The organism is Agrobacterium burrii, from assembly GCF_017313405.1.
Taxonomy (GTDB): Bacteria; Pseudomonadota; Alphaproteobacteria; order Rhizobiales; family Rhizobiaceae; genus Agrobacterium; species Agrobacterium burrii.
Genome location: NZ_JAFLNA010000005.1, coordinates 57,672 through 284,393, shown reverse-complemented (window position 1 = coordinate 284,393; position 226,722 = coordinate 57,672). Strand labels below are relative to the sequence as shown.

The window sequence follows — 226,722 nt, the reverse complement described above, 5'->3', positions numbered from 1 at the left end:
GGCGCCGTCATAAACGCAGGCGGAACAATCCACACCTGACGTGTCGAGTGCGAGAACAATCATGTCGTGGCCTGGCTTACAATGTCATACCGCTTCGACTTCGCGCACTTCCGGCACGAAATGGCGAAGCAGGTTCTGAACGCCGTGCTTCAGCGTGGCGGTGGAGGACGGGCAACCCGAGCAGGCACCCTTCATGTTCAGAAACACGGTGCCATCGCGGAAACCGCGGAAAGTGATGTCGCCGCCATCCTGCGCCACCGCGGGGCGCACGCGGGTTTCCAGCAGTTCCTTGATCGTGGCGACGATCGTCTCGTCACCCTCTTCGAAAAACTCGTCCTCTTCGTCCGATACTTCGGCAGCGATTGCCGTGCCCATGATCGGGCGACCGGACATGAAATGTTCCATGATCGAGCCCAGAATGGCAGGCTTCAGGTGCTGCCATTCCGCATCGTCCTTGGTGACGGTTATGAAATCGAAGCCGAAATAAACGCCGGTGACGCCGGGAATCGTAAAGAGACGCTCCGCCAGCGGAGAAGCCTGCGCCTGCGAAGGATTGAGAAACTCAGCTGTCCCGCTTTCCAGCACCACCTTGCCGGGCAGAAACTTCAGCGTGGCGGGGTTGGGCGTGGCTTCCGTCTGAATGAACATCATCGTCTCCTTCGAGGTCGCGGTTCACGCCCCGTAATTTAGAATTCTTCCAAAATACGCCCGGCGAAGCTTCACTTCAAGCCCTGACATGATAATTACATTCAAGAAATCGTCAGCCCCTAAATCTTGCCCTAAACCCGGATCAGCAGAGCGCGTCGATTTCCTCATCCGTCAGCGTATCCGGCAGGACAGTGACGGGAATGGGGAAGGCTGCCCCTCGCCCGGCGATGGAAGAAACGAGCGGTCCCGGCCCTTCTTTCGTCGATCCCGCCGCCAAAATCAGAATGGCGATATCGCGGTCTTCCTCGATCAGCCCGTGGATCTGCTCGGTGGCGCTGCCTTCGCGGATCACCGCTTCAGGCTCGATGCCGATGGTCTCCCGCACCTTCTGGGCGATTTTCGCGAGCGTGGCTTCCGCCTCCTCGCGGGCTTCGGCCCGCATGATCTGTTCGACGCCCAGCCATTGCTGGAAATCGCCTTCCGGGATCATGTAGAGCAGCACCAGCCCACCATTGGAGTTCTTGGCGCGACGACCGGCATAATGCACGGCCCTTTCGCATTCCGGTGTGTCATCAATAACAGCGAGAAACTTGCGGCGATGCCCTTCCAGACGCGACAGCCGTTTTGAAACCATTCCGCACTCCCTTAGGTCCGCCGTGATCCGAGAAACCGCCCGACGGTTCGGGCGGAGATTATATCAAATCACGGCAGGCGCAAACCGCCCGCCGCATCAGCGTGGCAGCGACTTCTCAGCGCAGGAAGCCGATGATGTCGCGCACCTCGTTCATCGTCTTTTCAGCAATAGTACGCGCGCGCTCACCGCCCTGTTTGAGGATGGCGTCGATATGGGTCGGGTCATCGAGAAGGCGGCGCATCTCGTTGTTGACCGGAGCGAGCACATTAACCGCAAGCTCCACGAGTGCCGGCTTGAAGGCCGAGAATTGCTGTCCGCCGAATTCGGCAAGAACATCCGCCTTCGTCTTGTCGGAGAGAGCGGCATAGATACCGACGAGGTTTTCCGCCTCGGGGCGGCCCTTCAGGCCCTCCACTTCGCTCGGCAGCGCATCGGGATCGGTCTTCGCCTTCTTGATCTTCTTCGAAATCGCGTCGATGTCGTCCATCAGGTTGATGCGCGACAGATCGGACGGGTCGGACTTCGACATCTTCTTGGTGCCGTCCTTCAGAGACATGACACGCGGCGCGGGGCCACCGATCAGCGGCTCCACCATCGGGAAATAGGCATGTACCGGCTCGTCACCGACCTTGATATCAAGGCCGAGACCGGCGTTGCGGATATGATCGCTGAAATCGATGTTGAATTTCTGGGCGATATCGCGGGCCAGTTCCAGATGCTGCTTCTGGTCGTCACCGACAGGAACGTGGGTGGCGCGATAGACGAGAATATCGGCGGCCATCAGGCTCGGATAGGCGAGCAGACCGAGCGAGACCTGTTCGGCATTCTTGCCGGACTTGTCCTTGAACTGCGTCATGCGCTCCATCCAGCCGATACGCGCCACGCAGTTGAACACCCATGCCAGTTCCGCATGCTGCGGCACGGCCGACTGGTTGAAGACGATATGCTTCACCGGGTCGATGCCCGCAGCGATAAAAGCGGCCGCAATCGAACGGGTCTGCGCCTTCAGGTCGGAATGAACGAGCTGGGCGGTGATGGCATGCATATCGACGACGCAATAGATGCAGTCGTTATCTTCCTGCAAAGCCACGAACTTGCGGATAGCGCCGAGATAATTGCCGAGATGCAGATTGCCGGTCGGCTGGACGCCCGAGAAAACCAGCGGCTTGAATTCGTTCATTGTCGTCCTCGAAAAGGCTTGTGGAGGGCCTCGCCCCGTGATTTGAATTGCACGCGCTTATGCACCCGCAGCCCCTCGCAATCAAGCGGTTTCAGGGCATGTCAGCCGCGCGGCTGAAGAAGGTCCCAGCGATTTCCGTAAGGGTCGGCAAAGACCGCGACGGAGCCGTAAACCTCATGGCGCGGTTCTTCGAGAAAGCGCACGCCGCGCGCCAGCATGGTCTCATAGTCGCTTTGGAAATTGTCAGTATTCAGGAAAAATCCGACACGTCCGCCGGTCTGGTTGCCGATGGCAAGACGCTGCGGCTCGCCATCGGCTTGAGCAAGCAACAGGGCGCAGCCATCGGTGCCTTGAGGTTTCACCACCAGCCACCTTTTGCCATCGCCAAGCGGCTGATCGGAGACGCATTCGAACCCCAGAACCTCGCAATAAAACGCCTTTGCCCGATCGTAGTCATCGACCACGAGGGTGACGAGCGCGATGCGGCGGTTTTCAGCAAAAGACATCAGCCTGCCTCCGTCTCGACGTTCTTTTTGCCGCGCTTGCGAATGGCTCGCTTGACCATGCCGATATCGGCACCGCCCGACACGAAGGCCAACACAAAATAAACCAGCATGGCCGCGAAAACGAGGGCCATGATGGTGCCGGCCCGAACGAAAATCGACGAGGCCGAAGACAGCTCGAAACTCAGCCAGGTCAGCGCATAGTGGACGAAGCCGGCCATCAACGCCGCCGCCAGCAACAATCGCGGAATGCGGGTAAGCAGCGGAATATCCACCTGCCAATGGCCGCGCCACAACAGCATGACGAAGAGCAAGGCGGCATTCACCCAGCCGGCGGTGATTTCAGCAATGGCGATGCCCGGACCGCCGAGACGCGGAAACAGCGTCAGCGCCAGGGAGACGTTCACCACCACGGAAATTGCCGCGAAAATCATCGGTGTGCGGGTGTCTTCACGGGCGAAGAAGCCTGGAATGAAAGCCTTTATCAGCACGAAAGCCGGCAGGCCGAGACCATATATGCCGAGGATTTGCGCAACCGTGATGGTGGCCGACGGCGAGAAATTGCCGCGCTCGTAAAGGAAACGCACGATGGGTTCCGCCATGACCAAAAGGGCGGCTGCAGCAGGCAAGGTCAGGAACAAGACGAATTCGACCGAACGGTTCTGCAGGCTTCCGGCTTCCACCATATGGCCACCGCGCAAGGCGCGCGCCAGCTCCGGCAAAAGCACTGTGGCGACAGCGATGCCGACGACCCCGAGCGGCAGCTGGTAAATCCGGTCCGCATAGGCGAGCGAGGAGATCACCCCTTCGCCGGCGGAGGCGATATTGGTGTTGATCAGCAGGTTTATCTGGGTGATGCCGCCGGTTATTGCCGCCGGCAGTGCGAGGACCAGAAGCCGCTGCACATTCTTCGTCAGCCGCGGCCTGCGGAAGCCGATGCGCATGCCGGCATTGCGCACGGCGATCCAGACGATGGCAAGCTGCACCAGACCCGCCACCATCACGCCCCAGGAGAGCGCAAAACCCACCTCAAGGGGATCGTAATTCTTCCACCATGCCCAGGCGAGCACGCCGATGAGGATGATGTTGAGGAAAACCGGAGCGATTGCCGCTGCGAAATAGCGGTGTAGCGAGTTCAACATGCCACCCATCATCGCCGCCAGCGACATGCAGGCGAGATAGGGGAACATGATGGTGGCGAGATGCACCGTGTTATCGAATTTCACCGGATCTTCGAGGAAGCCCGGCGCAATCACGGTGCGCACGATGAACGGCATCGACAATTCCATCAGAATTGTCAGGGCGAGAAGCACGGTGAACAGGACGCCGAAAACTTCCTCGGAAAAGCGCCTTGCGCCCTCCATGCCGTTCGCCTCGATTTCCTTGGCGAAAAGCGGCACGAAAGCCGAGTTGAACGCGCCTTCGGCAAAAAGTCGCCGGAAGGTGTTCGGAAAACGGAAAGCGGCGTTGAAGGCATCGGCCACGGGGCCGGTGCCGACGGCGGCGGCCATCAGAGTTTCTCGAAGAAAACCGAAGATGCGGCTGCCGAGCGTGGCGGTGCCGACGGTGGCGAACTTGCCGATCAGACTCATGGGCGCTTCAAGCCTTTGCCGTGCGCGCGGCCGGCAGTGCGGCCACGTCGGGATGGGCGATGATGCCGTTCGGCATGCGGTCGCGCAATTCGTCTTCCTGCTCGCTCATCACCGCCTTCAGGCGGGTGGCGATACTGGCCTGACGGTTGTCGTTCGTCACCTTCTGCCCGAAGAGATCAGTCACGTAGAAGGTGTCGATGACCTTTTCGCCAAAGGTGGTGATGCGGGCAGAATGAATATCGAGCGACAGATCGGCGATGACAGCCGTCATATCCGCCAGCAGGCCCGGCCGGTCGAGGCACTCGACTTCGATGACGGTGAACTTGTTCGACAGCCCGTTGGAAATGATGACCGAGGGCGGAATGATGAAGGCGCTTTTTTTCTTGCGGCTCTTGGTGCGCGTCGCGATCATTTCCGGCAGGCGCTGCTTGCCGGACAAAACCTCCTCGATGAGCTTGCCGACATTGTTGCCTCGCCGCGTCTCATCTTCGTCAATTGGGAATTCGCGGTTGATGAGGATCGTATCCAGCGCCCGCCCGTCGGAGGTGGTGAAAATCTGCGCATCGGCAATGTTGGCGCCGGCCGCCGCGCAGGCACCGGTGATGATCGACAGCAGACGCGGATGGTCGGGCGCCAGCACGGTAATTTCCGTAATCGCGTGGAAAGAATGGGTGCGCACCATGGTCGACAGCGCTTTTTCCTGCTTGTCGGCCTCGCGGATGAAGCGGGTGTGGCGCACCTGGTCCTCAAGCGCCACGGTCAGCAAATAGGGCTCGTAATGCAGTTTGGTGTATTTGCGCCGCGCCTTTTGGCCCCAATCTTCCAGCGCATCGTAAAGCGCCTGCCGGGCGATCTGAGCCCGTTCCTTGCGGGAGACCTCCGAAAAGCCGCCGGAGAGCAGCAGTTCCGTCTCATAATAGAGCGAACGCAGCAATTGCCCCTTCCAGCCGTTCCACACACCCGGGCCGACGGCGCGGATATCGCAAACCGTCAGGATGAGCAGCATCTTCAGCCGCTCCATCGATTGCACCTTGTCGGCGAAATCGGTGATGGTCTTGCGGTCATGCAGGTCGCGCGTCTGGGCGACCATGGACATCAAGAGATGCTGCTCGATCAGCCAGACGACCGTTTCTGTCTGTTTGCCCGTCAGGCGGAAACGCTGGCATAGCTTGCGGGCCACGCGTGCGCCGGCAATCGAATGATCCTCCTGCCGACCCTTGGCGACATCGTGCAGCAGCACGGCGACATAGAGCGCCTCGCGCTCTTCAACGCCCGGCATCAGCTGGTTGGCGAGCGGGTGGGCATCGACAGCCGTTCCCTTGTCCACCTCCGACAGCACACCCACGGAGCGGATCAGGTGCTCGTCCACGGTATAGTGATGATACATGTTGAACTGCATCATCGCGACGATCTTGCCGAATTCGGGAATGAATTTGCCGAGTACGCCTGCCTCGTTCATCCGCCTGAGTGTCAGCGCCGGATCGCGTCGCGAGGTGAGGATCGACAGAAACAGCCGGTTCGCCTCCTCGTTTTCGCGAAGCGCATCATTAATGAGCGATAGTGAGCGCGTGACGACGCGCAAAGCATCCGGATGCAGTTCGAGATTGTTGATATCGGCGATGTGGAAAAGCCGGATCATATTAACCGGGTCGTTCTTGAAGACGTCAGGCTTGGCTAGTGCAATGCGCCCCCGGTCCTCGACGAATTCTACCGAACCCGGGATTTTACGCACACGATGGGCGAAACGGCTGAGGACGCCGGAGAGGCCCGGCACGTCCTTCGCCTGCCGGTCTTCCAGCGCAGCGCAGACGATGCGCGTCAGGTCACCCACGTCCTTCGCCACGAGGAAATAATGCTTCATGAAGCGCTCAACGGCGGAAAGGCCGGGGCGCGGCTGATAATTCAGCGCATCGGCAATCTCGCGCTGAATATCGAAGGAAAGGCGCTCTTCCGCCTTGTTGGTGATGAAATGCATCTGGCAACGGACGGCCCAGAGAAAATCATCGGCCTTTTCGAACAGCCTGAGTTCACGCCTCGACAGAACACCGAGCTTGACGAGATCGGCGGTATCGCGAACGTGGTAATAATATTTGGCAATCCAGAACAGCGTGTGCAGATCGCGCAGGCCGCCCTTGCCTTCCTTGACGTTCGGCTCCACCAGATAACGCGTATCGCCCGCCTTGCGGTGGCGCTGGTCGCGCTCCGCCAGCTTGGCGGCGATGAATTCCGGGCCGGTGCCGGTGACGACTTCCGCCTCGAAGCGTTTTTCCAGATCATCGGTCAGGGATTTTTTGCCGCAGATAGCCCGCACTTCCAGAATGGCGGTTCGGATGGTCATATCGGATTTGGAGAGGCGAATGCACTCATCCACTGTGCGGGTAGCATGGCCCACCTTGAAGCCGAGATCCCAGAGCAGATAAAGCACGAACTCCACGGCCTTGTGCATGTCAGGCGTATTCTTGGCCGGCAGCAGGAACAGAAGGTCGATATCCGATCCCGGCGCCAGCGTGCCGCGACCGTAACCTCCGACCGCCGCCACCGCGATCTGCGGGGCATCCTTCGGATAGGCATATTGGCAGGCAAGATCATAAAGCGTCTCGATCAGCCGATCCTGAAGCCAGGAAATGCGGCGGGCGCAATCAATGCCGCTGCCATCGGTCTTCAGCAGTTCGCGGACCTTTTCCCGGCCTTCCGTGCTGGCCTTGCGAAACAGTGGCAGCAGGTCGGACCTGATATCGGCGATGCGCTTGCCATCTTCCTTAAAGATGATGTCACAGTCGCGCTTCAGCGCCGAGACATCGAGAATTTCGGAAAAATCCAGGTCCTTGATGGCCATCTATGCCGGTATCCATGTCCTGTGGGAAATCCCACCGCTTGCGATGGGAGTGTCCTATAGCGAGTTTTAAAGGCGATGGACAGGCAGTCTCCGCATCGAACCGAAAAGTGTCAGCGGTTTTCGGAAAATTCGATGCGCAAAAAAGTTCAAACCTTGCCAAGTTCTTTCTTTAGCGCATAGAGCGCGTCCAATGCCTCACGCGGCGTCATTTCGTCCGGATTGATCCCCTTTAATGATTCTTCCACTTTCGATGGTCCGGCCTTGCGGGTTTCCTCGCGGCGAACGGCGATCTGGAACAGCGGCAGATCATCGATCAGCTGGCTGGCCGGGTTCTTGCGGTCGGCATCCTCCAGTTTCGTCAGCACTTCACGAGCGCGCTCCACAACCGATGCCGGCAAGCCGGCAAGCCGTGCGACCTGAATACCATAGGAGCGATCTGCGGCACCCGGCCCGACTTCGTGCAGGAAGATGACGTCGCCTTCCCACTCTTTCACCCGCATCGTGGCATTGGAGAGGCGGCCAAGTTTTTCCGACAAAACGGTCAACTCATGAAAATGGGTGGCGAAGAGGCCACGGCAACGATTAACCTCGTGCAGATGTTCGACTGCCGCCCAGGCGATCGAAAGCCCGTCGAAGGTTGCCGTGCCACGGCCGATCTCGTCCAGAATGACCAGCGAACGGTCCGTCGCCTGATTGAGGATGGCAGCGGTTTCCACCATCTCCACCATGAAGGTCGAGCGGCCGCGCGCCAGATCGTCGGACGCGCCGACGCGGGAAAACAGCCGGTCGACGACGCCGATATGGGCTGCCTCCGCCGGGACGAAGGAGCCGATCTGCGCAAGGATGGCGATCAGCGCATTCTGGCGCAGGAAGGTCGATTTACCGCCCATGTTCGGGCCTGTCAGCAACCAGATTGCGCCGTTCTTGCCGCCGTTGACCGCCGACAGATCACAATTATTGGCGATGAAGGGTCCGGCCGATTGCCGCCGCAGCGCCTGCTCTACGACCGGATGACGCCCGCCTTTGATCGCGAAGGTCATGGAGGCATCGACAATCGGGCGGCAATAGGCCTGTTCGGTCGCCAGATAGGCAAGGCTTGAGGCGACATCGATGATGGCGAGTGCTGAAGCACCGGCCTTGATTGCTTCCGCCTGCTGCACCACAGCCTCGACCATGCGGGCGAAGGCTTCCAGCTCCATTGTCAGAGCCTGCGCTGCAGCATTGGCGATGCGACTTTCCAGATCGGCAAGCTCGGTTGTGGTGAAGCGCATGGCGCCGGCCATGGTCTGGCGGTGGATGAAACGCGCTTTCGCTTCATCGGTCGCCATCATGACATCGGCATTGCCGGCAGTGACCTCTATGAAATAGCCCAGCACATTATTGTGCTTGATCTTCAGCGACTTGATGCAGGTCTCATCGGCATATTTCAGTTGCAGACCGGCGATCACCCGGCGGGACTGATCGCGTAGCGCCCGAACCTCGTCAAGTTCCGGATTGGCGCCGTCACGCAGGAAACCGCCGTCGCGTTTCAGAAGCGGCAGATCATCGGCCAGCATCGAGCCGAGCATTGCTTCCAGCCCGCCCGGCAAGGCTTTTAAATCCTTGAGAGCCGTCGCCAACTCATCTGGCAGCAACCCACCGTCGAGAATAGTCGCGATTTTTTCAGCGGAAACCAGTCCCTGCCTGATGGCGCCGAGATCACGCGGGCCACCGCGCTCCAGAGCCAGACGTGAAAGCGCACGCGGCATATCAGCAACATGTTTCAAGGCATCGCGCAGCCCGTCGCAGAGCGAGACATCGTCGATGAGATAGCCCACCGCATCGAGGCGGGCGTTTATCTTTTCCGGGTCGGTAAGCGGCGACATCAGCCGCTCGGCCAGCATTCGTGCGCCACCGCCCGTCACCGTGCGGTTCAGGGCATGCAGCAGCGAGCCATCCCTGTCGCCAGCGAGCGTCTTCACCAGTTCCAGATTGGCGCGGGTGGCGGGATCGATGAAAAGGGTGGAGGCAGCACTTTCGCGCTCCGGCGCGCCAAGCGGCGGGCGCTCGGCAATCTGGGTCTTTTCGACATAAGCGACGGCAGCGGCAGCGGCAGCCATTTCAATGCGAGAAAAACTGCCGAAACCATCCAGCGTCGCGACATTGAAATAACGGGCGATACGCCCTTCCGCCGTGGCGCTGTCGAACAGGATGGCAGGTTGCGGCACCGCCACGCGACCCAAAACATCGAAAACCGGCCGCAATTCCTCATCATGGAACAGGCTGTCGGCAACGATCAGCTCGCGCGGGTCGATACGCCAGATATCGGCGAGAAGCCGCGTCAGCGTGGTTTCCGCCAAACGGAAGACGCCGGTGGAAATATCGATCCAGGCGAGCGCGAACTGCGCCTCGGCACTGCCGCGAATACGGGCCAGCGCCATCAGATAGTTGGATTCCGTCGGCGACAGAAGTTTTTCTTCGGTCAGCGTGCCAGGCGTGACAAGCCGCACCACATCACGCTTGACCACGGATTTCGAGCCGCGCTTCTTCGCCTCGGCGGGATCTTCCACCTGTTCGCAGACGGCGACGCGATAACCGCGCAGGATGAGCTTCTGGAGATAATCGTCCGCCGCATGCACGGGAACGCCGCACATGGGAATATCGTGGCCCATATGCTGGCCACGTTTCGTCAGCGTGATGCCGAGCGACCGGGAGGCTTCGACCGCATCGTCAAAGAACAATTCATAGAAATCGCCCATGCGGTAGAACAGCAGCGAACCGGGATTGTTCGCCTTGATCTCGATATATTGCTCCATCATCGGAGTGGCCGAAGCGCGGCTCTCCTCCGTTATCAGGGAAGCGGTTGTCAGAACGTCCGTCAATGGCCTGCCGATGTCATATCGTGTTGCGGAAAAGGAGCGCCGACACTAGCGGCAATGCCCGCCCCGACACAACACGCGCAGAGCCGCTGCCCACAGGAACATCCGGCAAGATCCAGTCAAAAGCTGATCAGCCGTTGATGCGCTCGGCCTCGCCGCCGTAATAGCTGATGTAGCGGCCGGCGATGGACGTGACCGGCAGAACGACCAGAACATCTGTCGTGTTGAAGGCATGGTCCACCACAGCACCGGAGCCAAACATGGCGCCAAGACGCATATAACCCTTGATCAGCGGCGGCATGGCGTTCAGCGCCTTGCGGGTATTCAACGCCTCCGCCGGCATCAGGTCCATCTCGCGGTAAAGCTCGGGAAGTGCGGAAGCCTCCCACTCGCCCTTTGCAACACAATTATGGTGCAGGAAGGACAGCGCCAGTGCATGGGTTTCCGGCTGCACGCCGGGGAAGGAGGCGCAGCCGATCATCGCGTCCATACGATGTTTCACCGCATAGGCCCAATTGCCCTGCCACAGAAGCTCAACGGTACGCTTGGTGCGATATTCCGGCAGCACGCAGGAACGGCCAAGCTCCATGAAGCGCTTGCCCGGATGGCGCGCAACCAGCCCTGCAATGTCGAATTCGCTGGCCGAATAAAACCCGTTGTTGGCGAGCGCCGTTTCCTGCCGCAGCAGACGGTAGGTGCCGACGATCTGGTCTTCACTATCGCCTTCGATGGCCTTGTCGAGCACGAGCAGATGGTCGCAGACACTGTCCCAGGCGTCGATATCGCGCTTGCGGCGCATCGCGTCAGCGGGAAGCCGCGCATTCATTTCCTCAACGAAAACCTTGTAACGCACGGATTGTGCGGCATCGATCTCGCGCTCATTTCTCGCAAGCCGGGTTTCCAATGTGCCGATACGACCGAAAAGACCCTCATTGTCCTGAGCGGACTCCGAACGAGGATGAATGACAACATTGTTTTCACAAATGTCGTGATTGAAGATTTCGGCCACCATGGGGAATCGCTCCGCCACCAAAGAATTTTCCTGTCATAAATCACTAATTGACGACAGAATAGTGACAAAATGACGCCAGCGCGAGTCTGTCAAGCTATTATGGGGAAAGGCGTTTCGCCTCCAGCATGCGACGGATTTCCTCGACCAGCTGCCTCGGGTCGGTGGGCTTGGTCAAAACCTTGGCTGCACCGGCTTTCAGCAGGATTTCGGCGGTGTCGGCACTGGCATCGCCACTGAGCACGATCAGGGGAATATTTCTCTCACCCTCCAACGTGCCGAGAAGTTCCGGCAGCACCTCAAGCCCCTCACCACCCGGCATATTGAGGTCCGAGATGATGAGGTGCGGCAAACGGGCAGCACCCGGCGCCAACGACTGCCGCAGAGCCTGAAAGTCATCGACGGCACGAACGATGTAACCGCTTTTCTCCAGAACCGCCCGGATGATGCGCGCATTGACGGCATCATCCTCAGCCACGAGAATTTCGACGCCACTTGCCACTTGCTTCAGCCGTGATGAAAAGCCCACATCGGGGTGGTTGTCGTTCAGCGCGTCGCGGCGCTCTATGCCGCGCAGGCGACCGCAGAGGACGTCGATCAGCGATTTTTCGCGCAGCGGCCGGATCAGCCAGGCGTCGAAGGAGACATGCATGGTCGAAGGCCGCTCCTCGGGGCTCACCAGCAGGGTGAGGCGAACATTCTGCTGCGGCCAGTCCTTTAGGGCGTCCCTGAACAGGAGTGAAACGCGCCGGTCGACGATGATATCGGTGAGATCGGCGCTGAGGTCAGCTGCCCCATCCCGCAGTCTTCGCAAATCTTCCGGCTGATGAATGAGAACACATTTGCCGCCAAAAGCCTCTATCGCTTCCATCGTCACCGCCGCAGCCACCCCCTTTGGCGCAATCAGCAGGACATTCGTATGTTGCAGACAGCGGCGCCGGCCCGGATCCGGCTTTGCGGCAGGCGCGCTGCCCGGGTGGAACGAAAGCGTGAAGGTGCTGCCGCTGCCCTTGTGGCTCGAAACCGTGAGGCTGCCGCCGAATTCCCGCACGATGCGGGCGGAGATCGCAAGCCCGAGGCCCGTACCGGCGCTTCGCTGTGACATAGGCCCTGCCTGCTCGAATTCACCGAAGATGCGGGCCTGCTCCGTCTGGCTCATGCCCGGACCGGTATCCTCGACGGCGATCTGCAATTCACCATCGGCCATACGCGCGCGGATGACAACTCCGCCCTCCTGCGTGAATTTGACGGCGTTACCAAGGAGATTGAACAGCACCTGACGCAGCCTTGCCGGATCGAAATCGAGATAATCGGGCACGTCAGGGCTGACGAAGGAGGTGATTTCAATCCCTTTTTCGTGGGCGCGATGCGCCAGCATCTCGACAATGCTCTCGATCAGCCGCCGCAGGTTTTCCGCGCGCGGATTGAGCTTGAAGCGGCCCGCCTCCATGGTCGAATAATCCAGCAGATCCTCGACCAGCTGCACCAGCGACTGGCCGGACTGCTTCATGCCGTCAAGATAATTACGCTGCTCCTCGTTGATCTTCGTTTGCGACAGGAGATGGTTCATGCCGAGCATACCGGAAAGCGGCAGGCGGATTTCATGGCTTACGGTGGCAAGTAGCCTTGCCTTTTCGGCATCGGCCTTTTCGGCGCGCAAACGGGCGTCTTCCCTTTCGGCAAGCGCAAGCCGCTCTTCCGTCACGTCTCTGGCGATGCTGCTGATGAGAAGGCGGCTGCTGGCCAGATCGCGGGTGACCACATCATGCCAGGAGAAGATGCGCTGTCCGAAAGGGGTGGCGATCTCAACGTCATAAGCGTGAACCTTGTCGCCCGGACGGAAGGCAATGCCGATTTCCTCGCAACTCAACCCTTCGGGGGTCGCGCATCCCGTCATTTCGCGAAAGATCCTGTTCGCTTCGACGATACGCCGATCCAGATTACGGATGACGACGATATCACCCATGGATTCCTGCATCTCGGCAATCAGCGAGCGGTTCTGCGTCTGTCGCAGCCGAACATCCAAATCCTCGGCCAACGCGTCTTTAAGTGGGACAGTTTTGCCGAACAGCGCGTAGAGAAGGACACCGACGAGAACGGCGCCAAAGAAGGAGGCCAGGGCAACGGTGACCGCATAGGGCACCGCAAGCGCAATCAGCGCGGCGGAAAATGCACCGACCGACAACGAAATGGCAATGTACGAGGAAATCGGCCCTGAGCCGATCTCGTGCTCCGCGCCGGCATTATGCTTTGTCGCGTCGACACGATCCCCCGGCTGCGGCGCTAAAGGCGCCAGCCCAAGACCGTCTGAAACTTTTTCCCGAAGTTTTGCCAGTTCGCTCATATGCAACCGCTACCACGGCAGCGGTTTTGATATGTTTGGTGCAAACCCTAAAATTTTACTTTTTTGCCGCCCGGGCGTGCAGAAATTCGTCAAGAATGACGCAGGCCGCGCCGATAGTTATGAAACTGTCAGCCAGATTGAAGACCGCGAAAGACCATGTCTGCGTGTGAAACAGGATGTAGTCGATGACGTGTCCATAAAGAAAACGGTCGAGAAGGTTGCCGGCAGCACCTGCGATGATGAAGGCAAAACCGAGATGGGCGAAGGTGCGGTCCGCCGCCGTCTTGCGCCACAGCCAGAGCACGAAGACGACAATAACGAGCCGCATGCTGACGATGAACCAGCCCTGCATGTCCGATAGCATCGAAAAGGCGACGCCGAGATTATAGGTGCGGTAAAGCGCCAGAAACGGAATGACGGGCACCATCTCCTGCAATGGCAGATAGGCTTCGACCAGTTGTTTGACGATCTGGTCCAGCACCAGCGCGGCGACGATCAACGCGAAAGCCGGGCCGAATTTCGAAAACAGTGCCGCTTTGGCCATTACTTCACCGGTGCCAGTTCGAGGAGATGTCGCCGTGCTTCGAAAAGCATCACGGCGGTTGCGATGGCGAGATTGAGGCTGTCGGCACGGCCCTGCTGGGGGATGCGCGCCAGCTGATCCGCCTTGGCGGCCAGTTCCGGCGGCAGGCCGGATTGCTCGTTACCCATCAAAAGCACGACCGGCTTGCCGGCATAATCGATCTTTCGATAATCCACGGAACCGGCAAGATGGGTGGCGACGATGCTGACCTGCGCCGATTTCTTCCAGGACAGGAATTCGTCAACCGAGGCGCGGGCCACCGGCATGGCGAAAACCGAACCCATCGTGGCGCGAACGGTTTCCAGCGAGAAGGGATCGGTGCAATCGCCGACCAGAATAACGCCCGATGCGCCCGCCGCATCGGCGGTGCGGATGATGGTGCCGAGGTTACCTGGGTCGCGGACACGGTCGAGCGCGATATAGGTCTCGCTCTTTTCCGGGCGAATATCCCTGAGCGACGCCCATTTCTGTTCGAAAATGCCGACGACCATTTGCGGATTGTCGCGGCGAGTGATCGAGGCGATGACTTTTTCGCTGACTTCAAGCACCAGACCGCCGGACGCGACGGTCTTTACCGCCGCCTGCTCTACCAGCGGCTTGCCCTTGGCGGCCTTGGCGTAAACCAGTGTCTTGATCGTCCAGCCCAGTTCGAGAGCATCGATGACCAACTTCAGGCCTTCCGCCATGAAGGTGCCGGTCTCTTCCCTGCCCTTTTTCTGGGTGAGTGCCTTGATATCCTTGATGATGGGATTGGCAAGGCTGGTCACTTCCTTCACCTGACCAACCCGGCGCGTCGTGTTTTCGCGCATATCTTTCATCATTTCGGCTCCCAACGGCTGAACAGCGATGTGGAAAGCACCCGGCCGGGTGTCTTGCCGTCAAGCCCTGCCTCGCGAATGACAAGTTCGCCTGACGCGACGACGCCACCGGCGCCGCGCATGATTTCGCGCATCAGCTCATGCATCGAATAAAAACTGGCCCTGATGGAATAGGCCGTCAGCACCAGGCCGAGCGCCTTGGGTGAGAGGATTTCCCGGCAGATATCCAGCATCAACGGCAGATGGTCGAACAATTGCCAGACTTCGCCATGGGTGCCGCGGCCGAATTTCGGCGGGTCGGTGAGGATGATGTCGTAAGTGCTGCCGCGACGCTCCTCACGCTGGATGAATTTCATCGCATCTTCGCAAATCCAACGGATGGGCGCCTGTTCCAGCCCGGCAAGCGCCTGATTTTCCTTGGCCCAGCCAATCGCTTTCTTGGAAGCATCGACATGGGTGACTTCAGCGCCCGCAGCGGCCGCAACCAGCGAGGCGACACCGGTGTAACCGAACAGGTTCAGCACTTTCAGCGGCCGGTCAGCCGTCTCGACGGCATGTTTCAGCCATTCCCAATGGACGATCTGTTCCGGGAAGACGCCGACGTGACGGAAGGCCGTGAAGCGGCCCAGAAATTCAACGCCGAGCAGAGACAAGGGCCAGGTTTCATCAAGCGCCGTCTTCGGAAAACGCCAACGGCCCATGCCGTCCTCATCCGTATCGCCGCTGAAAATGGCATCGGCATTCTGCCACACGCGGTCGGGGACCGACGGTTGCCACAAGGCCTGCGCCTCGGGACGGACGACGCGGTAGTCGCCATATTGCTCGAGTTTCAGGCCATTGCCGCTGTCGATCAGGTGAAAATCGCCCGCTCCGCTCGATTCCAGAATGACCGGAACCTGTTCTGCGGGACGTTCACCGGTGCGTTGCTTGAGGGGCCGTGCAGGCGCCTGCTCAATCGCCGGTGCGGCAGCAACCTTCTCCTTCGGTGCAGGTTTCGGCACGCTGCGAACCGCGTCGGGTTCGCGCTTTTTCGGCGCTACCTCCGCGCGTCGCGCCGGCTTTGCGGCATGAACCTGTTTTTTCTCGCTCCCGGCACGTGCGCGATTGCCCGGCCGGCTGTCTTTTTTCTTCAATGGAAATCTTTCCGCTTCTGCCCGCGTCTTGTGGCGCAGCAAATAGCATTCCGCACGCCGCTCGACTAGAGCCGGAACGACTGTCGGCTATATCACTTTGCCGGGAGTTGGCCCGCATTCGGAAGCTGAGCGGCCCCAGTCGCCTTCTGGCGGTTCGCCTCATCGTGCCAGCGAACGGCTTCCCTGGCTTCGATACGGGCGCGTTTGCGATGTTTGCCCTGCGCGAACCATGTCGCCGACGATCCCAGCAGCACGCCGAAAATAACGGCCAGAAACAGGAACACAAAAAACGGCGCTGTAAAGGACAGAACGCCGTCATCGGGCCGGAAAGGATTGAGCGCAAGCGTTACGGCCTGGCGGTTGGCCACGCACAGGATGACGAGGATAATCGCCAGCGGAAGCAGGATGATAAGGTTGATGATTTTTTTCGACATCCGACATTACTCCATCGCTGCGGGGTTCCGCCGGCCCCGTTTCCGGCGTCGGGCGGAAGAGACGATCAATCGTCCTCTTCTTCGTCACCCATTCCGGGGTTCAGGCGCTCACGCAGTTCCTTGCCTGTCTTGAAGAAAGGCACCCATTTTTCCTCGACGAAAACCGATTCGCCCGTGCGCGGGTTCCGCCCCGAACGCGAAGGTCGGTTTTTCACCGAAAATGCGCCGAAACCACGAAGCTCGACACGATTTCCACCCGCCAGGGCATCGGTGATTTCATCCAGCACCGCATTGACGATGTTTTCCACGTCACGGTGATAAAGGTGCGGGTTACGCGCAGCAACGATCTGCACCAGTTCAGACTTGATCACGGTTGCCCCCTGAAAGAATTGGATTTTTAACGTGGCCCAACCTGCCAAACGGAAACAAGACCGTCAAGAAACAACTTGTCCGCGCCGAGCTGGCCGGGTCCCGCAAAGGGAATTAAATCGTCATATCCCAGAAACTTCGCTATTTGCGCAACACTGAAAAGCGAAAACGGCGAGCGGGACGACGGCGCGCGCCATTCGACGATCGGCAAATCCTTCGCGACGCCGTGTGTTTCGAGATAGCCGCGGATTTCCTTTTCGCCGCCGAGCGTATCGACCAGCTTGTTGGCGAGCGCCTGCCTGCCTGTGAAAATCGATCCATCCGCCAGTTTCAGCACATCCTCACGCGGCAGCTTGCGACGATCGGCCACAAGGTCGACAAACCAGCCATAGCTGTCCATCACCATGGCCCGGATCATCGTCTTTGCCTCTTCAGGCGCCTCGTGGAACGGCGAAGGTTCCGCTTTCAACGGAGAGGACTTGATTTCCTGCAGTGACACGCCAAGCTTGTCCATCAGCTGGCCGACCTGGGGATATTGAAAGATCACGCCGATCGAGCCGGTAATCGATGTCTCACCGGCGACGATGGTATCGCCTGCCGACGCGATCATATAGCCCGCGGAGGCCGCCAAAGTGCGGACGTCGGAAACGACTGGCTTCTTTTCCGCAACGCCGCGAATGGCCTTGAAGATGCGCTCACCGCCATAGGTGGTGCCGCCCGGCGAGGAGATCGACACGATCAGCCCTTTGACATTGTCACTCTTGGCGATCTTGTCGAGCCGTTCCAGGAGTTCGGTATTGTCCTGGATCAGACCGGAAATCTCGACGCGGGCGATATGGGGCTTGGCGCTTTGCTGCGGCTCGGTCCAGAAAAACCGGTAGAGGCCGAAAATACCGACGACAAACAGCAAAACAGCGGCAACCCGCCAGAAAGTCAGCTTGCGGCGCAATCGCCTGCGATCCGCTATCGCCATATTATCCATCGAAAACCTCTGCCATCCGGCCTTTGACGCCACGTGTGCTTCACGGCCATATGGTTCTTCTAGCGCGAAGCCGCAAGGAAACAATAAGGAAACCAGAATTACGATAAAATTCGTATTTCCCTTGCACCTTTCCAGACAAAAACCATATTGGCAGGACAAAGCACTCGTGCCAAACACATCAAGATAAACATACAAGCTTCAATTGCGCGCCAAAATGGCGCCCAGGGAGCTTCCGGACCCACTCTTATGCTCGAACGACTCCGCGAACCCGCGCCAGCATTTCCGCTGCCGAATGACCAGAACGGCGCTTACGAGCGCGCTCTGCGGCATTCCGCGCGCGTCAAGCGGCTGAAAATCATCCTGCCGCTCAGTGCCGCAGTGATTTCGCTCGCCTTCATCGCCGTTTCGCTCATTCGAACCTGGGCGCCCGACGAGGTTTCACTGGAAAGCGCCAGGATCGAAGACGGCAAGATCGTGATGGAAAAACCTGCCGTTGCCGGCCGCAACGAAAAGGGGATCGACTATTCCATGAACGCCGAGCGTGCGTTGCAGGATATCGCCAATCCCAACCTGATGACGCTCGAGAAAGTTCTGGCCGCCGTGCCTGTTAATGACAGCATCGCGCAGGTGATTGCCAAGGAAGGCATTTTCGACCGCGCCACCAATACGCTGAAGATGACTGCACCTTTTGACATCAATCTCAGCAATGGCATACAAGCGAAGTTCCAGTCTGCGGATGTTGATCTGAAGGCCGGAAAAATGAGCAGCAAAGAGCCCGTTTCGATCAAAACAAACGACGGTGCCATTGTTGCGCAATCGATTGATATCGCCGATAATGGCAAGACGATTACATTTTCGGGGCAGGTACGGGCACGTATCGCTGCATCCAATATCAAAAATGAAGCCAAGTGAGAGCCCGGTCCAGATGATGCAAATTTCCCGTCCCGTTTCCCTTGGCAGATCCGCAGGCGTTGCAGCCGCAGGTCTTGTTTTCTCCTGTCTCGCAACCGTGGCTTTCGCCCAGAGCACCACCAGCAATATGCAGGGTGTGAAGCTCTCCAGCGACCAGCCGATCGCGATTGAAAGCGACCAGCTCGAAATCCGGGATCAGGAGCGTAAGGCCTACTTCACCGGAAACGTGAAAGTTGTGCAGGGCACGACCACCCTTCAGGCCGGCAAGATGACGGTCAACTACAAGGGCGAGGGCTCCTCTCTCACCAGCGGTGACGCGAATATCGAAAAAATCTTCGTTGATAATAATGTCTATCTGACGTCCGAGACCCAGAAGGCCACGGCCGATCACGGCGAATTCGACATGGCGGCGCAGACCTTTATCCTCACGGGCAAGCAGGTCGTTCTGTCCGAGGGCACGAATGTCTTCACCGGCTGCAAGCTCACTGTCCTGATGAATTCGGGACAGGCGAAGCTCGAAAGCTGCGGCGGCCCCGTTCGGATCATGCTCGATCCGAAATCGCAGAAAAAACAGTAGTCTCACCTCGTGAAGATACCCTCGATCTCAAAAATGTTTGGCGGTGGGCGCAACCCATCCGTGGAAGCGACATCACAGGCCGACAAGGCCCGTTATGAAGGCACGCTGATCGCGCATGGCCTGACGAAGACCTATGATACGCGCCGGGTCGTCAACGGCGTGTCGCTGGTCGTGCGCCGCGGTGAGGCCGTAGGGCTTCTGGGTCCGAACGGCGCCGGCAAGACAACCTGTTTTTACATGATCACGGGCCTCGTCCCCGTCGATAGCGGCAAGATCGCCATCAATGGCAACGATGTGACCGGCATGCCGATGTACAGGCGTGCGCGCCTCGGCGTCGGTTATCTGCCGCAGGAAGCCTCGATCTTCCGCGGCCTGACGGTCGAGGAAAACATCCGCGCCGTGCTTGAAGTCCACGAACCGGACAGCGTCAAACGCAACCGCAAGCTCGATGAGCTGCTGGAAGAGTTCCACATTGCCCAGCTGCGCAAGTCGCCTGCCGTTGCGCTGTCTGGCGGTGAACGTCGTCGTCTGGAAATCGCCCGCGCTCTGGCGACCGATCCGACTTTCATGCTGCTCGACGAACCTTTCGCCGGTGTCGATCCGATTTCGGTCAGCGACATCCAGAATCTCGTGAGGCACCTGACCGCACGTGGGATTGGCGTCCTCATCACCGACCACAATGTCCGTGAAACGCTCGGTCTCATCGACCGCGCCTATATCATCCATGCCGGTGAGGTTCTGACCCATGGCCGTGCGGACGACATCGTCAACAATCCGGATGTGCGCCGGCTCTATCTCGGCAATAATTTCAGCCTTTAAGCTTACGGGCGCGAAAGATTCTTCATCGCGCCCCGCGCTGACGCTTGACCAAACAAGATAAAAAAGCAATTTTTGGGCCAAGTTTCTTTGCCTTCTCAAAATTTATGAAAACTGTGGCAATGGAGAAGCTGTAAGGGGAGTTTCGCGTCCGCCATGGCATTGTCTGCCAGCCTTTTGCTGCGTCAAAACCAGTCTCTCGTCATGACACCGCAACTGATGCAGTCCATCCAGCTGCTTCAGATGACGCATTTCGAGCTGACGCAGTTTATCGCGCAGGAGGTGGAACGTAATCCTCTGCTCGAAATTGCGGCAAACGATGGCGATTTGGGCGGAGATATCCCTGATAATGCGGATAATTTCAGCGATGCCGACGGCGAAGCCTCGGATAAAAACACCCCGGTAACGGCCGATAGCGACGACTGGTACGGCGACCGCGCCGCAAATCTTGGCGAGCAACTGGATACCAGCTTCGAAAACGTCTTTCCTGATGATGCCGAGCCCAGAAAGGCCGATGCGCCCGAACTGGCAAGCCAATGGAAATCCATGCCCGGGCAGGAGTCCGGCGAAAGCTATGATCTCGACGACTTCGTCGCCGCGAAACAAAGCCTCGGCGACCATCTCAATCAGCAATTGCCGTTCGCCATCTCCTCTCCGGAAGACAGGATGATCGCTGACGCGTTGATCGGCCAGCTCGATGAGACCGGGTATATTGCAACGGACGCCGTCGATGATGTCGCCGAACGGCTGGGAGCGGCCCCGTCAGTGGTGGAGAGCGTTTTGAAGACGCTTCAGGGCTTCGATCCTCCGGGCGTGTTTTCCCGTTCCTTGAGCGAATGTCTGGCGATCCAGCTCGCCCAGAGGGATCGGCTCGACCCGGCAATGCGGGCCTTGATCGACAATCTGGAGCTTTTGGCCAAACGCGATTTCGCGACCTTGAAAAAACTCTGTGGGGTCGATGAAGAGGACCTTCTCGACATGCTGGCGGAAATCCGGACACTCAATCCGCGTCCCGGCGCAGGTTATGATTCGACCGTTTCGGAGACGATCGTCCCTGATATCATCGTTCGGCCCTCCTCCTCCGGCGGCTGGCTGGTGGAGATCAATCCCGACACCCTGCCGCGGGTGCTCATCAACCAGAGCTACTTCGCCGAGGTCTCGAAACATAAGGCGCGCGCAGGAGAGGACCAGGATTTCCTTTCCGAGTGCATGCAGACGGCCCACTGGCTGACTCGCAGCCTCGACCAGCGCGCCCGGACGATCATGAAGGTGGCGACGGAAATCGTGCGCCAGCAGGACGCCTTCCTCGTCAATGGCGTCGATCACCTGCGCCCGCTGAACCTCAAGACGGTGGCCGACGCCATCAAGATGCACGAATCCACCGTCAGCCGGGTGACGTCGAAGAAATACATGCTGACGCCGCGCGGGCTGTTCGAACTCAAATATTTCTTCAGCGTTTCGATCAGCGCCGTTGAGGGCGGCGATAGCCATTCGGCGGAAGCGGTGCGTCACCGCATCAAGGCCATGATCGCACAGGAGGCCGCCGAGGCGGTGCTTTCCGATGACGATATCGTCGACAATCTGAAGAAGAGCGGTGTTGATCTCGCCCGCCGCACTGTCGCCAAATATCGTGAGGCGATGAACATCCCCTCCTCCGTGCAGAGACGCCGGGAAAAGAAGGCGCTCGCCAGGTTGTCAGTCTTCTGAGCGGTGCATTTGATCACGTTTGGGGCGCTTTTTTGCCGCACCATTGACTCTTATCACGCCAGGGGCTAGAAGCCCGCCGCACACGTAAGCAAGGTCATTTGTAACGGAATAATCTCCACCGTCCATGGGCGTAAAATTCGAATGGAGGCTTTTTAAGGTCTTCGAAACGCTTGGATGCGCGCGCGGCTTGACGTAAGCTGGTACTCGCAAATCACTACAAAAAGGAAAATTTCCATGAGTGTGCGTGTATCTGGTAAACATATGGAGATCGGTGAATCTTTCCGTCAGCGGATTGAGGACAATATAGGTCTGGCAGTTACCAAATACTTCGATGGGGGGTATTCAGGCCAGGTAACCGTGGAGAAGTCCGGATCGCGTTTTGCCGCCGATTGCAAGCTGCATCTCGATACCGGCGTTGTATTGCATGCAGCGGGTCAGGCAAATGATCCGCAGGCAAGCTTCGATGCCGCCGCAGAGCGGATCGAGAAGCGCCTGCGTCGCTACAAGCGCAAGCTTAAGGACCATCACAGTGGTTCGAATGGCGTGTCGCAGGAAATCGCCTATACGGTGATGGATGCTGTTCCCGATGAGGACCATGAGGTTCCCGAGGATTACGCGCCCACCATCGTTGCGGAGAGTTCGAAACAGATAAAGACGATGTCCGTTGCCAGCGCCGTGATGGCGCTCGACATGACGGACGAACCGGTTCTGCTATTCCGCAGCCCGGGTAAAGAATATCTCAACATCGTCTACCGACGTCATGACGGCAATATTGGCTGGATCGACGCGGAAACGATCAAGAGCTGAACAGTCTGACAAGACGTGGGAGGCAGAGCGCGAAAGCGCATCTGCCTTCTGCATCGTCTCGATGGCATGAAGGAAAAAGAGAATGGCGTTGGCAGATTTGCTGCAACAAGATGCGATTATTCCCGCCCTCAAGGTGAATTCCAAAAAGCAATTGCTTCAGGAGCTGGCCGCAAAGGCAGCCAGAATTACCGGGATCTCGGAACGGGAAGTTTTCGACGTCATCCTCCAGCGTGAAAAGCTCGGCTCTACCGGCGTCGGCCACGGCATCGCCATTCCGCATGGCAAGCTCGCCAGCATTCATCAGATTACGGGCGTCTTCGCACGTCTTGAAACGCCGGTCGATTTCGAAGCGCTGGACGACCAGCCAGTCGACCTGGTTTTCCTTTTGCTTGCGCCTGAGGGCGCCGGCGCGGATCACCTGAAGGCGCTGTCTCGAATTGCGCGCGCCCTGCGCGACCCTGAACTGGTGGCCAAGCTGCGCGCCACCGATTCCGACACGGCAATCTACGCTTTCCTCAATCAGGAACAGGCGACGGCGGCTTGATCCGTCGCCGCTGATCTCAGGTTTTCATGACAATAAAAAACGCGCCTCAAGGGCGCGTTTTTTATTACACAGGCAGGAATGCCTCAGGCATCCTTCTCATTGACAGACGCCGTGCCGGGCTCGGCCGATGTGGCAGTTTCCACCTTCGGGCCACCCTTGGCAACGCCAACCATGGCGGGGCGCAGGACGCGGTCACCGATGGTGAAACCGGCCTGAATAACCTGAAGCACGGTGTTGTTCGGAACTGCCGGATTGGGGATTTCAAACATGGCCTGGTGGAAGTTCGGATCGAACTTCTGGCCCTCGGCATCGATCTTCTTGACGCCATGGCGCTCGAGCGTTGACAACATCGAGCGTTCGGTCATCTCGACGCCTTCGATCAGGCCGTTGAGACCGGCTTCGCCATTGGTCTTGAGCTCATCCGGGATGGCCTCGAGCGCGCGGCGAAGATTGTCGGAAACGGCGAGCATGTCGCGTGCAAAACCGGCCAGCGAATAGGCCTTGGCGTCCTTGACGTCGCGCTCGGTGCGGCGGCGAAGATTATCCATTTCGGCGGCAAGACGCAGGAACTTGTCGCGCAGATCGGCATTTTCAGCCTTCAGCAGCTCGACCGGATCGGGTTCGGCAGCATCAGCCGGCTCTTCCCCGGCAAGTGCTGGATCGAGAAACTCTTCGGCGACGTCCGCGTCAGGTCCGGGCTTTTTTGTATCGTCGGTCATGACGTTCTCCAGATTTGAATATTGTTGGTTGCGCCCGATATCGAGCTTTGGCGGGCAAAAATCAAGGCTTGCGGCGAAAAGCTTGCCGCATTCTCCAACCTTGCGGGCTTGTCCTATCTCTGTTTTCGGGAAAGGCGGGCCATGATCTGCGCGGTGTAGTCGACCATGGGGACAATACGGGCGTAATTCAGCCTTGTCGGCCCGATGACACCAACCGCACCCACGACCCGGTTGTCCTCATCGCGATAGGGCGCAACGATCAGCGATGAACCGGACAGCGAAAAGAGCTTGTTTTCCGAGCCGATAAAAATCCTGACCCCCGAACCGCTTTCCGCAAGGTTGAGGATTTCGATGAGATTTTCCTTGCGCTCCAGATCGTCGAACAGCAGACGCACACGGTCAATGTCTTCTTCGCCGGCTAGGCCTTCGAGCAGGTTGGAACGTCCGCGAACGATGAGGCGGCCGAGCTTGCCCTCCTCATTGTCACCCGCCCAGACGGCAAGACCGCGTTCGATGAGGTCTTGCGCCAACGTGCCGAGTTCCGATTGCAATTGCGCCTGCTGCGTCTGGAACTGGCCGCGCAGTTCCTGCAGCGTCTGGCCGGAGAGGTGGGCGTTGATGAAATTGGCCGCCTCGGTCAATTGCGAGGAGGATATACCGGCCGGCAGTTCGATGATGCGGTTTTCGACCTGATTGTGATCGCCCACCAGAACGGCGAGCGCCTTGGTGGGCTCCAGCCGGATGAATTCGACATGTTTGAGGATGACATCGTTCTTGGCCGTCAGCACAAGGCCGGCACCGCGCGACATGCCCGACAGCATGCGGCTTGCCTCAGTCAGCAGCCCTTCCAGCGATTGTTCGTGGCCGGCGACGGGACCGATCTGCCGATCGATATTTGCCCGCTCGTCGGCGGGGAGATCGCCCACCTGCATGAAGGCATCCACGAAGAAACGCAGCCCCGTCTGGGTGGGCAGGCGTCCGGCGCTGATATGCGGCGAATAGATGAGGCCCAACTCTTCGAGATCGCTCATGACATTGCGAACGGAGGCAGGGGAAAGCGACATCGGCAGCAGCCGCGACAGGCTGCGCGATCCCAGGGGTTCGCCAGTGTCGAGATAACCTTCAACGATGCGCCGGAAAATTTCCCGCGACCGTTCATCCAACAGCGATGCCTGATCTTTTGAAAGCGGTGCTGAAAAACCCATCACGTCCGTTCTTTGTCGTCCAAATCTACTCTGAGCCAATATAATGCGTTGCGCCGCTGCGGCAAAATGGAAATTGGCTTTGCAAAAGCCCGGAGCGCGCCTTAGAAGGCAGGAACCAACATGGAGAGTGGATCAAATGCGGCCTTCAGGCAGAAAAACCGATCAGATGCGCAAGGTTTCCTTTGAGCGCAATTTCTCGAAACATGCGGAAGGCTCCTGTCTGGTCAAATTCGGTGACACGCATGTGCTCGTCACCGCAAGCCTTGAAGAAAAGACGCCGCCATGGCTGCGCAACAGCGGCAAGGGCTGGGTGACCGCCGAATACGGCATGTTGCCGCGCTCCACCCATGAGCGCATGAAGCGTGAAGCCGCTTCCGGCAAGCAGGGCGGCCGCACGCAGGAAATCCAGCGCCTCATCGGCCGCTCGCTGCGCGCCGTCGTTGATCTGCAGGCGCTCGGCGAACGCCAGATCAGCATCGACTGTGACGTCATCCAGGCGGATGGCGGCACACGCACGGCCTCCATCACCGGCGCATGGATCGCCCTGCATGATTGCCTGAAGTGGATGGAAACCCGCAACATGATCAAGGTTGAGAAGGTTCTGAAAGACCATATCGCCGCGATCTCCTGCGGCATCTTCGCCAAGCAGCCGGTCATCGATCTCGACTATCTGGAAGATTCTTCCGCCGAGACCGATGCGAATTTCGTCATCACCGGCTCCGGCGGCATCGTTGAAGTTCAGGGGACGGCGGAAGGCGCACCCTTCTCCGAAGAAGAATTCCTGACGCTGCTTGGCCTTGCCAAGGCCGGATGCAGTGAACTGGTCGCCCTTCAGAAACAGACGATCGCCTGAGCCGACAGGAAACCGTGATGCGCAAGCTCGATACCAGAACGATCGTCGTCGCCAGCCACAACAAGGGCAAGATCGCCGAAATCGCCGACCTCATCGGACCTTTCGGCTTTTCCGCCAAGTCGGCTGCCGAGCTGAACTTCCAAGAGCCGGACGAGACGGGCACCACCTTCGAGGAAAATGCCGCCATTAAGGCGCTTGCCTCCGCGAAGGCATCCGGCCTGCCGGCCCTGTCCGACGATTCCGGTCTGGTGATCGACGCGCTGGACGGCGCGCCGGGCGTCTATACCGCCAACTGGGCGGAGACGGCCGACGGCACGCGCGATTTTGCCATGGCTATGCAAAAGGTCGAGGATGCGCTTGCCGAGCGCGGTGCGTCGAAAGCCGAAGATCGCACGGCCCGTTTCGTCAGCGTGCTCTGCCTTGCCTGGCCGGACGGTCATGTCGAATATTTCCGCGGCGAAGTGGAAGGCACGGTGGTGTGGCCGCCGCGCGGAACGAGCGGTTTCGGTTACGATCCGATCTTCAAACCGGAAGGTTATGACACTACATTTGGCGAGATGACGGCCGATGCGAAACACGGCTGGAAACATGGTGACGCGTTTGCTTTGTCGCATCGCGCCCGCGCCTTTAAAAAATTCGTAGAAACCTGCCTGGAGGCATAAACCCTATGGTCGGGGAGCATCATTTTTCTGCCCCCGGCGCATCGCTTCTGCCGGATACGGGCGATCCCGGTTTCGGGATCTATCTGCATTGGCCCTTTTGTGCGGCCAAATGTCCCTATTGCGATTTCAACAGCCATGTCCGCCACCGGCCAGTGGATCAGGAGCGGTTTACCGCGGCCTTTCTGCGTGAAATGGAACATATGCGGGCGCTCAGCGGCCCGAGGGTGGTGACCAGCATTTTCATGGGCGGCGGCACGCCATCGCTGATGGACCCGCAGACGGTCGCCGCCATTCTGGATGGCGTTGCGCGTTTCTGGCACGTGCCCGACGGTATCGAGATTACCATGGAAGCCAATCCTTCCAGCGTCGAGGCGGAACGGTTTCGCGGTTATCGCGCAGCGGGCGTCAACCGCGTCTCGCTTGGCGTGCAGGCACTGAACGACCGTGACCTGAAGTTCCTCGGCCGCCTGCATGATGTTGCCGATGCCCTGAAGGCCATTCGGCTGGCGCGGGAGATTTTTCCGCGCATGTCCTTCGATCTCATTTATGCCCGCCCGAAGCAGACGGTGGCCGAATGGGACGCCGAACTGAAGGAAGCGGTCTCCTATGCCGTCGACCATCTGTCGCTCTATCAGCTGACTATCGAAGAGGGCACGCCTTTTTATGGTTTGCACAAGGCCGGCAAACTGATCGTGCCGGATGGCGAGCATTCGGCTGTGCTTTATGAAGCGACGCAGGAAATCACCGAGCGCTACGGCATGCCGGCCTATGAGGTTTCCAATCACGCCCGCCCCGGCGCCGAAAGCCGCCATAACCTCACCTATTGGCGTTATGGCGACTATGCCGGCATCGGCCCCGGCGCACATGGCCGCCTGACCAGAGGCGCCTCCAAGCTCGCCACCGCCACCGAGCGACACCCGGAAACCTGGCTCGAGACCGTCGAGCGGGAGGGCCATGGCATGGTCGATCAGGAAATGCTGGGCGTCGACGAGCAGGCCGACGAATTGCTGCTGATGGGGCTTCGCCTGCGCGAAGGCATCGATCTGGCCCGCTGGAGCGATCTTTCCGGCCGCGATCTCGACCCGGAGAAGGAGGAATTCCTTCTGCAGCACGGTTTCGTGGAGAGGCTTGGCAATTCGCGCCTGCGCTGCACGCCTTCGGGCATGCTTATTCTGGATGCCGTGGTCGCCGATCTCGCCTGCTGACCGGCCCTCAGCCAATCAAGAATTGAGAAGCCAATAAAAAAGCGGCCCGGAGGCCGCTTTTTTCATGCGTTGTTTTCGTTGATCAGCCGCTTCAACAACTCAACCTCGTGGCCGAGCTTGGTATCGCCGGAAATCAGTTCCTCGATCTTGCGCACCGCGTGGAGAACCGTGGTGTGATCGCGACCGCCGAAACGGCGACCGATCTCGGGGAAGGAGCGCGGCGTCAGCATCTTGGCCAGATACATGGCGATCTGACGCGGCTTGACGATGACGCGGGTGCGGCGGTTGGAGACCAGCTCCTGTCGCGACACATTATAGTGTCTGGCGACGATGCGCTGAATATCCTCAATGCGCACGCGCTTGGCCTCACCGCTTCCGACGAGGTGCGACAGCAGCTCATCGACACGGTCAACCGAGAGGTTCGGCTCAAAAGAGCGGCGGAACATCAGCTGGTTGAAGGCGCCTTCAAGCTCGCGTCCGCTCGCCGTCACGCTTTTGGCCACATGGGTCAGGATTTCGTCCGAAATCTCGAAAGACGGATCGTCCTGACGTGCAGAACCCATACGACGGTTGAGCATTTCATACCGCATGTCGTAATCGGGACCTTCGATCTCGATCGCCATGCCGCCCTGAAGACGGGAACGCACACGCGGATCGAGCGATTCCAGCTCCCACGGCGCACGGTCTGCCGCCACCACGACCTGCTTGGCGCTGTCGAGCAGCATGTTCAGCAGGTGGCAGAATTCGTGCTGGATCATCTTGCCCTGCAGGAACTGCATGTCGTCGATGACGAGCAGATCGATATTGCGCAGCGTGTCCTTCAGCGTCAGCGCATCATTGTCGCGGATCGCGGTCGCAAAACGCCACATAAAATATTCAGCCGTCAGATAGACCACGCGCGGATTGCGCGGGCTGTCGATGGCGGCATTGGCGATGGCCTGCAGAAGATGCGTCTTGCCGAGACCGACACCCGCATGGATGAACAGCGGGTTGAAGCGCACGGCGCCGGCACCGGCTTCGGCGATCGTCTTTGCCGCCGCAAGTGCGACACGGTTGGACGAGCCTTCGACAAAGGTATCGAAGGTGAAACGTGTATCGAGCGGCGAGCCAAACAGCGGCCCGGAGCCACCCTGACGCAGGGTCGCCTGCGCCGCCGCAGGCTGTGCGGAAGGCGCTGTCGCGGGCTGCGACGGAATGAAGGACTTGTTACGCGGAGCCGCCCCGACTTCAGGTGCGGGCTGCACCCGTTCGTCAGTCTGCGCCGGACGAACCGGACGGCTGGCCGAGCGAACAAGAATTTCCACCTTCAGCACATCCGGATCCTCGCTCTGGACGAGGTTGGTGATCAAATCCATGTAACGGTTGTTGATCCAGGACTTCAGAAAGGTCGTCGGAACGGTAAAGCGGACGACGCTTTTCGAAACGGTATGGAGTTTGAGCCGTGCAAACCAGCTCGCATAGACCTCGGGACCAACCTGTGCCTTGAGCCGCGCGCTAAAACGCTCAAACAGCGCATCGTGCTTCATTGCCGATTTGTCCCCTGCCGCTTCTGAGCAAGCTGCATCACGAGCCTTCGGTGCGCGGTCCCCATCGGCCACCGCACCCATCGCCAAATTCAATTGCATATTGCCGCCTTTCAAATTGCCAATCATAGCCTGACGATCAAAAATCGATCGCCAGAGATCCCCCTCGTATTATTCCCGCCTTCAGCGCTCCCCTCGAAAGAGCATCAAAGGCTACTACTTGTTTGCGAGCCGGTTATCCCATTTCCCTCCCCCTCATGGAGAGGCCTGCGACACGCTAAAGACGCTCCTTTCGCCACAACCCTAAGGCGTATTCTTGAGGACAAAAAACCCCTGCCCGTTCCGAGACCGAAACGGCACAAAAAGCTCCATGACCTGAGAAAACGGGTCTCGAAAGACCCGCCAGCAAGAAGGTGAATATCGTCGATATTATCATCGAGATAATCTGTGGACTGAGATCCGCACCCCTTGTTGAAATGCATTTAGGCAGGATCGTGGGGAGAGATCAATGGCGTTTTTTCTGCAAAAACTCAGAACGGCCATTGACTCACAAAGGCCGTTTTGCATCACCGGCAAGGCCCGAAGCAGAATCGCTTATGAATCAATGAGATTCAATTTTGGCAATTTTAGAGAGCCTGTTTTGGTAAAAAAATAAAAATCTTCTTGACTCAAAACTGGTCACGACTTCCGTAGAGAAAGCTTCCCATTTTCCGAGAGACCTCCAGCAAGCCATTGTTTTTATTTAATATTTCCTGTCGTCCATCTGACACGCGTTTGTCACGTTACGGCAGGAATGATTAACAGGCGGTTAGAATCACAAAAAGCCCGGTCAAAAGACCAGGCTTTTTGAATAGTTATTTGTGATTAGCCGGATTAGGCGGAAAGAGCCTTAACGCGCTGTGCAAGACGCGATACCTTGCGGGATGCGGTGTTGCCGTGCAGGACGCCGCGGGTAGCTGCGCGCTGGATCTCAGGCTGAGCTGCCTTCAGAGCTTCGGTGGCGATTGCCAGATCGCCGGAAGCGATGGCTTCCTCGACCTTGCGAATGAAGCCGCGAACGCGCGAACGGCGAGCCTTGTTGACTGCGGTACGGCGAGCGATCTTGCGGGTCGCCTTTTTCGCCGAAGTTGTATTGGCCATGTATGCCTCTCTTCGAATTCAAACCAAATTCCGCAACCAGAGGATCGGGTCGTTCGACGACCTCACTTAACCCAAGAATGCGGGAGTAATTTCGGACAAGCCGGATGGCTTTCCTTAACCGTGGGCGGGCATATACCGCTAAAGCGCACGTCCGTCAACGCGCAAATGGCGGAAAACGCCGATATTCCGACTCCTTAGCGATTCCGGAAAACGGGTTTGCGCTTTTCGATGAAGGCCGCCATGCCCTCCTTCTGATCCGCCGTTGCAAAGAGCGACTGAAAGGATCGCCTTTCGTATCTCAAGCCTTCCGCCAGCGACACCTCGAAGGAGCGATTGACGCTTTCCTTGGCCATAAGAACCGAGGCACGTGACAGCGAAGCGATGCGGGTAGCAGCCTCCACCGCCTCCTCCATCAGATTTGCGGCCGGTACGATGCGCGAGACGAGACCGGCACGCTCGGCCTCCGCCGCATCCATCATGCGGCCGGTCAGAACCAGATCCATGGCCTTTGCCTTGCCCACCGCCCGTGTCAGCCGCTGTGAGCCGCCCATGCCGGGAATGACGCCGAGGGTGATCTCCGGCTGACCGAACTTCGCCGTTTCCGAAGCGATGATGAAATCGCACATCATTGCCAGCTCGCAGCCGCCACCGAGCGCAAAACCCGAAACGGCGGCGATAACCGGCTTCCTCGTCGAGGCGACCTCGTCCCAGCCGCCGAGAAAGTCGCCGACATAGGCGTCGACAAAATCCAGCCCCTGCATTTCCTTGATGTCGGCGCCTGCGGCAAATGCCTTTTCCGAGCCGGTGATGATGATCGCACCGATGGAATCATCGGTAGAGAATGAAGAGAGAATGTGCCGCAGTTCTTTCAGAAGCACCGAGTTGAGGGCGTTGAGCGCCTTGGGGCGGTTGAGCGTGATGACGCCCACCTCATCACGCTTCTCGACCAGTATCGTTTCATAATCCACGGCAATCTCCCCTTCTCCGTTATTCCGGCCCATTACTCTTGGCTCAGTCACTTCTGGCAGGCGGCGCAATAGAAGGTCGAACGACCCGCCTGCACCACTCTTTCAACCGTACCCCCGCAGCCGGGTGTCCGGCAAGGCTGGCCTTCCTGATCGTAGACCGAAAAGGAATGCTGGAAATAACCGAGCGTTCCGTCCGTCTGTATATGGTCGCGCAAAGACGAGCCGCCGGCGGCGATGGCGTCCGCGATAACGTCACGGATTTTTTCCGTGAGATCGGTGAGCTGTGCTTTGGGCTTGCCTGATGTCGTCACCAGCGTTCCCGCTGCCCGCAAAGGAGAAAGATGAGCGCGCCACAGCGCCTCGCAGACATAGATATTGCCGAGGCCGGCAATGACCTTCTGATCCAGCAGCGTGCCTTTCAAGGGCTGGCTCTTGCCCGCAAACCGGCCTGCCAGATAATCGGCGCTCAATGCATTGCCTGTTGGCTCCGGCCCAAGCTCCGCAAAAGCCGGATAGAGATCAAGCTTGTTGCGCTCCACCAGATGCATGAAGCCGAAACGGCGCGGGTCATTATAGATGACGCAGACGCGCTCCTCTCCCTTATCCAGATGAAAGACGACATGGTCGTGCTTGCCATCCTTTGAGCGGGCATAATGAAACGCGCCGGGCGTATTGCCGGCTTCATCCGCCTCCGCCTCGACGCGGAACGAGCCGGACATGCCGAGATGGGCAATGATCGTCAGCCCGTCCTCCAGTTCGATCAAAAGATATTTCGCCCGGCGTCCAAGCGATATGATCGTTTTGCCTTCGATCAGCGTCGCAAAATCCTCCGGGAACGGAAAACGCAGATCGGGGCGGCCGAGATGGAGTTTGCGGACCCTTGCCCCTTCCATGGCGGGGGCGAGGCCGCGTCTGACAGTTTCGACTTCTGGCAATTCTGGCATCTGGCTTATCCGGCAGTTTATCGTTAGGACCATGTGGTCTATACAATGCACGCGAAATGTCGCGCCCAGGCGATGCGGCAACAGATAGCGTCGCCATGACGTTTCCGCTATGGTCCGCCACGCAATAATATGGAGACAGACGATGACCGACGCCCGTACGACCGCAGAAGGCGGCATGGAAACGTCTTATGGCTTTCACAAGGTGAATGAAGGCCAGAAACAGGGGATGGTCAACGAGGTCTTTCACAAGGTGGCCAAGCGCTACGACATCATGAACGACGTGATGTCGGCCGGCCTGCACCGGCTGTGGAAGGACGCCATGGTGTCTTCGCTTTCACCGCGCAAGGATGCTTCCTATAAGGTTCTTGATGTGGCAGGCGGCACCGGCGATATCGCGTTTCGCATCGTTGAAGCCTCAAATCGTCTGGCGCATGCCACCGTTCTTGATATCAACGGCTCGATGCTTGCCGTTGGCGAAGAGCGCGCAGCCAAAAGGAAGCTTTCCGACAATCTGACTTTTGTCGAGGCGAATGCCGAGGATCTGCCCTTCGAGGCGAATACATTCGATGCCTATACCGTCGCCTTCGGCATTCGCAACGTGCCACGCATTGATGTCGCGCTGAAGGAGGCCCATCGCGTGCTGAAACGCGGCGGACGGTTGCTGGTGCTGGAATTTTCCGAAGTCGAAATGCCGTTGCTCGACCGCGTCTATGATGCCTGGTCGTTCAACGCCATTCCGCAATTCGGCAAGATGATCACCGGCGACGCCGAACCCTATCAATATCTGGTCGAGTCAATCCGCAAATTCCCCAATCAGGAGGATTTCGCGGCGATGATCCGTACCGCCGGTTTCTCCCGCGTCTCCTATACCAATTACACCGGCGGCATCGCCGCCCTGCATTCCGGCTGGAAGCTTTAAGAGCATGGCCAGCAGAAGCAGGAGACAGGCATAAGCATGAGCACTTTGGGCGCATATTTCCGCCTCGCAAGGGTTGGCTGGGTTCTCGTGCGCGAAGGCGTCGTGCTGGCCTTGCCGTCCGACGACCTTCCTGCTCCCGCGCAAGCGTTGAAAGCACTGCTTAAACCCTTCGCCCGCAGCAAGGCCAAACGGGCGCAGCGTAGCGACCGGCTGGCAACAGCCGTGGAGCGGCTTGGACCGTCTTATGTGAAGATGGGGCAGTTTCTGGCCACCCGCCCGGATGTGGTGGGCGCCGATTTCGCCGACGATCTCGCAAGCCTTCAGGACCGTATGGCATTTTTCCCGGCCGCCGCGGCGAAGGCCAATATCGAGGGCTCGCTCGGTCGTTCGGTTTCTGATCTCTACAGGGAATTCGGCGATCCGATCGCGGCGGCCTCCATCGCCCAGGTTCACCCGGCAATGGTGGATACTCCGAAGGGACCGCGAAAGATGGCCGTCAAGGTCATCCGCCCCGGCGTGCGCCAGCGTTTCCAGAACGATCTGGAGGCGATGTATCTGATTGCCGACCTGCAGCAGCGCTTTGTCCGCTCCGCCCGCCGTCTGCGGCCGGTGGAGGTGACACGCACGCTGGAGCAGACGACCAAGATCGAAATGGATCTGCGGCTCGAGGCCGCCGCCCTTTCCGAACTTGCCGAAAACACAAAGGATGATCCCGGTTTCCGCGTTCCCGAGGTGGACTGGGAGCGCACCGGCCGCGATGTCGTCACCATGGAGTGGATCGACGGCGTCAAGATGTCGGATATCGAGGGGCTGAAGGCCGCCGGTCACGACCTGAACCAGCTTGCCGACACGCTCATCCAGTCCTTCCTGCGGCACACGCTGCGCGACGGCTTTTTCCATGCCGACATGCATCCGGGCAATCTCTTCGTCGATGCGAATGGCATGATCGTCGCCGTCGATATGGGCATTGCCGGACGCCTCGGCAAAAAGGAGCGCCGTTTCCTCGCCGAAATCCTCTACGGCTTTATCACCCGCGATTACATGCGGGTGGCGGAAGTCCATTTCGAGGCCGGTTATGTGCCGGGCCATCACGATAAAGCCAGTTTCGCGCAGGCGATCCGCGCCATTGGCGAGCCGATCCACGGCCAGCCGGCCGAGACAATCTCCATGGGCAAGCTGTTGACCCTGCTGTTCGAAGTGACCGAGCTTTTCGACATGGAAACGCGGCCGGAACTGGTGATGCTGCAAAAGACCATGGTGGTGGTGGAAGGTGTATCACGCATGCTGAACCCGCGCTTCAACATGTGGAAAGCGGCCGATCCGGTCGTCGGCGGCTGGATCAGGGACAATCTCGGCCCGAAGCGCATCGTCACCGATCTGAAAGACGGCATGAAGGCCGCTCTAAAGCTTGCTGAAGCGGCACCCGAGATCGCCGCCAAGACCGAAAAGCTGCATTCCGAACTGATGTATATGAGCGAAAACGGCTTGCGTTTTGATGCCCAGACAGCCGAAGCCATCGGCAAGGCGGAAGCGCGCCATACCAAATGGGGACGGATTGCGCTGTGGGTGATTGCGCTGACGCTTCTCTATATTGCCATCCGAATCAGCTAAGACATATCTGAACTAGGAGGTGCGCGATGTCACGGTTGGGCACCTCAGTTACCAAAAACCGCCTGTCCAGCCGACGTGACGACCGCATGCCATGCTCATGCAATCTAATGAAGAATAGTGACCTGATCTTCTCAACGAAACAGGTGACCGATGCGATTGTTCACACTTCTGGTTGGCTCGCTATTCTTCAGTCTTCAACCGGTCGCAGTGCCGGAAGCAATGGCGCAACACAGGGTCTACGACCCCTGTACGGATGGTAGCTTAAACGATGGAATACCACGCAGTTGCGACGAGCTGAAACGGGAATTGCGACGCAGCGACAGGTATGATCGCAGGGAATGGGATTATTATCGGCCGATGCGGCCAATGCGCACCGATCCATGCAGGGACGGGCGCGTCAGCGACGGGCAACCGCGATCCTGCGGAGAGTTGCGTCGCTGGTTGAATGGTAAATGATTGCCGGACGGGAATTGAAATTCATGGCAAAAACTCACGCAGTGAAACAGGCCCTTGCCTATTGTTCGTGGCCGATGGTGTTCCTCTCCGGCCTTGCCGGCTCCTATTTCGCCTTCAACAGCAGCCATCCCATAGGCGCGTTTCTGAGCGTCTATGCGGGCGCGGTTTTGAGCCTGTTTCTTCTGGAACGCTATATCCCTTATGAGGTTCAGTGGCTTCAGGGCGATGGCGAAACCGCAACCAGCATCGGCCACACCCTGTTGACCAAGGGTCTTGTGCAGCTTGCCGCCGTTGCAGGGGCAATCTTTCCGATGTTGACCGCCAACGTGCTGCAACCGCTTGCGGCCATGCGGTTCAATCTTTGGCCTTCTGATCTGCCGATGGTCGTTCAGGTCGCGCTTGCGGTCACTATCGCTGAATTCGGCCTTTACTGGGCGCACCGTATCGCACATGAAACCGTGTTCTTCTGGCGTTTCCATGCCCTGCATCACAGCGTTGTCCGGCTTTGGGTGGTCAATACCGGCCGCTTTCATGTGGCGGACTCGCTCTTCAAGATCGCGCTCAGTCAGCTTCCGCTCTATTTGATGGGCGCACCCTTGCAGGTTTTCTGGTGGCTTGGCGCCGTTACCGCCTTCATCGGCATTCTGACCCATTGCAATGTCGATATGAAAACCGGCCCGCTGGACTACGTGTTCAGCACGCCGCGGCTGCACCGCTGGCACCATTCCAAGGAGCTTCCCGAAGGAAACACCAATTACGGGGAGAATCTCGTCATATTCGACCAGCTGTTCGGCAGCTATTTCAACCCTAATCGCCCATCCTCGACCAATATCGGCATCAAGGGCCAAATTGCGAAGGGCTTTCTGCCCCAGCTTTTTCAGCCCTTCACCAGGAAAGGCGTTCACCAGATCATCGGGCGAAACACGAAAGACAATTCAGGCGAAACGCCCGGCATATGATGTCAGCCGAGAACTATGCCCAGTTCAGCGCGCAGTTTCTTCGTCAGGCCGGCTGAAACAAGTTCATAGGAGCGGCGCACATAGTGCTCCAGTTCCTCCTGCTCGAGCGGTGAATGGTCACCGATCGATATCCATTTGCGTTTGGCGAAATAGGGCGCCTGACCGATGCCCTCAAGCGAGGTGAGGATTTCGAAACTCTCCTCAGAGCATTTCACCACCAGCCCCCAGTCCACCCGCTCGCCCAACACGGCAAAGACCTTGTCGCCGACCTTCGCGACATGGGAATCCCACTGATCGACGAAACGCACGCCCGGCCATTCGCCCAGCACTCTGTCGAATGTCTTGCGATCGAACAGGCTCATGCGAGTTTCTCCGCAATAAGGGCCGCCAGACGTTTGGCGACTTCGGTCTTGTCGAGATCCGGCCAGACCTCTACGCCCTCCGCCGAAATGATCTTCACGCTGTTGCGGTCTCCGCCCATGATGCCGGTTTCAGCCGATACATCATTGGCTACGATGTAATCCGCGCCCTTACGCTCGAGCTTGGCCCTGCCGTTTTTCTCCACGTCCTGTGTTTCCGCAGCGAAGCCGACCACCAGTTTCGGGCGCTTTTCGTGGTGGCCCACGGTTTTCAGAATATCGGGGTTTTCCATCAGTTGCAGCGCTGGCGGTGCATCGCCCGGCTGCTTCTTGATCTTCTGCTCCGACGAGCCAACGACCCGCCAGTCTGCGACGGCCGCGACCATCACGGCGATATCCGCCGGAAGCCTTGAGATCACCGCATCGCGCATTTCTTCGGCACGCTCGACATGGACCGTTGCAACACCGGCAGGATCGGCGATGGTGACGGGACCGGACACCAGCGTGACCTCTGCCCCAAGTTCCGCAAGCGCTGCCGCGATGGCATGGCCCTGCTTGCCCGACGAGCGGTTGGCGATATAACGCACCGGATCAATCGGCTCATGCGTGGGGCCGGAAGTGACGATGGCCGTTCTGCCCTTGAGCGGCTTGGGGCCATTGTCCAAAAGCGTCTCCACCGCTTCGACGATCTGCAATGGCTCCGCCATGCGGCCAAGACCCGCCTCGCCCTTCTCCGCCATCTCGCCTGCCATGGGTCCGATAAAAACCACGCCGTCTTTTTTCAGCACGTCGACATTGCGTGCCGTCGGCTTCGCCGACCACATTTTAGGGTTCATGGCAGGCGCGACCAGCACCTTGCGGTCAGTCGCAAGAAGGATAGTGGAGGCGAGATCGTCGGCCAGACCATGCGCCATCTTTGCCATCAGATCGGCGGTGGCGGGCGCGACGAGCACCAGATCGCAGTCACGCGCCAGCCTGATATGACCGACATCTTGCTCGTCCTGCCTTGAAAAAAGCTCGGTGAAGACATGCGTGGCCGACAGCACGCCGACGGCCAGCGGAGTGACGAATTCCTGAGCACCCTTCGTCATGACAGGCGTCACCTTCGCGCCACGCTCTTTCAGGCGGCGGATGAGATCGAGGCTCTTATAGGCCGCGATACCGCCGGAGATGATGAGGAGAATATGTTTGCCTGAAAGCGTCATGATGCCGGACCAGTTTCCCGTTTCAGGGGAAACTAAGCCCTTGGCATACAAAGTGCAATCCGGCTGATATCACGCAGCCTTGGCGACGTGATATTCCTTGATCGCGACCATCTTGATCGCCGGAAACCGCTCGGATTCGTAGCGCAGCGAGAAGGCGTCCTGCGCCAGAAACACCGGATCGCCATCCAGATCGCGGGCGATATCGCCGCGCTTGACGTTGAGGAACTTGTCCATTTCCGCCGGCTGATCGGAGGAAATCCAGCGGCAGACGGAAAAGCGTGACATTTCGAAGGAAACCGGCAGGCCGTATTCGCCCATCAGCCGTTCTTTCAACACATCCAGCTGCAGTGCGCCGACGACACCGACGATGGCCGGCGAGCCGTCTTCCGGCGAAAAGAGCTGCACAACACCCTCTTCCGCCATCTGCTGCAGGGCCTCCTTCAGCTTCTTCGCCTTCATCGCATCTTCCAGCCGCACGCGACGAAGGATTTCCGGCGAGAAGTTCGGAACGCCCTGGAAGACGAGGTTTTCACCCTCGGTCAGCGTATCGCCGATGCGCAGCGTGCCGTGGTTGGGAATGCCGACCACATCGCCCGCAAAGGCCGTATCGGCCAGCTGGCGCTGCGAGGCGAAGAAGAATTGCGGCGCGGTCAGCCCCATCAACTTGCCGGTGCGCGACAGGCGCGCCTTCATGCCGCGCTCCAGCTTGCCGGAGCAGATGCGGGCAAAGGCGATGCGGTCGCGGTGGTTGGGGTCCATATTGGCCTGAATCTTGAAGACGAAGGCCGTCATTTTGTCTTCAGCCGCATGCACGGTGCGGGTATCCGCCACCTGATCGCGCGGCGGCGGCGCGAAATCGCCGAGCGCATTGATGAGGTCGCGTACACCGAAATTGCGCAGCGCCGAACCGAAGAACACCGGTGTCATGTGGCCTTCGAGAAACGCCTGACGGTCAAAGGGACGGCAGGCTTCCAGCGCCAGTTCCGTTTCCTCGACAAAGACCTTGCGTTCGTTTTCCGGCAGCCGATCGGCAACTGCCTGCGGACCGTTGACCGAAAGGCCGTCTACCTGCGTGTCGTTGCCGCGAAAGGTATTTTCGGCGAGATTATAAGCGCCGCAGAAGCTTTTTGCCCGGCCAACCGGCCAGGTAATCGGCGCGGTATCAAGCGCCAGCTTTTCCTCGACCTCATCCAGAATCTCGAAGGGGTCGCGGCTTTCGCGGTCCATTTTATTGATGAAGGTGATGATCGGAATATCGCGCATGCGGCAGACTTCGAAGAGCTTCAGCGTGCGCGGCTCGATACCCTTGGCGGCATCGATGACCATGATCGCCGCATCCACCGCTGTCAGCGTGCGGTAGGTGTCGTCGGCAAAGTCTTCGTGGCCCGGCGTATCGAGAATGTTGAAGACCCGGTCGTTATATTCGAAGGTCATGACCGAGGTGACGACCGAAATACCGCGCTCACGCTCGATCTTCATCCAGTCCGAACGGGTCTGGATGCGATCCTTCTTCGCCTTCACTTCACCGGCAAGCTGGATTGCTCCGCCGAACAGCAGCAGTTTTTCGGTGAGTGTGGTCTTACCCGCGTCCGGGTGCGCGATAATAGCAAAGGTGCGGCGGCGGGAGACCGCCTCGGCAAGTGTTTCGGCCATCTGACAAATCCTGTGAATTGCGGGCTATCTAGCGTTTCAGGTCCGCATTTGCAATTGACCTTGCCGCGATCTGCGCAAACTAATGCCGCATGACCGTTCAAAATGACAATCGCCCCCCTCTTCGCCTCGTCCGCCTCGCCAATGGCGCAGGCCTCGAATTGCCGTCCTATGAGACCGGCGGTGCTGCCGGCATGGACCTGCGCGCCGCAGTGCCTGCAGATCAACCGCTGACGTTGAAACCCGGCGAACGGGCGCTGGTGCCGACCGGCTTCATCTTCGAAGTTCCGCACGGTTACGAGGCGCAAATCCGCCCCCGCTCCGGTCTTGCCATCAAGAACGGCATCACCTGCCTCAACTCCCCCGGCACGGTGGACAGCGATTATCGCGGCGAGGTGAAGGTCATTCTGGCCAATCTGGGACAGGATGATTTCACCATCGAGCGCGGCATGCGCATTGCGCAGATGGTGATCGCGCCGGTGACGCAGGTTACCGTGAGCGAAGTGGCGGAAACCTCCGAGACGGCGCGTGGCGCCGGCGGTTTCGGTTCGACCGGGGTCTGACCGGCAGCCAGCATGATCGATTGTTTTTACCCGGCAATTTCGCTATTCATCGAGCGGATTTTCCGGGAAACATGATCATGACACTGACGACCCTTCTGGCCTATGCCGCTGCCCTGTTCATCGCCGCCGCCATTCCTGGCCCCGGCATGACGGCGATTGTGGCGCGGGCGCTGGGTTCGGGCTTTCGGGAAACCTTCTTCATGGGCCTCGGGCTGGTGCTGGGCGACATGATCTACCTGACCGGCGTAATACTGGGGTTGGCCTTCGTGGCGCAGACCTTTCAGGAAGCCTTCATGGTGCTGAAATTCGCGGGCGCGGCCTATCTCCTCTATATCGCCTGGAAGCTCTGGACCGCTGGCCTTTTGCCGCAGGACCTGAAGGCGAAAAAAAGCACCAGCATGCCGATGTCCTTCCTGTCCGGCCTGCTGATCACCCTCGGCAACCCGAAAACCATGCTGTTTTATGTGGCGCTGGTGCCGACACTGATCGATATCCGCATGATCGGTCCGTCAGAATATGCGACACTTCTCGCCCTCACCTTCGTCGTGCTGATGGCCGTTCTCCTGCCTTACATCCTGCTTGCCGCCAAGGCGCGCAACCTCTTGAAACGTCCGAGCGCGCTGACGATCCTCAACCGCACGGCGGCGGGCATTCTGGCCGGAACAGCGACCATGATCGCGATCCGCAGCACCTAAAATAATTTAGTGCATTTACCCCGCTTATCGTGAAATTTTTCCGGTAAACCGGCCATATAAGGATGAACGTTCGCTAGCCTGACAGGGCGATTGCTCCTATTCTGCCGCTCAAATCTTGCGGTCACTATTCTGTGGCCTTCATACAGGAGAGCATCATGCCCGAAGCCAGAAAGCCCGGACGCGGACGCGTCTATTCCTCCATCACCGAAACAATCGGCGATACGCCGATCGTGCGGCTGGACAAGCTGGCGAAAGAAAAGGGCGTGAAGGCCAACCTGCTTGCCAAGCTGGAGTTTTTCAACCCCATCGCCTCCGTGAAGGACCGCATCGGTGTTGCCATGATCGAAGCGTTGGAAGCCCAGGGCAAGATCACCCCCGGCAAGACGACGCTGGTGGAGCCGACATCGGGCAATACGGGTATCGCGCTGGCTTTTGCCGCCGCCGCCAAGGGCTACAAGCTGATCCTGACCATGCCGGAAACCATGTCGGTCGAACGCCGGAAAATGCTGGCCCTGCTTGGTGCCGAACTGGTGCTGACCGAAGGCCCCAAGGGCATGAAGGGCGCAATCGCAAAGGCGCAGGAACTGGCCGAGACGCTGCCCGACGCCGTCATACCGCAGCAATTCGAAAACCCCGCCAATCCGGATATTCACCGCAAGACAACGGCGGAAGAAATCTGGAATGACACAGAAGGCACGGTTGATATTCTCGTTTCCGGCATCGGCACGGGCGGCACGATCACCGGCACGGGTCAGGTTCTGAAATCCCGCAAGCCGGACGTGAAGGTCATTGCGGTGGAACCCGCCGACAGCCCGGTTCTTTCCGGTGGCAACCCCGGTCCGCACAAGATTCAGGGCATCGGTGCTGGTTTTGCACCGGCCATCCTCGACACTGGCATCTATGACGAGATCGTCACCGTCACCAATGACGAGGCTTTCGAAATCGCACGTCTTGCGGCGCGGCTCGAAGGCGTGCCGGTCGGCATCTCCTCGGGTGCAGCATTGGCGGCGGCAATCAAGGTCGGCGCGCGCGAGGAAAATGCCGGCAAGAACATCGTCGTCATCGTTCCTTCCTTTGCGGAACGTTACCTCTCGACGGCGCTTTTTGAAGGGCTTGGGCTCTAACTGCCCCATCCGGTACGCGATCGCGGAGCAAAGAATTGAAGTTCACTATGCCGCCGGCACCGCTGGCGGCATGTCAGTTTTCAGAACTGCCTCGCATTCGACCGAATTCACGCGATGCGCTTCAGATCTTGCTTTCGCATCTGCTTATAGCAAAAGGGCGGAGCATTCTGGAAGCATTCCTCCAAACTCTTCCAACAAGGCGCAAGTCCCACGGCTCAAGCCGCTGTTGGCAGCCTCTCACCCGCGATACGATAGGACACCGCTTCCGCCACATGGATGCGGCCGACCATCTGCTTTCCGTCCAGATCGGCCAATGTTCGCGCGACCTTCAGAATACGATGATAACCACGTGCGGAAAACTTCAGCCGTTCGGCGGCATCGCGCAGCAATTGCAGCCCGGACGCATCCGGTTCGGCATATTTTTCGATCAGGGTCGTCGTGCAGCGGGCATTGGTGCGGATGGCAGGAAACCCCGCCGCCGCATAACGCTCCTGCTGGGCGAGGCGGGCATTGGCGACACGGGCGGCAACCACCGCACTCGGCTCGGACGCGACGGGGCGGATGAGATCAGTGGCAGAAACGGCGGGAACATCAATACGGATATCGATGCGATCCATTAGCGGGCCGGAAATGCGGCCCTGATAGTCGGTTACGCAACGAGGACCTCTGGCGCAGGTGAAGCCCGGCTCTCCCGCCATGCCGCACCGGCAGGGGTTCATTGCCGCCACGAGCTGGATTTGCGCCGGATAGCTGACGCGGTGATTGGCCCGCGCGATGATACATTCACCCGTCTCCAGCGGCTGGCGCAAAGCATCCAGCACCTGCGGCGAAAATTCCGGGAATTCATCCAGAAAAAGAACGCCGTGATGGGCAAGTGAGGCCTCACCTGGTCTGGCGCGCAACCCTCCACCAATCAAAGCCGGCATGGTGGCGGAGTGATGCGGTGTGCGGAACGGCCTGCGGTCCGAAAGCTTGCCACCCGACAATTGGCCGGCGATGGAATGAACCATGGACACTTCCAGTAGCTCTGCCGCCTCCAGCGGCGGCAGGATGGACGGCAGGCGCGCGGCAAGCATGGATTTGCCGGAGCCGGGTGGACCGACCATCAGCAGATTATGGCCACCAGCCGCTGCCACTTCCAGCGCACGTCTGGCGCTTTCCTGCCCCTTGATATCCGCCAGATCGGGCAGATTGACCGGACTGGTCCGGATGGCGGGCACGGGGCGCGAAAGCAGCTGCGTGCCGCGAAAATGATTGGCAAGCGCTATGAGGCTGCGCGGGGCAAGGATATCGATGCCGGCTCCGGCCCAGGCCGCTTCCGGACCGCTTTCAGCCGGGCAGATCAGGCCCTTGCCGAGAGCATTGGCGCCGATGGCCGCCGGCAGCGCGCCGGAGACCACGCCGATGGTGCCATCAAGATTGAGTTCGCCGAGAACCACATATTGGCCGAGCGCCTCCGCCGGTATGGCGCCTAACGCGGCCATGAGCCCGAGAGCAATGGGAAGATCGAAATGCGATCCTTCCTTTGGCAGATCGGCAGGCGCGAGATTGACGGTCACCTTTTTCGCTGGAAGCGCCAGACCCGAAGCATGTAGTGCCGCCTGCACTCGCTCCCGGCTTTCAGCCACTGCTTTGTCCGGCAAGCCGACGATCTGGATGCCAACCTTTCCGGGTGCGACCATCACCTGCACCTCGACGGGCACACCCTCTATGCCCTGAAATGCAACCGTATTGACCTTTGCCACCATGGCCTGCCCCCGCAAACCGGCCGCAACATCAAAGCTTCATGCCCTGTGGCGGCCACCCGCAAGCAACGTGCCACAAGGAAAAGAATAAAACAAGAACATCCGGTGAACAATTTCACGCGGGCGATGTATTTTAGTTGTGTCTAGTTGTACCCACGGAACAAAGGGAGTTCGGTCGGGAAATCGCCTCAGAAATCCTGAGCTTCGCGCTTTTTCTCGATGGCATCCCACAACAGGCTTGCCACGTCGGAACCGCCGAATTTCTGCACTTCACGAATGCCGGTCGGTGAGGTGACGTTGATCTCTGTGAGATAATCGCCGATCACATCGATACCAACAAAGAGGAAACCACGCTCGCGCAGGGCGGGACCGATGCGGCGGCAGATTTCCTTCTCGCGCGCCGTCAGTTCCGTCGGTTCTGGCCGGCCGCCGGCATGCATGTTGGAGCGGGCATCATTTTCCGCCGGCACGCGGTTGATCGCGCCCACCGGCTCACCATCCACCAGCAGGATACGCTTGTCGCCCTTGCGGACGTCAGGCAGATATTCCTGGGCAATATAGGGCTCACGGAACATCTGGCCGAACATTTCCAGCAGCGAAGAGAAATTGCGGTCATCACGCGCCGAATGGAAGACACCCGCACCGCCATTGCCATAAAGCGGCTTGAGGATGATATCGCCCATTTCATTGCGGAACCGGGCGATCTCGGCCACGTCCTTGGTGATCAAGGTCTTCGGCATCAGATCGGCGAATTCGGTAACGAAAATCTTTTCCGGCGAGTTACGCACCCAGGCGGGATCATTGACAACAAGCGTCTTGGGATGAATGCGCTCCAGCAGGTGGGTCGAGGTGATGTAGGCCATGTCGAATGGCGGATCCTGACGCAGATGGATGACATCCATGGTCGAAAGATCAACGCGCTCCGGTTCCGACAGCGAGAAATGGTCACCCTTGATGTCACGCAGTTCCATCTGCTCGACGGTGGCGTAAACCTTGCCGTCACGCATGGAAAGGCGCTCGGGCGTATAGTGGAACAGCCGGTATCCGCGCGCCTGCGCCTCAAGGCTCATGGCGAAGGTGGAGTCACCGGCGATGTTGATGCCGGAGACATGATCCATCTGGATCGCGACGTTCTTGATCTTCGCCATGCGCATGTTCCTCTTGCAGCATAGGGACGCCTTGCCGGCCCACAATGCCCATTGTCCGTCGTTTCAAGCTTCCCCGGAGACCCGAAGAGACCCGGAAATGCTTCCGAAAGCCCGAAAGATGTAGGGCAGCGACCATTCAAAGGCAACTGCTGCAAGCGGTGCTTCGTGTGAGTTTTATTGAACCTTCACAATTCCGTCGACGGAGCCCGAGAGGCCCCGTCGTTTGGACTGTATTACCGGTTCAGGCCGCCAGCTTGTAGGAACTGCCGGAAAACAGTTTGTTCTTGACGCGATAGGCGAGCGCCAGCGCCCGGGGGAATGGACGACGCATGAAGGCGACCTTGCGGACATAGTCATCGACCCGCCAGGTGGCCCATGTTCCAGCCCGGAAATAGGCGACGTCACCGACCCGCAGGATGCTGACCGAACCGTCTTCGGCCGTCACATGCACCTCGCCTTCCAGAATATAGACGGTCTCGTCCCAGCCGAAGAACCAGCGGAATTCACCGGCCGTGCAATCCCACATGGCGGTGCTGGACGCGCGGTCGCCGCTTCGGGAATGATCGGCCGCACGCGCCTTCGGATCGCCGGAAATGATCCAGTCCGGATTGATGGGGGCCGGCTGAAGCCGCAGATCGGTGCAGGATGCGCTGACAACGGCCTCGTCTTTTGCTCCCCGCAGATAGGCCGGCAATATTGGCATCGTGCGGATCGCCATGGTTGCAGCCGCCGCGAACATCATTTTGAACGACATATGAGAAACCCCCCGTGAAATATTGGAGGTCTTCTATCATCGGGATCGTAACAAAGCGGTTTTGACAATCGGCGCAATTTTAGTCATCGCGCCGATTTCTTCCGACGTGATCAGGCCGTCGCCAGCTGAGCGGGCTGTACCTGGACCTGTTCCGCCTTGCCGGCGATGCGTTTACCGGTTTCGTTGGAGAAGAAGTGCAGTTTTTCCGGCGCTATCGTCACCGACAATGCGGCCGGAACCTCGACATCCGGCGGGAAAGCCACTGTCAGGTTCTGGTCGCCGATCATGCCATGCACGAGGCGCTGTGAACCCAGTTCCTCGATATAATCGACGCGCAGCGCAAGGCCCTGCTCGCCCGCCGCGGCAATGCGGAAATCCTCCGCCCGCATGCCCACTGTCACCGACCCCGAAGCGGGCGCAAAACCGTTGAGCGCAAACAGCGACGGACCGATGGCGAGGCTATCGCCATGCAGCTCGGCATTCAGCAGGTTCATGGCGGGAGAGCCGATGAAGCTGGCGACGAAGGTGGAGGCAGGGGTGTGATAAACATCAAGCGGCGCGCCGATCTGTTCGATGCGGCCGCCATTCAACACTACCAGACGATCAGCCAGCGTCATGGCCTCAAGCTGATCGTGGGTGACATAGATGGAGGTGGTGCCGAGGCGCTTTTGCAGACGCTTGATTTCACCGCGCATGGAAACGCGCAGCTTGGCATCAAGGTTGGACAGAGGCTCATCGAACAGGAAGGCCGCCGGTTTGCGCACGATGGCGCGGCCCATGGCGACGCGCTGACGCTGGCCGCCGGAAAGGGCGCGCGGCTTGCGCTCCAGATAGGGTTCGAGCTGCAACATACGGGCGGCTTCGGCCACACGCGCATCGATCTCCGCCTTCGGTGTCTTGCGGTTCTTAAGCCCATATTCCAGGTTCTGGCGCACCGACATATGCGGATAAAGCGCATAGTTCTGGAACACCATGGCAATATCGCGGTCAGCGGGATCGGCCTGATTGACCACCCGGTCACCGATTTTCACCGTGCCTTCGGAGATGTCCTCAAGCCCGGCAACCATGCGCAGGAGCGTGGACTTGCCGCAGCCGGAGGGGCCGACGAGAACGATGAACTCGCCATCCCTGATGTCGATATCGACGTGATGCACGGCGCGCACGCCGCCATGATAATCCTTGCAGACCTGACTGATTTCTATAGCGGCCATTTCGGTCTCCTTATTTATCGCTCTCGGTGAGGCCCTTGATGAACCAGCGCTGGAATATAATGACGATCAGCACCGGCGGCAGCATAGCCAGAACGGCGAGCGCGAAAGCTTCGTTATAATCGGGGATTTGCGAACCGACCCAGACCTGCAGGATCGACTTGATGCCGCGCATCAGGGTGAAGAAACTCTCATCCGTCGTCATCAGCATCGGCCAGAGATACTGGTTCCAGCCATAAACGAACATGATGATGAAGATCGCCGCCATCATGGTGCGCGACAGCGGGATGATGATGTCGATAAAGAACTTGACCGGACCGGCGCCGTCGATACGGGCAGCTTCCAGCAATTCCTCCGGAATGGATTTGAAGAATTGCCGGAAATAGAAGGTGCCTGTCGCAGACGCCAGAAGCGGCACGATCAATCCGGTATAGGAGTTCAACAGGCCAAGTTTGCTCATCACCTCGTAGGACGGCATGATGCGCACTTCGAGCGGCAAGAGCAGGGTCGTAAAAATGATCCAGAAAGCGAGTGTAGCAAAGCGGAAGCGGAAATAGACGATCGCATAGGCCGCCGTCATCGACAGGACGATCTTGCCAACGGCGAAACCCACACCGAGGATCAGCGAATTGATGATCATGTTGAGACCGGTAATCTGCCCGGTGAAGCCGCCCTTCTGGGTCAGGACCTTTTCGTAAGTTTCGACGAAATTCTCGCCCGGAAGGATCGCCAGACCGCTGCGATGGATTTCCGCCGCCGTATGTGTGGACGTCATGAAAGCCACGATAACAGGCAATATCAGGAACAACGCGCCTGTTATCAACACCAGATGATCGAGGGGTTTTGTCTTGTACATCGTCTTTTCCCTCAATTGTAATGGATGCGCTTCTCGATGAAGCGGAACTGGATGATGGTGAGGACGAAGACGACCAGCATCAGGATGACGGACTGGGCCGAAGAGCCGCCAATGTCATTGCCGCGGAAACCATCGAGAAACACCTTGTAGACCAGCGTAATCGGGTTGTTCGCCGCCTTGTCCTTCACCATCACGTCGATGACGCCGAACGTATCGAACAGGGAATAGGTGATGTTGATGATGAGCAGGAAGAAGGCGGTGGGCGCCAGAAGCGGCATGATGACCGTCCAGAACCGGCGAAAGCCCGAGCGGCAGTCGATGGCGGCGGCCTCACGCACGGCGACGGAAACGCCCTGCAAGCCGGACAGGAAGAAGATGAAATTATAGGGGATCTGCTTCCAGACGGCGACGACGATCATGGCGAAGGCCGTGTCGAAATAATTGAGGCCGACCTTCATGTCCCAACCCAGCATCGCGGCCATCTTGACGAAGGGGCCGATATGCTGGTCGAAGAACATCATGCCGATCAGGCCCGCGACAGGCGGCGCGATGGCATAGACGGAAATCAGCACCGTCTTGTAGGTAGAACTGCCGCGAATGACGGCATCAGCCTTGACGGCGAGCAGCAGACCGAGCGCCAGCGAGAAGAACGTCACCAGCACGGTGAAAATGACCGTGAACTTGGCGATGCTGAGATATTCCGGATTGAATAGCGCGTCCGAATAATTGGCGAACCCCACAAACGAGGCTCCGAACCCGAAAGGATCTTCGATATAAAAGGACGAATGCACGGCCTGAACGGACGGCCAGTAGAAGAAGATGAAAATCACCGCGAGCTGCGGCGCCAGAAACAGATAGGGCACGAAGGACGAGGAGAACTGTACGCGCTTCATGCCGGCTTCAGCGGGCTTGGCGGGTTTTCCAGCCCTTGCGGACCAGCCGGATAAAAACCGGCGCGGTTGAGACGATGTATAGGCCACGCTTGCGCCTCCTTATCCAGAAGCGAGCCTCCCTTCCGTCGGAAAGGAGGCTCGACAACGATCATTGGTTTCGAAAAGATCGATCAGCCGGCCGTCTTGGCGAAACGGGCCAGAAGGTCGTTGCCTTCCTTCTCGATGATGTCGAAGGCGTCCTTCGGCGTGACTTCGCCGGAGAAGATGCGGTTATATTCGCGTTCCATGACAGCGCGGATCTGCGGGTAGAAGCCGAGGCGATAACCCTTGGACCATTCGCCGCCCGGCAGCGACAGCTGCTGGATGCCGACTTCGGCGACCGGCTTTTCCTTGTAGAAACCTTCAGCCTTGGCCTTTTCGTAAGCGGCCTTGGTGATGGCGACGTAACCGGTTGCCTTATGGTAGAAGACCTGGATTTCCGGCGAGGTCAGGAACTGGAAGAAGTCAGCCACGCATTTGTTTTCGGCTTCAGACTTGCCCGACATTGCAAAGAGAGCAGCGCCGCCGATGAAGGAGTTGGTGCCAGCGCCCTTGATGGAGCCCCAATAGGGGAGGAAGGTTGCGGAGAACGGCATGCTCGCCGTCTTCTGCAGGCCGCCGAACGAACCCGAAGAACCGATCCAGAAAGCAACCTTGCCTTCTTCGAAGGGCTTCTGGTTGTCGTTCCAGCCAGCGCCGTAATAGGCGAACAGGCCCTTGTCTTTCCAGTCCTTCAGCTTGTCGAACATCATGACGAGGTTCGGGTCGGTAAGCTTGAGCTTGGTGTCGGTAACGCTGTCGTAACCGTTATTGTTGGTGGCGAACTGGATGTTGTTGCGGGAGAAGAAGTTCTCCGTGAACTGCCAGGTGAGCTGCGACTGGACGAGCGGAATGTAACCGGCTTCCTTCAGCTTCGGCGCGACCTTTTCAAAATCTTCCCAGGTCTTCGGAGCCTCGACGCCGGCCTTCTTCAGGGCTTCGTCGTTGACGTACATGATCGGAGCGGAGGAGTTGAACGGCATGCCGACGAACTTGCCGTCAGCGGCAGCATAGAAATAACGCACGCCGTTGATGAAGGCTTCGCGATCGAACTTGTAGCCGGCCTTGTTGATGAGGTCTTCCGCAGGAATGACCGCGCCCTTGGCGTTGATGATGGTGGCCGCGCCGGCATCGAAAACCTGGAGAATGTTCGGCTGTTCGCCCGAACGGAAGGCGGCGATGCCGCTGGCCAGTGCTTCTTCGTAGGAGCCCTTGGAAACCGGCGTCAGAGCGCATTCCTTCTGGGCTTCGTTGAACTTCTGCGAAACTTCGTTGATGACTTCGCCGTTACGGCCGCCCATGCCGTGCCACCAGGTGATGTTGGTCGCAGCCATGGAAGACGTTGCCGAAATGCTGACCGCCACTGCGGCCATGGAAATCTTCTTCAACATTACTAAATCCTCTCCACCATTTATTGGGGTGAGGATGCGAATAGAGGGGTTCCATGACGCCTCTTTAACAGTTTCATGTCAGATTTGTTACGGTGCCTGCTAATAGACTCCGTTCTTTCAAAAATGGACGTCTCAGGCGTCCTTCCGCCTTATGGGCCGGGCCGGACTTCCCACCACCGTCGCCCCCGGTGGCACATCGCGCGTCACCACCGAGCCAGCACCGACAATCGCGCCATCACCAATGGTAACACCGGCCAGCAGGATCGCCCCGCCACCGATCCACACATCACGGCCGATTGTCACCGGCCTTGCGATTTCAATGCCTTGTGCGCGCGGAACCGGGTCGAGATGATGTTCCGCGCAATAGATCTGCACGGCGGGGCCGAGCATTGCGCCGTCGCCTATCACGACCTTCGCAGAATCGAGAATGACGCAGCCCGTATTGAGATAGACATTCTTGCCCAGGGTGATGTTGAAGCCGTAAGCGCAATGAAATGGCGCTTCGACAAATGTCCCTTCCGCCACGGAGGCGAAAAGCGTTCGCAGCAACGGTGCCATGGCCCCACGATCATCCGGCGGCAAGGTATTGTGCTGGTGAACGGCTCGGCGCGCCTGGCCGCGCAGCACATCCAGCTCGGCATCCATGCAGCTGTACCATTCGCCTGCGGCCATTTTTTCGCGCTCGGTGGACATTGCCTTCCCTCCCCTCAAAAAGCATCGATGAAGTGCTGCGGCAGGCGTCGCGGCAGAACGGCGACGATATCGAAGCGCAACGAAAATCGCTCGGCATCCCTGCGGCGAGACAGCCAGAGATCGGCGGCGGCGCGGATGCGTTGCTGCGAATGAAAGCCGACCGCATCGACAGCCGCGACACCGGAAGAACGCGCCTTGACCTCGACAATAGCGACCACATCCCGCTTGCGGGCGATGAGATCGATTTCGCCAAGCCGGGTACGATACCGGATCGCGAGGATGCGATATCCCCTGAACAGCAGATAAAGCGCTGCCCAATATTCAGCGTTGTGGCCGCGCCGCTCGGCCTTGCGGCGAGTGTTCTTTCGCCCGTCAGCCGCCATCCCTGCCCTTCATATCCAGCAGCCGCTGATAAAGCTCCTTGCGCGGCAAGCCGGTTAGTTTCGATGCCTCGCCCGCGGCTTTGGCGGCAGGCATGGTTGCGACCAGATCCTTCAGCAGCGTCTCGACATCCTCGATATCGGGAATTTCGTCATAGGAGGGCGGCTCTATCAGCAGCACAATCTCACCCTTCACCACCCGGTCCTCGTCGTAATATTCCGCAAGCTCGCCGAGTGTGCCGCGACGGAATTCCTCGAAAGTCTTGGTCAGTTCGCGGCAGACCACGGCGCGGCGGTCGCGGCCGAGCACTTCCGACGCCACCTTGAGGGTGGTGCTGATGCGGCGTGGCGATTCAAAGAAGATCAAAGTGGCGGGAATTTTTGCAAGTTCGGCGAAACGGTCGCGCTTGCCGCGATCCTTCACCGGCAAAAAGCCCGCAAACAGGAAGGCGTCGCTCGGCATGCCCGAACCGACAAGGGCGGCAAGCGGTGCAGACGCCCCCGGCACCGGCACGACGCGATGGCCCGCCTCAAGCGCCAGCTGACCGAGACGATAACCGGGGTCGGAAACGAGCGGCGTTCCGGCATCCGATACCAGCGCCACGGATTTTCCGGCCTCCAGCGCGGCAATGAGCTTCGGCCCCGCTTCGTTCGCATTGTGCTCATGATAGGCGAACGGGCGGTTGCGTATGCCGTAACGCTCGAGCAGGATGCGGGTGACACGGGTATCCTCGCAGGCGAGGACATCGGCAGAAGCCAACGTTTCCAGCGAGCGGATGGTGATATCGCCCAGATTGCCGATGGGGGTGGCTACGAGATAGAGCGCCGGCTCCAGCGGCCGTGCCGGAATGGTGGCCGTACCGATCCTGAATTCCTTTGTTACCTGTCTGGTGTCGCTGTTCGATATTTCTTCCGTCACACGGCTTCCAATCATTCTGGCCGATCAATCCCGGCCGTTCACTCCGGTTTTGCCCCCTTTATGGGCAATAGAAAACCGCCGAACAAGGTCCATCGGCCGCCACATCCTGTGGATCATGCTGTATAGCAGCAAAATGAGCGGAAGCAGACGCACTCGGCTCTTGCATTTTCAGCAATAACTCTGCCATTTTGCCCGTCCACATTATCCGGCTTTTTGCCGGTCAAGACTCTTCTTGCCGATCCGGCGGTGGCCGGTTCGCAACGGTTGAAAGCGGTAGCGTCCATGCGTATTACTCTTGAGCGGTCGAACCTTCTTAAATCGCTGAACCACGTGCACCGGGTTGTTGAGCGTCGCAACACGATCCCGATCCTGTCCAACGTCCTCTTGCGCGCATCCGGCGCCAATCTGGACATGAAGGCGACCGATCTTGACCTCGAAATCACCGAAGCGACGCCAGCCATGGTGGAACAGGCGGGCGCCACCACCGTGCCGGCGCACCTGCTTTATGAAATCGTGCGCAAGCTGCCGGATGGTTCCGAGGTGCTTCTGGCGACCAACCCGGACGGCTCTTCAATGACGGTTGCCTCCGGCCGTTCGAAGTTCTCGCTGCAATGCCTGCCGGAAACCGACTTCCCGGATTTGACCGCCGGCACCTTCAGCCACACCTTCAAACTGAAGGCAACCGACCTGAAGATGCTGATCGACCGGACGCAATTTGCGATTTCGACCGAAGAGACGCGTTATTACCTGAACGGCATCTTCTTCCACACCATCGAAAGCGGCGGCGACCTGAAGCTGCGCGCTGTCGCGACCGACGGTCACCGTCTGGCGCGCGCCGATGTGGATGCTCCTTCCGGTTCCGAAGGCATGCCGGGCATCATCATTCCGCGCAAGACCGTCGGCGAATTGCAGAAGCTGATGGACAATCCGGAACTGGAAGTCACCGTCGAGGTCTCGGACGCCAAGATCCGCCTGACCATCGGTTCGGTGGTTTTGACCTCGAAGCTCATCGACGGCACCTTCCCGGATTACCAGCGCGTGATCCCGACCGGCAACGACAAGGAAATGCGCGTCGATTGCCAGACCTTCGCACGCGCCGTCGACCGCGTCTCGACCATTTCCTCCGAGCGCGGCCGCGCCGTAAAGCTGGCGCTGACAGACGGGCAGTTGACGCTAACCGTCAACAATCCCGACTCGGGAAGTGCTACCGAAGAAGTGGCCGTTGGTTACGACAATGATTCGATGGAAATCGGCTTCAATGCCAAATATCTCCTCGACATCACGTCGCAGCTTTCCGGCGAGGATGCGATTTTTCTGCTGGCAGATGCCGGATCGCCGACGCTCGTTCGCGACACTGCCGGCGATGATGCACTCTATGTTCTGATGCCGATGCGCGTTTAAACGGCTGTTTTTTGCCAATTCAATCAAAAACGCCGGTGGACCGCTTCCCCGGCGTTTTTTGATTCGGCTACCGTGTGCTTCAAACGATAAGCGAATTTTTCCAGTTACGACATTTTGCCTTGTTTTTGCGCCAAATGAGATCAACAGTACGTAACCGTTTTTTGACAATGACCAAAAATGTATCCGAGGGGAATTATGGCACTTAACCTGAAGCAACGCCTTGAGCAGAAATTTGAGGAAGAAATCCGCTTTTTCAAAGGCATGGTCAGTCAGCCGAAAAAAGTCGGCGCCATTGTTCCGACATCGTCGATCACGGCGAAAAAAATGGCGAGTGTCATCAATCCCCATTCCGGCCTGCCGGTTCTCGAACTCGGCCCGGGCACGGGTGTCATCACCAAGGCCATTCTGGCGCGCGGCATCAAACCGGAAAGCCTGACGGCCATCGAATATTCGACCGATTTCTACAATCAGCTGCTCAGAAGTTATCCCGGCGTCAACTTCGTCAATGGCGACGCTTTCGATCTCGATGCGACGCTCGGCGAACACAAGGGCCAGATGTTCGACAGCGTCATTTCCGCCGTACCGATGCTGAATTTCCCCATGGCCGCCCGCATCAAGCTTCTCGACGAATTGCTGAAGCGCGTACCGCACGGCCGCCCCGTCATGCAGATATCCTACGGTCCGATTTCCCCGATCGTCGCGCAGCCGCATCTTTACCACATCCGCCATTTCGATTTCATCGTGCGCAATATTCCGCCGGCACAATTGTGGACCTATACGCGGGCCTGACCACACGGCAGAATGGACAAGGCCGTCATTTTCCGGTCGTGACGGATGGTTAGGGTGTTGGTTTGCCCTTTCCATTGCCCTTGAGGACCGATTGCCATGCATGCGCTCTACATCACCCATCCCCAGGTCAAGATCGATCCGACGGTTCCTGTTCCTGAGTGGGGACTTTCGGACAGGGGTGTCGAGCGGACGCGGGAGGCGAGCCGCCTGCCTTGGGCGCGGGCATTGCGGCGCATCGTTTCCAGCGCCGAAACCAAGGCTATCGAAACCGCCCGTATCCTCGCGGAAACCTCCGGTGCGGCGATAGAGATTATCGAAGCGATGCATGAGAACGACCGGTCGGCCACCGGCTTCCTGCCGCCGCCGGAATTTGAAAAGGCAGCGGACTGGTTCTTCGCCCATCCTGACGAAAGCTTTCACGGCTGGGAAAGAGCAATCGACGCTCAGGCGCGGATCGTTAGCGCCGTCAAAGCCGTTCTCGACCGGCACGACCCGCAACACCCTATCGCCTTTGTTGGCCATGGCGGCGTGGGTACGCTTTTGAAATGCCATATCGAAGGCCGCGGCATCAGCCGCGCTGGGGACCAGCCGCCGGGCGGCGGCAATCTTTTCTGCTTTTCCATCGCCGAGTTTTCACTTGCAGCAGCGTCCCCCACATGCGACTGGACGGCAATGGAAACATGGCAGGGATAAAACAATGACCGCGCGCGAAAAACTCATCGTCGGGCTGGATGTTCCGACTGTGCAGCAGGCCGAAGACATCGTCTCAAAAATCGGCGACGAGGTTCTGTTCTACAAGATCGGCTATCAGCTGGTATTCGCAGGCGGTCTCGAATTTGCGCGTGACCTTGTTCAAAGCGGCAAGAAGGTCTTTCTCGACATGAAGCTGCTGGACATCGACAATACCGTCGCATCCGGTGTCGAAAACATCGCCCGCATGGGTATGTCGATGCTGACCTTGCACGCCTATCCAAAGGCCATGCGTGCCGCAGTCAAGGCGGCCGAAGGCTCCGGCCTCTGCCTGCTCGGCGTCACCGTGCTGACCTCGATGGACGACAGTGATCTCGCGGAAGCCGGTTACGCCTCGGATGCCCGTTCGCTGGTGCTGCGCCGGGCGCAACAGGCGCGCGAGGCGGGCATGGGCGGCATCGTCTGTTCGGCGGAAGAATCGACCGCCGTGCGTGAAATTCTCGGTCCCGATCTTGCCGTCGTTACCCCCGGCATCCGCCCGGCGGGTGCGGATCTCGGTGATCAGAAGCGGGTGATGACGCCTTACGATGCGATCAAAGCCGGTTCGAGCCATCTGGTCGTCGCCCGTCCCGTCGTCAGGGCGGAAGACCCGAAGGCGGCGGCCCGCGCCATTCTGGACGACATGCTGCGCGCCAGCTTTCCGGCCAATCAGTAAAAACCATCGGAGGAGACGAAATGGCTAAGGGATATTGGATCGCCCACGTCGATGTGCGCGATAGCGGGCGCTACAAGGACTATGTCGCGACGGCAAAGCCCGCTTTCGAGCGGTTCGGCGCCAATTTTCTGGCTAGGGGAGGCGCTTTGACCGAACTGGAAGGAAAGGCGCGCGGACGCAACGTCGTGATCGAGTTCCCCTCGGTGCAGCACGCCATCGATTGCTACAACTCGCCCGAATATCAGGCGGCGGCCAAAATCCGTCAGGACGTCGCCGATACCGATATGATGATCGTCGAAGGAATTTGACGAACTTCAATCCGATTTCCAGAACCCTGGCCACAGCTTGCGAGAACGTCTCTTCACGCGCGCGCGGCTTTGGGCTAAGAGACTGAAAAACACTTTATCGACAGCTTCTGAGGAGCCTCCCATGACCTTGGCCAACCTTCCACCCCTCGTCACCGTTTTCGGCGGTTCGGGTTTTGTCGGGCGGCATGTCGTGAGAATTCTCGCGAGACGCGGTTATCGCATCCGTGTTGCCGTGCGCCGCCCGGATCTTGCCGGTTTCCTGCAGCCACTCGGCAATGTTGGCCAGATTTCCTTTGCCCAGGCGAACCTGCGTTATCGCGACTCCATCATCAAAGCCGTCGAAGACGCTGACCATGTGGTCAATTGCGTCGGCATCCTCACTGAAAGCGGCCGCAACACCTTTGACGCCGTGCAGGAATTCGGCGCCAAAGCCATTGCCGAAGCCGCCCGCAATGTCGGTGCGACGCTGACGCATATCTCCGCGATCGGCGCGGATGCGGGTTCGCAGACCGGCTACGGCCGCACCAAGGGCCGCGCCGAGGCCGCCATTCATACCGTCCTGCCCGGCGCCGTGATCCTGCGTCCATCGATCATTTTCGGACCGGAAGACGATTTCTTCAACAAATTTGCCAAGATGGCCCGCAGCCTGCCTTTCCTGCCGCTGATCGGCGGCGGAAAAACCAAATTCCAGCCGGTTTATGTCGAGGATGTCGCCGAAGCCGTCGCCCGCAGCGTCGATGGCAAACTGAAGCCCGGCGCAATCTATGAACTCGGCGGTCAGGACGTGATGACGTTCCGCGACTGTCTCGAGGCGGTTCTTGCCGCAACTTACCGTCAGCGTCCTTTCGTCAATCTGCCTTTCGGCATCGCTTCGACGATCGGCAAGATCGCTTCAATGGTGCCGCTCATCACGCCACCGCTGACGGCCGATCAGGTGACCATGCTGAAAAAGGACAATGTCGTTTCCAGCGAGGCGGAAAAGAACGGCCTGACACTGGAAGGCATCGGCATCAACCCCGTCCGTGTCGCTTCGGTTCTGCCCTCTTACATGGTGCAGTACCGCACACACGGTCAGTTCTCCAACGCCGGAAAAGCCGCCTGAAACTTCGCTTCAGGCATCGCCATTCTGAACGGAAGCGGGAGCCATTCCCGCTTTTTCTTTTTGCGCGATTGAATTGCAACCAAACCGTTATGAGTGCATTTCCCTCTCAACTGAAGGGGAGGTGCAGCATCGACAGGGGCGGGTTTGCAAAGCCGGGTAAAAGTTAACGGCCTTCGGCCGCAACACGTAAGCGTGGCACAAGCGCAACTGTGGAAAAGACTTCGCATTAACCCGGTATTCAGCAAGCTGCTTTATTGATATTGGCCACATTCCAAACATATCCCGGACCCTCAATTCACACACGGCGGCATGAGCCGCGCGAACGAACGTCTGAAAGGCAATCATAAAATGGGCAGATCTATCGCACTCTTTTTTGCGTGTGCGGCTTTGGTGGTTCTGGCGGGTTCTTTCATGGCGCCGGGAACGGTTGCAGCGGGCAAGAGCGGTTGCGCTCCCGCCTACGGCGTCGACCCCTGCGCAACGGCTTCGATCAGCACCAACTGATCGGCTTTCACAAGATTCAAAAAAAGCGCCTCTGGTTTCCCGGGGCGCTTTTTCTTTTTGGTTCGCAGGTCCGCGAGTGGATTACCCGAAGACCAGAAGCGCGATCAGGCCGAGCGACCCGATAGCAATGCGCCACCAGGCGAAGGCGGCAAAACCCCGGCGCGAGACGTAGTCCAGCAACGAGCGCACGACGAACAGGCCGGAGACGAAAGCGGCGATGAAACCGACGGCGATCAGCGCGCCGTCATCAAAGCTCAGCGCATCGCGGTTCTTGTAGAGATCGAGGGTGAAAGCGCCAAGCATGGTCGGCATCGCCAGGAAGAACGAAAATTCGGCGGCGGACCGCTTGTCCGTGCCCATCAGCAGCGAGCCGACAATGGTGGCGCCCGAGCGAGAGGTGCCAGGGATCATTGCCAGGCACTGGAAGAGGCCGATCTTGAAGGCAAGCGACGGCGGATAATCCATGATGTCGGTATATTTCGGTTTTAATGGCATGCGGTCGACAGCGAGCAATATGACGCCGCCGATAATCAGGACGACGCAAATCAGCATCGGCGTTTCGAACAGCACCGTCTTGATGAAGTCGTGCGCCAACGCGCCGATCACCGCCGCCGGCAGGAAGGCAAGCGCGACGGCCAGCACGAAGTGGCGCGCCTTGGCGCTGGTCGGCAGGGCAAGTGCGATCGATACAAGCTTTTGAAAATAAACAAGAAGGATCGCGAGGATCGCACCGAGCTGAATAAGGACGGCAAAGGTATTGCCGGGTGATTTGAAGCCGAGGAAGTGCCCGGCCAGCAGCACATGCGCCGTTGAGGAAACGGGAATAAACTCCGTCAGACCCTCGATAATGCCCAGCAGAAGCGCGCTGATGATCGATTGGTCACCCATGACGTATCCTTTTTTTCAGGGGAAAGCGGGAAGGGAATGAAATTTCGTTAAACTTGTTTTAAAGTAGCCAAGCTCTTATAGCGTCTTGATGAAGCGAAACTGAAAAAGTTTTCCGGCAAATGCCGATCATGACAACCAATTGTAAAAATTGAGTACCGATGCCAACTCTCTATCATTCTCCGATGTCGACCGCATCCCGGTTCGTTCGTCTGATCCTCGCAGAATACGGGTTCCAAACCGATCTCGTGGAAGAGCAGCCGTGGGAAAGACGGCGGGAGTTTCTGGCGCTCAATCCGGCCGGCACCCTGCCTGTCTATCTGGATGACAATATGCGTTCCCTCAGCGGGCCTTACGTGCTTGCCGAGTTTCTTGATGAAACGCATGGGGTTTTGAAACGCGACAGGCGACTTCTGGCAGAAGACCCGTTTCAGCGCGCGGAAATCCGCCGCCTGACGGAGTGGTTTCTGCAGAAGATGGAAAATGACGTGACGCGGCCGCTGGTGCGGGAGCGAGTTTATAAATTGCAGATGACGACCGCGCAGGGTGGCGGGCCGCCGGATTCCAAGCTGTTGCGCACTGCCCGCAACAATATCCGCCAGCACATCAAATATCTGGAATGGCTGGCGGGTTCGCGCACATGGCTGGCCGGCGACCGGTTGAGCTATGCCGACCTTGCCGCCGCAGCGGGTGTTTCGGTGCTGGACTATCTTGGTGAGATCAACTGGCTCGAAGCGCCCATCGCCAAGGAATGGTACCAGCGGCTGAAATCCCGCCCATCGTTCCGGCCGTTCCTGAGTGAACGCATTCCGCGCCTTGCCCCCTCCTCGCACTACGCCGACCTGGATTTTTAAGCCTCGCCTTCCCGGTTATTTGCTGCGGCCTGCGTTGAGCATATATAAGTCGCAGAATAACCCTCGGGAGAAACGACCATCGACGTTGCCAGCGACAAGCAGCGAATACGCGCCCGCAAACTGACGGATTTCGTTCGCCAGGAAGCGCTTTCGCTTGGCTTTGATCTCTGCCGCATCACCGCACCGGACAGCATTCCGCTGGCCCCGGAACGGCTGAGGTTGTTTCTCGACAAGGGTTACCACGGCACGATGGCCTGGATGGAGGAAACGGAGGCCCGCCGGGCTCAGCCGAAAACGCTATGGGGCGACGTGCGCTCCATCGTCATGTTCGGATTGAATTACGGCCCGGAGGAAGACCCGCGTGGCGTACTTTCGAAACCGGACAAGGCAGCCATTTCGGTCTATGCCCGCAATCGCGATTATCACGACATTATCAAGGGACGGCTGAAGGAAATCGCCACCCGTTTTGCGGCACGTGCCGGCGAGGATGTGAAGGTCTTTGTCGATACCGCGCCGGTGATGGAAAAACCGCTTGCCGCCGCCGCAGGGCTTGGCTGGCAGGGCAAGCACACCAACCTCGTCAGCCGCACACATGGTTCCTGGCTGTTTCTCGGCAGCATGTTCACCACCGCCGAGCTCTGTCTTGATGAGGCGGAGAAGGATCATTGCGGTTCCTGTCGCGCCTGTCTCGATGCCTGTCCGACGGCCGCTTTTCCCGCCCCCTATCAGCTCGATGCGCGCCGATGCATCTCCTATCTCACCATCGAGCATAAGGGCGTCATTCCGCACGAATTACGGCCGATGATCGGCAACCGCATCTATGGTTGCGACGATTGCCTTGCCGCCTGTCCGTGGAACAAGTTTGCAGCGAGCGCCTCCGAGATGAAATTGCAGGCGCGCGAGGACCTGAAGGAACCTTCCATTTCCTTTCTGCTGACCCTCGACGATGCCGCCTTCCGCAGCTTTTTCAGCGGCTCTCCGGTCAAACGGATCGGCCGCAACCGTTTTATCCGCAACGTGCTGATCGCGGCGGGAAACTCCGCCGACCGGCAATTCGTGAAACCATGTAAGGCGCTTGCCGAAACAGACCCTTCACCGGAAGTGCGCGGTATGGCCGCATGGGCTTTGTCACAACTTATGGACAGGGAAGAATTCCGTACATACTCTGCCACCCGCGCCGCGGAGACCGATCCGGAGGCGGAAATGGAATGGCAACTGGCAGAGGCGTGACGCATGCATGTGATGATTTTTGGCGCGGGATATTCGGGAAAAGCCATCGCAAACGCGCTGAAATCCGTGGCGGATACTATTTCCGGTACGACGCGCAGTCAGAATAAGTTTCCGAACCTCGAAGCCGCAGGCATGACGCCGTTCCTTTTTGACGGCGTCCATCTTAATGACGATCTCATCGCAGCGATGGGCAATATCACACATCTCGTCCAGTCCATCGCGCCCGGCGGGCAAGGTGATCCGTTGCTGGCGCTGATGGGCGATGATCTAAAACGGTTTCTGCCGAAGCTGGAATGGATGGCTTATCTCTCCACCGTCGGTGTTTATGGCGATCATGACGGCGCCTGGGTGGATGAAGAAAGCCCCTGTCGCCCCGTCTCCGCCCGTTCCGTGGAGCGGGTCGCTGCCGAAGCTGCCTGGACTGCGGCCGCCCAAAAAGCGGATGTGCCGCTTGTCACCCTTCGTCTGTCCGGAATTTATGGCCCCGGACGCAATGCCTTCATGAATTTCGAAAAGGGAACGGCGCGAAGGCTGGTGAAGAAAGATCAGGTGTTCAATCGCATCAGGGTCGAGGATATCGGTGCGGCACTTGCCTTTCTGGCGAGCAGGAACGAACGCGGTACGTTCAACGTTACCGATGACGAACCCTGCCCGCCGCAGGATGTTGTGAGCTTCGCCGCGACGTTGATGGGTGTGGAGCCGCCGCCCGAACAGGCATTCGAAACCGCCGATTTGACCCCTATGGCGCGCTCCTTCTACGGCGAGAACAAGCGTGTTTCCAACGCTAAAATACGCAGCCTCGGCTTCAATTTCGACTTTCCGGATTACAAAATCTCGCTGACGCAGTTGTGGGCAAACGGTCTCTGGCGAGGCTGAAGACGTAGCCGTTAAAAGCGATGAAAAATCCTTCCAAACCTACTTTTGAGGATGGTTTTCGTCGCATTTTGGTCAATTAGGACTTTATTAACCAAACAAAATTCACTAAAATCATAGCAATTAGAAAAATATTTCACTCACATTTCGTGAAGTGGATTCACGAAGCCGTGACTTGTAACAGCATTTCGATTGCGCGTTGATTCTGCGTTATTTTTTCCATTTTTTTATCCGTCCGCCCTACAAACACCTTTCCGGCTAATGATCACGAATATTACAGTCTGTAACACTTCGTGATTTGAGCTTAGCTTTTTTTCGCCATTTTTCCCTCGCCCTACAATCTCGCATCAAAAGGCGTTCAGGCCAGTTCATGGTCGTTTAGCAAGGGCACAATCAATCGGCGCGGGGCCGATTTTCAGGGAAGCACAGTTTGTTGAATATCCGTCGTATAACTTTCACCGCTGCAACTATAGCCGCCTGTTCCATCATCGCGCCTCTTCAGGCGAATGCGGCAAATGGTTGTGGAGGCGCATCGTGGTATGCGTTGACCTCCAAGACTGCTTCGGGCGAGCGTATGAACGCCGCCAACCTGACCGCCGCTCACCGCTCCCTGCGGTTCGGCACCAAGGTCAAGGTTACCAATGCCCGCAACGGCAAGGCCGTGGTGGTGCGCATCAATGACCGCGGTCCGTTCATCAAGGGTCGCGTTCTCGATCTTTCCAAGGCTGCCGCCAAGAACATCGGCATGATCAGCTCTGGCACAGCCAAGGTCTGCTACGAGATCGTCAAGGCCGATTGAGCCTTGCCCTCGCCGCCATTCGCGTCTACCAACCGGGCTTATCAGCAAAAGAGGTAGACAATGCGTTTGGGCGGGCGTTTGGCCGGAGCAATCGAAGTATTGGCGGATATCGAGGGACGCAGGCGTCCCGTCGCCGATGCCTTGAAGGACTGGGGCCTTGCCCATCGTTTCGCCGGGTCCGGCGACCGGGCTGCGATCGGCAACATCGTCTACGACGCGTTGCGCATGAAGCTGTCGCACGCCTGGCTGATGGATGACGACAGCGCCGCCTCGCTTGGTTATGCCGTGCTGCTGCGCCAATGGGGCAAAAGCTTTTCGGAACTGGCGGCGGAATTCGATGGCGACAAGTTCGCCCCCGCCGCACCAGACGAACAAAGGCAGCAGGCCTTTCTCTCCCGCTCTCTCGGTGACGCGCCGGCCCATATTCAGGGCGATATTCCCGAATGGGTGCAATCTTCCCTCGAAACGGCATTTGGTGAAAACTGGCTCACTGAAGCGCAGGCGCTGAATGAGCGGCCGACCCTTGACCTGCGCGCCAACACGCTGAAGGCAACCCGCGACAAGGTGCTGAAGGCGCTTGCGGAAAGCGGCGCGGAAGCCACCCGGATCGCCCGTCAGGGTGTTCGCATCCCCGCCGGCGAAGGCCCTTCCCGCCTGCCGAACGTCACCGCCGAACTCTCCTTCCAGAAGGGTTGGTTCGAAGTGCAGGACGAGGGTTCGCAGATCGTAGCCGATCTCGCCGGCGCGCATGAGGGCGAACAGATACTCGATTATTGCGCCGGAGGCGGCGGCAAGACGCTGGCCATGGCCGCCAGCATGAATAATAAAGGCCAGGTTCACGCCTTCGACGCCGACCGCAAGCGGCTTGCACCAATCATCGAGCGGCTGAAGCGGGCCGGCACCCGCAATGTGCAGGTCCATGATCGTACAGCCGGGCTTGTGCCCTTCCAGGGAAAATTCGACCGCGTTCTCGTGGATGCGCCCTGCACCGGCACCGGCACATGGCGCCGCCGCCCCGACACCAAATGGCGGCTGACGGCACGCAACCTGGAAGAACGCGTGCAGCAGCAGGGTGAGGCGCTGTCGCAGGCCAAGGGTTTCGTGCGGCCGGGCGGCGAGTTGCTTTATGTCACCTGCTCCGTTCTGCCTGAGGAAAACGAACAGCAGGTCAGGCGTTTCTGCGAGGAAAATCCCGAATTTGTCATCGGTTCTGCGCTGGAGCGCTGGCAGACGACTTTCGGTGCAAATGCGAACAAACCGCATTCCTCCGACGGAAAGACAGTGACGCTGACGCCTGCAACCACAGATACGGACGGTTTCTTCTTTTGCTTGATGAAGCGCAAAGCATAAAAGCCGATTTGCACGCAGTGATTTTACTTGCGAAATACCGCCCGAGCTTGTTTCAAAGCATTCTAAACTAGAATGTTTGACACAAGTTTGTGATTGGGTCAGAACTCCCCTGCTGTGGCGTGAAGTCATTTCATGGCCGCCAAAGGAGAGGGATCATGATCCGCAAAACCATTCTCAGCGCCTCTTTCGCGCTTCTTGCCGCATCGGCGGCTTTCACCGCGCTTCCCGCACAGGCCGCCACTGACGCGGCGGCTGTCGTCAAGCATTACGCCGATGTCGCGCACGCGAAATACGAGGATTCGCTGACCACGGCGAAGGCGCTGGACAAGGCGATCGACGCATTGATCGCAACTCCGAGCGAAGAAACCCTGAAGGCCGCCCGTGAAGCCTGGATCAAGGCGCGCGTTCCCTACCAGCAGTCGGAAGTCTACCGTTTCGGCAATCCTCTCGTTGATGCCTGGGAAGGCAAGGTCAACGCCTGGCCGCTGGATGAAGGCCTGATCGATTATGTTGACGGTTCCTACGGCACGGAAAGCGACGAGAACGAGCTTTACGTCGCCAACCTTATCGCTAATCCGAAAATCAAAATCAGCGGTGAAGAGGTCGACGCCTCCAAGATCACCCCTGAACTGATCGAGAGCCTGCACGAGGCGGGCGATGTCGAAGCCAATGTGACGACTGGCTACCACGCCATCGAGTTCCTGCTCTGGGGCCAGGATCTGAACGGCACCGGACCGGGCGCGGGCAACCGTCCCTATACCGATTACGACAAGGCAAAATGCACCAATGGCAATTGCGACCGTCGCGCTGATTACCTGAAATCCGCCTCCACCCTGCTGATCAAGGATCTTCAGGAGATGGTGGACGCCTGGGCGCCGGAAGGCGAAGCCACGAAGACGGTGGAAGCCGACCCGAAAGCCGGCCTTACCGCCATTCTCACCGGCATGGGTTCGCTCTCCTATGGCGAATTGGCCGGCGAGCGCATGAAGCTTGGCCTACTGCTGCACGACCCGGAAGAGGAGCATGACTGCTTCTCCGACAACACCTATAATTCGCATCTGAACGACGCCATCGGCATCGCTTCGGCCTATACCGGTGAATATACCCGCGTGGACGGCACGAAGATGACCGGCGCCTCGCTGGCGGAACTCGTCGGCGCTAAGGACAAGGCGCTGAACGACGAAATGACGGCGAAGCTGAACAAGACGCTCGACGCCATGCATGCGATGGAAAAGCGCGCCCAGACCGTTGAAGCCTACGACCAGATGATCGGCGAAGGCAACAAGGAAGGCAATGCCGTGGTTCAGGCGGCCATCGACGGTCTCATCGACCAGACGAAAACCGTTGAACGCGTCATTGCTGCGCTTGATCTCGGCAAGATCGAGCTTGAAGGATCTGACAGCCTCGACAATCCCAATACCGTTTTCAAATAAGCTTTACGACGGGCCGCAGACCGCTGCGGCCCGTTATTTCCAAACGTTTCCGATTCAATGACAATTTTGCTGTTGCCGATCCGCACGCCGTTCTTCTTCGCCGGGGCAGCCTGCCTTGTGGCGTCGATATCTCTTGCCGAACCGGTGCGTGGCGATCTGACGGAAAAAGACCATAACCGTGTTAAGGCCGTGACCGCACCGACGACGGATTTTACCAGGCCCGAGCCTTTCGAGGCCATGTCCGGCGGCGCAACGACCAGTACCAACAAAGCCGATAGCGGCGCGTTTTCGCATCCTTCCGCCACCATGCAATTCGAGCGAAAGCAGGATTTCAAGCTCGGCAATGCGCTGTTCCAGAAGCTCTGGGTCTCCTCCCCCTCCTCCACACAGGCATCGGACGGGCTGGGGCCGCTTTATAATGCGCGATCCTGCCAGACCTGCCATGTGAAGGACGGCAGAGGCCGCCCGCCTCTTGCCGGGGAAGACGCCGTCTCACTGTTTCTGCGGTTGGCGCGACCGGCCCGAAACGAGGCGGAACGGACGGCGATTGCGCGCCACAACGTGCTGAATTTTCCCGACGAGACCTATGGCCGGCAATTGCAGAACCTTGCCATTCCCGGCCTTGCAGCCGAGGGCAAGCCGGTCATTTCCTACTCTGAAACGCCCGTGCGCCTCTTAGATGGAGAGGTGGTGATGCTGCGCAAGCCTGCCTATGCCGTAGCGGACCTCCAATATGGCCCGCTTGGCGCCGACACGACGGTTTCGGCGCGGATCGCCATGCCAACCCTCGGGCTTGGCCTGATCGAGGCCATTGCCGATATCGATATTCTGGTCAAAGCCGATCCCGATGACAAGAATGGCGATGGCATTGCCGGCCGCCCTGCGTGGGTCAGGGATCATCGCACCGGCGAGTTGAAACTTGGGCGGTTCGGCTGGAAAGCCCAAAATGCAAGCGTTCGCGATCAGAGCGCCAGCGCCTTCTCCCACGATATCGGCATCTCCACACTGGATGCGCCGAACGCCTATGGCGATTGCACCGACGCCCAGAAGGACTGTCTGGCCATGCCGACCGGCGTGCAGCCACGGCTGGGGCCGGTGGAGGCCCCTGACCCGGTTCTCGACCTTGTAACCTTTTACACTGAAAACCTTGCCGTACCGCGGCGCCGCAACGCCGGTGATCCGACCGTTCTGCGGGGAAAGCAGCTTTTCTACACATCCGGCTGCACGGCGTGCCATACGCCGAAATTTGTCACCCGCCGCGATGCGAGCGACCCCATGCATTCTTTCCAGCTGATCTGGCCCTATTCGGATTTCCTGCTGCATGACATGGGAGAGGAGCTTGCCGATGGCCAGCACGTGGGCGAAGCGAGCGGGAGACAATGGCGAACCCAGCCTCTCTGGGGCATCGGCCTGACGCAAAGCGTCAATGGCAATGGTTTTTACCTGCATGACGGGCGGGCGCGCAGCCTGACAGAAGCAATATTGTGGCACGGCGGCGAAGGGCAAAAAGCGCGCGACGCCTTTGCCGCCTTGCGAAAATTCGACCGGCAGGCTTTGCTGGCTTTTCTGGAGTCCCTTTGATGAAAAATGCCATGCGAAAAATATCCGGCCTCGTTTCCATGCTGCTGCTTTTGACCAATCAGCCGACGATGGCGCAGGATGTGGAACTGATGCCGCCGCCACCGCTCGACCCCGCACAGGTACGGAGCGTTATGGAAAAGGCGGTGAACGGCTTCATACGCCCCGGCTACGACCACTTCCGGCAATCGGCAGAGTGGCTGGAAGGCAGCATGAAAGCCTTTTGCGCAGCGCCCTCCAAAACGACGGATGAGGTGGCCAAGGCAGCCTTTGTCGATACGGTAGCGAACTGGTCGACCATCGAGATCGTGCGGGTCGGCCCTGTCATCGAGCAGAACCGTTTCGAACGCGTGCTTTATTACCCCGACAAGAAGGGGCTGGGGCTGAAACAGGTGCAACGTTACCTCTCGGAAAAGGATGAGAGCGTCACCAGCGCCGACGGCCTGAAGGGCAAGAGCGTCGCGGCGCAGGGGCTTGGCGCGCTGGAATTCGTGCTTTACGGCACTGGCGCGGAAGAACTGCTCGACAAAAAGGGGGATTTCCGCTGCCGCTTCGGCGCGGCCATCGCCGGCAATATCGCCAATGTGGCGGCCGAGCTTTCCGACAGCTGGAACGCCCCTGACGGCGCGCAGAAAAACTGGACGCAGCCCGGAGCGGACAATCCGGTCTTTCGAGACGAGCGCGAGGCCCTGGTTGCCCTGCTCGGCATTCTCGTGCATGGCTCAGAGGCGATCCGTGACCAGCGGATCGAAACCTTCTATAAGGGGCCTGACAAGGCGCGGTTTCCCCGTACCGCCATTTACTGGCGCTCCGGCCTGACGTGGAAGAGCATTGCCACCAACATCAAGGCCGTTCAGACCCTGCTGCACACCGCCGATATGGTCGAACTCGTGCCGCCCGATCAGCGCTCCATCGTTAATTCAATCGACTTCATCGCCAAGTCGATGATCCGCATTTCCGGAACAATCGATACGGACGTGGAAAAGGCGCTGGAAAAAGATGATCAGCGCGCCAAGGTGGATTACCTGCTCCTCAACGGCAAAGACCTGATCTACCGTCTCAATGACCAATATGGCGGCGCGATCGGCCTCAGCTCCGGCTTTTCCTTCGCCGACGGGGACTGAGCCGATGATATCAGGCGCCAAACGGATGCTGATAGATCGGCGCAGCTTCATCAAGGCCGCGGGCATTCCCTTTCTCGCCACGCTGGCTCCCCGTTCACTTTATGCGCTGGAACGCACAGACGCCGTCTTTGCTTCTGCCTTCCGCGCCCGTGACGGCTCCTACGGTATTGCGACGGTGAGCGAGCGTGGCGAGATCATCGACCGTGTTGCGCTTCCCGCCCGCGCGCATGGAATGGCGACGAGCCACGCCACGGGCACGACCGTGGCCTTTGCGCGCCGGCCCGGCACCTTCTTCATGGCCTTCGATCCCGCGCGGCACCGCGAACCGATTGTGATGCACACGCCGGAGAACCGCCATTTCTATGGCCACGGGCAATTTTCCCCCGATGGCGCAATTCTCTATGCCAGCGAAAACGACTTCGACGGCAATCGCGGTGTTATCGGGCTTTACGACGCCAAAAATGGATTTGCCCGTATCGGCGAATACGATGCCCACGGCGTCGGTACGCATGATATGACGGTGAGCGATGACGGGCGGCTGATCGTGATCGCCAATGGCGGCATCGAAACCCACCCGGATTTCGGCCGTACCAAGCTCAATATCGACAGCATGCAACCCTCTCTCGTGCTTCTGGATGCCGCAACGGGCCAGTTAATCCAGAAACATACGATGCCGGACCGGCTGCGGCAGCTTTCCACCCGCCATGTAGACCTTGGCAATGACGGTCGCGTCTGGTTCTCATGCCAATATGAGGGACCGCGCAACGATCTGCCGCCACTGGTCGGCCATTTCGCCAAGGGCGAGGATTTGGCCTTCGTCGATCTGCCGGAGGAAACGACGGTGCGCCTTGCCAATTATGTCGGCGCCATCGCCGTCAACCGGCGCGAGGGGCTGGTGGGCCTGACCTCGCCCAATGGCAATGCCGCGGTGACGCTGGATGCGAAAACCGGGCGGGTGGTTTCAGAGGTAAGCGTGCGCGAAGCAGCGGGCGTTGCACCCTCCGCCCGGGGGATTGCGGTTTCTTCCTATGATGGATTTTTCGAAACCCTGCGCAGTGACGTGGCATGGGACCAGCATATCGTGCGCATCGCCAGCTAAAATACTGAAAAGGCACGGGAACCAAAGCGCGGCCGGCGCATTGGAAGCGTCATGAAAAACCTCGCCGTGTATATTGTTTTCGTGGTTGCAGTTGTTGCCGTTGGGGCGCTGATCGGCGTCAACAATGTGCCCGGCGAATGGTATCAATCACTGCAAAAGCCCTTCTTCAATCCGCCCAACTGGATTTTCGGGCCGGTCTGGACGACGCTTTACGTGCTGATCGGCATCGCCGGCGCACGGACATGGATCAGGAAGCGGATGGGGACACGCATGCGCCTCTGGTTCACCCAGATGGTGCTGAATTTCCTGTGGTCGCCGATCTTTTTCGGCATGCAAAGCCCGGCGGGCGCACTGGTCATCATCGTGCCGATGCTGATCTGCATCCTCGCCTTCATCGCACTCACCTATCGCCGTGACAGGGTATCGATGTGGCTTTTCGTTCCTTATGCCCTCTGGGTTGGCTTCGCCACCCTGCTGAATGCGAGCATCGGCCTCCTGAACTAAATGACTTCCGCACCCTTGCCTTGCCCGTCGTCCCGCGCCATGTCAGTTTGCGGTGGAGACTTAGAGCAGGCAGGTAGGCCATGGAGATCACGGATCCCGGCGATTTTCGTCAGCGGATAGAAAGAAGCTTTGCGCGGCAGGGTGTCGTGCAGGCAATCGATGCGCAGATCACCCGTATCGAACACCGGCTGGTGGAAATCGAACTGCCCTTTCATGAAAAGCTGACGCAGCAGCATGGCATATTGCATGCCGGCGTCATCGCCGCTGGTCTGGATACGGCCTGCACCTATGCCGCCTATACGATCATCGAGCCGGAAGCCTCGCTTTTGACCATCGAGTTCAAGGTCAACCTCATGTCGCCGGGTCGCGGCGATCGGTTCCTGTTTCGTGGCGAGATCATCAAGCCCGGAAATAATCTGATCGTTGCCGACGGCCGCGCCTATGCGCTTGCCGACGGACCGGCAAAACTGATCGCCTCCATGACAGGCACGATGATGGTGGTGAAGGGACGCGAGGATATTACCGGATGAGCTATCGGCTTTTGCATGTTGCGGATAAATCCGTTCTTTTTGTCATGGCGGCTCCCGCCGAATACGGCCCTCACCTGCAGGCGAGAATTTCACCCCTCATGATCGGCGTCGGCCCGGTTGAGGCAGCGGTTTCAGTCACGGCGGTTCTTGCCGGTCTCGATGCGGCGGATCATCTGCCCGACCTCGTCGTTTCGCTCGGTTCCGCCGGCTCGCGGACGCTGGAACAGACGGGCATTTATCAGGCGATTTCAGTTTCCTATCGCGACATGGACGCTTCCCCCTTCGGTTTTGAAAAGGGTTGCACGCCGTTTCTCGACCTGCCGGCCGAGGTGGCGTTGCCCTTCCGCATACCCGAAATTGCCGACGCACGGCTTTCCACCGGCGGGAATGTGGTTTCTGGCGCCGCCTATGGCTTGATCGATGCCGATATGGTGGAAATGGAGACCTTTGCCGTTTTGAGAGCCTGCCAGCGCTTCGGTGTGCCGCTTATCGGCTTGCGCGGTATTTCCGATGGCAAGGCCGATGTCAACCACGTGGACGACTGGACGGAGTATCTGCACATCATCGATGAAAAGCTGGCGGATGCCATCGACCGGCTTTGCCGCGCCATTGAAGAGGGCGTGATCGCCCTTTGAAACCTTGCGATTTTCGCAAATTTCCGCTGGTTGATGCCCGCTTGCGGGTTGCCTAAAGCCGCCATTTTCTTTAAAGGCTCGCCATGACCCAGATAGCCCATCCCGACAGCATTCTCATCATCGATTTCGGCAGCCAGGTGACGCAGCTGATTGCGCGCCGCATCCGCGAAGCCGGGGTCTATTGCGAAATCCATCCGTTCCAGAATGCCGCAGAGGCGTTTGAGAAGCTTCAGCCCAAGGGCGTGATCTTCTCCGGCGGCCCCGCATCCGTGACGGCTGAAGGCAGCCCGCGCGCGCCGCAGGCGGTGTTCGACAGCAAGGTTCCGATCCTCGGCATCTGCTACGGCCAGCAGACGCTCTGCACGCAGCTCGGCGGTGTCGTCGAGGGCGGCCATGCGGCGGAATTCGGCCGCGCCGATATCGACATCAAAAAGGCGAGCCCGCTTTTCGAAGGCTTCTGGGATGAGGGCAAGAGCTATCCGGTCTGGATGAGCCATGGCGACCGCGTGACGAAGCTGCCGGAAGGTTTCGAGGTCATCGCCACCTCAGAAAACGCGCCCTTCGCCATCGCAGCCGACGAGACGCGTCACTATTACACCACCATGTTCCACCCGGAAGTGGTGCACACGCCTGATGGCGGCAAGCTGCTGTCCAACTTCGTGCACAAGATCGTTGGCCTGAAATCCGACTGGACAATGGCGGCCTATCGCGCCGAGATGATCCGCAAGATCCGCGATCAGGTCGGCACCGGCCGCGTGCTCTGCGCGCTCTCCGGCGGCGTCGATTCCTCGGTTGCGGCGATCCTCATTCATGAGGCGATCGGCGACCAGCTGACCTGCGTTTACGTCGATCACGGCCTGATGCGGCTTGGCGAGAGCGAGCAGGTGGTCGGCATGTTCCGCGACCATTACAATATTCCGCTTGTTCATGTGGACGCAGCCGATCTGTTCCTCGGCGAACTCTCGGGCGTTTCCGATCCGGAAGCAAAGCGCAAGACGATCGGTCGCCTGTTCATCGAAGTCTTCGAGGCCGAAGCGGCCAAGATTGCCGCAGACGGCAAGGGTGCACCGAAGTTTCTGGCGCAGGGCACGCTTTACCCCGACGTCATCGAAAGCGTTTCATTCTCCGGCGGCCCGTCCGTCACCATCAAGAGCCACCACAATGTCGGCGGCCTTCCCGAGCGCATGAATATGCAGCTCGTTGAACCGCTGCGTGAGCTCTTCAAGGACGAAGTCCGCGCGCTCGGCCGCGAACTCGGCCTGCCGGAAAGCTTCATCGGCCGACACCCCTTCCCCGGTCCTGGTCTGGCGATCCGCTGCCCCGGCGCAATCACCCGCGAAAAGCTCGATATTCTGCGCAAGGCAGATGCGGTCTATCTCGACGAAATCCGCAAGGCAGGTCTCTATGACACGATCTGGCAGGCTTTCGCCGTACTGCTGCCGGTGCAGACCGTCGGCGTCATGGGCGACTACCGCACCTATGATTTCGTCTGTGCGCTGCGCGCCGTGACCTCGGTGGATGGCATGACGGCAGATTTCTATCCCTACGACATGAATTTCCTCGGCCGCGCCGCGACCCGCATCATCAACGAAGTGCGCGGCATCAACCGTGTCGTCTATGACGTTACGAGCAAGCCGCCCGGCACGATCGAGTGGGAATAAAGACGACTATCGACACAGCTTAAACGATAACGCCGCGACTAGTTCGCGGCGTTTCTGTTTTGTCTTGCGAGGTAGATGATCTGGACGGTCAGACCGACAATGAGGATCGCCAGCAACCCTGCCTGAACACCAAGAAGCAGCGGCGATTTCAAATCGGTGACAAAGGGATGACCGTCCGGAACACGGCGCAGGGTCTCGGTCGCCGTCGGTACCATCAAGAGAAACGCGCTAACACTGAGACAGATGGTTTCAACATATCTGGCGATGCGCGTTGAGCCGAGAATGCGCTCGATTCCGTAACCTGCAAGCAGGAACAGGATGGTGAGCGCGCCAATGGCGTAACTGACCGGCTGATGCGCCACGAGGAAGGCCGTCGCGGCACCAATCAACATGGACACAAAATAGATGGCGCCCGGCGTAGATCGGGGAACAATTCGACCGTGACGGGCAAACATGTAAATGGCCACGGGAATGGCCGGCAGGCTGCCGAGTGTGTGGACCCAGCCAAGCGGAGAAATTCCGAACATGAGAGATTACCTTTCTCTTCCCAAAGGACGGGGGACCTGAGGAAGCAGACTGTTGACGACTGATCTGCAAGCGTAGTGCTGAATATTTACCGGGTCTGGGTGTCGCTCAGGTCATGTATTCACCTTCCTGGCGACGTTTCGTTTTCAAGCGGTGATGCGTTCCAGCATGGGGCGGGTTATCGCGCCAAAGGTCGCGGCATCACCGTGGGCGCGGGCCGAGAGCATTGCGCCATGCACAGTGGCCATGAACATTTCAGCATTGGCCCTCGCCGTCCCGGTCATCACAAAGCGCCCTTGGGCGACGCCGCGCTCCAGCACGGCGGTGAGCCAGTCCGAGAGGCTTTGAAAATGCGCGCGCACTTCAAGAACGACAGATTCGGGAAGGACCGGTATTTCAGTGGCGAGCAGGGCGCAGACGCAGAAGGGATGGGTCGCGCCAGCGATACACCCCTCCCAATAGCCGATATAAGCGCGAAGCTGTTCGAGCGGATCAGAGATGTTTCGCTCCAGTTCGGCGATCCCGGCTTCGGCTTCCTGCCTGTACTGCTCGACCAATTTGCGGACCAGGTCTGACTTGCTGGGGAAATGGTGGTGAATGCTGGCATTGCGAATGCCGACCACATTGGAGATATCCGCGTAGCTGAAACTGTTATAGCCGCCCCTTACAATGAGGGTGCGCGCGCAGCGAAGGATATCATCGGCTCTGGTCTGTGGGTTTTTCATATTCATTGCCTACCAACTAGTAGGTAGAATGTCAACTTAACGCATCGTGCTGTTATTTCCGGGAATTCCCCCTGCCTGTTGGGACGATTGTTCTCTTTTTGTTCTTTCAATTCCTTCTGGCAATGATAATATCGCGGCCTTGGCAAAAGCCGTGGAGCATCGTCATGGGTTTCGAGTTGACGGATAAAGGAGGTGTAAGGCAGCTTTTCTTTGAAGGGCTGGAGCCGCCGAAAATACAGCGCTTCAATCCGCGATTGCGCAGCAAGGTCTTGATCGTGTTGAAACCGCCGGCAGCCTTGGCAGAGAGGATTTTTGCCGATGCCTCGCACCATGCGGAAGGACGGACGAGGCGTGCAGCCTATCCGGTGGAGCTTCTGCATATAACCCTGCTCTGTGTCGGATGTTTCGAGACTGCGCCTCGCGGGCTGATAAACAGGCTGAAGGCGGCACTGGGGGAAATCGAGGCGCGGCCTGTTCCTATCACTTTCGAAGAAACGTCGCTTTTTGGTAATCGCAACAGTCTGGTGCTGCGAAGCGGCCGCGACATGCCGGAGATCAAGGCTCTGGTGAAGATGCTGCAACGTGCCCTTTGGCGGGCAAATCTTCCCTTTATTACGGCATCATCTTTTACGCCGCATCTCACCATGATCTATGGCTGCGGAAAGATTGAGCCGATGCCGGCTGGTAAACCCTATAGCTGGCTGGCGGGCAATTTCGAGCTTGTCTTCAGCCATAATGGCGAAACACGGCACGAATCTCTGGCACGCTTTGCGCTTTCAGCGAAAGCGGATCGTTATGAGCGGCCTGAGAGCCAGTTATATTTGTCGGAAAGAGTGATCGGCCCGTCGAAGCGGCCGAAGCAGAGTGCAGCGGTGCGATGACGTGCGCTCAAAACGGCGGAGCAATCCTGTGCTGACAATTTATCCCGCATCTGCCGTTCGAGGACAATGCGGGAACCTTCCGGCGTGAATACGGAACGCTTCTCGAGCCATCCGCAGCACATCCAGCTCGCGCGTCGAAAACCGATATGAATTTCGACCCGAAGCGCAAGCGAGGCGATGCCGCCTCGCTACAAGTAACAACCAGCTTAGAGCTGTACCTTGTCGAAAGCCTTGCCGTCGATGCCGAGGGCTTCGAGATCGGCACGGGCCGGCTTGCGATGTGCGCGAACAGCGGCCGAAACCGAGAGCGCAGCACCGAGAACGGCGAAAGTTTCGCCAAAGAAGTTACGCGATGTCTTTGCAACCTGACGCATTTTTCTCTCCATCTTTGATACGCAAATAATGGGTATTTTCGGCCTCTTCTACAACTCATGATGTGGCAGGGAAGCCATGCAGCTTTGCTCGCGCTCGTTTGGATATCAGCCATGGCGATTCCGCATGGCTCAGATGTCACGCCTCTCAAACGGCGCAGAGCACTTCAGCGAGCGGGTTGAATAAGGTGGATATTTTGTTATGCCGGAGAGCTTGAAGACAACGAGGCTGGCAGCATGACGATCACCATTTACGGCATCAAGAACTGCGACACGATGAAGAAGGCCAGAAGCTGGCTGGAAACCAACGGCATCGACTATTCTTTTCATGACTACAAGGCGGCTGGCATTGACCGCGCCCATCTGGAGACATGGTGCGATGCCGCGGGTTGGGAAACGGTTCTCAACCGCGCCGGCACAACTTTCAAGAAGCTGGATGATGGCCAGAAGGCCGATCTCAGCCGTGAGAAGGCCATCGGATTGATGCTGGAGCAGCCCTCGATGATCAAGCGTCCGGTACTCGAGGCCAAGGGCAAGATAACCGTCGGTTTCAAACCGGAAACCTACCAGACCTTCTTTGCCTGAGCGCAGCCGCCATGTCGAAAACGACCCGCGCCACCCAGATACTGACCAAGGCCGGTATTGCCTTTAACACCGTCACCTATGACTACGACCCGAATGCCGACCGCATCGGCCTGCAGGCGGCCGAGGCAATTGGGGAACCGCCGCATCTGGTGCTGAAAACGCTGATGGCGGAGCTGGACGGCAAACCGGTCTGCGTCGTTGTCCCTTCCGACCGAGAGGTGAGCATGAAGAAACTCGCCGCCGCCTTCGGAGGTAAATCCGCCAGCATGATGAAGCCTGCCGATGCGGAGCGGGCCACCGGTTACCATGTCGGCGGTATCAGCCCTTTCGGTCAGAAGAAGCAGGTGCCGACGGCCATAGAGGCTGAATCCATGGCGCATGCGCATGTTTATGTGAATGGCGGGCAAAGGGGGTTGCAGGTGAGACTTTCGCCTCGCGATGCGCAGGCGGCACTGAAGGCCGTCATCGCTCCGCTGGTGGCGGACTGACGCTTTTCCCACCGCTTTTGAAAGCATTTGGCTTTCGAAAGGAATGGGCTATGGTCGGCGCCTCCGATTGAAATATACGAAGGCAGATCATGACCGTTTCTCCCATCGATCCCGTCAAACTCGAAAAACTGGCCGAAGTCGCCGTAAAAGTCGGCCTGCAATTGCAGAAGGATCAGGATCTGGTGATCACGGCACCGCTGGCGGCGCTGCCGCTGGTGCGGCTTTTGACCAAACATGCCTATCTCGCCGGCAGCGGGCTGGTCACCACCTTCTATTCCGATGAGGAAACGACGCTTGCCCGCTATCGCCACGCCAGCGACGCAAATTTCGACCGGGCTTCCGGCTGGCTCTATGAGGGCATGGCGAAAGCCTATGCCAACGGCGCTGCACGGCTGGCGATTGCCGGTGACAACCCCATGCTGCTGGCGGAGCAGGACCCTGCCAAGGTGGCGCGCGCCAACAAGGCCAATTCCACGGCCTACAAGCCGGCGCTGGAGAAGATTTCCAATTTCGACATCAACTGGAACATCATCTCCTATCCGAACCCCTCCTGGGCAAAGCAGGTCTTCCCGGATATTGCCGAGGACGAAGCAGTCCGAAAGCTCGCAGACGCCATCTTCGCCGCCTCGCGGGTTGATCTGGCCGATCCGGTCGCGGCATGGGCGGAGCATAACGCCAATCTTGCCAAGCGTTCGGCATGGCTGAATGGTGAGCGCTTCGCATCGCTGCATTTCACCGGTCCCGGCACGGATGTGACGATCGGGCTGGCGGACGGCCATGAATGGCATGGCGGCGCTTCCACAGCCAAGAACGGCGTGACCTGCAACCCGAATATTCCGACGGAAGAAGTGTTTACCACGCCGCATGCGCTGCGGGTGGACGGTTACGTTTCCAGCACCAAGCCCCTGTCGCATCAGGGAACACTGATCGACGATATCAGGGTGAAGTTCGAAGCCGGCCGCATCATCGAAGCCAAGGCTTCCAAGGGCGAAGCGGTGCTGAACAAGGTGCTCGACACCGATGAGGGCGCACGGCGTCTCGGCGAAGTGGCGCTGGTGCCGCATTCATCACCGATATCCGCAAGCGGTATCCTGTTCTACAACACGCTGTTTGACGAAAACGCCTCGTGCCACATTGCGCTTGGCCAATGCTACTCGAAATGCTTCGTTGATGGCGCTTCCTTGTCGCAGGATCAGATCAAGGCGCAGGGCGGCAATTCCAGCCTCATCCACATCGACTGGATGATCGGTTCCGAGAAGGTGGATATTGACGGCGTGAAGCCGGATGGCTCCACGGTTCCGGTTATGCGCAAGGGCGAATGGGCCTGAGGGCGCTTACCTCGGCAACTGGCTGCGCTGACTGAGCCAGATGCTGAAAAGTACCGCGACAAACCCGGCGATCTGCGCTGGCGTGAGGCTCTGGCCAAGCGCCAGCCAGCCCAGAAGAGTTGCAACGACAGGGCTTAGAAAACCGAGCGATGCGGCAGCCGAGGGCTCGATGCGGGCAAGCCCGCGAAACCACAGAAGATAGGTCACCGCCGCGCCGATGAGGCCGAGATAGGCCATGCCGAGAATATTGGCTGCAGTTGGTGCTGGCAGGGCCGGCTCCAGAACAAAGGCAATCGGCAGGAGCAGAACGCCACCCGCCGTCAATTGCCAGGCGGTGAAGGTGAGATTGGAGACCGACGGTCGCCATTTGCGGGTCAGCACCGTTCCGAAAGCCATGGAGACGGCACCGGCAAGTCCTGCGGCAACGCCGATACCATCCAGCGCAGCACCGGGCGTCAGAACCAAAAATGCTACACCTGTGATGCCCAGCAATCCGGCGGCGATGGCAAGCGGCCTGACGGGTGCGGCCAGAAACAGCCGGGAAAGGCCAATGACGATGAGGGGTTGTACCGCACCCACCGTTGCCGCCACACCGCCCGGCAGCCGATAAGCCGACACGAAAAGCATCGCCCAGAAAAACGAAAAATTCAGCGCGCCAAGAATGAAGCTGCGCGGCCACCAGATGCCTTCCGGCAGCTTCCGGACGAGCAGCAACAGCAGGATGCCCGCCGGCAAAGCGCGCAGCATGGCGACATGCAGAGGGTAGCCCTGTGGCAAAAATTCCGTGGTGACGAAATAGGTGGTTCCCCAGATGGCCGGGGCAAGCGCGGTCACCAGCACATCGGCGGCGTAGGTCGGATTTTTCTTCATTTCAAGAATCTCTACATCAAGACAAATCTACCCTATTCGATTTTATCTTGACGTCAAGATATCAATTGTTATGCCTTGATGATGAGTAAAGAACCGCTAGACCACGTCGATCATATTCTGGCGCAATGGCGCAAGGAGCGGCCCGATCTCGATGTCGGCCCCATGGGCCTGCTCGGGCGCCTGCACCGCCTCAGTACACATCTCGGCCGCGAGGTTGAGGCCGTGCTTTTGAAACACGGGCTCTCCTCCTCCGCTTTCGATGTGCTGGCGACATTGAGGCGTGCCGGTCCGCCCTATCGGCTTTCCCCCGGCGATCTGCTGGCCATGACCATGGTGAGTTCCGGCACGATGACCAACCGGATCGACCAGCTGGAAAAGGCCGGACTGGTGGAGCGCATTCACAACCCGCATGACCGGCGCAGCGTGTTGATATCGCTGACGGAGCGTGGACTTGTCATTGTCGAGGACGCCGTCGGCGCGCATGTCGAAAACCAGCATCGTCTGGTCGCTCACCTCAGCGAAGAGGAGCGTGCGGCGCTGAACGGGTTGCTGAAGCGTTTTTTGCAAGATTTCGAGCAATAGGTTCACGGATCAGACAAACATCCGATCAAACCAGCGATGGACGCTTGTTTTGGCGCAAATAATCCTGTAAGCAATTTTCCATAAACCTGTAATACAGGTTGGAGGAAAAATGTATAACGCCATTTCCCATGAAACCGGTCTGGTCAGCAGCACGATCGGCGCTATCACCCGCCATATTCGTGAAAACGAACTGGCACCCGGCGCGAAACTGCCGAGCGAACTTTCGCTTTCCCAGCAGCTCGGCGTCTCACGCACCGTCGTTCGCGAAGCTTTCCGGTCCCTTTCGGCCATGCGGCTGATCGATGTCAGCGCCGGCAAGCGCGCCACCGTGGCGACGCTTGATCATGGGGCGATGTCGCTGATGTTCGAGCATGGCATTCATACCGAGCAGATCAACATCCAGCAGATTTACGACGTACGCCGTACCATCGAGGTCAGAACCGTGACGCTCGCGGCACTCAGGCGCACCGATGCGGAAGCGCTCACCATTCTCGACCATGCCAATAATATGGGACGGGATTTCGGCGACAACGACAAAGTCATGGAACATGACCTTGCTTTCCACCTCGCCGTCGCCCGGGCTTCCAAGAACCCGGTTTTCGAGCTCATTCTCGGCGCGTTCCAGAATGTGACGCGCCAGACATGGCCGATCGGCTGGAAAAGCCGGACATCTGACGCCCAGCGTCACGCAGCCGGCGAGCTTCACGTCGCCATCGGGCAGGCTATTGCCGCCGGCGACCCGCAAACCGCTTCAACGCTTATGGCGCGGCATTTCGATGAAAGCGTGCATGCGCTTCTGGCCGCCGGCATAGCCTGATTTTTTCAACGCAGTCCCAGGCGGAAACTGACTGCCTCTGGAGGAGACACTTCATGAAAATCACCAAACTCGAGACCGTCCGCGTGGCGGAACGGGCAAACCTGCTCTGGGTTCTGGTCCACACGGATGAGGGCATTACCGGGCTTGGCGAAACCTTTTATGGCGCCGAGACGGTGGAAACTTATGTGCACGAATATATCGCGCCACGCGTTATCGGCCGTGACCCGTTGCAGATCGACCTTCTGGCGCAGGATCTCGTCGGTTATCTCGGCTTCCGTTCATCGGGTGCGGAAGTGCGTGGCAATTCCGCCTTCGATATCGCGCTATGGGATATTTTCGGCAAGGCCACCAACCAGCCGATCGCCCAGCTTCTCGGCGGTTTCAGCCGCAAGGAAATCCGCACTTACAATACCTGCGCAGGCACTGAATATATCAAGAAGGCCACCGGCCAGCAGACGGGCAATTACGGCCTCTCCGGCGGCAAGGACTATGATGATCTGAACGGCTTCCTGCACAGGGCGGACGAGCTTGCCCATTCGCTGCTGGAAGACGGCATTACGGCCATGAAGATCTGGCCTTTCGATGCGGCGGCGGAGAAGACACGCGGACAATATATCTCGATGCCGGACCTGAAAAGCGCGCTGGAGCCGTTTGAAAAAATCCGCAAAGCGGTCGGCGACAAGATGGATATCATGGTGGAGTTTCACTCCATGTGGCAGCTTCTGCCCGCCATGCAGATCGCCAAGGCGCTCACGCCATACCAGACCTTCTGGCATGAAGACCCGATCAAGATGGACAGTCTTTCCAGCCTGACGCGGTATGCCGCCGTGTCGCCCGCGCCGATTTCCGCATCGGAAACGCTGGGTTCCCGCTGGGCCTTCCGCGACCTGCTGGAAACGGGTGCTGCCGGCGTGGTGATGCTTGACATCAGCTGGTGCGGCGGGCTTTCGGAAGCACGCAAGATCGCCTCCATGGCGGAGGCCTGGCATCTGCCGGTCGCGCCGCATGATTGCACCGGGCCGGTGGTGCTTTGCGCCTCCACGCATCTGTCGCTCAATGCGCCGAATGCGCTGGTGCAGGAAAGCGTGCGCGCCTTCTACAAGACCTGGTATCGCGATCTCGTGACCGCATTGCCGGAAGTGAAAAACGGCATGATCACCGTGCCGCCGGGTGCAGGGCTTGGTATGGAACTGCATCCCGATATCGAAAAGACCTTCACCGTCAGCCGCCGTATTTCGGATGCGGCATCGATCTGATCAAAACAGACTGCCCTGATTGCCGGGGCCTGAAGAAGCCGGTTTCGCCGGCTTCTTTTTTGGCGCGGCAGCCGCATCCGGGGACGGCGTGCCCTCTCCCGTCGTGATGGCGGAGACGCGACCGTCGGCAAATTCCATCGATACGACAGCGCCGGAGGCAATGGCGGCAGCGCGGGTCAATGGCCGGTTTTCCTCATCGCGGATCACGGCATAACCGCGGTTCAGCACATTCTTATAAGAGAGCGACTGCAAGATACGGTTGTGGGCGGCGAGGCCCGCGCGGTTCTGCACCATTCGATGCAACACGGCGGTATCGGCGCGGCGCGCGGCGGTGACGACGCGTTCCGTCTGCCGCTCCAGCTGGCCAAGCAGGCGGGCGGGCAGTGAACGCAGCGCGGAGTCGAAGGCATCGACGCGGCCTTTCCCCTGCAACAGGCGGCGTTCCACCAAAGCTTCGGCCCGATGCATGCGCTCGGTGATCCGTTGCCTGTGGTGTTTGAGACCGTTCAGAAGAGTTTCCGGCCGAAGCCCCGAAGCGGAACGCTCAAAGGCGCGGCGCTTGTTCAGCGTCGTCATTTCAAGCCCACGGCCGAGACCGCTTGCGGCCTCGTCGAAACGGCGGCGCGGCAGGGCCAGAAGCTGGTCGAGCGACGGCAGCGCCCGCACCAGCGCCCGCAGGCCCTGACGGCGATTGTCCATCTGCCGCGATACCGAGCCGGAAAGACGGGCAGCGAGCCCGGAAAGCTGCGCCTCAAGCTCGGCACGCACCGGCACGGCCATTTCGGCCGCTCCCGTCGGCGTCGGTGCGCGAACATCGGCGGCATAGTCGATCAATGTCGTATCCGTCTCGTGTCCGACGGCGGAAATCAGCGGAATTTCACTTTCAGCTGCGGCGCGCACGACGATTTCGTCGTTGAAGCTCCAGAGGTCCTCCAGACTGCCGCCACCACGCGCGACGATCAGCACATCCGGGCGGGCGATCTCGCCGCCGGGCTGAAGCGCATTGAAGCCGCGAATGGCGTTCGCAATCTCTTCGCCTGAACCCTCGCCCTGCACCTTGACCGGCCAAACGACGACATGGACCGGAAAACGATCCGAGATGCGGTGAAGAATATCGCGAATGACCGCGCCCGTGGGTGAAGTAACGACGCCGATGACATGCGGCAGGAACGGCAGGCGGCGCTTACGGGCCGGATCGAACAGCCCTTCCGCCGCCAGACGCCGCCGACGGTCTTCCAGCAGCGCCATCAGCGCGCCGGCACCGGCCGGCTCGAGGCTTTCGATGACGATCTGGTATTTCGAGGAGCCGGGAAAGGTGGTGACCTTGCCCGTCGCAATCACTTCCATGCCCTCTTCCGGGCGGAACTTCAGCCGCGAAAACGTGCCCTTCCAGATCACCGCATCGATACGGGCGCGATCGTCCTTCAGTGAGAAATAAGCGTGGCCGGAAGAATGCGGGCCACGATAGCCGGAAATCTCGCCGCGCACGCGCACCTGCTCGAAAGCCGTCTCCACCGTGCGTTTGATGGAACCCGACAGTTCGGACACCGAGAATTCGGCAAGATTGCTCAATGCGGCGTGGGAGAAGATATCGCTCATGACCGTTTGTAACCAAAACCCGTCGATTCGGAAATGCCGGTGCTCGCCAGCCCGATTTTAACGGCGATGAAACCATATCCTCAACTAACGAGTTAGGAAAACAGGGAACGGAGGAGAAAACAAGGGTTCGTTAGGGAAGAAGACGCTAGGTCTTGTCCCAGGCCCGGCAACCAAAGAGGAGGCGGCATCCATGATTTTTCTTACCGCCACAGTGCTTGGCGTCACCGCAGTTGCGTTGCGTTCTGTCTTCAGCATCATCTTCATCTGCATGATGATTATCGGCGCTTATGGTATGGCAATGGCGCTTTCTTCCACGGCCGTGCCGTTGATGTCGCTGCTTTTGGCGCTCGCCGGTTATAATTTCGGCGTCGTCGGTGTCGTCATCGGCCTTCTCGTGCTGCAACGCCCGCGCTCCACGCAGCCGACGCTTTAAAAGCTCCCGGCCTTGAGGCTTCCCCACTTTGCGCTGACAGAGATTTACGGACTGGCCGTTGACCTTGCCGTGACCTGTCTGCTGATTTTTTATATCGGTATCGATCCGTTGGCCGCCCGCCTGCCCGGTGCTGCGGCAGGGCTGGCGGCAAGCTGGCAGCTGAACCGTTCAAAGGGCGATACATCCGGGAGGGTGAGCGGATTTCTCACGAAAGCCGTTACACTTACCTCGCGTATCGTCGGCGTTGCGTTGTTTGCCCTGCTACAATGGCGCAATCCGCTGGTGCAGCCACTTATCCCGCTTGCCCTTTCAGCGCTTGCCGCATTGGCACTGGCGCTTTACGGCTACTGGCGGCTTCAAAGGCAGCGGCTGGATCGGGACTAAACCGTTTCCCAACCATCTTTTTCAGCCGCCCGGTAAATGGCGTCGATGAAAAGCTGGTTCTTCCTCGAGCTTTCCAGAGTGACGACATCGCCCTCACCCTTCGCCGCCCGGGCAAAGGCCTCCGCCTCCAGCTTGTATTGACGGCTATCCTGAAACCTGAAGACTTGCGACTGGTTATGGGCCTGATTGGTCAGCTCGATCTCTTCCGCACCCCAGCGATTGGCGTTGAAAGGTGATTTGACCTCGATGTAACCATCCGTGCCATGGAAGACCATGAGCTGACGGGCGGCAAGCTGGGTCGACAGATAAAAGCTCAGTTCGAAATCGCCGAAATCGGCCTTGACGCTGGAATAGATATCCGTACCGAATTGCCTGTCGCGCTCAACCGTGGCCTGCACCCGCTTCGGCTCCGCGCCGGTGGCAAAACGGGTTACGATGGTCGGGTAGACACCGATATCCGGCAGGGCGCCACCACCCAGTTCGGGAATATTGCGCATGTTGCGGGGATCGCGATTGAAATAGCTGAAAGCGCCCTGCACATGTTTCAGCGTACCGATAGCGCCGGATGCCAGCAACTCCTTCACCTTGGCCCAGACCGGCGCATAGGTGACCATGAACGCCTCGGACACAATAACGCCGTTGCGGTCGCGTGCAGCGATGAGCGTATCGATCTCTTCCGCTTTCAGCGCAATCGGCTTTTCGCACAGAACATGCTTGCCCGCATCGGCTGCCTTGATGCTCCATTCCACATGCTGCGCGGTTGGAAGCGGAATATAGACCGCATCGATGACATCCGACGCCAGCATCTCCTCATAGGAACCGAAGGCATGTGGCACGGAAAAGCGGTCTGCGACCGCACGCGCCTTGGCGTGATCGCGGCTGGCGATAGCGCTCACCACACAGTTTTGCGCATCCTGTATTGCCGGAATGACGTGATCCTGAGCGATTTTTGCCGTTGAGATTATTCCGAAGCGCAGCATTCCCGTTCTCCCGCTCTGCCATTTCTTCGGAAACTTACCACCCCGGCACCGTGGGGCAAGCCGGCAAAGTCCGATCACTATAAAATATGGCCGGATGTGTCCTGCCTTTGTCGGCCTGATTGCTTTTATCGAGACCTATAAAGGCGAATTATGCTATCAGTACCCCCAACGGAGAAACATGAAATGTCCTCTTCTCACACCGCACTGCTCGTCATCGACGTTCAGGAATCGTTTCGGCACACCCCTTATTTCGAGGAAAACGGGCTCGCCGCCTATATGGAGAAACAGCAGGCATTGATTGACGGCGCCATGGCCGCGGGAATTCCCGTTGTGCAAATCTTCCATGTTGATGGCGACAAGGCCTTCTCGAAAGACAGCGGCTATGTCCGTGCGCTGGAGGGTGTGGAAATCGTGCCCGACGTAACCTTCCACAAGAACCGTCATTCGGCCTTTGCCGGCACCGGCCTTGAAATCTGGTTGACGCAGAAGGGTATCAACCGGCTGATCGTCTCGGGCATCCGCACCGAACAATGCTGCGAAACGACCACGCGGCACGCTTCCGATCTCGGCTATAGCGTCGATTACGTCACCGAGGCGACGTTGACCTTTCCGATGACGCACCTCTCCGGCACCGTGTTCAGCGCCGACGATATTCGCAAACGCACCGAGCTGGTGCTGGCCGGCCGCTTCGCACGCATCGCCACGGTGAAGGACGCGCTTACAACCCTGAAAGAAGCAGCCTGATGGATAGAGGCGGCACACGAATTATTCCCTTTTATACGCTTGTGCCGCCGCACGCGCTGTTACTCGATATTGCCGGCCCCCTGCAGGTGATCCGCTATGCCAACGACGAGCAGAGCGACATATTTTTCGACTGCCGCTACATTGCGGCAAGGGACAGGCAACAATCCTCGATCGGCCTTGACCTTTGCGGGCTGGAGACCCTGCCGGCGGCACTTCCGGAAAATGCGTTCCTGCTGATCTCCGGCAGCACATCGCGTTCCGAGAGTGAACCGGAAACACGGCGGGAGCGGCAGGCATTGACGGCATGGCTGGGCCGCGTCGCGCGTATCGACACCACCGTCATTTCCATCTGCTCCGGCGCGTTGCTGGCGGGTGAGGCAGGACTTTTCGACGGGCGGAGCTGCACGACGCATGCCGATTGCATCGAGGCGCTGCGACGCATCGCGCCATTGTCCCAGGTGGCCGAAAACCGACTGTTCGTCGAGGATGGCAACCGCTTCTCGAGTGCCGGTATCTCCACCGGCATAGACCTGATGCTGCATGTGGTTTCCCGGCTGACATCCCCGGCCGTTGCGGCGCGCATAGCAAAAACCATGGTCGTCTATCTCAGGCGCAACGGCAGCGATCCGCAAATTTCGCCGTGGCTGACAGGCCGTAACCACATGCACCCCGCCATTCACCGCGTGCAGGACCGGGTGATGGCCGAACCCGCACGGGACTGGTCGCTGGAAAATCTGGCCGATATTGCGGCCCTTAGCGAAAGGCATCTGTCTCGCCTGTTTCGCGAATATACCGGCATCAGCGTCATCGACTATGTGAACCTGATGCGGGTCAATCTCGCCCGCGATATTCTCGCCAACAGCCGCCTCGATATGGAGTCCATCGCCGAACGGGCGGGTTTTGCCTCCGCCCGGCATTTGCGGCGTGTGTGGCAACAGCATAATCGCCTTCCGCCCAGCCACTATCGCGGCTACCGGAGCTGATCGCGTCAGCTTCCGTCCATTGCCTGATGAGTGCCATCAAAGGAATTGAATGGTTATGCGGATGAGCAGTTGCTAACCTTGCCACAAAGTCAGCAACAGGAGCATTCCCCGTGGAAAAACGAAACCTCGGCCGCACCGGCCTCTCCATCGCCCCGATCGTCTTCGGCGGCAACGTGTTCGGCTGGACAGCGGATGAGAAGACTTCCTTTGCCCTGCTCGACGCTTTTTTCGATGCAGGGTTCAACGCCATCGACACGGCGGATGTCTATTCCGCCTGGGTGGAAGGGCATGAGGGCGGCGAGTCCGAGGCCATCATCGGCAAATGGCTTAAGCAATCGAGCATCAAGCGCGAGGATGCGGTCATCGTCACCAAGGTCGGTTTCGACAATCGCGGCCAGAAGACCGGCCTCAGCGCCAAGTGGATCGCAGAGGCTGTCGATGCTTCGCTGAAACGGCTTCAAACCGACTATATCGACCTTTATCTCGCCCACAAGCCGGATGCCGACGTGCCGCTGGAAGAGACGCTTGCCGCCTTTGCAAAGCTGAAGGAACAGGGAAAAATCCGCGCGATTGGTTGCTCCAACTATTCCGCCAGCCAGCTTCAGGATGCGCTGGAGACGGCTGCGAAAAACAATCTTCCGCGTTATGACGTGCTGCAGCCGGAATATAATCTCTATAACCGCGCGGATTTCGAAGGTCCGCTTGCCGATCTTTGTGTGAAAGAAGAGATTGGCGTCATCAATTATTACAGCCTCGCCGCCGGCTTTCTGACCGGGAAATACCGCGCCAAGGCCGATACGGAGGGCGTTGCCCGCAGCTATCGCGTCGGCGAATATGTCAACGCGCGCGGCCTTGCCCTTCTGGGCGCGATGGATGCTGTAGCGGTGCAGACAGGGGCCAAGCTTGCCGATATCGCGCTCTCCTGGCTGTTGCGGAAAAAGGCGATAACCGCGCCGATTGCCAGCGCCACCAGCCTGTCGCAGCTTGAAAGCTTCAAACGTGCCGTCGAGCTGAAACTCACCGATGAAATGATGACCCTTCTCGACAAGGCAGGCGCATAAGATGGAGCTTATAATTCGTGATGCACAGCCGGCCGACCGGGCGGAATGGCTGCGACTCTGGAACGATTATCTCGCCTTTTATGAGGTTGAACTTGCCGATGACGTGACCGACCACACCTGGGCACGCATCCTTGATCCTGCATCACGCGTGTCCATGCGTGTGGCTTCGCTGGGCGACCAGATGGCCGGTTTCGCCATTCATCACTTTCATGATTCCACCTGGGTGAAGACGCCGGATTGCTATCTGGAAGACTTGTATGTCGATGGTGAAATCCGTGGCAAGGGGACAGGCCGAGCGCTGATGGACGACCTCATCGGTATCTGCAAGGAAAAGGGCTGGTCACGGCTTTACTGGAACACCGACGAGCACAATCACCGTGCTCAGAAGCTCTATGATAGCTACGTGAAGAGCGACGGCCATATCCGCTATCGCATCAAGCTCTGATCATGTTTTGAAGCGGAAAAAATCCACGAAAGCCCTCAGCGCCGGCCGCATCTGCCGGCGCGAGGGATAATAGATGTAAAAACCGTCAAAGGGCGCGCACCAGTCCTCCAGCACGCGGATGAGCCGGCCCTCCCTGATATCGTCCTCGACGCGCTGTTCGAAAACAAAGGCAAGCCCTGCCCCGTCGATCGCCGCCCGGCGGATGAGGCTCTGGTCCGACAGGATCAAGGGTCCCTGGACATCGACCACCAGCGGCTTGCCGTCCTTCTCCAGTTCCCAGCGATAGATAAGGCCGCTGGCGAAACGCCTGCGAATGCAGCGATGCCGGATGAGATCCCTGGGATCGCGTGGCGGTGGATTTTTCGCAAAATAGAACGGAGAACCAACAATCGCGCCGCGCCACGCGCCGCTGGCTTTCACCGCAATCATATCCGCATCGAGGTGTTCCCCGAGCCGCAGACCGGCGTCGAACCCCTTTGCGACGATATCTTCGAAACGATCATCCGTTGAGATTTCGAGCGAAATATCGGGATAGAGCCGCAGGAACTCGCCCAACCGTGGTACGATGAGATCCTCGGCGGCCAGTCGCGGCAGGGTGATGCGCAAGGGACCGGCCGGCCTCCCGCCATGTTCGGCAAGCGTCTCGATGACCGCATCGATATCGGCGAGCGCCGGACCCAGCGTCTCGAGAAGCCGCCTGCCCTCCTCTGTCGGCGAGACGCTGCGGGTGGTACGATGAAGCAGGCGCAGGCCAAGGCTTGCCTCCAGCGACGACACCGCGTGGCTGACGGCGGAGGGCGCTATCGCGAGTTCGGCCGCGGCCTTGCGGAAGCTGCGGCCTTCGGCAACGGCGGCGAGAACGGCCAGTTGGGAGAGTTGCACACGGTTCATTGTTCTAAATGATAGAACAACCCAAGCGGATTTGCAGCGATTATTTTTATCGCCATGAGACGCTATTTTCTGATCACGCCCTGATGACGGGCGGTTCCTTATGGAAGGACGAACAGATGAAACAAAGAACCCTTGGAAACAACCTATCCGTTTCGGCGCTTGGCCTCGGCTGCATGGGAATGACCCATGCCTATAGCCCGACCGGCGATGAAAGCAGTGCAATAGCGACGCTGCACCGCGCCGTCGAACTCGGCGTTACCTTTTTTGATACGGCAGAGGTTTATGGGCCTTACAATAACGAGATTCTCGTCGGTAAAGGCTTGAAGCCCTATCGCGACAAGGTGGTCATCGCCACCAAGTTCGGTTTCCGGATCGACGCCAGCAAACCCGCAGGCCAGATGATGGTGGGCACCGACAGCCGGCCGGAAAATGTGCGCGCCGTCGCCGAAGCCTCGCTCAAACGCCTTGACGTCGATGTCATCGACCTGTTCTACCAGCATCGCGTCGATCCTGATGTCCCGATCGAAGATACGGTGGGCGCTATGGCGGATCTGGTCCGAGAGGGCAAGGTGAAACATCTCGGCCTGTCGGAAGCCAGTGCCGAAACGCTTCGCAAAGCGCATGCCATTCATCCGATTGCGGCCATTCAAAGCGAATATTCGCTTTGGACCCGCGATCCCGAAGAAAATGGCGTGCTGGATACCTGCCGTGAACTCGGCATCGGTTTCGTACCCTTCAGCCCGCTCGGCCGCGGCGCCTTGACGGGTGCGCTGAAGTCACTCGACGGACTTGCATCCGATGATTTCCGTCGCGGCCTGCCGCGCTTCCAAAGTGAAAATTTCGACGCCAATCTGGCGCTCATCAAGCTTCTGGAAGACATGGCGGCTGACAAGGGCGTTACCGCCGGGCAACTGGCGCTCGCCTGGGTTCTGGCGCAGGGCGACTTCATCGTTCCGATCCCCGGCACCACAAAAATTGCCAATCTGGAGAAAAATGTCGCTGCAGCGGATGTTTCACTGACGGCGGACGAAGTCGCGAGCCTCGGTGCGCTGCTCTCGCCGTCAAAGGTTGCTGGTAAACGATATCCCGAACGCATGTCGCAGATGGCCAACCGCTAAAAAAACAAAAAGCCGCGGCAACCGCCGCGGCTTCTTTCATTCCATCATCCGCTTTCAGGCACGCAGAACGCCGCCCGTCGACTTCTCGACATTGCCGACGATCTTGGCCGTCAGCGCCTCGAAATCCTCATCCGTCAGCGTCTTGTCGACCGGCTGGATCTGGACCTCGATGGCGACCGACTTGCGGTTTTCGCCAAGCGATGCGCCTTCGAAGATGTCGAAGACATTGACGCCGGTGATCAGTTTGCGGTCGGCGCTGGTTGCGGCCTTGATGATCGCGCCTGCTTCCACTGACTTGTCGACCACAAAGGCGAAGTCACGCTTGACCGCCTGGAAAGGCGAAAGCTCGAGCGCAGGCTTGGTGCGGGTCGCCTTCTTCTTCAGCTCCGGCATGGCATCGAGATAGATCTCGAACCCGCTAAAAGCGCCGGAAACATCGAGTTCGGACAGCGTCTTCGGATGGAATTCACCGAAATATCCGAGCACGACCTTAGGCCCCATCTTGATGGTGCCGGAACGGCCGGGGTGATACCAGGCGGGAGCGCCTGCTTCGATCTGCACATTGGCCATGGGCAAGCCGCAGGCTTCGAGCACCGAGAGCGCATCGGCCTTGGCGTCGTAGACATCCACCGGCTTGCCGCCGCCCTTTGCGGCATTCGACCACATGCGGCCGCTGCCTGCGAGCGAGGCCGTACCACGGCGCACACCGCCTGCGACACGGCGTTGGGCTTCCGGCGTATCGCCCTCATAGGTGCCGGAGACCTCAAAGATCGCGACATCACCATGGCCCTTGTCGGCATTGCGCTGTGCCGCAGTCAGCAGACCAGGCAGCAGCGAGGGCCGCATGTCCGACATATCGGCTGCAATGGGGTTGGCGAGCTTCAGGGCCGGCGACCCGCCGCCGAAGAGCTTTGCCTGCGCTTCCGGAATGAAGGACCAGGTGACGGCCTCGAGCATGCCACGACTGGCAAGCGCGCGGCGCGCAATGCGGGTGCGGATTTGCAGCGTGGTCAGGATTCGGCCGTTGACAGCGCCGAAGTTTTCCAGCGGTTCCGGTTTGATATTGTCGACGCCATGGATGCGCATGACCTCTTCCACCAGATCGGCCTTGCCATCGACATCCGGTCGCCAGGACGGGACGGTGACGGAAACGCGCTCGCCCGTACCCTCGACCCCGAAACCGAGACCTTTGAGAATGGCGAGGCTCTCCTGCGAAGAGACTTCAAGGCCCGTGAGGCGCTTGACTTCCGCCAGCGGGAAATCAACGATCTTGGGCTGGTGGCCCTTGTAACCGACGACGCGGGCTTCGCCGGCAACGCCGCCGCACAGTTCCAGAACCAGTTCTGTGGTGCGTTCCAGACCCGGAACCATATAGTCCGGATCGACGCCGCGCTCGAAACGATAACGGGCATCGGTGATGATGCCAAGCGAACGGCCAGTCTTGGCGATATTGATCGGATCCCAAAGTGCGGACTCGATCAGCACATCAAAGGTGTTTTCATCGCAGCCGGAATGTTCGCCGCCCATGACGCCGCCGATGGACTCGAGGCCCTTTTCATCGGCAATGACGACATTGTTCGGGCCGAGCTTATATTCCCGCTGGTCGAGCGCGAGGATGGTTTCACCCTCCTTCGCGCGGCGAACCGTAAGGTCGCCCTTGACCTTGGCAGCGTCGAAGACGTGCATCGGCCGGCCCTGATCGAAGGTCATGTAGTTGGTGATGTCGACGAGCGCGTTGATGGGGCGCAGGCCGATCGCCATCAGGCGCTGCTGCATCCATTTCGGGCTGGGGCCATTCTTCACGCCGCGAACGATGCGCAGTGAAAAGCCGGGGCAAAGCGCCGCATCATCCAGTTCCAGCTTCACATCAACAGGCGTTGCACCTTCAACCTTGAAGGATGGCGCGGGTCTCGTCTTCAGCTTGCCGAGACCGGAAGCGGCGAGATCACGGGCAATGCCATAGATCGAGGTGCAGTCAGGACGGTTCGGCGTCAGGTTGATTTCGACGACCGGATCATCGAGACCGGCATAGGTGGCGAAGGACGTACCAACAGGCGCATCCTGCGGCAGATCGATGATGCCGTCATGGTCGTCGGAAATGTTGAGCTCTTTTTCGGAGCACATCATGCCGTGGCTTTCGACACCGCGAATCTTACCGATAGCCAGCGTGACATCGATACCCGGAACATACATTCCGGGACGTGCCAACGCGCCGACGAGGCCGGCGCGGGCGTTCGGCGCACCGCAGACGATCTGCACCGGCTTGCCGTCACCGACATCCACCATCAACACCTTGAGGCGGTCAGCCTCAGGATGTTTTTCAGCAGAAACCACCTTGGCAATGACGAAAGGCTTATAGGCCGCCTTGTCGTCAACGTCCTCGACCTCGAGACCGATCGCCGTCAGCCGTTCGCAAATCTCGTTCAGCGTCGCATCGGTTTCGAGATGCTCTTTCAGCCAGGAAAGAGTGAATTTCATGTCTTTGCTCCTTGGCTAACCGGATTAAACGCTCAAACCGCCGAACAGCGTCGGCATGTCGAGCGGGCGGAAGCCGTAATGGTTCATCCAGCGGACATCGGCGTTGAAGAAATCGCGCAGGTCCGGCATGCCGTATTTCAGCATGGCGATACGGTCGAGGCCCATGCCCCAGGCAAAGCCCTGATATTCATCTGGATCGAGCCCGCCGGCGCGTAGCACATTCGGGTGCACCATGCCGCAGCCGAGGATTTCCATCCAGTCGCTGCCTTCGCCGAACTTGACGATCGGGCCGGAACGGTCGCACTGGATGTCCACCTCGAAGCTCGGCTCCGTGAACGGGAAGAAGGACGGGCGGAAGCGCATGACGACGCTGTCGACCTCGAAGAAGGTCTTGCAGAACTCTTCCAGCACCCAGCGCAGATTGCCGACATGCGCTTTCTTGTCGATGACAAGACCTTCGACCTGATGGAACATCGGCGAATGGGTAGCGTCGGAATCCTGACGATAGGTCTTGCCGGGAATGACGATGCGGATCGGCGGTTTCTGGCTTTCCATGGTGCGGATCTGCACGGGCGAGGTATGGGTGCGCAGCACCTTGCGCTCGCCCTTTTCATTCGCAGGCAAGAAGAAAGTGTCGTGCATTTCGCGGGCCGGATGGCCTTCGGGGAAATTCAGCGCCGTGAAGTTGTAATAGTCGGTTTCGATATCCGGGCCTTCGGCGATCGAAAAGCCCATATCCGCGAAGATGGCGGTGATTTCATCGACGATCTGGCTGATCGGATGAATGCGGCCACGCTCGGCCGGCGACTGGCGAACCGGCAGGCTGACATCCAGCGTTTCCGCCTTCAGGCGGGCGGTAATCGCGGCATCCTTCAGGCCGTTCTTGCGCTCGCCGATCAGGTCGGTGATTTCGGTCTTGAGCTGGTTGATGGCGGCACCCCGGGTCTGGCGCTCTTCCGGCGTCATGCTGCCAAGCGTCTTCAGAAGCTCCGAAACCGAGCCCTTCTTGCCGAGTGCGGAAACGCGCACGGCTTCGATGGCCGGCTCATCGGCAGCGGCGGCGATCTCCGACATCAGTTGCGATTTCAAGGTATCAAGTTCAGTCATCTTTTCCTGCCTTGCCGGTTTTTTTGAGAGCGGCTTCGGGGTTCACAGCATTCATCAGATAGTCGGTCGCCATGATAAAGCGTCGCAGATCACTACCCATCCGCACGCGCCCGATCAACCGGGCAACCGGTAAAAATCGCCCGAGAATGCCGGTGAGGCGGCACAATTCTTCCAGCGCCCGCGGCGGGGCGTTTTCACGCCAGCGGTAAAAGGCGGCGTCACAGGTTTCCGGCGCGTCACAGGCGCGTGTCGCGACCTGTAAAAACAGTAGCCAGATATCGCGCGCCTGCGCCGTTTCCAGCGGCATGACCTCCTGAGGGCGCTCCTCGAAATCCATGAAACCGACACGGCCCTCTTCAAGAAAGAAGTCGCGCACATGCGGGCGTCCATGGCACAGACCCGCCGCATGCAATTCACCGAGCGCCTCTGCAGATTTCACGAGCAGGGCATCGTGCTCGGCCGGTCTCGCTGCCTTAATCACATCCATCCGCTCCATGATGGTGGGGCCGACATCGCCCAGAACGACGGCCGTCAGCGAGGAATAGATGATGGGTGGCACGGGAAAACCACGGGCCTTGAAGACCTCCAGCGTTTCGAGTTCGCGGCGCATCAGTCCGGCACCGTCAAGCGGCGGCGAAGGCCGCATGAAGGTGTAGGGAAGGAGTTTTGCGAGAAAAGTCTGCAGCTTTATCCACCAGGACGGCGTTTCCGTGCCCTGACGCTTGATCCAGACTGTGGCAGTGGAAAGCTCAAGTTTCTGCACACGGCGCTCGCTCTGAAGCAAAGCCCGCATCAAGGCTGCGATATCACCATCCTCAAGATGGACGCGGAAACCCTTTGCCTTTTCCACTTCGCTTGCGGCAACCAGCATTTTTTGCCCCCGGGAGCCTCCCCGGACAAATACCGGCCGATGCCCCACCCTTTTGTCTCCGACAAATCCGGTGAAAAGCGCCTGACGCTTTTGCCGGAATTGCCATGAACGTCTAAAACGGAAAACCCGCGCCGGAGGACCGGCGCGGGTTTTAAATGAACAACAGATTGTCCGCGCCGTAATTACTTTACAGCGGTTTCAAACTCATTGGTCGTACCGGCATCCTTGAGGTACTCAAGAGCCTTCTTCGCCGTTTCGATGAGTACACCGAATGCTGCCGGCTCATGGATAGCCATGTCGGACAGAACCTTGCGGTCAACTTCGATACCAGCCTTGTTCAGGCCATCGATGAAGCGGCCGTAGGTCAGGCCGAATTCGCGAACAGCAGCATTGATACGCTGGATCCACAGAGCGCGGAAGTTGCGCTTGTTAACCTTGCGGTCGCGGTAAGCATACTGCTTGGAACGATCCACGGCAGCCTTTGCTGCGCGGATGGTGTTCTTGCGGCGGCCGTAGAAGCCCTTGGCTGCCTTGAGTGTCTTGGTGTGCTTGGCGCGGGAAGTTACGCCACGTTTTACGCGTGCCATGTCATGATCTCCTTAAAGTGTCCAAAAGTGCGGAAAAGTCTCAGAGACCGTTCGGCAGGTAGTTCTTGACGACTTTCTTGCCGTCAGCTTCGGCGAGAACCATGGTTCCACGCGCGTCGCGAATGAACTTGTTGGTACGCTTGATCATGCCGTGGCGCTTACCGGCGGCGGCTGCAACAACCTTGCCGGTAGCGGTGATCTTGAACCGCTTTTTTGCAGCGGACTTCGTCTTCATCTTGGGCATTTTGCTACTCCGTGTTTTTGTATCGAAACAGGCAGACGAGGCCTATTTCAAGCTATTCAGGAACGGCCTCGGCATGCCCTGCCGGACCGTTCGGACGCGCGCTTATAACCGCAGTCGGCTAAAAGCGCAACGGGAAAAGAAAATTTCCCCTTGCGGCGGTGATTTACGCAGCTTTCAGGACTGGCGCAAATTATCTCGGGGCAAGAACCATCATCATCTGACGGCCTTCCAGCTTCGGCTCGGCTTCAACCTTGGCAATCAGCTGGGTATCTTCCTTCACCTGAAGGAGAAGCTTCATGCCGAGTTCCTGGTGGGCCATTTCACGGCCACGGAACTTCAGCGTCACCTTCACCTTGTCACCTTCGTCAAAGAACCGGTTCATCGCCTTCATCTTCACGTCATAGTCATGCGTGTCGATGTTGGGGCGCATCTTGATTTCTTTAACTTCGACGATCTTCTGCTTCTTGCGCGCTTCGGCGGCCTTTTTCTGGGTCGAGTATTTAAGCTTACCGAGATCGAGGATCTTGCATACAGGCGGTTCGGCGTTCGGCGAAATCTCAACGAGATCGAGACCGGAATCCTCCGCCATTTTCAAAGCCTGATCCGTCGGCATGCTACCGAGGTTCTGGCCCTCTTCATCAATAAGCTGAACTCTGGGAACCCGAATTTCCCGGTTGGAGCGCGGGCCCTCCTTGACGGGGGCATCGGCTTTGAAAGGTCTGCGAATGGTCGTATTCTCCTGATCTGTTTCTGGATCACGTCAGCAAAAAACAGCTTGTTTGGTACAAGCGGCGGAAATGTCGTTATTGCCGTGGCGAAGTCAATAGCATATCTGCCCGAAAAGATCACCTCTTGCCACGGTTTTTGCAAATACGTCGCCGATATTGCACGAAAATCAGGAGAATTGCATATACATGACCAAACAAGCCGCGGAATTCCTGCATATAGGAACGGGTGACGACGCCCGCAACATCGCTTTTCTCCATCGCCCCGCAACATCACAGCCGGATGCACCCCCGCTCGTCTGGCTCGGCGGCTACCGCTCCGACATGACGGGAACCAAGGCGGTCGAGCTCGACCGCTTTGCAGAGGAAAACGGTCTTGCCTGCCTGCGGCTCGATTATTCCGGCCACGGAGCTTCTGGCGGCGATTTCAACAAAGGCACGATTTCCCGGTGGTTGGAAGAAGCGCTCGCCGTGGTGTGCACCAGGGCACCGTCGCGCGTCGTGCTCGTCGGTTCGTCCATGGGCGGGTGGATCGCCTTGCGCATGGTCGAGGAGCTGCGCAAGGCGGACGACGCGCCCTCCGTCGCCGGTCTGGTTCTGATTGCCCCCGCTCCCGATTTCACGGCAGAACTGATAGAACCCAGCCTGACGGAAGCGGAAAAGACCTCGCTGGTGGAAAGAGGCTATTTCGAGGAACATTCGGAATACAGCCCCGAGCCCAACATCTTCACCCGGGCGCTGATGGAGGACGGAAAGCAGAACCGCGTGCTCACCGGCATCATCACCACCGGCTGCCCGGTTCACATCCTGCAGGGCATGCGCGATCCTGACGTTCCCTATCAGCACGCGCTGAAGCTCGTTGAACATCTTCCCGCCGACGATGTCGTCCTGACGCTGATCCGCGACGGCGACCACCGGCTTTCCCGGCCACAGGATATCGACAGGATGCTGGCTGCCGTCAAAGCCCTTGCAATATAGGCATTTGCGCAACGCTCTTAACCATATTCAACGAGTCTTGCGTGCCACCCATTGGTAGCGATTGACTCACACCCCCCATCCCTCTTAACTTTTCGTTAAGAATTAAGGGACGGGTTTCATGATGAACGCACCGCTGGCGCGTGCACTGCTGTTTGCAGTTGCTGCCGGGCTAATGACTGCTGCCTCCGCCACGGCGGAAACCAAGGGAAGCCCTTCCATGGTGACGGGCGGGATTACCTCCCAGCCGATCGGCCATTACGAGTTCTGTCAGAAATATGCGGATGAATGCAACATTCGCAACAAGATGACGCCGCCGCCGCGTGTCACGGAATATGGCTGGGGCGTCATTCGTGAGATCAACACCTCCGTCAACACCACCATCGTGGCGATGACCGATCTGGAAATCTACGGCAAGGACGAAGTCTGGGAATATCCGACGACCGCCGGTGACTGCGAAGATTTCGTGCTGCTGAAGCGCAAGAAGCTGATCGAGCGCGGTTTCTCCGTGGCCGACCTGCTGATCACGGTCGTGCGCAAGCCGGACGGTGAAGGCCATGCCGTGCTGACGCTTCGCACCACCGATGGCGATTATATTCTCGACAACCTAACCGACGACGTGAAGCTCTGGACAGATACCAATTACACCTATCTGAAGCGGCAGGCGTCCTTCAATACGGGCCGCTGGGTCTCCATCGAAGATGGCCGCGACGTTCTGGTCGGCGCGTTGCGCTGATCGACAGCGATCATAGACTTGACGCAAAAAGCCCGCAGCAGACGCTGCGGGCTTTTTTATTCCTCAGCCATTGCCGATGATGATACCAGCCGCCAGCACCAGCGAACCGCCCAACACCACCTGAAACACTGCCCGCAGGAACGGCGTTTCCATGAAGCGGTTCTGAATGAAGGCGATGGCCCAGAGTTCCACGAAAACGATGATGGCGGCGATGGCTGTGGCGACCCAGAAGTGCTGGATAAGATAAGGCAATGTGTGACCAAGCCCGCCGATCGCGGTCATGATGCCGGAGGCAAGGCCGCGCTTTAGCGGAGAACCCCGACCCGAAAGCTTGCCATCATCATGGGCGGCTTCGGTAAAGCCCATGGAAATACCCGCGCCGACGGAAGCCGAAAGGCCGATCAGAAAAGTCTGCCAGGTATCCTGCGTTGCGAAGGCGGCCGCGAAGATCGGCGCAAGCGTCGAGACGGAGCCATCCATCAGGCCCGCAAGGCCCGGCTGCACATAGGTTAGCAGAAATTGGCGTTTTGCGGTTTCAGCCTCTTCGGTCTTGCCATCTTCATCGAGATGCTTCTCTTGCAGCATATGCGCGACGTCTTCGTGACCCCGCTCCGCCTCAGCCAGATCACCGAGCAGCTGGCGCGTCGAGGCATCGGTGGTGCGCTTGACCGCTTCATCGTAGAACCGGATCGCCTGCGCTTCCATCAATTCGGCCTGGGCACGAATTTTCTCCAGCGACAGGTTTTTCACCAGCCAGTCCGGCGTGCGCTCGTAAAAACCACGCACATGTTCGCGGCGGATCAGCGGGATGGTTTCTCCAAAGCGGCGGCGATGCATATCGATCAGCACATTTCGATGCTGCTGCTCGACTTCGGCCATGTCATCGAAGACTTTTGCCGATTGCGGATATTGCCCGCGCAGGTGATCGGCGTAGGAGCGGTAAATACGGGAATCGTCCTCTTCCGACGAGATGGCGAGTGCCAGGATTTCCTGCTCGCCGAGCGAGGAGAAGGGGCGCTTGGACAGGGAAAAAAGACTGTGGAACATGGCTGAAACCTTTTTAGAATAATTCTAAATACAGCGACGCACCATCACAATCAAGCTTTTTAGAATAATTCTAATACGTCAATGCGTCGCATTGCCGAGCGCGGCCAAGCGGCGTAAATTCGCGGAAAAAGGAAGTACGATGCAGGACCCGATTGCGGCAAGGGCCGCCCATAACGCGGAAATTCAAAACCGGGCGGAAAGCGCCATGGCGCAGATCGGCGTCGATGCCGGTTTCATCGATCTGCTGGTGGAGACATTTTATGGCCGCGTTCTAAAACATCCGACGCTCGGACCGGTCTTCGATGCGCGTCTGTCCGGGCGTTGGCCGGAACACATGGCCAAAATGAAGCAGTTCTGGTCAGCTGTCGCTTTCAAGAATGGCGGTTACGGTGGCAAGCCGGTGCAGGCGCATCTGGGCGTGAAAAACATGACAGCCGAACTTTTCCCGCAATGGCTGGCGCTGTTTTCGGCAACGCTTGACGATATCGCACCGAGCAGAGAGGCCCATGACTGGTTCATGGAAACGGCCGAACGCATCGCCAGAAGCCTGACGCTCTCGCTGTTTTACAACCCTGCCCTGGACGATCCAGCGTTAAAACGCACGCAACCCTGACCACGGCGGGGCAGAGGCCACAAGAAGAACGCGATCACGTGTCAAAACGGCGATCGACAGGCATTACAAAAGAGCGCGCAAGTTTGAAACATTCCCTCTTGATGGTTGCAAGGATAAATGTTTAGTAGCCCTTGGGAGGCGTACCGTGCGGTTCGCCTGTAATATACGGACGTATCAGGGCTTATCGACATGGATCGCAGATCATTTATCCGCAAGGCGGGCGCTCTTGGCGCCGGTGTTACCGCAACCGCGCTGGCCGCTCCGGCCATTGCGCAGGAAAACCCCAAAATCACCTGGCGCATGACGTCGTCCTTCACCAAGGGCCTCGACATTCTTTTCGGTGCCGGCCAGATGGTCGCCGATCACGTCAAGGAAGCTTCCGGCGGCAACTTCGTCATCCAGCATTTCGCCGGCGGTGAAATCGTGCCGGCGCTGCAGGCGGCGGATGCGGTGACGGCCGGAACCGTCGAAATGGCGCATACCTGCGCCTATTACTACGTCGGTAAGGACCCGACCTTCGCGCTTGGAACCTCGGTTCCCTTCGGTCTCAACGCGCGTCAGACGAATGCCTGGTTCAATCAGGCCGGCGGCAATGAGCTGCTCAACGAATTCCTTGCCCAGCACAATATCTACTCGATCCTGCTCGGCAACACAGGCGCTCAGATGGGCGGCTGGTTCCGCAAGGAAATCAATACCATCGACGACCTCAAAGGCCTGAAGATGCGCATTGCCGGCCTCACCGGCCAGGTGATGCAGAAGGTTGGCGTTACCCCGCAGCAGATCGCCGGTGGCGATGTCTATGCCGCTCTGGAAAAGGGTACAATCGACGCCACTGAATTTGTCGGCCCCTATGACGACCAGAAGCTCGGATTCTACAAGGTCGCAAAGTACTACTACTATCCGGCATGGTGGGAAGGCGGCCCGGCCGTGCATGCCTTCGTGAACCTGCAGAAGTTCAACGAGTTGCCGGAAAATTACAAGCGCATCCTGAAAGACGCCTGCGCCGCCGGCAGCGCCAGCATGCTGGAGCGTTACGACGCGCACAACCCGAAGGCGCTGAAGGAACTCGTGGCGCAGGGCGCCATCCTGCGGCCGTTCAGCCAGGAAATCCTCGACGTCTGCCACAAGGCGGCGGTGGAGACCTATGCGGAGATTTCGGCAAAGAACGAGAGCTTCAAGAAGATCTACGAAAGCCAGCAGGCGTTCAAGAAAGACGCCTATCTCTGGGCGCAGATCGCCGAATATACCTATGATACCTACATGATGATCCAGCAGCGCAACGGCACGCTCTGATCCTCATCATTTCCTGACCATCTTCAGACGGTCATCCGGCATCTGCCGGGTGGCCGTTTTGTTTGGCGAAACCAGTTTCCATACTTCCCGTTCACGCCAGTCTACCGGGCTCATGCCGGTGACACGGCGAAATTCCCGGTTGAAGTTGGACTTGGTCTGGAAACCCGATGAGAACATGATCGCGGTCACCGATTGCTCCGTCTCTTCCAGCAAACGACAGGCTTCGCGGATACGAAGCTGATTGACATATTGCGAGACATTGATGCCGAGGGAACGATTGATCGCACCGGAGATCTGCCGGCTTGGCAGGCCGAGGCGTCTGGCCAGCCGCGTCAGATTGAGGTTGTCGTCACGGTAAAGCGCCTGTGTTGTCATCAATTGGTCGAGGCTTGCGACGATGTCCCGGTCCTGGTCCGATGGCTCTGAGGGAGGCGGCAATTCACCAGCCGGCTCCGCAGCCGTTTGCGACGCTTTGCTTTTTCCAGCCAGGGCGGCCATCAGCCCGATCAGCAACAGCCCGAAAAGATTGGCATTGCTGACGAGCGCAGCGACATTTTCCCCATGCGCCCATTCAAAATCGAGGAACACGAGAAGATCAAACAGCGCCGAAACACATAGCGCCACGGCGGCGATGATCAATGCCCTGTGCGCCGAGGTGACGCTGGCGAATTGCGCCTCGTCCAGCCCATCCGGCCCTTGTCCTCCCAGAAGAAGCAGTGCGGTGGCATGGCCGACAAAGATGAGGATCAGGGCAAGATCGATCGCCACCGGCAGGGCGAATTCCAGAACGATAATCAGCAGAGGCGAGAGCACAAGACTTGCCAGCATCGCCCTCCTGCTGTCTGCCCCGACCCTCATCAAGCCACGGAAGGCGATATAGACAAGTGGCGGCAGGCAGGCGGCGAGGACAGGCAAAACATAACGCACCGCATTCACGCCATACCCCCAGCGCAGGCCGACAAGAACCGATTGTACCGCGCAAAGCGCAATCAGAGCCAGAAAGGCGCGGTTCGTCCGCACGTCGTCTCCGCTTCGGAAAAAGACGATGAACATAACGACCAGCAGAAGCGCCACGACGAATGGCAGGGGAATGAAAAGCACGAATAAATATCCCGGATCGACGACCTGTTGTCTTTTCATGGACCAGATCGCGTTTCGGTACGACCTCAAACGCGATCAAGGACGCGGAAAACAGGTGACAGCGCAGATTGGGTCTCGTTCTTTCCGACCGCAAGAGGTTTTTCATGCGCCCCATCGTCACCATCACCACCATGCTGTTTTCCGCTCTCATTACCCAGCCGGCTTTTGCAAATGAAGCAGTTGGTGTCAGCGACATCGCCATCCATTCTCCCGACCGTGGCAAAGACCTTGCCGTTACCGTCTGGTATCCTTCGGAGGGCAACGGCACGCAGACGCTTTCCGGCGAGGACCGGATTTTTCAAGGCACGCCCGTCTTCAAGGACGGTGCGGTGCAATCGGGTCGCCTGCCGCTGGTGCTTCTGTCACACGGCTCGGGCTCGAGAGTAAGCGGCATGGCCTGGATCGCCGCAAAGCTTGCGAGCGAGGGTTTCATCGTCGCCGGCCCCAACCATCCCGGCACCACCAGCGGCGATTCAACACCTGCCGATACGCCGAAAATCTGGGAGCGGACGGGTGATCTTTCCACGATCCTTACAGCGCTGACGACGCAGGGCAAATGGTCCGGCGCGATCGATACGCAGAGGATCGGCGTCCTCGGCTTTTCGCTCGGCGGCAGCGCGGCGATGGAGATTTCGGGCGCACGCGCCGATCTCAATGCCTATGCGCGTTACTGCGAAGAGTATGCCACGATGATGGATTGCCAATGGTTCGCTGGTGGCCGGGGTTATCTCAATAACGAGCCGGTCAGCGTGCCGAAGCTCGACCTCGGAACCCTCGACAAGGCCCGTTTCGGGCAGCAGAACCGCGACCCTCGCATCCGCTCCGCCGTGCTGGTAGATCCTGGCCTCGCACTCGCCTTCCAGCCGGTCAGCCTGAAAACAATCGATATTCCGCTGACCTTCATCAATCTCGGCAGCAAGAGGAAAATTCCACCGGCCGTGCTGGCTGACAAAGTCGCAGCCGAGGTGCCTGGCTCAACCTATCAGCAGGTCGATGAGGCCAACCATTTCAGCTTCCTGCCCCTATGCAAGCCGGATGCCGATGCGTTTCTCAAATCCGTCGGCGAGCGCGACCCAATCTGCGAAGCGGCCGGACCGCGCGAGCGCGCAGATATTCATGCTGAACTGGAAAAGATGATTGTTGCCGCCTTCAACCGCACGCTGAAGCCGGGGCAATAAGCGGCGGAAATGCTCTAGCCGATCCGCTTATAAAACAGGGTCGTGCCGCAATAGCGACCATCGGGAAACAGGGCGTAGTCCGGAATGACCCCCACCCGCTCCCAGCCGAGGCGGGGATAAATCGCCTCCGCATCGCTGCCCGTGGCCGTATCCAGCACCAGCAGGGTACGGCCACGGGCTACCGCTTCCTCTTCCACCTTTTGCATGAGCTTTCGGGCAAGCCCGAGACCGCGGGCCGAGGGATGCACGAGAAGCTTCATCAGATCGCCGCGATGCGGCTGGTTGGGTTTGGAAGCAAGGCCCACCTGCACGGTGCCCACCACCTTGCCGTCCACCTCCGCCACGGCATGGATTGTACCGCCCTCACCCGCCACTTCCGCCACGGCTCGCCAGAACGGTTCGGCATCCTGTGGCGAGAAGGGCAACATGAAACCGACGGATGCACCGCCATTGACGCAGGCGGAAAGGACTTCGCAGAGTTCCGGTAGGACGTCGAGCGTCTCTTGCCCGTTCAGCACTCGGATGGTGGCCATAAAAACTCCTGTCGGGAAAAATCAGCGCTGTCTTTGGTCCAGCACGACGGCGTAACGGGCGGGTTTTTCGGAAGGATTATGAAAAACATGTCCTTCACCAACCGGCATGAAAAGGCAATCTCCGGGCTCCATCAGGTGCACCGAACCGCCGCTCGTCATCTCCAGAACCCCTTCAAAGAGCCAGACATATTGCGTCATTCCCCGGCTTGCCGCATGTGGCGGAAAGCCGACACGCGCGCCGGGTGGAAACTCGACCTCGACAATATCGACATCGGAACCGACACGCGGCGGGGAGATGGCGCGGCGGACATAACCGGTTTCGGGATCTTTCCAGAGCTGCTGCTCCCGCTTCTTCACCAGCGGGGAAACCGCCTGTTCATTTTCCGCGAAGAAACCGGAAAGCGACAGGCCGAGCGCGGCGCAGATGCGGGCGAGCAGCGACGCCGTCGGGCTCGCCTCACCCCGTTCGATGCGTGAAATCATAGCACGGCTGACCCCGGATTCAGAGGCAAGCCGATCCAGTGTCAGGCCGTTTTCACCCCGCAGTACCCTGATCCGCTCACCAATCGAACGTTCGAGAATATGATCTTTGTTTTCCATCATATGATGATTATAATTCTCATATGATGGAGTCAATATCCACAATAGTGGAAATAGCGATTACTCTCAGATGGCCATTATGGCGGAAGCGACGAAAGCCTCAGGCGCCGACCTGGGCAATCCAGTCGTTCAGATTATAGTAGTTTGTTACTCGGCTAACTTTTCCGTCTCTGAGGTCGAAGAACGCACCGGCGGGCAGGACGTATTTCTGGCCATTAGCCTCGGGCAATCCTTCGTCGGTCTTGAGATATTCGCCATTGACGATGAATTCGGCGGAAGCGTGCTGGCCGTCCTCGCTCACCATGATGACCATGTCGGTGAGGTTTTCCTTATAGGAGCGGTTCATATGGTCCATGAAGGAAGCAAAAGCGGCCTTGCCGGTCTGGCGCTCACCCTGATTGATGTCATGCACCACCTCATCGTGAAGCAGCGCCAGAAAGGCATCCATGTCCTGACGGTTGAAGGCATCGTAATAGGCGCGGATGGTCTCTGTGGCGGTCATCGTCTTCTCCGTTCAATGCTTGCGCGGGTTTTCCATGACGGTATAACCAGTGCAACCGAAAGTGAAAATGCCCATGACCGTCGAAATCAAGTCTCTTTCCGGCATCGACGCCGTTGCCTGTTTTGACGACCTGGCGCGCCTGCGGATCGAAGTGTTCCGCGCCTTTCCCTATCTCTATGACGGCTCGCTGGACCATGAGCGGAAATATCTGGCAACCTATGCCGATACCGAAGGCGCGGTTTTCGTGCTGGCGCTGGATGATGGGCAGGTGGTGGGCATGTCCACCGGCATGCCGATGGCGGCGGAGACCGAAGAGGTCAAAACGCCGCTCCTCGCGGCCGGTTACGACCCGTCCGATCTGTTTTATTTTGGCGAAAGCGTGCTGCTATCGAATTATCGTGGTCACGGCCTCGGCGTGCGTTTCTTTGAAGAGCGAGAGGCCCATGCAAAACGTCTGGGCTTCAACTGGTGCACCTTTTGTGCGGTCGAGCGACCGGCAGATCACCCGCGCCGCCCGGCCGACTACGTGCCGCTCAACGCCTTCTGGGAAAAGCGGGGCTATCGCCACCACCCCGAGTTGCGCACCAGCTTTACCTGGCAGGATATCGACGAGAGCACTCAAAGCCCGAAACCGCTGTCCTTCTGGATTAAGAACGTCGCCGCTGGAGAGGGAAACAGATGACCCGGTTAGCCGCCAGCCAATATGCCATCGAACTGATCGAGACATGGGAAGCCTATGCGGCGCATCTTTCCGCCATCGCGCGCGTGGCGAAAGAAAAGGGGGCCGAGTTGCTGCTTCTGCCGGAATATTCGGCCATGGCGCTGACCGGGCAATTACCGCCCGAGGCACGGTCGGATCTGCACCGCTCCATCGAAGAGATACAGCCGCTTATCCCCTCATGGGTGGAGCTTTGCGAGGAGCTGGCGCGACAGCACCAAATCCTGTTCCAGCCGGGCAGCGCACCGGTGAAGGACCCGGACGGCAAGTTCCGCAACCGGGCATGGCTGTTCGGGCCAGACGGGTTGATCGGTTATCAGGACAAGCAGATCATGACCCGTTTCGAGCGGGAACAGTGGAACATCCACGCCGGTATCGAGGGACTGAAGGCTTTTGAGACGCCGATAGGCAAGCTCGGCATCCTCATCTGTTACGACAACGAGTTTCCGATGCTGGGCCGCAGGCTGGCGGAGATGGGCGTCGAACTGGTCCTCGCTCCCAGTTGCACCGACACGCTGGCCGGCGCTTACCGGGTGCGCATCGGCGCGCAGGCGCGGGCGCTGGAAAATCAATATGCCGTTCTTTCCTCCCCCACCGCCGGTGAGGCCCCATGGTCGCCCGCCGTCGATGAAAATCGCGGTCGAGCAGCGCTCTATGTGCCGTCCGACTATGGCATGCCGGCATCCGGCATCATTGCGGAAAGCGACAGCGATGCCGTGACGCACAGCACACTATTGATTGCCGATATCGATCTTGCCGCCGTCGCAAGACTGAGAACCGAGGGACAGGTGGCCACCCGTCGCGACTGGCTGGAGCAATTTGCGAGCTGAAAAGCCCATTTTAAAGGGCTTTTAACCAAATTCCCGCTTTGCGGCATGAGAAGCCCCTGCTATAGCGCGGGGCATGAGCACAAATTCGACCCGCACGCCCCTGGACCATATCCGCAACTTCTCGATCGTTGCCCACATCGATCACGGCAAATCGACGCTGGCCGACCGGTTGATCCAGTCGACGGGCGGCCTTGCCGAGCGCGACATGTCGGAACAGGTTCTCGATTCGATGGATATCGAGCGCGAGCGCGGCATCACCATCAAGGCCCAGACCGTGCGCCTGCACTATAAGGCGAATAACGGCGAGATTTATGTGCTGAACCTCATCGACACACCCGGCCACGTCGACTTTGCTTACGAAGTGTCCCGCTCGCTTTCGGCCTGCGAAGGTTCGCTGCTGGTGGTGGACGCATCGCAGGGCGTGGAAGCGCAGACGCTCGCCAATGTCTATCAGGCAATCGACAACAATCACGAGCTGGTGACGGTTCTCAACAAGGTCGATCTGCCGGCTGCCGAACCCGATCGCATCAAGGAACAGATCGAAGAGGTTATCGGCATCGACGCCTCCGAGGCGGTGCTGATCTCGGCCAAGACCGGCCTTGGCATCCCGGACGTTCTGGAAGCCATCGTCCACAAGCTGCCTCCGCCGAAGAGCGATGTCGGCGATAACGGGCCGCTCAAGGCGCTGCTGGTCGATAGCTGGTACGACACCTATCTCGGCGTCATGGTTCTCGTGCGCGTCATCGATGGCGTGCTGACCAAGGGTCAGCAGATCCGCATGATGGGTTCGGGCGCCAAATACGGCGTCGAGCGTATTGGCGTGTTGACCCCGAAGATGGTCAATGTCGATAGCCTCGGCCCCGGCGAGATCGGCTTCATCACTGCTTCGATCAAGGAAGTCGCCGATACGCGTGTTGGCGATACGATCACCGATGACAAGCGCCCGACGGCGCAGGCCCTGCCCGGCTTCAAGCCCGCGCAGCCGGTGGTATTCTGCGGTCTCTTCCCAGTGGATGCGGCTGACTTCGAGGATTTGCGCGCGGCTGTCGGCAAGCTTCGCCTCAACGACGCCTCCTTCTCTTTCGAAATGGAATCCTCCGCCGCCCTCGGCTTCGGTTTCCGTTGCGGCTTCCTCGGCCTGCTGCACCTCGAAATCATTCAGGAACGTCTCGAGCGCGAATTCAATCTCGATCTCGTCGCCACAGCACCTTCGGTCGTTTATGAAATGACGCTGACTGATGGCACGGAGAAGGAACTTCACAACCCGGCAGATATGCCTGACGTGGTGAAGATCAAGGAAATCCGCGAGCCTTGGATCAAGGCGACGATCCTGACGCCGGACGAATATCTCGGCGGCATCCTCAAACTCTGTCAGGACCGCCGCGGCCTGCAGACGGAGCTGACCTATGTCGGCAACCGCGCGATGATCACCTATGAATTGCCGCTCAACGAAGTGGTGTTCGACTTTTACGACCGGTTGAAATCCATCTCCAAGGGTTACGCCTCGTTCGATTACACCATCATCGACTATCGCGAAGGCGATCTCGTCAAGATGTCGATCCTCGTCAATGGCGACCCGGTGGATGCGCTTTCCATGCTGGTGCACCGCTCGGCGGCCGACCGGCGCGGGCGCGGCATGTGCGAAAAGCTGAAGGAACTCATTCCGCCGCACATGTTCCAGATTCCGATCCAGGCCGCTATCGGCGGCAAGGTCATCGCCCGCGAAACCGTGCGCGCGCTGCGCAAGGATGTGACGGCGAAGTGCTATGGCGGCGACGCGACGCGCAAGCGCAAACTTCTGGACAAGCAGAAGGAAGGCAAAAAGCGCATGCGCCAGTTCGGCAAGGTGGAAATTCCGCAGGAAGCCTTCATCGCCGCTCTGAAGATGAACGACGAATAAGCGGCAATCATATTGCCATCGCTGCTGTTGGAGGGGAGGCTTACGGCCTCCCCTTCGTATTTGAAGACCTATCGTTAAGTGTGCAGCTTTGCGCCCTTGGTGATCTTGTCGACGATCTTCTTGTCCGCCCTCAGCGCCATGCCGACCACCTTGGCATTGTCAGGAGAGAACTCCGAAAATACCTGACGGTTGGCGACATCGTGCCCGGTCGCGAACATTTCCTCAATGTAGAGTGATGTCGTGACATCGCGCTCGAGGGATCGTTGATGGATCTTTCGTAGCGCCTCCTGATCCGTGGCCATGACCACCACCGGCTGGATGGACAGGGGGTTATAGACGTTGCCTGCGCCATCGCGGTATGGTTCCCCGATGATCTCTCCGGTCTGGGCGACAATGCCCGACATGAGAAATGCGGTAACGTTCAGTTTTTGCCATACGGCAAGGTCATCACGAAGGATGACGGCGATCTTGGTATCAAACATGCAAACTCAATCTGGCTGTGGTTACGAAAGAGAAGCAACCCTAGACCCTTCGCGCATCATCGATCTTGAACGTTCGTGCAAATTCGAGGGGATCGTGCAGGCGCCCACAAGCGAGGGCATAGAACGCATCGAAGCGCGCTTTCATGGCAACGCCTATGCGCCGCATCGCCATGACACCTATGCGCTCGGCGTCACGCTTTCCGGGGTCCAGACCTTTTCCTATCGCGGCACCTCGCATTTCAGCATGCCGGGAAATGTCATCGTGCTGCATCCCGACGAAGTGCACGATGGCGGCGCAGGCACGGATGAAGGCCTGCGCTACCGCATGCTCTATCTTCCGCCGGAAAAAATCGCGCAGGCGGGATATCAGGCGCTGCCCTTTGCAAGAAATCCCATCATCGAGGACCCCGCGTTCCGGCAATGTCTGATCGAGGCGTTGGGCAATCTCGAAAGCGAGCCGGACAATCTGCTCCTGACCGACTGGCAATCGAGACTGGCGGATCTGCTTTCCAAACATTCGAACGGTAGCGCTACAACCATTAAACGGATTGATCGCGCCGCCGTTTTGCGGTGTCGGGACTATCTGCTGGAGAACAACGCCGACACTGTCGGTTCAGAGGAACTGGAGCGAATAAGCGGGCTCGACCGCTTTACGCTCTTCCGGCATTTCCGCGGCCTGCTGGGAACCAGCCCGCATCGTTATCTCATCATGCGGCGACTGCAAAAATGCAAGGAGATGATGCGGGCCGGCGCCAGCCTTGCTGAAACGGCATTTGCCTGCGGGTTCGCGGATCAGGCGCATTTCACCCGGCATTTCAAGAATGCCTTCGGCATGCCGCCCGGGCGCTGGCTGAGCCTCACCTCCAGCTGATCACTCCGGAAACAGGACCGACCGGTGAGCCGCTGCACCTGCCATGGCACCGTCTCCCACCGCAAGGGCGACCGAGCCAGCCGGTCTTGCGACATCACCGCAGGCAAAGACGCCGCGTGCGGTGGTCTGTTTCATGGCGTCAGTTATAATGCTCGATCCCATGGGACCCTCCTCCACTGAGCAGCCGAGTTTTCCGATCCAGTCCGAGGTAATCCGTAGTTTCGGCTGGGTGAAAAGACCAGCCAGCGCAATGCTGCGGCCGTCGGCCAGAACGACATCCGCATGTCCGGCAATTTCCGCGATACGATCTTTTTCCACGCGGACACCGCGGGCGGACAGAAGTGCTGCCTGATCCTCATCCGGTACGAATATGACATTGGTAAAGAAGGTCGTCTCACCCCAGTCCGGCAGCATCAGGGCGTGATGAATAGCCATGGGTGAAGCGGCAATGACGCCGATTTTCCCCTGATCGAGTTCGTAGCCATGGCAATAGGGGCAATGAAAGACCGAAGAACCCCAGCGCTCTTTCAGCCCGGCTATATCAGGCAGCTCATCGGTAACGCCCATGGCAAGGATGAGCCGGGCAGCACTTTCGCGGCGGCGACCGTCGATCTCGACGACGAAATCACCAGACGACCCCTCGACATCGGTCACACTGCCTTCCGCCCACTCTATTGTCTTGTAGCGCTCGATCTGGCGGCGCGCTTCGGCGACGATCTCGCCCGGCGCCTTGCCATCCTGACCAAGAAAACCGTGGGAATGGCTGGCAAAACGGTTCCTTCTTTTACCGGCATCCACAACGAGAACGTTCTTTCTGGCGCGGCCCAGCTGCAGGGCGGCGGAGAGGCCGGCATAACTGCCGCCGATGATGATGACGTCGAATTTCATGATGCACCTATCGTTCAGGACCGGGCAGGAAGCGCCCGTTCATTTTCACGATACTTATATTGTTACGTGATTTTTCGAGTCAAGGGTCACGCAACTTATATTGTTACGTCAATTCGAAACTGATAGCGTTGCGAAAAACAAATGGGCTTGCGCAATGAGACACGACACGCGCCTTTCAAGGGTGCTGCATATTCTGATCCATATGGAAAAACACGAGAGAGCGGCCACCTCTGAAAGCATCGCGGCCATGCTGCAGACCAATCCTGTGGTGGTGCGCAGAACCATGGCGGGCCTGCGGGAGCATGGTTATGTCTCATCGGAAAAAGGCCATGGCGGCGGGTGGGTTCTGGCGCGGCCGCTCAGCGAGATCACGCTGCTTGATATTTACCGGGCGCTCGGCGCACCGGAGCTGTTTTCCATCGGGCTGGCGGGCGACAATCCGAACTGCGTTATCGAACAGGCCGTCAATGCAGCCCTTTTCGATGCCATGAACGAGGCGGAAACCATTCTCCTGTCGCGTTTTGGAAGCATAACGCTTGCGGCGCTGGCGGAAGAATCGATCGCCCGCTGGTCAAGAGTGTCCAATAACCCCGCCGCGATGGAACAGCTTTAAGGGCAAAAAGACGCAGATTGCATCCACGAAAAAACCGCCTGCCCGAAGGCAGACGGTTTTCTCATGTCAGTCAGCCCATTACGGCTGGGTCTGAGTGCCACCCGTATTCGGGCTTGCCGGGGCCGTGTTGTTTGTCGGCGGCGTTGCCGGGGCGGTCGGTGTCATCGGTGCCGGTGCCTGATCCGTGGCCGCGGGCGGCGTGGTGGACGATGTCGTGGCCGGATCGGTGGTCGGGCCGCTCATCTGCGACCACGCGAAAACGCCCACCAGGACGACGACGATGATCGCCAGCCACGGTACCCAGGACGATGACGTGCGGGCACGCGGTTCATTGCTGATATTCAGTTCCGGACGAAGATCACGGTCCGGGCGCGGGTTGTTGGGATCGAATGTCATGGTATTTCTCCTCTTCACTCTGCGGAGAAAACGGCGTTCACGCGATTTTGTTCCGATTCATCCCTAAGCCTTCAGGACGGGCGGTGATCGGCCGCCTCCCGGAACGCATCCGCCAGCACCATCATCGTCTGCGGGCTGCCCATTTGCGATACGTTGAAACGCATGAAACTGGATGCATTCTGCGAGGAGCTGAAGACATTGCCGGGTGCCAGCACCACCTGCTGCGCAAGCGCGCGGCGCGCCACATCGCCCGCATCCACTCCGTCCGGCAGGCGGCACCATAAAAACATGCCCGCCTGCGGCTCGATCCAGGGCACACAGCCAATCGACTTCAGACGTGCCGCCGCGTCCGGCATTACCGCCGCAAGACGCAGTCGAAGCGCGTCGACATGCTTGCGATAACTGCCATCCGTCAAAAGCGACAGCACCAGCGCCGCAGAAAAATGCGCTCCACCGAAAGCGGTGGCGATCTTGAGGTCGGTCAGTGCTTCCACCCATGCCAGAGGTGCCGCGATGAAACCGCACCGCACGGAAGCGGACAGGGTTTTTGAAAAGCTGCCGATCTGGATAACACGGTTGAGACCATCGAAAGCAGCCAGCCGTGGTGCCGCCTGTGTTTCGAAATCGGCAAAAATATCATCCTCGATGATGGTCAGTCCCGCCTGTTCAGCCAGCATCAGCAGCCGATGGGCGGTAACGGCGGAAAGTCTGGCGCTTGTCGGATTATGGATCGCGGAATTGGTAATATAAAGACGAGGCTGGTATTCTTTCAGCGCCTGCTCGAACAGCGGCAGGTCCGGCCCGGTTGGAGTGTAAGGCACGCCGATGACCCGGACGCGGTGTGCGCGCAGCAGCGCATGGAAATTGAAATAACAGGGATCGTCGACAATCACCGCATCCCCCGGCTGCAGCAGGAAACGGCAGAGAAGATCGATCGCCTGCGTACCGGAATCGGTGAGCATGATCTGGCCGGCGCCCGCCTGTACCCCATGTTCGGCAAGCCTGCGCGACAGAAGCTGGCGAAGTTGCAGCAGCCCCATGGGGCTCGCATAGTCCGTCAGCAGGGCAGTATCCGCACGGGCAAGCCCCCGCATCGCCCGTCGCAGTGCTTCTTCCGGCATCCAAGATGCAGGAAGCCAGCCGCAACCGGGCTTGGCAAGGACCGAGGCCTCATCCAGCGCCTGCCGGGACACCCACAAGGGATCCACCGCCCTATCGAGCCGCGGCTCGATATCAGCGAGCGACAGGGGTGCAAGCGGACCGGCCACGAAAAACCCGGAGCCCGGACGCGAACCTATCGTGCCATCCGCCACCAGACGGTCATAGGCCTCGACAACGGTGGAGGTGGAAACCTGCATCGTCTTTGCCAGCGCCCGCACCGAAGGCAAACGTGCGCCCGGCACGAGGCTGCGTGAGGCGATGCGCTGGCGGATGCTCGCCATCACCTTTTCTATGCGTGTTCCGGGCCCCATGCGCGTGACGGGAACAACCTGCTCGTTCAAATCGCTCTCCATCCGTACTGGGCCATCAACCATAACAGTTTCTTCAAATTGTATACGACTGTTGCTGTTCCTGCCAGCCGTTCCGGATCAAGAAAAACAAAATGCAGGAGATGACAATGGACAAGACGACAAGCGGCTGGCTGAACGGCCTTATCGGCGTAGTGATATTCAGCGGTTCGCTGCCGGCCACGCGTCTTGCAGTGACGGATTTCGATCCGGTGTTCCTGACTGTTGCCCGGGCCAGCATTGCCGGCATTCTGGCGCTTGCCCTGCTGTTGCTGTTCCAGCAAAAACGCCCGGCACGTAACGATATGACATCGCTTTTCATCGTCTCGTTCGGTGTGGTGGTGGGGTTTCCGCTTTTGACGGCGCTGGCACTGCGGCACGTGACATCAGCGCATTCCATCGTCTTCGTCGGGCTATTGCCGCTCGCAACCGCAGTCTTCGCCGTGTTGCGCGGTGGTGAACGTCCCCGCCCCGCCTTCTGGCTGTTTTCCTGCCTGGGCAGTGCTCTCGTGGCAGGTTTTTCACTGTCGAACTCGCTTTCAGCCGGAGTTGGGGCTTCGCTTGCCGGCGATCTCCTGATGCTGGGCGCGATCATCGTTTGCGGGCTGGGTTATGCCGAGGGCGCCGCTCTGTCGCGTAAGCTGGGCGGCTGGCAGGTCATCTCCTGGGCACTCGTTCTCTCGCTGCCGGTGATGCTGCCGCTTGCCTTTTTCACCGGACCGGAAACACTTGCCGGAATCGATCCGCAGGCCTGGGGCGGCCTTGCCTATGTGTCGCTGTTCAGCATGCTGATCGGCTTCATCTTCTGGTATCGCGGACTGGCGCTCGGCGGTATTGCCGCTGTGGGTCAGTTGCAATTGCTGCAGCCGTTCTTCGGGCTGGTGCTTGCAGCAACCCTGCTGCATGAGGAGGTGAGCCCTGCCATGATCGGAGTTACGCTTGTCGTGGTGCTTTGCGTTGCGGGTGCCAGAAAATTCGCGCGCTGACGCCCGCCCGGATCAGCTTGAACGGCGGTCGATCCAGCGATGCCATGCGTCTTCGCTGCCGTTGAAGACATTGAGATCGATACGGCCATCGACACCATGCGACAGGCCGGAGCCGGAATATTGCCAGAACAGCCACTTACGACCGGGATAGACCACGGATGGATGCTGGGCGACGGCGCGCAGCCAGAATGGATAATCCTGGAATTCGCCGGTGAGATTGTCCTTATAAAAATCAGGCGCCGTATAAATGATCGGCCGCTGTCCATAATGGCGCTCAAGCTTGGTCATGAAGACGCGCATCTTTTCCAGCACGCGCTCACGGGAATGGCGCATCTTGCAGCTCGACTCGCCGTTATATTCCACGTCGATGACAGGTGGCAGCGCATCGGGATCACGCGGCACGTTGCGAATGAACCAGTCCGCCTGCTCGCTGGCCGAGCGGCACCAATAAAAGAAGTGGTAGGCGCCGCGGCGGATGCCTGCTTCTTTCGCACGCTGCCAGTTGGTGCGGAACATCGGGTCAAGATGATCACCGCCATCCGTCGCCTTGATGAAGGCGAAATTGGCGCCGCGAGTGCGCAGCTGCGGCCAATTTATATTTGCCTGCCAGCGGGATACATCCACGCCGTGAACCTGAAAATGGCGCGGCTGAACGCGGCCGAAATTGATTGGCTTGGCATCGCTGAAACTGGAGCGGAAAATACGCGAGCGGATTTGTGCGCCAGCGCCTGCTGCCGGGGCGGCTGCCATGGCCAATTGCACCGGACGCTCCATTTCGCGAACCATCGGGCGCTCCGCCGGCCGCACCATTCCCGCCTGTGACTGTGCTGGCAAGCCAATTTCGGGCGCATTCTGAAGCAGGGATGCTTTTGGCGTGACGGCGGAAAAGGCTTTGGGCTCTTCAGGCACCGGCCCGCCCCATGCCAACACTTCCTGCCGTGGCTGGGCGGTGATGGCCTGCGTGCCGACACTTGCCTGCGGCACGGGTGCCGACGGCGTGACCGAACTCGTCGTCTCCTTCGAAGGCAAGCCAGCCACCAGGCTTTCCGGCCCGGAACTGGTGCAGCCACCTAACAAAAGGCAACCGAAGAAAAGTGCTGGCACAGCCGATGATCGCATGAGAACCCGTACGCAAAACAAATCGGGGGCACTCAAACGCCGCCCGGAGACCTCGAAATACAATTGCTAACGGAAGATTATCAAAAAAGACTGAATCTTATCTTTACGCCGGCACCTGCCAATGCGCCTGTCATTTCTGGCAGGCCAAATGCTTCGAGTTCTCACATGGCGGCGAGGATCAGGCCGTCATGGTGCTCAAATCAACGGTATCGGCACCGGGGGAGTTTTTCTTGATCGACTCGATCGCATGAACCGCCGAGGCCTTGGCCTTGTATCCTTCCGAAGAAAACATCGTTTCACCGTTGGATGCCTTGAAGCGGAAGCGATATTCGCCGGCCTTGTCCTGATAAATCTCAAATTTGTACATGTTCTTCACATCTCCTTGGTGATGATGGTGAAACGATCGCAACCTTGATCGCCTAGGTCACGTTAACAACGAAAATAATCCGCTTAAATGAGCCCCACCCAGGCGCGTGCAATTTCCAGACCGGCTGCGTCAGCCATATCTGCGCGCGCGCCGCGATGGTCGCTGTATTTTTCCAGCCAGCCGGGCGCCATTTTTTCGACCGACGCGGGGAAGGCCTTGCACCAGCTGTCCACTACGGCGGTGGATGCTTCGAAATGGAACTGGGTGCCATAGACCGCCCGACCTATACGGAAGGCCTGATTTTGCGTCGCTTCATTGGTTGCCAGCCGTATCGCGCCCGGCGGAAGCGTAAACGTATCGCGATGCCACTGAAAAATCGGGAATATTTCATCCAGCCCCGCCAATAAAGGATCGGACGCACCGTCTTCGGTCAGCGATACATCTTCCCAGCCGAATTCAGGTGGGCCGGCGAGAATATTTTCTCCCCCATAGGCGCGCGCCAGCAGCTGGCTGCCAAGGCACACACCCATCACGGCCTTGTCGGCATCGCCAAAGGCTTTCATCAAAAGCGCAAGGTCTGGAAGATAGGGGTAAAGCGCGTCATCAAGAGCATTCTGCTCACCGCCCAGAACGATGAGCGCATCATGCTCACCGGCACTGACGGGAAGAGGCTCACCCGCATAGGCGCGGATGATGTGCGTTTCCGCGCCCGCCTCTTCCAGTGCGACGCCGAGTTGTCCGTGCGGTGTGCCCGCCATGTTTTCGATAATTACAACGCGCATGCAGCCTCTTGATGATGGCGGAAACCCAATCGGCGCAGTTGCCGATCAAATCCAAGCTTCACCACGAGAAAAACGGATTTTCAAGAGGCATGAAACAACGGCGGGGCGATGTCAGGCAAGCCCCGCCGGTAATCCTTAAAATTCCCGAGACAGTTTTGCGTCGACGGAATGCCGATTGCCGCCACGAACGGCGAAAAACAGGAAGATTGCAGCCCAGAGGATCGACTTTTCTGCACCGCCCAGACCCTCCGCCTTTACGATGCCGTGAAAATAGACCGTCACCAAAAGGACGATCATCGCCGCGAAGGACGCAGGCCGCGTGAAGAGACCGATCGCCACCAGAATGCCGCCGAAAAACTCTGTGGCGGCCAGAAGCGGCGACCAGAACACGCCTGGATAAAAGCCAAGGCTTTCTACCATGCCGACCGCCCCAAAAGGGTTGGCGATCTTGCCGAAACCATGGGTGACAAGAAGAACACCCGCCGCGACGCGCAGAATGGTCTCCACCAGATCATGCGTCGAATTGTAAAGCGGTGCGACAGCAGGAACGAAAAGACGCTGACGGTTATTGTCGAACTGGGCCATAGGATCTCCACGTTTCAGCCTTCGATGGCTTATCTGTTCGCAAAGCTCCGTGATAAGAACAAGAACGCGCCGGGTAAAAACATGAGTGTTATAGTTGACATTATCGTGACCGGACCTTGAAGGAGACGTAACCATTAGCGACACCAAGCCTCACATAACCATTCGCTATTGCACGCAATGCAACTGGCTGCTGCGCGCGGGCTGGATGGCACAGGAGATTTTGCAAACCTTCGCTTCCGATATCGGCGAAGTCAGCCTCATTCCCTCAACCGGTGGCCTGTTTGAGATCACTGTGGACGGAGCCATCATATGGGAACGCAAGCGCGATGGCGGTTTTCCCGGCCCAAAAGAGCTCAAACAGAGAATCCGCGATATCATCGATCCCGACCGCGACCTCGGCCATGTGGACAGAACGAAGCATGACGGACTCGACACCTGACCCGGCGACATGTTTCAACAGCCTATAACCAAGTTTTTTCCCTTTAAAATCAATGATCGTCATAAAAGTTCAAAAAGTCTGTTGACACCGGGCGGCTGCCCTCGTACATCGCTCTCCGTCGCCCAGATGGCGGAATTGGTAGACGCGCCAGCTTCAGGTGCTGGTACTCGAAAGGGTGTGGAGGTTCGAGTCCTCTTCTGGGCACCATTCCTTTTTTGATCTTAGCCAGATCAATGACTTAGACGAAAAAACAGCAACATGCAGGCCTCCCGCGAAACGCAGGGGCGCATGTTGTGTTTTTTCGATCTGATTAACTTCTGGCTCCTATTTCCCAAAAAAAAACGATTGCCGCCTGCGGGAACGCAACATTTGTCACGTCGACAAAATGCCTGCCGTTCCTTCATGCAAATTCATTATATTTGAAAGCTCGTTTGGCCTCGCCGAGTTTACGGCTGGGAGTCTTTGTCGCCACTGTTTTGCGAGTGCTGTTCGCAATTCGGCGTACAGGAAAGCACGGTTCGTTCCGTCTGGCGGAAAACGCGAACCGTATTGCCTTCATCGATGGAGACGAGAATGCGCTCATCGACGATCGGATTGCCGTCGGCATCAAGAAGCACGAGATTTGTCGTTCCGAAACTGCGGCCGGTCAGCACAATGGTCGTGGCATCGGCGACCGTGGCATCGGCAACTTTCGAATTCCCAACAATAACCTTGCTGACGGGACGATCGAGACGAAGAACACGGGCGTGGTTCATCGAAACGCGCAATATGTCTTCCTGGGCGAAAACAGATTGCGACGAGCCTCCCATAATGACGGACAAGCCGACCACAATTTTCGCCAGTTTTCCGGATGACACGCTTTTGGCCCTTGTTCATAACCCGCACTTCACTGCGTCGCAGAATGCGCGGTTTTAGTGAATGAAGCGTTAAATGGCGAGAGTACACGATGTGGGCAGTAACCATGCACAGTTGAAGTCATTTTTCGCCCCAACCGGTCTGCATCAAAATTGGGCATATATGTTCCATTGGGGGAGTAGCTTTCCAAAAATGGGAATTCCCTCGCAGCGGAATATATTTGTTTATCAGCAAATATAAAAATACGGGCAGTACTTTTTATCTTTGTTTACCAAGAGAAACTCATCATGTCGTTTACTTTAGATTAAGCCTTTTTTTTAAGTGCTTGGAAATCGCTCGGATGTAGTTTGAACGCAACCGAACAACGGAAAACAGTTGTCGGCGTGCTGAACCAAACAAGAGTTAGGAGATACTCATGACCAAGATTTTCGCTCGTTTCCTCAAGGACGAATCCGGCGCCACGGCAATTGAATATGGCCTGATCGCCGCGCTTATTTCCGTTGCAATCGTTGGTGGTGCCACGACCGTCGGCACCCAAATCAAGGCGCTTTTCGTTAACATTGGTGCGAAAATGACGGACGCCAAAACCAACTCGGGGCTGTAATAGCTGCAAGACGTCTTTTGATGGCCACTCCAAGGGGTGGCCGTCTTAGTATTGTTGGCATCCTCATCGCACTGGTTGCCACCCATGCAGGGAAACCCTTTGCGGAATTGATCCAATGGTCGTAGCAGCAATTTTTCTGACTTTGCCTTTGTGCCTCGCGTTTGCTGCGCTGAATGATCTATTCAGCATGACCATACCAAACAGAATACCGCTTATATTGCTGTTTTCCTTCGTAGTAGTTGCACCATTTACGGGTATGGATTTGCAGGCTTTCGCAATGAGCATTGCAGCCGCCGCTGCAGTATTTTTAGCCTGCTTTGCACTTTTCGCAGCTAACTCAATGGGCGGCGGAGATGCAAAATTGCTGACCGCCGCGACAGTCTGGTACGGATTCAACTCCTCGCTGATAGAGTTTCTGCTCGCAGTGACCATCATCGGTGGCGTGTTGACAATTGGTATCCTGCTTTTGCGATCACGCTCGCAGGAAATCATGGCGATCGGCATTCCCATTCCGGATTCCCTGCTGGTGGCAAAAAAAATCCCTTATGGCATCGGCATCGCCATTGCCGGCCTTCTGACCTACGGTGAAGCGCCGCTTGTAAAAGCCGCCATCGCCAGTCTTTCCTGAACGAGCTACAGTGTTCACGGATTAAAGGCCCATTAACCACAAATCCAAGCATAATATTAACCATAATTATACCAATCACGCGCCATCCTGAGGGGAGAACAACCTGATTCCCTCAAGGATCGAGCATGAAACCGTCGCGTATCGTCATTCTATCCGTTGCCCTGGTCGCTGCCGGTCTTGCCGGTCTCGTCGCCATGCAGATTTCCGGCGCAAAGCAGGTCATCGAAAAAGCGGAGACGATTATCCAGAAGGAGCCGACAGTCAATGTTCTCGTTTCCTCCGTCAACTTGCCAGTCGGTAGCCGCCTGAACGATAGTTCAATGCGCTGGACACCATGGCCGCAGGGCAATGTCGTCGATAATTTCATAACTGAAACAAAAAACCCGAATGCGATCACCGAACTGACCGGCGCTGTCGTGCGGTTGCCCCTGTTCGAGGGTGAACCGGTACGGCCGGAAAAAGTCGTCGATTCCAGCACCCGCATCATGTCTTCGCTTCTGCCGGCTGGAAAACGCGCGGTCGCCACGGAAATTTCCGTCTCCACCGGCGCCGGCGGTTTCGTGCTGCCGAATGACCGGGTCGATGTCATCATGGTTCGCAAGGGCGACAACGGCAATTTCCTCACCGAGAACGTTTTGAACAATGTCCGGGTTCTCGCAATCGACCAACAGATCAAGGAAGGCGAGGACGGCATCTCCGCCGTCGTCGGTGCGACTGCAACTCTGGAACTGACCCCAGAACAGGCAAAAATCATAACGGTGGCGCAGCAGATGGCGGATCGCCTCACTCTTGCATTGCGCTCGATCGCCGACGCGCAGGAAAACGATACGCTTTCAGCGGGCTACCTTCTCAACGGCGGCTCCGGTCAGCCGGAAATTCAGGTGATCAAGTCCGGGTCAATCGTCAAGGGCAGTCAAGGAGCATCACAATGACCGGGGGGTTCATGGCAAGGCGTGTTAAAAAACACCTGCGTTCATCGATGCTGGGCGGACTTGCATTCTGCGTGGCTTTTTCAGGCATTCCAGGCCCGCATTCGCCTGAATTTCTGCGCCTTGGCGAAGCTGCGGCACAAAGTGCAAGTATCGTGCGGATTACCGAGAGCGGAACAGGCATTCGCAAACGCCTGAAGCTCGGCCTCAACAAGGCGCTGGTCATTGATCTACCTGAGGATGCCCACGACATTCTCGTTGCGGACCCAAGCCTTGCCGATGCCGTAACACGCACTTCGCGCCGTATTTACCTCTTCGGAAAAACGGTGGGACAGACCAATATTTTCATTTTCGGTGAGGGCGGTCGCGAAATCGTCAGCCTCGATCTTGAAGTAGAGCGCGACATCTCCGGTCTTGAGGCGAATATCCGCCGTTTTATTCCCGAGTCGGATATCAAGGTGGAAATCGTTTCGGACAACATCGTCCTTACCGGGTCTGTGCGCACCCCTCAGGACTCTGCGCGCGCCGTACAGCTTGCCGACGCGTTTCTGAAGGGCGGGGAAGCCACCACCCGCAATATCTCGCTCACAGGCGGTGACAATGGCGGCGATGCGGCAATTTTTGCGGAACGACGCCAATTATCGCAAATCGTCAACATGTTGACGATCGAGGGCGAAGATCAGGTAACACTGAAGGTGACTGTCGCCGAAGTCAGCCGGCAGGTGTTGAAACAGCTCGGCTTCAATGGCTCCATTGGCAGCTCGACAAGCAACAATGGCTTTGAGTTCTCAAATCCGTCCAATCTTGGGAATGCAATTAGCACTGCCTCTAAAATAGCCAGCGGTTCGATTGGTTCCGGTTCGCTGAACTTTGCCAGCTATCTCAATGCCATGGAGCAGGCCGGTGTCGTGCGTACCCTTGCGGAACCTAGTCTCACCGCCATTTCCGGTGAACAGGCCAAGTTCTATGTGGGGGGAGATTTCCGGATCGCCGGAACCCAGGAAGTTACGCTCGACAAGGATACAAATACTCCGACCATCACCCGCGAAACGGAAACGGTCGACTACGGCATCACCCTGAATTTCAAACCCGTGGTGCTTTCACCGGGAAGAATAAGTCTCAAAATTGAGACCAATGTCTCCGAGCCGACCTATGAAGGCAACGTGGTAACCGGCAACTATGGGCGGAACATTCCCGGCTCGACCTATATGTCGGTCCGCAAGCGCGAAACCTCCACAACCGTCGAACTTCCGTCCGGCGGATCGATCGTTATCGCGGGTCTTGTTCAGGACAATGTCCGTCAGGCCATGTCCGGACTTCCGGGCATGTCGAAAATCCCGATTTTCGGCACGCTTTTCCGCAGCAAGGACTTTATCCGCAACGAAACGGAGCTTGTCATCATCGCCACGCCTTATCTGGTGCGGCCTGTTGCGCGCAACCAGATTGCCCGGCCGGATGACAACTTCAACCCGGAAAACGATGCCGCCATGTATTTCATGAACCGCGTCAACAAGGTCTATGGCCGAAAAGACCAGGTCCAGGCAGCGCCCTATCAGGGATCAGTGGGGTTCATCTACAAATGACGACACGCGCGAGAAACCTCCTCTTCAGAGCAAGCCCGGTCAGGGCAGGAAACGTCATGCCGGAAATAACCCCCTCTTCTTCCCTCAGACGGGCCGGTCTCGTCTCCATGGTTGCGCTCGCCGCCGGCCTGCTGCAAGGCTGCGCCCGCGATCCGCTGACGACCAATGCCATTCCCGATGATTATCGCACTCGCCATCCGATCACCCTGTCGGAAGCGGAGCATTCGCTGGATATTCCGGTTTCGGCGGGCGACAACCGGCTGACCACCGCAGTGGCGGATAACGTCCGTGGTTTCGCCCAGAATTATGCCTCCATGTCGACCGGTATCATCAATATTCAGACACCGTCGGGATCGGCTAATTCGGCGGCGGCCTCAAGAATGGCGAAGCAGATCCGCTCTACGCTTTCCGGCGCTGGCGTACCCTCGGGCAAGATCATGGAAACGCGTTATGCGGCATCCCCGAATGGCGACGCCGCGCCCATCCGTCTGAGTTATGTCGCCGTCACCGCCATGACCGGGCAATGTGGCCAGTGGCCCGAAGACCTTTCGGACAACACCTTTGCCAACAAGAACTGGTACAATTTCGGATGCGCTTCGCAGAGTAATCTCGCCGCGCAGATTGCCAATCCCATGGATCTGGTCGGCCCGCGGGGCATGAGTCCGATCGATGCCGAGCGCCGCGCGGTGGTCATTGACGCCTACCGCGGCAAGAGCACGACGGCGACGACGGACTGATGCGGTTCCAACATTTGTTACGGCAGGATAGACGATGAGCGCTGTAGAATACGATATCAAGTCAAACAGCGGCACTGACGCCGAAGCGCCCGTTCGCGCCGGCGATATGGATCGCCTGCGGCCCCTGCCCCGCATTTCCGTCCATGCCTTCTGTGTCAGCGACAATATGCAAGGCGTCATGGACGCATTGTCCGGTGACAGGCGCATGAGCAAGGTGACCCTTCGGGTGACCAAGGGGGATATCAACGCGGCAGCCACGATGTTTTCCGCCTCACCCACACCCAACCTCATCATTCTGGAGACGGCAAGCGCACCCGCTTCGCTGCTGGATGATCTCGCCCCCCTGGCGGAAGTTTGTGACCCCACCACCCGTGTCATCATCATCGGCCGACACAATGACATAACGCTTTATCGCGATCTCATCCGTAACGGTATTTCTGAATATCTTGTCGCCCCGGTCACCATGGCCGATCTGCTTGCCTCGATCGCGACGATCTTCGTCGATCCGGAGGCGGAACCGCTCGGCCGCAACATCGCCTTCATCGGCGCCAAAGGCGGGGTTGGCTCGTCAACGATCGCGCATAATTGCGCCTTCGGCATTTCCACGCTGTTCGCTACGGAAACAATTCTGGCGGATATGGATCTAGCCTATGGCACGGCCAATATCGATTTCGATCAGGACCCTGCCCAAGGCATGGCGGAAGCCGTGTTTTCGCCGGAGAGGCTGGACGAGGTGTTTCTCGACCGCCTTTTGACGAAATGTTCCGACCATCTGTCGCTCCTGGCGGCGCCGTCGCTTCTCGACAGGACCTATGATCTCGATCGTCAGGCTTTTCTGCCTATACTCGAGGTTCTACAGCGTAGTGCCCCAGTTGCAGTCCTCGACCTTCCCCACCAATGGTGCGATTGGACGCGTGCAGTCCTTGCGGAAGCCGACGAGGTGGTGATTACGGCCGTTCCGGATCTTGCAAATCTGCGCAACACGAAGAACCTGTTCGACGCACTGCTAAAACTGCGGCCCAACGACAAGTTACCACACCTCATTCTCAATCAGGTGGGTGTGCCAAAGCGCCCGGAGATCGCCCCGACGGACTTCTTTGAGCCGCTGGGAATCGAGCCCATCGCAATCATACCATTCGATACCCAGCTGTTCGGCAATGCCGCCAACAGCGGACGCATGATCAGCGAGATGGATGAAAAATCCCAAATCGCGGAAACCTTCTCACAGATCGCCCATACGATTACGGGCCGCACCGTGCTGCGCAAAAGCAGACGCGGCGGCCTGGACAAACTCAAGAATATTCTCAAGCGCAAATAGGGTTTGCCTCTGCGCCTTTAGACGGAAACGCCGATGTTCGGAAAACGCGGGTCTGAAGGCCCAGCCAGAAGCACAAAGCCGGATCTGGCCGCAGCTGTACCCATGCAGGCGGCGGTGGCGGCCGAAACTCGGCCTCTTGCGATCGACACGCTGGAGCCCGGCCAGTCGCCCGCAGCGCGACAGGTCAACGCGGCACCGCAATCGCCGCAGAAAAAACGTGCCCGCACGGAAGATTATTACAATACCAAGAGCCAGGTTTTCTCCGCGCTCATCGATACGATCGACCTTTCGCAGCTCGCCAAGCTCGACGCGGAGAGCGCTCGCGAAGAAATTCGCGATATCGTCAACGATATCATCACGATCAAGAATTTCGCCATGTCGATTGCCGAGCAGGAAGAACTGCTCGAAGATATCTGCAATGACGTTCTCGGTTACGGCCCGCTGGAGCCGCTTCTCGCCCGCGACGATATTGCCGATATCATGGTCAACGGATCCGGCCAGACCTTCATCGAAGTCGGCGGCAAGACCATCGAATCCGACATCCGCTTTCGTGACAATGGTCAGCTGTTGTCCATCTGCCAGCGTATCGTCAGCCAGGTCGGCCGACGCGTGGACGAATCGAGCCCGATATGCGACGCCCGCCTGCCGGACGGATCGCGCGTCAACGTCATCGCGCCACCGCTCGCCATCGACGGGCCGGCGCTGACGATCCGAAAATTCAAGAAGGACAAGTTGACGCTCGACCAGCTGGTGCGTTTTGGCGCTATCACGCCCGAGGGCGCGACCTTGCTCAAGATCATCGGACGCGTCCGCTGCAATATCGTTATCTCCGGGGGCACCGGCTCCGGCAAGACCACGCTGCTCAACTGCCTGACAAGTTTCATCGACAGGGACGAACGTGTCATCACCTGTGAGGACACGGCTGAACTGCAATTGCAGCAGCCGCATGTGGTGAGGCTGGAAACACGCCCGCCGAACATCGAAGGTGAAGGCGAGATCACGATGCGCGATCTGGTCAAGAACTGCCTTCGTATGCGTCCAGAACGCATCATCGTCGGCGAAGTGCGCGGACCTGAGGTTTTCGACCTGCTTCAGGCCATGAATACCGGTCACGACGGCTCGATGGGGACGCTCCACGCCAACACGCCGCGCGAATGCCTCAGCCGTATCGAGTCGATGATCGCCATGGGCGGCTTTACCCTGCCGGCTAAGACGGTGCGCGAAATTATCTCCGGATCGATCGATATCGTCGTTCAGGCTGCGCGCCTGCGTGATGGCTCCCGCCGGATAACGCAGATCACCGAAGTGATTGGCATGGAAGGCGATGTCATCGTTACCCAGGATCTGATGCGATATGAAATCGAAGGCGAAGATGCGCAGGGCAAGCTGATCGGCAGACATGTTTCGACGGGCATCAGCAAACCGCATTTCTGGGATCGCGCACGCTACTACGGCGAAGAGAAACGTCTTGCGGCCGCGCTCGATGAAATGGAAAAGACAGCCTAAGGGAAAGCGACTGCCATGGACTCTACAATCCTGTTATTGGCCGTGCTTGTCGCCATTTCGGCAGGAGCGCTGGCTTATGCCTTCCTTTTTCAGCAGATAGAGGTCGAAAAAAAGACCACCAGCCGTTTCAAGCGGGTCAAGGCCGCCGAAACGGATCACGCCAATATCAAAGCCGCACGCGACCGTGTCCAGGAACTCGGCAAACGCCGTAAATCCATGCAGGACAGCCTGCGGGAAATGGAAAAAAAACAGAGTGAAAAGGCAAAGAATGTCGGTTTGCGCGACAAACTGGTTCAGGCCGGCCTGCAGCTTTCGATCCGCCAGTTCTACCTTCTGAGCGCAGGTGCGGCGGTTGCCTCTGGTTTCGTCGCAATTCTCTATGGTCTGTCGCCGCTTATCGCTCTGCTTATAGCAGTGGTCGCGGGATTGGGCCTGCCACGATGGGTATTGGGGTTTCTTCTCAAGCGGCGGCAGAAGAAATTCCTGGAGGAATTCCCCAATTCGCTGGACGTCATGTGCCGGTCGATCAAATCCGGACTTCCGTTGAACGACGCCGTGCGATTGATCGCATCGGATGGCCAAGAGCCGGTGAAAACGGAATTTCAGCGGGTCGTCGACGCACAACAGGTCGGTATTAGCATTCCGCAGGCAATCGAACGCATGATGCTGACCATGCCGCTGTTCGAGGTCAGCTTCTTCGGCACCGTCATCACCATTCAGGCACAGGCGGGCGGCAACCTTTCCGAAGCGCTGTCCAATCTTTCCAAAGTCCTGCGTGACCGCAAGAAGATGCGCGCCAAGGTGAATGCCCTCTCAATGGAGGCGAAAGCCTCGGCGGTCATCATTGGGGCGCTGCCTTTCATCGTCATGACGCTGGTGCACTTCACGTCGCCCGATTACCTGTCTGTACTTTTCACCGATTTGCGCGGGCACATCATTCTCGGAGCATCCGGCATCTGGATGCTGATTGGCATTTTCATCATGCGCCAAATGATCAATTTCGATATTTGAGGGCGGGGCCATGACAGGAAATCTCGTTTCCCGCCTGACGGATCCGCAAACGATCATTGCCATTCTGGTCACGCTTGCGGTTTTTGCCACCCTCTACACCCTCATCATGCCGTTCTTCGAGCGCAAGGACTTCAACAAGCGCATGAAAGCGGTGTCGACGGAACGCGATGTTATCCGCAGCCGCGAACGCGAGCGCCTCGCAACGACCTCCAGAGATGGAAAAACCTCGTTGCGCGGCAACAACAACAAATCCGCACGCCGCATTGTCGAAAGGTTCAATCTCCAGGAAGCACTTGCGGACGCGAATACGATGAACAAGCTGCGTGCAGCGGGTTTTCGTTCACAGAATGCGCTCAACACATTTCTCGCCGCGCGGTTCGTCCTGCCATTCGCCTTTCTTGCCATCGCCGTTACCTGGGTTTTCATTCTGGGAAACCTTGCGGACAAGGCCTTTGTCGTCAGGCTGATGGCGGTTCTGCTTTTCGGTTATATCGGGTTTTACGCGCCGAATATCTACGTTTCCAACGCCATGACAAAGCGGCAGGGGTCGATCAAGCGTGCGTGGCCGGATGCGCTGGATTTGATGCTGATCTGCATAGAATCCGGTGTCTCGATGGAAGCCGCGATGCGCCGTGTTGCGGAAGAAGTGGGCGAGCAGTCACCTGAACTGGCGGAGGAAATGATGCTGACGACAGCGGAGCTCTCCTTCCTTCAGGACAGGCGCATTGCGCTTGAGAATTTCGGTATGCGCACACAACTGGATGGTGTCAAAAGCGTGGTGCAGGCGCTTATCCAGGCGGAGCGCTATGGCACGCCGCTGGCTCAGGCGCTGCGCGTTCTGGCGCAGGAAGGCCGTGACGAGCGCATGAACGAGGCCGAAAAGAAAGCCGCCGCGCTGCCACCGAAACTGACCGTGCCGATGATCATATTCTTCCTGCCGGTGCTCATCGCCGTCATTCTCGGGCCGGCCATCATCCGGGTTATGGATACATTCAAATAAAGAAAAACCGCCGGCATTTTGCGCGGCGGTATATTCCGATCCCTGCTGGCAAGATCGCAGGCCCGCTCATTCCGGCGGCCATAGCTGAAAGCCTTATCAGCCTGCAGGCTTTGCGTCTTTTTTCGCTAGCTGCTGCCAGGAATTCTGCTGCGATAGCATCGCACGCAGATAGGTGAGATTTGCCTGCGCCTGCTGGGGGGAAAGCTCCTGAACCGCGATACGCTCGGCTTCGGCGAAACGTCCCTGAAGACCCACAACAAGCGCGAGGTTCTGGCGAACGCGGCTATCGGCGCCGGGCTGCGAGATGGCGGATTGCAGATATGTCTCGGCGGTGCGGGGATCGCTCGACAGCACATAGGACATGCCGAGGTTCGAAAGCACGCTTGGATCGTTCGGCTTGAGATCTAGCGCCTGACGGTATCTCGAGCGGGCCTCGTTCGAGCGGCCCAGTTGGTCAAGCACCGCGCCTTCGGCGGAATAAAGGCGCCAATCGGGTCGGTCGGGGGTCTGCGCCCGCTGTATGGTCGACAACGCCTGCTCCAGCTGGCCGGCAGCCGCCTGCGCCTTGCCATAGGCAGCAAGTACATCGCGATCCGCCGGGTTGGCGATGGCGATCTGCTGCATGACGGCAAGCGCCTGCGTGTTCTTGCCCGTCATCATCAGAACGCTGGCATAGTTCATGCCAACCGACCTGTCCTTGGGGCTGCGTTCATAGGCTTTGCCGGCGGTCTCTTCCGCCTGCCGCAGCTGGTCCATGTTCAAATGGTCGTAGGAACGCGTGGCCGTGGGAATTGAGCCGGTCGACATGCGATCAGGCTTGTTGGTGCTCGCACATCCGGAAACGGCCAATACCAGCGCTACCAGACACGTTCCCCGCAGCAACCCGGTCCGGCCTGTTTCGCCCAAAGAAAAAGCAGTCATGGCAGCGCCCCCGCCCAAAAATGATCGATCTTGCGCCCGACATACGACAGACTCACATGACGCAACTTTCACTAAAGCAATAATCTGTTAACCCTAACAGAGCGTTAATCGCACCGATTCACGACACTGGAGCGCCGCGTCCGAGGGGACGCAAAAGGCCGCTCCGGCACTTTGAAACTGCGCATCGTTCCTGTCGAAAGTCATTCCGATTTTCGGGCCGATGCACCAACGGAAGCATACAATGGCGCCCTATCAGTTCATCGAACGCCCCACCCCTTTCAGTTCAAAAGCCGGCAACACCTTGCCGGTTTTCGCCGTCACGCCAGCCCACATCGAACAGGGCGCCATCGACCCTGTCGCTCTGGACTGGGCAAAAAAGGCGGGATTCAAGGCAGAAGCAGGCGCCATCCTGCTCGTGCCTTCCGCCGACGGTTCTCTGGGTGGCGCGCTTCTTGGGCTTGGCGGCAATCCATCCGAAATTCCCTTCATTACCGGGAAACTCGCTCGTGAACTGCCGGAAGGCGAATGGCACATCGAAACCGCGCCCTTGACCGCCAACCGCCTGGCGCTCGGCTTCGGCCTCGGCAGCTATCGCTTCGACAAATACAGAACCAACAAGACCAATGGGGCAAAGCTTCTCATTCCGCAGGATGCGGAAGACGGTGAGATCAAGCGCATTCTGGCCGGCGTTTTCCTTGCGCGCGATCTCATCAATATACCAGCCAATGACATGGGACCGGATGAGCTTGAAATCGCCTTCCGTGCCCTTGCCGCTCACTATAAGGCAAAGGTCAGCGTCACCACCGGCGACGATCTATTGAAGGAAAACTTCCCGCTGATCCACGCCGTTGGCCGCGCCAGCGAAAGCGCGCCGCGCCTCCTTGAGATGAACTGGGGCAAGAAGGGCAATCCGCGTCTTACCCTCGTCGGCAAGGGTGTCTGCTTTGATACCGGCGGTCTCGATATCAAACCCGCTGCCTCCATGGCTTTGATGAAGAAGGATATGGGCGGAGCGGCCAATGTTCTCGGCCTTGCACTTATGATCATGGATGCGAAGCTGCCGGTCGATCTTCGTGTGCTTGTACCAGCCGTCGAAAACTCCATCTCTTCCAATGCCTTCCGCCCCGGCGACATCTACAAAAGCCGCAAAGGACTGACGGTGCAGATCGACAACACCGATGCGGAGGGACGTCTCGTTCTAGCGGATGCTCTAGCCTATGCCGATGAAGACGCGCCAGACCTGATGATCGACATGGCGACGCTGACGGGTGCCGCACGTGTTGCTCTCGGCCCGGATTTGCCGCCTTTCTATACCGATGACGAAGACCTGGCCCATGACATCGCGGAAGCCAGCATCGATATCGACGACCCGCTGTGGCGGATGCCGCTCTATATGGGATATGACAAGGATATCCGCTCGCGCGCAGCCGACATCACCAACGCGCCGTCAGGCGGCATGGCCGGTTCGATCACCGCAGCCCTGTTTCTCAAGCGTTTCGTGACCAATACCAAGCGCTGGGCGCATTTCGATATTTACGGCTGGTCGTTGAGCGAGAGGCATCACTCGTCGATCGGCGGCGAGGCGCAGGGTATCCGGGCACTCTTCCATTACATCGCCCATCAATTCGCGAAGTAATTTGCTTCCACGGGCGCTTCGTTAACCGGAGCGCCCAGTCTCGATTAAACCAGAACCTTCTGTTCCTTGTGGTCTTCCTCGCCGAAGAACTTCAGGTAACGCTCCACTTCGGCCGGTTCGCCCGTCGCCTTTTGCGGATTATCCGAAAGCTTCACCGCCGGCCGGCCATTGGCGTCGCTGACCTTGCAGACAATCGAGATCGGCTTGAGGCTGGCGATGGTCTTCGGTGCGCAGCCGGCAAAATCATTGGTCAGATTGGTGCCCCAGCCGAAACTCATGCGCACCCGGCCTTCGAAATGCCGGTAGGTGTCAATAATGGCGTTGACGTCGAGACCGTCAGAGAAGATCAGCATCTTCTTGCGCGGATCGCGGCCCATCTTCTGCCACCACTCGATGATCTTTTCACCGCCTTCGATCGGCGGCGCGCTGTCTGGACGGAAACCAGTCCAGTCAGCCACCCATTCCGGCGCATTGCGCAGGAACGCTGCCGTACCGAAGGCATCAGGCAACACGATCAGCAGGTTGCCGCCATAAAGCCGGTTCCAGTCCTTCAGAACCTGATAGGGGGCGGCGGCCAGTTCCTCGTTCGTCTGGGCAAGTGCTGCAACGACCATCGGCAATTCATGCGCGTTGGTACCCACGGCTTCGAGATCGGAATCCATGGCGAGCAGGACATTGCTCGTACCCGTGAAAGCCGGTCCAATGCCTTCCTTCAGCGCCTCGACGCACCAGCGTTGCCACAGGAAGCTGTGGCGACGGCGGGTGCCGAAATCGGAAATGCGCAGGCCCGGCAGTTCCCGCAGCCGTTCGACCTTTTCCCACATCTTGGCCTTTGCGCGGGCATAAAGGACATCCAGCGTGAAATAACCGAGTGAGCGCATGGCGCTGCGTGAGCGTAGTTCATTGATGATCGCCAGCGCCGGAATTTCCCAGAGCGTCGTATCCATCCAGCGGCCATGGAAGTTCAGCTCATACTGCCCGTCACGCTTGAAAAGCTCATATTCCGGCAATTGATAGCTCGAAAGCCAGGAGAGGAATTCCGGCTCGAAAATCTGCGAACGACCGTAAAAGGAGTTACCCGCGAGCCAGATATTTTCCTTCTTGGAGAGACGCAGGGTGCGCGCGTGATCGAGCTGCTCGCGCAGTTCCATCTCATCGATCTCTTCGGCCAGCCGCACCGTCTTTGTGCGGTTGATCAAGGAAAATGTCGCGTCGACTTCCGGATAGAGTTTCCAGATCATCTGCAACATCAATAGCTTGTAGAAATCCGTATCGATCAGGCTGCGGACGATCGGATCGAGCTTCCAGGTGTGATTGTGGACACGGGTGGCTATATCGGTCTTCGTCATGCTCGCATTCCCCAACATCGGCCGAGACCCGACGTCACCCCGTACCTCGGCAGGTCTCAACCTGTCATGGCAAAGACTTATCTGAAAAAGCGACAACAAGTCCAGAGCACCGACGGCAGAGGGCCTTAGTTTTGCTCGCGCATCGGATTTTTCGAAAAGCGTACCGCACTTTTCGAGCAGAGGCGCTCAATCCCTTTGCCTCAGAAGGTCGGGTCGACGGGATTGATGCCGGGATACCAGTCCTTCGAGACCGGATTTCTGCCACCGAAGCTGGAAATGCCGTTTTCATCCGTGCAGCGATAACCCTGAACGGGAAGTCCCCGGCTGCCGAAAACATCGCGGTAGGCGCCGCGGGAATATCCGGTTCTTCCAAGTTCGCTGTGGCAGGTATAACGGACCTTGGGCTGCAGCGTGCGTGGGTCTTTGACACCGGGCAGGTTCGCATAGGCATCGGGTGCGGGGGCAAAGCCATTCTGGAAAACGGTCTGCGCCTGCACCGAGGCGCTCAATAGAACCGCCATCAGAAACGCTGCCAATTTTGTCGCCGTTTTTGTCTTCATCGATGCCGATCCCGTACCATCCTTCATCCGATGTAGGCCGTTGACGGCCTTCCTACAAAGGGCGGGGCGGGCACGATTTCGTGAAAACGGCTTTCTCAGCCTTCCAGACGCCGAAAAGCCGTCGGCTTTTCATAAAGCCAGCCGATACGCTCAACGGCCGCATCGAGATTTTCGCGTGCGACATTCATCGTATGGCCATTGGCGTGTAACAGCGTTTCTTCGTTTTCCATGAGGCCGACATGACCCTTCCAGAAGACCAGATCGCCGCGTCGCAATTCGTCGCGCTCTATTTCCACGCCGAGCGATTTTACCTGCATGTCGGTATCGCGCAAAACGCGTCGTCCCGTCATTGCCATGGAAAGCTGCACGAGGCCGGAACAATCGATGCCGAAGCCGGAGCGGCCGCCCCAGAGATAGGGCGTCTCGATAAAGCGCAGCGCTACCGCCACATAATCCTCTTCAAGAGCATCACCGACTGCCCGGCAATGGGCGGCGATGATGCCCTCGCCTTTTTCCGTCATCAGATAGCGGGTGCCGCGTGTCTCCGCCTCACCGACGATGCGAATAAGGCTGCCCATGGAAAGGGCCACGACCGGCGGCTTGCGCAGTTCAGCGGCAGGATAGAGAAAGGTGCGCGGCGCGATGATACGATGGGTGGCGGCAACGACATCGCCGATAGCGTTTTCTGGCACGTAACCGGCGTAACCATCGGCATCCGCCTGCACCCATGCCCAACCGTTCGCTCTATCGAAAACACGGACGGTTTCGCCAAACAAAAGCTCCGTGTCGATACCGGAGGCAAGGTCTGGCGTCGGCCGCAGGCCAACGACCGGCAACGCGATCTGCGCGGGCGAGCCGCTGACAAAGCGGTCGGCCTGAACCGCACCTTGCAGTTTTTCATCGGCGAGGTCAGAGCGGAAGACATTCAGGCGGCGGTCGAGCATCATGGGTTTCACGTCCAGAGTTAGATCTTACGCGCCTGATCAATAATCAGATCGCCGAATTTTTCCAGATAGAGCGCACCTGTGACGGTGCGTTTTATCACAACATTGCGTCTGTCCCGCTCATCGCGCACCCTGTCGACCAGCCCCAGCGCACCGAGACTATCAAGTGCGCGGGTGATGACCGGCTTGGACACGCCCAGCATTGCTGCGAGACCGCGAACGGTGTGCGGCGGCGGCACAAGATAAATCTGCAGCAGAATGGCGGTCTGACGCAAGGTCAAATCCGGCGCATCGGCTTTGACCTGCGCCATGGAGAGGCGATGCCAAAGCCCCAGGGCCTCCGTGGGCGAAAGTTCTGCAGGCAAGCCGGTCAACCTTCCAGTCGTTGTCCTATCGTTTTCCTGCAACGGAAGGCAAAACTCAAGAACCATACGGCCACAAACAAAACCGCCGCGCTGTTGTGGACCTGACAGGTCGAACAGCGCGGCGGTGTTTTGGACCCGTTTTTCGGGCTTCCAACGTCCCCTCTGGACTTAAAGCAAGAGAAGCAGGAAGCGTGCCAGTTTTATTGCGGCGCACAAATACGAGAAAAAACAACCACTTGCCGTGCAATAGTGGTGCCATGGCTAGATTTTCTGCAAACGACAATTTGCAATAAAAATAGGCAAACAGGAATTCAGTGCTTAAAAACTGCCTTCCGCCGCAACAGCGGAAGGCAAGGATCGTTCGGGATCAGATTTCCGCCCCACGGGCCGCATCAGCGGCATTGGCACCTTGCTGCCGGTTATGCCGGATCGACGACCAGAGCGAAATGCCGATCAGGGTCGCACCACCAAGGCCGGTAATGACCTCCGGTATATGGAACATGGTCTGCACATACATGATGACCGACAGGATAAGGATCGCGTAAAAAGCGCCGTGTTCCAGATAGCGGTATTCGGCAAGCGTTCCCTTCTCAACCAGCATGATTGTCATCGAGCGCACATACATGGCGCCGATACCAAGGCCGATGGCGATGATGAACAGGTTCTGGGTCAGTGCGAAAGCACCGATCACGCCATCAAAGGAGAAGCTGGCATCGAGCACTTCGAGATAAAGAAACGCACCGAAGCCACCTTTTGCAGCCCCTTGCAGCACTTCCTGGCTACGGTCGAGAATACCGCCGACGACTTCCACCAGGAGGAAGGTCAAGAGACCCCAAACCGCCGAATGGAAGAAGGTGTTGGCCGCGACCGGACCGAGTTCCGGATTGTCACTGGCGCCGATGATGCGGGAGAAGACCAGCATGACGACCAGCACGAAGGCGATTTCGATACCCTTGACGGAGGAATAGGTCGCAGCCTTTTCCTCGATCCAACGCACCCAGTGCACGTCCTTTTCATGGTCGAAGAAGAAGTTGAGACCGACCATCATCAGGAAGGTGCCGCCAAACGCCGCAATCGGCAGGTGGGCGTCACGCATGATTTCCGCATAACGTTCCGGCTGCGTCGCCGCCATGACGATTGCCGTCCAGGGGCCGACATTGGCGGCAACGACCACGATCAGCAGCGGGAAGACGATACGCATGCCGAAAACGGCAATCAGGATACCCCAGGTCAGGAAGCGGTGCTGCCAGACCGGCGTCATATCCTTGAGCTTATTGGCATTAACGATGGCATTGTCGAAGGACAGCGAAATTTCCAGCACGGCAAGCACCGCGCAGATGAAAAAGATCGTCGCTGTGCCACTGACCGTTCCGGTCATTTCCCAGCCGAGATAACCGCCGAGGATCAAACCGACGATGGTGACGATAAAAGCCCACTTGAAGTAGGAAAGCGTGGTTTTCTGGGCGGTGCTCATGTCCGGTCGCCTCCAATAACGAGGACGTTCACGGACAGATGCAGAGCATCAGCCCGCACGCAGAAAGCACGCGCGCGAAGCACATTCAGGTTTTTCATAGTTTTTAATCCGCCGGCCAATTTTTGCAGGCGGTACCGACATCGCGAGAGCGCCGTAAAACTCTCGCCAGAGGGGCCCGGCACCTTTGTTTCCTCTGTCCATGCGAGACATATGATCGCAGGACCTTCTCTTACTCCCTGAAGATCACGTCTTCGTCAAGTCCTGTGATGATTGCCGCGGCAGACAAAACAGGATCAGACCTGCTCTGCAGCCAGTCCTTCAGCGATTTCGCGGCGGCGCTTGATGGTATTTTCGCGAAAGAAAATATAGAGACCGGATAGAACAATCAGGCCTGCGCCGACGACGATGCTCGCCTGCGGTACGTCGCCGAAGAACAGCCAGCCGAAGATAACCGCCCAGAGCAGCAAGGTATATTGCAGCGGCGCGACGGTCGCAGCATCGGCAAGCTTCAGAGCCCGGTTGACCAGCACATGCGCCGCCATGGCGACAACACCAAGCAGGCTGAGGAACGCCAGATCGAAGCTGGACTGCACCGGCAACCATCCAGACGGCGTCAGGAAAACCGCGACAATGCCCGCAAGGGCCGCGCCGATGATCTGCCAGAAGGCGAGCACGGTATCGGGCGTGTTACGTAGCTGGCGTCCCGACAACATCATGAAAGCGAAGGCCGCACTGCCGAGAATGGAGAACAGCGCAGCGGAGGTCAGGCTTGCCGAACTGGGTTTCAGCGCGATGAGAACGCCGACGAAACCGATGGCGATGGCCGTCCATCGACGCCAGCCAACCTTTTCCCCGAGCAGAAATGGTGCCAGAGCCGCCACATAAATCGGCGCTGCCAGCCAGTAGGTCATGACATCTGCCAATGGCAGGCTGGCAACCGCGAAATAGAAACAGAAAAGCTCTGCGGTGGAGAAGAAGACACGCGCCACCTGCAGTCCCGGCCGCTCGACCTTCACGAGGCCGGAAAGGCCTGCTCGCCAGACGATGGGAACGAGGATGACAAGGGCCGCAGCACTTCGGATCAGGATGACCTGCCCCTGGCTATAGGTCGATACCAGCCATTTTCCCATGGCGTCGTTCAGCGCAAAAAGCAGCATTCCAAGCAGCATGACGGCCACGCCGAGGCCAGTCGGCGAAAGCTTACGTATCATATTCGGCATGTCAGGTTCCGTCCTCTCCCATTGGCTGCATTGGTCGTCCAGCCGGCCATCATTTGTCAAGCCCGGAGCGCCTGCCGTGAGCAATAATATTACTAATAGATCGGCCTATCGACCTCAGGTGAAGATTCCTCGCTCTTCGGCAACGAGTTCCTGAAGAAAATCAACGACGGTGCGGACACGAACCAATTGCCGGGCAGATTCGTGATAGGCCGTCCAATAGGACCTGATGATACCGAGATGCGGCATGATCCTCAGAAGTTCAGGATACTGCCCGGCAATGTAATTGTGCAGAATGCCGATGCCCGCGCCCGACCGGACCGCTTCCGTCTGGCCGGTGGCGCTGGAGATTTCAAAGGCGGCATCCCAGTCGCGCATGATCTCACCAGTGAAGTTCAGGGAAGGCGAGAAGATTAAGTCCTCCACGTAACCGATCCGACGATGGCGCTTGAGCGCTTCGACATCCGCCGGCGTTCCATATTCGGCCAGATAGTCCGCTGAGGCATAAAGCCCGAGCGAATAATCAGTGAGCTTTGAGAACATCAGCCTGCCCTGTTCCGGCCGTTCGATGGTGATGGCGATATCGGCCTCGCGCTGCGACAAAGAAAAGGAACGCGGCACGGGCACGAGCTGGATTTTGAGGTCAGGATAACGGGCCGTCAGCCGGCCGAGCCGTGGCGCGAGAAAGGAAACGCCAAGACCGTCCGGCGCGCCGATGCGCACCGTTCCCGCCACCGCCGTATCGACGCGGCCGAGATTGGCCTGGGCATTCAGCATTTCGGTTTCCATACGCTCGGCAGCACCCAAAAACCGCTGACCTTCCTCGGTCATTTCGCAGCCATTCGTCCGGCGGATAAACAGCTGGGTCTTCAATGCCTGCTCCAGCAGCGTCAATCGTCGCGAAAGCGTTGCATGATTGAGCCCAAGCCGTTTCGATGCGGCGAGAATCTGCCCGGAGCGGGCAACGGCAAGGAATATGCGGACGTCGTCCCAATTCATGGCTTGCCACGCATCATTAAGGGTTCAACTTCGATCAAAGTAAGCGATGTCACCATTCCCGCCACACGCTGTTTATATTTCAGGAAATGCGGCGTTTGCAGATGCGCCTCATATGCCGCCTGGTTCGCATAAACTTCGAGGATGCGAATCTTTTCCGGGCTGCCTTTGATCGCCACCGCATTTAATGCAAGCACGCCATTTTCAAGACGGATAGAAGCCTCGATCTCCTCTGCAAGCAATCTGCGATAGGCTTCCAGATGGGTCGGATCGATTTCTATTTCAGCCATCCTCACGATAGTTTCATCGCTCGCCATCTTTTGACTTTCTTTTTGAATGGCGAACTCGCCGTGCCGGATCAGGAAACGCCTAAAAATGCTCATCGTGCTTTAATTTACGCACAACGGTTTCTTATCCGAGTTCATTGCTTTGTACAAATTCAAGTGCAATGCTGCAGCATCAAAAAATCGCGGAGGATTACCCATGAAGGAAATCGGTCATTTCATTAACGGCAAGCATGTGCAGGGCACCAGCGGCCGCACATCGAATGTCTATAACCCGGCGACCGGCGAAGTGCAGGCAACCGTTGCGCTTGCGAGCGACGCCGAACTGCGCGCCGCCGTTGAAAGCGCCAAGGCGGCACAGCCGAAATGGGCTGCCACCAACCCGCAACGCCGCGCCCGCGTCTTTTTCAAATTCGTCGAACTTCTGAACCGCGACCTCAACGAGCTGGCAGTGCTGCTTTCAACCGAGCACGGCAAGACTGTTGAGGATTCCAAGGGCGACATCATCCGCGGCCTCGAAGTCTGTGAATTCGTCTGCGGCATTCCGCATCTGCAGAAGGGTGAGTTCACGGAGGGCGCTGGCCCGGCCATCGACATGTATTCGATCCGCCAGCCGGTCGGCATCGGTGCCGGTATCACGCCGTTCAACTTCCCCGGCATGATCCCGATGTGGATGTTTGCGCCGGCGATCGCCTGCGGCAACGCCTTCATCCTCAAGCCTTCCGAGCGCGATCCGTCGCTGCCGATCCGCCTTGCTGAACTCATGATCGAAGCCGGTCTTCCGGCCGGTATCCTCAATGTCGTCAATGGTGACAAGGGCGCTGTCGACGCCATCCTGACCGATCCCGATATCGGCGCGGTCTCCTTCGTTGGCTCGACGCCGATCGCCCGCTACGTCTATGGCACTGCCGCCATGAACGGCAAGCGCGCGCAGTGCTTCGGCGGCGCGAAGAACCACATGATCATCATGCCGGATGCCGATCTTGATCAGGCGGTGAATGCATTGATGGGTGCGGGTTACGGTTCGGCCGGCGAGCGCTGCATGGCTGTTTCCGTTGCGGTTCCGGTTGGCGAAGAAACGGCCAATCGGCTCGTGGAAAAGCTCATCCCGCAGATCGAGAGCCTGAGAATCGGCCCCTATACCGATGACAAGGCCGATATGGGCCCGCTTGTCACCAAGGAAGCCCAGACACGCGTCAAGGGTCTGATCGACAGCGGTGTTGAACAGGGCGCAAAACTGCTGGTCGATGGCCGCGATTTCAAGCTGCAGGGTTACGAGGACGGTTATTTCGTCGGCGGCTGCCTGTTCGACCACGTCACGCCTGACATGGACATCTACAAGACGGAAATCTTTGGACCGGTTCTGTCGGTCGTTCGCGCCAAGAACTACGAAGATGCGCTGGAACTGCCGATGAAGCATGAGTACGGCAACGGCGTTGCGATCTACACCCGTGACGGCGATGCAGCACGCGACTTCGCAAGCCGCATCAACATCGGCATGATCGGCGTCAACGTTCCGATCCCGGTTCCGCTTGCCTACCACTCCTTCGGCGGCTGGAAGGCCTCGAGCTTCGGTGATCTTAACCAGCACGGCACGGATTCGATCAAGTTCTGGACCAAGACCAAGACGATCACCTCGCGCTGGCCGTCCGGCATCAAGTCGGGTGCCGAATTCGTCATGCCGACGATGAAATAAGCCGAAAAACCGGCAACCAAAACAAAAAGCCCCGCTGCAAAAACAGCGGGGCTTTTTTGATTAAAAAGATTACTAAAAAAATCAAGTTTCTTTCGTCAAAATAATTCCACTTAAAGCTGTTATCGCGTAAGAGAGCCATTGCGGCGTGGGGACGCTGCCAATCGAAGATTACGGGGAAGCCTGCAAACTCAATCTGCCCGGAGAGGGGCATGTCATGAGGGACTATTATGAGTGAAATCTCAGTCAGCGCGGATCAGCGCGCGCTCGAACGTGGCTCGTTCAGTGGAAATGCCAAGGAATATTTTGGCATCTGGATCGTCAATATTCTGCTGACGATCGTCACGATCGGCATCTATTCCGCCTGGGCAAAGGTGCGCCGCAAGCGTTATTTCAATGGCAACACCGTGCTGGCCGGCCGCGCTTTCGGTTATCACGCCACCGGCGGGCAAATCTTCAAGGGTCGGCTGATTGCATTTGCATTCATCGTCGTCTCGCAGCTTGTTGGCCTCATCCATCCGTTTCTGGTCTTCGTGCCGGCGATCCTGCTGATGATCTTCTTTCCCTGGCTCATCACGCGCAGCATTCGTTTCAATGCGCGGGTGACGAGCTATCGCAATGTCCGTTTCGATTTCGTCGGCACTGCGGGAGGCGCCTTCGTCTCCATTCTGCTCGGCAGCCTCGTCGCGCTTTTCTCCTTCGGCATTCTGGCACCACTGTCCAGCCGCTGGGCAAACCGCTACATTTTCAGCAACCTGCGTTACGGTGACCGGCCTTTCAGTGCCGACCCGAAGATCAGCGCGCTTTACCAGGTCTGGATCATTCCTGCGATCATGGTGGTGATCGGCAGCATCGTGGTCGGTTTCTTCGGCATTGCCGCCTTTGCGGCCAATAGCGCTATCCTCGAAGACGAGACGGCCGCCATGGTTACCGCGCTTGCCTCCCTCTATGTCGGCCTTTTCGGCGCATTTCTGGTTTATGGCCTCGCGGGCGTCGTTTATCGCACGGGCGTTCGCAACGTCGTTATTTCGTCCATGCTGCTGGATGGAAAGCACGACCTGCACAGCGACTTGCATCGCGGGCGCTACCTCTGGATCGTCATCTCCAACCTTCTTGTCACCGTTTTCACACTCGGCTTGATGCGGCCATGGGCAGCGGTGCGCGAGGCGCGTTATACCGTGGAACGCACGGCGATCCGCTTCAACGGTGATGTGGGCGAGGTCCTTTCTTCGATGGAAGCAACGGGTGCCGCCGTCAGCGCCGAATATATGGATATGGAAGGCTTTGAATTTGGTTTCTGATATTAGAGAAACCGTTTCGGGCGAGTGGCATGCCGCTCGCTCCAGCCTTTCCAGCGCCGCCAGGCTGAAGCTTGGCGGCACGGTCCTTCTCGTGCTCGACGCGAAGGACAACCATGTCAGAACCCAGGCCGAGATAAAAACGGTCGAGATCAGCCACCGGGTCGGCGCCATTCCCCGGGAGTTGCATTTTCCCGATGGTTCGCTGTTCGAAACACGTGACAATGACGGCGTGGACAGATTGCTTCACGCTCATATCGCCAGACGCACCGGCGTCGTGCACTGGCTGGAACAGTTCCGCCCGCGATTGATCGGCATCACCGCGGCAGCCGTTCTTCTGGCCTATGGCACCTACAAGCTGGCGCTTCCCGCGCTCGTCGAACTGGCGGTCGCTGTCACCCCGCCGATCGTTCCGCAGATCATGTCGGCCAGTACCATGCAGGCCTTCGACCAGACAGTCTTCTCCGCAAGCGAACTACCGCAGGAGGAGCAGGATGCCATCCGCGCGGAATTTGCCCGGATCGCCGCCCATGCGGAAGGTTCGCCTGAGGACTACAAGCTGAATTTCCGCAAGGGCGGTTACATCGGCCCCAATGCCTTCGCGCTGCCGGATGGAACGCTGGTACTGACGGATGAGCTGGTGGAGCTGGCAGGTGACGACAGGCAGATGATCACCGGCGTTCTCGCGCATGAAATCGGCCATGTGGAATATGAGCACAGCCTGCGACAGCTTTATCGCGCCGCCGGTGTCGCCGGTCTCGTCATGCTGATTGCCGGTGATGTCGGTTCGGCCATGGAAGATATTCTCACCCAGGGCGGCGGTCTTCTGGCGCTATCGCATTCGCGCGATGCCGAGCGGCAGGCGGACGAGCGCTCCGTGGTACTGATGCGCAAGGCTGGGCTCGACCCCACCGCTATCGAGCGTTTCTTCGCGTTGCTTGAGGAAAAGCTCGACGACAAGGGCGGCACCAGCATCGTCTCCACCCATCCGGGAACACCGGAAAGGCGTAAAGCAATCCTCGATTACAACGCTTCACTCGATAATAAACCGGCGGGTAACTGATCCGCCGATAATCCCGGCACTCGAGTTGCAAGCCTTGAGAACGGCGTCAGTTGGTCGGACCGTCGTTGAAACCCACTTCGTCCACCAGTTCGGACGCCTGCTTGCGATGAGCGGCAATATCCGTCAACGGCAGCTTATCCGGATTGATGGGCCCGAAACCCTTGACGACATCGGACGGCTCGGCACCCGGCAGTACCGGATATTCAAAGACCTGCTTGGCGTAGATTTCCTGCGCCTCGCGGGACGCCAGGAATTCCATCAGCTTCAGCGCATTGTCCTTGTTGGGCGCATATTTCGTCAGCGCCATGCCGGAAATATTCACATGCGTGCCGCGGTCGCCGGCATTGGGGAAGATCACCCGCACCGATCCCGCCCACACTTTTTCTTCCGGCTCCTGATCATTGGTAAGCATCAGGCCGACATAATAGGTGTTGCCGAGCGCGATGTCGCATTCGCCGGAAAAGATCGATTTCGCCTGGCTGCGATCGGTTCCATCCGGCTTGCGCGCGAGATTGTTCTTCAGACCGGTCAGCCATGTGCGGGTGTAATCGACGCCATGATGGGCGATCATCGAGGCGATCAGCGCAATATTGTAGGAATGCTGGCCGTCACGAATGCAGATCTTGCCCTTCCATTTCGGGTCGGCAAGCTCCTCATAGGTGATGTCCTTCTGGGTCACCCGCTCCTTCGAGGCATAGACCACCCGGCCGCGCGTCGTCAGGCCGAACCATTCGCCCTGCGGATCGCGCAGATTGGCGGGGATGTCCTTTTCGATCACTGGATCGTTCAGAACCGGCTGCGTGACGCCGCCTTCTTTCGCCTCGACGAGACGGGCGATATCAACCGTCAGCAGCAGATCGGCGGGCGAATTGACACCCTCGGCCTGGATGCGCTCCACCAGCCCCTTATCGAGGAAAAGAACATTGGCCTCTATGCCCGTTTCTTTCGTGAAGGCATCGAGCAGCGGCTGGATCAGCTCAGGCTGGCGGTAGGAATAGACATTCACCTCGCCTTCCGCAAAAGCTGCGGGCGCACCGGAAAAGATCGTCAGCCCTGAAAAAACGGCAGCGGAAAAATACGATTTCAAGCTTGCCATTACGAATGCCTCCATTACATTCAGATTCTTGACTTGTTTGTTCATGAATCATTGAGGCGGTCAACAAGGCTGTTCGAGAAATATCGAATGGCCGCCAGTTTTTTCGGTTTCTGGAATTGTTCTAAACTGAAAAAGAGACTATATAACTCCACATTGAGAGTTAGGAGACCAGCATGCGTTTGACCAAACAGACCAACTATGCCGTTCGCATGTTGATGTATTGCGCTGCGAATGAAGGCAAGCTGAGCCGCATTCCAGAGATCGCCAGAGCTTACGGCGTATCTGAGCTGTTCCTTTTCAAAATCCTGCAGCCGCTCAACAAGGCGGGCCTCGTGGAAACCGTGCGTGGCCGCAATGGCGGCGTGCGGCTCGGCAAGCCTGCCGAAAAGATCAGCCTGTTCGACGTGGTGCGCGTGACCGAAGACAGCTTTGCCATGGCAGAATGCTTCGAGGACGGCGCCGTTGAGTGTCCGCTTGTGGATAGCTGCGGCCTGAACTCGGCGCTGCGCAAGGCGCTCAATGCCTTCTTCGATGTTCTCGCGGAATATTCGATCGACGATCTCGTCAAGGCGCGCCCGCAGATCAATTTCCTGCTCGGAATCGATACGGAAATGCCGAAGGCCATGACCCTTCCCGCCGCCTGATCACGCGCATAGCAGAACAGCGAAAGCCAAAGCCCGTACCCACAGGTCGCGGGCTTTTCTTTTATAAACTACTCTTGAAATATAATATTTTTGGCGATGCAGGTTGACGCCGCCAGACGAAGCGGCGCATTTGGTCGCGAGCTTTTTTGAAGCAAACAATCAGCGTCGCAATGATCATCAAGCCTGAATTCCATACATTTGCGCTTACCGCCCTTGTCGGCAGCATGGGCGCACTGCTCGCCAGCCTGCTTCATGTTCCCGCCCCCTTCCTTTCGGGACCAGCGCTTGCCGTGACGATTACCGGACTGGCGGGCGTAAAGCTCGGAATTCCCGCCTTCATCCGCAATGCCTGTTTTGTCGTCGTTGGTATTTCGATGGGAACGAGCGTGACGCCCTCGGTCATCGACGCGGCAAAGACATGGCCACTGAGCTTCGTCGTGGTGCTCGTCGCCGTCGTCATCATGCTCTATGTCGCCTACTGGATTCTGCATTACGGCTTCGGATACGACCGGACGACGGCGATGCTGGGCGCCTCCCCCGGTCACCTCAGTTATATCATCAGCCTTGGGGCGGAAACGAAAAGCGACCTTGCGACCGTCAGCATCGTGCAAAGTGTCAGAGTGCTGGCGCTGACGCTTTCCGTGCCGCTGATCGTCGAATATTTCGATCTGGTCAGCACCGAACCGCTGATCACCAATCCGCCAATGGGTCTGCTAACGCTGGCGCTAACCATCGCCGCATCGCTTCTGACCGGCTGGCTTTTCCTGCGCTGGAGATTTCCGGCAGCCCTGCTGCTCGGCGGTGTGGCCGTTTCCATCGGCACGCACATTACCGGCCTCACGCAGGGCGGTGTTCCCACCTGGCTCAGCCTGCCGGTCTATGTGCTGATCGGCTGTCTCATCGGCACGCGTTTTTCCAACGTATCGCTGATGGAAGTGCGCAAGGGTTTTCTAGCCGGCTTCGTCGTCACCATCGCCGTAATGGTGATCGCCGGCAGCATCGCCTGGATGATTTCCAGCGTCACCGGCGTTCCGCTCAATGCCGTGATGATCGCCTATGCGCCGGGCGGTCTCGAAACCATGGCGGCCATGGCGGTGATGATGCATGCCGATACCGCCTATGTCGGCTCCCACCACGTCATAAGGCTTCTGTTCCTCTCCGTTCTCATGCCGCTCGTCATGGGCAAGGACGCCCGCAAACGGAACGACAGGACCTGACGGCAGCAGACCGGATGACCAGCGCGAAAAATCCGGAGGGCATGCAACCATTTCTCCTCCCGGCCGTTCCTGTTTGGCCGCAATTGCGGCGGCGATCTTTCGCCTGTTCGGCAGGCTGACCCACCGGAGGAACATTCATGAATCGCTTGATGACGTTGACGGGCGCCGGACTTGCGCTTGCTTTTTCTGTTTCCATCGCTCAGGCGCAGGTGGTGGTGTCGTCGAAGATCGACACCGAGGGCGGTGTTCTCGGCAACATCATCCTTGCCGTGCTGAACAAGAATAATATCGAGACAACCGATCGCATCCAGCTTGGCGCCACCCCGGTGGTGAGGAAGGCGATCACGGCGGGCGAAATCGATATCTACCCGGAATATACCGGCAATGCCGCCTTCTTTTTCTCCAAGGCAGATGATCCGCTGTGGAAGGATGCCGCAAAGGGCTATGAAGAGGCTAAAACGCTCGATTACGACGCCAACAAGATCGTCTGGCTGCAACCCTCGCCGGCAAACAACACCTGGGCTATCGCACTGCGCAAGGATGTCGCCGACAAGAACAATCTGAAGTCGCTTTCGGATTTCGGCAAATATGTTGCCGGTGGCGGCGAGGTGGTTCTTGCCGCTTCCTCCGAATTCGTCAATTCCGCCGCCGCCTTGCCGGCGTTTCAGACGACCTATGGCTTCACCCTGAAATCGGAGCAGCTGATCACGCTGTCCGGCGGCGACACGGCCGCCACGATCGCCGCTGCCGCCAATCAGACCAACAACGCCAATGCCGCCATGGTTTACGGCACCGATGGCGGCATCGCGCCGTCGGGGCTCGTCGTGCTGGAAGACGACAAACATGTGCAGCCGGTCTATCAACCCGCGCCGATCATTCGTGAAGAGGTTCTGAAAAAGAACCCCAATATCGAGGAATTGCTGAAACCCGTGTTCGAAAAACTTGATCTGGCAACGCTGCAGGATCTGAATGCCCGCGTGCAGGTGGGCGGCGAACAAGCCAAGGCCGTGGCAACCGACTTCCTGACAAAGAACGGTTTCCTCAAGTAATAGCTTGTGAAATGGTAGATCGGGATGACGAGAACATATGTCGCTTTCGTCATCCCGCTCGCACTTAATACCCAAGGGGAGCGAAATTTGTCGAAATGGCCTGACAAGGTGGGCGTGCTGATTTCGTGCCTTCTCCTTTATGCGCTTTTCGCGTCGCCCTTCATGATATTCCGCGCCAACCGGATCGTTCAGGGTGAAACACGGACGATCTTCGAGGCGCTTACGGCTACGGCCTCAATGCTCCTCGTCGCCCTCATCCTTCTCGCCACCTTCGTCGCCTTTTTCCGCTTTCCGGTTCGGCTGAAACTCGCAGCCGCACTGGTTGGCCTTGCGGCGCTGGCGATCTTCGTCGGGCAGGCCGCGTCCGTCCTGACACCTGGAGGCAACAGCTTTGCCCGCGTTTCGCCTGCCAGCGGTTTCTGGTTGATGTTTGCCGGGCTGTCATTGCTTGCGACGGACTGCATTGCCCGTCTCCAGCCGAAACCCGCCTTGCGCATTTTGCTGTTGCTGCTGGCGATTGCCTCGCTTGCAGGGATCTTAACCAGCGGTCTCTGGAGCGATCTCTCCATCATAAAGGAATATACCGGCCGGGCCGACATATTCTGGACAGAGGCGCTACGGCATGTGGAGCTGGCCATCGGTTCGCTGATCGCGGCGACCGTCGCGGGCATTCCGCTGGGAATACTCTGTTACAAGGTCGAACGGTTGCGTGCCGGCCTGCTGAACAGCCTCAACATCATCCAGACCATCCCGTCCATCGCTCTTTTCGGCCTTCTGATCGCGCCGCTCGGATGGATCGCCGCCACTGTGCCGGGCGCGGCAAAGATCGGCATTGCCGGCATCGGCATGGCGCCCGCATTCGTGGCGCTGTTTCTCTATTCACTGCTGCCGGTGGTTTCCAACACGGTGGTCGGCCTTTCCGGCGTTTCGCAAGCAGTCCGGGAAGCGGCGCGCGGGCTTGGCATGACGCCGGTGCAAAGGCTGCTGCGGGTGGAGTTTCCGCTGGCCATGCCGGTCATCCTTACCGGCATTCGCATCGTGCTGGTGCAGAATATCGGGCTGGCGACGATCGCCGCACTGATCGGCGGCGGCGGTTTTGGCGTTTTCGTATTTCAGGGCATCGGACAGACGGCCATGGACCTCGTGCTGCTCGGCACCGTGCCGACCGTTCTCCTCGGCTTTGCCGCCGCGATCACACTCGACGCCCTCATCGACAGTAATCTCTTCAGCGCAGGCGGAAGGCAACAGGCATGATCGAGATCGACACCATCACGAAACGATATGGCGATGCGGCCGTAGTGGAACAGGTATCGCTGACCGTCGCACCGCGCACCGTCACCGTCATCGTCGGCACATCAGGATCGGGAAAAACCACGCTGCTGCGGATGATAAACCGGCTGGTGGAACCGACCTCCGGCACGATCCGGATCGACGGCGAGGATGTCAGCACGATGCCGGGTTACAAACTGCGCCGACAGATCGGCTATGCCATTCAAGGCCATGGCCTGTTTCCACACAGGACCGTGGCGGAGAATATAGCCACCGTTCCGCAGTTGGTCGGCTGGGACCGCAAACGTATCGAGGCGAAAATCGATGCGCTGATGCACCTCTTTCAGCTTGATCCTGCGCTTTATGCCGACCGTTTTCCGCATGAGCTTTCCGGCGGCCAGCAGCAGCGTGTCGGTGTGGCGCGGGCGCTCGCCGCAGAGCCGAACATTTTGTTGATGGACGAACCCTTCGGCGCACTCGACCCGGTGATCCGCGCCAAAGCGCAGAATGATCTTCTCGATATTCAGAAAAAGCTCGGCGTTACCGTGGTCCTCGTCACCCATGATATGGACGAGGCCTTTCATCTGGCGGACCGTATTGCCGTGATGGACAAGGGCCGCATCGTGCAGGACTGCCCGCCGGCCGAACTGGTGCTGAAACCGGCAACCGATTTCGTGCGCACCATGATCGGCGAAAACGAACGCGCGCTGAAACTGCTTTCGGTTCTCTCCATTGCTGACATCGTGGAGCCGGGAAGCGCCGAGGGAGAACCGCTCACCGAACATACAAGCCAGCGCGATGCCCTGTCAGCGATGTTATGGGCGGGCTGTGATGTCTTGCCGGTCGTTAAAGACGATGGCCAAATCGCCGGCCGGGTGCGGCGGGACGTTCTCCTCCAGCGTGCTGCCGGAGCCTCATGAAAAACGCGGCCTCTTTCCTTGCAATCGGATTTCTGGTGCTGGTGCTGATCGTCTTTCTTGCAGCGCCGCAAATCTTCGCGCCGATATTCCGCCCTCTGGTGCAGGCCAATGCACCGGCGATCTACACGCAGGCCAATCTGCTCTCCCTCACTCTCTCGCATCTGACCACCGTGGCGATCGCCACGGGACTGGCCACATTGGTAGCGGGTGCGCTCGCAGTTCTCGTCACCCGGCCTTTCGGGGCGGATTTCCTGCCGCTGTCGCGTAGCATCGTCAATATTGGCCAGACCTTCCCGCCCGTGGCGGTACTGGCGCTTGCGGTGCCGATGATCGGTTTTGGAGAGAAACCGACGCTTATTGCGCTGTTTTTATACGCATTGCTGCCCGTGTTCGAAAATACGCTGACGGGGCTTACGACCCTGCCCGCCACGGTGATGGATGCCGCCAGGGGGAGCGGCATGACCGGCTGGCAGCGGCTTGTCAAAGTGGAACTACCGCTTGCTCTGCCGGCCATTCTTGCAGGTATACGGCTGTCGGCAGTCATCAGCCTTTCAACCGCCACCATCGGCTCCACCGTCGCCGCGCGCACGCTTGGCGAAGTGATCATCGCCGGCCTGCAATCCAACAATCTCGCCTTCATCCTGCAGGGCGGCTTGATTGTCGCCGCACTGGCAATCCTGATCCACGCTGCCTTTTCCGCGCTGGAAAAGACCGCAGCTCGCAAAACCGGGCACTGACACGGGCAAGCTCCGCATTTTTATATTCCCGATACCTGCCACACATGTTAGGGGCTGACCGTCGAAACAGAAACATCAGAGGTTCGGGTGACACAGGCAATCGTCGTGATGGGAGTGAGCGGCTCTGGCAAGTCCACGGTCGCAGAGGAACTGGCCGAAAAACTGGGCATTGCCTTCATAGAGGGCGACAAGCTTCACCCGAAATCCAACGTCGATAAAATGTCCGAGGGCATTCCCCTGACCGACGAAGATCGCTGGCCCTGGCTTGACCTGATCGGTGCGGAACTGCGTAAGGGCAGCGAAAACAACGGTGTCGTCGTTTCCTGCTCCGCACTCAAGAAAACCTATCGCGACCGCCTTCGCACGGCTACGGGCGGGCCGCTTGTTTTCGTTTATCTGGATGGCAGCCTGGAACTTCTCAGCCGGCGCATGGGTGAACGAAAGGGCCATTTCATGCCGCTCTCGTTGCTTCAGACCCAGCTCGCCACGCTGGAAGTACCAACCAGCGAACCGGGCGTCGTCACCGTCAGCATCGACACCACACCGGAAGAAATCGCGAAAAATGCGCTTTCCGGTTTGAAGACGGTGACGTTCTAAAACCCGAGCTTGTCCCGCATGCCGTACCACCATGCACCCAGAATGGTCAGTGGCACGCGGAACGTCTTGCCGCCGGGGAACGGATAGTTCGGCAACGAACTCCAGATATCAAAACGTTCGGCGTGGCCAGCAACGGCCTCGCCCAATATCTTGCCGAGCAGGTGTGTGGTGGTGACGCCGTGGCCGCTGTCGCCATGCGAAAAATAGACATTGTCGGACAGTTTGCCCACATGCGGGATGCGTGTCAGCGTCAGCGCGAAGTTGCCACTCCAGGCGAAGTCGATCCTGGTCTTTTCCAGTTGCGGAAAGGTCTTCAGCATGTTCGGGCGGATCACACCGGTCAGGTCGGCCGGATCGCTGCCGCCATAACCGATGCCGCCGCCATAAAGCAGGCGGTTATCCGAAGTGCGACGATAATAGTCGAGAATGTAATTGGCATCCTCGACGCAATAATCGGCGGGCAAAAGCGCCTCGATCAGATCGACATCGAGCGGCTCCGTCGCCATGACCTGACTTGACACCGGCATCATCCGCTCGCCGATTTCCGGCAGCAATGTGCCGAGATAGGCATTACCGCAGACGAGGACATATTTCGCCTTGACGCTGCCCGTTGCCGTGCGCACGACGGGGTTTGCACCCTGCTCCAGCGAAATGACCCGCGAATTTTCGAATATGCGGGCACCAAGGCTTTCCGCCGCCGCCGCTTCGCCTTGCACCAGATTGAGCGGGTGAATGTGACCACCGAACCGGTCGATCATGCCGCCGGCATAACGCTCAGTCTTTACATATTTTCCAACATCGCCCTTGGCGACCATCTCAAGCCCGCCATGGCCGTGTTTTTCCCAATGGGCCTTGTGAGCCTCCATTTCGCGGATCTGTTTTGGTGTGAAGGCCGCGAAAAAGCCGCCATCGACGAGATCGCAATCGATGGCGTACTTGGCGATGCGCTCGCGGATGATCGCGCCGCCTTCCAGCGACATTTCCCCAAGTTTCACTGCCTTTTCGTTACCGTAACGCCCGGCGATGGTTTCGAGGTCGCGGCTGTAACCGTTGACGATCTGGCCACCATTGCGCCCCGAAGCGCCGAAGCCAACCCGCACACCTTCCAGCACGATGACCGAATAACCGCGTTCACTGAGTTCAAGTGCCGCGGAAATGCCGGTGAACCCGCCGCCGATGATGCAGATATCGGCTTCAAGCGCACCCTCGAGCGTCGGCCGCACGGATTTGACATTGGCGGAGGCCGCATACCACGACGATGTGTGGCCGGGATTGGGAATAGTCGTTACCTCAGCCATCTCACACCGTCCTGATATAGGCGTCATATTCGACGTCGGTTACACGCAGGGAAAATTCGGAAAGCTCCTGCTGTTTGCAGGCGGAAAACAGCGTGCGATAACGCTGGCCGAGCGTCGCATAGGCAAAGCTGGAGCGCGTGAAGCGCTGCAAGGCGTAGTCCCAGTTGGTAGGCAGCGGTTCGTGATTGATGGCATGGCTGTCACCCGCAATCGCGCCGCCGGGCTGGCGCTTCTCCTTCATGCCGGCCAATGCGGCACTCAGGATCATCGCCACGACGAGATAGGGATTGGTATCTGCACCTGCCACGCGATGTTCGATACGGGTCGCGGCCTTGCTGGCAACAATGACGCGCACCGCCGCCGAGCGGTTGTCGATGCCCCAGGAGGCGTAGGTCGGCGCATGTTCACTCGGCGTCAGACGGCGGTAGGAATTGGCATGGGGGGCGAAGATCGCCATGCTTTCCCCCATGTTTTCCAACAGGCCGCCGACCGAATGCATCAGCGCATCCGACGGGCCGTTTTCGCCAGCATAGATATTCCTGCCGTCCTTATCGAGAACGGAAAAATGCACATGCATACCGTTGCCGGCCTGCAACCCATAAGGCTTGGCCATGAAGGTGGCGTCGAGTTCATGCCGCCGCGCCACGCCCTTGACGATGCGTTTCAGGAAGACGGCGAAATCAGCGGCCTGCAACGCGTCCGGCACATGGTTGAGGTTGATTTCATATTGGCCGGGGCCGTTTTCCCGCAGCGTCGTATCGGCAAGCACACCCTGCGCCCGGCAGGCTGTGGCTATATCGTGGAAGACATCCTCGAAATCCTGCAATTCGGAAATCGACAGAACCTGGGTCTGGCCCGTGTGCCAGCGTCCCTCACGGCTGTGCGGCGGGCGCACGGGGTCAAGTGCAGAGCGGACTGGATCGATCAGGTAAAATTCCAGTTCCGTGGCGACGACCGGCGTGAGGCCGGCCTTTTTGTATGTTTCCAGAACCCGCGCCAGCACATTGCGCGGATCGCCGTAAAAGCCGGTTCCATCCGGGTTTTTCATCGCGAGCAGGACTTGAGCTGTCGGACGGCCAAGCCATGTTACCCGCGATAACGTACCGGGAACGGGAAAGCAGAACCCATCCGGATCACCCGTGCCTTCGGCGAGACCTGCGGCATGCACATCCCGGCCCCAGATATCCAGCGCATAAACGGAACGGGGGATTGCCATTCCCTTTTCGAGCACGTCGATTGCCCTCTCCCGCGGAATCCATTTGCCGCGCGGAACGCCGTTCGCGTCTATGACGAAGGCTTCGAGAATTTCGATATCGGGGTTATCGGCGAAAAATTTCTTTGCGTTTTCAATATCATACATCGTGCACCAGCAGGCCGTTTCTCTTCTGTGTCGCGCGCGGAAGCGCTTCGCTAACGAAAATCATCCTGCTGCTGATAGATGAGAAACCTCGCCACCATGATGACGTTTGCCCCTTTTCCCTCTTGATAAGCCCATGTTACGTGGGCGGCCGCAGGAAGGCCAGTGGATTCGGCTATCAGGGATTGAACCTTTCCGGGCGATAGGCGTCAATGGCGATAACAGGTGTTTCTCCCAGCATCGTTTCCGCCAGAACGCGGCCGGTGATCGGCCCCAGCGTGAGACCGTGATGGGCATGCCCGAACGAGAACCACAGGGTTCTGTGGCGCGGCGCCTTGCCGATGATCGGCATCATATCCGGCGTGCAGGGACGTGCGCCCATCCACGGTTCGGCATCCAACCGGCCACCCAGAGGAAAGACGGTGCGGGCCACCCGTTCCGCCCGCTCGATCTGCACGGGGGATTTCGGCGCATCGCGTTCGGCAAATTCAGCACCTGTCGTGAGGCGGATGCCCTTGCGCATCGGTGCCAGGAAATAACCGCGCTCGGCATCGATCAGCCAGCTGTTGAGCTTTGTCCCCTCCTGCGGCGCATAATGCATGTGATAGCCACGCTTCACCCCGAGCGGGAAACGATAACCCAGCCTCTCTGTCACCGTATCTGCCCACGGACCAAGCGCCACGACGGCATGTTCGGCCTCGACCGCGCCGGTTTCGGTGCGCACCGTCCAGCCACTTACTGTCTGGCTAAGCGTCGATGCATCGCCCCGGATAAAGGTGCCGCCGAGGTTTTCGAACAGTTTGAGATAGGCGAGCGTCAGCGCGTGCGGATCGAGCACCGACCAGGGATCGTTCCATTTCAGGCCGCCGACGAAATCACGGCTGAGATGCGGTTCGGCCGTTGCGAGTTCTTCGGCGTCGAGTTTCGTGTGGGAAATGCCGTGGTCACGCGTAAGCCGCTCAGCGAAGGCATAGTCGGCATCCCGCCTTGCGGCAGTCCTGTAAGCCTCCATCCAGCCGTTCTTGACGATCAGATCGCCGGCCTTCGCCTCGTCGATCAAAATACTGTGTTCGGAAACCGAATGCTCAATCAGCGGCGCATAGGCGCGCGCAATCGCCGCGTGGCGCGTGGCTGCGGAATTATACCAGTAACGGCCGAGAAAAGGCGCGATCTTTGGCAAGGCAGAAAGGTGATAACGGGCATCGATGCTGTTATTCAGGGAATAGCGGAGCAGCAGTGCAAGGTCCTGCGGAAAGGCGTAAGGCACGACACCTTCTCTCTGGATCAGTCCGGCATTGCCGAAGGAGGTCTCCTCGCCCGGTCCGCGCCGGTCAACCAGCACCACCGATTTGCCCCTTCGGGCCAGTTGCAAAGCGACGGAGACCCCGATGATCCCCGCTCCCAGAACAATCACATCCGCTGCCATGGCAATCAATCCGTTTCCGCATCACGTCTCTCGCAACATGGGTCGGCATTTTCCGCGAAGCAACAGAAAAATCATCACCTTAATAGAAACAGCGATGCGCCTACTGGCTCACCGCTTTGGTTTCGACGGCCTCGATATTGAAGGCCGCAGCCAGAAGCGCCTTGGTATAGTCCTGCTGCGGGCTGGCGAAAATCTCCGCCGCTGCACCGCTCTCCACCACCTTGCCGTGGCGCATGACGATCAGGTCGTTGGCGAGCGCCTTCACCACCTTCAGATCGTGACTGATGAAGAGGTATGCGAGTTCGTGCTTGGCCTGGAGATCGCGCAGCAGATCGACCACCTGCGCCTGCACGCTCATGTCGAGCGCGGATGTCGGCTCATCCAGCATGACGAAACGCGGTTTCAGCACCATGGCACGGGCGATGGCGATGCGCTGACGCTGGCCGCCGGAAAATTCATGTGGATACCGCCAGCGGGTGGCCGGGTCGAGGCCGACCTCTTCCAGCGCGGTGGCGACACGCGTATCGCGCTCGTCGGCGGATAGAGACCGCTCGTGCACCTTCAGGCCCTCGGCGACGATTTCGCCCACCGACATGCGCGGGCTGAGTGAACCGTAAGGATCCTGAAACACCACCTGGAGCCGGTTTCTGAGCGGCTTCATCATCTCATAGGAATAATGATCGATCGACTGGCCGATGAAGCTGATGCGCCCCTCAGACGCGATCAGCCGGGAGAGCGCCAGACCAAGCGTGGTCTTGCCGGAACCGGATTCACCCACCACGCCCACCGTTTGACCGGCTCGCAGGGTAATATCGATGCCGTCCACCGCCTTGACATGGTCGACAACCCTGCGCATCAGCCCCGCCTTGATCGGGAACCAGACCTTGATGTCGTCGCCCTGCATGACCACGGGTTTGCTGGCATCGGAATGCGGCGGCTCGCCCTTCGGCTCTGCTGCGAGAAGATGGCGCGTGTAGGCGTGCTGCGGATCGGTAAACACCTGCTCCACGTTGCCGGTCTCGACGATCTTACCCTTGGTCATGACGCAGACGCGGTCGGCAAATTTGCGGACGATGCCGAGGTCGTGGGTGATGAACAGCATGGACATGCCGTGTTTCGTCTTCAGATCACTCAGAAGCTCAAGGATCTGCGCCTGCACCGTCACGTCGAGCGCCGTGGTCGGCTCATCGGCGATCAGCAGTTTCGGCCGGTTGGCAAGCGCCATGGCGATCATCACACGCTGCCGCTGGCCGCCGGACAATTCATGCGGATAGGCTTTGAGGCGCTTTTCCGGTTCACGGATGCCGACCTGCAACAATAGTTCCAGCGTGCGCGCCCGCGCCTCAGCCCCGGTGATTGCCTGGTGCAACTCGAGAATCTCGCCGATCTGCCGCTCGATGGTGTGGAGCGGATTGAGCGAGGTCATCGGCTCCTGGAAAATCATGGTGATGTCGTTGCCGCGCACCGCGCGCAACGCCCGTTCCGGAAGGGTGAGCATGTCCTTGCCGTCGAACAGGATTTTCCCAGACGGGTGGCTCGCCCCCGGATAGGGCAGCAATTTGAGAATGGAATTCGCGGTCACGGACTTGCCGGAACCGGACTCGCCAACGAGAGCAACGACTTCGCCCGGCATCAGGTCGAAGGAGACGTGATCCACGGCGACGCTGGTCGCCCCACCCTGATGAAAGGCAACCGAAAGGTCACGGACGGAGAGAAGTGGCTGGATGGTTTTTTCCGTCATGGCGATCACCGGAACGTCTTGCGTGGATCGAAGGCGTCGCGCACCGCTTCACCGACGAAAATCAACAGCGAGAGCATGATGGACATGGTGAAAAACGCGGTGAGGCCAAGCCAGGGGGCCTGAAGGTTGTTCTTGCCCTGTGCGATCATCTCGCCCAGCGACGGTGAGCCCGGCGGCATGCCGAAGCCGAGGAAATCGAGCGAGGTCAGCGTCGTGATCGAACCCGAGAGGATGAACGGCAGGAAGGTCAGCGTCGCCACCATGGCGTTGGGCAGAAGATGCCGGAACATGATCGTCCAGTTGCCGACGCCGAGCGCACGGGCAGCGCGGACATATTCGAAGTTTCTGGCGCGCAGGAATTCCGCCCGCACAATGCCGACGAAGCCGACCCATGAGAATAGCAGCATGATGCCGAGCAACACGAAGAAGCCAGGTGGCATAATGGCAGCGATGATGAGCAGGATATAGAGCACCGGCATGGACGACCAGATTTCGATGGAACGCTGCAAAAGCAGGTCAGTCCAGCCGCCGAAATAGCCCTGAATGGCGCCGGCGGTGACGCCGACCAGAGCCGACGCGATGGTCAGCGTCAGGCCGAACAGCACGGAGATGCGGAAACCATAGATCATCCGCGCCGTGACGTCGCGTGCCTGATTGTCGGTTCCGAGCCAGTTGAGATTGCCAAGCGTGCAACCGGGATCGGCATTACCCTGTGGGTAGGCCGAGCAGCGGTCTTTTTCATCCATCAACCAGAAGGGCGCGGTGGGTGCCGAATGCGGAATATTGGAGTTGACCGTCTGGTAGGAATAACGGATCGGCGGCCAGATCATCCAGCCATTGGCGTTGATCTCGTCCTGGATGAAGGAGGATTTGTAATCTGTCTGGGCAAGGAAGCCGCCGAACTTCTCTTCCGGATAATCGACCATGACCGGCACCAGTATCTCGCCTTTGTAGGAAGCGAGAATGGGTTTGTCATTGGCGATGAATTCCGCGATCAGGCTCAGGAAAAACAGGATCAGGAACAGCCAGAAGGACCAGTAACCGCGTCGGTTCGCCTTGAAATTCTGCCAGCGGCGCTTGGTCGTCGGCGAAAACCACGGGCGCTTCGGCTTTACCAGTGTTTCGGCAGCGGCGGTGTGGGCGAGCGTCATCACACGTCCCTCCGCTCGAAGTCGATACGCGGATCGATCCATGTATAGATAAGGTCGGAAAGGAGACCGACCACAAGGCCCATCAGCGAGAAGATGAAAAGCGTGCCGAACACGATCGGGTAATCACGATTGACGACCGAGAGATAGCCGAGGCGGCCGAGACCATCCAGCGAAAAGATGTTCTCGATCAGCAGCGAGCCGGTGAAGAAAGCCGAGATGAAGGCGCCCGGAAAACCGGCAATCACGATCAGCATCGCATTGCGGAAGACGTGGCCATAGAGAACCTTGCGTTCGGAGAGACCCTTGGCGCGGGCAGTGACGACATATTGCTTCTTGATCTCGTCGATGAAGGAATTTTTCGTCAGAAGCGTCGTTGTTGCGAAAGCCGAGAGCGACAGCGCAATCAATGGCAGCGTCAGATGCCAGAAGTAGTCGATGATCTTCTGCCACCAGTTCAGCTGGTCAAAATTATCCGACACCAACCCGCGCAACGGGAACCAATCGAAGAACGAGCCGCCGGCGAAAAGCACGATGAGAAGAATGCCGAACAGAAAGCTCGGCACCGCATAACCGATGATGATGATGCCTGATGTCCAGACGTCGAAGGTCGAGCCATCGGAGACGGCTTTCTTGATGCCGAGGGGAATGGAGATGATGTAGGAGATGATCAGGATCCAGAAACCAAGCGACATCGACACCGGCAGCTTGTCGATGATGAGATCGATGACCGAGGAATTGCGGAAGAAGCTGTCGCCGAAATCGAAGCGGATGTAATTCCACATCATTTCGAGAAAACGGGTGAGCGGCGGCTTGTCGAAACCGAACTGCTTCTCGAGCTTGGCGATCAGCTCCGGATCAAGGCCCTGCGCACCGCGATATTTCGAGCCGCTTTCATCAAAACCGCCGGACTGGCCCATAAGATCGCCGCCGCCCGAAAGCCGGTCGGAAGCGCTGTCGCCCTGCCCCGTCAGCTGCGCGACGACCTGCTCCACCGGCCCGCCCGGCGCAAACTGGATGACGAGAAACGAAATGCCCATGATGCCGATGATGGTCGGGATCATCAGCGCCAGACGTCTGAGGATATAGGCGCCCATCAGCCTCTGCTCCCGGGAGATACGTCAGCGGTTTTCGTTTCAGTCAAACCCGGTCCTTTCATGAAAGCGCGGCCCGCGCGCTCCAAGCGATTCGTTTCGCCCTATGTGAATCAAGCCTTCGCCGCGAAAGCAAGGCCGGCGTCAGTTTCCGGCCTGGCTGGACCACCATGCGTCTGGAAAACCGATGCCATATTCAGGCAGGTTTTCAGGGCGGGTGAGCGTGTTCCAGTAAGCGAGGAACATCTCGCCGCGGTAAAATTGCGGAATGACGTAGCTGTTTGCCAGAAGCACCCGGTCGAGTGCGCGCGCCGCAGCCACCTGTTCATCCCGGTTTGGCGCAAATATGACCTTCCTGACCAGAGCATCGACGGCGGGGTTCTTGATGCCGGCGAGATTGTTGGACCCCTGCCGATCGGCCGCGGCCGAGCCCCAGAAATCTGCCTGTTCATTGCCGGGATTGGCCGATGTCGCCCAGAGCTTGACCGCAACGTCGAAATCGAAGCTGCGGGTGCGGTTGGTATATTGCGAGGCATCGACCGTGCGGATGGTGGCGTTGATGCCGATCTTCTTGAGGTTCTGGACATAGGGCAGGATGGTTCTCTCCATGCCGGAGGAATCGATCAGGAATTCCATATCGAGCTGCTGTCCGGTTGCAGCATTGACCATGCGGTTGCCGCGCAGCTCGTAACCGGCCGCCTTCATCAGCCTCACCGCCTCGCGCAGATTGTCGCGCTGCTTCGCAGGATCGCCTGCCACCGGGTTGCGGTATTCAGTAGTGAAGACTTCCGGCGGCACCTGATCTTTCAGCTCCTGCAGCAGTTCCAGCTCGCGCCCGGTCGGCAGGCCGGAAGAGGCCAGCTCACTACCCATGAAGAAGCTGTTGATACGCTGGAACTGGCCGTAAGCCAGCGTGCGGTTCAGCTCCTCGAAATCGAAGGCGTAATTGAGCGCCTTGCGCAGGTTGGGGTTCTGGAACTTTTCGCGGCGCATGTTCGGCACAAAGGCCTGCATGATGCCGACGGAGCGATAGATATTCGGTAGTTCCTCTTTCTTGACGCGGCCTTCCTTGACGGCCGGAAAATCATAACCCGTGACCCAGCGGCTGGATGAGGCTTCCTGGCGGAAATCGACGGTGCCGGACTTGAAGGCCTGGAATTCCACATCCTGATCGGAAAAGAAGCTGTAGGTGATGGTTTTGAAATTGTTCATCCCGACATTCACATTGACGTCCTTGCCCCAATAGTCGTCGCGACGCTCATAGGTCATCGTGGAACCGGGAGACAGCGAGGCGATCTTGTAGGCCCCAGAGCCCATCACCGGCTCCAGCGTGCCACGGGAGATATCACGCGGCTTGCCGTCTGGACCTGCAGCCTCCCACCAGTGCTTCGGAACGATCAGCAATTGCCCGACGATCTGCGGCAATTCGCGATTGTTCTTTTCATCGAAGGTGAAGGTGATGTCCCTTTCGCCGCTCACCTCTGCCTTGGTGACGTGGGTGTAATAGGTAGCAAGCTGCGGGCTCAAATCCTTGGCCTTTTCGAAGCTGAAAACTACATCCTCCGGCGTCACCGGTTTGCCATCAGCCCATTTGGCCTCCGCCCGCAACCGGAATGTTGCCTTCGAAATATCATCGGGATAGCTGACGCCCTCAGCCAGAAGCCCGTAGGATGCCGAGAGTTCCTCTTCCGTTGATTTCATCAGCGTGTCGAAGACCAGCGAAAGTCCTGTCGCCGCCTCACCCTTGGCGAGCAGCGGGTTGAGCGTGTCGAAGGTTCCCGTCGTCGACATGCGCAGCGCACCGCCTTTCGGCGCCTTGGTGTTCACATAGTCGAAATGATCGAAACCATCAGGATGTTTCAGTTCCCCGACCGTCGAAATCCCCTTTCGCCAGACATCGCCCGACTGGGCGGAGGCCGCTGCCGGCATCAGCATGGCGGATGCCGCAAGGGCGATCAGAAGGCGGGATTTCAGTGGTGCCAATATCATCGGGGGAATGTCCCTGTTTTCGTGTTTGTTGGAGAGAGCATAAAACAAAGATTGGCAAAAAACAGATGCTTCGGCTCACAAGCTCTTTATCGGCACTCTTAATCTGCCTGCTTTGCACAAACCGGGTGAAACATGGTTTCAACAAAATCCCGTTCCAGTTTACTCTAAGGGGAAGAGAATCATCTGATCGGACGGGCACGGCTATATGACGGCGGGATCATCGAGAGTTTTCAAGGCGGCCATGCTGGCGATTTCGGTCGTCTCCGCGCTGCAGTTGCAGATGGAAACCGCATCGGCCGAGGACAGGCCCGCGAAAGAAGTGTTCGGCCATACGGCCCTGCCTTCCGCAGCTGCCTCGCAGCCCATCGGCTCCTATGCCAAGGGCTGCCAGTCCGGCGCGATCGCCATGCCGACCGACGGTCCCGGCTGGCAGGCCATGCGGCTTTCGCGCAACCGGCGCTGGGGCCAGCCGCAGCTGATTTCCTTCCTTGAGCGCTTTTCGCAGGATGCCCAGAAAATCGGCTGGCCGGGTCTGTTGCTCGGCGATATTTCCCAGCCGCGCGGCGGGCCGATGCTGACCGGCCATGCCTCGCACCAAATCGGCTTGGATGTCGATGTCTGGTGGCGGCCGATGCCCACCCCCCGGCTGAGCGTGGAGCAGCGCGAAACGGTGCCGTTCATCTCCATGCTGGACAAGGGCAAATTCCTGACAGTCGATGATCGCAAATGGTCGCCGCTCAATGCCCGGCTGGTGATGATGGCGGCGAGCTATCCGCAAGTGGAACGTGTCTTCGTCAACCCGGCCATCAAGCAGAAACTCTGCCAGACATGGACCGGCGACCGCACCTTCATGGGCAAGATCAGGCCGATTTATGGGCACGACGAACATTTCCACATTCGCCTCGAATGCCCGCCCGGCGCGCCGAACTGCAAACCGCAGGCGGCCGTGGGCAAGGGCGATGGCTGCGACAAGTCGCTCGCCTGGTGGTTTACCAAAGAACCATGGGCGCCGCCGAAAAAAGACCCCAATGCCAAACCGGTGAAACCGCGCCAAGTCATGGTCTCCGACCTACCCGCCGCCTGCGCCGCCGTGGCTGCCGCCCCTTCCGTCAACCCCGAGGGTATTGCGGCGCAGGCCTATTCCCCCGCGCCGGTTCAGGCCGTGCGCCAGCAAAGCGTGGAACAGGTTATTCAGAACGCTCCGACCCTCCAGCCGCCTTTGGATATTCCACTGCCGACCCAGCGCCCGACATTGAACTGATACAGAAATGAGGCATTCAACAGCTTCCCTTTTCAAATGGCGGCAAGCTGTTATAGAAGGCTTCAAATCGATTTAATTCTTTACGGGGACAGGCTGGGACCATGGAAGGGCAACGCTGTATCGCGCTCATCGCTCACGACGAGAAAAAAGACGATATGGCGGATTTCGCCCGTCAGCATCAAAAAGCGCTCTCCAGTTTCAAGATCGTCGCCACCGGCACGACCGGCGGCCGCGTCCAGGAAGCCTGTCCGGGGCTCGACGTCATTCGCCTCAAGAGCGGCCCGCTTGGCGGCGACCAGCAGATCGGCGCGATGATCGCGACCGGCGCGGTGGACATGCTGATCTTCTTCACCGACCCGCTGACGGCAATGCCGCATGATGTGGATGTGAAGGCGCTGACCCGGCTGGCCACGGTCTATGACATTCCCATGGCGCTCAACCGCGCCACCGCAGAAAACCTGATCGACTTCAATTCCGCCGACTGACCCGCACCCACCAATATGGAACAGGCAATGCCGAAGACGTCCGATACCGAATATCTGTCCTTCCCGATCCTTCTTGGCGACATCGGCGGCACCAATGCCCGCTTTTCCATTCTGATCGATTCCTTTGCGGAACCCGTGCACCTCACCACCGTGAAGACAGCGGAATATCCGACGATCGACGACGCCATCCAGCAGGCGGTTCTGGACAAGACCTCGCTGCAGCCGGTCTCGACCATTCTTGCGATTGCCGGCCCTATCGAAGGCGACGAGATTCCGCTCACCAACTGCCATTGGGTTGTCAAGCCGAAGGGCATGCTGGCTAATCTCGGCCTCAAGGATGTCATCGTCATCAATGATTTCGAAGCGCAGGCTCTGGCGATTGCAGCGCTTGACGACGACAACCGCGAACCTATCGGCGCCGGCAAGAAAGACATGCTGGCGTCGCGCGTCGTTCTTGGGCCGGGCACAGGCCTCGGGGTCGCCGGTCTGGTTTACGCCCGCCATATGTGGTTCCCGGTGCCCGGCGAAGGCGGCCATATCGATGTCGGCCCAAGAAGTGCACGTGACTATGCGGTTTTCCCGCATATCGAAACCATTGAGGGCCGTGTTGCCGGCGAACAGATCCTGTGCGGACGCGGACTGGTCAATCTTTACCGCGCCGTCTGCAAGACCGATGGCATCGAACCCGTTTTTTCCGATCCGGCCGATATCACCTCGCAGGGGCTTTCGGGCCAGAATGCGCAGGCAAAAGAAACGCTTTCGCTTTTCAGCACCTATCTCGGCCGTGTGGCTGGTGATCTCGCGCTGATCTTCATGGCCAAGGGCGGCGTTTATCTCGCCGGCGGCATTTCGCAGAAGATCATCCCGGCGCTGAAGAGCCCGGAATTCCGGGCCGCCTTTGAAGACAAGGCGCCACACAGTGCGCTGATGCGGACCATTCCGACCTTCGTCGTCACCCATCCACAGGCAGCGCTTTCCGGTCTTGCCACCTATGCGAGAACACCTGCCGATTTCGGCCTGGCGCTGGATGGTCGGCGCTGGAGAGCCTGATCGGCCCTTCCCATGTGATGCTTGCGAAGCGGGCGGGCGGTCTTTAACGTCGCCGCTGCAAACATCAAACGTCCGATACCGGCGGGTTTCGATCCGTCCGACATGAAAAGTGAGTGAAAACATGGGCAGCAGCGGCATGAAACTGGTGGTGGTCGGCGCGGCGGGCCGCATGGGACAGGCACTGATCCGCCTCATTCACCAGACACCAGGCGTCCAGCTGCATGCCGCCGTCGCACGCGAGGGCTCCGCCTTTGTCGGCCGCGATGCCGGCGAGATTGCCGGTCTCGGCCCGATCGGCATCGAAATCACCAGCGATCCGTTGCAGGCCTTCCTGCATGCCGAAGGGGTAATCGATTTCACCTCACCGGCAACCAGCGTCACCTTTGCCGGTCTCGCCGCGCAGGCCCGCATCGTGCATGTCATCGGCACCACCGGCTGCTCGCCGGAAGATGAGGACAAATTCAACGCGGCATCACGCCATGCGCGCATCGTCAAGTCAGGCAATATGAGCCTCGGCGTCAACCTGCTCAGCGTCTTGACGCAGCAGGCGGCGCAGGCGCTGGATGCGCAAAACTGGGATATCGAGATCCTGGAAATGCACCACAAGCACAAGGTAGACGCGCCTTCCGGGACCGCGCTTTTGCTGGGCGAAGCGGCAGCCGCCGGCCGCAAGGTCGATCTCACCACCTCTTCCGTGCGCGTGCGCGACGGACATACGGGTGCGCGGGAGACCGGCACCATCGGTTTCGCCACGCTGCGCGGCGGCTCGGTGATCGGTGAACATTCGGTGATCTTCGCCGGCGAGGGCGAACGCGTCGAGCTGTCCCACTATGCCGGAGACCGCTCCATTTTCGCGCGCGGTGCGATTACGGCGGCCGTCTGGGCTTTAGACAAGAAGCCGGGCTTCTATTCCATGCTGGATGTGCTCGGCCTTTCACAGGCGGAGTAAGCCCGTACCCTAATTTTCGACCGTGAATTCGACGGTATCGGCCGAAAATCGGCTGACGGCATATTGCACCGGCACGCCATCCATATCGGCATTCAGCGCCTGAGTGACAAGCAGGATCGCGCCCGGCGACAGCTCGAGATCGGCCAGATCCTGCGTATCGGCGTGGCTGGCTGAAATGACGGTCGAGATGCGCACGTAGTCTGCCACGCCGAGCGCCTTGAAAGCAGCCGTGATCGAGCCGCTTTTCTGATAGGCATCGCCTATTCCGGCAAAACGATCCGCCGGAAACCACGTGGTTGAACGGGACACCGGCCGGGTGTCGGCCTTGCGCAGGGTCTCCAGACGCACGAGCGGTGCGCCGGCGGGTAATTGCAACCGCGTTGCGAGATCGGCGGTGGCCGGCTCGGTCGTGTGGGAAAGAAGCAGCGCCTCCATTTCCTTCACCTGATCGCCGATGCCTGCCGTGAACCGCGTCCGCAGCGAAATCGGAAAACTCAGCCGTTCCTTGCGAGCGATCATCGTGCCACGCCCTTGCCTCGGCTCAAGGATGCCTTCACTCGCCAATGCGGCAATGGCGCTTCTGACGGTGTGGCGGTTGACGCCGAATTTTTCGGCCAGCGTCATTTCAGGCGGCAACATGCCGGTTTCATCGTGATCGCCCGCTGCAATCTCGCCTCTGATCCGGTCGGCGATTTGCCGCCAGAGCGCTACGCCGTTCTTTCTTTTCATTGCTGCTGCAGGGCTCATGTCACACGCTTGTCATTCATCGACGTTAATTGTAACTTATATTGTATAGTTGTCTATATCAATAGACATTAGAGGTCAAGCGATGAATAACGAAGCTGCGAATATACAGACGGAAAGGAAGCGGGTGGCGGCACTTCTTGCCCGCGCTACCGTTCAGGAACTTGAGGCGGTCTGGAACCGGCAGGACGCCAGCCCGCAAACGGAAAATGTGCGCGGACCGGAAACCGGCCTCGTCATGGTCAAGGGCCGTATCGGCGGCGGCGGCGCGCCTTTCAACCTGGGCGAAACCACCGTTACCCGCGCGACGATCAAGCTTGCTTCCGGCACTGTCGGCCATGCGCATGTTCTCGGTACCGGCCGCAAGAAGGCCTGGTATGCGGCCGTTTTCGACGCGCTCTGGCAGGAAAATCCGACCCGGGACTTCATTGAAACCGAGCTTCTCTCACCGGTCGAAAAGAGACTGACCGAAGAGAAACAGCGGAAAACGAAAGAGACCGCCGCCACGCGGGTCGATTTCTTCACCATGGTTCGAGGAGAAGATTGATGGGTGTCAAAGCCGAAGCATTGACGGGCGGCTTTTCCGACGCCGTCTTCGATTCCCAACGGGTTTTTAAAAAGCTGATGGACGGCATGGCCCGTCCGGGCACACCGCAGACGATCGAAACCACAGTCGCCCCGCCGACACCGCTTGCCACTGCAACGGGTGCGGTTCTGCTGGCGCTTTGCGACCACGACACGCCGGTCTGGCTGAGCAGCACGCTGCGGAAAACTGCCGTGCCGGGTTGGGTTGGGTTTCACACCGGCGCGATTGCGACGGAAGAAAAGGGTGCTGCGCAGTTCGCCGTGATCGAGGCGGGCAGCGCCATTGCCTCCTTCGGCCTCTTCGCTCAGGGAAGCCAGGAATATCCCGACCGTTCGACGACGGTCATCATCGAATTGCCCGATCTTGATGGCGGACAGGAGTTGTCACTGTCCGGCCCCGGCATCCGCCACATCAATATCATCAGCCCTTCCGGCCTGCCGGAGATATTTCCGAGGCTCTGGGCGGAGAACAACGCCATTTTCCCGCGCGGCGTTGATGTCATTTTGACCTGCGCCGACAAATTCGTCTGCCTGCCGCGCACGACGCGCATTAAATCCGTGGAGGCATAAGATGTATGTTGCTGTCAAAGGCGGCGAAACCGCCATCGCCAACGCCCACCGACTTCTGGCCGACAAAAGGCGCGGAGACCGTGGCCTGCCCACCATGACCGTGGCGCAGATCGTTTCGCAGCTTTCACTCGCGGTCGACCGCGTCATGGCGGAAGCCTCGCTTTACGACCAGTCGCTTGCAGCCCTTGCCGTCAAGCAGGCGCGCGGTGACATGATCGAGGCCATCTTCCTGCTGCGCGCCTATCGCACCACGTTGCCGCGGTTCGGCTATTCGCTGCCGGTCAATACGGCTGACATGACGGTGCAGCGACGCGTTTCCGCGACCTACAAGGATTTGCCGGGCGGGCAATTGCTGGGGCCGACCTTCGATTATACCCATCGTCTGCTCGATCCCTCACTCCTCGAAGACGAGGTTGTCGAAACCGCTGCCATTCGTGAAGGCGAACCGGATTATGTCATGCGGGTTTCCGACATTCTGGCGGAAGAAGGGCTGATCGAAAGCGATGGCGATATGCCTGACGATCATATTGCCGGCGATCTGACGCGCGAGCCGATGGAGTTTCCGATGCCACGCGACCTACGCCTGCAATCGCTGGCGCGCGGTGACGAGGGCTTTCTTCTCGCACTCGCCTATTCGACGCAGCGCGGTTACGGCCGCACGCATCCCTTCGTCGGTGAAATCCGCATCGGTGATGTGGAAGTGGAGCTGGAGGTTCCCGAACGCGGCTTTGCCGTCTCGCTTGGCGATATCAAGGTCACAGAATGCCAGATGGTCAACCAGTTCAAGGGTTCGGCCAAGGCGCCACCGCAATTCACCCGCGGTTACGGGCTGGTGTTCGGCCAGAGCGAACGCAAGGCGATGGCCATGTCGCTGGTCGACAGGGCACTGCGGGCCAGTGAATTCGGCGAAGATGTCGTCGCCCCGGCGCAGGATGAGGAATTCGTCATCTCACATGCAGACAATGTGCAGGCGACGGGTTTCGTCGAACATCTGAAGCTGCCGCATTACGTGGATTTTCAGGCCGAACTTGGTCTGGTCAGGAAGATGCGCGCCGATTTCGAGGCGATCAATACTGATGGCGCGGAATGGATGGGCGATGCAGCCGAATAGCTCAGCGGCTGTGCTGCTCCCCAAACCAGTAAGCGCAAAAGACGGTCGATGCTGCAAACACAGCAAAGAACACGGCTGCAAGAATTCCAATCTCCATGAGCTTGTACTCCTTTTTTCGCAAGGTTAACGCGCAATGCTTAAAGAAGTTTCATTTGACGACGGGCTGGCTGCCTACAACTTCGCCTATCTGGACGAACAGACCAAGCGGATGATCCGCCGGGCGATCCTGAAGGCCATTGCCATTCCCGGTTATCAGGTTCCCTTCGCTTCCCGTGAAATGCCCATGCCCTATGGCTGGGGCACCGGCGGCGTGCAGGTAACGGCCTCCATCCTCGGCCCCGAAGATGTGCTGAAGGTGATCGACCAGGGCGCCGACGACACCACCAATGCGGTGTCCATTCGCGCCTTTTTCCAGAAGGTGGCGAATGTTGCCGTCACCACCCGCACCGGGGACGCGACCATCATCCAGACGCGGCACCGCATTCCCGAAGAAGAGCTGCATTCGGGACAGGTTCTGGTCTATCAGGTTCCCATCCCCGAACCGTTACGCTTCCTCGAGCCGCGCGAGACCGAAACCCGCGTCATGCATGCGCTGGAGGAATACGGCCTGATGCACGTCAAGCTTTACGAGGACATCGCCCGCAACGGCCGCATCTCCACCACCTATGCCTATCCGGTAAAGGTTGCCGGGCGTTATGTGATGGACCCCTCGCCGACGCCGAAATTCGACAATCCGAAAATGAATATGTCGGATGCGCTGCAACTGTTCGGGGCCGGTCGCGAAAAGCGCATCTATGCCGTGCCGCCCTATACCGACGTCGTCAGCCTCGATTTCGAGGACCATCCCTTTGAAATCCAGCGCTTCGACAAGCCCTGCGCTCTCTGCGGTGGCGAGAATGTCTATCTGGACGAGGTGGTGCTGGATGACAAGGGCGGACGAATGTTCGTCTGCTCCGATACCGACCATTGCGAGGACCGCCGCGCCCATGGCCACAAGGGCCACCTGCTGGCGGATGTGAAGGAGGCCGCAGAATGAGCGACGCACCGCTTTTGAAAGTCCGGGACGTTTCCAAATATTACGGCGACCGTGCCGGTTGCCGCAACGTTTCCTTTGAACTCTACCCGGGCGAGGTTCTGGCCATCGTCGGCGAATCCGGCTCCGGCAAGACCACACTTCTCAACTGCATTTCCACCCGGCTGATGCCAACGGCGGGCAGCGTGGAATATCGCATGCGCGACGGCTCGGTGCGTGATCTCTACCACATGGGCGAGGCCGAACGGCGTTTCCTGATGCGGACCGACTGGGGTTTCGTGCACCAGAATCCGGCGGACGGGTTGCGTATGGCGGTGTCGGCCGGCGCCAATGTCGGTGAGCGGCTGATGGCTGTGGGCAACCGGCACTACGGTAACATTCGCCAATCGGCCAGCGAGTGGCTGGAACGGGTGGAAATCGGCACCGACCGTATCGACGATCAGCCGCGCGCCTTTTCCGGCGGCATGCGCCAGCGCCTGCAGATCGCCCGCAATCTCGTCACCTCGCCGCGCCTCGTCTTCATGGACGAACCGACGGGCGGCCTCGATGTTTCCGTGCAGGCGCGCCTGCTCGATCTGGTGCGCGGTCTCGTCAACGATCTCGGGCTTGCCGTCGTCGTCGTCACCCATGACCTGGCGGTGGCACGACTGCTGTCTCACCGCATGATGGTGATGAAGGGCGGCGACGTCATTGAGCATGGTCTCACCGACCGGGTGCTGGACGATCCGCGCGAGCCCTACACGCAATTGCTTGTTTCCTCCATTTTGCAGGTTTGACGCCATGGCAACGCCCCTTATCGTTTCGGAAGTTTTCAAAAGCTTCACCATGCATCTGCGCGACGGCATCGAGTTGCCGGTCGTGCGCGATGTCAATTTCTCCGTTTCCGGCGGCGAATGCGTCGTGCTCGGCGGCCCTTCGGGTATCGGCAAAAGCTCGATCCTGAAAATGCTCTATGGCAACTACGCCATCGACAGCGGGCAGATTCTCATCCGCCACCAGGATCAAGTCGTTGATATCGGCAATGCCTCGCCGCGCACGATCCTCGAAATTCGCCATCGCACCATCGGTTATGTCAGCCAGTTCCTGCGCACCGTGCCGCGTGTTCCGGCAATCGACGTCGTCGCCGAACCGCTCTTCGCGCGCAAGGTTGCCGCCGAGGAGGCGCGCGAGCAGGCGGCCATGCTGCTGTCGAAACTCAACCTGCCGCGCGAACTGTGGTCCCTGCCGCCGGCGACCTTTTCGGGCGGCGAGCAGCAGCGCGTCAACATTGCGCGCGGCTTCATCACCGATCATGCGATCCTGCTTCTCGATGAGCCAACCGCATCGCTGGATGCCGCCAACCGGCGGGTGGTCGTTGACATGATCATCGAGAAAAAAGCGAAAGGTACGGCGTTGCTGGGTATCTTCCACGACGAGGAAGTGCGGGAAGCCGTTGCCGACCGCATTCTCGACGTCTCGCAATTCTCTCCCCGGAAGGCAGCGGCATGAGTGTCAAGGTCGGTCTCGAACCTGTCATTCACGACACCGCCCGTGTCACAAATTCCTCGATCGGCCGCTATACCGAGGTTTCGGAGCGCTGCCGCCTTGAGGAGGTCGAGATGGGCGATTACTCCTATGTCATGCAGGACGGCGCGATCTGGTGCGCCACCATCGGCAAATTCGTCAATATCGCCGCCTCCGTCCGCATCAACGCCACCAATCACCCGATGCAGCGGGCGACGTTGCACCATTTCACCTACCGCGCCCGCAGCTACTGGGACGACGCCGAGGATGAAACGGACTTCTTCGCCGCCCGCCGCGCCAAGCGCGTGGTGATCGGCCACGACGTGTGGATCGGCCATGGCGCAACCATCCTGCCCGGTGTGACGGTTGGAAACGGTGCGGTAATCGGGGCTGGCGCGGTCGTATCGAAAGATGTCGCGCCCTATACCGTCGTCGGTGGCGTGCCCGCCCGGCTGATCCGTGAGCGTTTTCCGGCGGAGCTTGGCCGGCGCATGGACGATCTGAATTGGTGGGATTGGGATCATGCCAGACTGCGCGGCGCACTCGATGATTTCCGCGCGCTCGCCGCCGAGGATTTCGTGGCGAAATATGGTGGATGAACTCCACTCATACCGAAGCGATTGCAAATCCCGGGGCCACGTCCCGGGATTTCTGTTTGTCGGCTCCAGATATGCCCGGCTGATGACATCCCTGACGAAAGGTTTGTCGGCGAACCCCAGGATGTCGTATCTGCGAATTCTGTAATATTTTCTTCATTAAACTGACACTCACAGTTCATGGACCGCTGTTAGGTCGAACCCCGTCATAAGAAGATTGGACGGGGAAATGAGCTTTCACCTGAAGCAAGTCACGCGCCGTTTCGGCAACCACACTGCGGTCGATGCCGTGAATGTCGAGATACCGCAGGGGCAGATGGTCGGCGTGATCGGACGCTCGGGCGCCGGCAAATCGACGCTGCTGCGCATGATCAACCGCCTCGTCGATCCGTCTTCGGGTTCCATTCATTTCAACGACACGGAAGTTTCGACGTTGAAGGGTGCAGCGCTGCGCAACTGGCAGCGCGACTGCGCCATGATCTTCCAGCAGTTCAATCTGGTGCCGCGCCTTGACGTGCTCACCAATGTCATGCTCGGCCGTCTCAACCACCGTTCGACGGCGCTCAGCCTGTTTAATATCTTCACCAATGATGAGCGTCTGATGGCGATCGCCGCCCTTGAGCGGCTCGGCATCGAACATGTGGCCATGCAGGCTGCGGGCACGCTTTCCGGTGGCCAGCAGCAGCGCGTCGCCATCGCTCGCGCCCTGATGCAGTCTCCGAAGATGGTTCTGGCCGACGAGCCGATCGCCTCGCTCGATCCCCTCAATGCCAAGATTGTGATGGACGCGCTGCGCGACATCAACGAGCGCGAAGGCATCACCGTCATCACCAATCTGCACACGCTGGATACGGCGCGCAATTATTGCGAACGCATCATCGGCATGTCTCAGGGCCGCGTCGTCTTCGACGGAACGCCGGCGGAGCTGACCGCTGCGGCCGTCACGGAGATTTACGGAACCGATTCTCAAGGCTCCGGCATTGACGAGACCATGACCTCGACCAGCATCAACATTCCCGGCGCGCAGCTTTCCGCACGTCCGGTGCATCAATCTGCCGGTCCCGAACCGCTCGCTCTCGCCGGGCTCTGAGGAACCGCTCAGCATCGTTTGTGCCCGCGTCAAGGGCCGGTACTTCACAACAAACTCCGGCTCGCCGGGAAACAGGAGAAAGTCCATGTTGAAGAAAATCCTTCTTTCGGCAGTCGCCCTTGGCGTTCTGGCCGGTTCCGCCATGGCTCAGGACGTTAAGGTCCTGCGTATCGGTCTCGACGGTTCGGAAAACGAAGCCGACCAGATCCGCAACACGAAGTGCGTTGCCGATGGCCTCAAGGCTGCGACCGGCGTTTCCGAAGTTCAGGTTTTCCCGTCGCCGGACTATAACGGCGTCATCCAGGGTCTGCTCGGCGGCACCATCGACATCGCTTCCATGGGCGCTTCCTCCTACGCCAAGATCGCTCTTGCCGATCCGAAGGCCGTTGACCCGATCCTGACAACGGCCGGCGCTGACGGTTCGACCGGTTATTACACGATCATGGTTGCCCGCAAAGACAGCGGCATCAAGACGCTGGCAGACGCCAAGGGCAAGAAGATCGGCTTTGCCGATCCTGACTCCACCTCTGGCTTCCTCGTCCCGAACGTGGCTATCCCGAAAGAAACCGGCACTCCGGTGAAGGAATACTTCTCCGAAACCGGCTTCGGTGGCGGTCATGAAAACCTCGTTCTTGCCGTTCTCGACAAGAAGTTCGACGTTGGCACGACCTTCGGTTCGGGCGTCGGCAAGTGGGAAGAAGGCTACACGGCCGGCAACCTCTACCAGATGGTCAAGAAGGGCAACCTCGACATGGACGATATCGTCGAAGTCTGGAAGTCGCCGCTGATCCCGAACGGCCCGCTCATGGTCACCAACAAGCTCGGCGACGCCATGAAGCAGAAGGTGGAAGACTTCTTCATGGAACTGCCGAAGAAAGACCTCGCCTGCTTCCAGGGTTTCACCCAGGGCAAGAACACCGCTTACATCAAGGTCGACCCGTCCTTCTACCAGACGATCATCGACGCCCGTAAGTCCGTTATCGGCGGCTGATCCTGCGATCATACTCGGAAGCGGCGGTGCCTTGCGGCGCCGCCGCTTTTGCCAATAAAGGAAAGCGGCATGGCGACCACACTGCATCATGGCACCCCATCGACCAAGGGATTGAGCGCATCGTCCCAAACGGTCATGCGTCATTATCAACAGCAGCTTGCGACAAGGCGGATTTATACCGTCATTTCGCTCGTGATCTTCCTCGTCATCCTCGCCGCTTCACTGAATTTCGCCAACGCGGCCAATTCAGGCAAGTTTTTCGAGCGCCTGCCCTATTTCTTCGACTTTATGAAAACCTTCGTGCCGGACAGTCCGCTTGAAATCTTCCGGGCGATGTTCGACCTGCCATCACCCTATGCGAATGGTTCGCTGAAATATAACTACGTCGCGGATCGTGTTTACGTCACCGACAGCTTTTACATCCCGCACTTCATCTATCAGTTGATCATCACGCTCAATATTGCGCTGGTCTCGACAATCATCGGCACCAGCTTTGCCTTCGTGCTCTGCTTCTTCGCCTCCACCAACCTCGTCGGCGCCGGTATCGTGCGCTGGGTCGTGCGCCGGGTAATGGAAGTCCTGCGGGCCTTTCCGGAAATCGTCGTTGCCGGGTTGCTGACCGCCATTCTCTCGATCGGTCCGATCGCCGCGATCATCGCGATTTCAGTCCACACAATCGGCGCTCTGGGCAAGCTGTTCTTCGAAGTGGTGGAAAATGCCGACATGAAGCCGGATGAAGGCCTTCGCGCGTCTGGCGCCAACTGGCTGGAGCGCGTTCGCTTCGCCATCGTGCCGCAGGTTCTGCCCAATTTCGTCTCCTACGCGCTGCTGCGCGCCGAAATCAACGTGCGCGCCTCCACCATCATCGGTGCGGTCGGCGGCGGCGGCATCGGCGAGGTGTTCCGGCTGTCGATCGGCAACGATCACGCCTCCAAGACCTATGCCATCATCATCCTGCTGCTGATCACCATCATCGCCGTCGACCAGTTTTCCAGCTGGCTGCGCCGCAGACTGATCGGCCATCAATCCTTCGAATTCGGACGGGGAGCGGCCTGATGTCCTCCAGCTTCATTCTCAACACTGCCGAGCGCGAAAGGCTGACCGCCGCGCATCCCGCGATTTTCAAACGCGGCTTCATGCAGCGTTACGGTCTGCTGGTCGGTATTCTCGCTGCCGTCATTTATCTCATCAGCTGCTTTTTCTTCTTCAACGTCGGGCCGGCTTTCATGCAGGGCCGCTGGGATCGTGCCTCAAGCTATATTCAGGACTGGTATTCCTGGCGTGCCCAGCCGCGCCTGCGCTTCGAAGACGGCAAAGTAGCGCCGCAATGGTCGAGCCGCGGGCAATATCCGGTCGACTCAAAGATCGACTGGTTGCAACCGCTGCCGGATGGCGGCTACAGCGTGATCTATGCGGGCATGGAAAACCGCCTCGACGTGACGCCGACCCGGGTGGATGTCTATGTCGACGGCAAGAACTATCCCGTCATCATCAATGGCGAGCAGGCGCGGGCGCCTGAGGAACTGCCGGAAGAAATTCAGCAGGACGGCAACAAGGTTCTCGTCCATTATGGTTTTGCCGGACAGGCGGAAATCCGCACCAGTCAGGTCTATGTACAGCGCCGTTTCCTCGGATGGGCAAACTTCCTGTTCGACACCAAGTCGGAATTCTGGGGCAAAGGCTATGGGGAACTCGCGGCTCTGGCGCTATGGGGAGAAAGGCTCGATCCCGAGCGCTCCAATATCAGCCATATGGGCGATGATTTCCTCGATAACAGCGTCTGGCAGCATGCCGATATTCTTTCCAAGCTGATGCAGACGCTGGTCATGGCCTTTGTTGGCACGCTGTTCGGCACGCTCGTTGCCCTGCCGCTCGCCTTCATCGCCGCCCGCAATATCACAGCCAACAGGGCCGCCAACTGGGGCATGAAACGCCTGTTCGACTTCCTGCGTTCGATCGACATGTTGATCTGGGCATTGTTCTTCACCCGCAGCTTCGGTCCCGGACCGATCCCCGGCATCGCCGCGATCTTCTTCACCGATACCGGAGCGCTCGGCAAGGTCTATGCCGAGGCGCTGGAGAATGTCGATGACAAGCAGCGCGAGGGCGTCAAATCGGTCGGTGCATCCCCGATTGCCGTCAATCGTTTCGGCGTGCTTCCGCAGGTCCTGCCGGTCTTCATTTCCCAGTCGCTTTATTTCTGGGAAAGCAACACCCGCTCCGCCACGATCATCGGTGCGGTGGGTGCGGGCGGTATCGGCCTGAAGCTGCTGGAAGCGATGGGTACCAATGCCGACTGGGACAAGGTTGCCTATATGGTTTTGCTCATCCTCTTCGTCGTTTTCCTGTTCGACCATATCTCCAATTCGCTGCGTTCGCGCCTGATCGGAAAAACGCAACACTAGGCCATTAAAAGGGGCGGGATTGTATGCGAAGGCCGTAACGGCTTTCCTTTCCCCGCCCCATAAAACCACCCGCCCAAAGACGGTTTTTTGTCCCTGACGCATTCACCCCGAGGTCCGGGCGCCCCAAAGGTGCGTGCGGGGGCTTAACCGCATTTCGAATGTGCTTTTTTCCATCTGCATCATCATTCTGTCACGGAAAGCGATTACCTCGCACTCCTGACCTTGCGGGAAGCGGGCGAGTCACGCCAAATAGCTTCTCATCCTTGGTTTTCCATGACACTGAAGAGTGCTTGCCGTGCGCTACGCCATCTATTTTTCTCCGGCTAAAGATCATCCGCTGACTGAAGCAGCGTCGCGCTGGCTTGGGCGCAATGCATTTTCCGGTACGCTGCATGATGACCATGACGCCTATGCGGAAACGACGGAAGAACCCCGCCGTTACGGTTTCCACGCAACCCTGAAAGCCCCTTTCGAGCTTGCCGAAAAATACAGCGAGGCCGAGCTTCTCGCCGCTGTCGAAGGTTTTGCCGCAAGCCAGTCGGCCTTCGATATTCCGCGTGTCGTCGTTGGCGCTCTCGGGCCGTTTTTCGCGCTGATTCCAGACCGGACCTACCAGCCGCTGCAGGATTTTGCCGCCGAGATCGTCGACCATTTCGACCGGTTTCGCGCGCCTCTTTCCGAGACCGATATTGCCCGCCGGCGGCCACAAATGCTGACGGAAAGCCAGCGGCAGAATCTGTCGCTCTGGGGTTATCCGCATGTCATGGACGACTTCCGTTTTCACATGACGCTGACCGGCCGTATCGACGAGGGCGACCAGCCCGCCATGCATGAGGTGCTTTCGGCGCGTTTTGCCGAATTCGTCGATCAGCCTCTCACCATTTCCGGCCTCGCTTTGTTCATTGAAGAAACGCGCGGCGCGCCCTTTACCGTTCACCGCTGGCACTCGCTTGGCCAGCAGCCAAAGAAAGATGCGAACCCATGACCGAGCACGCCCTGTCCAATGCCCGTATCGTTTTGGAAGACGATATTATTCTGGGATCCGTTCTGATCCGTGACGGCAAGATTGCTGATATCAGCGAAGGCGCCTCCAAAACCGGAGAAGATCTCGAAGGCGATTTTCTGATCCCGGGTCTGGTGGAACTGCATACCGACCATCTGGAACAACACTACTCACCGCGCCCCGGCGTGATCTGGGATAAGATCGCCGCCATTCAGGCCCATGATGCACAGGTTGCGTCATCAGGCATCACCACCGTGTTCGATTGCCTGCGGCTCGGCTCGGACGAGGATGGCGGTTTCAAAAAGGGCGAGATGCGGGAAATGGCTGATGCCATCGAAGCGGCGGCGGATCAGAACCGCCTGCGCGCCGATCACCTGTTGCATCTGCGCTGTGAGGTCGCTTCCGCCGATGTGCTGGAACATTTCGAAGACTTCGAAACCGATCCGCGCGTGCGGCTGATTTCGCTGATGGATCACTCCCCGGGTCAGCGCCAGTTCCAGTCGATGGATCAGTACATCTTCTATTATCAGAAGAAACGCGGATTGAGCGACGAGGCTTTTGCCGAGTTCGTGCGCCGGCGGCAGGCCGCATCGGCTGAATATTCCGCCAAGCACCGTGATTATCTGGCCGCCAGCTGCGCCAAGCGCGGCATCACCGTCGCAAGCCATGACGACGCCACCGAAGCACATGTGGGCGAAGCCATTGGTCACGGCGTGAAACTGGCGGAATTCCCCACCAGCGTCGAGGCTGCAAAAGCCTCGCACAGCGCCGGCATGAGTGTCTTGATGGGCGCTCCGAACATCGTTCGCGGCAAGTCCCACTCCGGCAACATCGCCGCCCGCGATCTCGCCGAAATCGGCGTGCTGGATGTCCTTTCTTCCGATTACGTGCCGTTCAGCCTGCTTTTCGCACCGTTCCTGCTCGCTGATCAGGTGGAGGCCATCACCCTGCCGGAAGCGCTCCGTATGGTCACTGTGACGCCAGCTCGGACGGTTGGTCTTCTTGATCGCGGCCGTATCGCGACGGGATTGCGGGCCGATCTGGTTCGGGTTCACCGCGAAGACGGCGTGCCCGTCACCCGCTCGGTCTGGCGTCAGGGCAAGCGCGTGGCATGACCGGCAACGGAGAAGACAGCCGGCGCGAGAAAACGCCTGGCACGATGATCGTGGTTGTCGGCCCGAGCGGGGCCGGCAAGGATACGCTGATGGACTATGCGGCAACGCAATTGTCCGGGCGGCCCGGCTTCCACTTCACCCGCCGGGTCATTACCCGCAGCGGTGATGCGGGCGGCGAAAATCACGATGCCGTTTCGATGCAGGAGTTCAACCGGCTGCAGGAAGAGGGCGCATTCGCCGTCTCCTGGCAGGCGCATGGGCTGAAATATGGCATTCCGGCTGCGGTCTATCGCCAGCTTGAGGCGGGAGACGTGGTCATCGCCAACGGCTCCCGCTCGGCCTTGCCTGAGTTCAGCTCCGCCTTTTCCCGCCTCAGGGTGGTGAACATCGTCGCCCGACCGGAGGTGCTGGCGCGGCGGCTGGAACAGCGCGGGCGGGAAAGCCGCGAGGATATTCTGCGGCGCCTGGAACGCAGCTCGCTTACCGTCGTCGGAGACTTTGACGTAACGACGGTCGATAATAGCGGCGCGATCGAAGATGCGGGCAAGACCATCATGCGGGTGCTGGAACAAAGCGCCGGCCCCGACCGATCTTAAAATCCCCGGCTTGGACTGCTCGACAAATGGCCGCGCAAAGCTTACCATCAGGCGACAATTTCCAAACATGGTACGCCAAGGCGAGGGATGCCCGAAAAGAGGGTCAGTGACGAGATAACTGTGGTGGCTGGTCTGGCCGCCGGCGTTAGCAACTATGCGCGGTCGCGGGGCATCGATATCGTCCCCATCTGTAAGGCTCTCGATATTGATCCCGCCACTTTCGACAGTCTGACGGAACGCATCAGCCTCGACAGATTATGCCGATTGCTCGAAACCTGCGCCTTGATTTCCGGTGACGATGCCTTTGGTCTGCAATGCGCCTCCGCCTTTCCGGCCGGCGCATCCGGCGCATTTGGTTACGGCCTGATCAGCGCGCCGACGGTGCGGGCGTTCCTGCGGTTTCTTCAGGATCACGTTTATTACGCGACCAACAACAGCAATTTCACCATGGTTGCGGACACCACGCATGTAATGCTTTCCTGGTCCTTCGCACCTGTTATCGCCAAGCGTGATCAATATGTGGATCTATCGTTGACCGTTCTGATCCAGCGCCTTCGCGATATTCTGGGTGAGCGCATCAATCAGGTCGAAATCGGCCTGGAGCGACAGAAACCGAATAATATTCAGCTATTTAAAGAACGAATGACAAAGCGGATCAGCTTCTCCCAGGCGATCCACACGATGCGTCTTCCGGTATCGCTCCTCGACGTGGCCAATCCAAACGCAGATGAGCGGCTGTTCGAACTGATGAACCTGCAATGCCGGATGCTGCGACCGGAAACATCAGCGGATGCAACACATTTCATCGATCAGGTAAAACGGTATATGCAGATGCGGCTGTCGGATGCGGAGCTTTCGCTTGGCGAAATCGCACCCTACTTCAATCTTTCCGAACGGAGTTTTCAGCGGCGGCTTGCCGAACTTGGCACCAATCTCAACGAGATAAAAGACGCCATACGCAAAAACGCCGGCTTCAAGCTTCTGGTGGAAAGCGACCTTTCGGTTTCCGACATAAGCTATCGACTGGGCTATTCGACGCCCGGTGCGTTTTCGCGTTCCGTTTCGCGCTGGTTTGGGGCAACGCCGACGGATATTCGCAAAAAACATGCGCATCATTCCGCCGGATAATACAGATTTCCAGCACCAATATTTCGAAATTACACATTAAAATTCAGAATTATGTCGGCTTCGTCCGGCTCCTGTGCCGAAACATAACACTAAAAACGTAAAACTTGGCGCGAGATGTTATTCTATCGGCGCAGTATATCGCCTATTAGAGCGCCGCGTGGCCCTTCGGGTGTGACGGAAAACATTCCAAAGCTTTGAATCTGCACATTGTTCTGATCCAGAACCGAGCCCGGTTTTGCGAATATCAGTGTGGCAGCGTCATGCCCAGGAACAACGTCGATGCGGGGCCGACTGGCTGCGAAAGTAGCCGTTATTGCATATTCCTGATGCCAGATGAAACCTATTGGCGAAACTGACGTTTCCGTTCGCGTGCAGACAGAACGTTCGCGGGCGGGCCTCAGGGAACGAAATTATTACCTGATCGCACCGCCGGGAAGGTCAATCTCTTTTGAGGCAGAAAGAACATGTCTTTAAAAACGCCGCATGAACATCGCCAGACGCGTGAAATCGCCCTGTCAGACCGGGAACGGCACTATCTGGGACTGGTGGCGTGGGGTAAACACCCCTCCCACATCGCCCTTGTGACCGGTGCGACCGAGGCAGAGGTGAAGGACGCGCTGGAAGTGGTGCGTAACCGGCTGGGTGCCACCAATCTGCTGAATGCCGTCAGCATTGCCCTGCTGCGCGGCCTGATCGAGCAGGATATCTAAGGCTTTTTCGCTCCAGAGGCTTATGTGGAGACGTCCCCTTCCCGTAAGCCCAAACCGGATGAGCGGCTTTCTGCGTCAAAATCCCATCATTTCGATGGCGGGATGGCGGACCAAAAGCGGACCGGAAATGATTTCCGGTCCATATCGACGCAAATGCAAAGCGGCCATAAACGGTTTGCCCGGCGGATCATCAGGTCCGCCGGGTTTTTCATTTTACAACTGTTTAAAGCGACTGGATTTCAGCGAGAATATCGCTTTCGACGACGATGCCGCTTTCCAGCGCCTGCCGGCGAACGCCCTGGCTACGGCGGCCGGGCAAGCGCACATTCTCCTGCTTTTCTATCTCGCCGGCGATGAGCGCCAGTCGTTCAGTAAAGACTGCACCACCCGAGGATACGGGATCGATGGCGATAATCGTGTGGCCAAGCGACGGTGGCGCACCCTTGTCATCCAGAAGGGAAGATGCTTCGAACGCGAAATTTCCGCCGGTCAGCGCGGCAGCCATGATTTCCACCATCAGCGCCAGTGCGGCACCTTTCGCCTCGCCTGCGGGCACCATGGTTCCCTCTATGGCTTCTTCAGGATCGGTGGTTGGCCGGCCGTTTCTGTCGAGCGCCCAGTCACCCGGAATAGTCTCGCCCTTCTGTCGGGCCGCCATGATCTTTCCGCGCGCGACCTTGGACAGAGCCAGATCGATCACCAGCGGATCGGCGTGGCCGACCGGGGTAGCGAATGCGATCGGATTGGTGCCATAGAGGGGTTTCTTGCCACCCCAGGGGGCCATGGATGCCGGCGCGTTGGCGAACATCAGCGCGACAAGACCCATCTCGGCAAAACGTTCGACAGTTAATGCCATGACGCCGGCGTGATGGGAACGATGGATAGCGGCAAGTGCAATGCCCTGCTGCCGGGCCATTTCAGGCAACTGCTCCAGCGCGCAATCAATCGCCGGATAGGCATAGCCGTGGTTGGCGTCGATGGACAGGACACCCGGCTTCACGCGTGTCACCACCGGCCGCGCCTTGCCATCAACTTTTCCCACCCGCGCCTGGCGGACATAAACGGGGATACGGCGAAAACCGTGACCGCTCTGGCCGGCCGCTTCGGACGCGACGAGCGCCTTCGCCACCGAGCGGGCGTTCTGCGGCAGAACGCCGTTGCGCTCAAAGATTGAGGATACGAGATCCTCCGCCTCTGCGATTGAGAATTTCATTCCGGAATGCCTCTGCTTGGTAACGTCGACAAAGACCTACACCATCGAAAACATTCGCGAAATCTTATTCACGCGCAAACGGATCGGCGCGTAAGGAATAGTGGACATGTCCATTTGATTTATGCGGGTTCTAGCGGATGCTGATTGGCAGCGTGATCGTCTTGCTTGCGTCCGGAGGCGGAGCAGGCACAGGTGACGCGCTCTGGATCCAGGCCGCAATCTGCTGGTCGATTGAGGAATCGCCGGTGGACTGGACCACGCTGACCCCGCTGATCGCGCCTGCATCATTGACCCTGAACCGCACCGTTGCCGTCATTGCATCACTGCGAAGCGAACGTGGCTTGCGCCGCTGGATATGTGAGCGAACCTTCGATCCCCACTTCGCCGGTGAGGCGGAAGACGAAGAAAAGAAACCGGCATTGTTGCGCGATGCCGCTGTCCTGTCGGACTGCTGCGCCTCGGCCTTCGCCGTTTCGCGCAATTCCGATGCCTGCTGCGGTTTGGGGCGTTGGCGCTCGACCTTCTTTTTCTCTTCCGGTTCTTTCTTTTCGACCTTCTTTTCAACGGGCGGCGGTGGCGGCCGAATGACAGGCAAGGGAACCTCGATATTTTCGAGTTCCGCCATCATCTGTTCCTGCACGGGGTCGCTCTGATCCATCGGCTCAGGAATTTCCTGCGGCTCGACAATCTCCTCAACCGGCGGTTCCGGCGGCTGCACGGGTTCCGGCGGCGGCGTTTCCGCAACCGGCTCCGGTGGCGGCGGCTCCTCCGGGGTAGGTTCCTCCATCGGCTGGCTGTTGTCGCTCTTTACCTCTTCGGCATCCTCGACATCCTGCGCCGGCGTCGTTTCTTCGGTGTTGACGGCTTCCGGTATCGCCGCCATCTCAATCATGATCGCGGCAGGCGGCGGCCCGCCGGCATCGAGTTCTTCCGGTTCCTGCATCAGATAATAGGCAAAACCGGCATGAACGCTCAGCATGAGCAGCGCCGCGGCGGACCACAGCGTCACTTCCCCCAGACGGGAATGTCGGGACTGCGGGTAGCCGTTTTCAGTCATGGCGCCGTTCCCGGCGCCGTTGGCGCGGCGGGCTGGGCGGCATTGGCGGGCGGCGATGCCGCACCGACATTTTCCAGACCCACCAGGGCGATCTTCAGGTAACCGGCATCCCTGAGCAGGTTCATGATTTCCATGAAGTGACCGTAGTCGACGGCCTTGTCGGCGCGCAGGAAAATGCGCGTATCCTTCTTGCCGCCCGTCTGCCTGTCGATCGAGGCTGCCAGCGCTTCCCGGGCAACGACATCATTGCCGAGGTTGAGCGAGAGATCGTCCTTGACCGTCAGATAAAGCGGTTCTTCCGGACGCTCCGCCGGCTTGGCGGTGGATGCGGGGAGATCGACATTCACATCCACCGTGGCCAACGGCGCAGCCACCATGAAGATGATGAGCAGAACCAGCATCACGTCGATGAAGGGCGTAACGTTGATCTCGTGGTTTTCGGAGAGATCGTCGCCGCTATTTTCGCGAATACCGCCAGCCATGACCGATCACCGTCCAACCAGCGACACTGCGGGCTTGCTGGTGCTGCCCGGCGGAATGCGGCGGAAATCGAGATCGCGGCTGACGAGGCGCTCCACGCCAGCGGCGGCATCCGCCAGCAGATGACGGTAACCGGTGATGGAGCGGGCAAAGACGTTGTAGATCACCACCGCCGGAATAGCGGCGACGAGGCCGATGGCGGTGGCGAGCAGCGCCTCGGCAATGCCCGGCGCCACGACGGCGAGATTGGTGGTCTGCGATTCCGAAATGCTGATGAAGGAGTTCATGATGCCCCAGACCGTACCGAACAGGCCGACGAAGGGAGCGGTGGAGCCGATTGTCGCCAGAGCACCCGTTCCGCGCGACATGCGGCGACCCGCGTGGGTTTCAATACGCGACAGCGCCGAGGAGACACGCTCCTTGATGCCACCGCCGTCCGTGTGTTCGACCACCGCATCGGAAAGCTGCATTTCATGGGTTGCCATGCGCAGCATGAGAGCCGCCGGTCCGCCCTTGTTTTCGACGGCATCGGTCGCTTCAGTCAGGGTTTTTGCCCGGCGAATGACCTTGAGCGTTGCACCGGCGCGCACTCGCGCACCCGCAAGCTCGATAGACTTGGCCACCCAGACCGTCCAGGTGACGAGCGACGCAAAGGCAAGGCCGATCATCACGCCCTTCACGACCCAGTCTGCAGCCATGAACATGCCCCATGGCGACAGGTTATGCGGGATATCCGCACGATGTTCGGCACTAGTGGGTTCGGCGCTAGCGGGTTGGGCGCTGGCGGGCTCGGGGCTGACCGGCTCTACCGGAGTGGAGACTTCGTTCGGCGCAAGTGTTCCGTTCGCCTGAGGCAGCTGCTCGGTCTGCGTCGGCTGCGGCGCAGCACCTTCAGTTGCGGACTGAAGAGGCGCGGGCTGGTTCGATGGTGATTGGGCGGGTGCGGCAGCCGGCTGTTCCGGTGCGGTTGCGGACGGCGGCGTGACAGGCTGGAGTGCCGGAGCACTTGGCGTCGCGGGCGTTTCCACCGGCGGCTGGGCGGGCTGAACCGTTTCCACCTGAGGTGCAGGCTGGGCCTGGGGTTCGGATGCTGTCTGAGCTAAAACCGCGCCGGCACTCAGCCCGGCCAGCAGGGTAACTGCCGCAGCAAGGGAAACGTGCCGCGTTTTGTTTGCCCTGTTGAAGGATGCGGAAGAAGTGGAGGTCTCAGCTGACATAATTTTTATCCCGGATTTCCGTCGATGAACTCATCCGCAGATTGGCCGGTTCCTGAAAGCCGGGGTCATGAACGGATGCCGTCGTGAAAGCTTGACGTTCCGATAATAAACCTGAGTTCTTTTGACAACTATTATATTATCAAAAGACGACCCGTAAACTCTTCTTTACAAAAAAGTGACTGTCCGGGTGGCTTCAGGTGTTTTGCGAAGGCGAAAATTGCGCCACGAGGGCATGTCGGTCGCCGGGATAGGTCACCCGAACGCTCGTGACGTAGTCCGTTCCGTGCCAGGTACGGCGATCTATGACCAGACAGGCTGCACCCGATGCGATGCCCAGCGCCGCCGCATTCTTGCGATCGGCGGAGACGGCACTGATGCGATGTTCGGCAGCACTCCAGGGCACCATCTTCAACAGCCAGGTACCCGGACCGGTCTGCGAAAAATCCGCAACTTCCGCCTCCGGGACGGCAGTGACATTTATAATGCGCTCTTCAAGGCAAAAGGGAACACCGCCGGCAAAATGCGTGCAGGTGAGTTCCAGTACACGGGCATCGGCGGCAAGCGCCATTGCCGCACTGTCTTTTTCACCCGCGGGGCGCAGACGTCGCTTGTCGAGACGGTAGCCGTAAACGAGGCCGAGCGCCTGAACCTCCCGCTCGATATCATGGATTTCCAGCACGGCCGATTGCGCATGGGGCTGGCGAACGAAGGTGCCGAGGCGTCGGCGTCTTTCGATCAGGCCGCGCTGCACCAACTCGCCCAACGCCTTGTTCACCGTCATGCGCGAACAGGCATATTGCCGGGTCATCTCGTGTTCGAAGGGAATACGGTATCCCGGCGGCCATACGCCCGACATGATGTGGCGCTCAACATCGTTGCGGATGCGCTCGTGCAGTGATTTCTCCTGAAGATCGGCACCTGTACTCCTCATCCCGATGCTTCTCTCCTCCCGGTTCGCTGGATCAACTATCCATGAGCAGCGGCGGCGATCGCCTCGCTGCGAATTTCCTCCGTCAGCTTCGCGCGCAGCTGCGAAAACTCCGGGCTGGCCTTGACAGTGTAGTGACGCGGATGCGGCAGGTCGACCGGCGTGACCGACTTGATGCGGCCCGGCCTTGCGGACATGGTCACCACACGCGACGCCATGAAGACCGCTTCTTCGATGTCATGGGTGACGAAAATGACGGTCTTCTGCTCACGCTCCCAGATGCCGAGCAGCAATTCCTGCATCAGCCCGCGCGTCTGGTTGTCGAGCGCGCCGAAAGGCTCATCGAGCAGCAGGATTTTCGGGCCGTTCGCCAAAGCGCGGGCAATCGCCGTTCTCTGCTGCATGCCGCCGGACAGCTGTTTCGGCCAATGGTTCTCGAAACCGTTGAGACCGACCTTGTCGATATAGCTATCAACGATCTCCCATTTTTCCTTTTCGGCAACGCCGCGTTCGCGCAGACCGAAGGCGACGTTTTCCCGGATCGTCAGCCACGGAAACAACGTGTAGGACTGAAACACCATGCCGCGATCCGCACCCGGTCCCGTCACCGCCCGGCCCGACAGCAGGACCTCGCCGGTCGTCGGACGGTCAAGCCCGGCGATGATGCGCAGCAGGGTCGATTTTCCGCAGCCCGACGGGCCGAGGATGGTAACAAAATCGTTGCGCGGGATTTCCAGATTGGTCGGCTGCAAGGCCAGCGTCGGCTGCCCGCCCTGCACGCCCGGAAAGGTGCGGCTGACGCCCTTGATAACGAGTTCATTCATCAGGCAAGCCTCCAGGCGAAAAGCTTCCGGTTCAGCGATTTGAACGCGAAATCGGAAATGAGGCCGATAACACCGATGACGATGATGCCGAAGATGATCTGCCCGGTCGCCATCAGCGCCTGACTGTTGATGATCATATAACCGATGCCAGAGGAAGCACCGATGAGTTCGGCGACGATGACATAGGTCCAGGCCCAGCCAAGAACGAGGCGGAGAATTTCGGCAATGTCAGGCGCATTGGCGGGAATGAGGACACGGCGAACGACACCCCGGTCTTTTGCGCCGAGTGTATAGGCGGCCTCCACCAGATCACGCCGCGTGCCGGCAACCGCCACGGCCACCATCAGGATGATCTGGAAGACCGCGCCGATGAAGATCACCAGCAGTTTCTGCATTTCGCCGATACCGGCCCAGAGAATAAGCAGCGGTATGAAGGCGGACGCAGGAAGGTAGCGTGCGAAGGATACGAAGGGCTCGAGCAACGCTTCGATCGGCTTATACGCCCCCATGGCGATGCCAAGCGGCACGGCGACGAGCGATGCCAGCACAAAACCGCCAACGACACGCCAGATCGTCATGCCGATATCGCCGGCAAAGCCCTGATCGGTCAGCAGATAGATGCCGTCTTTCAGCATGGTGATGGGGTCGGCCAGAAAGGTCGGCGATACGAAGCCGCCCAGCGTGGCAAGGCCCCAGGCGGAGAAAAACAGCACGAAGAACAGAATGCCGAGGGCAATTCTCGTATTGTTCCTGATGGGTTGAAGAGGTTGCATTCTGTCGCCTGTCTGGGAGAATTGGCGCGGCAACTGCGCCGCGCCCTCAAAGCGCCTTCACGCCTTTCATGACGTAGAAGATACGTGTTTGTCATTGGCGGCAACACTCCCGGCAAGGAGCGCAGCCGCCTGGGCGCGTTACTTGATGAAGGTCGTATCCGCGAGCGTCGAAAGATCGGGCTTCGACTTGATCACGCCGATTTCCAGAAGCAGATCGGCCGATTTTTCAGAGAAGGTCTTGAATTCACCCTCGAAGAATTTTTGATTAGCAGCCTTGTCCTGCCATTCCAGGAACTTTGCCGAAGCCGCAAAGGCCTCGCCTGCCTGCTTCACATCCGCGCCCATCGTCGCATAGGATTTCTCGGGGTCTGCCTTGATGAGGTCGAGCGCCTGGAAATAGCTGTCCGCCAGAGCTTTCGCCGCCTGCGGATTATCCTTCAGGAAATCCGGCGTGCAACCAAACGTGTCCATGACGGCGGGATAATCCAGCGTCGTGGCAAGGATTTTACCCTTGTCGGGCGCGGCGCGCACGGTGGAGAGATATGGCTCATAGGTCATGGCCGCATCGTTCTGGCCGGCGACGAATGCCTGCGCGGCCGGACCCGGCTCAAGGTTGACGACCTTCACATCTTTCAATGTCATGCCGTTTTCCTTGAGGATCCAGGCAAGGAAGAAATAGGGGGACGTGCCCGGTGTGGAAGCAGCAATCGTCTTGCCCTTGAGGTCGGCGACCTTTGAGACGTCGCTGCGCACCGCGATACCATCGGCACCGTGCGATTTATCCATCTGGAAAATCTGGGTGGACTTCACGCCATTGGCGTTCCAGGCGATCCATGTTTCCACCGTGGTGGCGGCGCATTGGATATCACCTGATGCGAGAGCCAGATGGCGGCTGGCCTGCGGTATCTTCTTGATATCGACCTTCAGGCCGTTCTTTTCGAAAATGCCCGCCTGCTTGGCAAGTGTCAGCGGCGCAAAACCGGTCCAGCCGGACATGCCGATGGTCACCGATGTTTCCGCATGGGCGGAAGCGGATGAGACAAGCGCTGCAATTGCGGCGATAACCCAGGTATTTTTCATGATCTGACCCCTTTTGATTTATTTTTGTGCGACATTTTTTATCGCTTTATTTGAGGCATCGTAGGCAGGGTTTTTAGATTTGTCTAGACAAAGTAGAGGCGTTTGCGCGCTTGCGGAAGGATTGCAAAAAGGTCGTCCGCCATCCTACACATAGAATGATACGGAACCGCATTGGCCCGCTATTTTCCTCTCGAGCTTTCCATGACCAGACAAAGACGTCGTAACATCATCAAGGCAAGGCGCACCGGAACCGGCATTGCGCTGGTTGCCGCCATTTCCTTCATCGCCGGCATGACGGATGCGGTGGGTCTTTACGTTTCTGGAGATTTCGTTTCCTTCATGACCGGCAACACGACGCGCGCCGCCGTCTCGATGGAGTCAGGCATATACTCCCACGCCGTCAAACTGCTTTTCGCCATCGTCGCCTTCGTGGCGGGCAACGCCGGCGGCATCGTGGTGGCGCATAAATTCGACCGACGCATCTTTGCAGTTCTTATGGCGGTGGGCGGGCTGGTGGCGATTGCGGCACTGCTACGCGACGAGGCTTCCGGTCTCGCGCAATTTTATCTCGTCGTTTTCGCCATGGGCATGGTCAATGCCGCCGTGGAGCATATTGAAGGCCTGCCGATCGGCCTCACCTATGTGACTGGCGCCCTTTCCCGTTTTGGTCGCGGCATTGGGCGTTTTCTTCTTGGCGAACGCAGCCTCGACTGGGGCATCCAGATCGTGCCATGGCTCGGCATGATCACCGGCGCAATCTGCGGCGCCGTGTTGGGCGCCACGTTGCATTCGGATGCGCTATGGGTGGTTGCGGCTTCGGTTTTCGCCATAGCCTGCGCTACCCTCGTCATTCCGCGCTCGCTTCGCCAACGCTATAATCAGAGGGTCAAAATCCGGCGGATTGCGCCGTAAAGGCTCCCACCATTACTTTCGCGAAATGGTGACGAATTTCGTGCCGCGCACGCGCACCGTCATCAGGCAGGGCTCCTTATCGGTGCGTTCGCAATAACGCGGATGCATTTTCAGCACGAAGACCATGTTGCCGAAACGCTTGATGAAATCGTAGCCGTAAATCCGGGCCGTGGCGATCATCAGATAACCGCCCTCTTTTACCTGGACGTAGAAATTGTAGGGGCATCCCTCGTCGTCACAGGCGCGGCCTTTTTCGCCGTCGCAATCCAGAACCCCGTGATTGACGACGGCATCCATCAAGCCGTCATTATTGATATCCAGCCGTGTGACGAAATCATCGCCGAAGGCAGCCACCTTGCACTCCTTGCGGAAATGGTCCTTTTCATAAATCTCGGGATCATTCACCAGCTGCTGCTGTGCTGCCAGCGCCACCGGAAACATCAGGAGCACCAGTGTCTGAAGAGCGACAACGATAGCGATTCGCACGGCATTTTCCTTTGCATCCGTTTCGGTTATGGATGTTGCGATCATCCGGGCGGCCAGCCTAGAGTTTAGTGCTTGCGCGACACTGACGTGTTCGCAGCCCGTTGTTCCGGGGGGAACCTTTTCATGACACTTCTGGGTTTTCTCGATTATGCCGGCGTCGCCATCTTTGCCGCAACCGGCGCTCTGGCCGCCTCCCGCAAGCAGCTCGACCTGATCGGCTTCCTGTTTTTCGCAGCCGCGACCGGGATCGGCGGCGGCACGGTGCGTGACCTCGTGCTGGGCAGGGCGCCGGTATTCTGGGTGGTGAACCCAACCTATATTCTGGTCTGCGTGTCCGTCGCGGTCCTGCTGTTCTTTACAGCTCATCTTTTCGAATCCCGTTACCGGGTGCTGCTTTGGCTCGATGCCCTCGGCCTTTCAGCCTATTGCGTGATGGGGGCGGCCAAGGGTCTGGCCGCCAGCGGCTCCGCAACCGTTGCCATCGTCACCGGTGTTCTGACGGCCACATTCGGCGGCGTGCTGCGCGATATTCTCGCCGGGGAACCTTCCGTGCTTCTACGACCGGAAATCTACATCACCTGCGCGCTTCTGGGGTCTTCCACCTTCATTGTCGTCTATTTCCTCGGCGCACCGCTTTATGCCGCGTCAGCCGCCGGTGTATTGACGGCTTTCGGCGTCCGGTCCGGGGCGCTGATCTTCGGATGGACTTTCCCGCCCTACAAGGGCAAGCCCGGCAGACGACCGGAAGATATAATGAAATAAGCTACCAAAAACCTCTGAAACAGAACTGGCGCCCATGGGCGCCATTTTCATTTCCAGTATCAGCCAGAAGCTTCAGCCGCGCTTGCGACGAAGGCGGATGACCACGTCCACATGGGCGATTTCCATGCCTTCGGGCGCTTCCGGCAGATTGCCGATGTGGAGATTATTGACGGGAATGTCGAGAACCTCGTTCTCGCCCTCAACGAAGAAATGGTGGTGGTCCGACACGTTGGTGTCGAAATAGGTGCGGGCACCTTCTACGGCCAGAACGCGGATCAGACCGGCTTCGGTGAACTGATGCAGGGTATTGTAAACCGTGGCCAGAGAAACAGGCACGCCAGCGGTGACCGCCTCGTCATGCAGTTCCTCAACCGTCAGGTGACGATCACCCTTTGCGAAGAGAAGATCGCCCAGAGCCACACGCTGGCGCGTGGGCCGCAGCCCCGAGCGCCGCAGCCTTGTTCCGATATCCAATGTGGCGTCAAATGCCATGCAATCCCATTCCAAGCACAGGGGTGAAATTCACCAATTGCACTAGCATATATCTTTTGCAGCGAATGCTTTCAATAGTTTCAGCGTCGCCGAGTGTCGCAAATGGCTGCAAACCGGCCATTCTTGCAAATTTCCTCTGGTTCCTTCCCGATGGTTCCTGTATGCGGACGGCACATTGAGGTAATGACTTCTGCAAAGAAGGTTCTGAAGACAAAGAATGGGGGCGAAACGGCCTTTGCCCTTGCAGCGCTTCATTTTGAACCTAACTTGCTCTAGTGAAGTCAATCAACACCAGTAACTGGGGAAGTGAAAGCGGTATGGCAACGAGGCAATCAAGTTACAATTACGAGGAGATCCTGTCCTGCGGTCGCGGCGAATTGTTCGGCCCGGGAAATGCCCAGCTCCCATTGCCCCCCATGCTCATGGTTCACCGCATCACCGAAATTTCCGAGACCGGCGGCGCGTTCGACAAGGGTTTCATCCGTGCGGAATACGATGTCAGCCCCGACGACTGGTATTTCCCCTGCCATTTCCAGGGCAACCCGATCATGCCGGGGTGCCTGGGCCTTGACGGCATGTGGCAGCTGACCGGCTTCTTCCTCGGCTGGCTGGGTGAGGAAGGCCGCGGCATGGCGCTTTCCACCGGCGAAGTGAAATTCAAGGGCATGGTTCGCCCCGAGACCAAGCTCCTCCAATACGGCATCGATTTCAAACGCGTGATGCGCGGACGTCTCGTCCTCGGCACCGCCGATGGATGGCTGAAAGCCGACGGAGAAACCATTTATCAGGCGACAGACCTTCGTGTAGGACTGTCGAAAGAAAAGACCGCCTGAAACAGACGGAATAAGTCTTGGCAAGGCTGGGCGGCTTCGGTCGTCCAGCCGAAATCTTAAGAAAAGGTCCCTTTCATGAGACGAGTTGTTGTCACCGGCCTCGGTATTGTTTCTTCCATCGGCGGTGATGCCGCCGAAGTCACCGCATCGTTGCGCGATGCCAAATCCGGCATTTCATTTTCGCCGGATTTTGCTGAACACGGTTTCAAGTGCCAGGTATGGGGCAAGCCGTCTCTCGACCCGACCGAGCTGGTCGACCGCCGCGCCATGCGCTTCCTGTCGCAGGGCGGTGCGTGGAACCATGTCGCCATGAAGCAGGCGATCGCCGATTCCGGTCTCGAAGAGAGCGACATCAGCGGCAATGAGCGCACCGGCATCATCATGGGTTCGGGCGGTCCGTCCACCCGCACCATCGTTGAAGCTGCCGATATCACGCTGAAGAACAACAGCCCGAAGCGCATCGGCCCCTTCGCCGTGCCGAAGGCAATGTCGTCCACCGCGTCTGCAACGCTCGCGACCTGGTTCAAGATTCACGGCGTCAATTACTCGATCTCGTCGGCCTGCTCCACCTCGGCGCATTGCATCGGTAACGCCGCCGAGATGATCCAGTGGGGCAAACAGGATGTGATGTTTGCAGGCGGCCACGAAGACCTCGACTGGTCGATGTCCAACCTCTTCGACGCCATGGGCGCAATGTCGTCCAAATATAACGAAACACCTTCTCTCGCTTCGCGGGCCTATGACGTCAACCGCGACGGTTTCGTCATCGCCGGCGGTGCGGGCGTGCTGGTTCTCGAAGAGCTGGAGCATGCAAAGGCACGCGGTGCCAAGATTTACGCCGAGATCGTCGGTTACGGTGCAACCTCCGACGGTTACGACATGGTGGCTCCATCAGGCGAAGGTGCGATCCGCTGCATGCGGCAGGCGCTTGCCACCGTTAAGGGCGATATCGACTACATCAATACCCACGGCACCTCGACGCCGGTTGGCGACAGCAAGGAAATCGGCGCCATCCGCGAAGTCTTCGGCGACAAAATCCCGCATATCCAGTCGACCAAGTCCCTCACGGGCCACTCGCTGGGCGCTGCCGGCGTGCAGGAATCGATCTATGGCCTCTTGATGATGCAGGAACGTTTCATTGGCGAAAGCGCGCATATTTCCGAGCTCGACCCGGAATTTGCGGGCGTTCCGATCGTGCGCAGCCGCATCGACAACGCCAAGATCGACACCATCCTTTCCAATTCCTTCGGCTTCGGCGGCACCAACGCCACGCTGGTCTTCCAGCGTCACAACGGATAATTGCCAATGAACGGCATCATGCAGGGTAAACGCGGCCTCATCATGGGCGTCGCAAACAATCACTCTATCGCCTGGGGTATTTCCAAGGCACTCGCGGCGCAGGGCGCAGAACTGGCCTTCACCTATCAGGGCGAAGCGCTCGGCAAGCGCGTAAAGCCGCTCGCCGCAGAACTGGGGTCTGACTTCATCGTGCCTTGCGATGTCGAGGATATCGCCTCGGTCGACGCGCTGTTTGCGGCGATCCGCGAAAAATGGGGCTCGCTGGATTTCGTCGTGCACGCCATCGGCTTTTCCGACAAGAACGAGCTGAAGGGTCTTTACGCAAACACGACCCGCGACAATTTCAGCCGCACCATGGTCATTTCCTGCTTCTCATTTACGGAAATTGCCAAGCGCGCCGCCGAACTGATGACGAATGGTGGCTCGATGCTGACGCTGACCTATAATGGTTCGCAACGCGTCATCCCGAACTACAACGTCATGGGCGTCGCCAAGGCGGCACTCGAAGCGTCCGTGCGTTATCTCGCTGCCGACTACGGCCCGCGCGATATTCGCGTCAACGCCATCTCGGCCGGTCCGGTCCGCACGCTGGCCGGTGCCGGTATTTCTGATGCACGTGCGATTTATGCGTGGAACCAGAAGAACGCGCCTCTGAGACGGACGGCGGATATCGAGGATATCGGCGGATCGGCGCTTTACCTGCTATCCAACCTGTCGCGCGGTGTAACCGGCGAGTGCCACTATGTGGATTGCGGCTTCAATATCACCTCGACACCTACACTCGAGGTTCTGTCAAAAGCTGACGCGGAATAATAACCCGCTTCTTCCCTTCGACAAAGCCCGGCAATATGCCGGGCTTTTTGCATTTGAAGCCTGTGTCATTTTCGTGAATTGCTAAAGTAGAAACTGTCCGGGTAACTGAATTTAAACACCGGCTGGTTATGGTCCGCAACAAATTCAACGGTTGCGCTTGCCGCATATTCTAGAGATCGACACATATGCGACTGGCCAGACTGACGCCATTGCTGAAAAAATTCGGGGTCTCGCGCGAAGGGACCGCAGCTATTGAATTCGCGATCCTCGCCATTCCCTATTTCCTCGTCGTTTTCGCGATTATCGAGACCTTCATCGCCCTGATGGCGGAACAGGTCGTCGTGAATGCTACGGAAACCATGGCGCGGCGTCTGCGCACCGGACAAATCAGCAGTTCGATTTCGAAAGAGGATTTTCGCAAGAGCTTCTGCGACGAAGTTTCGGTCATGATCACCTGCTCGCTGGATGAGATCAAAACCGAACAGAAACTTTATATCGACCTTCGCTCCTTCACCGCCTTCAAGGATATTCCGACCACGGTACCCCTGAAAGCTTATGGTGAATATTACGATCTCGATACGGCGCAATTCGGCTTCAAGCCGGGCGGGCCGGAAACGATTAATATGCTGCGCGTTTATTATCGCTGGCGTGTCATCGCCGATATCATCCGCCCGTATCTCACAAAAATACGTCCAGCTGACGGGTCCATGCCCTCGCATTTCCTTATTGTCGCGACCGACGCTTTCGTGAACGAGAAATATACTACAAGCGGGGGCTCATGATGGCAGGGCTGATAGCCGCCGTGGCGAACGGCAGACTTCATTTTACCGCGCTCGTCACACGCTTCGTAAAAGATCGCCGTGGTGTGGGCGCCGTGGAATTCGCAATTCTCTTCCCGATATTGCTCGCCCTTTATGTGACATCCTTCGAACTCACCATAGGCTACAATACCTATAAGCGGGCAAGCAGCGCTTCGGCGACGATCAACGACCTGATCTCCAAAACGGGCTCCGTCGACAAGGCCTACCTCAAAAACATGCAGAATGTTGCGGCGGCTGTCTTCGCGCCCTACAGCACCACCGGTTTGAAGCTGAAGATCAGCGGCATAACGATCGACAAGCAGAAACAGGCAAAAATTGCCTGGTCCTGGGATGAGAAAGACCAGAGACCATATGCGGTGGGATCGGCAGTGACGGTTCCTAACCGCCTGCTCATCGAAAACAGCTTTCTCATTCACGTCGAACTTTCAATTCCGCATGAATTGCTGATGTTCATGCCCGACATCGCTTCGTCAGGCGTAAGATCGATCACCATCGGCCGTGATTATTTCTTCAAGCAGCGCGATGCGGAGGTCACCTGTACCAATTGCTGAGCCATAAGGCGCAGCAAGGGTGACCACCCGCATAATCCGTTTCTAATAAACGTCACGCAGATAACGCTTTTCGCGCTTCAGGCGGTTCACATAATCGGCTGCCGCTTCGGCAGAAATGCCGGCTTCGTCGGCGACAATCTGATGCAGGACGTCATCGACATCCTTCGCCATGCGGGTCGCATCACCGCAGACGTAGAAATAGCCGCCCTCTTCAAGCCATTGATAAAGCGCCTTGCCATTCTGCCGCATGCGGGTCTGGACATAGATTTTCTCTGCCTGATCCCGCGAAAAAGCGAGATCGAGGCGCGTCAGCACGCCATCACGGCTCATTTCACCAAGCTCGCTTTCGTAGATGAAATCCGACTGCCGGTGCTGATCGCCGAAAAACAGCCAGTTCTTGCCGGCAGCACCCCTTGCCTGCCGTTCCTGCAAGAATGCCCGGAAAGGTGCGATGCCGGTGCCCGGTCCCACCATGATAGCAGGTGCATCATTGTCCTGCGGTACACGAAACGCCTTGTTGGGTGAAACGAAAATACCGGCATTCCGACCCGCCTCCACCCGGTCCGCCAGATAGGTGGAGCATACGCCACCACGCTCGCGGCCCTCGGCACGATAACGCACGCTGGCGATCGTCAGATGAACGCTGTTTTCCGCGACCAGCGGGCTGGATGAGATGGAGTAAGCGCGATGCTGCAGCGGCTTCAGGAAGGTCACGAATTCGGCGATGTCGAATACGGGTTTTCCGCCGAGATTGAGCAGGTCGAGAATGTCCTTGCTCCAGAGAAAGGCGGCAAGCTGCTCCCTGTCTCCATTGGCAAGGATATGGCTCAACTCGTCATGTCCCGCACGCTTGCCGATTTCGGCCACCAACTCACGCGAAGGCGTCGATATCTCGAACATGTTCAGAAGTGCATCGCCGATCGGCCGGTCGAGCCCGGCGACCTCGCCATCCGCACTCGCTCCAAAGCATTCGAGCAGAGCGCCGACCAGTTTTGGGTCGTTTAGAGGGACGACACCAAGGGCGTCACCGGCCTCATAGTCGAGGCCGCTTGCCCCAAGATCGAATTCGTAGTGGCGAATCTCCTTGGACGAGGCCGGGCTGGAAAGAAGGCGATTGACGCTCACCCGTGACAAATAGGGATTCTTGCGACCCCAGCCCTGTTTTGCCCGCGCGGGCGGCTCGGCGACTACAGGCGTGGCAATGGCTGCATTGTCCCCACCGATGGCGAGGGCAAGCGGCAGCGTCTCGCCGATCCAGGCGGCGGCAGCATCCTCAAAATCGATATCGCAATCGATACGCGTCTTCATGCGCCTGCCGCCGAGTTGCTCGAAACGCGTATCGATGAGCTTGCCCGCCTGGCAGAAGCCGTCATAACCGGTATCGCCGAGCGCAAGAACAGCGAAATTCATCTCGTCGAGACGCGGCGCGGCGTCAGTGGCAAGCGCCTCCCAGAACAGCTGGGCATTATCCGGCATCTCGCCTTCACCATAGGTCGATGTGACGACGATGACGCGCTTCATGGAGCTGAGACTATCCATGGAAACGTCGTCCAGCGCCGTTACAACGGGCTGCATTGCCTGCACACGAGCGGCGGCGGCGATATCCATCGCCAAGGCCTCGGCATTGCCGGTTTGAGTGCCGACAAGGATGTTCAGCACGCTGGCCGCCGCTTTGGGGGTAGCAGCGGCCACCGATGTCTCCAGACCCATGGCCGTGCGGGAGTGGAGCCCGGCCAAAAAGCCGGCGAGCCAGACGCGCTGGTCGCCATTAAAGGGCGCATCCTGTGGAATGTAAGGTATCTTCATCATGCTGCCCTGTTCTGGCTGGATGCGGTGGCAAGGTCTGGAATGGCGCGAGCGGCGAAAAGCTCCTCAAAGCCCGGCAGGCGGCCGATCTTCTCAATGTTTTTGCGGTTCTGCTGAATGATCCAGCCATAGGTGCCGGGGCTGTCCACCGACCAGATATTCCGGCGCGCCAGCGCCTGCTTGTAATCATCGAGCCGCTTGGCGGCGATCACCACCGCAAGCTGTTCATCACTGTGGTCGGAAAGCGCCTCGCGGGCATATTTCAGCAGCCGCTGCATCAGCGCATAATCTTCCGTGAGGATGAGATTGCGCACGGCTTTTTCTACTGCCGAATCAGAGGGGCCGGATGCCATCGGCAGCCGTTGCAGGGCGATGGTCTGCGCCATGCTCAACACTGTGTAATTGTTGATGAGCGCATACATGTCTTGCGTGTCGGTCTCACTGTGACCCGGCACCGTTCCGTTCAACACGGCCTTGCGGTCGCGATAGGCGAGCTTGAACTTGCGCAGTTGATGGGCGGCAAGCGCATAGGCCAATTCCTCCAGCAGTTCCTTGCGGGGCTTGGCCTTCAGAATTTCGTCGCTGTCCTGATAAAGCAGCAAAGCGCGCGGCATGCCGTAGACGAAATTATGCTTTTCGCTCTCCCAGTTTTCCAGAAGCCATGCGGCCTTGGCCGAGCCGGTTTCCGCGACATGCCAGGTCAGAAGCTGGTGAACGGCCAGATTGTGGATCGCTGCCTGTTCATCTTCACCGGTGATCGAGCCGAGCAGGATGGAATCGTGGCTGACCTTCTTCGGCAGATCGCCATAGGGATCGTACTGATAAACGAAGCCGCCGCTCATGCCGTTGCCGAACCCCTTGCCGAAACTGCCGAGGTTGAGAACCGCGCCGTTGGTCATGTATTCGCAGGCGAAATCGCCCACACCTTCGACCACGGCGGTTGCACCGGAGTTACGCACGGCAAAACGGTCACCCGCCTGCCCTTCTACAAAGGTGCGGCCGCCGGTTGCGCCGAACAGCGCGAAATTGCCGACCAATACATTGCCGCCAGCCTCTTGCGAGCCGCCGCCGGGCGAGCGCACGACGATGGTGCCGCCGCAGGCGCTTTTGCCGACGCCATCATTGCAGGTGCCGGTATGGACCATAACCATGCCGTCATTGCAGAAAGCGCCGAAGGACTGTCCGGCGGAGCCTGATGTATCGATGCGCACCGAACCCGCCTCCAGGAACCGGCGACCACGCGCATCGCGCTTCACAGCCGGAAGCGCATCCAGCTGCTCGTCGGAAAGCTCGTGGTTCAACATGCGTTCGATATCGACGGCAAGCTGACCGCCGACGCTCTTGTTGCAATTGTTGAGGAAACGATTGCCGCCAAGCTCGATGTTCTCGCGGCGGCTATCGACCAGAGCCGAACGCACGAGATCGATGAAGGCATCGTCCAGCGCGAAGTCCTTTTCCATATAGACCGGGCTGTCGATCTTCACCTCTTCGACCACGGTAAGCATTGCACGCAGGTCAAGCTGGCCGACGCTCGCCGGATGATCGAGGAGGTGAAGAAGATCGGAACGGCCCCGCGCTTCCCGCAGCGAGGCGACCCCAAGCCCGGCCAATATCTCGCGCGTTTCATGGGCGATGTTCATGAGGTATTGCGCCAGAGCGCGCGGATCGCCGTTGAAGGCTTCCTGATTGGTGGTGAGACCGGCCGGGCATTTGATGTTGCAATTCTTCGCCATGACGCATTTCAGCATCATCAGCGCCGTGGTGCCGAATTCGAAGCTGTCGCCGCCGAGAAGGGCTGATTTCACCACGTCGCTTGCCGTCTGGTGTGCGCCGGAGCAACGCAGCAGCACCTTGGCGCGAAGGCCGGTGGCGCAGAGCGCCTGATGCACCTCGGCAATGCCGATTTCCGCTGCGCGGCCGGTATATTTTAGGCTGGTGACGGCTGCGGCACCGGTGCCGCCGGTATTGCCGGCGACGTTGATGACATCCGCACCCGCCTTGGCGACACCAACCGCAATCGTGCCGATGCCTTCCGAGGAGACGAGCTTGACGATGACGCGCACCCGCGCCGCCTTGGCATCATGGATAAGCTGGGCCAGATCCTCGATCGAATAGGTATCGTGATGAGGTGGCGGTGAGACCAACTCGACGCCCGGCGTGCCGCCGCGTGCCGCCGCAATTTCCACCGTCACCTTGGGAGACGGCAATTGCCCGCCCTCGCCCGGCTTTGCGCCCTGGCCGATCTTGATCTCGATTTCTTCCAGCATCGGATCGGCAAGATACCCGGCCCAGACACCGAAACGGCCGGAGGCGAATTGCTTGATGCGCGAGGCACGGATGGTGCCGTAACGGGAAATATGCTCGCCGCCCTCGCCCGAATTGGACATGCCGCCGACCATGTTGGTGCCGTGCGCAACCGCCTCATGGGCGGCAGCGACCAGCGCGCCATGGCTCATTGCGCCCGATGCCAGCGTCTTGGTGATCTCGCTTGCCTTTTGAACGGCATCAAGCGGAATGCTGTCCGGTGCGGTGCGCATCAGCGACAGATAGGCGAATGCCTCACCCTGCGCCTGAACCAGCAGCGCGCCGCCTTCCAGCCAATGGCCCGGGATATCACCACCGAAGCGGTCGAGCAGCGACTGGCAGAGTGCGGCGAGGCGGGCAAGTTCATGACCGTGCGGGCCGGTCAGCTGCAGCCGGAACGAGCCGTCGCCCGCCTCTTCGCAGCGCAATCCGCGCACCATGAAGCTGTTATTGCCGTGCCTGGAAAAACGGCCCATTTCCCGGCGGAATTCTTCGGCCGAACCGGCAAAGGTCACATCGGCCGGCAGTTCCAGAACATCGCGCAGGGCGGCGGGGCGGCGCGCCCGTTCTTCCACCATCATGCGGGCGAAGGCGCGGTAACCGGGCGTGACCTCGAATTTATCGATCGCCTCCGCGGTCAGCCGGTCGAAGCTGTTGTGATAATAGGCAGCATCGTTGAGCCCGAAGGCATCCTCCAGCCGGTTGAGCGGCAGGAGGCGCAGCGCCTCCTCGTTTTCGGTTCCCTTGTCAAAAGCGATCTTTTCCTCGGTCATATCAACGAAGCCGCGAACGGCCGTCGTGCCATAGGAATGGCCGGCACCTTCGGCGCGCTCCTTGAAGAGACCGAGCAGCGGAATGTCGTTTTCACCCTTCACCAACAGCGCCTTGCGATGCCAGTCGGCCACCGCCTGTGCGATGACGGCGAAGTTGACGCCGCCGACCGGCGTTTTCACATTCGGGAAATAACGGTTCAGCACCGAATCGCTGGTATCGAGGAAGTTCGGCTCGAAGAACTCGCCGCCGATATAACTTTCCGCGGTGCACAGGCCCACCTTGCCCATGGTCTTCATCAGCGACTTTTCAGCCGCCTTGGCGAAACGCTTAAACGCCTTGTCGGCATCGGCGCCGAATTTCTCCTCTGCACGGAATTGCACGCCGAGCGGATAGACAGCCGAAGCACCAAAACCGAGGCCTGCCGCGATGTGATGCGAGGAGGAAAACTGCCCGCTTTCGACGATCAGGGACACGCGCAGTCGCAGACCTTCCTCGATCAGCCGCTGGTTGATGGCGGAAACGACCATGATCATCGGCAGAGCGGCGCGGCTTGCCGAAACGTGGCGGTCGGTGATGACGGCAATGCCGCCTTCTTCCGCCCCGAAAGCCGAAACCTCGTCGCAGAGGCCGTCTATCGCCTGCCGCAAGGCCGCTTCATTGGCGTCCGGTGCATCAAAGACCGGCGTGTAGAGCATCTCGAACCGGCGAACCGGCGTCTCGGGCTGTTCGCGAAGGCGCAGCATATCGAGGTGGGTGAGGATCGGGGACCGTACGACGATCTGGCGGGCCTTGGCCGCACCGCTGTTCGGCTTTGCACCGAGAGCAACGCGTAGCGTCATACCATCGGCCTCACGAATGCTGTCGAGCGGCGGATTGGTGACCTGTGCGAAACGTTGCGAGAAATATTTGGCGACCCCGCCTTCCTGATCGGAAAGCGCATTGATGGCATTGCCGTAACCCATGGCCGAGATTTTTTCCGCACCGGAGGCCAGCATCGGATCCATCAGGAACTTGAAGCTTTCCTGATTGTGCGAATAGGCGACATAACGCTGATGTCGTTCCAGATCGCCATTGTAGCGAAGCGGTGAGCCCTGTTTGTCGGCGGGCACCTCCGGCAGATCGCCAAGCATCACGCGCGCTTCAGATAGCAGCGACGAATAGTCCCGCCGCGACGCCAGAAGCTCCAGCGCCTCGACGGTGGAAAAGGCGCGACGTTCGGCGTGGTCGTAATAAAGCATGCCGCCGGCCTCGATACGACCACGGCGGATGACGCTTTCAGCCGGAAAGGCGATCTGCCCGGCCTCAGACATGACACAGAGATACTCTTCCGTCTCGACGGTGCGCAGCGGGCGCAGGCCGAGGCGATCGAGACGCGCGCCGATGATGCTGCCGTCGCCGAAGATCAGCGCGGCCGGGCCGTCGTTCTTTTCCTCATAGAGCGAGAAATATTCCAGCATCGCCTTGACCTCCGGCGACAGCGTGTCGTCATTTTCCCAGGCCGGCGGCATCATCGAGACCACGGCGGTCACGAGGTCAAGACCATCCTCCATCACACGCGCCTGCAATGTCTGGTCCAGACGGCAGCTATCCGACTGGCCCTTGGGCCTGACGATGCTGGCATTCTTCGCCAGCGCCACGGCCGCTTCAGACAATCGGTTCTTCTTGTCGGTGTTGAGTTCGCCATTATGCGCCATCAGGCGGAAGGGCTGCGCCATGGAAGGGTGCGGATCGGTATTGGTAGAGAACCGCGTGTGGAAATACATTGTATGCACTTCATGACGCGGGTCGGTCAGGTCGCAGAAATAGGGCATGACCTCCTGGGCGTTCAGACGGCCTTTCAGAACCTGCGTGCGCGCGCTGAGCGACAGCGGGTAAAAACCCGCAAGCTCCGGCACGGTATAGGCCAGCGCTTCGATGGCGAGCAGCGCCTTGTGGATGCGCCAGTCGAACTCGGCAAGGGTTGCGCATTCCACCGGGGCTGAAAACACCCATTGGCGGATCGGCAATTGATAGGGAATGGCAGCAGGGCGGATGGCCGCGTCATTCACCGGTACGTCGCGGACCAGCAGGACCGAAAAGCCCTGCTCCTTGAAAGCGCTGCCGATGATGCTGACCGCCTCACCGTGGAAAGCCGGGTTCTGCGGCAGAAAAAAATTGCCGACGCCGAAGCGGCCGGCCTGCAGGGCATCGTTATCAGTCAGTTCGCGGAAAAAGGAGAGCGACAGGTCCAGCGACACGCCTGCACCATCACCCACACCTTCCGCCGACATGCCGCCGCGATGCGGCACGGCACAGAGCGCTTCATGACCACGTTTGAGCACATCATGCGTCTGCACGCCGTCCTTGTGGGTGATGAAACCGACGCCACAGCTGCTTTTTTCAAAAGCTGCATCGTAAAGGCCGAATTTTTGCTCCGTCACACTCAAGGCACTCTCCTCTCGTTGCGCATTTTGCGCGTCATCACCCTCTTTTCCCGAAACCCGGCGCGTCAGCCGGCACTCTGCGGGCGGAGCCGCAGGCGACCTGGCTGCTCCTCTTTTTTTGGCTATCGGCGTTTAATGGCGCGAACGGTCGTTTTGCGGCCGTCAAACGGCGTGGCGGCAGTGGCCGCTTTTTCGCAAATAATGATCGTCGTCGTTCGCATCGCGTTCCCTGGTGGCTGGCATTTCCGGCAATGAGGCACACTGAATTACGTCAGTATTACTTACATAATATTTCATGATGGACCGAGTCAAGATTAAAATCGGTCGCGCGCAATAAAAAAACAAAAACGCCGCGAAATCCGACAGGATTCCGCGGCGCGATGGCTGCAGGGATTGTTAAATTGCGGAGATCACTCCGAAGGCATCTCCAGCGTCCGGCTGAACCACAGGGCGACCAGCGTACAGAGCGCGCCCGACATCAGGTAAATTCCGACCGCGATCAGTCCGAATTTGGACGAAAATCCAAGCGCCACGAGCGGCGCGAAGCCCGCGCCGATCAGCCAGGAAATATCCGAGGTGAGCGACGCGCCGGTATAACGGTATTCGCGGCTGAAGCGGGATGCGAGTGCGCCGCCCGCCTGACCGAAGGAGAGGCCAAGCAACGCGAAGCCGATCAGAACAAAGAAATAGCGGCCGATATCGCCCGAGCCGAGAAGAACGGGCGCCACGAGGCTGAAAAGACCGATAAGGACGGCCGCAATGGCCAGAAGCTTCCGCCGGCCGATCCTGTCGGCCAGAATGCCAGACACGACAATCATGCCGCCAGCGATGATGGCGCTGACGAATTGCACAAACAGGAAGTCCGAAACGCGCTGATTGGTGTTGAGGGAGACCCAGCTCAGCGGGAATACCGTGACGAGGTGGAAGAGCGCAAAGCTTGCAAGCGGCACGAAGGCACCCGTGACCACCACCGGAAACTGCGAGCGCAGCATCTTGAACATCGGGCGCGGTTCCAGCTCATGCTGTTCCAGCATGGCCTGGAATTCCGGCGTGACGATCATGCGCAGGCGGGCAAAAAGCGCGAGAACATTGAGCGCCAGCGCCACGAAGAAGGGGAAACGCCAGCCCCAAGCGAGGAATTCCGCATTGGAAAGCTGCGTGACGAAAACGATGAAGAAGGCACTGGCGAGACCGAAGCCCATGGCCGCGCCAATCTGCGGCATCATCGCGTACCAGCCGCGCTGCTTCTGCGGGGCGTTCATGGCGAGCAGCGAAACGAGACCATCCCATGCACCACCAAGGCCGAGACCCTGACCGATGCGGAAAACCGCCAGAAGGACGGGAGCGAGCATGCCGGCTTCCGCATAGGACGGCAGGAAGCTGATCGCCATCGTGGAGCCACAGAGCGTGAACAGAGCCGCCATCAGCTTGACGACGCGGCCGAACTTGCGGTCGATCTGGAGGAAGATCAACGAGCCGATCGGTCTTGCGATAAAGGCCAGAGAAAACACCGCAAAGGAATAAAGCGTCGCCGTCAGCGGATCCACGAAGGAAAAGAAGACATGCGGAAAAACGAGCGCGGAGGCGATGGCATAGATGAAAAAGTCGAAAAACTCCGTCATTCTTGCAAGAATGACCGCAATGGTGATGCGATCCGGATCGACCTTGACCGGATCTGTTCCATTTCTGTTCGCTTCTGGCGCCTGCCCAAAAGATGGGGCAGCATTGGTATAACTCATAATATTCCTCCTGCGTCATGGACGAACCATTCCCTGTAACGCTCAGGCTCCTCTTCCGTTGCGTTACGATGCGACGGATTGTCACACGCACCCTCCGTAACGTCAATTGAAGTTTGATAAGAAAGGCTTGCCCCGCAAGCGCGCTATGCGATAATGCACCCGCTCCGCCTACGAACGCAGCTCTGCCCCGCACATGGTGCATCGCGAAAATTTCGCTGCACCGCGACAATATACCTCATTCAAAAAATGATGTTCGGCAATTAATCGCAGCATAATCCAAACTGTACGAGTTCAGAGAACGTGCGCATGATCAAAAAATTCCCGTCTGCCCTTCTGGCAATCCCGGTACTGCTGCTGCTCAGCGGCTGTAACCTCGTGGTGATGAACCCTTCAGGTGACGTCGCCATCCAGCAGCGCGACCTCATCATCACGTCCACGGTGCTGATGCTGCTGATCATCGTCCCGGTGATCGTCCTGACGCTGTTCTTCGCATGGAAGTACCGTGAATCGGCGAAAGCCGAGGATTACGATCCCGAGTGGCACCACTCCACGCGCCTTGAAATGGTGATCTGGTCGGCCCCGGTCGCCATCATCCTGATGCTCGGCACCGTGACCTGGATTGCCACCCACCGTCTCGACCCCTATCGTCCGCTGGAGCGCATCGACGAGAACCGTCAGGTTTCCGCCGATATCAAGCCGATCACGGTGGAAGTGGTGGCCATGGACTGGAAGTGGCTGTTCTTCTATCCCGAACTCGGCATCGGCAGCGTCAATGAATTCGCAGCCCCGGTCGATGTGCCGATCAATTTCAAGATCACCGGCACGACCGCGATGAACTCCTTCTTCGTTCCCGCACTCGCCGGCCAGATCTACGCCATGGGCGGCATGCAGACCAAGCTGCACGCCGTCATCAACAAGGAAGGCGTTTATGACGGCTTCTCGGCCAACTTCTCCGGCCCCGGCTTCTCGCACATGCGCTTCAAGTTCCATGGCCTCAGCCAACAGGGCTTCGACCAGTGGGTTGCCAAGGCGAAGGAAGGCGGCAAGGGCTTCGGCCGTCAGGAGTATCTGGAATTCGCCAAGCCTTCAGAGCGTGAGCCGGTGCAATATTTCGCCTCGGTCGATCCGCAGCTTTACAGCGCCATCCTCAACCGCTGTGTCGAGCCCAACAAGCTTTGCATGCGCGACATGATGCATATCGACGCCAACGGCGGCGGCGGCAAGGAAGGCATCGACATCGCCAAGGCGCTGAATTCCGTCATCTGCACGCCGCTTGCGCCTTATGGCATGGCCAGCGGCCCGCAATCCACTCCGGCTGCCATCAAGGGTCAGATTTTCGAACCTGCGGCGCTGCCTGAAACGAAACAAGTCGCTGGCTGACGGATACGTCCCGGCATTCTTCGGCGCGGCCTGGCTGCGCCGACCTTACGTCTTAGAATCGCAAGAGGCTGAAAATGATCGTCAATTCCGATCAAACGTCGTTCCTGTTCGGGAAGCTGACATGGGAGTCCATCCCGCTTCACGAGCCCATTCTTGTCGCCACCTTCGCGGCTGTGGCTCTGGGCGGCATCGCCGTCGTCGGCGCCCTCACCTATTTCCGGCTGTGGGGTTATCTCTGGAACGAATGGTTCACGAGCATCGATCATAAGAAGATCGGTATCATGTACATCATTCTGGCGCTCATCATGTTGCTGCGCGGTTTCGCCGACGCCGTCATGATGCGTGTCCAGCAGGCGATCGCGTCGGGCGGATCGGAAGGGTATCTTCCGCCGCACCACTACGACCAGATCTTCACGGCCCACGGCGTCATCATGATTTTCTTCATGGCCATGCCGATGATCACGGGTCTGATGAACTTCGTTGTGCCGCTGCAAATCGGCGCCCGCGACGTTTCGTTCCCCTTCCTCAACAACTTCTCCTTCTGGATGACCACGGCCGGCGCCGTCATCACCATGATCTCGCTGTTCGTGGGTGAATATGCGCAGACCGGCTGGCTCGCCTATCCGCCGCTTTCCGGTATCGATGGCAGTCCGGGTGTCGGGGTGGATTATTACATCTGGGGTCTGCAGATCGCCGGTGTGGGAACGACACTCTCAGGCATCAACCTGATCGTGACGATCATCAAGATGCGCGCGCCCGGCATGACCATGATGCGCCTGCCGATCTTCGTCTGGACATCGCTGTGTTCGAACATCCTGATCGTGGCGTCCTTCCCGATCCTGACCGGCACGCTCGCGCTTCTCACCCTCGACCGTTACGTTGGCACCAATTTCTTCACCAACGATCTCGGCGGCAACCCGATGATGTATGTCAACCTCATCTGGATCTGGGGCCATCCCGAAGTTTACATTCTGGTGCTGCCGGCATTCGGCGTCTTCTCGGAAATCGTTGCGACGTTCTCCCGCAAGCGCCTTTTCGGTTATGCCTCGATGGTTTATGCGACGGGCGTCATCACCATCCTCGCCTATATCGTGTGGCTGCACCACTTCTTCACCATGGGTTCCGGCGCGAGCGTCAACGCTTTCTTCGGCATCACCACGATGATTATCTCGATCCCGACGGGCGCGAAAATCTTCAACTGGCTCTTCACCATGTATAAGGGCCGTATCAATTTTGACGTTCCGATGCTGTGGACGATCGGTTTCATGATCACCTTCGTCATCGGCGGCATGACCGGCGTTCTTCTTGCCGTTCCGCCTGCGGATTTCGTGCTGCACAACTCGCTGTTCCTGATCGCCCACTTCCACAACACCATCATCGGTGGCGTGGTGTTCGGTGTACTCGCGGGTATCGTCTACTGGTTCCCGAAGGCCTTCGGTTACCGTCTCGATCCGTTCTGGGGCAAGCTGTCCTTCTGGTTCTGGTTCATCGGCTTCTACTTCGCCTTCATGCCGCTCTATATTCTCGGCCTGATGGGCATCACCCGCCGTATCAGCCAGTTCGAGGACAATTCGCTGCAGATCTGGTTCCTGATTGCCGCCTTCGGCGCCTTCCTGATCGCGCTCGGCATCGCCTCCTTCGTCATTCAGCTCATCGTCAGCTACCTGAAGCGCGACCAGCTGCGCGACGTGACCGGCGATCCCTATAATGGCCGCACGCTGGAATGGTCGACATCATCGCCGCCGCCCGCCTACAATTTCGCCTTCACGCCGGTCATTCATGACGTGGATGCCTGGGCGGACATGAAGAAGCGCGGTTACAGCCGTCCTCTGGAAGGTTACATCCCTATCCATATGCCGAAGAATACCGGCACGGGCGTCATCATCAGCGCCATCAGCGTCGTCCTCGGCTTCGCTCTGGTGTGGCATATCTGGTGGCTTGCGGCTCTTTCGATGCTCGCCATCATCGCAGTCTCGATTGCCCACACCTTCAACTACAACCGCGAATACTACATTCCGGCTTCCGACGTTTCGACCGTCGAGGCTGAGCGTACAAAGCTGCTTGCGGAACAGGCGTAACGAATATGGCTCATGCACCTGCACAAAGCGCCGCCGGCGCTGAACCACCGGTCTTCTACCTGAAGGAAGACCACCACCCGGAAAACGGCACGTCGCTGGGTTTCTGGCTTTATCTGATGAGCGACTGCCTCATCTTCGCGACGCTGTTTGCCACCTATGCCGTTGTCGGCCGCAACTATGCGGCCGGCCCTTCGGGTGCGGACCTGTTCGACCTGAAGCTGGTCGCCATCAATACCGGCTTCCTGCTCTTCTCCTCCATCACCTATGGCTTTGCCATGCTGGAAATGGAAAAGAAGAAGGTGAAGACGACGCTGATATGGCTCGGCGTTACCGGCCTCTTCGGCCTCGCCTTCCTCGCGGTCGAAATTTACGAGTTCCATCACCTGATCGCGGAAGGCGCCGGCCCGCAGCGTTCGGCCTTCCTGTCCGCGTTCTTCGCGCTGGTCGGCACGCACGGTCTGCACGTCACCTTCGGCGTCATCTGGCTCGTCACGCTGATGGTTCAGGTCGGCAAACACGGCCTCATCCCGGCAAACAAGCGCCGCCTGATGTGCCTGTCGATGTTCTGGCACTTCCTTGACGTCATCTGGATCGGCGTCTTCTCCTTCGTTTACCTCATGGGAGTTCTTTGATGAGTTCCGAAGCACACGCACATCACGACGCGCATGGCGACGACGACCATCACCATGATGGCGCAAGCCACGGCACGTTCAAAAGCTACATGATCGGCTTTGTCCTGTCGGTCATTCTGACAGCGATCCCGTTCTGGCTGGTCATGGGCGACGTTCTTGAAAACAAGACGCTGCTGGTCATCGCGATCATGGGTCTCGGCGTCATCCAGATCTTCGTGCACATGATCTACTTCCTGCACATGGACACCAAGTCAGAAGGCGGCTGGACCTTCATGGCGCTGATCTTCACCGTTGTGGTGTTGCTGATCACGCTCTCCGGTTCGCTCTGGGTCATGTACAACATGAACAAGAACATGATGCCGCTGCACATCGAAGATGTGAAAAACCTGCCCTGAGCAGCCATAAATCAACGGCCTGCCGGACCTCCGGCGGGCCGTTCCGCGCCAACACATAACCCCATGAATCCCGGCGCGATTTATGGGGTTATTTGCTGGAGGAAGCGCATGCGGGTGCCATCCCGCCGGAGCAGACGATCTCGCTGCCAGAGGCGCTTCGCAAGGACCATGACATGAGCGAAATCATACCCCAAAACCGGCGTATCCGCCCTGCGGCAATCGTCGTTCTGTTTTTGACCATTGTCCTGACGGGCTGCCTGCTGGCGCTTGGAACATGGCAGGTCCAGCGCCTTTTCTGGAAACTCGACCTGATTGAGCGTGTCGAGGCCCGCGCCCATGCCGAGCCTGTCGATGCGCCTGCCGCCGGCGAATGGCCGGCCCTCACCGATCCCGCCGATTATGAATATCGCCGTGTGAAACTGTCCGGCACGTTTCTCAACGACGAGGAAGTTCAGGTCTACACGGTCACGGATCTCGGTCCCGGCTACTGGGTCATGACCCCGCTACGGCGGGACGACGGCTCAAGCATCATCGTCAATCGCGGCTTCGTACCCTCCGACAGGCGCGATCCGTCCTTGCGGCCGGAAGGTGAAGCGGCGGGAAACGTCGAGATCGTCGGGCTGATGCGCGCGCCGGAAACCGGCGGGCTTTTCCTTCGAACCAACGATCCTGCAAATGGCCGGTGGTATTCCCGCAATATTCCCCAGATCACGCAGGCATCCGGCCTCTCTGACGTGGCGTCGTTTTACGTCGATGCGGATGCCACGCCCAATCCCGGCGGCCTGCCGGTTGGTGGTAAAACCATGCTCACCTTCCCCAACAGCCACCTCTCCTATGCCGTCACCTGGTATATTCTCGCCGCCATGGTGGTCGCGGCCGGCTGGTACGTGCTGCGCAACCTCAACGCACCGAAATCGAAACGGGATGCTGATTGAACCACAGGTTTTACCGGATGGTTCATAAAAGCGCTTCCTTCTTCACGTTTTGCTGATCTATAACGATAGTTCGGCCTGACATTGCCCGTCGGCGCATTTTGTTTCGGTGAGTTATGGCAAGAGCATTTCTTCTCGTTCTGGATTCCTTCGGTGTCGGCGGTGCGCCCGACGCAGAGCACTATGGCGATCTCGGCGCGAACACACTCGGTCACATCGCCGAGTTCTGTGCCGCAGGTGCTGCCGACAGGGCGGGGCTTCGATCCGGGCCGCTGAAGCTGCCGAACATGTGCTCGCTTGGCCTTCTGGAGATCGCGCGCCAGGCAAGTGGCGACATTCCCGTCGGCATGGAACCCCCGGAACGTATTTTCGGCCTGCATGGCTCAGCCAGCGAAGTTTCAAAAGGTAAGGACACACCATCAGGTCATTGGGAGATCGCGGGTACGCCTGTGACCTTTGACTGGGGGTATTTCCCCACGGAGGGCGACGCCTTTTCCCCGGAACTGGTTGAGGCCATCTGCAAGCAAGCCGATATTCCCGGCATTCTCGGCAATTGCCATGCTTCCGGCACCGACATTATCGCGCAGTTCGGCGAAGAACATATCAGGAGCGGCAAACCAATCTGCTACACCTCTTCCGATTCCGTGTTTCAGATCGCCGCGCATGAAACCCATTTCGGGTTACAACGCCTCATCGCGCTCTGTGAGACCGTGCGGAAACTGCTCGATCCGCTGAATATCGGCCGCGTCATCGCCCGCCCGTTCATCGGCGAGACAGTCGCCTCCTTCGAACGCACCGGCAACCGCCGCGACTTCTCCGTGCCACCGCCCGAACCGACGCTGCTCGACCGGCTGGTGGAGGCGGAGCGCAAAGTGCACGCGATCGGCAAGATCGGCGATATCTATGCGCATCAGGGCGTCTCGCGCATCATCAAGGCCAATGGCAACGCCGCCCTGATGGATGCGACATTGCAGGCCATAGACGAGGCGGAAAATGGCGACCTCGTCTTTACCAATTTTGTCGATTTCGACATGCTTTATGGCCACCGTCGTGACGTTGCCGGTTATGCGACCGCGCTTGAGGCTTTCGATGCGCGTATTCCGGAAATTCATCGCAAGATGAAGCCGGGAGACATCGCCATTCTCACCGCCGACCATGGTTGCGACCCCACCTGGCGGGGCACGGACCATACACGCGAGCGGGTGCCGATCATGGTTTTCGGGCCGGGCATTCGCTCTCGTGATGTCGGCATTCGTTCAAGCTATGCCGATATCGGCGAAAGCATCGCCCATCATCTTGGTATCGAGGCCGGTTCACACGGCAGGAGCTTCATTTGACATCGCATTTGCTGAAAGCGGAAATTCACTGCCACATCGAAGGTGCGGCACCGCCTGCCCTCGTCGCGAAACAGGCAGAAAAATACGGCATAGATACCAGCAGCTTCCTGCGCGACGGCCAATATGTCTGGTCGGATTTCGCCGAGTTCATCCAGTGCTACGATGCGGTAGCGCAGGTGTTCAAGACGGATGAGGACTATGCCATCCTCACCGAGACCTATCTGACCGAACTGGCGCAAGCCAACACGATCTATAGCGAGCTGATCATCTCGCCCGACCACGGCGACCGTATCGGGCTGGGTGCAGACGCCTATCTCGCCGGCATCGTCGAAGGCATCCGGATCGCGAAGGAAAAGACCGGCATCGAAACCCGCATCCTCGTTACCGGCGAACGGCATTTCGGCCCGGAACGGGTGATCGCGGCGGCGGAATATGCCGCGCGCGCCCGGCATCCGCTGGTGACCGGCTTCAATATGGCGGGCGAAGAGCGCATGGGCCGGGTTGCTGACTACGCCCGTGCCTTCGATATCGCCCGCGATGCGGGCCTCGGGCTCACCATCCATGCGGGCGAGGTCTGCGGGCCGGAAAGCGTTACCGACGCGCTCGATCTCGTCAAACCGGCCCGCATCGGCCATGGCGTGCGCGCCATTGAAGATGCTGCTCTGGTGGCCCGGCTTGTCGAAACGGGCACGGTTCTGGAAGTCTGCCCCGGGTCGAATATCGCGCTCAGTGTTTATCCGGATTTCGCCAGCCATCCGCTGAAGGCGTTGCGTGACGCCGGGGTGCGCGTCTGCATCAATTCCGACGACCCGCCGTTCTTCTTCACCTCGCTTGTGCGGGAATACGAGCTGGCCGCAGACACGTTCGGTTGCAGCGATGCCGAGATCAACCGCATGACCCGAACCGCGCTGGAAAGCGCCTTCGTGGACGAGACGACCCGCGAGCGGTTGCTTGCGAGACTGGATCGCGCCTGATGCGGCGGTTGGCGGGGTAAAACCGCGAAGAAGGCTTGCGAAAAGCCCACTTTCGGTGAATGACAGGGGCACAAGATCAAAAAGGAAGGCCAGTTTCATGGACGGCGTCACAGTCATCGAACATCCGCTGGTGCGGCACAAACTTACCATCATGCGCAAGAAGGAAACGTCCACGGCCGGCTTCCGTCGCCTGCTCAGGGAAATTTCGACGCTGCTCTGCTATGAAGTGACGCGCGACCTTGAAATGACGATGGAAACCATCGACACGCCGCTCGAAACCATTCAGGCTCCGGTTCTGGAAGGCAAGAAGCTGGTTTTCGCCTCTATCCTGCGCGCTGGCAACGGCCTTCTGGAAGGCATGCTCGAACTGGTGCCCTCGGCGCGCGTTGCCCATGTCGGTGTGTATCGTGACCACGATACGCTGGAGGCCGTCGAATATTACTTCAAGGCTCCCGAAAGTCTCGACGCCCGTCTGGTCATCGTTGTGGACCCGATGCTGGCGACCGGCAATTCCTCGATTGCCGCTGTCGAAAAGCTGAAGGAACGCGGCGCAAAGAACATCCGCTTCCTGTGTCTGCTGGCAGCGCCGGAAGGCATCAAGAATTTCCGTGAAGCGCATCCCGATGTGCCGATCTATACCGCCGCAATCGACAGACATCTGAACGAGAAGGGTTATATCGTCCCCGGCCTCGGTGACGCCGGCGACCGCATGTACGGCACCAAATAACGCCGTTCATCTTCGCTTAACCGTTTGAGCCATTCGCCGCCCGATACGCGGCGAATGGCTTTTTCTTTTAAGATTTCAGCATGTTTTGCGCCTATTCTGTCCGAGGATAACCTTGGGCTTTGAGGAGCAACGACTTGCTGGTGCGCACGATTTTTCTGCTTATCGGTCTTTCGGTCAGCGCCACGCAGATTCCGGCGCTGGTGGAAAAGTTTCAGCCGCGCCCCGAAACCAGCGTGGAAAAATCGGAAGCCACACCCGAACCCGCCAAGCCGGAGCCGATTTCGCTGGGCGGCGTTAATTTGAAGGCAGATTCCCGCGGCCATTTCAACGCTGCCTTCCGCATCAACGGCAAGTCTTTCGACGGGCTTGTCGATACCGGCGCTTCCATGGTCGCCATCAACGAGACAATCGCGAGGCGTCTCGGTTTCGGCGTCAACAGTCTCGATTTCAAATATGCGATCTCAACGGCGAACGGCCAGACCATGGCGGCGCATGTGAAGCTGGACCGCGTGGAAATCGGCCCGATCCGCGTTCAAAATGTCGATGCCATGGTTCTGAAAGACAATGCGTTGAGCAACATGCTGATCGGCATGAGCTTTCTGAAACAATTGTCGTCCTTCAAGGTATCGGGCGGCGAATTGCGGCTTGTCAGGTGATCCGCTCGAGGATCGGCGCGCTGGTTTCCGGTGCGCTGTCAGCGATCTCAAAATAGGCAGCTATGCTTTTGACGGCACGTTCCGCCTCTTCCTTTGAAGCCGCATGGACAATGGCAATCGGCTCGCCCTTTTCCACCTTAACGCCAAGTGGCAGGATGTTCGAAATACCGACTGCCGGATCGATCATATCCGACGGCTTTCTCCTTCCCCCACCAAGCTCGACGACAACCATGCCAAGATCACGCGTATTGCAGGATGCAAGCCAGCCGCTTCGCGCAGCCGGAACCGTGAGAACGACCGGCGCGGACGGCAGATAACGGGTTGGATCCTCAACGAAATCCGAAGGCCCGCCCAGTGCTGAAACCATCCGCGCAAAGATTTCCATAGCCCGACCGGAGGAAAGAGCGACCGCAGCCAGCGCCTCGCCTTCCTCGAGCGTGGCAGCCTTTTGAGCCTGTACCAGCATTTCTGCGGCGAAGGACAGGACGACCTTTTCAAGACGGGTTCCGGTCTTGCGACCGGCCAGAAAATCAAGGCAATTGACGATTTCGACGGCATTGCCGGCGGCATCACCAAGCGGCTGGTTCATGTCGGTTATCAGGGCCGTCGTCGGAAGACCTGCACCATTCGCCACATCGACCAGCGCACGGGCCAGATTGCGGGCATCCTCCACGCTCTGCATGAAAGCACCGTTGCCGACCTTCACGTCGAGAACCAGCGTCTCAAGCCCCGCCGCAAGTTTCTTCGAAAGGATGGAGGCAGTGATCAGCGGGATGGAATCGACGGTCGCGGTCACGTCGCGAATGGCATAAAGGCGCTTATCGGCGGGTGCGAGATCACCTGTCTGGCCGATGATGGCGCAACCGACCGCCTTCACCGTCCGGCGGAACAAAGCCTCGTCAGGCATGACATTGTAACCGGGGATGGCTTCCAGCTTGTCTAGCGTGCCGCCGGTGTGGCCGAGACCCCTGCCGGAAATCATCGGCACGGCGAGACCGCAGGCGGCGACGATCGGCGCGAGCATCAGGGAGACGTTATCACCAACACCACCGGTCGAGTGCTTGTCCGCCACCGGCCTGCCAATATCGCTCCATGAGAGGACATCGCCGCTATCGCGCATGGCGAGCGTCAGCGCTACCATTTCGTCGCGGTTCATGCCGCGGAAAAACACCGCCATGGCAAAGGCGGCCGCCTGCCCTTCCGATATGCCATCTTTCGACAGCGCTTCGATGAAGGCAGCAATCTCATGAGGCGCCAGAGACAGGCCATCACGTTTGCGGCGAATGATCTCCTGCGGGATCAAGCTCAATACCCGCTGGCGGCCTTGGCCGGTTCGCCGCCGGCCAGCACGTTGAGCACATCGTCAAGAACGCCCGAAGCGCCGAAACGGAAGGTTGATGGCATGGCCCAGTTGGGTGCCATGATGGTTTCCGCCAGCCGCAGGTAAAGCGTCGCATCCTCCACCGTGCCGATGCCGCCGGCAGGTTTGAAACCGACTTTCTGCCGGCTATCGCGGATCGCCTGCAACATGATGTCGGCAGCCTCCAGCGTGGCATTGATAGCGACCTTGCCCGTCGAGGTCTTGATGAAATCAGCCCCTTCGGCAATGGCGAGTTCGGATGCGCGGCGGATAAGGGCCTTGTCCTTCAGCTCACCGGTTTCCAAAATGACCTTGAGCAGCACGGGTGCGACACAGACCTTGCGCACGGCGGCCACCATCTCGGAAACTGCCGCTTCATCGCCTGCTATGAATTTGCGATAGGGAATGACCAGATCGATTTCGTCCGCACCGTCGCGGATCGCGGCTTCGGTTTCCGCCACTACAGTCCCCACATCAAGATCGCCCGAGGGAAAATTGACGACGGTAGCGATGCGGATCACATGCTCTTTTCCGAAAGCCGCACGCGCCTGCGCCACGAAACGCGGCCAGATGCAGATCGCGGCCGTGTTGCCATAGTCCGTATGCGCCCGCTGGCACAAAGCGGCAATCTGCTGCGGCGTGCAGTCTTCCCTAAGATTGGTCAAGTCCAGCAAAGACAGAGTGAGGGCAGCCGCTTCGCGCGGACGCTGGAGTTCCATGGTCACGCTCCTCCTGCGATCATTTCCTTCAGAATAGCGGCAAGTCGCTTGCCGCCCACGGGAGCCATGTCCTTGGTTTCTTCATGGCTCAGTTCCGCGCCAGTCATGCCGGCACCGTAATTGGTAATAACCGATGCGGCGGCAACGCGCATCCCGAAAAAGCGGGCGAGGATGACTTCCGGCACGGTGGACATGCCGACGGCATCCGCACCGAGAAGCCGCGCCATGCGAATTTCCGCCGGCGTTTCGAAGCTCGGGCCGGAAAACCACATATAGACACCGCCGAACAAAGGCACCGTCGCCCGGATCGCGGCATTGCGCATGGCCAGCATCAGGTCCGGATCGTAGGCCGTGGTCATGCCGACGAAGCGGCGGTCGCTTTCCTCGCCAATCAGCGGGTTCATGCCGGAATAATTGATATGGTCAGTGATCTGCATGACGGAGCCGGGCGGCATATCCTGCCTCACCGACCCTGCCGAATTGGTGAGGATGAGCGACTGCACGCCGAGACCGGCGAGTGCCTCGATGACCGGACGCATCGCCGCCGCATCGCCCTTTTCGTAGAAATGCACCCGACCGGACAGCATCATGACCGGCTCGCCACCGAGATAACCGGCGACCAGTTCTCCAGCATGGCCGGAAACGCCACCGGCGGGAAACCCGGGAAGATCGGCATAGGGCACGCGGACGGGGTCGCTCACCTCTTCCACAAGCGACCCAAGGCCGGAGCCGAGAACGATGGCGACGCGCGGCATCAGGCCGTTCAGGCGCTCCACCAGAATATCGATCAAACCATCCGTCATCAGGGCAGCTCGGTCTTGAAGACAGAGGGCAACAGCTCTTCCATGGTCATGACCTTCTGGACGCCGGTTTCGTCGCAAAGATAGATCTTCGTCTCCGGCGTGGCGAATTCGGCGATCTTCTGGCGGCAGCCGCCACAGGGCGAGCAGAGCGGCAGCTTTTCGGCGATGACGGCGACTTCGCTGATCTTTTTCGCCCCGCCCATGATCATGGCGCTGATGGCTGATGGTTCCGCGCACCAGCCCTGTGGGAAGGAGATATTCTCGATATTGGCACCCTTGTAGATTTTTCCATCTTCGGCGCGGATCGCCGCGCCGACCGGAAATTTCGAATAGGGCGCATAAGCGAAGGCCATGGCCTCCACCGCAGCCTCGAACAATTCGTGGGACTTGGGGTCAGAAGACATGAGTTTAACGCTCCTTCGCATAGGCAACGCCACCGGCCTTGGGAGGCTTGGCGACGCCGATGAAACCGGCAAGCAGGATGCAGGTCAGGATATAGGGCATGGCCTGGAAAATCTGCACCGGTACTTCCCCAATACCCGGCACGGATTTGCCCTGCATGAAATTGGCGAAGGCATCGAGGAAACCGAACAGCAGGCAGGCGAACATGACCGGCACCGGCTTCCATTTCGCGAAAATCAAGGCGGCAAGCGCGATATAACCCTTGCCGGCGGACATGTTGGCGATGAAGGCTGCCGACTGCGCGACAGCCAGATAGGCGCCCGAGAAACCACAGAGGAAACCGGCAACAATGACGGCGCGGTAACGCATCCACGTCACCGAAATGCCAGCCGTATCGACAGCACCCGGATTTTCACCGACGGCGCGCAGTCGCAGGCCGAAGCGAGTGCGGTAAAGCACCCACCAAGAGAGCGGCACCGCCAGAAAGGCAAGATAGGTGAGGATATTGTTCCCGGAAATGACATTGGCATAAAGCGGGCCGATGAACGGCACTTCGCGCATCGCATCCGCGCCGGGCAGAATGATCGGTGTGAAACGGCCCTCGCCCGGCAATTGCGGCGTGCGGCCGCCCTGCCCGAACCACGCCTGGCCCAGCACCACCGTCAGACCGGCGGCAATGAAATTGAGCGCGACGCCAGACACGATCTGGTTGCCGCGATTGGTGATGACGGCAAAGCCGTGGATCAGCGAGAACGCGATGGAGACGCCAATGCCGGCCAGAAGACCGGCCCACGGGTTTGCGGTAAGATAGGCAACACAGGCGGACGCGAAGGCCGCCGCCAGCATCTTGCCTTCAAGACCGATATCGAACACGCCGGCGCGTTCGGAAAACAGCCCGGCAAGTGCGGTGAACAGAAGCGGGATGGTGAGACGGACGGTCGAGCCGAGAATGCTGACCAGCATATCGAAAAAATCCATATCAGCTCACCCCTTTGCCAAACGCTGGTAGATGTGGACGATCGTCGGCCGATACATATATTCCAGCGCACCGGCGAACAGGATCACCAGACCCTGGATGACCACGATCATCTCGCGGGTAATGTTCGGCATTTCGAAGGAAAGATCCGCACCGCCCTGATAGAGGATGCCGAACAGTAATGCCGAGAAGATGATGCCGAGAGGATGGCTTCGCCCCATCAGCGATACGGCGATGCCGACGAAGCCCGCACCGCCGACGAATTCCACCTGCAGTCGCGCTGAAGCGCCCATGACCGGGTTCAGCGCCATCATGCCCGCCAGACCACCGGAAATGAGCATGGCAATGATGACGGTGCGCGCATAGGGAATGCCGGCATAAATGGCGGCGGACGGGCTGACGCCGAGCGTGCGCATCTCATAACCAAGCTTGGTGCGCCAGATCAGCACCCAGACGAGAAAACACATGACCAGCGCGATAAGGAAGGAGACGTTGAACGGCGCCGGCCCGAGCTTGAGGCCGAACCACGCCATCAGCCAGTCCAGCTTCGGCAGTTGGCCACCGGGCAGGAAGGTGCGCGTTTCCGGCGCCATCTTGCCCGGCACGATCAGCACATTCACCAGCAGGTAAACCATCAAGGCCGCAGCGATGAAGTTGAACATGATGGTGGTGATGACGACGTGACTGCCGCGTTTGGCCTGAAGCCAAGCCGGAATAAAGGCCCAGGCCGCGCCGAAAACCGCAGCGCCGATGACGGCGAAGGGCATCGTCACATACCACGGTACATACCGATCAAGCGCCAGCGCCACCAGCGCGGCACCCAGCCCGCCAATATAGGCCTGACCTTCGGAGCCGATGTTGAACAGACCGGCATGGAAAGCCACGGCGACGGAGAGGCCGGTGAAAATGAAGCTCGTCGTATAAAACAGCGTGAAGCCGATGGCATCGCCGCGGCCGAGCGCGCCTTCGATCAGCAGACGAAGTGCTACCAACGGGTTTTCGCCGATGGACCAGACGACGAGCCCGGAAATCAGAAAGGCGGTTATGACATTAAGCAGCGGCAACAGGCCGTAGCTGATCCAGTTTGGTAGGGGTGCGGAAGCGGTGCTCATTCATGCCTCATGCGGCGATGCCGGCCATCATCAGGCCCAGCGTCTGTTCTTCGGCTTCCGCCGTTTTTTCTCCAACGACCCGGCCGGCGAACATCACCATGATCCGGTCCGAAAGGGAACGGATTTCATCGAGTTCGACTGAAACCAGCAAAATCGCTTTGCCGGCATCACGCATTTCGATGATGCGCCGATGGATGAATTCGATGGCGCCGATATCCACGCCGCGCGTCGGCTGGCCGATGATCAGCATCTTCGGATCGCGCTCGATTTCACGGGCGACGACTATCTTCTGTTGATTACCGCCGGAAAAATTGGCGGTCTTCAAATGCGGGTTCGGCGGGCGGATGTCATATTTCTCGATCTTTTCGACGGCATCCTTGCGGATGGCCTCAGGGTTCAGGAAAGGCCCCCTGCCGTAACGCTCGTCATGGTGATAACCGAGGATGGAGTTTTCATATTCCTCGAATTTCAGCACCAGCCCCATATGATGGCGGTCTTCCGGGATATGAGCCAGACCAAGTTTGCGCAGGATCGCCGGATCGGGACGATCCACCTTCTGGCCATCCACCCATATCTCGCCCGAAGAGGGCTTGCGTATGCCGGCGATGGCTTCCAGCAGTTCCGATTGACCATTGCCGGCGACCCCGGCGATACCGACGATTTCACCGGCGCGGACGTCCAGCGAGACATCGTCGACCATGGTGACACCACGGCTGTCCTTGACGGTGAGATTGCGGATGGAGAGAAGAACCTCGCCCGGCGTCGTCTCGCCCTTTTCCACCCGCAGCAGCACACGGCGGCCGACCATCAGTTCGGCCAGTTCCTCGACGCTGGTTTCGGAGGTCTTGCGGGTTGCCACCATTTCGCCGCGGCGCATGACGGAGACGGAGTCCGTGATCGCCATGATTTCGCGCAGCTTGTGGGTGATGAGGATGATGGTCTTACCCTGCTCACGCAGAACACCGAGGATCTTGAAAAGGTGATCGGCCTCAGCCGGCGTCAGAACGCCGGTCGGCTCGTCGAGGATCAGGATTTCAGCGCCACGATACATGGCTTTGAGGATTTCGACGCGCTGCTGCAAACCAACGGGCAATTCCTCGATCACCGCATCCGGATCGACTTCCAGCCCGTAATCATCCTCCAGACGCTTCAGCTCCTTGCGAGCACCGGCCCGGCCTTTGGCCAGCAATGCGCCGCCCTCCGCACCCAGCATCACATTCTCAAGCACGGTGAAATTTTCCACCAGCATGAAATGCTGATGGACCATGCCGATACCGGCACTGATCGCGGCCTGACTGTCACGGATCGTAACGGGTGCGCCGTTCACGCGGATTTCGCCGGCATCTGCCTGGTAAAAACCATAGAGGATCGACATCAAGGTCGATTTTCCGGCGCCATTTTCCCCGATGATGCCGTGGATCGTGCCCTTGGCAACGGTCAGATTGATATTCTTGTTGGCGTGAACGGCACCGAATTTCTTGTCGATGCCCACGAGTTCAATTGCTGGGTCCATATTCAAACCGAAACCTCTCCGAAGGCTGGATATGAAAAGGGCGCAAGATGAAAATTCATCATGCGCCCCAGTTGCATATCATATCATTTCGGGCAGGAATTGTCCGCCATGTAGTCGTGGACCTTGACTGCGCCGGAGATAATGTCGGCCTTCGCCTTGTCCACGGCGGCAATCATCTCAGGCGTGATCAGCGCCTTGTTGTTGTCGTCCAAAGCATAGGCCACGCCGTCTTCCTTGACGCCGAGCGCCACGATACCGGGGGTGAACTTATCGTCCTTGGTATCCTTATAGGCATTATAGACGGCCAGATCGACACGCTTGACCATGGATGTCAGAACGGAACCCGGATGCAGGTGGTTCTGGTTGGAATCGACGCCGATCGAGAACTTCTTGTTGTCGGCGGCGGTCTGCAGCACACCGATACCGGTCGCACCGGCTGCCGCGTAGATCACGTCCGCACCCTGGTCGATCTGGTTTTTGGTGAGTTCGCCGCCGCGCACCGGATCGTTCCAGGCAGCACCCGTGGTGCCGGTCATGTTCTGGAAGACTTCGATCTTATCGTTGGCCGCCTTGGCGCCCTGTGCATAACCACAGGCGAATTTACGGATCAGCGGAATATCCATGCCGCCGATGAAGCCGACCTTGCCGGTCTTTGAAGCCATACCCGCCAGAAGACCGACGAGGTAGGAACCTTCATGCTCCTTGTAGACGACGGAGCGGACATTCGGCAGCTCGACAACGGAATCGACAATCACGAATTTGGTGTCGGGGAATTCGGCTGCAACCTTTTCCATGGCCGAGGTCCAGGCGAAGGACACGGCGATGACGGGATTGAAGCCCTTGCTGGCGAAGTTGCGGATGGCCTGTTCACCCTGCGTGTCGCTGGTCGGCTCAAAGTCACGGTACTCGATGCCCGTTTCCGCCTTGAACTTTTCAGCGCCGGCCGCAGCGGCTTCATTGAACGACTTGTCGAACTTGCCGCCCGTGCCATAGACCAGCGCCGGCTTGACATCCGCAGCGAGCGCGGAAGCCGACATTGCGGCAAGCGCAAAAAGCGTCAGAAGGGATTTTTTCATTGTGCAGCCCTGTTGTTGCAATTGATATTATAAGGGTCCTCCCGCAAACCCGTTTACCGGGAATGTCTGCGGAACCGCCAGCCGTTATACCGGCTGTGCTTGCCTCATATCCTTGCATGGCTCAATGAAAAATTCATCCGGTTTTTTTGACCCGGTGGAAAAACTTTTATCTGGCGCTTTTTTGGCCTTTCCACCGGGTCAATCTGCAAAAAATCTAGTCGATATTGCAACTTACGCCGGTTCCGCGCAGGCCGCAGTAACCACCCGGGTTCTTGGCAAGATATTGCTGATGATAGTCCTCAGCATAATAAAATGTTTCAAGCGGCCCGATTTCGGTGGTAATGGCCCGGCCATGGCCTGCCGCCTCCAGAGCCTGCTGAAAAGCGTCGCGCGCCTTTTGCGCCTGCTGCAGCTGGCCTTCCGTCGTTGCATAAATGGTCGAACGATAGGTCGTACCCACATCGTTGCCCTGCCGCATGCCCTGGGTCGGATCATGCTCCTCGAAGAATATCCTGAGCAGGCCCGACAAAGAGATCACAGCCGGATCATAGACGACCTTGACGACTTCAGCATGGCCTGTCTGGCCGGTCGTCGTCTCCTGATAGGTCGGATTTTCTGTAAAGCCGCCGGCATAACCCACCGCCGTTACCCACACGCCCGGCGTCTGCCAGAACAGGCGTTCCGCGCCCCAGAAACACCCCATGCCGAGGTAGATGATTTCCAAACCGTCGGGATAAGGCCCCTTCAACGGCCGACCATTGACGAAATGGTTCTCCGGCACGACAAGCGCCTCTTCACGACCCGGCAAAGCCGTCTCTTCGGTCGGCATCGTCGTCTTTTTTGAAAGCGTATCGAACAGGAACATCGGGACCTCCGTGCGGCCAATATCGCCGCTTCTCATGGTTCACATCTGCGGGCGCCAACGTCGTTCAGGCTGACAAATCAGACCGGCAAGCGCCTCATCACCTTGTGCTTCCTGTAACCGGCCATCCAGCAAAGCAGCGACAGGACGAGGAAAAAAGCAAATGCGGGCAGCGCCGACAGCGCATTTTCAATGAAGCGCCACGCTTCAGGGTGAATATAGTGACCCACGGCGGCTTCCACCATGGTGCGCGAGGCAGGAAGAAAATAATTCCAGACGGACAGGATGCCGGTAATATTGACCGAGGATGTGGAAACCGAGCGGATCGAATCAAGCACACCCAGAAAAACCGCCGCGAGAAGGAGAAGAAAGCTCAAAAACCGCAAAAAAGCTTTCATCGGGACACCTCGGTTATGGTCCGCCTCTTCAACGAACATGTTTTGAAACATATAGCGCATCGATAAAGGTGGTAAAACCCGTTTGCAACCGCATCTAAATGCAGGAAATTGCCGACATTTCAAAAAACTGTCAGATTCGTGTTGATCCCTGCGAATTCATCGGTATATATCGCGCCGTTCCAGTGATTTGCATTCTTCAAAACATGCAGATTTGAAAAAAGGACAGGTGGCCGAGTGGTTTAAGGCGCACGCCTGGAACGCGTGTGTGCGTGAAAGCGTACCGTGGGTTCGAATCCCACCCTGTCCGCCATTTCACCTCATCTTTAGCCGCCGGCGTTGCTCCAAGCCATTGCCGGCTCTATCTTCAGGATATCCGGCCACGCGTAACGTCAAAGTCGCGTTTTCCCGCTTCCGCAAGCGTTGACGCCTATGCTTCTGCACATACTGAGGTTTCCTGCGCTTTTTGCTGCGCTTCCCCCTCTCTTGCGCCTTGCAGCAGGAAAAATCGCTCCTTATATACGCCGCAGAACTGCAGCGAATGTTGCAAATCCAAGTCAAGGAGTTGCCACAAGAATGCCTCACGGGGTTCCGGCAGCTCGCTTCAAGGAGAGAAGAGCATGGCAAAAGTAATCGGTATCGACCTTGGCACGACCAATTCCTGCGTCGCAGTGATGGACGGCAAGGACATCAAAGTCATTGAAAACGCGGAAGGCGCACGCACCACGCCGTCCATGGTGGCATTTTCCGACGATGGCGAACGCCTTGTCGGCCAGCCGGCCAAGCGGCAGGCGGTCACCAACCCGACCAACACCCTGTTTGCGGTCAAGCGCCTCATCGGTCGTCGTTACGAAGACCCGACCGTTGAAAAGGACAAGCACCTCGTCCCCTTCGAAATCGTCAATGGCGACAATGGCGACGCATGGGTGAAGGCACAGGACAAGAATTATTCCCCATCGCAAATTTCCGCGATGATCCTTCAGAAGATGAAGGAAACGGCTGAATCCTATCTCGGCGAGAAGGTGGAGAAGGCCGTCATCACCGTTCCGGCCTACTTCAACGACGCCCAGCGCCAGGCAACCAAGGATGCGGGCCGCATCGCTGGTCTTGATGTTCTGCGTATCATCAACGAGCCGACTGCTGCCGCCCTTGCCTACGGTCTCGACAAGAAGGACGGCAAGACGATTGCCGTCTACGACCTTGGCGGCGGCACCTTCGATATTTCCGTTCTGGAAATCGGCGACGGCGTCTTCGAAGTGAAATCGACGAACGGCGACACTTTCCTCGGCGGTGAAGACTTCGACATGCGTCTGGTCGAATATCTGGCCGGCGAGTTCAAGAAGGATCAGGGCATTGACCTGAAGGGCGACAAGCTGGCTCTGCAGCGCCTCAAGGAAGCTGCCGAAAAGGCGAAGATCGAACTTTCGTCTTCGCAGCAGACCGAAATCAACCTGCCGTTCATCACGGCTGACGCCACCGGTCCGAAGCATCTGACGCTGAAGCTGACCCGCGCCAAGTTCGAAAGTCTGGTTGACGATCTGGTGCAGCGCACCGTTGCACCGTGCAAGGCTGCGCTCAAGGATGCCGGCGTTACCGCTGCCGAGATCGACGAAGTCGTTCTGGTTGGTGGCATGAGCCGCATGCCGAAGGTACAGGAAGTCGTCAAGCAGCTGTTCGGCAAGGAGCCGCACAAGGGCGTGAACCCTGATGAAGTGGTTGCCATGGGCGCCGCCATCCAGGCGGGCGTTCTGCAGGGCGATGTCAAGGACGTTCTGCTGCTCGACGTTACCCCGCTGTCGCTCGGCATTGAGACGCTGGGTGGTGTCTTCACCCGTCTGATCGATCGCAACACGACGATCCCGACGAAGAAGAGCCAGACCTTCTCGACCGCCGAAGACAGCCAGTCGGCCGTGACCATCCGCGTTTCGCAGGGCGAGCGTGAAATGGCGCAGGATAACAAGCTGCTCGGCCAGTTCGACCTCGTCGGCCTGCCGCCGTCGCCGCGTGGTGTTCCGCAGATCGAAGTCACCTTCGATATCGACGCCAACGGTATCGTGCAGGTTTCCGCCAAGGACAAGGGCACCGGCAAGGAGCAGCAGATCCGTATCCAGGCCTCCGGTGGTCTGTCCGACGCCGACATCGAGAAGATGGTGAAGGACGCCGAGGCCAATGCCGAAGCAGACAAGAAGCGTCGCGCCGGTGTAGAAGCCAAGAACCAGGCCGAGAGCCTTATCCACTCCACCGAGAAATCGGTGAAGGAATATGGCGACAAGGTTTCCGAGACCGACCGCAAGGCCATCGAAGACGCCATTGCCAGCCTGAAGACATCGGTTGAGGCTTCCGAGCCTGACGCCGATGACATTCAGGCGAAGACCCAGACCCTCATGGAAGTGTCCATGAAGCTCGGGCAGGCGATCTACGAAGCGCAGCAGGCCGAAGCCGGCGATGCTGGCGAAGACGGCAAGGACGATGTCGTCGACGCCGACTATGAGGAAATCAAGGACGACAAGAAGTCCGCCTAATCGCGTGACTTCTAGTCTCCTGTCTATATATGCAAGACATCCGGCTGCCGACGTGCAGCCGGAAATCCATTTGCGAGGCTTGTTATCTTAATGGCGAAAGCAGACTTTTACGAAACACTTGGCGTCAGCAAGACCGCGGACGAAAAAGAGCTGAAAAGCGCCTTCCGCAAACTCGCGATGAAATACCATCCGGACAAAAACCCTGATGATGCCGATTCCGAAGGGAAGTTCAAGGAAATCAACGAAGCCTATGAAACGCTGAAGGATCCGCAGAAGCGCGCGGCCTATGACCGTTTCGGCCACGCCGCGTTTGAAAATGGCGGCATGGGCGGCGGTGGCGGTGGCGGCGGTTTCGCCAATGGCGGCTTCTCCGATATCTTCGAAGACATCTTCGGCGAGATGATGGGCGGTGGACGGGCGCGCCGCTCTTCGGGCGGGCGCGAGCGCGGGGCCGACCTTCGCTACAATATGGAAATCACGCTGGAGGAAGCCTTCGCCGGCAAGACGGCGCAGATCAGGGTTCCGACCTCGATCACCTGCGACGTCTGTTCCGGCTCTGGTGCCAAACCCGGCACGCAGCCCAAGACCTGCGGCACCTGCCAGGGTTCCGGCCGTGTGCGCGCGGCACAGGGCTTCTTTTCGGTGGAGCGCACCTGCCCCACCTGCCACGGACGCGGACAGACGATCTCCGATCCGTGCGGCAAGTGCCACGGTCAGGGCCGCGTGACGGAAGAGCGTTCGCTTTCGGTCAACATTCCCTCGGGCATTGAGGACGGCACCCGCATTCGCCTGCAGGGCGAAGGCGAAGCCGGCATGCGTGGCGGCCCGGCGGGCGATCTTTATATCTTCCTGTCCGTGCGGCCGCATGAGTTCTTCCAGCGCGACGGTGCCGACCTTTATTGCACCGTGCCGATTTCGATGACGACGGCAGCGCTTGGCGGCACCTTCGATGTCACGACGCTCGACGGTACGAAGTCGCGCGTCACGGTTCCGGAAGGCACCCAGCCGGGCAAGCAGTTCCGTCTGAAGGGCAAGGGCATGCCGGTGCTGCGTTCGGCGCAGACCGGTGATCTCTATATCCAGATCCAGATCGAGACGCCGCAGAAGCTCAGCAAGCGTCAGCGCGAGCTGTTGCAGGAATTCGAACAGCTCTCCTCCAAGGAGAACAATCCGGAATCGACCGGCTTCTTTGCCCGGATGAAGGAATTCTTCGACGGCTGATTGCCACCGATTACGTCCATTAATAACGCCGCCATCCTTTGGGACTGGCGGCGTTTTCATTTCGGGCTCAGCCTGAAAAGCCGCCTTCCTCCAGATATTGCCGTTCTTCCGGCGTCGTCTCCCGCAGCAATATGTCATTGCGATGCGGAAAGCGGCCGAATTGCTCGACGATATCGCGATGTTCTTCGGCATGATGGAGATAAAGCCCGCCAAGCGGCTGATTGAGGTCGCAGGCACGCCGCTGGGCCGCGATATCCTCCGCATGGGAAAAAGGCAGGTAGAAGAAAACGCGCAAATCCTCACTCACCGCCTGATCGTGGCCACGGCGGATGGCCTCATCGGCGAACAGGCGTGCCAGCGGATCGGTGGCATACATATGGGCGGTGCCGCGAAAGCAATTGCGCGGGAACTGATCCAGCAGAAGCATCAGCGCAAGGCTGCTTTCCGCACCCGCGAGCCAGCCGTCCAGCTCGCGCCTTGCGGCAGCGAAATGGGCGTCGCGAAAACGGTCATGAAAGTGATTGTCGAAGGCGGCGTCCTTGTCGAACCATTTGTCCGGGCCGGCCTTTTTCCAGAAATTGGTGATTTCGGCGGCAAGTGCGGCTATGTCGTTTTTCATCCGAGTGCTCCCTGTCAGTAGTGCGGTGGCCGGGTGATGGCAGGCGCGTCCAGCGATTGCTCCTCAAGGCTCAGGAACCTTTCCGTCAACCGGTCGAGCTTGGCGCGGGTCTGCTCCACCACCTTCCACTGTTCCGTCAGCTGGTCGGACAGTTCCTCGATGGTCTTTGCCTGATGCGCGATCGTTTCCTCGAGCGCAATGATCCGTTTTTCGGTTTCCGACGTCATATCGACCTCTCTTTCCCGCCCTTCCTTGGGCTTAAAAGCGCGTGAGTCAACCATATGTCGCTTTCGTGAAGCGAATTCGCTCCCATCGATCCAAACACAAAAAAACCGGCGATGTTTCCATCGCCGGCTTATGACGTTTTGATATTGCTCAGTCTTCTTCCACGAAAACCTCTTCACGCTTCTTCTTCACGCTGGGCAGGAAGACGATGATCAGCACGGCCAGGGCGATGAAAAGCAGGGTGGCGCTGATCGGGCGGGTGACGAAGGTGGTCGGATCGCCGCGCGACAGGATCATGGCGCGGCGCAGGTTTTCTTCCAGCAGAGGCCCAAGCACAAAGCCCAGAAGCAGCGGGGCCGGCTCGCAGCGCAGTTTCACCAGCACGTAACCGATGAAACCGAAGAAGGCGACGGCGTAAAGATCAAAGACGTTGGAATTGACGCTGTAGACCCCGATGGCGCAGAAGGCCATGATGATGGGGAACAGCACATAATAGGGCACCGTCAGCAGCTTCACCCACAGCCCGATCAGCGGCAGGTTAAGGATGACGAGCATCAGGTTGCCGATCCACATGGAGGCGATGATGCCCCAGAACAGCGCCGGCTGTTCGGTCGCGACGTTTGGACCCGGCACGATGCCCTGAATGATCATCGCGCCGATCATCAGCGCCATGACCGGGTTGGCCGGAATGCCGAGCGTCAGCAGCGGGATGAAGGAGGTCTGCGCGCCGGCGTTATTGGCCGATTCCGGACCGGCAACACCGGCCACCGCGCCATGCCCGAATTCTTCCGGGTTCTTGGAGACGCGTTTTTCCACCGTGTAGGAGGCAAAAGCCGCAAGGATCGCTCCGCCACCCGGCAGGATGCCGAGAGCCGAACCGATGGCCGTGCCGCGCAGCACCGGGCCGATCATGGCCTTGAAATCTTCCTTCGACGGCATCAGGCTGCTGACCTTGGCGATCAGCACCGACCGGGTGCGTTCGTTCTCGAGATTGCGCAGGATTTCCGCGATACCGAAGACGCCCACAGCAACCGCCACGAAATTGAGCCCGTCGGCATATTCGCGGATGCCGAGGGTGAAGCGCGGCGTGCCGCTGTAGATATCCGTGCCGACCAGACCGAGCAACAGGCCGAGCACGACCATAGCCAGCGCCTTGACGATGGAGCCATGGGCAAGCGCTATGGACGAGACAAGGCCGACGACCATCAGCGAGAAATATTCAGCGGCACCGAATTCCAGCGCGATCGCCGTCAAAGGCGGTGCGAAGATCGCCACCAGGAAGGTGGAAACCGTACCCGCGAAAAACGAGCCGATGGCGGCGATTGCAAGTGCAGCACCAGCCTTGCCCTTGCGCGCCATCTGGTAACCATCGATGGCGGTGACGGCGGAGGAGGACTCCCCCGGCATGTTGATGAGGATGGCTGTGGTGGAACCGCCATATTGCGCGCCGTAATAAATGCCGGCGAGCATGATCAGCGACGAGACGGGCTCAAGCTGGAAGGTGATCGGCAGCAGCATGGCGATCGTCGCTGTCGCGCCGATACCCGGCAGCACGCCGATGAGGGTGCCGAGCAACACGCCGATCAGGCAGAAAAACAGGTTTTCCAGCGACGATGCCGTGGCAAAACCGAGTGCGAGATTATTGAGCAAATCCATCACGGCACCTCAAAAGTTAAGCCAGGGGCCGAAGCGCTGGAAAGGCAGGCCGAGACCGTAATTGAACACAGCGACGGAAAAGACCGTGATAGCGGCGGAAATAACGACGGCCATCAGCGGGCTCATCTTGTGCGAGGCGAAGGCTGCGATAAGCGCGCTGAAAAACAACGCCGGGACAAAACCCAGGCCCCGCACCGTGAAGCCGAAAAAGATCGGCGCGGGCAGGATGAAAAAAATTCCCCGCCAGGCGATGGCGCCGATGGCATCACCCTGCACGCGGGTGGCGCGAAAGAATATGACGCTGCCCAGCAGGATCAGCACGATGGCCAGCACAAGCGGAAAATACCCCGGCCCCATGCGAAATGTGGTTCCTAAATCCAGCCCGAAAGACTGCAGCGCGAAAAAAGCGCCAAAACCGATGAATATCGCCCCGCAGGCTGCTTCGGCAGGGTCAATGAAAAACGACTTCATGAAAGATGCCCCTCCACTGCGGCCGGTAACACACCGTTCCGCGCGTCAAAATGATAGCAGGAAACCGGCGGCAAGGTGCCGCCGGTCACGTCCTGATCATCAGTCGGCATATTGGCCGGCGGTTTCGATCACCGGCTTCCAGCGGGCGATTTCGCTTTCGAGCTTGGCCTTGAGTGCCGCCGGCGTCGCATCGCTTTCAGAAGAAGGCGTCGTGCCGAGTTCGGCAAAACGAGCCGCGACGTTCTTGTCCTTCAGCGCGACCTGTAGCGACTTGGAGAGCTTTTCGTTGATTTCGGCAGGCGTGCCCTTCGGCGTATAGATGCCGTGCCAGATGCCAACTTCGAGTTTCGGCAGACCTTCTTCGGCGACCGTCGGCACGTTAGGCAGCACGTCGAGCCGCTTGGTCGAGGTCACGGCATAGGCCTTCACGGTGCCGCCCTGGATCTGCTTGGTGGTGTTGGTGGTCTGGTCGCACATGATATCAACCTGGCCGCCGAGCAGGTCGGTCATGGCCGGGCCGGTGCCCTTGTAAGGGACGGTGACGAGCGGTGTTTCGATGGCGCTCATGAACAGCATGCCGCAGAGGTGCGAGGCGGCACCGATGCCGGCATTGGCAACGGTCACCTTGTCCTTGTTCGCCTTGGCATAGTCGATCAGGCCCTTGAGATCTTTCGTCTCGAGGGTCTTGCGCGACAGGATGGTCATCGGCACTTCGGTGACCAGACCGACATATTCGAATGCGTTTGTCGTATCATAAGCGAGCTTGCGATAGAGCGTGGCGCTGGTTGCCATGCCGATATGGTGCAGGAGAACGGTGTAACCGTCCGGGTCCGCCGCCGCCACGCGGCCAGCGCCGAGCGTGCCGCCTGCGCCGCCGACATTTTCGACGATGATCTGCTGGCCAAGATCCTTCGACATGGATTCAGCAACAAGGCGCGCAACCGTATCCGTCGGGCCACCGGCAGCAAAAGGCACGACCATGGTGATGTTACGCTCGGGATAATTCTGAGCGGATGCGGACAGCGCAAAAAGGGAAACGGCAGCGGCGGCAGCAAGGCCGGTGACTGTCTTCAGTATTTTCATCGATTCCTCCCGGATGAAAATTTTCGCCACTTCAGCCGCGCATACTCCTCTATGGCGGCCGGGGTGAGCTATTTGCGATCCGGGATTGTCGTTCAGCAACGGCGGTCTTGCCGAGAGATGCGCTTTTATGGCCGTCACAAACGGTAATGGGTGGATTTCTACCCATAGGGGTTGATC

Annotated in this window: 228 protein-coding genes and 2 tRNA genes (1 of these 230 cut by a window edge); 121 read left to right on the top strand and 109 right to left on the bottom strand. The window is 58.8% G+C overall.

Annotated features, from left to right (window positions below):
* From tsaB to sppA, 16 genes are all read right to left on the bottom strand, one after another.
* Nucleotides 1-63, bottom strand: partial view of a tRNA (adenosine(37)-N6)-threonylcarbamoyltransferase complex dimerization subunit type 1 TsaB gene (gene tsaB, locus JZX89_RS12235; protein WP_153515191.1) — the 5' portion only. Its footprint begins 606 nt before the window's first position; only the first 63 of its 669 coding nucleotides appear in the window; its start codon is at nt 61-63; its stop codon lies beyond the left edge, outside the window.
* Between the two features lie 21 nt (nt 64-84).
* Complete coding sequence (locus tag JZX89_RS12230) at nt 85-648, bottom strand: NifU family protein (RefSeq protein WP_052820288.1); 564 nt, start codon at nt 646-648, stop codon at nt 85-87.
* A gap of 142 nt (nt 649-790) precedes the next feature.
* On the bottom strand, nt 791-1,282 hold the full coding sequence (locus tag JZX89_RS12225; RefSeq protein ID WP_149898411.1) for a universal stress protein: 492 nt from the start codon (nt 1,280-1,282) through the stop codon (nt 791-793).
* 115 nt (nt 1,283-1,397) lie between these two features.
* Complete coding sequence (gene trpS / locus JZX89_RS12220) at nt 1,398-2,462, bottom strand: tryptophan--tRNA ligase (protein ID WP_153515192.1); 1,065 nt, start codon at nt 2,460-2,462, stop codon at nt 1,398-1,400.
* A gap of 101 nt (nt 2,463-2,563) precedes the next feature.
* Complete coding sequence (locus JZX89_RS12215; RefSeq protein ID WP_149898409.1) at nt 2,564-2,968, bottom strand: VOC family protein; 405 nt, start codon at nt 2,966-2,968, stop codon at nt 2,564-2,566.
* Nucleotides 2,968-4,557, bottom strand: coding sequence for a murein biosynthesis integral membrane protein MurJ (murJ, locus tag JZX89_RS12210; protein ID WP_207134184.1), 1,590 nt, complete (start codon nt 4,555-4,557; stop codon nt 2,968-2,970). Before murJ ends, JZX89_RS12215 begins: the two co-directional genes overlap by 1 nt.
* 7 nt (nt 4,558-4,564) lie before the next feature.
* Complete coding sequence (locus tag JZX89_RS12205; protein ID WP_207134183.1) at nt 4,565-7,393, bottom strand: [protein-PII] uridylyltransferase; 2,829 nt, start codon at nt 7,391-7,393, stop codon at nt 4,565-4,567.
* Between the two features lie 146 nt (nt 7,394-7,539).
* Nucleotides 7,540-10,191, bottom strand: coding sequence for a DNA mismatch repair protein MutS (gene mutS / locus JZX89_RS12200; RefSeq protein ID WP_153515361.1), 2,652 nt, complete (start codon nt 10,189-10,191; stop codon nt 7,540-7,542).
* Nucleotides 10,192-10,381: 190 nt separating this feature from the next.
* On the bottom strand, nt 10,382-11,263 hold the full coding sequence (gene olsB / locus JZX89_RS12195) for a l-ornithine N(alpha)-acyltransferase (RefSeq protein WP_149898981.1): 882 nt from the start codon (nt 11,261-11,263) through the stop codon (nt 10,382-10,384).
* A 97-nt stretch (nt 11,264-11,360) separates the two neighbouring features.
* A complete protein-coding gene (locus JZX89_RS12190; protein ID WP_207134182.1) occupies nt 11,361-13,604 on the bottom strand; it encodes a hybrid sensor histidine kinase/response regulator in 2,244 nt (747 codons plus the stop codon).
* Nucleotides 13,605-13,659: 55 nt separating this feature from the next.
* Nucleotides 13,660-14,148, bottom strand: a complete 489-nt coding sequence (gene lspA, locus JZX89_RS12185) for a signal peptidase II (RefSeq protein ID WP_046799329.1) — start codon at nt 14,146-14,148, stop codon at nt 13,660-13,662.
* Nucleotides 14,148-15,008: a TrmH family RNA methyltransferase gene (locus tag JZX89_RS12180; protein WP_153515196.1), complete on the bottom strand. Its 861-nt coding sequence runs from the start codon at nt 15,006-15,008 to the stop codon at nt 14,148-14,150. Before JZX89_RS12180 ends, lspA begins: the two co-directional genes overlap by 1 nt.
* Nucleotides 15,005-16,138 carry a class I SAM-dependent rRNA methyltransferase gene (locus JZX89_RS12175; protein ID WP_207134181.1) on the bottom strand — a complete coding sequence of 378 codons (1,134 nt, stop codon included), beginning with the start codon at nt 16,136-16,138 and terminating at the stop codon, nt 15,005-15,007. The genes JZX89_RS12180 and JZX89_RS12175 overlap by 4 nt, the downstream gene beginning before the upstream one ends.
* A 92-nt stretch (nt 16,139-16,230) precedes the next feature.
* Complete coding sequence (locus JZX89_RS12170; protein ID WP_149898403.1) at nt 16,231-16,572, bottom strand: LapA family protein; 342 nt, start codon at nt 16,570-16,572, stop codon at nt 16,231-16,233.
* A 65-nt stretch (nt 16,573-16,637) separates the two neighbouring features.
* Nucleotides 16,638-16,967 (bottom strand): integration host factor subunit beta, encoded by a 330-nt coding sequence (locus JZX89_RS12165; protein ID WP_225245141.1) that lies wholly within the window; start codon nt 16,965-16,967, stop codon nt 16,638-16,640.
* A 2-nt stretch (nt 16,968-16,969) separates the two neighbouring features.
* Entirely contained in the window at nt 16,970-17,923 is a 954-nt protein-coding gene (gene sppA / locus JZX89_RS12160; protein ID WP_207134180.1) for a signal peptide peptidase SppA, read from the bottom strand.
* Between the two features lie 246 nt (nt 17,924-18,169).
* On the opposite strand from sppA, the gene lptC reads away from it, so the two are divergent.
* The 6 genes from lptC to ptsN all read left to right on the top strand — a co-directional run bounded on the left by lptC (nt 18,170) and on the right by ptsN (nt 23,286).
* Nucleotides 18,170-18,835, top strand: coding sequence for an LPS export ABC transporter periplasmic protein LptC (gene lptC / locus JZX89_RS12155; RefSeq protein ID WP_153515362.1), 666 nt, complete (start codon nt 18,170-18,172; stop codon nt 18,833-18,835).
* Between the two features lie 13 nt (nt 18,836-18,848).
* Complete coding sequence (locus tag JZX89_RS12150) at nt 18,849-19,412, top strand: LptA/OstA family protein (protein ID WP_369809545.1); 564 nt, start codon at nt 18,849-18,851, stop codon at nt 19,410-19,412.
* A 33-nt stretch (nt 19,413-19,445) separates the two neighbouring features.
* Nucleotides 19,446-20,231, top strand: a complete 786-nt coding sequence (lptB, locus tag JZX89_RS12145) for an LPS export ABC transporter ATP-binding protein (protein ID WP_153515200.1) — start codon at nt 19,446-19,448, stop codon at nt 20,229-20,231.
* Between the two features lie 153 nt (nt 20,232-20,384).
* Nucleotides 20,385-21,935 carry an RNA polymerase factor sigma-54 gene (rpoN, locus tag JZX89_RS12140; RefSeq protein WP_207134179.1) on the top strand — a complete coding sequence of 517 codons (1,551 nt, stop codon included), beginning with the start codon at nt 20,385-20,387 and terminating at the stop codon, nt 21,933-21,935.
* A 234-nt stretch (nt 21,936-22,169) separates the two neighbouring features.
* Nucleotides 22,170-22,742 carry a ribosome hibernation-promoting factor, HPF/YfiA family gene (gene hpf / locus JZX89_RS12135; RefSeq protein WP_149898399.1) on the top strand — a complete coding sequence of 191 codons (573 nt, stop codon included), beginning with the start codon at nt 22,170-22,172 and terminating at the stop codon, nt 22,740-22,742.
* Nucleotides 22,743-22,824: 82 nt separating this feature from the next.
* Nucleotides 22,825-23,286, top strand: a complete 462-nt coding sequence (ptsN, locus tag JZX89_RS12130; protein ID WP_149898398.1) for a PTS IIA-like nitrogen regulatory protein PtsN — start codon at nt 22,825-22,827, stop codon at nt 23,284-23,286.
* Between the two features lie 83 nt (nt 23,287-23,369).
* On the opposite strand, the gene grpE is transcribed toward ptsN, so the two are convergent.
* Together grpE and hrcA are read right to left on the bottom strand one after the other, a co-directional pair.
* Nucleotides 23,370-24,005, bottom strand: a complete 636-nt coding sequence (gene grpE / locus JZX89_RS12125; protein WP_207134178.1) for a nucleotide exchange factor GrpE — start codon at nt 24,003-24,005, stop codon at nt 23,370-23,372.
* 113 nt (nt 24,006-24,118) lie between these two features.
* Nucleotides 24,119-25,210, bottom strand: a complete 1,092-nt coding sequence (gene hrcA, locus JZX89_RS12120; protein WP_149898396.1) for a heat-inducible transcriptional repressor HrcA — start codon at nt 25,208-25,210, stop codon at nt 24,119-24,121.
* Between the two features lie 136 nt (nt 25,211-25,346).
* On the opposite strand from hrcA, the gene rph reads away from it, so the two are divergent.
* The 3 genes from rph to hemW are packed head-to-tail and all read left to right on the top strand — an operon-like array spanning nt 25,347 to nt 27,930.
* Nucleotides 25,347-26,063 carry a ribonuclease PH gene (gene rph / locus JZX89_RS12115; protein ID WP_149898395.1) on the top strand — a complete coding sequence of 239 codons (717 nt, stop codon included), beginning with the start codon at nt 25,347-25,349 and terminating at the stop codon, nt 26,061-26,063.
* Between the two features lie 17 nt (nt 26,064-26,080).
* Nucleotides 26,081-26,725, top strand: a complete 645-nt coding sequence (gene rdgB, locus JZX89_RS12110; RefSeq protein ID WP_149898394.1) for an RdgB/HAM1 family non-canonical purine NTP pyrophosphatase — start codon at nt 26,081-26,083, stop codon at nt 26,723-26,725.
* Between the two features lie 5 nt (nt 26,726-26,730).
* On the top strand, nt 26,731-27,930 hold the full coding sequence (gene hemW / locus JZX89_RS12105; protein WP_046799451.1) for a radical SAM family heme chaperone HemW: 1,200 nt from the start codon (nt 26,731-26,733) through the stop codon (nt 27,928-27,930).
* Between the two features lie 62 nt (nt 27,931-27,992).
* On the opposite strand, the gene dnaA is transcribed toward hemW, so the two are convergent.
* From dnaA to mutM, 4 genes are all read right to left on the bottom strand, one after another.
* Nucleotides 27,993-29,456, bottom strand: coding sequence for a chromosomal replication initiator protein DnaA (dnaA, locus tag JZX89_RS12100; RefSeq protein ID WP_369809547.1), 1,464 nt, complete (start codon nt 29,454-29,456; stop codon nt 27,993-27,995).
* An 870-nt stretch (nt 29,457-30,326) separates the two neighbouring features.
* Nucleotides 30,327-30,593, bottom strand: a complete 267-nt coding sequence (gene rpsT, locus JZX89_RS12095) for a 30S ribosomal protein S20 (RefSeq protein ID WP_149898392.1) — start codon at nt 30,591-30,593, stop codon at nt 30,327-30,329.
* A 194-nt stretch (nt 30,594-30,787) separates the two neighbouring features.
* The gene (locus JZX89_RS12090) at nt 30,788-31,561 is read right to left on the bottom strand and encodes an enoyl-CoA hydratase (protein ID WP_188355942.1); all 774 of its coding nucleotides are present in this window, start codon (nt 31,559-31,561) and stop codon (nt 30,788-30,790) included.
* Between the two features lie 47 nt (nt 31,562-31,608).
* On the bottom strand, nt 31,609-32,505 hold the full coding sequence (gene mutM / locus JZX89_RS12085) for a bifunctional DNA-formamidopyrimidine glycosylase/DNA-(apurinic or apyrimidinic site) lyase (RefSeq protein WP_153515205.1): 897 nt from the start codon (nt 32,503-32,505) through the stop codon (nt 31,609-31,611).
* 142 nt (nt 32,506-32,647) lie between these two features.
* On the opposite strand from mutM, the gene ubiE reads away from it, so the two are divergent.
* From ubiE to olsE, 3 genes are all read left to right on the top strand, one after another.
* Entirely contained in the window at nt 32,648-33,424 is a 777-nt protein-coding gene (ubiE, locus tag JZX89_RS12080; protein ID WP_149898389.1) for a bifunctional demethylmenaquinone methyltransferase/2-methoxy-6-polyprenyl-1,4-benzoquinol methylase UbiE, read from the top strand.
* Nucleotides 33,425-33,460: 36 nt separating this feature from the next.
* The gene (gene ubiB / locus JZX89_RS12075; RefSeq protein WP_153515206.1) at nt 33,461-35,035 is read left to right on the top strand and encodes a 2-polyprenylphenol 6-hydroxylase; all 1,575 of its coding nucleotides are present in this window, start codon (nt 33,461-33,463) and stop codon (nt 35,033-35,035) included.
* A gap of 479 nt (nt 35,036-35,514) precedes the next feature.
* Nucleotides 35,515-36,450, top strand: a complete 936-nt coding sequence (gene olsE / locus JZX89_RS12070) for an ornithine lipid hydroxylase OlsE (protein ID WP_207134177.1) — start codon at nt 35,515-35,517, stop codon at nt 36,448-36,450.
* 2 nt (nt 36,451-36,452) lie between these two features.
* On the opposite strand, the gene JZX89_RS12065 is transcribed toward olsE, so the two are convergent.
* From JZX89_RS12065 to JZX89_RS12055, 3 genes are all read right to left on the bottom strand, one after another.
* Nucleotides 36,453-36,812, bottom strand: a complete 360-nt coding sequence (locus JZX89_RS12065) for an MmcQ/YjbR family DNA-binding protein (protein WP_207134176.1) — start codon at nt 36,810-36,812, stop codon at nt 36,453-36,455.
* Nucleotides 36,809-38,014, bottom strand: a complete 1,206-nt coding sequence (gene coaBC, locus JZX89_RS12060) for a bifunctional phosphopantothenoylcysteine decarboxylase/phosphopantothenate--cysteine ligase CoaBC (RefSeq protein WP_207134175.1) — start codon at nt 38,012-38,014, stop codon at nt 36,809-36,811. The genes JZX89_RS12065 and coaBC overlap by 4 nt, the downstream gene beginning before the upstream one ends.
* 69 nt (nt 38,015-38,083) lie before the next feature.
* On the bottom strand, nt 38,084-39,667 hold the full coding sequence (locus JZX89_RS12055; protein ID WP_097101319.1) for a peptide chain release factor 3: 1,584 nt from the start codon (nt 39,665-39,667) through the stop codon (nt 38,084-38,086).
* A gap of 89 nt (nt 39,668-39,756) precedes the next feature.
* On the opposite strand from JZX89_RS12055, the gene dut reads away from it, so the two are divergent.
* The 3 genes from dut (at nt 39,757) to cysK (ending at nt 42,046) form a co-directional block, all read left to right on the top strand.
* Nucleotides 39,757-40,227, top strand: a complete 471-nt coding sequence (gene dut, locus JZX89_RS12050; RefSeq protein ID WP_207134174.1) for a dUTP diphosphatase — start codon at nt 39,757-39,759, stop codon at nt 40,225-40,227.
* Between the two features lie 77 nt (nt 40,228-40,304).
* Nucleotides 40,305-40,922, top strand: coding sequence for a LysE family translocator (locus JZX89_RS12045; protein WP_207134173.1), 618 nt, complete (start codon nt 40,305-40,307; stop codon nt 40,920-40,922).
* Between the two features lie 155 nt (nt 40,923-41,077).
* A complete protein-coding gene (gene cysK / locus JZX89_RS12040) occupies nt 41,078-42,046 on the top strand; it encodes a cysteine synthase A (RefSeq protein ID WP_153515210.1) in 969 nt (322 codons plus the stop codon).
* Between the two features lie 215 nt (nt 42,047-42,261).
* Here the strand turns inward: cysK and JZX89_RS12035 are convergent, their stop codons facing one another.
* From JZX89_RS12035 to rsmI, 10 genes are all read right to left on the bottom strand, one after another.
* The gene (locus JZX89_RS12035) at nt 42,262-43,794 is read right to left on the bottom strand and encodes a YifB family Mg chelatase-like AAA ATPase (protein WP_153515211.1); all 1,533 of its coding nucleotides are present in this window, start codon (nt 43,792-43,794) and stop codon (nt 42,262-42,264) included.
* A 185-nt stretch (nt 43,795-43,979) separates the two neighbouring features.
* Nucleotides 43,980-44,939: a glutathione synthase gene (gshB, locus tag JZX89_RS12030; RefSeq protein ID WP_207134172.1), complete on the bottom strand. Its 960-nt coding sequence runs from the start codon at nt 44,937-44,939 to the stop codon at nt 43,980-43,982.
* 241 nt (nt 44,940-45,180) lie between these two features.
* Nucleotides 45,181-45,693, bottom strand: a complete 513-nt coding sequence (locus JZX89_RS12025) for a cupin domain-containing protein (RefSeq protein WP_207134171.1) — start codon at nt 45,691-45,693, stop codon at nt 45,181-45,183.
* Nucleotides 45,694-45,803: 110 nt separating this feature from the next.
* On the bottom strand, nt 45,804-46,904 hold the full coding sequence (locus JZX89_RS12020; RefSeq protein WP_174374134.1) for a sn-glycerol-3-phosphate import ATP-binding protein UgpC: 1,101 nt from the start codon (nt 46,902-46,904) through the stop codon (nt 45,804-45,806).
* A 10-nt stretch (nt 46,905-46,914) separates the two neighbouring features.
* A complete protein-coding gene (gene ugpE, locus JZX89_RS12015; protein WP_207134170.1) occupies nt 46,915-47,757 on the bottom strand; it encodes a sn-glycerol-3-phosphate ABC transporter permease UgpE in 843 nt (280 codons plus the stop codon).
* An 11-nt stretch (nt 47,758-47,768) separates the two neighbouring features.
* On the bottom strand, nt 47,769-48,737 hold the full coding sequence (locus JZX89_RS12010) for an ABC transporter permease subunit (protein WP_207134169.1): 969 nt from the start codon (nt 48,735-48,737) through the stop codon (nt 47,769-47,771).
* Nucleotides 48,738-48,820: 83 nt separating this feature from the next.
* Nucleotides 48,821-50,119: an extracellular solute-binding protein gene (locus JZX89_RS12005; RefSeq protein ID WP_207134168.1), complete on the bottom strand. Its 1,299-nt coding sequence runs from the start codon at nt 50,117-50,119 to the stop codon at nt 48,821-48,823.
* Nucleotides 50,120-50,251: 132 nt separating this feature from the next.
* Nucleotides 50,252-50,812 carry a sugar O-acetyltransferase gene (locus JZX89_RS12000; RefSeq protein ID WP_207134167.1) on the bottom strand — a complete coding sequence of 187 codons (561 nt, stop codon included), beginning with the start codon at nt 50,810-50,812 and terminating at the stop codon, nt 50,252-50,254.
* Nucleotides 50,813-50,826: 14 nt separating this feature from the next.
* Entirely contained in the window at nt 50,827-51,195 is a 369-nt protein-coding gene (locus tag JZX89_RS11995) for a YraN family protein (RefSeq protein WP_137085835.1), read from the bottom strand.
* A complete protein-coding gene (gene rsmI / locus JZX89_RS11990; protein ID WP_207134166.1) occupies nt 51,185-52,126 on the bottom strand; it encodes a 16S rRNA (cytidine(1402)-2'-O)-methyltransferase in 942 nt (313 codons plus the stop codon). Before rsmI ends, JZX89_RS11995 begins: the two co-directional genes overlap by 11 nt.
* 267 nt (nt 52,127-52,393) lie before the next feature.
* Here rsmI and dnaN point away from each other — a divergent pair, with 267 nt between their 5' ends.
* From dnaN to JZX89_RS11955, 7 genes are all read left to right on the top strand, one after another.
* A complete protein-coding gene (gene dnaN / locus JZX89_RS11985; protein ID WP_149898374.1) occupies nt 52,394-53,512 on the top strand; it encodes a DNA polymerase III subunit beta in 1,119 nt (372 codons plus the stop codon).
* 195 nt (nt 53,513-53,707) lie between these two features.
* Entirely contained in the window at nt 53,708-54,301 is a 594-nt protein-coding gene (gene pmtA, locus JZX89_RS11980) for a phospholipid N-methyltransferase PmtA (protein ID WP_149898373.1), read from the top strand.
* A gap of 96 nt (nt 54,302-54,397) precedes the next feature.
* On the top strand, nt 54,398-54,994 hold the full coding sequence (locus JZX89_RS11975; protein ID WP_207134165.1) for a histidine phosphatase family protein: 597 nt from the start codon (nt 54,398-54,400) through the stop codon (nt 54,992-54,994).
* 4 nt (nt 54,995-54,998) lie between these two features.
* The gene (pyrF, locus tag JZX89_RS11970) at nt 54,999-55,706 is read left to right on the top strand and encodes an orotidine-5'-phosphate decarboxylase (RefSeq protein WP_207134164.1); all 708 of its coding nucleotides are present in this window, start codon (nt 54,999-55,001) and stop codon (nt 55,704-55,706) included.
* Nucleotides 55,707-55,726: 20 nt separating this feature from the next.
* Nucleotides 55,727-56,014 (top strand): DUF1330 domain-containing protein, encoded by a 288-nt coding sequence (locus JZX89_RS11965; RefSeq protein WP_207134163.1) that lies wholly within the window; start codon nt 55,727-55,729, stop codon nt 56,012-56,014.
* A gap of 121 nt (nt 56,015-56,135) precedes the next feature.
* Nucleotides 56,136-57,116, top strand: a complete 981-nt coding sequence (locus JZX89_RS11960) for a complex I NDUFA9 subunit family protein (RefSeq protein WP_207134162.1) — start codon at nt 56,136-56,138, stop codon at nt 57,114-57,116.
* 348 nt (nt 57,117-57,464) lie between these two features.
* Complete coding sequence (locus JZX89_RS11955; RefSeq protein ID WP_004439462.1) at nt 57,465-57,620, top strand: hypothetical protein; 156 nt, start codon at nt 57,465-57,467, stop codon at nt 57,618-57,620.
* Nucleotides 57,621-57,701: 81 nt separating this feature from the next.
* Here the strand turns inward: JZX89_RS11955 and JZX89_RS11950 are convergent, their stop codons facing one another.
* On the bottom strand, nt 57,702-58,508 hold the full coding sequence (locus JZX89_RS11950; protein ID WP_174374129.1) for an undecaprenyl-diphosphate phosphatase: 807 nt from the start codon (nt 58,506-58,508) through the stop codon (nt 57,702-57,704).
* Between the two features lie 158 nt (nt 58,509-58,666).
* On the opposite strand from JZX89_RS11950, the gene JZX89_RS11945 reads away from it, so the two are divergent.
* From JZX89_RS11945 to guaA, 13 genes are all read left to right on the top strand, one after another.
* Nucleotides 58,667-59,359, top strand: coding sequence for a glutathione S-transferase family protein (locus JZX89_RS11945; protein WP_142840881.1), 693 nt, complete (start codon nt 58,667-58,669; stop codon nt 59,357-59,359).
* Between the two features lie 78 nt (nt 59,360-59,437).
* Nucleotides 59,438-60,589, top strand: coding sequence for a tRNA epoxyqueuosine(34) reductase QueG (gene queG / locus JZX89_RS11940; RefSeq protein ID WP_207134232.1), 1,152 nt, complete (start codon nt 59,438-59,440; stop codon nt 60,587-60,589).
* Between the two features lie 3 nt (nt 60,590-60,592).
* Nucleotides 60,593-61,465 (top strand): SDR family oxidoreductase, encoded by an 873-nt coding sequence (locus JZX89_RS11935; protein ID WP_207134161.1) that lies wholly within the window; start codon nt 60,593-60,595, stop codon nt 61,463-61,465.
* Nucleotides 61,466-61,892: 427 nt separating this feature from the next.
* Nucleotides 61,893-62,261 (top strand): septal ring lytic transglycosylase RlpA family protein, encoded by a 369-nt coding sequence (locus JZX89_RS11930; protein ID WP_035219318.1) that lies wholly within the window; start codon nt 61,893-61,895, stop codon nt 62,259-62,261.
* Nucleotides 62,262-62,321: 60 nt separating this feature from the next.
* On the top strand, nt 62,322-63,611 hold the full coding sequence (locus JZX89_RS11925) for an RsmB/NOP family class I SAM-dependent RNA methyltransferase (RefSeq protein ID WP_149898365.1): 1,290 nt from the start codon (nt 62,322-62,324) through the stop codon (nt 63,609-63,611).
* A 155-nt stretch (nt 63,612-63,766) separates the two neighbouring features.
* Nucleotides 63,767-65,044 (top strand): imelysin family protein, encoded by a 1,278-nt coding sequence (locus JZX89_RS11920; RefSeq protein ID WP_153515222.1) that lies wholly within the window; start codon nt 63,767-63,769, stop codon nt 65,042-65,044.
* A gap of 57 nt (nt 65,045-65,101) precedes the next feature.
* Nucleotides 65,102-66,625 (top strand): di-heme oxidoreductase family protein, encoded by a 1,524-nt coding sequence (locus JZX89_RS11915; RefSeq protein WP_207134160.1) that lies wholly within the window; start codon nt 65,102-65,104, stop codon nt 66,623-66,625.
* Nucleotides 66,625-67,746: an imelysin family protein gene (locus JZX89_RS11910; RefSeq protein ID WP_207134159.1), complete on the top strand. Its 1,122-nt coding sequence runs from the start codon at nt 66,625-66,627 to the stop codon at nt 67,744-67,746. Before JZX89_RS11915 ends, JZX89_RS11910 begins: the two co-directional genes overlap by 1 nt.
* Before the next feature lie 4 nt (nt 67,747-67,750).
* Nucleotides 67,751-68,845, top strand: a complete 1,095-nt coding sequence (locus tag JZX89_RS11905) for a DUF1513 domain-containing protein (protein ID WP_207134158.1) — start codon at nt 67,751-67,753, stop codon at nt 68,843-68,845.
* A 51-nt stretch (nt 68,846-68,896) separates the two neighbouring features.
* Nucleotides 68,897-69,349 (top strand): TspO/MBR family protein, encoded by a 453-nt coding sequence (locus JZX89_RS11900; protein ID WP_207134157.1) that lies wholly within the window; start codon nt 68,897-68,899, stop codon nt 69,347-69,349.
* Between the two features lie 80 nt (nt 69,350-69,429).
* Nucleotides 69,430-69,879, top strand: a complete 450-nt coding sequence (locus JZX89_RS11895) for a PaaI family thioesterase (RefSeq protein ID WP_207134156.1) — start codon at nt 69,430-69,432, stop codon at nt 69,877-69,879.
* Nucleotides 69,876-70,514 carry a 5'-methylthioadenosine/S-adenosylhomocysteine nucleosidase gene (locus JZX89_RS11890; RefSeq protein WP_207134155.1) on the top strand — a complete coding sequence of 213 codons (639 nt, stop codon included), beginning with the start codon at nt 69,876-69,878 and terminating at the stop codon, nt 70,512-70,514. The genes JZX89_RS11895 and JZX89_RS11890 overlap by 4 nt, the downstream gene beginning before the upstream one ends.
* An 83-nt stretch (nt 70,515-70,597) precedes the next feature.
* Nucleotides 70,598-72,175, top strand: a complete 1,578-nt coding sequence (gene guaA / locus JZX89_RS11885; RefSeq protein WP_149898357.1) for a glutamine-hydrolyzing GMP synthase — start codon at nt 70,598-70,600, stop codon at nt 72,173-72,175.
* Nucleotides 72,176-72,213: 38 nt separating this feature from the next.
* On the opposite strand, the gene JZX89_RS11880 is transcribed toward guaA, so the two are convergent.
* Nucleotides 72,214-72,702, bottom strand: coding sequence for a hypothetical protein (locus tag JZX89_RS11880; RefSeq protein ID WP_153515230.1), 489 nt, complete (start codon nt 72,700-72,702; stop codon nt 72,214-72,216).
* 144 nt (nt 72,703-72,846) lie between these two features.
* Nucleotides 72,847-73,425 carry a TetR/AcrR family transcriptional regulator gene (locus JZX89_RS11875; RefSeq protein ID WP_207134231.1) on the bottom strand — a complete coding sequence of 193 codons (579 nt, stop codon included), beginning with the start codon at nt 73,423-73,425 and terminating at the stop codon, nt 72,847-72,849.
* Nucleotides 73,426-73,589: 164 nt separating this feature from the next.
* Between JZX89_RS11875 and JZX89_RS11870 the strand changes: the two genes are divergently transcribed.
* The gene (locus JZX89_RS11870) at nt 73,590-74,306 is read left to right on the top strand and encodes a 2'-5' RNA ligase family protein (RefSeq protein ID WP_207134154.1); all 717 of its coding nucleotides are present in this window, start codon (nt 73,590-73,592) and stop codon (nt 74,304-74,306) included.
* Between the two features lie 206 nt (nt 74,307-74,512).
* Here the strand turns inward: JZX89_RS11870 and JZX89_RS11865 are convergent, their stop codons facing one another.
* Nucleotides 74,513-74,680 carry a hypothetical protein gene (locus JZX89_RS11865; protein ID WP_003503889.1) on the bottom strand — a complete coding sequence of 56 codons (168 nt, stop codon included), beginning with the start codon at nt 74,678-74,680 and terminating at the stop codon, nt 74,513-74,515.
* A 234-nt stretch (nt 74,681-74,914) separates the two neighbouring features.
* Between JZX89_RS11865 and JZX89_RS11860 the strand changes: the two genes are divergently transcribed.
* From JZX89_RS11860 to JZX89_RS11850, 3 genes are all read left to right on the top strand, one after another.
* The gene (locus tag JZX89_RS11860; RefSeq protein ID WP_207134153.1) at nt 74,915-75,262 is read left to right on the top strand and encodes an ArsC family reductase; all 348 of its coding nucleotides are present in this window, start codon (nt 74,915-74,917) and stop codon (nt 75,260-75,262) included.
* Between the two features lie 11 nt (nt 75,263-75,273).
* Nucleotides 75,274-75,750, top strand: coding sequence for a Cys-tRNA(Pro) deacylase (ybaK, locus tag JZX89_RS11855; RefSeq protein ID WP_207134152.1), 477 nt, complete (start codon nt 75,274-75,276; stop codon nt 75,748-75,750).
* A gap of 89 nt (nt 75,751-75,839) precedes the next feature.
* A complete protein-coding gene (locus tag JZX89_RS11850) occupies nt 75,840-77,078 on the top strand; it encodes an aminopeptidase (protein ID WP_207134151.1) in 1,239 nt (412 codons plus the stop codon).
* Between the two features lie 6 nt (nt 77,079-77,084).
* On the opposite strand, the gene pecM is transcribed toward JZX89_RS11850, so the two are convergent.
* The gene (gene pecM, locus JZX89_RS11845) at nt 77,085-77,948 is read right to left on the bottom strand and encodes a 4-hydroxybenzaldehyde efflux transporter PecM (RefSeq protein WP_207134150.1); all 864 of its coding nucleotides are present in this window, start codon (nt 77,946-77,948) and stop codon (nt 77,085-77,087) included.
* An 81-nt stretch (nt 77,949-78,029) separates the two neighbouring features.
* On the opposite strand from pecM, the gene JZX89_RS11840 reads away from it, so the two are divergent.
* From JZX89_RS11840 to JZX89_RS11830, 3 genes are all read left to right on the top strand, one after another.
* Nucleotides 78,030-78,530, top strand: a complete 501-nt coding sequence (locus JZX89_RS11840) for a MarR family winged helix-turn-helix transcriptional regulator (RefSeq protein WP_207134230.1) — start codon at nt 78,030-78,032, stop codon at nt 78,528-78,530.
* 109 nt (nt 78,531-78,639) lie between these two features.
* On the top strand, nt 78,640-79,347 hold the full coding sequence (locus JZX89_RS11835; RefSeq protein ID WP_149898349.1) for a FadR/GntR family transcriptional regulator: 708 nt from the start codon (nt 78,640-78,642) through the stop codon (nt 79,345-79,347).
* A gap of 53 nt (nt 79,348-79,400) precedes the next feature.
* Nucleotides 79,401-80,603 carry a mandelate racemase/muconate lactonizing enzyme family protein gene (locus tag JZX89_RS11830; RefSeq protein ID WP_207134149.1) on the top strand — a complete coding sequence of 401 codons (1,203 nt, stop codon included), beginning with the start codon at nt 79,401-79,403 and terminating at the stop codon, nt 80,601-80,603.
* Here JZX89_RS11830 and xseA read toward each other — a convergent pair whose 3' ends face one another.
* Nucleotides 80,604-82,202, bottom strand: coding sequence for an exodeoxyribonuclease VII large subunit (gene xseA / locus JZX89_RS11825; protein WP_207134148.1), 1,599 nt, complete (start codon nt 82,200-82,202; stop codon nt 80,604-80,606).
* Between the two features lie 190 nt (nt 82,203-82,392).
* Here xseA and JZX89_RS11820 point away from each other — a divergent pair, with 190 nt between their 5' ends.
* Nucleotides 82,393-82,635 carry a hypothetical protein gene (locus JZX89_RS11820; RefSeq protein WP_207134147.1) on the top strand — a complete coding sequence of 81 codons (243 nt, stop codon included), beginning with the start codon at nt 82,393-82,395 and terminating at the stop codon, nt 82,633-82,635.
* Nucleotides 82,636-82,647: 12 nt separating this feature from the next.
* Nucleotides 82,648-83,019, top strand: a complete 372-nt coding sequence (locus JZX89_RS11815; protein ID WP_149898346.1) for a hypothetical protein — start codon at nt 82,648-82,650, stop codon at nt 83,017-83,019.
* Here the strand turns inward: JZX89_RS11815 and JZX89_RS11810 are convergent.
* Nucleotides 83,016-83,999, bottom strand: coding sequence for a Gfo/Idh/MocA family protein (locus tag JZX89_RS11810; protein ID WP_207134146.1), 984 nt, complete (start codon nt 83,997-83,999; stop codon nt 83,016-83,018). The genes JZX89_RS11815 and JZX89_RS11810 overlap by 4 nt on opposite strands.
* A 183-nt stretch (nt 84,000-84,182) precedes the next feature.
* Between JZX89_RS11810 and JZX89_RS11805 the strand changes: the two genes are divergently transcribed.
* The 4 genes from JZX89_RS11805 to JZX89_RS11790 all read left to right on the top strand — a co-directional run bounded on the left by JZX89_RS11805 (nt 84,183) and on the right by JZX89_RS11790 (nt 87,232).
* The gene (locus tag JZX89_RS11805; protein WP_207134145.1) at nt 84,183-84,743 is read left to right on the top strand and encodes an isochorismatase family protein; all 561 of its coding nucleotides are present in this window, start codon (nt 84,183-84,185) and stop codon (nt 84,741-84,743) included.
* Nucleotides 84,743-85,726 (top strand): GlxA family transcriptional regulator, encoded by a 984-nt coding sequence (locus JZX89_RS11800; RefSeq protein ID WP_207134144.1) that lies wholly within the window; start codon nt 84,743-84,745, stop codon nt 85,724-85,726. The genes JZX89_RS11805 and JZX89_RS11800 overlap by 1 nt, the downstream gene beginning before the upstream one ends.
* A 110-nt stretch (nt 85,727-85,836) precedes the next feature.
* The gene (locus JZX89_RS11795) at nt 85,837-86,787 is read left to right on the top strand and encodes an aldo/keto reductase (protein ID WP_207134143.1); all 951 of its coding nucleotides are present in this window, start codon (nt 85,837-85,839) and stop codon (nt 86,785-86,787) included.
* A 1-nt stretch (nt 86,788) separates the two neighbouring features.
* On the top strand, nt 86,789-87,232 hold the full coding sequence (locus JZX89_RS11790; RefSeq protein WP_207134142.1) for a GNAT family N-acetyltransferase: 444 nt from the start codon (nt 86,789-86,791) through the stop codon (nt 87,230-87,232).
* Here JZX89_RS11790 and JZX89_RS11785 read toward each other — a convergent pair whose 3' ends face one another.
* Complete coding sequence (locus tag JZX89_RS11785) at nt 87,233-88,123, bottom strand: LysR family transcriptional regulator (RefSeq protein ID WP_153515243.1); 891 nt, start codon at nt 88,121-88,123, stop codon at nt 87,233-87,235.
* 116 nt (nt 88,124-88,239) lie between these two features.
* Between JZX89_RS11785 and JZX89_RS11780 the strand changes: the two genes are divergently transcribed.
* Nucleotides 88,240-89,241: an aldo/keto reductase gene (locus tag JZX89_RS11780; protein ID WP_207134141.1), complete on the top strand. Its 1,002-nt coding sequence runs from the start codon at nt 88,240-88,242 to the stop codon at nt 89,239-89,241.
* Nucleotides 89,242-89,295: 54 nt separating this feature from the next.
* Here the strand turns inward: JZX89_RS11780 and pheT are convergent, their stop codons facing one another.
* From pheT to infC, 6 genes are all read right to left on the bottom strand, one after another.
* The gene (gene pheT / locus JZX89_RS11775) at nt 89,296-91,719 is read right to left on the bottom strand and encodes a phenylalanine--tRNA ligase subunit beta (RefSeq protein ID WP_207134140.1); all 2,424 of its coding nucleotides are present in this window, start codon (nt 91,717-91,719) and stop codon (nt 89,296-89,298) included.
* A gap of 24 nt (nt 91,720-91,743) precedes the next feature.
* Nucleotides 91,744-92,826 carry a phenylalanine--tRNA ligase subunit alpha gene (pheS, locus tag JZX89_RS11770; RefSeq protein ID WP_207134139.1) on the bottom strand — a complete coding sequence of 361 codons (1,083 nt, stop codon included), beginning with the start codon at nt 92,824-92,826 and terminating at the stop codon, nt 91,744-91,746.
* Entirely contained in the window at nt 92,819-93,697 is an 879-nt protein-coding gene (locus tag JZX89_RS11765; protein WP_207134138.1) for a phosphotransferase, read from the bottom strand. The genes pheS and JZX89_RS11765 overlap by 8 nt, the downstream gene beginning before the upstream one ends.
* 182 nt (nt 93,698-93,879) lie before the next feature.
* Nucleotides 93,880-94,284, bottom strand: coding sequence for a 50S ribosomal protein L20 (gene rplT, locus JZX89_RS11760; RefSeq protein ID WP_149898335.1), 405 nt, complete (start codon nt 94,282-94,284; stop codon nt 93,880-93,882).
* Between the two features lie 40 nt (nt 94,285-94,324).
* Nucleotides 94,325-94,528 (bottom strand): 50S ribosomal protein L35, encoded by a 204-nt coding sequence (gene rpmI, locus JZX89_RS11755; protein ID WP_003493355.1) that lies wholly within the window; start codon nt 94,526-94,528, stop codon nt 94,325-94,327.
* A 190-nt stretch (nt 94,529-94,718) separates the two neighbouring features.
* Nucleotides 94,719-95,255 carry a translation initiation factor IF-3 gene (infC, locus tag JZX89_RS11750; RefSeq protein ID WP_149898334.1) on the bottom strand — a complete coding sequence of 179 codons (537 nt, stop codon included), beginning with the start codon at nt 95,253-95,255 and terminating at the stop codon, nt 94,719-94,721.
* A 187-nt stretch (nt 95,256-95,442) separates the two neighbouring features.
* On the opposite strand from infC, the gene JZX89_RS11745 reads away from it, so the two are divergent.
* Together JZX89_RS11745 and JZX89_RS11740 are read left to right on the top strand one after the other, a co-directional pair.
* Nucleotides 95,443-96,231, top strand: coding sequence for an alpha/beta hydrolase (locus tag JZX89_RS11745; protein ID WP_207134137.1), 789 nt, complete (start codon nt 95,443-95,445; stop codon nt 96,229-96,231).
* A gap of 118 nt (nt 96,232-96,349) precedes the next feature.
* Nucleotides 96,350-96,964, top strand: coding sequence for a transglutaminase-like cysteine peptidase (locus tag JZX89_RS11740; protein ID WP_153515249.1), 615 nt, complete (start codon nt 96,350-96,352; stop codon nt 96,962-96,964).
* Between the two features lie 63 nt (nt 96,965-97,027).
* Here the strand turns inward: JZX89_RS11740 and mbfA are convergent, their stop codons facing one another.
* Nucleotides 97,028-98,011, bottom strand: a complete 984-nt coding sequence (mbfA, locus tag JZX89_RS11735; RefSeq protein ID WP_153515250.1) for an iron exporter MbfA — start codon at nt 98,009-98,011, stop codon at nt 97,028-97,030.
* 139 nt (nt 98,012-98,150) lie between these two features.
* On the opposite strand from mbfA, the gene JZX89_RS11730 reads away from it, so the two are divergent.
* Entirely contained in the window at nt 98,151-98,624 is a 474-nt protein-coding gene (locus tag JZX89_RS11730) for a group III truncated hemoglobin (protein ID WP_207134136.1), read from the top strand.
* 189 nt (nt 98,625-98,813) lie between these two features.
* Nucleotides 98,814-99,917, top strand: a complete 1,104-nt coding sequence (locus tag JZX89_RS11725) for a TRAP transporter substrate-binding protein (protein ID WP_149898329.1) — start codon at nt 98,814-98,816, stop codon at nt 99,915-99,917.
* 6 nt (nt 99,918-99,923) lie between these two features.
* Here the strand turns inward: JZX89_RS11725 and JZX89_RS11720 are convergent, their stop codons facing one another.
* The gene (locus tag JZX89_RS11720) at nt 99,924-101,018 is read right to left on the bottom strand and encodes a helix-turn-helix domain-containing protein (protein WP_207134229.1); all 1,095 of its coding nucleotides are present in this window, start codon (nt 101,016-101,018) and stop codon (nt 99,924-99,926) included.
* 143 nt (nt 101,019-101,161) lie between these two features.
* Between JZX89_RS11720 and JZX89_RS11715 the strand changes: the two genes are divergently transcribed.
* Nucleotides 101,162-102,235, top strand: coding sequence for an alpha/beta hydrolase family protein (locus JZX89_RS11715; RefSeq protein ID WP_207134135.1), 1,074 nt, complete (start codon nt 101,162-101,164; stop codon nt 102,233-102,235).
* Nucleotides 102,236-102,249: 14 nt separating this feature from the next.
* On the opposite strand, the gene JZX89_RS11710 is transcribed toward JZX89_RS11715, so the two are convergent.
* The 3 genes from JZX89_RS11710 to JZX89_RS11700 all read right to left on the bottom strand — a co-directional run bounded on the left by JZX89_RS11710 (nt 102,250) and on the right by JZX89_RS11700 (nt 103,870).
* Complete coding sequence (locus JZX89_RS11710) at nt 102,250-102,768, bottom strand: GNAT family N-acetyltransferase (protein ID WP_207134134.1); 519 nt, start codon at nt 102,766-102,768, stop codon at nt 102,250-102,252.
* Between the two features lie 21 nt (nt 102,769-102,789).
* Complete coding sequence (locus JZX89_RS11705; protein ID WP_207134133.1) at nt 102,790-103,371, bottom strand: helix-turn-helix domain-containing protein; 582 nt, start codon at nt 103,369-103,371, stop codon at nt 102,790-102,792.
* Nucleotides 103,372-103,468: 97 nt separating this feature from the next.
* On the bottom strand, nt 103,469-103,870 hold the full coding sequence (locus JZX89_RS11700; protein ID WP_149898324.1) for a ketosteroid isomerase-related protein: 402 nt from the start codon (nt 103,868-103,870) through the stop codon (nt 103,469-103,471).
* 73 nt (nt 103,871-103,943) lie between these two features.
* Between JZX89_RS11700 and JZX89_RS11695 the strand changes: the two genes are divergently transcribed.
* From JZX89_RS11695 to lepA, 3 genes are all read left to right on the top strand, one after another.
* Complete coding sequence (locus JZX89_RS11695) at nt 103,944-104,552, top strand: GNAT family N-acetyltransferase (protein ID WP_207134132.1); 609 nt, start codon at nt 103,944-103,946, stop codon at nt 104,550-104,552.
* Nucleotides 104,549-105,418, top strand: a complete 870-nt coding sequence (locus JZX89_RS11690; protein WP_207134131.1) for a carbon-nitrogen hydrolase family protein — start codon at nt 104,549-104,551, stop codon at nt 105,416-105,418. The genes JZX89_RS11695 and JZX89_RS11690 overlap by 4 nt, the downstream gene beginning before the upstream one ends.
* A 61-nt stretch (nt 105,419-105,479) precedes the next feature.
* Nucleotides 105,480-107,318 carry a translation elongation factor 4 gene (gene lepA, locus JZX89_RS11685; RefSeq protein WP_174374195.1) on the top strand — a complete coding sequence of 613 codons (1,839 nt, stop codon included), beginning with the start codon at nt 105,480-105,482 and terminating at the stop codon, nt 107,316-107,318.
* A gap of 74 nt (nt 107,319-107,392) precedes the next feature.
* On the opposite strand, the gene JZX89_RS11680 is transcribed toward lepA, so the two are convergent.
* Nucleotides 107,393-107,800, bottom strand: a complete 408-nt coding sequence (locus tag JZX89_RS11680) for a DUF2000 family protein (RefSeq protein WP_207134130.1) — start codon at nt 107,798-107,800, stop codon at nt 107,393-107,395.
* Nucleotides 107,801-107,894: 94 nt separating this feature from the next.
* Between JZX89_RS11680 and JZX89_RS11675 the strand changes: the two genes are divergently transcribed.
* Nucleotides 107,895-108,671 (top strand): AraC family transcriptional regulator, encoded by a 777-nt coding sequence (locus tag JZX89_RS11675; RefSeq protein ID WP_207134228.1) that lies wholly within the window; start codon nt 107,895-107,897, stop codon nt 108,669-108,671.
* Here JZX89_RS11675 and JZX89_RS11670 read toward each other — a convergent pair whose 3' ends face one another.
* Entirely contained in the window at nt 108,672-109,559 is an 888-nt protein-coding gene (locus JZX89_RS11670) for an NAD(P)/FAD-dependent oxidoreductase (RefSeq protein ID WP_207134129.1), read from the bottom strand.
* Nucleotides 109,560-109,713: 154 nt separating this feature from the next.
* Between JZX89_RS11670 and JZX89_RS11665 the strand changes: the two genes are divergently transcribed.
* Nucleotides 109,714-110,172 carry an Rrf2 family transcriptional regulator gene (locus JZX89_RS11665; RefSeq protein ID WP_149898317.1) on the top strand — a complete coding sequence of 153 codons (459 nt, stop codon included), beginning with the start codon at nt 109,714-109,716 and terminating at the stop codon, nt 110,170-110,172.
* Between the two features lie 78 nt (nt 110,173-110,250).
* On the opposite strand, the gene JZX89_RS11660 is transcribed toward JZX89_RS11665, so the two are convergent.
* On the bottom strand, nt 110,251-110,568 hold the full coding sequence (locus JZX89_RS11660; RefSeq protein WP_207134128.1) for a hypothetical protein: 318 nt from the start codon (nt 110,566-110,568) through the stop codon (nt 110,251-110,253).
* A 71-nt stretch (nt 110,569-110,639) separates the two neighbouring features.
* Nucleotides 110,640-112,082, bottom strand: coding sequence for an aminotransferase-like domain-containing protein (locus JZX89_RS11655; RefSeq protein WP_369809546.1), 1,443 nt, complete (start codon nt 112,080-112,082; stop codon nt 110,640-110,642).
* Nucleotides 112,083-112,186: 104 nt separating this feature from the next.
* On the opposite strand from JZX89_RS11655, the gene JZX89_RS11650 reads away from it, so the two are divergent.
* Complete coding sequence (locus JZX89_RS11650) at nt 112,187-113,062, top strand: DMT family transporter (protein WP_207134127.1); 876 nt, start codon at nt 112,187-112,189, stop codon at nt 113,060-113,062.
* Nucleotides 113,063-113,074: 12 nt separating this feature from the next.
* Here JZX89_RS11650 and JZX89_RS11645 read toward each other — a convergent pair whose 3' ends face one another.
* The 4 genes from JZX89_RS11645 to JZX89_RS11630 form a co-directional block, all read right to left on the bottom strand.
* Complete coding sequence (locus tag JZX89_RS11645) at nt 113,075-114,181, bottom strand: glycoside hydrolase family 25 protein (protein ID WP_153515263.1); 1,107 nt, start codon at nt 114,179-114,181, stop codon at nt 113,075-113,077.
* A gap of 178 nt (nt 114,182-114,359) precedes the next feature.
* On the bottom strand, nt 114,360-114,548 hold the full coding sequence (locus JZX89_RS11640) for a YegP family protein (RefSeq protein ID WP_153515264.1): 189 nt from the start codon (nt 114,546-114,548) through the stop codon (nt 114,360-114,362).
* Nucleotides 114,549-114,631: 83 nt separating this feature from the next.
* Nucleotides 114,632-115,330 carry a type 1 glutamine amidotransferase gene (locus JZX89_RS11635; protein ID WP_207134126.1) on the bottom strand — a complete coding sequence of 233 codons (699 nt, stop codon included), beginning with the start codon at nt 115,328-115,330 and terminating at the stop codon, nt 114,632-114,634.
* A 135-nt stretch (nt 115,331-115,465) separates the two neighbouring features.
* Nucleotides 115,466-115,915: a DoxX family protein gene (locus JZX89_RS11630; RefSeq protein WP_149898313.1), complete on the bottom strand. Its 450-nt coding sequence runs from the start codon at nt 115,913-115,915 to the stop codon at nt 115,466-115,468.
* Between the two features lie 133 nt (nt 115,916-116,048).
* Here JZX89_RS11630 and JZX89_RS11625 point away from each other — a divergent pair, with 133 nt between their 5' ends.
* Both JZX89_RS11625 and JZX89_RS11620 read left to right on the top strand, forming a co-directional pair.
* Complete coding sequence (locus tag JZX89_RS11625) at nt 116,049-116,354, top strand: Rdx family protein (protein ID WP_149898312.1); 306 nt, start codon at nt 116,049-116,051, stop codon at nt 116,352-116,354.
* Nucleotides 116,355-116,474: 120 nt separating this feature from the next.
* Nucleotides 116,475-116,561: transfer RNA gene (locus tag JZX89_RS11620), tRNA-Leu, on the top strand.
* A gap of 239 nt (nt 116,562-116,800) precedes the next feature.
* Here JZX89_RS11620 and JZX89_RS11615 read toward each other — a convergent pair.
* On the bottom strand, nt 116,801-117,163 hold the full coding sequence (locus JZX89_RS11615; RefSeq protein ID WP_153515366.1) for a pilus assembly protein N-terminal domain-containing protein: 363 nt from the start codon (nt 117,161-117,163) through the stop codon (nt 116,801-116,803).
* 461 nt (nt 117,164-117,624) lie between these two features.
* Between JZX89_RS11615 and JZX89_RS11610 the strand changes: the two genes are divergently transcribed.
* The 9 genes from JZX89_RS11610 (at nt 117,625) to JZX89_RS11570 (ending at nt 126,525) form a co-directional block, all read left to right on the top strand.
* Nucleotides 117,625-117,813, top strand: coding sequence for a Flp family type IVb pilin (locus JZX89_RS11610; protein WP_046799218.1), 189 nt, complete (start codon nt 117,625-117,627; stop codon nt 117,811-117,813).
* Nucleotides 117,814-117,928: 115 nt separating this feature from the next.
* Nucleotides 117,929-118,441: an A24 family peptidase gene (locus JZX89_RS11605; protein ID WP_207134125.1), complete on the top strand. Its 513-nt coding sequence runs from the start codon at nt 117,929-117,931 to the stop codon at nt 118,439-118,441.
* A gap of 125 nt (nt 118,442-118,566) precedes the next feature.
* A complete protein-coding gene (gene cpaB, locus JZX89_RS11600) occupies nt 118,567-119,373 on the top strand; it encodes a Flp pilus assembly protein CpaB (protein ID WP_052820178.1) in 807 nt (268 codons plus the stop codon).
* A complete protein-coding gene (locus JZX89_RS11595) occupies nt 119,370-120,953 on the top strand; it encodes a type II and III secretion system protein family protein (protein ID WP_207134124.1) in 1,584 nt (527 codons plus the stop codon). The genes cpaB and JZX89_RS11595 overlap by 4 nt, the downstream gene beginning before the upstream one ends.
* A gap of 56 nt (nt 120,954-121,009) precedes the next feature.
* Complete coding sequence (locus JZX89_RS11590; RefSeq protein ID WP_207134123.1) at nt 121,010-121,690, top strand: CpaD family pilus assembly protein; 681 nt, start codon at nt 121,010-121,012, stop codon at nt 121,688-121,690.
* Nucleotides 121,691-121,724: 34 nt separating this feature from the next.
* Nucleotides 121,725-123,008, top strand: coding sequence for a CpaE/TadZ family protein (locus JZX89_RS11585; protein ID WP_174374093.1), 1,284 nt, complete (start codon nt 121,725-121,727; stop codon nt 123,006-123,008).
* Nucleotides 123,009-123,041: 33 nt separating this feature from the next.
* Complete coding sequence (locus tag JZX89_RS11580; RefSeq protein WP_207134122.1) at nt 123,042-124,514, top strand: TadA family conjugal transfer-associated ATPase; 1,473 nt, start codon at nt 123,042-123,044, stop codon at nt 124,512-124,514.
* 15 nt (nt 124,515-124,529) lie between these two features.
* Nucleotides 124,530-125,525, top strand: a complete 996-nt coding sequence (locus JZX89_RS11575) for a type II secretion system F family protein (RefSeq protein WP_207134121.1) — start codon at nt 124,530-124,532, stop codon at nt 125,523-125,525.
* Nucleotides 125,526-125,535: 10 nt separating this feature from the next.
* Entirely contained in the window at nt 125,536-126,525 is a 990-nt protein-coding gene (locus JZX89_RS11570) for a type II secretion system F family protein (RefSeq protein WP_153515270.1), read from the top strand.
* Between the two features lie 96 nt (nt 126,526-126,621).
* Here the strand turns inward: JZX89_RS11570 and JZX89_RS11565 are convergent, their stop codons facing one another.
* Nucleotides 126,622-127,446 carry a tetratricopeptide repeat protein gene (locus tag JZX89_RS11565; RefSeq protein WP_246746692.1) on the bottom strand — a complete coding sequence of 275 codons (825 nt, stop codon included), beginning with the start codon at nt 127,444-127,446 and terminating at the stop codon, nt 126,622-126,624.
* Between the two features lie 241 nt (nt 127,447-127,687).
* On the opposite strand from JZX89_RS11565, the gene JZX89_RS11560 reads away from it, so the two are divergent.
* Nucleotides 127,688-129,082: a leucyl aminopeptidase family protein gene (locus JZX89_RS11560; protein ID WP_174374091.1), complete on the top strand. Its 1,395-nt coding sequence runs from the start codon at nt 127,688-127,690 to the stop codon at nt 129,080-129,082.
* Between the two features lie 44 nt (nt 129,083-129,126).
* Here the strand turns inward: JZX89_RS11560 and pncB are convergent, their stop codons facing one another.
* From pncB to JZX89_RS11520, 8 genes are all read right to left on the bottom strand, one after another.
* A complete protein-coding gene (pncB, locus tag JZX89_RS11555; RefSeq protein WP_046799208.1) occupies nt 129,127-130,431 on the bottom strand; it encodes a nicotinate phosphoribosyltransferase in 1,305 nt (434 codons plus the stop codon).
* 200 nt (nt 130,432-130,631) lie between these two features.
* Entirely contained in the window at nt 130,632-130,991 is a 360-nt protein-coding gene (locus tag JZX89_RS11550) for a hypothetical protein (RefSeq protein WP_207134120.1), read from the bottom strand.
* Nucleotides 130,992-131,086: 95 nt separating this feature from the next.
* Nucleotides 131,087-131,938 carry a C40 family peptidase gene (locus JZX89_RS11545; RefSeq protein WP_207134119.1) on the bottom strand — a complete coding sequence of 284 codons (852 nt, stop codon included), beginning with the start codon at nt 131,936-131,938 and terminating at the stop codon, nt 131,087-131,089.
* 17 nt (nt 131,939-131,955) lie between these two features.
* The gene (locus JZX89_RS11540; RefSeq protein ID WP_207134118.1) at nt 131,956-132,300 is read right to left on the bottom strand and encodes a MarR family transcriptional regulator; all 345 of its coding nucleotides are present in this window, start codon (nt 132,298-132,300) and stop codon (nt 131,956-131,958) included.
* Between the two features lie 367 nt (nt 132,301-132,667).
* The gene (locus tag JZX89_RS11535) at nt 132,668-133,774 is read right to left on the bottom strand and encodes a DUF475 domain-containing protein (RefSeq protein WP_207134117.1); all 1,107 of its coding nucleotides are present in this window, start codon (nt 133,772-133,774) and stop codon (nt 132,668-132,670) included.
* A 293-nt stretch (nt 133,775-134,067) separates the two neighbouring features.
* Nucleotides 134,068-134,985: a DMT family transporter gene (locus JZX89_RS11530; RefSeq protein ID WP_153515367.1), complete on the bottom strand. Its 918-nt coding sequence runs from the start codon at nt 134,983-134,985 to the stop codon at nt 134,068-134,070.
* Nucleotides 134,986-135,108: 123 nt separating this feature from the next.
* Complete coding sequence (locus tag JZX89_RS11525; RefSeq protein WP_149898281.1) at nt 135,109-135,990, bottom strand: LysR family transcriptional regulator; 882 nt, start codon at nt 135,988-135,990, stop codon at nt 135,109-135,111.
* Nucleotides 135,987-136,304 carry a putative quinol monooxygenase gene (locus JZX89_RS11520; protein ID WP_207134225.1) on the bottom strand — a complete coding sequence of 106 codons (318 nt, stop codon included), beginning with the start codon at nt 136,302-136,304 and terminating at the stop codon, nt 135,987-135,989. Before JZX89_RS11520 ends, JZX89_RS11525 begins: the two co-directional genes overlap by 4 nt.
* A 166-nt stretch (nt 136,305-136,470) precedes the next feature.
* On the opposite strand from JZX89_RS11520, the gene JZX89_RS11515 reads away from it, so the two are divergent.
* From JZX89_RS11515 to JZX89_RS11505, 3 genes are all read left to right on the top strand, one after another.
* Nucleotides 136,471-137,967 (top strand): CoA-acylating methylmalonate-semialdehyde dehydrogenase, encoded by a 1,497-nt coding sequence (locus tag JZX89_RS11515; RefSeq protein ID WP_207134116.1) that lies wholly within the window; start codon nt 136,471-136,473, stop codon nt 137,965-137,967.
* A 227-nt stretch (nt 137,968-138,194) separates the two neighbouring features.
* The gene (locus JZX89_RS11510; RefSeq protein WP_207134115.1) at nt 138,195-139,265 is read left to right on the top strand and encodes a YjgN family protein; all 1,071 of its coding nucleotides are present in this window, start codon (nt 138,195-138,197) and stop codon (nt 139,263-139,265) included.
* On the top strand, nt 139,255-140,325 hold the full coding sequence (locus tag JZX89_RS11505) for a M48 family metallopeptidase (protein ID WP_207134114.1): 1,071 nt from the start codon (nt 139,255-139,257) through the stop codon (nt 140,323-140,325). The genes JZX89_RS11510 and JZX89_RS11505 overlap by 11 nt, the downstream gene beginning before the upstream one ends.
* Before the next feature lie 46 nt (nt 140,326-140,371).
* Here JZX89_RS11505 and JZX89_RS11500 read toward each other — a convergent pair whose 3' ends face one another.
* Nucleotides 140,372-141,421, bottom strand: coding sequence for a Fe(3+) ABC transporter substrate-binding protein (locus JZX89_RS11500; protein ID WP_207134113.1), 1,050 nt, complete (start codon nt 141,419-141,421; stop codon nt 140,372-140,374).
* A gap of 173 nt (nt 141,422-141,594) precedes the next feature.
* On the opposite strand from JZX89_RS11500, the gene rirA reads away from it, so the two are divergent.
* From rirA to JZX89_RS11465, 7 genes are all read left to right on the top strand, one after another.
* Entirely contained in the window at nt 141,595-142,065 is a 471-nt protein-coding gene (gene rirA / locus JZX89_RS11495) for an iron-responsive transcriptional regulator RirA (RefSeq protein WP_142840815.1), read from the top strand.
* Nucleotides 142,066-142,235: 170 nt separating this feature from the next.
* The gene (locus JZX89_RS11490; RefSeq protein WP_207134224.1) at nt 142,236-143,282 is read left to right on the top strand and encodes an AbrB family transcriptional regulator; all 1,047 of its coding nucleotides are present in this window, start codon (nt 142,236-142,238) and stop codon (nt 143,280-143,282) included.
* 137 nt (nt 143,283-143,419) lie between these two features.
* The gene (gene osmF / locus JZX89_RS11485) at nt 143,420-144,331 is read left to right on the top strand and encodes a glycine betaine ABC transporter substrate-binding protein OsmF (protein ID WP_153515283.1); all 912 of its coding nucleotides are present in this window, start codon (nt 143,420-143,422) and stop codon (nt 144,329-144,331) included.
* Nucleotides 144,332-144,418: 87 nt separating this feature from the next.
* Nucleotides 144,419-145,585, top strand: a complete 1,167-nt coding sequence (locus JZX89_RS11480) for an ABC transporter permease (RefSeq protein WP_207134112.1) — start codon at nt 144,419-144,421, stop codon at nt 145,583-145,585.
* On the top strand, nt 145,582-146,520 hold the full coding sequence (locus JZX89_RS11475; RefSeq protein WP_207134111.1) for an ABC transporter ATP-binding protein: 939 nt from the start codon (nt 145,582-145,584) through the stop codon (nt 146,518-146,520). Before JZX89_RS11480 ends, JZX89_RS11475 begins: the two co-directional genes overlap by 4 nt.
* The gene (locus JZX89_RS11470) at nt 146,517-147,257 is read left to right on the top strand and encodes an ABC transporter permease (RefSeq protein ID WP_207134110.1); all 741 of its coding nucleotides are present in this window, start codon (nt 146,517-146,519) and stop codon (nt 147,255-147,257) included. Before JZX89_RS11475 ends, JZX89_RS11470 begins: the two co-directional genes overlap by 4 nt.
* A 108-nt stretch (nt 147,258-147,365) precedes the next feature.
* Nucleotides 147,366-147,854, top strand: a complete 489-nt coding sequence (locus JZX89_RS11465; RefSeq protein WP_207134223.1) for a gluconokinase — start codon at nt 147,366-147,368, stop codon at nt 147,852-147,854.
* On the opposite strand, the gene JZX89_RS11460 is transcribed toward JZX89_RS11465, so the two are convergent.
* The 7 genes from JZX89_RS11460 to JZX89_RS11430 form a co-directional block, all read right to left on the bottom strand.
* Nucleotides 147,851-149,152, bottom strand: a complete 1,302-nt coding sequence (locus JZX89_RS11460; protein ID WP_207134109.1) for an NAD(P)/FAD-dependent oxidoreductase — start codon at nt 149,150-149,152, stop codon at nt 147,851-147,853. The two genes, JZX89_RS11465 and JZX89_RS11460, sit on opposite strands and share 4 nt — an antisense overlap.
* A gap of 1 nt (nt 149,153) precedes the next feature.
* A complete protein-coding gene (locus JZX89_RS11455; RefSeq protein WP_207134108.1) occupies nt 149,154-150,512 on the bottom strand; it encodes a glutamine synthetase family protein in 1,359 nt (452 codons plus the stop codon).
* A gap of 175 nt (nt 150,513-150,687) precedes the next feature.
* Nucleotides 150,688-151,935 (bottom strand): NAD(P)/FAD-dependent oxidoreductase, encoded by a 1,248-nt coding sequence (locus tag JZX89_RS11450; RefSeq protein ID WP_174374077.1) that lies wholly within the window; start codon nt 151,933-151,935, stop codon nt 150,688-150,690.
* Between the two features lie 100 nt (nt 151,936-152,035).
* The gene (locus tag JZX89_RS11445; RefSeq protein WP_207134107.1) at nt 152,036-153,676 is read right to left on the bottom strand and encodes an ABC transporter ATP-binding protein; all 1,641 of its coding nucleotides are present in this window, start codon (nt 153,674-153,676) and stop codon (nt 152,036-152,038) included.
* A gap of 5 nt (nt 153,677-153,681) precedes the next feature.
* The gene (locus tag JZX89_RS11440) at nt 153,682-154,827 is read right to left on the bottom strand and encodes an ABC transporter permease (RefSeq protein ID WP_207134106.1); all 1,146 of its coding nucleotides are present in this window, start codon (nt 154,825-154,827) and stop codon (nt 153,682-153,684) included.
* Nucleotides 154,827-155,921, bottom strand: coding sequence for a microcin C ABC transporter permease YejB (locus tag JZX89_RS11435; protein ID WP_149898269.1), 1,095 nt, complete (start codon nt 155,919-155,921; stop codon nt 154,827-154,829). The genes JZX89_RS11440 and JZX89_RS11435 overlap by 1 nt, the downstream gene beginning before the upstream one ends.
* 141 nt (nt 155,922-156,062) lie before the next feature.
* Nucleotides 156,063-157,907: an extracellular solute-binding protein gene (locus tag JZX89_RS11430; protein ID WP_207134105.1), complete on the bottom strand. Its 1,845-nt coding sequence runs from the start codon at nt 157,905-157,907 to the stop codon at nt 156,063-156,065.
* 205 nt (nt 157,908-158,112) lie between these two features.
* Between JZX89_RS11430 and mepA the strand changes: the two genes are divergently transcribed.
* The 4 genes from mepA to dapB all read left to right on the top strand — a co-directional run bounded on the left by mepA (nt 158,113) and on the right by dapB (nt 161,652).
* Nucleotides 158,113-159,168 (top strand): penicillin-insensitive murein endopeptidase, encoded by a 1,056-nt coding sequence (gene mepA / locus JZX89_RS11425; RefSeq protein ID WP_207134104.1) that lies wholly within the window; start codon nt 158,113-158,115, stop codon nt 159,166-159,168.
* Between the two features lie 101 nt (nt 159,169-159,269).
* Nucleotides 159,270-159,653, top strand: coding sequence for a methylglyoxal synthase (locus JZX89_RS11420; protein WP_149898267.1), 384 nt, complete (start codon nt 159,270-159,272; stop codon nt 159,651-159,653).
* A gap of 27 nt (nt 159,654-159,680) precedes the next feature.
* Nucleotides 159,681-160,703: a glucokinase gene (locus tag JZX89_RS11415; RefSeq protein ID WP_207134103.1), complete on the top strand. Its 1,023-nt coding sequence runs from the start codon at nt 159,681-159,683 to the stop codon at nt 160,701-160,703.
* A 121-nt stretch (nt 160,704-160,824) separates the two neighbouring features.
* The gene (gene dapB / locus JZX89_RS11410) at nt 160,825-161,652 is read left to right on the top strand and encodes a 4-hydroxy-tetrahydrodipicolinate reductase (protein WP_207134222.1); all 828 of its coding nucleotides are present in this window, start codon (nt 160,825-160,827) and stop codon (nt 161,650-161,652) included.
* Nucleotides 161,653-161,661: 9 nt separating this feature from the next.
* Here dapB and phnF read toward each other — a convergent pair whose 3' ends face one another.
* On the bottom strand, nt 161,662-162,399 hold the full coding sequence (phnF, locus tag JZX89_RS11405; protein WP_207134102.1) for a phosphonate metabolism transcriptional regulator PhnF: 738 nt from the start codon (nt 162,397-162,399) through the stop codon (nt 161,662-161,664).
* An 82-nt stretch (nt 162,400-162,481) separates the two neighbouring features.
* On the opposite strand from phnF, the gene phnG reads away from it, so the two are divergent.
* From phnG to JZX89_RS11325, 16 genes are all read left to right on the top strand, one after another.
* On the top strand, nt 162,482-162,943 hold the full coding sequence (gene phnG / locus JZX89_RS11400) for a phosphonate C-P lyase system protein PhnG (protein ID WP_207134101.1): 462 nt from the start codon (nt 162,482-162,484) through the stop codon (nt 162,941-162,943).
* Nucleotides 162,943-163,551, top strand: coding sequence for a phosphonate C-P lyase system protein PhnH (phnH, locus tag JZX89_RS11395; RefSeq protein WP_207134100.1), 609 nt, complete (start codon nt 162,943-162,945; stop codon nt 163,549-163,551). Before phnG ends, phnH begins: the two co-directional genes overlap by 1 nt.
* A 1-nt stretch (nt 163,552) precedes the next feature.
* Nucleotides 163,553-164,662 carry a carbon-phosphorus lyase complex subunit gene (locus JZX89_RS11390; RefSeq protein WP_207134099.1) on the top strand — a complete coding sequence of 370 codons (1,110 nt, stop codon included), beginning with the start codon at nt 163,553-163,555 and terminating at the stop codon, nt 164,660-164,662.
* Between the two features lie 133 nt (nt 164,663-164,795).
* Nucleotides 164,796-165,698 (top strand): alpha-D-ribose 1-methylphosphonate 5-phosphate C-P-lyase PhnJ, encoded by a 903-nt coding sequence (locus JZX89_RS11385; RefSeq protein WP_207134098.1) that lies wholly within the window; start codon nt 164,796-164,798, stop codon nt 165,696-165,698.
* A complete protein-coding gene (gene phnK, locus JZX89_RS11380; protein WP_003524419.1) occupies nt 165,695-166,471 on the top strand; it encodes a phosphonate C-P lyase system protein PhnK in 777 nt (258 codons plus the stop codon). The genes JZX89_RS11385 and phnK overlap by 4 nt, the downstream gene beginning before the upstream one ends.
* Before the next feature lie 4 nt (nt 166,472-166,475).
* Nucleotides 166,476-167,183, top strand: coding sequence for a phosphonate C-P lyase system protein PhnL (gene phnL, locus JZX89_RS11375; RefSeq protein ID WP_149898259.1), 708 nt, complete (start codon nt 166,476-166,478; stop codon nt 167,181-167,183).
* On the top strand, nt 167,180-167,797 hold the full coding sequence (locus tag JZX89_RS11370) for a transferase hexapeptide repeat family protein (RefSeq protein ID WP_207134097.1): 618 nt from the start codon (nt 167,180-167,182) through the stop codon (nt 167,795-167,797). Before phnL ends, JZX89_RS11370 begins: the two co-directional genes overlap by 4 nt.
* A gap of 226 nt (nt 167,798-168,023) precedes the next feature.
* Complete coding sequence (gene phnC / locus JZX89_RS11365) at nt 168,024-168,884, top strand: phosphonate ABC transporter ATP-binding protein (RefSeq protein WP_207134096.1); 861 nt, start codon at nt 168,024-168,026, stop codon at nt 168,882-168,884.
* Between the two features lie 85 nt (nt 168,885-168,969).
* Nucleotides 168,970-169,875, top strand: a complete 906-nt coding sequence (gene phnD / locus JZX89_RS11360) for a phosphonate ABC transporter substrate-binding protein (RefSeq protein WP_149898256.1) — start codon at nt 168,970-168,972, stop codon at nt 169,873-169,875.
* A gap of 69 nt (nt 169,876-169,944) precedes the next feature.
* Nucleotides 169,945-170,931 (top strand): phosphonate ABC transporter, permease protein PhnE, encoded by a 987-nt coding sequence (gene phnE, locus JZX89_RS11355; RefSeq protein WP_149898255.1) that lies wholly within the window; start codon nt 169,945-169,947, stop codon nt 170,929-170,931.
* Nucleotides 170,931-172,280, top strand: coding sequence for a phosphonate ABC transporter, permease protein PhnE (gene phnE / locus JZX89_RS11350; protein ID WP_207134095.1), 1,350 nt, complete (start codon nt 170,931-170,933; stop codon nt 172,278-172,280). Before phnE (JZX89_RS11355) ends, phnE (JZX89_RS11350) begins: the two co-directional genes overlap by 1 nt.
* A 286-nt stretch (nt 172,281-172,566) precedes the next feature.
* The gene (locus JZX89_RS11345) at nt 172,567-173,265 is read left to right on the top strand and encodes a DUF1045 domain-containing protein (protein WP_207134094.1); all 699 of its coding nucleotides are present in this window, start codon (nt 172,567-172,569) and stop codon (nt 173,263-173,265) included.
* Nucleotides 173,262-174,398 (top strand): alpha-D-ribose 1-methylphosphonate 5-triphosphate diphosphatase, encoded by a 1,137-nt coding sequence (locus JZX89_RS11340; protein WP_149898252.1) that lies wholly within the window; start codon nt 173,262-173,264, stop codon nt 174,396-174,398. The genes JZX89_RS11345 and JZX89_RS11340 overlap by 4 nt, the downstream gene beginning before the upstream one ends.
* A complete protein-coding gene (phnN, locus tag JZX89_RS11335; protein ID WP_174374064.1) occupies nt 174,395-174,994 on the top strand; it encodes a phosphonate metabolism protein/1,5-bisphosphokinase (PRPP-forming) PhnN in 600 nt (199 codons plus the stop codon). The genes JZX89_RS11340 and phnN overlap by 4 nt, the downstream gene beginning before the upstream one ends.
* A gap of 87 nt (nt 174,995-175,081) precedes the next feature.
* Nucleotides 175,082-176,122, top strand: coding sequence for a helix-turn-helix domain-containing protein (locus tag JZX89_RS11330; protein WP_207134093.1), 1,041 nt, complete (start codon nt 175,082-175,084; stop codon nt 176,120-176,122).
* A gap of 464 nt (nt 176,123-176,586) precedes the next feature.
* Nucleotides 176,587-176,832 (top strand): helix-turn-helix domain-containing protein, encoded by a 246-nt coding sequence (locus JZX89_RS11325; RefSeq protein ID WP_207134092.1) that lies wholly within the window; start codon nt 176,587-176,589, stop codon nt 176,830-176,832.
* A 223-nt stretch (nt 176,833-177,055) separates the two neighbouring features.
* On the opposite strand, the gene JZX89_RS11320 is transcribed toward JZX89_RS11325, so the two are convergent.
* The 8 genes from JZX89_RS11320 to JZX89_RS11285 all read right to left on the bottom strand — a co-directional run bounded on the left by JZX89_RS11320 (nt 177,056) and on the right by JZX89_RS11285 (nt 184,404).
* Nucleotides 177,056-178,045: an Ldh family oxidoreductase gene (locus JZX89_RS11320; RefSeq protein ID WP_207134091.1), complete on the bottom strand. Its 990-nt coding sequence runs from the start codon at nt 178,043-178,045 to the stop codon at nt 177,056-177,058.
* Between the two features lie 130 nt (nt 178,046-178,175).
* Nucleotides 178,176-179,102, bottom strand: coding sequence for a TonB family protein (locus JZX89_RS11315; RefSeq protein WP_207134090.1), 927 nt, complete (start codon nt 179,100-179,102; stop codon nt 178,176-178,178).
* Nucleotides 179,099-179,584, bottom strand: a complete 486-nt coding sequence (gene exbD, locus JZX89_RS11310; protein WP_046799164.1) for a TonB system transport protein ExbD — start codon at nt 179,582-179,584, stop codon at nt 179,099-179,101. The genes JZX89_RS11315 and exbD overlap by 4 nt, the downstream gene beginning before the upstream one ends.
* Before the next feature lie 6 nt (nt 179,585-179,590).
* Nucleotides 179,591-180,799 carry a tonB-system energizer ExbB gene (exbB, locus tag JZX89_RS11305; protein ID WP_207134089.1) on the bottom strand — a complete coding sequence of 403 codons (1,209 nt, stop codon included), beginning with the start codon at nt 180,797-180,799 and terminating at the stop codon, nt 179,591-179,593.
* Nucleotides 180,800-180,992: 193 nt separating this feature from the next.
* Nucleotides 180,993-181,730, bottom strand: a complete 738-nt coding sequence (gene hutC / locus JZX89_RS11300) for a histidine utilization transcriptional repressor HutC (protein ID WP_207134088.1) — start codon at nt 181,728-181,730, stop codon at nt 180,993-180,995.
* 35 nt (nt 181,731-181,765) lie between these two features.
* Nucleotides 181,766-182,551 (bottom strand): ABC transporter ATP-binding protein, encoded by a 786-nt coding sequence (locus JZX89_RS11295; RefSeq protein ID WP_207134087.1) that lies wholly within the window; start codon nt 182,549-182,551, stop codon nt 181,766-181,768.
* Nucleotides 182,551-183,324, bottom strand: a complete 774-nt coding sequence (locus tag JZX89_RS11290; RefSeq protein ID WP_207134086.1) for an ABC transporter permease — start codon at nt 183,322-183,324, stop codon at nt 182,551-182,553. Before JZX89_RS11290 ends, JZX89_RS11295 begins: the two co-directional genes overlap by 1 nt.
* Nucleotides 183,325-183,462: 138 nt before the next feature.
* On the bottom strand, nt 183,463-184,404 hold the full coding sequence (locus JZX89_RS11285; protein ID WP_153515300.1) for an ABC transporter substrate-binding protein: 942 nt from the start codon (nt 184,402-184,404) through the stop codon (nt 183,463-183,465).
* A 201-nt stretch (nt 184,405-184,605) separates the two neighbouring features.
* Here JZX89_RS11285 and JZX89_RS11280 point away from each other — a divergent pair, with 201 nt between their 5' ends.
* Nucleotides 184,606-185,316: a YoaK family protein gene (locus JZX89_RS11280; protein WP_149898243.1), complete on the top strand. Its 711-nt coding sequence runs from the start codon at nt 184,606-184,608 to the stop codon at nt 185,314-185,316.
* Nucleotides 185,317-185,328: 12 nt separating this feature from the next.
* Here JZX89_RS11280 and JZX89_RS11275 read toward each other — a convergent pair whose 3' ends face one another.
* Complete coding sequence (locus JZX89_RS11275; RefSeq protein ID WP_046799158.1) at nt 185,329-185,847, bottom strand: hypothetical protein; 519 nt, start codon at nt 185,845-185,847, stop codon at nt 185,329-185,331.
* A gap of 78 nt (nt 185,848-185,925) precedes the next feature.
* Here JZX89_RS11275 and JZX89_RS11270 point away from each other — a divergent pair, with 78 nt between their 5' ends.
* Entirely contained in the window at nt 185,926-186,564 is a 639-nt protein-coding gene (locus JZX89_RS11270; protein ID WP_149898242.1) for a trimeric intracellular cation channel family protein, read from the top strand.
* A gap of 72 nt (nt 186,565-186,636) precedes the next feature.
* Here JZX89_RS11270 and irrA read toward each other — a convergent pair whose 3' ends face one another.
* Nucleotides 186,637-187,056, bottom strand: a complete 420-nt coding sequence (irrA, locus tag JZX89_RS11265) for an iron response transcriptional regulator IrrA (protein WP_046799156.1) — start codon at nt 187,054-187,056, stop codon at nt 186,637-186,639.
* Between the two features lie 317 nt (nt 187,057-187,373).
* Between irrA and fabA the strand changes: the two genes are divergently transcribed.
* The 5 genes from fabA (at nt 187,374) to JZX89_RS11240 (ending at nt 191,373) form a co-directional block, all read left to right on the top strand.
* Nucleotides 187,374-187,889 carry a 3-hydroxyacyl-[acyl-carrier-protein] dehydratase FabA gene (gene fabA, locus JZX89_RS11260; RefSeq protein ID WP_003514441.1) on the top strand — a complete coding sequence of 172 codons (516 nt, stop codon included), beginning with the start codon at nt 187,374-187,376 and terminating at the stop codon, nt 187,887-187,889.
* A gap of 75 nt (nt 187,890-187,964) precedes the next feature.
* Nucleotides 187,965-189,188, top strand: coding sequence for a beta-ketoacyl-ACP synthase I (fabB, locus tag JZX89_RS11255; protein ID WP_149898241.1), 1,224 nt, complete (start codon nt 187,965-187,967; stop codon nt 189,186-189,188).
* A 6-nt stretch (nt 189,189-189,194) separates the two neighbouring features.
* Complete coding sequence (gene fabI / locus JZX89_RS11250; protein ID WP_149898240.1) at nt 189,195-190,001, top strand: enoyl-ACP reductase FabI; 807 nt, start codon at nt 189,195-189,197, stop codon at nt 189,999-190,001.
* A gap of 185 nt (nt 190,002-190,186) precedes the next feature.
* On the top strand, nt 190,187-190,783 hold the full coding sequence (locus tag JZX89_RS11245; RefSeq protein WP_207134085.1) for a TadE/TadG family type IV pilus assembly protein: 597 nt from the start codon (nt 190,187-190,189) through the stop codon (nt 190,781-190,783).
* Nucleotides 190,780-191,373, top strand: a complete 594-nt coding sequence (locus tag JZX89_RS11240) for a TadE/TadG family type IV pilus assembly protein (protein ID WP_149898238.1) — start codon at nt 190,780-190,782, stop codon at nt 191,371-191,373. Before JZX89_RS11245 ends, JZX89_RS11240 begins: the two co-directional genes overlap by 4 nt.
* Nucleotides 191,374-191,415: 42 nt before the next feature.
* Here the strand turns inward: JZX89_RS11240 and JZX89_RS11235 are convergent, their stop codons facing one another.
* The 3 genes from JZX89_RS11235 to JZX89_RS11225 form a co-directional block, all read right to left on the bottom strand.
* Nucleotides 191,416-193,182 (bottom strand): diflavin oxidoreductase, encoded by a 1,767-nt coding sequence (locus tag JZX89_RS11235; protein ID WP_207134084.1) that lies wholly within the window; start codon nt 193,180-193,182, stop codon nt 191,416-191,418.
* Nucleotides 193,179-198,683: a glutamate synthase-related protein gene (locus tag JZX89_RS11230; RefSeq protein WP_207134083.1), complete on the bottom strand. Its 5,505-nt coding sequence runs from the start codon at nt 198,681-198,683 to the stop codon at nt 193,179-193,181. The genes JZX89_RS11235 and JZX89_RS11230 overlap by 4 nt, the downstream gene beginning before the upstream one ends.
* Nucleotides 198,684-199,090: 407 nt before the next feature.
* A complete protein-coding gene (locus JZX89_RS11225; protein ID WP_153515306.1) occupies nt 199,091-200,419 on the bottom strand; it encodes an MFS transporter in 1,329 nt (442 codons plus the stop codon).
* Nucleotides 200,420-200,725: 306 nt separating this feature from the next.
* On the opposite strand from JZX89_RS11225, the gene cyoA reads away from it, so the two are divergent.
* From cyoA to JZX89_RS11180, 9 genes are all read left to right on the top strand, one after another.
* Nucleotides 200,726-201,799, top strand: coding sequence for a ubiquinol oxidase subunit II (cyoA, locus tag JZX89_RS11220; RefSeq protein WP_174374055.1), 1,074 nt, complete (start codon nt 200,726-200,728; stop codon nt 201,797-201,799).
* A 74-nt stretch (nt 201,800-201,873) separates the two neighbouring features.
* Nucleotides 201,874-203,877: a cytochrome o ubiquinol oxidase subunit I gene (cyoB, locus tag JZX89_RS11215; protein WP_207134082.1), complete on the top strand. Its 2,004-nt coding sequence runs from the start codon at nt 201,874-201,876 to the stop codon at nt 203,875-203,877.
* Nucleotides 203,878-203,882: 5 nt separating this feature from the next.
* Nucleotides 203,883-204,509 carry a cytochrome o ubiquinol oxidase subunit III gene (cyoC, locus tag JZX89_RS11210; protein ID WP_142840769.1) on the top strand — a complete coding sequence of 209 codons (627 nt, stop codon included), beginning with the start codon at nt 203,883-203,885 and terminating at the stop codon, nt 204,507-204,509.
* On the top strand, nt 204,509-204,904 hold the full coding sequence (gene cyoD, locus JZX89_RS11205; protein ID WP_149898231.1) for a cytochrome o ubiquinol oxidase subunit IV: 396 nt from the start codon (nt 204,509-204,511) through the stop codon (nt 204,902-204,904). Before cyoC ends, cyoD begins: the two co-directional genes overlap by 1 nt.
* A gap of 173 nt (nt 204,905-205,077) precedes the next feature.
* Nucleotides 205,078-205,839, top strand: coding sequence for an SURF1 family protein (locus tag JZX89_RS11200; protein ID WP_207134081.1), 762 nt, complete (start codon nt 205,078-205,080; stop codon nt 205,837-205,839).
* A gap of 113 nt (nt 205,840-205,952) precedes the next feature.
* Nucleotides 205,953-207,173 carry a phosphopentomutase gene (locus tag JZX89_RS11195; protein WP_207134080.1) on the top strand — a complete coding sequence of 407 codons (1,221 nt, stop codon included), beginning with the start codon at nt 205,953-205,955 and terminating at the stop codon, nt 207,171-207,173.
* Entirely contained in the window at nt 207,170-208,147 is a 978-nt protein-coding gene (locus JZX89_RS11190) for an adenosine deaminase (protein WP_207134079.1), read from the top strand. The genes JZX89_RS11195 and JZX89_RS11190 overlap by 4 nt, the downstream gene beginning before the upstream one ends.
* Nucleotides 208,148-208,244: 97 nt before the next feature.
* The gene (gene upp, locus JZX89_RS11185; protein WP_004439188.1) at nt 208,245-208,874 is read left to right on the top strand and encodes a uracil phosphoribosyltransferase; all 630 of its coding nucleotides are present in this window, start codon (nt 208,245-208,247) and stop codon (nt 208,872-208,874) included.
* Between the two features lie 134 nt (nt 208,875-209,008).
* Nucleotides 209,009-209,530, top strand: coding sequence for a TIGR02281 family clan AA aspartic protease (locus JZX89_RS11180; protein ID WP_207134078.1), 522 nt, complete (start codon nt 209,009-209,011; stop codon nt 209,528-209,530).
* Here the strand turns inward: JZX89_RS11180 and deoA are convergent.
* The 10 genes from deoA to JZX89_RS11130 form a co-directional block, all read right to left on the bottom strand.
* Nucleotides 209,523-210,839: a thymidine phosphorylase gene (gene deoA, locus JZX89_RS11175; RefSeq protein ID WP_207134077.1), complete on the bottom strand. Its 1,317-nt coding sequence runs from the start codon at nt 210,837-210,839 to the stop codon at nt 209,523-209,525. The genes JZX89_RS11180 and deoA overlap by 8 nt on opposite strands.
* A complete protein-coding gene (gene deoC / locus JZX89_RS11170; protein ID WP_207134076.1) occupies nt 210,836-211,609 on the bottom strand; it encodes a deoxyribose-phosphate aldolase in 774 nt (257 codons plus the stop codon). Before deoC ends, deoA begins: the two co-directional genes overlap by 4 nt.
* A 2-nt stretch (nt 211,610-211,611) precedes the next feature.
* Entirely contained in the window at nt 211,612-212,412 is an 801-nt protein-coding gene (locus JZX89_RS11165; RefSeq protein WP_149898224.1) for a purine-nucleoside phosphorylase, read from the bottom strand.
* Nucleotides 212,412-212,816 carry a cytidine deaminase gene (locus JZX89_RS11160; protein ID WP_149898223.1) on the bottom strand — a complete coding sequence of 135 codons (405 nt, stop codon included), beginning with the start codon at nt 212,814-212,816 and terminating at the stop codon, nt 212,412-212,414. Before JZX89_RS11160 ends, JZX89_RS11165 begins: the two co-directional genes overlap by 1 nt.
* A gap of 4 nt (nt 212,817-212,820) precedes the next feature.
* Nucleotides 212,821-213,792, bottom strand: a complete 972-nt coding sequence (locus JZX89_RS11155; protein WP_149898222.1) for an ABC transporter permease — start codon at nt 213,790-213,792, stop codon at nt 212,821-212,823.
* 6 nt (nt 213,793-213,798) lie between these two features.
* Entirely contained in the window at nt 213,799-214,902 is a 1,104-nt protein-coding gene (locus JZX89_RS11150) for an ABC transporter permease (RefSeq protein ID WP_207134075.1), read from the bottom strand.
* Between the two features lie 7 nt (nt 214,903-214,909).
* On the bottom strand, nt 214,910-216,415 hold the full coding sequence (locus tag JZX89_RS11145; RefSeq protein WP_207134074.1) for an ABC transporter ATP-binding protein: 1,506 nt from the start codon (nt 216,413-216,415) through the stop codon (nt 214,910-214,912).
* An 83-nt stretch (nt 216,416-216,498) separates the two neighbouring features.
* Entirely contained in the window at nt 216,499-217,491 is a 993-nt protein-coding gene (locus JZX89_RS11140; protein WP_149898219.1) for a BMP family lipoprotein, read from the bottom strand.
* A gap of 214 nt (nt 217,492-217,705) precedes the next feature.
* Complete coding sequence (gene msrA, locus JZX89_RS11135) at nt 217,706-218,356, bottom strand: peptide-methionine (S)-S-oxide reductase MsrA (RefSeq protein WP_149898218.1); 651 nt, start codon at nt 218,354-218,356, stop codon at nt 217,706-217,708.
* Between the two features lie 77 nt (nt 218,357-218,433).
* The gene (locus JZX89_RS11130; RefSeq protein ID WP_153515317.1) at nt 218,434-218,751 is read right to left on the bottom strand and encodes a hypothetical protein; all 318 of its coding nucleotides are present in this window, start codon (nt 218,749-218,751) and stop codon (nt 218,434-218,436) included.
* Between the two features lie 220 nt (nt 218,752-218,971).
* On the opposite strand from JZX89_RS11130, the gene JZX89_RS11125 reads away from it, so the two are divergent.
* The 3 genes from JZX89_RS11125 (at nt 218,972) to dnaJ (ending at nt 222,491) form a co-directional block, all read left to right on the top strand.
* A tRNA-Ser gene (locus JZX89_RS11125) sits at nt 218,972-219,061 on the top strand.
* A gap of 307 nt (nt 219,062-219,368) precedes the next feature.
* Nucleotides 219,369-221,270, top strand: coding sequence for a molecular chaperone DnaK (dnaK, locus tag JZX89_RS11120; RefSeq protein ID WP_149898216.1), 1,902 nt, complete (start codon nt 219,369-219,371; stop codon nt 221,268-221,270).
* Between the two features lie 90 nt (nt 221,271-221,360).
* Nucleotides 221,361-222,491: a molecular chaperone DnaJ gene (gene dnaJ / locus JZX89_RS11115; RefSeq protein ID WP_149898215.1), complete on the top strand. Its 1,131-nt coding sequence runs from the start codon at nt 221,361-221,363 to the stop codon at nt 222,489-222,491.
* A 67-nt stretch (nt 222,492-222,558) separates the two neighbouring features.
* Here dnaJ and JZX89_RS11110 read toward each other — a convergent pair whose 3' ends face one another.
* The 5 genes from JZX89_RS11110 to JZX89_RS11090 form a co-directional block, all read right to left on the bottom strand.
* Entirely contained in the window at nt 222,559-223,110 is a 552-nt protein-coding gene (locus JZX89_RS11110) for a DUF924 family protein (protein WP_207134073.1), read from the bottom strand.
* Nucleotides 223,111-223,124: 14 nt separating this feature from the next.
* Nucleotides 223,125-223,337, bottom strand: a complete 213-nt coding sequence (locus JZX89_RS11105; RefSeq protein ID WP_013635242.1) for a SlyX family protein — start codon at nt 223,335-223,337, stop codon at nt 223,125-223,127.
* Between the two features lie 148 nt (nt 223,338-223,485).
* A complete protein-coding gene (locus JZX89_RS11100) occupies nt 223,486-224,991 on the bottom strand; it encodes a tripartite tricarboxylate transporter permease (protein ID WP_207134072.1) in 1,506 nt (501 codons plus the stop codon).
* A gap of 9 nt (nt 224,992-225,000) precedes the next feature.
* Nucleotides 225,001-225,462, bottom strand: a complete 462-nt coding sequence (locus tag JZX89_RS11095) for a tripartite tricarboxylate transporter TctB family protein (protein WP_207134071.1) — start codon at nt 225,460-225,462, stop codon at nt 225,001-225,003.
* A gap of 99 nt (nt 225,463-225,561) precedes the next feature.
* Nucleotides 225,562-226,545, bottom strand: a complete 984-nt coding sequence (locus JZX89_RS11090) for a tripartite tricarboxylate transporter substrate-binding protein (RefSeq protein ID WP_207134070.1) — start codon at nt 226,543-226,545, stop codon at nt 225,562-225,564.
* Nucleotides 226,546-226,722 lie beyond the last annotated feature (177 nt).

Bases quoted from the DNA above. Each gene is read 5' to 3' on its own strand.
- JZX89_RS12230 (WP_052820288.1), bottom strand. From the start codon at position 648: ATGTTCATTCAGACGGAAGCCACGCCCAACCCCGCCACGCTGAAGTTT.
- JZX89_RS12225 (WP_149898411.1), bottom strand. From the start codon at position 1,282: ATGGTTTCAAAACGGCTGTCGCGTCTGGAAGGGCATCGCCGCAAGTTT.
- trpS (WP_153515192.1), bottom strand. From the start codon at position 2,462: ATGAACGAATTCAAGCCGCTGGTTTTCTCGGGCGTCCAGCCGACCGGC.
- JZX89_RS12215 (WP_149898409.1), bottom strand. From the start codon at position 2,968: ATGTCTTTTGCTGAAAACCGCCGCATCGCGCTCGTCACCCTCGTGGTC.
- murJ (WP_207134184.1), bottom strand. From the start codon at position 4,557: ATGAGTCTGATCGGCAAGTTCGCCACCGTCGGCACCGCCACGCTCGGC.
- JZX89_RS12205 (WP_207134183.1), bottom strand. From the start codon at position 7,393: ATGGCCATCAAGGACCTGGATTTTTCCGAAATTCTCGATGTCTCGGCG.
- mutS (WP_153515361.1), bottom strand. From the start codon at position 10,191: ATGATGGAGCAATATATCGAGATCAAGGCGAACAATCCCGGTTCGCTG.
- olsB (WP_149898981.1), bottom strand. From the start codon at position 11,263: ATGGTGGCCGAAATCTTCAATCACGACATTTGTGAAAACAATGTTGTC.
- JZX89_RS12190 (WP_207134182.1), bottom strand. From the start codon at position 13,604: ATGAGCGAACTGGCAAAACTTCGGGAAAAAGTTTCAGACGGTCTTGGG.
- lspA (WP_046799329.1), bottom strand. From the start codon at position 14,148: ATGGCCAAAGCGGCACTGTTTTCGAAATTCGGCCCGGCTTTCGCGTTG.
- JZX89_RS12180 (WP_153515196.1), bottom strand. From the start codon at position 15,008: ATGATGAAAGATATGCGCGAAAACACGACGCGCCGGGTTGGTCAGGTG.
- JZX89_RS12170 (WP_149898403.1), bottom strand. From the start codon at position 16,572: ATGTCGAAAAAAATCATCAACCTTATCATCCTGCTTCCGCTGGCGATT.
- sppA (WP_207134180.1), bottom strand. From the start codon at position 17,923: ATGGATAATATGGCGATAGCGGATCGCAGGCGATTGCGCCGCAAGCTG.
- lptC (WP_153515362.1), top strand. From the start codon at position 18,170: ATGCTCGAACGACTCCGCGAACCCGCGCCAGCATTTCCGCTGCCGAAT.
- JZX89_RS12150 (WP_369809545.1), top strand. From the start codon at position 18,849: ATGATGCAAATTTCCCGTCCCGTTTCCCTTGGCAGATCCGCAGGCGTT.
- lptB (WP_153515200.1), top strand. From the start codon at position 19,446: ATGTTTGGCGGTGGGCGCAACCCATCCGTGGAAGCGACATCACAGGCC.
- rpoN (WP_207134179.1), top strand. From the start codon at position 20,385: ATGGCATTGTCTGCCAGCCTTTTGCTGCGTCAAAACCAGTCTCTCGTC.
- hpf (WP_149898399.1), top strand. From the start codon at position 22,170: ATGAGTGTGCGTGTATCTGGTAAACATATGGAGATCGGTGAATCTTTC.
- ptsN (WP_149898398.1), top strand. From the start codon at position 22,825: ATGGCGTTGGCAGATTTGCTGCAACAAGATGCGATTATTCCCGCCCTC.
- grpE (WP_207134178.1), bottom strand. From the start codon at position 24,005: ATGACCGACGATACAAAAAAGCCCGGACCTGACGCGGACGTCGCCGAA.
- hrcA (WP_149898396.1), bottom strand. From the start codon at position 25,210: ATGGGTTTTTCAGCACCGCTTTCAAAAGATCAGGCATCGCTGTTGGAT.
- rph (WP_149898395.1), top strand. From the start codon at position 25,347: ATGCGGCCTTCAGGCAGAAAAACCGATCAGATGCGCAAGGTTTCCTTT.
- rdgB (WP_149898394.1), top strand. From the start codon at position 26,081: ATGCGCAAGCTCGATACCAGAACGATCGTCGTCGCCAGCCACAACAAG.
- hemW (WP_046799451.1), top strand. From the start codon at position 26,731: ATGGTCGGGGAGCATCATTTTTCTGCCCCCGGCGCATCGCTTCTGCCG.
- dnaA (WP_369809547.1), bottom strand. From the start codon at position 29,456: ATGAAGCACGATGCGCTGTTTGAGCGTTTTAGCGCGCGGCTCAAGGCA.
- rpsT (WP_149898392.1), bottom strand. From the start codon at position 30,593: ATGGCCAATACAACTTCGGCGAAAAAGGCGACCCGCAAGATCGCTCGC.
- mutM (WP_153515205.1), bottom strand. From the start codon at position 32,505: ATGCCAGAATTGCCAGAAGTCGAAACTGTCAGACGCGGCCTCGCCCCC.
- ubiE (WP_149898389.1), top strand. From the start codon at position 32,648: ATGACCGACGCCCGTACGACCGCAGAAGGCGGCATGGAAACGTCTTAT.
- ubiB (WP_153515206.1), top strand. From the start codon at position 33,461: ATGAGCACTTTGGGCGCATATTTCCGCCTCGCAAGGGTTGGCTGGGTT.
- olsE (WP_207134177.1), top strand. From the start codon at position 35,515: ATGGCAAAAACTCACGCAGTGAAACAGGCCCTTGCCTATTGTTCGTGG.
- JZX89_RS12065 (WP_207134176.1), bottom strand. From the start codon at position 36,812: ATGAGCCTGTTCGATCGCAAGACATTCGACAGAGTGCTGGGCGAATGG.
- coaBC (WP_207134175.1), bottom strand. From the start codon at position 38,014: ATGACGCTTTCAGGCAAACATATTCTCCTCATCATCTCCGGCGGTATC.
- JZX89_RS12055 (WP_097101319.1), bottom strand. From the start codon at position 39,667: ATGGCCGAAACACTTGCCGAGGCGGTCTCCCGCCGCCGCACCTTTGCT.
- dut (WP_207134174.1), top strand. From the start codon at position 39,757: ATGACCGTTCAAAATGACAATCGCCCCCCTCTTCGCCTCGTCCGCCTC.
- JZX89_RS12045 (WP_207134173.1), top strand. From the start codon at position 40,305: ATGACACTGACGACCCTTCTGGCCTATGCCGCTGCCCTGTTCATCGCC.
- cysK (WP_153515210.1), top strand. From the start codon at position 41,078: ATGCCCGAAGCCAGAAAGCCCGGACGCGGACGCGTCTATTCCTCCATC.
- JZX89_RS12035 (WP_153515211.1), bottom strand. From the start codon at position 43,794: ATGGTGGCAAAGGTCAATACGGTTGCATTTCAGGGCATAGAGGGTGTG.
- gshB (WP_207134172.1), bottom strand. From the start codon at position 44,939: ATGGCGAAGATCAAGAACGTCGCGATCCAGATGGATCATGTCTCCGGC.
- JZX89_RS12025 (WP_207134171.1), bottom strand. From the start codon at position 45,693: ATGTCGTTCAAAATGATGTTCGCGGCGGCTGCAACCATGGCGATCCGC.
- JZX89_RS12020 (WP_174374134.1), bottom strand. From the start codon at position 46,904: ATGGCCGCTATAGAAATCAGTCAGGTCTGCAAGGATTATCATGGCGGC.
- ugpE (WP_207134170.1), bottom strand. From the start codon at position 47,757: ATGTACAAGACAAAACCCCTCGATCATCTGGTGTTGATAACAGGCGCG.
- JZX89_RS12005 (WP_207134168.1), bottom strand. From the start codon at position 50,119: ATGTTGAAGAAGATTTCCATGGCCGCAGTGGCGGTCAGCATTTCGGCA.
- JZX89_RS12000 (WP_207134167.1), bottom strand. From the start codon at position 50,812: ATGTCCACCGAGCGCGAAAAAATGGCCGCAGGCGAATGGTACAGCTGC.
- JZX89_RS11995 (WP_137085835.1), bottom strand. From the start codon at position 51,195: ATGGCGGCTGACGGGCGAAAGAACACTCGCCGCAAGGCCGAGCGGCGC.
- rsmI (WP_207134166.1), bottom strand. From the start codon at position 52,126: ATGATTGGAAGCCGTGTGACGGAAGAAATATCGAACAGCGACACCAGA.
- dnaN (WP_149898374.1), top strand. From the start codon at position 52,394: ATGCGTATTACTCTTGAGCGGTCGAACCTTCTTAAATCGCTGAACCAC.
- pmtA (WP_149898373.1), top strand. From the start codon at position 53,708: ATGGCACTTAACCTGAAGCAACGCCTTGAGCAGAAATTTGAGGAAGAA.
- JZX89_RS11975 (WP_207134165.1), top strand. From the start codon at position 54,398: ATGCATGCGCTCTACATCACCCATCCCCAGGTCAAGATCGATCCGACG.
- pyrF (WP_207134164.1), top strand. From the start codon at position 54,999: ATGACCGCGCGCGAAAAACTCATCGTCGGGCTGGATGTTCCGACTGTG.
- JZX89_RS11965 (WP_207134163.1), top strand. From the start codon at position 55,727: ATGGCTAAGGGATATTGGATCGCCCACGTCGATGTGCGCGATAGCGGG.
- JZX89_RS11960 (WP_207134162.1), top strand. From the start codon at position 56,136: ATGACCTTGGCCAACCTTCCACCCCTCGTCACCGTTTTCGGCGGTTCG.
- JZX89_RS11955 (WP_004439462.1), top strand. From the start codon at position 57,465: ATGGGCAGATCTATCGCACTCTTTTTTGCGTGTGCGGCTTTGGTGGTT.
- JZX89_RS11950 (WP_174374129.1), bottom strand. From the start codon at position 58,508: ATGGGTGACCAATCGATCATCAGCGCGCTTCTGCTGGGCATTATCGAG.
- JZX89_RS11945 (WP_142840881.1), top strand. From the start codon at position 58,667: ATGCCAACTCTCTATCATTCTCCGATGTCGACCGCATCCCGGTTCGTT.
- JZX89_RS11935 (WP_207134161.1), top strand. From the start codon at position 60,593: ATGCATGTGATGATTTTTGGCGCGGGATATTCGGGAAAAGCCATCGCA.
- JZX89_RS11925 (WP_149898365.1), top strand. From the start codon at position 62,322: ATGCGTTTGGGCGGGCGTTTGGCCGGAGCAATCGAAGTATTGGCGGAT.
- JZX89_RS11920 (WP_153515222.1), top strand. From the start codon at position 63,767: ATGATCCGCAAAACCATTCTCAGCGCCTCTTTCGCGCTTCTTGCCGCA.
- JZX89_RS11915 (WP_207134160.1), top strand. From the start codon at position 65,102: ATGACAATTTTGCTGTTGCCGATCCGCACGCCGTTCTTCTTCGCCGGG.
- JZX89_RS11910 (WP_207134159.1), top strand. From the start codon at position 66,625: ATGAAAAATGCCATGCGAAAAATATCCGGCCTCGTTTCCATGCTGCTG.
- JZX89_RS11905 (WP_207134158.1), top strand. From the start codon at position 67,751: ATGATATCAGGCGCCAAACGGATGCTGATAGATCGGCGCAGCTTCATC.
- JZX89_RS11900 (WP_207134157.1), top strand. From the start codon at position 68,897: ATGAAAAACCTCGCCGTGTATATTGTTTTCGTGGTTGCAGTTGTTGCC.
- JZX89_RS11895 (WP_207134156.1), top strand. From the start codon at position 69,430: ATGGAGATCACGGATCCCGGCGATTTTCGTCAGCGGATAGAAAGAAGC.
- JZX89_RS11890 (WP_207134155.1), top strand. From the start codon at position 69,876: ATGAGCTATCGGCTTTTGCATGTTGCGGATAAATCCGTTCTTTTTGTC.
- guaA (WP_149898357.1), top strand. From the start codon at position 70,598: ATGACCCAGATAGCCCATCCCGACAGCATTCTCATCATCGATTTCGGC.
- JZX89_RS11880 (WP_153515230.1), bottom strand. From the start codon at position 72,702: ATGTTCGGAATTTCTCCGCTTGGCTGGGTCCACACACTCGGCAGCCTG.
- JZX89_RS11875 (WP_207134231.1), bottom strand. From the start codon at position 73,425: ATGAAAAACCCACAGACCAGAGCCGATGATATCCTTCGCTGCGCGCGC.
- JZX89_RS11870 (WP_207134154.1), top strand. From the start codon at position 73,590: ATGGGTTTCGAGTTGACGGATAAAGGAGGTGTAAGGCAGCTTTTCTTT.
- JZX89_RS11865 (WP_003503889.1), bottom strand. From the start codon at position 74,680: ATGCGTCAGGTTGCAAAGACATCGCGTAACTTCTTTGGCGAAACTTTC.
- JZX89_RS11860 (WP_207134153.1), top strand. From the start codon at position 74,915: ATGACGATCACCATTTACGGCATCAAGAACTGCGACACGATGAAGAAG.
- ybaK (WP_207134152.1), top strand. From the start codon at position 75,274: ATGTCGAAAACGACCCGCGCCACCCAGATACTGACCAAGGCCGGTATT.
- JZX89_RS11850 (WP_207134151.1), top strand. From the start codon at position 75,840: ATGACCGTTTCTCCCATCGATCCCGTCAAACTCGAAAAACTGGCCGAA.
- pecM (WP_207134150.1), bottom strand. From the start codon at position 77,948: ATGAAGAAAAATCCGACCTACGCCGCCGATGTGCTGGTGACCGCGCTT.
- JZX89_RS11840 (WP_207134230.1), top strand. From the start codon at position 78,030: ATGAGTAAAGAACCGCTAGACCACGTCGATCATATTCTGGCGCAATGG.
- JZX89_RS11835 (WP_149898349.1), top strand. From the start codon at position 78,640: ATGTATAACGCCATTTCCCATGAAACCGGTCTGGTCAGCAGCACGATC.
- JZX89_RS11830 (WP_207134149.1), top strand. From the start codon at position 79,401: ATGAAAATCACCAAACTCGAGACCGTCCGCGTGGCGGAACGGGCAAAC.
- xseA (WP_207134148.1), bottom strand. From the start codon at position 82,202: ATGAGCGATATCTTCTCCCACGCCGCATTGAGCAATCTTGCCGAATTC.
- JZX89_RS11820 (WP_207134147.1), top strand. From the start codon at position 82,393: ATGATTTTTCTTACCGCCACAGTGCTTGGCGTCACCGCAGTTGCGTTG.
- JZX89_RS11810 (WP_207134146.1), bottom strand. From the start codon at position 83,999: ATGCTGCGCTTCGGAATAATCTCAACGGCAAAAATCGCTCAGGATCAC.
- JZX89_RS11805 (WP_207134145.1), top strand. From the start codon at position 84,183: ATGTCCTCTTCTCACACCGCACTGCTCGTCATCGACGTTCAGGAATCG.
- JZX89_RS11800 (WP_207134144.1), top strand. From the start codon at position 84,743: ATGGATAGAGGCGGCACACGAATTATTCCCTTTTATACGCTTGTGCCG.
- JZX89_RS11790 (WP_207134142.1), top strand. From the start codon at position 86,789: ATGGAGCTTATAATTCGTGATGCACAGCCGGCCGACCGGGCGGAATGG.
- JZX89_RS11785 (WP_153515243.1), bottom strand. From the start codon at position 88,123: ATGAACCGTGTGCAACTCTCCCAACTGGCCGTTCTCGCCGCCGTTGCC.
- JZX89_RS11780 (WP_207134141.1), top strand. From the start codon at position 88,240: ATGAAACAAAGAACCCTTGGAAACAACCTATCCGTTTCGGCGCTTGGC.
- pheT (WP_207134140.1), bottom strand. From the start codon at position 91,719: ATGAAATTCACTCTTTCCTGGCTGAAAGAGCATCTCGAAACCGATGCG.
- pheS (WP_207134139.1), bottom strand. From the start codon at position 92,826: ATGACTGAACTTGATACCTTGAAATCGCAACTGATGTCGGAGATCGCC.
- JZX89_RS11765 (WP_207134138.1), bottom strand. From the start codon at position 93,697: ATGCTGGTTGCCGCAAGCGAAGTGGAAAAGGCAAAGGGTTTCCGCGTC.
- rplT (WP_149898335.1), bottom strand. From the start codon at position 94,284: ATGGCACGCGTAAAACGTGGCGTAACTTCCCGCGCCAAGCACACCAAG.
- rpmI (WP_003493355.1), bottom strand. From the start codon at position 94,528: ATGCCCAAGATGAAGACGAAGTCCGCTGCAAAAAAGCGGTTCAAGATC.
- JZX89_RS11745 (WP_207134137.1), top strand. From the start codon at position 95,443: ATGACCAAACAAGCCGCGGAATTCCTGCATATAGGAACGGGTGACGAC.
- JZX89_RS11740 (WP_153515249.1), top strand. From the start codon at position 96,350: ATGATGAACGCACCGCTGGCGCGTGCACTGCTGTTTGCAGTTGCTGCC.
- mbfA (WP_153515250.1), bottom strand. From the start codon at position 98,011: ATGTTCCACAGTCTTTTTTCCCTGTCCAAGCGCCCCTTCTCCTCGCTC.
- JZX89_RS11730 (WP_207134136.1), top strand. From the start codon at position 98,151: ATGCAGGACCCGATTGCGGCAAGGGCCGCCCATAACGCGGAAATTCAA.
- JZX89_RS11725 (WP_149898329.1), top strand. From the start codon at position 98,814: ATGGATCGCAGATCATTTATCCGCAAGGCGGGCGCTCTTGGCGCCGGT.
- JZX89_RS11715 (WP_207134135.1), top strand. From the start codon at position 101,162: ATGCGCCCCATCGTCACCATCACCACCATGCTGTTTTCCGCTCTCATT.
- JZX89_RS11710 (WP_207134134.1), bottom strand. From the start codon at position 102,768: ATGGCCACCATCCGAGTGCTGAACGGGCAAGAGACGCTCGACGTCCTA.
- JZX89_RS11705 (WP_207134133.1), bottom strand. From the start codon at position 103,371: ATGATGGAAAACAAAGATCATATTCTCGAACGTTCGATTGGTGAGCGG.
- JZX89_RS11700 (WP_149898324.1), bottom strand. From the start codon at position 103,870: ATGACCGCCACAGAGACCATCCGCGCCTATTACGATGCCTTCAACCGT.
- JZX89_RS11695 (WP_207134132.1), top strand. From the start codon at position 103,944: ATGACCGTCGAAATCAAGTCTCTTTCCGGCATCGACGCCGTTGCCTGT.
- JZX89_RS11690 (WP_207134131.1), top strand. From the start codon at position 104,549: ATGACCCGGTTAGCCGCCAGCCAATATGCCATCGAACTGATCGAGACA.
- JZX89_RS11680 (WP_207134130.1), bottom strand. From the start codon at position 107,800: ATGTTTGATACCAAGATCGCCGTCATCCTTCGTGATGACCTTGCCGTA.
- JZX89_RS11670 (WP_207134129.1), bottom strand. From the start codon at position 109,559: ATGAAATTCGACGTCATCATCATCGGCGGCAGTTATGCCGGCCTCTCC.
- JZX89_RS11665 (WP_149898317.1), top strand. From the start codon at position 109,714: ATGAGACACGACACGCGCCTTTCAAGGGTGCTGCATATTCTGATCCAT.
- JZX89_RS11660 (WP_207134128.1), bottom strand. From the start codon at position 110,568: ATGACATTCGATCCCAACAACCCGCGCCCGGACCGTGATCTTCGTCCG.
- JZX89_RS11655 (WP_369809546.1), bottom strand. From the start codon at position 112,082: ATGGAGAGCGATTTGAACGAGCAGGTTGTTCCCGTCACGCGCATGGGG.
- JZX89_RS11650 (WP_207134127.1), top strand. From the start codon at position 112,187: ATGGACAAGACGACAAGCGGCTGGCTGAACGGCCTTATCGGCGTAGTG.
- JZX89_RS11645 (WP_153515263.1), bottom strand. From the start codon at position 114,181: ATGCGATCATCGGCTGTGCCAGCACTTTTCTTCGGTTGCCTTTTGTTA.
- JZX89_RS11640 (WP_153515264.1), bottom strand. From the start codon at position 114,548: ATGTACAAATTTGAGATTTATCAGGACAAGGCCGGCGAATATCGCTTC.
- JZX89_RS11635 (WP_207134126.1), bottom strand. From the start codon at position 115,330: ATGCGCGTTGTAATTATCGAAAACATGGCGGGCACACCGCACGGACAA.
- JZX89_RS11630 (WP_149898313.1), bottom strand. From the start codon at position 115,915: ATGGCCCAGTTCGACAATAACCGTCAGCGTCTTTTCGTTCCTGCTGTC.
- JZX89_RS11615 (WP_153515366.1), bottom strand. From the start codon at position 117,163: ATGGGAGGCTCGTCGCAATCTGTTTTCGCCCAGGAAGACATATTGCGC.
- JZX89_RS11610 (WP_046799218.1), top strand. From the start codon at position 117,625: ATGACCAAGATTTTCGCTCGTTTCCTCAAGGACGAATCCGGCGCCACG.
- JZX89_RS11605 (WP_207134125.1), top strand. From the start codon at position 117,929: ATGGTCGTAGCAGCAATTTTTCTGACTTTGCCTTTGTGCCTCGCGTTT.
- cpaB (WP_052820178.1), top strand. From the start codon at position 118,567: ATGAAACCGTCGCGTATCGTCATTCTATCCGTTGCCCTGGTCGCTGCC.
- JZX89_RS11595 (WP_207134124.1), top strand. From the start codon at position 119,370: ATGACCGGGGGGTTCATGGCAAGGCGTGTTAAAAAACACCTGCGTTCA.
- JZX89_RS11590 (WP_207134123.1), top strand. From the start codon at position 121,010: ATGCCGGAAATAACCCCCTCTTCTTCCCTCAGACGGGCCGGTCTCGTC.
- JZX89_RS11585 (WP_174374093.1), top strand. From the start codon at position 121,725: ATGAGCGCTGTAGAATACGATATCAAGTCAAACAGCGGCACTGACGCC.
- JZX89_RS11580 (WP_207134122.1), top strand. From the start codon at position 123,042: ATGTTCGGAAAACGCGGGTCTGAAGGCCCAGCCAGAAGCACAAAGCCG.
- JZX89_RS11575 (WP_207134121.1), top strand. From the start codon at position 124,530: ATGGACTCTACAATCCTGTTATTGGCCGTGCTTGTCGCCATTTCGGCA.
- JZX89_RS11570 (WP_153515270.1), top strand. From the start codon at position 125,536: ATGACAGGAAATCTCGTTTCCCGCCTGACGGATCCGCAAACGATCATT.
- JZX89_RS11565 (WP_246746692.1), bottom strand. From the start codon at position 127,446: ATGACTGCTTTTTCTTTGGGCGAAACAGGCCGGACCGGGTTGCTGCGG.
- JZX89_RS11560 (WP_174374091.1), top strand. From the start codon at position 127,688: ATGGCGCCCTATCAGTTCATCGAACGCCCCACCCCTTTCAGTTCAAAA.
- pncB (WP_046799208.1), bottom strand. From the start codon at position 130,431: ATGACGAAGACCGATATAGCCACCCGTGTCCACAATCACACCTGGAAG.
- JZX89_RS11550 (WP_207134120.1), bottom strand. From the start codon at position 130,991: ATGAAGACAAAAACGGCGACAAAATTGGCAGCGTTTCTGATGGCGGTT.
- JZX89_RS11545 (WP_207134119.1), bottom strand. From the start codon at position 131,938: ATGATGCTCGACCGCCGCCTGAATGTCTTCCGCTCTGACCTCGCCGAT.
- JZX89_RS11535 (WP_207134117.1), bottom strand. From the start codon at position 133,774: ATGAGCACCGCCCAGAAAACCACGCTTTCCTACTTCAAGTGGGCTTTT.
- JZX89_RS11530 (WP_153515367.1), bottom strand. From the start codon at position 134,985: ATGATACGTAAGCTTTCGCCGACTGGCCTCGGCGTGGCCGTCATGCTG.
- JZX89_RS11525 (WP_149898281.1), bottom strand. From the start codon at position 135,990: ATGAATTGGGACGACGTCCGCATATTCCTTGCCGTTGCCCGCTCCGGG.
- JZX89_RS11520 (WP_207134225.1), bottom strand. From the start codon at position 136,304: ATGGCGAGCGATGAAACTATCGTGAGGATGGCTGAAATAGAAATCGAT.
- JZX89_RS11515 (WP_207134116.1), top strand. From the start codon at position 136,471: ATGAAGGAAATCGGTCATTTCATTAACGGCAAGCATGTGCAGGGCACC.
- JZX89_RS11510 (WP_207134115.1), top strand. From the start codon at position 138,195: ATGAGTGAAATCTCAGTCAGCGCGGATCAGCGCGCGCTCGAACGTGGC.
- JZX89_RS11500 (WP_207134113.1), bottom strand. From the start codon at position 141,421: ATGGCAAGCTTGAAATCGTATTTTTCCGCTGCCGTTTTTTCAGGGCTG.
- rirA (WP_142840815.1), top strand. From the start codon at position 141,595: ATGCGTTTGACCAAACAGACCAACTATGCCGTTCGCATGTTGATGTAT.
- JZX89_RS11490 (WP_207134224.1), top strand. From the start codon at position 142,236: ATGATCATCAAGCCTGAATTCCATACATTTGCGCTTACCGCCCTTGTC.
- osmF (WP_153515283.1), top strand. From the start codon at position 143,420: ATGAATCGCTTGATGACGTTGACGGGCGCCGGACTTGCGCTTGCTTTT.
- JZX89_RS11475 (WP_207134111.1), top strand. From the start codon at position 145,582: ATGATCGAGATCGACACCATCACGAAACGATATGGCGATGCGGCCGTA.
- JZX89_RS11470 (WP_207134110.1), top strand. From the start codon at position 146,517: ATGAAAAACGCGGCCTCTTTCCTTGCAATCGGATTTCTGGTGCTGGTG.
- JZX89_RS11465 (WP_207134223.1), top strand. From the start codon at position 147,366: ATGGGAGTGAGCGGCTCTGGCAAGTCCACGGTCGCAGAGGAACTGGCC.
- JZX89_RS11460 (WP_207134109.1), bottom strand. From the start codon at position 149,152: ATGGCTGAGGTAACGACTATTCCCAATCCCGGCCACACATCGTCGTGG.
- JZX89_RS11455 (WP_207134108.1), bottom strand. From the start codon at position 150,512: ATGTATGATATTGAAAACGCAAAGAAATTTTTCGCCGATAACCCCGAT.
- JZX89_RS11450 (WP_174374077.1), bottom strand. From the start codon at position 151,935: ATGGCAGCGGATGTGATTGTTCTGGGAGCGGGGATCATCGGGGTCTCC.
- JZX89_RS11445 (WP_207134107.1), bottom strand. From the start codon at position 153,676: ATGACGGAAAAAACCATCCAGCCACTTCTCTCCGTCCGTGACCTTTCG.
- JZX89_RS11440 (WP_207134106.1), bottom strand. From the start codon at position 154,827: ATGACGCTCGCCCACACCGCCGCTGCCGAAACACTGGTAAAGCCGAAG.
- JZX89_RS11435 (WP_149898269.1), bottom strand. From the start codon at position 155,921: ATGGGCGCCTATATCCTCAGACGTCTGGCGCTGATGATCCCGACCATC.
- JZX89_RS11430 (WP_207134105.1), bottom strand. From the start codon at position 157,907: ATGATATTGGCACCACTGAAATCCCGCCTTCTGATCGCCCTTGCGGCA.
- mepA (WP_207134104.1), top strand. From the start codon at position 158,113: ATGACGGCGGGATCATCGAGAGTTTTCAAGGCGGCCATGCTGGCGATT.
- JZX89_RS11420 (WP_149898267.1), top strand. From the start codon at position 159,270: ATGGAAGGGCAACGCTGTATCGCGCTCATCGCTCACGACGAGAAAAAA.
- JZX89_RS11415 (WP_207134103.1), top strand. From the start codon at position 159,681: ATGCCGAAGACGTCCGATACCGAATATCTGTCCTTCCCGATCCTTCTT.
- dapB (WP_207134222.1), top strand. From the start codon at position 160,825: ATGGGCAGCAGCGGCATGAAACTGGTGGTGGTCGGCGCGGCGGGCCGC.
- phnF (WP_207134102.1), bottom strand. From the start codon at position 162,399: ATGAGCCCTGCAGCAGCAATGAAAAGAAAGAACGGCGTAGCGCTCTGG.
- phnG (WP_207134101.1), top strand. From the start codon at position 162,482: ATGAATAACGAAGCTGCGAATATACAGACGGAAAGGAAGCGGGTGGCG.
- phnH (WP_207134100.1), top strand. From the start codon at position 162,943: ATGGGTGTCAAAGCCGAAGCATTGACGGGCGGCTTTTCCGACGCCGTC.
- JZX89_RS11390 (WP_207134099.1), top strand. From the start codon at position 163,553: ATGTATGTTGCTGTCAAAGGCGGCGAAACCGCCATCGCCAACGCCCAC.
- JZX89_RS11385 (WP_207134098.1), top strand. From the start codon at position 164,796: ATGCTTAAAGAAGTTTCATTTGACGACGGGCTGGCTGCCTACAACTTC.
- phnK (WP_003524419.1), top strand. From the start codon at position 165,695: ATGAGCGACGCACCGCTTTTGAAAGTCCGGGACGTTTCCAAATATTAC.
- phnL (WP_149898259.1), top strand. From the start codon at position 166,476: ATGGCAACGCCCCTTATCGTTTCGGAAGTTTTCAAAAGCTTCACCATG.
- JZX89_RS11370 (WP_207134097.1), top strand. From the start codon at position 167,180: ATGAGTGTCAAGGTCGGTCTCGAACCTGTCATTCACGACACCGCCCGT.
- phnC (WP_207134096.1), top strand. From the start codon at position 168,024: ATGAGCTTTCACCTGAAGCAAGTCACGCGCCGTTTCGGCAACCACACT.
- phnD (WP_149898256.1), top strand. From the start codon at position 168,970: ATGTTGAAGAAAATCCTTCTTTCGGCAGTCGCCCTTGGCGTTCTGGCC.
- phnE (WP_149898255.1), top strand. From the start codon at position 169,945: ATGGCGACCACACTGCATCATGGCACCCCATCGACCAAGGGATTGAGC.
- phnE (WP_207134095.1), top strand. From the start codon at position 170,931: ATGTCCTCCAGCTTCATTCTCAACACTGCCGAGCGCGAAAGGCTGACC.
- JZX89_RS11340 (WP_149898252.1), top strand. From the start codon at position 173,262: ATGACCGAGCACGCCCTGTCCAATGCCCGTATCGTTTTGGAAGACGAT.
- phnN (WP_174374064.1), top strand. From the start codon at position 174,395: ATGACCGGCAACGGAGAAGACAGCCGGCGCGAGAAAACGCCTGGCACG.
- JZX89_RS11330 (WP_207134093.1), top strand. From the start codon at position 175,082: ATGCCCGAAAAGAGGGTCAGTGACGAGATAACTGTGGTGGCTGGTCTG.
- JZX89_RS11325 (WP_207134092.1), top strand. From the start codon at position 176,587: ATGTCTTTAAAAACGCCGCATGAACATCGCCAGACGCGTGAAATCGCC.
- JZX89_RS11320 (WP_207134091.1), bottom strand. From the start codon at position 178,045: ATGAAATTCTCAATCGCAGAGGCGGAGGATCTCGTATCCTCAATCTTT.
- JZX89_RS11315 (WP_207134090.1), bottom strand. From the start codon at position 179,102: ATGACTGAAAACGGCTACCCGCAGTCCCGACATTCCCGTCTGGGGGAA.
- exbD (WP_046799164.1), bottom strand. From the start codon at position 179,584: ATGGCTGGCGGTATTCGCGAAAATAGCGGCGACGATCTCTCCGAAAAC.
- exbB (WP_207134089.1), bottom strand. From the start codon at position 180,799: ATGTCAGCTGAGACCTCCACTTCTTCCGCATCCTTCAACAGGGCAAAC.
- hutC (WP_207134088.1), bottom strand. From the start codon at position 181,730: ATGAGGAGTACAGGTGCCGATCTTCAGGAGAAATCACTGCACGAGCGC.
- JZX89_RS11295 (WP_207134087.1), bottom strand. From the start codon at position 182,551: ATGAATGAACTCGTTATCAAGGGCGTCAGCCGCACCTTTCCGGGCGTG.
- JZX89_RS11290 (WP_207134086.1), bottom strand. From the start codon at position 183,324: ATGCAACCTCTTCAACCCATCAGGAACAATACGAGAATTGCCCTCGGC.
- JZX89_RS11285 (WP_153515300.1), bottom strand. From the start codon at position 184,404: ATGAAAAATACCTGGGTTATCGCCGCAATTGCAGCGCTTGTCTCATCC.
- JZX89_RS11280 (WP_149898243.1), top strand. From the start codon at position 184,606: ATGACCAGACAAAGACGTCGTAACATCATCAAGGCAAGGCGCACCGGA.
- JZX89_RS11275 (WP_046799158.1), bottom strand. From the start codon at position 185,847: ATGATCGCAACATCCATAACCGAAACGGATGCAAAGGAAAATGCCGTG.
- JZX89_RS11270 (WP_149898242.1), top strand. From the start codon at position 185,926: ATGACACTTCTGGGTTTTCTCGATTATGCCGGCGTCGCCATCTTTGCC.
- irrA (WP_046799156.1), bottom strand. From the start codon at position 187,056: ATGGCATTTGACGCCACATTGGATATCGGAACAAGGCTGCGGCGCTCG.
- fabA (WP_003514441.1), top strand. From the start codon at position 187,374: ATGGCAACGAGGCAATCAAGTTACAATTACGAGGAGATCCTGTCCTGC.
- fabB (WP_149898241.1), top strand. From the start codon at position 187,965: ATGAGACGAGTTGTTGTCACCGGCCTCGGTATTGTTTCTTCCATCGGC.
- fabI (WP_149898240.1), top strand. From the start codon at position 189,195: ATGAACGGCATCATGCAGGGTAAACGCGGCCTCATCATGGGCGTCGCA.
- JZX89_RS11245 (WP_207134085.1), top strand. From the start codon at position 190,187: ATGCGACTGGCCAGACTGACGCCATTGCTGAAAAAATTCGGGGTCTCG.
- JZX89_RS11240 (WP_149898238.1), top strand. From the start codon at position 190,780: ATGATGGCAGGGCTGATAGCCGCCGTGGCGAACGGCAGACTTCATTTT.
- JZX89_RS11235 (WP_207134084.1), bottom strand. From the start codon at position 193,182: ATGATGAAGATACCTTACATTCCACAGGATGCGCCCTTTAATGGCGAC.
- JZX89_RS11225 (WP_153515306.1), bottom strand. From the start codon at position 200,419: ATGAGTTATACCAATGCTGCCCCATCTTTTGGGCAGGCGCCAGAAGCG.
- cyoA (WP_174374055.1), top strand. From the start codon at position 200,726: ATGATCAAAAAATTCCCGTCTGCCCTTCTGGCAATCCCGGTACTGCTG.
- cyoB (WP_207134082.1), top strand. From the start codon at position 201,874: ATGATCGTCAATTCCGATCAAACGTCGTTCCTGTTCGGGAAGCTGACA.
- cyoC (WP_142840769.1), top strand. From the start codon at position 203,883: ATGGCTCATGCACCTGCACAAAGCGCCGCCGGCGCTGAACCACCGGTC.
- cyoD (WP_149898231.1), top strand. From the start codon at position 204,509: ATGAGTTCCGAAGCACACGCACATCACGACGCGCATGGCGACGACGAC.
- JZX89_RS11200 (WP_207134081.1), top strand. From the start codon at position 205,078: ATGAGCGAAATCATACCCCAAAACCGGCGTATCCGCCCTGCGGCAATC.
- JZX89_RS11195 (WP_207134080.1), top strand. From the start codon at position 205,953: ATGGCAAGAGCATTTCTTCTCGTTCTGGATTCCTTCGGTGTCGGCGGT.
- upp (WP_004439188.1), top strand. From the start codon at position 208,245: ATGGACGGCGTCACAGTCATCGAACATCCGCTGGTGCGGCACAAACTT.
- deoC (WP_207134076.1), bottom strand. From the start codon at position 211,609: ATGGAACTCCAGCGTCCGCGCGAAGCGGCTGCCCTCACTCTGTCTTTG.
- JZX89_RS11165 (WP_149898224.1), bottom strand. From the start codon at position 212,412: ATGACGGATGGTTTGATCGATATTCTGGTGGAGCGCCTGAACGGCCTG.
- JZX89_RS11160 (WP_149898223.1), bottom strand. From the start codon at position 212,816: ATGTCTTCTGACCCCAAGTCCCACGAATTGTTCGAGGCTGCGGTGGAG.
- JZX89_RS11155 (WP_149898222.1), bottom strand. From the start codon at position 213,792: ATGGATTTTTTCGATATGCTGGTCAGCATTCTCGGCTCGACCGTCCGT.
- JZX89_RS11150 (WP_207134075.1), bottom strand. From the start codon at position 214,902: ATGAGCACCGCTTCCGCACCCCTACCAAACTGGATCAGCTACGGCCTG.
- JZX89_RS11145 (WP_207134074.1), bottom strand. From the start codon at position 216,415: ATGGACCCAGCAATTGAACTCGTGGGCATCGACAAGAAATTCGGTGCC.
- JZX89_RS11140 (WP_149898219.1), bottom strand. From the start codon at position 217,491: ATGAAAAAATCCCTTCTGACGCTTTTTGCGCTTGCCGCAATGTCGGCT.
- msrA (WP_149898218.1), bottom strand. From the start codon at position 218,356: ATGTTCCTGTTCGATACGCTTTCAAAAAAGACGACGATGCCGACCGAA.
- JZX89_RS11130 (WP_153515317.1), bottom strand. From the start codon at position 218,751: ATGAAAGCTTTTTTGCGGTTTTTGAGCTTTCTTCTCCTTCTCGCGGCG.
- dnaK (WP_149898216.1), top strand. From the start codon at position 219,369: ATGGCAAAAGTAATCGGTATCGACCTTGGCACGACCAATTCCTGCGTC.
- dnaJ (WP_149898215.1), top strand. From the start codon at position 221,361: ATGGCGAAAGCAGACTTTTACGAAACACTTGGCGTCAGCAAGACCGCG.
- JZX89_RS11110 (WP_207134073.1), bottom strand. From the start codon at position 223,110: ATGAAAAACGACATAGCCGCACTTGCCGCCGAAATCACCAATTTCTGG.
- JZX89_RS11105 (WP_013635242.1), bottom strand. From the start codon at position 223,337: ATGACGTCGGAAACCGAAAAACGGATCATTGCGCTCGAGGAAACGATC.
- JZX89_RS11100 (WP_207134072.1), bottom strand. From the start codon at position 224,991: ATGGATTTGCTCAATAATCTCGCACTCGGTTTTGCCACGGCATCGTCG.
- JZX89_RS11095 (WP_207134071.1), bottom strand. From the start codon at position 225,462: ATGAAGTCGTTTTTCATTGACCCTGCCGAAGCAGCCTGCGGGGCGATA.
- JZX89_RS11090 (WP_207134070.1), bottom strand. From the start codon at position 226,545: ATGAAAATACTGAAGACAGTCACCGGCCTTGCTGCCGCCGCTGCCGTT.